199 protein-coding genes, 2 tRNA genes and 5 pseudogenes (2 of these 206 cut by a window edge) are annotated in these 230,686 nt (G+C 61.1%); 115 read left to right on the top strand and 91 right to left on the bottom strand.

Going from position 1 to position 230,686, the window contains the following annotated elements:
• From ACZ5U1_RS08890 to ACZ5U1_RS08880, 3 genes are all read left to right on the top strand, one after another.
• On the top strand, positions 1-123 hold the end of the coding sequence (locus ACZ5U1_RS08890) for an HNH endonuclease (RefSeq protein ID WP_464778103.1). Its footprint begins 828 nt before the window's first position; only the last 123 of its 951 coding nucleotides appear in the window; its start codon lies off the left edge, out of view; it ends in the stop codon at positions 121-123.
• Between the two features lie 206 nt (positions 124-329).
• Complete coding sequence (locus ACZ5U1_RS08885; RefSeq protein ID WP_464778102.1) at positions 330-1,430, top strand: HNH endonuclease; 1,101 nt, start codon at positions 330-332, stop codon at positions 1,428-1,430.
• A 188-nt stretch (positions 1,431-1,618) separates the two neighbouring features.
• A complete protein-coding gene (locus ACZ5U1_RS08880) occupies positions 1,619-3,178 on the top strand; it encodes a hypothetical protein (protein ID WP_464778101.1) in 1,560 nt (519 codons plus the stop codon).
• A 226-nt stretch (positions 3,179-3,404) separates the two neighbouring features.
• Here the strand turns inward: ACZ5U1_RS08880 and ACZ5U1_RS08875 are convergent, their stop codons facing one another.
• Positions 3,405-3,617 (bottom strand): hypothetical protein, encoded by a 213-nt coding sequence (locus ACZ5U1_RS08875; RefSeq protein WP_464778100.1) that lies wholly within the window; start codon positions 3,615-3,617, stop codon positions 3,405-3,407.
• Positions 3,586-5,895, bottom strand: coding sequence for a hypothetical protein (locus ACZ5U1_RS08870; protein ID WP_464778099.1), 2,310 nt, complete (start codon positions 5,893-5,895; stop codon positions 3,586-3,588). The genes ACZ5U1_RS08875 and ACZ5U1_RS08870 overlap by 32 nt, the downstream gene beginning before the upstream one ends.
• Before the next feature lie 288 nt (positions 5,896-6,183).
• Here ACZ5U1_RS08870 and ACZ5U1_RS08865 point away from each other — a divergent pair, with 288 nt between their 5' ends.
• On the top strand, positions 6,184-7,227 hold the full coding sequence (locus tag ACZ5U1_RS08865; RefSeq protein ID WP_464778098.1) for a DUF2971 domain-containing protein: 1,044 nt from the start codon (positions 6,184-6,186) through the stop codon (positions 7,225-7,227).
• A gap of 54 nt (positions 7,228-7,281) precedes the next feature.
• On the opposite strand, the gene ACZ5U1_RS08860 is transcribed toward ACZ5U1_RS08865, so the two are convergent.
• The 3 genes from ACZ5U1_RS08860 to ACZ5U1_RS08850 all read right to left on the bottom strand — a co-directional run bounded on the left by ACZ5U1_RS08860 (position 7,282) and on the right by ACZ5U1_RS08850 (position 10,991).
• Positions 7,282-7,971: a hypothetical protein gene (locus ACZ5U1_RS08860; RefSeq protein ID WP_464778097.1), complete on the bottom strand. Its 690-nt coding sequence runs from the start codon at positions 7,969-7,971 to the stop codon at positions 7,282-7,284.
• Positions 7,972-8,023: 52 nt separating this feature from the next.
• Positions 8,024-9,150 (bottom strand): IS3 family transposase gene (locus ACZ5U1_RS08855; protein ID WP_202981374.1). Its coding sequence is split into 2 segments (ribosomal slippage): positions 8,024-8,919 and positions 8,919-9,150, totalling 1,128 coding nucleotides; the frame shifts between segments, so codons are not numbered across the junction.
• Between the two features lie 32 nt (positions 9,151-9,182).
• Complete coding sequence (locus tag ACZ5U1_RS08850) at positions 9,183-10,991, bottom strand: type I restriction enzyme HsdR N-terminal domain-containing protein (RefSeq protein ID WP_464778096.1); 1,809 nt, start codon at positions 10,989-10,991, stop codon at positions 9,183-9,185.
• A gap of 624 nt (positions 10,992-11,615) precedes the next feature.
• Between ACZ5U1_RS08850 and ACZ5U1_RS08845 the strand changes: the two genes are divergently transcribed.
• On the top strand, positions 11,616-12,935 hold the full coding sequence (locus tag ACZ5U1_RS08845; protein WP_464778095.1) for a DUF6538 domain-containing protein: 1,320 nt from the start codon (positions 11,616-11,618) through the stop codon (positions 12,933-12,935).
• Positions 12,936-12,972: 37 nt separating this feature from the next.
• Here ACZ5U1_RS08845 and ACZ5U1_RS08840 read toward each other — a convergent pair whose 3' ends face one another.
• The 4 genes from ACZ5U1_RS08840 to ACZ5U1_RS08825 all read right to left on the bottom strand — a co-directional run bounded on the left by ACZ5U1_RS08840 (position 12,973) and on the right by ACZ5U1_RS08825 (position 18,475).
• Positions 12,973-13,587, bottom strand: a complete 615-nt coding sequence (locus tag ACZ5U1_RS08840; RefSeq protein ID WP_464778094.1) for a type II toxin-antitoxin system VapC family toxin — start codon at positions 13,585-13,587, stop codon at positions 12,973-12,975.
• Between the two features lie 2 nt (positions 13,588-13,589).
• The gene (locus ACZ5U1_RS08835) at positions 13,590-14,378 is read right to left on the bottom strand and encodes a hypothetical protein (protein WP_464778093.1); all 789 of its coding nucleotides are present in this window, start codon (positions 14,376-14,378) and stop codon (positions 13,590-13,592) included.
• Positions 14,379-15,158: 780 nt separating this feature from the next.
• Positions 15,159-16,244, bottom strand: coding sequence for a PepSY-associated TM helix domain-containing protein (locus ACZ5U1_RS08830; protein ID WP_464778092.1), 1,086 nt, complete (start codon positions 16,242-16,244; stop codon positions 15,159-15,161).
• Positions 16,241-18,475 carry a TonB-dependent receptor gene (locus ACZ5U1_RS08825; protein ID WP_464778091.1) on the bottom strand — a complete coding sequence of 745 codons (2,235 nt, stop codon included), beginning with the start codon at positions 18,473-18,475 and terminating at the stop codon, positions 16,241-16,243. Before ACZ5U1_RS08825 ends, ACZ5U1_RS08830 begins: the two co-directional genes overlap by 4 nt.
• A gap of 302 nt (positions 18,476-18,777) precedes the next feature.
• On the opposite strand from ACZ5U1_RS08825, the gene ACZ5U1_RS08820 reads away from it, so the two are divergent.
• Positions 18,778-20,235 (top strand): family 16 glycosylhydrolase, encoded by a 1,458-nt coding sequence (locus ACZ5U1_RS08820; RefSeq protein WP_464778090.1) that lies wholly within the window; start codon positions 18,778-18,780, stop codon positions 20,233-20,235.
• Positions 20,236-20,956: 721 nt separating this feature from the next.
• The gene (locus ACZ5U1_RS08815) at positions 20,957-22,030 is read left to right on the top strand and encodes a helix-turn-helix domain-containing protein (protein WP_464778089.1); all 1,074 of its coding nucleotides are present in this window, start codon (positions 20,957-20,959) and stop codon (positions 22,028-22,030) included.
• A 111-nt stretch (positions 22,031-22,141) separates the two neighbouring features.
• Here the strand turns inward: ACZ5U1_RS08815 and ACZ5U1_RS08810 are convergent, their stop codons facing one another.
• Positions 22,142-23,395 carry a hypothetical protein gene (locus tag ACZ5U1_RS08810; RefSeq protein ID WP_464778088.1) on the bottom strand — a complete coding sequence of 418 codons (1,254 nt, stop codon included), beginning with the start codon at positions 23,393-23,395 and terminating at the stop codon, positions 22,142-22,144.
• A gap of 194 nt (positions 23,396-23,589) precedes the next feature.
• On the opposite strand from ACZ5U1_RS08810, the gene ACZ5U1_RS08805 reads away from it, so the two are divergent.
• From ACZ5U1_RS08805 to ACZ5U1_RS08790, 4 genes and pseudogenes are all read left to right on the top strand, one after another.
• A complete protein-coding gene (locus tag ACZ5U1_RS08805) occupies positions 23,590-24,882 on the top strand; it encodes a sulfotransferase family protein (RefSeq protein WP_464778087.1) in 1,293 nt (430 codons plus the stop codon).
• Between the two features lie 62 nt (positions 24,883-24,944).
• On the top strand, positions 24,945-27,215 hold the full coding sequence (locus ACZ5U1_RS08800; RefSeq protein ID WP_464778086.1) for a TonB-dependent receptor: 2,271 nt from the start codon (positions 24,945-24,947) through the stop codon (positions 27,213-27,215).
• A gap of 502 nt (positions 27,216-27,717) precedes the next feature.
• Positions 27,718-30,096: a glycoside hydrolase family 2 TIM barrel-domain containing protein gene (locus ACZ5U1_RS08795; protein WP_464778085.1), complete on the top strand. Its 2,379-nt coding sequence runs from the start codon at positions 27,718-27,720 to the stop codon at positions 30,094-30,096.
• Positions 30,097-30,258: 162 nt separating this feature from the next.
• A pseudogene (locus tag ACZ5U1_RS08790) lies at positions 30,259-30,617 on the top strand (integrase core domain-containing protein); the annotation flags it as partial.
• 143 nt (positions 30,618-30,760) lie between these two features.
• On the opposite strand, the gene ACZ5U1_RS08785 reads toward ACZ5U1_RS08790, so the two are convergent.
• The 4 genes from ACZ5U1_RS08785 to ACZ5U1_RS08770 form a co-directional block, all read right to left on the bottom strand.
• A complete protein-coding gene (locus ACZ5U1_RS08785; RefSeq protein ID WP_464778084.1) occupies positions 30,761-33,061 on the bottom strand; it encodes a TonB-dependent receptor in 2,301 nt (766 codons plus the stop codon).
• Between the two features lie 501 nt (positions 33,062-33,562).
• Complete coding sequence (locus ACZ5U1_RS08780; protein ID WP_464778083.1) at positions 33,563-34,777, bottom strand: MFS transporter; 1,215 nt, start codon at positions 34,775-34,777, stop codon at positions 33,563-33,565.
• 195 nt (positions 34,778-34,972) lie between these two features.
• The gene (locus tag ACZ5U1_RS08775; RefSeq protein WP_464778082.1) at positions 34,973-35,875 is read right to left on the bottom strand and encodes a hypothetical protein; all 903 of its coding nucleotides are present in this window, start codon (positions 35,873-35,875) and stop codon (positions 34,973-34,975) included.
• Positions 35,872-37,011 (bottom strand): Gfo/Idh/MocA family protein, encoded by a 1,140-nt coding sequence (locus tag ACZ5U1_RS08770; RefSeq protein WP_464778081.1) that lies wholly within the window; start codon positions 37,009-37,011, stop codon positions 35,872-35,874. The genes ACZ5U1_RS08775 and ACZ5U1_RS08770 overlap by 4 nt, the downstream gene beginning before the upstream one ends.
• Positions 37,012-37,270: 259 nt before the next feature.
• Between ACZ5U1_RS08770 and ACZ5U1_RS08765 the strand changes: the two genes are divergently transcribed.
• The 13 genes from ACZ5U1_RS08765 to ACZ5U1_RS08705 all read left to right on the top strand — a co-directional run bounded on the left by ACZ5U1_RS08765 (position 37,271) and on the right by ACZ5U1_RS08705 (position 49,588).
• Positions 37,271-38,086, top strand: coding sequence for a phytanoyl-CoA dioxygenase family protein (locus ACZ5U1_RS08765; RefSeq protein ID WP_464778080.1), 816 nt, complete (start codon positions 37,271-37,273; stop codon positions 38,084-38,086).
• Between the two features lie 25 nt (positions 38,087-38,111).
• Positions 38,112-39,182, top strand: coding sequence for a LacI family DNA-binding transcriptional regulator (locus ACZ5U1_RS08760; RefSeq protein ID WP_464780002.1), 1,071 nt, complete (start codon positions 38,112-38,114; stop codon positions 39,180-39,182).
• A gap of 179 nt (positions 39,183-39,361) precedes the next feature.
• Positions 39,362-41,830 (top strand): glycoside hydrolase family 3 protein, encoded by a 2,469-nt coding sequence (locus ACZ5U1_RS08755; protein ID WP_464778079.1) that lies wholly within the window; start codon positions 39,362-39,364, stop codon positions 41,828-41,830.
• Complete coding sequence (locus ACZ5U1_RS08750; RefSeq protein ID WP_464778078.1) at positions 41,827-42,249, top strand: nuclear transport factor 2 family protein; 423 nt, start codon at positions 41,827-41,829, stop codon at positions 42,247-42,249. The genes ACZ5U1_RS08755 and ACZ5U1_RS08750 overlap by 4 nt, the downstream gene beginning before the upstream one ends.
• 99 nt (positions 42,250-42,348) lie before the next feature.
• Positions 42,349-42,633: a hypothetical protein gene (locus tag ACZ5U1_RS08745; protein ID WP_464778077.1), complete on the top strand. Its 285-nt coding sequence runs from the start codon at positions 42,349-42,351 to the stop codon at positions 42,631-42,633.
• Between the two features lie 114 nt (positions 42,634-42,747).
• Positions 42,748-43,740: a phytanoyl-CoA dioxygenase family protein gene (locus ACZ5U1_RS08740; RefSeq protein ID WP_464778076.1), complete on the top strand. Its 993-nt coding sequence runs from the start codon at positions 42,748-42,750 to the stop codon at positions 43,738-43,740.
• A gap of 32 nt (positions 43,741-43,772) precedes the next feature.
• Positions 43,773-44,588: an SDR family NAD(P)-dependent oxidoreductase gene (locus tag ACZ5U1_RS08735; RefSeq protein ID WP_464778075.1), complete on the top strand. Its 816-nt coding sequence runs from the start codon at positions 43,773-43,775 to the stop codon at positions 44,586-44,588.
• 36 nt (positions 44,589-44,624) lie between these two features.
• Positions 44,625-45,488, top strand: a complete 864-nt coding sequence (locus ACZ5U1_RS08730; RefSeq protein ID WP_464778074.1) for a helix-turn-helix domain-containing protein — start codon at positions 44,625-44,627, stop codon at positions 45,486-45,488.
• Positions 45,489-45,628: 140 nt separating this feature from the next.
• Positions 45,629-46,021 (top strand): nuclear transport factor 2 family protein, encoded by a 393-nt coding sequence (locus tag ACZ5U1_RS08725; protein WP_464778073.1) that lies wholly within the window; start codon positions 45,629-45,631, stop codon positions 46,019-46,021.
• 126 nt (positions 46,022-46,147) lie between these two features.
• Positions 46,148-47,041, top strand: coding sequence for an alpha/beta fold hydrolase (locus ACZ5U1_RS08720; RefSeq protein ID WP_464778072.1), 894 nt, complete (start codon positions 46,148-46,150; stop codon positions 47,039-47,041).
• An 18-nt stretch (positions 47,042-47,059) separates the two neighbouring features.
• Positions 47,060-48,073 (top strand): zinc-binding dehydrogenase, encoded by a 1,014-nt coding sequence (locus tag ACZ5U1_RS08715; RefSeq protein ID WP_464778071.1) that lies wholly within the window; start codon positions 47,060-47,062, stop codon positions 48,071-48,073.
• A gap of 109 nt (positions 48,074-48,182) precedes the next feature.
• On the top strand, positions 48,183-49,115 hold the full coding sequence (locus ACZ5U1_RS08710; protein WP_464778070.1) for an SDR family NAD(P)-dependent oxidoreductase: 933 nt from the start codon (positions 48,183-48,185) through the stop codon (positions 49,113-49,115).
• 71 nt (positions 49,116-49,186) lie between these two features.
• On the top strand, positions 49,187-49,588 hold the full coding sequence (locus ACZ5U1_RS08705; RefSeq protein ID WP_464778069.1) for a nuclear transport factor 2 family protein: 402 nt from the start codon (positions 49,187-49,189) through the stop codon (positions 49,586-49,588).
• A 127-nt stretch (positions 49,589-49,715) separates the two neighbouring features.
• Here the strand turns inward: ACZ5U1_RS08705 and ACZ5U1_RS08700 are convergent, their stop codons facing one another.
• Positions 49,716-49,907 carry a hypothetical protein gene (locus tag ACZ5U1_RS08700; RefSeq protein WP_464778068.1) on the bottom strand — a complete coding sequence of 64 codons (192 nt, stop codon included), beginning with the start codon at positions 49,905-49,907 and terminating at the stop codon, positions 49,716-49,718.
• Between the two features lie 139 nt (positions 49,908-50,046).
• Between ACZ5U1_RS08700 and ACZ5U1_RS08695 the strand changes: the two genes are divergently transcribed.
• From ACZ5U1_RS08695 to ACZ5U1_RS08680, 4 genes are all read left to right on the top strand, one after another.
• A complete protein-coding gene (locus ACZ5U1_RS08695) occupies positions 50,047-50,982 on the top strand; it encodes a helix-turn-helix domain-containing protein (protein WP_464778067.1) in 936 nt (311 codons plus the stop codon).
• Positions 50,983-51,104: 122 nt separating this feature from the next.
• On the top strand, positions 51,105-53,714 hold the full coding sequence (locus ACZ5U1_RS08690) for a TonB-dependent receptor (RefSeq protein WP_464778066.1): 2,610 nt from the start codon (positions 51,105-51,107) through the stop codon (positions 53,712-53,714).
• A gap of 2 nt (positions 53,715-53,716) precedes the next feature.
• Positions 53,717-54,808 carry an NAD(P)-dependent alcohol dehydrogenase gene (locus ACZ5U1_RS08685; protein WP_464778065.1) on the top strand — a complete coding sequence of 364 codons (1,092 nt, stop codon included), beginning with the start codon at positions 53,717-53,719 and terminating at the stop codon, positions 54,806-54,808.
• Entirely contained in the window at positions 54,805-56,226 is a 1,422-nt protein-coding gene (locus ACZ5U1_RS08680; RefSeq protein WP_464778064.1) for an aldehyde dehydrogenase family protein, read from the top strand. Before ACZ5U1_RS08685 ends, ACZ5U1_RS08680 begins: the two co-directional genes overlap by 4 nt.
• A gap of 60 nt (positions 56,227-56,286) precedes the next feature.
• Here the strand turns inward: ACZ5U1_RS08680 and ACZ5U1_RS08675 are convergent, their stop codons facing one another.
• Positions 56,287-56,970, bottom strand: a complete 684-nt coding sequence (locus tag ACZ5U1_RS08675) for a TetR/AcrR family transcriptional regulator (RefSeq protein WP_464778063.1) — start codon at positions 56,968-56,970, stop codon at positions 56,287-56,289.
• A gap of 151 nt (positions 56,971-57,121) precedes the next feature.
• Between ACZ5U1_RS08675 and ACZ5U1_RS08670 the strand changes: the two genes are divergently transcribed.
• From ACZ5U1_RS08670 to ACZ5U1_RS08620, 11 genes are all read left to right on the top strand, one after another.
• Positions 57,122-58,291, top strand: coding sequence for an amine dehydrogenase large subunit (locus ACZ5U1_RS08670; protein ID WP_464778062.1), 1,170 nt, complete (start codon positions 57,122-57,124; stop codon positions 58,289-58,291).
• A complete protein-coding gene (locus ACZ5U1_RS08665) occupies positions 58,291-58,779 on the top strand; it encodes a MauE/DoxX family redox-associated membrane protein (protein WP_464778061.1) in 489 nt (162 codons plus the stop codon). Before ACZ5U1_RS08670 ends, ACZ5U1_RS08665 begins: the two co-directional genes overlap by 1 nt.
• Positions 58,779-59,366 carry a thioredoxin fold domain-containing protein gene (locus ACZ5U1_RS08660; protein WP_464771199.1) on the top strand — a complete coding sequence of 196 codons (588 nt, stop codon included), beginning with the start codon at positions 58,779-58,781 and terminating at the stop codon, positions 59,364-59,366. Before ACZ5U1_RS08665 ends, ACZ5U1_RS08660 begins: the two co-directional genes overlap by 1 nt.
• A 3-nt stretch (positions 59,367-59,369) precedes the next feature.
• Entirely contained in the window at positions 59,370-59,915 is a 546-nt protein-coding gene (locus tag ACZ5U1_RS08655) for a methylamine dehydrogenase light chain (protein ID WP_464778060.1), read from the top strand.
• Complete coding sequence (locus tag ACZ5U1_RS08650; RefSeq protein WP_464778059.1) at positions 59,912-60,361, top strand: c-type cytochrome; 450 nt, start codon at positions 59,912-59,914, stop codon at positions 60,359-60,361. The genes ACZ5U1_RS08655 and ACZ5U1_RS08650 overlap by 4 nt, the downstream gene beginning before the upstream one ends.
• Positions 60,358-60,828 carry a cytochrome C gene (locus ACZ5U1_RS08645; RefSeq protein WP_464778058.1) on the top strand — a complete coding sequence of 157 codons (471 nt, stop codon included), beginning with the start codon at positions 60,358-60,360 and terminating at the stop codon, positions 60,826-60,828. Before ACZ5U1_RS08650 ends, ACZ5U1_RS08645 begins: the two co-directional genes overlap by 4 nt.
• Positions 60,829-60,902: 74 nt before the next feature.
• Entirely contained in the window at positions 60,903-63,032 is a 2,130-nt protein-coding gene (locus ACZ5U1_RS08640) for a TonB-dependent receptor (RefSeq protein WP_464778057.1), read from the top strand.
• A 21-nt stretch (positions 63,033-63,053) separates the two neighbouring features.
• Positions 63,054-64,457 carry an aldehyde dehydrogenase family protein gene (locus tag ACZ5U1_RS08635; RefSeq protein WP_464778056.1) on the top strand — a complete coding sequence of 468 codons (1,404 nt, stop codon included), beginning with the start codon at positions 63,054-63,056 and terminating at the stop codon, positions 64,455-64,457.
• Complete coding sequence (locus tag ACZ5U1_RS08630; RefSeq protein WP_464778055.1) at positions 64,454-66,085, top strand: AMP-binding protein; 1,632 nt, start codon at positions 64,454-64,456, stop codon at positions 66,083-66,085. The genes ACZ5U1_RS08635 and ACZ5U1_RS08630 overlap by 4 nt, the downstream gene beginning before the upstream one ends.
• A complete protein-coding gene (locus tag ACZ5U1_RS08625; protein ID WP_464778054.1) occupies positions 66,075-66,872 on the top strand; it encodes a thioesterase family protein in 798 nt (265 codons plus the stop codon). The genes ACZ5U1_RS08630 and ACZ5U1_RS08625 overlap by 11 nt, the downstream gene beginning before the upstream one ends.
• A gap of 681 nt (positions 66,873-67,553) precedes the next feature.
• The gene (locus tag ACZ5U1_RS08620) at positions 67,554-69,974 is read left to right on the top strand and encodes a TonB-dependent receptor (RefSeq protein ID WP_464778053.1); all 2,421 of its coding nucleotides are present in this window, start codon (positions 67,554-67,556) and stop codon (positions 69,972-69,974) included.
• A gap of 2 nt (positions 69,975-69,976) precedes the next feature.
• On the opposite strand, the gene ACZ5U1_RS08615 is transcribed toward ACZ5U1_RS08620, so the two are convergent.
• A complete protein-coding gene (locus tag ACZ5U1_RS08615; protein ID WP_464780001.1) occupies positions 69,977-70,609 on the bottom strand; it encodes a hypothetical protein in 633 nt (210 codons plus the stop codon).
• Between the two features lie 374 nt (positions 70,610-70,983).
• On the opposite strand from ACZ5U1_RS08615, the gene ACZ5U1_RS08610 reads away from it, so the two are divergent.
• Positions 70,984-72,501 (top strand): malonate--CoA ligase, encoded by a 1,518-nt coding sequence (locus ACZ5U1_RS08610; RefSeq protein ID WP_464778052.1) that lies wholly within the window; start codon positions 70,984-70,986, stop codon positions 72,499-72,501.
• Between the two features lie 15 nt (positions 72,502-72,516).
• On the opposite strand, the gene glpK is transcribed toward ACZ5U1_RS08610, so the two are convergent.
• A complete protein-coding gene (glpK, locus tag ACZ5U1_RS08605; RefSeq protein ID WP_464778051.1) occupies positions 72,517-74,040 on the bottom strand; it encodes a glycerol kinase GlpK in 1,524 nt (507 codons plus the stop codon).
• Positions 74,041-74,167: 127 nt separating this feature from the next.
• Entirely contained in the window at positions 74,168-74,959 is a 792-nt protein-coding gene (locus ACZ5U1_RS08600) for an SDR family NAD(P)-dependent oxidoreductase (protein ID WP_464778050.1), read from the bottom strand.
• Positions 74,960-75,169: 210 nt separating this feature from the next.
• On the opposite strand from ACZ5U1_RS08600, the gene ACZ5U1_RS08595 reads away from it, so the two are divergent.
• Positions 75,170-76,810: an FAD-binding protein gene (locus ACZ5U1_RS08595; RefSeq protein ID WP_464778049.1), complete on the top strand. Its 1,641-nt coding sequence runs from the start codon at positions 75,170-75,172 to the stop codon at positions 76,808-76,810.
• A gap of 191 nt (positions 76,811-77,001) precedes the next feature.
• On the opposite strand, the gene ACZ5U1_RS08590 is transcribed toward ACZ5U1_RS08595, so the two are convergent.
• Both ACZ5U1_RS08590 and alr read right to left on the bottom strand, forming a co-directional pair.
• Positions 77,002-78,255, bottom strand: coding sequence for a D-amino acid dehydrogenase (locus ACZ5U1_RS08590; protein ID WP_464778048.1), 1,254 nt, complete (start codon positions 78,253-78,255; stop codon positions 77,002-77,004).
• Complete coding sequence (gene alr, locus ACZ5U1_RS08585) at positions 78,252-79,382, bottom strand: alanine racemase (protein WP_464778047.1); 1,131 nt, start codon at positions 79,380-79,382, stop codon at positions 78,252-78,254. The genes ACZ5U1_RS08590 and alr overlap by 4 nt, the downstream gene beginning before the upstream one ends.
• Positions 79,383-79,500: 118 nt before the next feature.
• On the opposite strand from alr, the gene ACZ5U1_RS08580 reads away from it, so the two are divergent.
• From ACZ5U1_RS08580 to ACZ5U1_RS08565, 4 genes are all read left to right on the top strand, one after another.
• Positions 79,501-79,977, top strand: coding sequence for an Lrp/AsnC family transcriptional regulator (locus tag ACZ5U1_RS08580; protein WP_449473921.1), 477 nt, complete (start codon positions 79,501-79,503; stop codon positions 79,975-79,977).
• 270 nt (positions 79,978-80,247) lie between these two features.
• A complete protein-coding gene (locus tag ACZ5U1_RS08575) occupies positions 80,248-81,315 on the top strand; it encodes a hypothetical protein (RefSeq protein WP_464778046.1) in 1,068 nt (355 codons plus the stop codon).
• 340 nt (positions 81,316-81,655) lie between these two features.
• Positions 81,656-84,178 carry a TonB-dependent receptor gene (locus tag ACZ5U1_RS08570; RefSeq protein ID WP_464778045.1) on the top strand — a complete coding sequence of 841 codons (2,523 nt, stop codon included), beginning with the start codon at positions 81,656-81,658 and terminating at the stop codon, positions 84,176-84,178.
• 42 nt (positions 84,179-84,220) lie between these two features.
• A complete protein-coding gene (locus ACZ5U1_RS08565) occupies positions 84,221-84,628 on the top strand; it encodes a VOC family protein (protein ID WP_460986517.1) in 408 nt (135 codons plus the stop codon).
• Between the two features lie 155 nt (positions 84,629-84,783).
• Here the strand turns inward: ACZ5U1_RS08565 and ACZ5U1_RS08560 are convergent, their stop codons facing one another.
• The gene (locus tag ACZ5U1_RS08560) at positions 84,784-85,365 is read right to left on the bottom strand and encodes a nitroreductase family protein (RefSeq protein WP_464778044.1); all 582 of its coding nucleotides are present in this window, start codon (positions 85,363-85,365) and stop codon (positions 84,784-84,786) included.
• Between the two features lie 347 nt (positions 85,366-85,712).
• Here ACZ5U1_RS08560 and ACZ5U1_RS08555 point away from each other — a divergent pair, with 347 nt between their 5' ends.
• On the top strand, positions 85,713-86,390 hold the full coding sequence (locus tag ACZ5U1_RS08555) for a TetR/AcrR family transcriptional regulator (RefSeq protein ID WP_464778043.1): 678 nt from the start codon (positions 85,713-85,715) through the stop codon (positions 86,388-86,390).
• A 49-nt stretch (positions 86,391-86,439) separates the two neighbouring features.
• Here ACZ5U1_RS08555 and ACZ5U1_RS08550 read toward each other — a convergent pair whose 3' ends face one another.
• From ACZ5U1_RS08550 to ACZ5U1_RS08515, 8 genes are all read right to left on the bottom strand, one after another.
• Positions 86,440-86,760: a hypothetical protein gene (locus ACZ5U1_RS08550; protein WP_464778042.1), complete on the bottom strand. Its 321-nt coding sequence runs from the start codon at positions 86,758-86,760 to the stop codon at positions 86,440-86,442.
• 171 nt (positions 86,761-86,931) lie between these two features.
• Positions 86,932-87,005, bottom strand: a tRNA-Gln gene (locus tag ACZ5U1_RS08545).
• A gap of 215 nt (positions 87,006-87,220) precedes the next feature.
• Entirely contained in the window at positions 87,221-91,477 is a 4,257-nt protein-coding gene (rpoC, locus tag ACZ5U1_RS08540) for a DNA-directed RNA polymerase subunit beta' (RefSeq protein WP_464778041.1), read from the bottom strand.
• A gap of 78 nt (positions 91,478-91,555) precedes the next feature.
• Positions 91,556-95,719, bottom strand: coding sequence for a DNA-directed RNA polymerase subunit beta (gene rpoB / locus ACZ5U1_RS08535; protein WP_464778040.1), 4,164 nt, complete (start codon positions 95,717-95,719; stop codon positions 91,556-91,558).
• 345 nt (positions 95,720-96,064) lie between these two features.
• Positions 96,065-97,066, bottom strand: a complete 1,002-nt coding sequence (locus tag ACZ5U1_RS08530) for an anion permease (RefSeq protein WP_464778039.1) — start codon at positions 97,064-97,066, stop codon at positions 96,065-96,067.
• A 127-nt stretch (positions 97,067-97,193) separates the two neighbouring features.
• Positions 97,194-98,309: a DUF47 family protein gene (locus ACZ5U1_RS08525; protein ID WP_464778038.1), complete on the bottom strand. Its 1,116-nt coding sequence runs from the start codon at positions 98,307-98,309 to the stop codon at positions 97,194-97,196.
• 94 nt (positions 98,310-98,403) lie between these two features.
• Complete coding sequence (locus ACZ5U1_RS08520; protein ID WP_464778037.1) at positions 98,404-100,515, bottom strand: TonB-dependent receptor; 2,112 nt, start codon at positions 100,513-100,515, stop codon at positions 98,404-98,406.
• A gap of 265 nt (positions 100,516-100,780) precedes the next feature.
• Entirely contained in the window at positions 100,781-101,722 is a 942-nt protein-coding gene (locus ACZ5U1_RS08515; protein WP_464778036.1) for a LysR family transcriptional regulator, read from the bottom strand.
• 146 nt (positions 101,723-101,868) lie between these two features.
• On the opposite strand from ACZ5U1_RS08515, the gene ACZ5U1_RS08510 reads away from it, so the two are divergent.
• Complete coding sequence (locus ACZ5U1_RS08510; protein ID WP_464778035.1) at positions 101,869-103,203, top strand: lipopolysaccharide biosynthesis protein; 1,335 nt, start codon at positions 101,869-101,871, stop codon at positions 103,201-103,203.
• A gap of 163 nt (positions 103,204-103,366) precedes the next feature.
• Here ACZ5U1_RS08510 and ACZ5U1_RS08505 read toward each other — a convergent pair whose 3' ends face one another.
• On the bottom strand, positions 103,367-104,524 hold the full coding sequence (locus ACZ5U1_RS08505; RefSeq protein WP_464778034.1) for a glycosyltransferase: 1,158 nt from the start codon (positions 104,522-104,524) through the stop codon (positions 103,367-103,369).
• Between the two features lie 93 nt (positions 104,525-104,617).
• Between ACZ5U1_RS08505 and ACZ5U1_RS08500 the strand changes: the two genes are divergently transcribed.
• From ACZ5U1_RS08500 to ACZ5U1_RS08485, 4 genes are read left to right on the top strand one after another with little or no spacing between them, the layout of a single operon-like run.
• The gene (locus ACZ5U1_RS08500) at positions 104,618-105,586 is read left to right on the top strand and encodes a glycosyltransferase family 2 protein (protein ID WP_464778033.1); all 969 of its coding nucleotides are present in this window, start codon (positions 104,618-104,620) and stop codon (positions 105,584-105,586) included.
• A complete protein-coding gene (locus ACZ5U1_RS08495) occupies positions 105,583-107,199 on the top strand; it encodes a hypothetical protein (RefSeq protein ID WP_464778032.1) in 1,617 nt (538 codons plus the stop codon). The genes ACZ5U1_RS08500 and ACZ5U1_RS08495 overlap by 4 nt, the downstream gene beginning before the upstream one ends.
• Positions 107,199-108,143 (top strand): lysylphosphatidylglycerol synthase transmembrane domain-containing protein, encoded by a 945-nt coding sequence (locus ACZ5U1_RS08490; RefSeq protein WP_464778031.1) that lies wholly within the window; start codon positions 107,199-107,201, stop codon positions 108,141-108,143. The genes ACZ5U1_RS08495 and ACZ5U1_RS08490 overlap by 1 nt, the downstream gene beginning before the upstream one ends.
• A complete protein-coding gene (locus tag ACZ5U1_RS08485; protein WP_464778030.1) occupies positions 108,140-109,813 on the top strand; it encodes a hypothetical protein in 1,674 nt (557 codons plus the stop codon). Before ACZ5U1_RS08490 ends, ACZ5U1_RS08485 begins: the two co-directional genes overlap by 4 nt.
• 20 nt (positions 109,814-109,833) lie before the next feature.
• Here the strand turns inward: ACZ5U1_RS08485 and ACZ5U1_RS08480 are convergent, their stop codons facing one another.
• From ACZ5U1_RS08480 to ACZ5U1_RS08465, 4 genes are all read right to left on the bottom strand, one after another.
• Positions 109,834-110,958, bottom strand: coding sequence for a hypothetical protein (locus ACZ5U1_RS08480; protein ID WP_464778029.1), 1,125 nt, complete (start codon positions 110,956-110,958; stop codon positions 109,834-109,836).
• 415 nt (positions 110,959-111,373) lie between these two features.
• Complete coding sequence (locus tag ACZ5U1_RS08475; protein ID WP_464778028.1) at positions 111,374-112,774, bottom strand: methyltransferase domain-containing protein; 1,401 nt, start codon at positions 112,772-112,774, stop codon at positions 111,374-111,376.
• Positions 112,775-112,776: 2 nt separating this feature from the next.
• Entirely contained in the window at positions 112,777-112,998 is a 222-nt protein-coding gene (locus tag ACZ5U1_RS08470; protein ID WP_464778027.1) for a hypothetical protein, read from the bottom strand.
• 86 nt (positions 112,999-113,084) lie between these two features.
• Entirely contained in the window at positions 113,085-114,656 is a 1,572-nt protein-coding gene (locus tag ACZ5U1_RS08465) for a hypothetical protein (protein WP_464778026.1), read from the bottom strand.
• 301 nt (positions 114,657-114,957) lie between these two features.
• On the opposite strand from ACZ5U1_RS08465, the gene ACZ5U1_RS08460 reads away from it, so the two are divergent.
• The 6 genes from ACZ5U1_RS08460 (at position 114,958) to ACZ5U1_RS08435 (ending at position 120,658) form a co-directional block, all read left to right on the top strand.
• Positions 114,958-115,158: a DUF4169 family protein gene (locus ACZ5U1_RS08460; RefSeq protein WP_464778025.1), complete on the top strand. Its 201-nt coding sequence runs from the start codon at positions 114,958-114,960 to the stop codon at positions 115,156-115,158.
• A gap of 328 nt (positions 115,159-115,486) precedes the next feature.
• Positions 115,487-116,281 carry an LPXTG cell wall anchor domain-containing protein gene (locus ACZ5U1_RS08455; protein WP_464778024.1) on the top strand — a complete coding sequence of 265 codons (795 nt, stop codon included), beginning with the start codon at positions 115,487-115,489 and terminating at the stop codon, positions 116,279-116,281.
• 166 nt (positions 116,282-116,447) lie between these two features.
• The gene (locus ACZ5U1_RS08450; RefSeq protein WP_464778023.1) at positions 116,448-117,665 is read left to right on the top strand and encodes an argininosuccinate synthase; all 1,218 of its coding nucleotides are present in this window, start codon (positions 116,448-116,450) and stop codon (positions 117,663-117,665) included.
• Between the two features lie 212 nt (positions 117,666-117,877).
• Positions 117,878-118,525 carry an EF-hand domain-containing protein gene (locus ACZ5U1_RS08445; protein WP_464778022.1) on the top strand — a complete coding sequence of 216 codons (648 nt, stop codon included), beginning with the start codon at positions 117,878-117,880 and terminating at the stop codon, positions 118,523-118,525.
• A gap of 70 nt (positions 118,526-118,595) precedes the next feature.
• Complete coding sequence (locus tag ACZ5U1_RS08440) at positions 118,596-119,315, top strand: response regulator (RefSeq protein WP_464771161.1); 720 nt, start codon at positions 118,596-118,598, stop codon at positions 119,313-119,315.
• Complete coding sequence (locus ACZ5U1_RS08435; RefSeq protein ID WP_464778021.1) at positions 119,312-120,658, top strand: sensor histidine kinase; 1,347 nt, start codon at positions 119,312-119,314, stop codon at positions 120,656-120,658. The genes ACZ5U1_RS08440 and ACZ5U1_RS08435 overlap by 4 nt, the downstream gene beginning before the upstream one ends.
• 144 nt (positions 120,659-120,802) lie before the next feature.
• Here ACZ5U1_RS08435 and ACZ5U1_RS08430 read toward each other — a convergent pair whose 3' ends face one another.
• Together ACZ5U1_RS08430 and motA are read right to left on the bottom strand one after the other, a co-directional pair.
• Positions 120,803-121,852, bottom strand: coding sequence for a flagellar motor protein MotB (locus tag ACZ5U1_RS08430; protein ID WP_464778020.1), 1,050 nt, complete (start codon positions 121,850-121,852; stop codon positions 120,803-120,805).
• Positions 121,853-121,855: 3 nt separating this feature from the next.
• The gene (motA, locus tag ACZ5U1_RS08425; protein WP_464778019.1) at positions 121,856-122,719 is read right to left on the bottom strand and encodes a flagellar motor stator protein MotA; all 864 of its coding nucleotides are present in this window, start codon (positions 122,717-122,719) and stop codon (positions 121,856-121,858) included.
• A 238-nt stretch (positions 122,720-122,957) separates the two neighbouring features.
• Here motA and ACZ5U1_RS08420 point away from each other — a divergent pair.
• Positions 122,958-123,963: pseudogene (locus ACZ5U1_RS08420) on the top strand (IS30 family transposase).
• Between the two features lie 55 nt (positions 123,964-124,018).
• On the opposite strand, the gene ACZ5U1_RS08415 reads toward ACZ5U1_RS08420, so the two are convergent.
• The 11 genes from ACZ5U1_RS08415 to flgB form a co-directional block, all read right to left on the bottom strand.
• Positions 124,019-124,864 carry a flagellin gene (locus ACZ5U1_RS08415; protein ID WP_464778018.1) on the bottom strand — a complete coding sequence of 282 codons (846 nt, stop codon included), beginning with the start codon at positions 124,862-124,864 and terminating at the stop codon, positions 124,019-124,021.
• A gap of 13 nt (positions 124,865-124,877) precedes the next feature.
• Entirely contained in the window at positions 124,878-126,212 is a 1,335-nt protein-coding gene (gene flgK / locus ACZ5U1_RS08410) for a flagellar hook-associated protein FlgK (protein WP_464778017.1), read from the bottom strand.
• Positions 126,209-126,520, bottom strand: a complete 312-nt coding sequence (locus tag ACZ5U1_RS08405) for a rod-binding protein (RefSeq protein ID WP_464778016.1) — start codon at positions 126,518-126,520, stop codon at positions 126,209-126,211. Before ACZ5U1_RS08405 ends, flgK begins: the two co-directional genes overlap by 4 nt.
• Positions 126,520-127,662 carry a flagellar basal body P-ring protein FlgI gene (locus ACZ5U1_RS08400; RefSeq protein ID WP_464780000.1) on the bottom strand — a complete coding sequence of 381 codons (1,143 nt, stop codon included), beginning with the start codon at positions 127,660-127,662 and terminating at the stop codon, positions 126,520-126,522. The genes ACZ5U1_RS08405 and ACZ5U1_RS08400 overlap by 1 nt, the downstream gene beginning before the upstream one ends.
• Before the next feature lie 98 nt (positions 127,663-127,760).
• Positions 127,761-128,375: a flagellar basal body L-ring protein FlgH gene (locus ACZ5U1_RS08395; protein ID WP_464778015.1), complete on the bottom strand. Its 615-nt coding sequence runs from the start codon at positions 128,373-128,375 to the stop codon at positions 127,761-127,763.
• A gap of 149 nt (positions 128,376-128,524) precedes the next feature.
• Positions 128,525-129,313 carry a flagellar basal-body rod protein FlgG gene (gene flgG / locus ACZ5U1_RS08390; RefSeq protein WP_464778014.1) on the bottom strand — a complete coding sequence of 263 codons (789 nt, stop codon included), beginning with the start codon at positions 129,311-129,313 and terminating at the stop codon, positions 128,525-128,527.
• Between the two features lie 70 nt (positions 129,314-129,383).
• Positions 129,384-130,127: a flagellar basal body rod protein FlgF gene (locus ACZ5U1_RS08385; protein WP_464778013.1), complete on the bottom strand. Its 744-nt coding sequence runs from the start codon at positions 130,125-130,127 to the stop codon at positions 129,384-129,386.
• Between the two features lie 117 nt (positions 130,128-130,244).
• On the bottom strand, positions 130,245-131,108 hold the full coding sequence (locus tag ACZ5U1_RS08380) for a flagellar hook-basal body complex protein (protein ID WP_464778012.1): 864 nt from the start codon (positions 131,106-131,108) through the stop codon (positions 130,245-130,247).
• 42 nt (positions 131,109-131,150) lie between these two features.
• Complete coding sequence (locus ACZ5U1_RS08375; protein WP_464778011.1) at positions 131,151-131,810, bottom strand: flagellar hook assembly protein FlgD; 660 nt, start codon at positions 131,808-131,810, stop codon at positions 131,151-131,153.
• Positions 131,807-132,217: a flagellar basal body rod protein FlgC gene (flgC, locus tag ACZ5U1_RS08370; protein ID WP_464778010.1), complete on the bottom strand. Its 411-nt coding sequence runs from the start codon at positions 132,215-132,217 to the stop codon at positions 131,807-131,809. The genes ACZ5U1_RS08375 and flgC overlap by 4 nt, the downstream gene beginning before the upstream one ends.
• A 2-nt stretch (positions 132,218-132,219) precedes the next feature.
• Positions 132,220-132,591 carry a flagellar basal body rod protein FlgB gene (gene flgB, locus ACZ5U1_RS08365; protein ID WP_464778009.1) on the bottom strand — a complete coding sequence of 124 codons (372 nt, stop codon included), beginning with the start codon at positions 132,589-132,591 and terminating at the stop codon, positions 132,220-132,222.
• Between the two features lie 261 nt (positions 132,592-132,852).
• Here flgB and ACZ5U1_RS08360 point away from each other — a divergent pair, with 261 nt between their 5' ends.
• From ACZ5U1_RS08360 to ACZ5U1_RS08325, 8 genes are all read left to right on the top strand, one after another.
• On the top strand, positions 132,853-133,521 hold the full coding sequence (locus tag ACZ5U1_RS08360; protein WP_464778008.1) for a MotA/TolQ/ExbB proton channel family protein: 669 nt from the start codon (positions 132,853-132,855) through the stop codon (positions 133,519-133,521).
• The gene (locus ACZ5U1_RS08355; RefSeq protein ID WP_464779999.1) at positions 133,521-134,012 is read left to right on the top strand and encodes a flagellar motor protein MotB; all 492 of its coding nucleotides are present in this window, start codon (positions 133,521-133,523) and stop codon (positions 134,010-134,012) included. The genes ACZ5U1_RS08360 and ACZ5U1_RS08355 overlap by 1 nt, the downstream gene beginning before the upstream one ends.
• Positions 134,013-134,137: 125 nt before the next feature.
• Entirely contained in the window at positions 134,138-134,620 is a 483-nt protein-coding gene (locus ACZ5U1_RS08350) for a flagella basal body P-ring formation protein FlgA (RefSeq protein ID WP_464779998.1), read from the top strand.
• 45 nt (positions 134,621-134,665) lie between these two features.
• On the top strand, positions 134,666-134,944 hold the full coding sequence (flgM, locus tag ACZ5U1_RS08345; RefSeq protein ID WP_464778007.1) for a flagellar biosynthesis anti-sigma factor FlgM: 279 nt from the start codon (positions 134,666-134,668) through the stop codon (positions 134,942-134,944).
• Positions 134,945-134,952: 8 nt separating this feature from the next.
• Positions 134,953-135,261 (top strand): hypothetical protein, encoded by a 309-nt coding sequence (locus ACZ5U1_RS08340; RefSeq protein WP_464778006.1) that lies wholly within the window; start codon positions 134,953-134,955, stop codon positions 135,259-135,261.
• Between the two features lie 175 nt (positions 135,262-135,436).
• Positions 135,437-136,258 (top strand): lytic transglycosylase domain-containing protein, encoded by an 822-nt coding sequence (locus tag ACZ5U1_RS08335; protein ID WP_464778005.1) that lies wholly within the window; start codon positions 135,437-135,439, stop codon positions 136,256-136,258.
• Between the two features lie 9 nt (positions 136,259-136,267).
• Complete coding sequence (flhA, locus tag ACZ5U1_RS08330; RefSeq protein ID WP_464778004.1) at positions 136,268-138,388, top strand: flagellar biosynthesis protein FlhA; 2,121 nt, start codon at positions 136,268-136,270, stop codon at positions 138,386-138,388.
• A gap of 13 nt (positions 138,389-138,401) precedes the next feature.
• On the top strand, positions 138,402-139,133 hold the full coding sequence (locus ACZ5U1_RS08325; protein WP_464778003.1) for a sigma-70 family RNA polymerase sigma factor: 732 nt from the start codon (positions 138,402-138,404) through the stop codon (positions 139,131-139,133).
• Positions 139,134-139,169: 36 nt separating this feature from the next.
• On the opposite strand, the pseudogene ACZ5U1_RS08320 reads toward ACZ5U1_RS08325, so the two are convergent.
• The 4 genes and pseudogenes from ACZ5U1_RS08320 to ACZ5U1_RS08305 form a co-directional block, all read right to left on the bottom strand.
• Positions 139,170-140,175 (bottom strand): annotated as a pseudogene (locus ACZ5U1_RS08320) (IS30 family transposase).
• A 111-nt stretch (positions 140,176-140,286) separates the two neighbouring features.
• Positions 140,287-142,170, bottom strand: coding sequence for a glucans biosynthesis glucosyltransferase MdoH (gene mdoH, locus ACZ5U1_RS08315; protein WP_464778002.1), 1,884 nt, complete (start codon positions 142,168-142,170; stop codon positions 140,287-140,289).
• A gap of 62 nt (positions 142,171-142,232) precedes the next feature.
• Positions 142,233-143,717: an OpgD/OpgG family glucan biosynthesis protein gene (locus tag ACZ5U1_RS08310; RefSeq protein WP_464778001.1), complete on the bottom strand. Its 1,485-nt coding sequence runs from the start codon at positions 143,715-143,717 to the stop codon at positions 142,233-142,235.
• Positions 143,718-143,931: 214 nt separating this feature from the next.
• A complete protein-coding gene (locus ACZ5U1_RS08305; RefSeq protein ID WP_464779997.1) occupies positions 143,932-144,765 on the bottom strand; it encodes a flagellin N-terminal helical domain-containing protein in 834 nt (277 codons plus the stop codon).
• Positions 144,766-145,095: 330 nt separating this feature from the next.
• Here ACZ5U1_RS08305 and ACZ5U1_RS08300 point away from each other — a divergent pair, with 330 nt between their 5' ends.
• From ACZ5U1_RS08300 to queE, 25 genes are all read left to right on the top strand, one after another.
• Entirely contained in the window at positions 145,096-146,334 is a 1,239-nt protein-coding gene (locus tag ACZ5U1_RS08300; RefSeq protein WP_464778000.1) for a sigma-54 interaction domain-containing protein, read from the top strand.
• Positions 146,335-146,346: 12 nt separating this feature from the next.
• Positions 146,347-146,706 carry a flagellar hook-basal body complex protein FliE gene (gene fliE / locus ACZ5U1_RS08295; RefSeq protein ID WP_464777999.1) on the top strand — a complete coding sequence of 120 codons (360 nt, stop codon included), beginning with the start codon at positions 146,347-146,349 and terminating at the stop codon, positions 146,704-146,706.
• 3 nt (positions 146,707-146,709) lie between these two features.
• Positions 146,710-148,446 carry a flagellar basal-body MS-ring/collar protein FliF gene (gene fliF / locus ACZ5U1_RS08290; RefSeq protein ID WP_464777998.1) on the top strand — a complete coding sequence of 579 codons (1,737 nt, stop codon included), beginning with the start codon at positions 146,710-146,712 and terminating at the stop codon, positions 148,444-148,446.
• Positions 148,439-149,452 carry a flagellar motor switch protein FliG gene (gene fliG, locus ACZ5U1_RS08285; RefSeq protein ID WP_464777997.1) on the top strand — a complete coding sequence of 338 codons (1,014 nt, stop codon included), beginning with the start codon at positions 148,439-148,441 and terminating at the stop codon, positions 149,450-149,452. Before fliF ends, fliG begins: the two co-directional genes overlap by 8 nt.
• Positions 149,445-150,083, top strand: coding sequence for a FliH/SctL family protein (locus tag ACZ5U1_RS08280; protein ID WP_464777996.1), 639 nt, complete (start codon positions 149,445-149,447; stop codon positions 150,081-150,083). The genes fliG and ACZ5U1_RS08280 overlap by 8 nt, the downstream gene beginning before the upstream one ends.
• Before the next feature lie 13 nt (positions 150,084-150,096).
• The gene (locus ACZ5U1_RS08275) at positions 150,097-151,425 is read left to right on the top strand and encodes a FliI/YscN family ATPase (protein WP_460986476.1); all 1,329 of its coding nucleotides are present in this window, start codon (positions 150,097-150,099) and stop codon (positions 151,423-151,425) included.
• Positions 151,422-151,847 carry a hypothetical protein gene (locus ACZ5U1_RS08270; protein WP_464777995.1) on the top strand — a complete coding sequence of 142 codons (426 nt, stop codon included), beginning with the start codon at positions 151,422-151,424 and terminating at the stop codon, positions 151,845-151,847. Before ACZ5U1_RS08275 ends, ACZ5U1_RS08270 begins: the two co-directional genes overlap by 4 nt.
• 1 nt (position 151,848) lies before the next feature.
• Complete coding sequence (locus ACZ5U1_RS08265; protein WP_464777994.1) at positions 151,849-153,672, top strand: flagellar hook-length control protein FliK; 1,824 nt, start codon at positions 151,849-151,851, stop codon at positions 153,670-153,672.
• Between the two features lie 28 nt (positions 153,673-153,700).
• Positions 153,701-154,339 (top strand): flagellar basal body-associated FliL family protein, encoded by a 639-nt coding sequence (locus ACZ5U1_RS08260; protein WP_464777993.1) that lies wholly within the window; start codon positions 153,701-153,703, stop codon positions 154,337-154,339.
• A gap of 51 nt (positions 154,340-154,390) precedes the next feature.
• A complete protein-coding gene (locus ACZ5U1_RS08255) occupies positions 154,391-155,275 on the top strand; it encodes a flagellar motor switch protein FliM (protein ID WP_460986473.1) in 885 nt (294 codons plus the stop codon).
• Positions 155,272-155,610 carry a flagellar motor switch protein FliN gene (gene fliN, locus ACZ5U1_RS08250; RefSeq protein ID WP_464777992.1) on the top strand — a complete coding sequence of 113 codons (339 nt, stop codon included), beginning with the start codon at positions 155,272-155,274 and terminating at the stop codon, positions 155,608-155,610. Before ACZ5U1_RS08255 ends, fliN begins: the two co-directional genes overlap by 4 nt.
• Positions 155,611-155,694: 84 nt before the next feature.
• Positions 155,695-155,961, top strand: a complete 267-nt coding sequence (locus ACZ5U1_RS08245) for a FliO/MopB family protein (RefSeq protein WP_464777991.1) — start codon at positions 155,695-155,697, stop codon at positions 155,959-155,961.
• A gap of 124 nt (positions 155,962-156,085) precedes the next feature.
• Positions 156,086-156,862 (top strand): flagellar type III secretion system pore protein FliP, encoded by a 777-nt coding sequence (gene fliP / locus ACZ5U1_RS08240; protein WP_464779996.1) that lies wholly within the window; start codon positions 156,086-156,088, stop codon positions 156,860-156,862.
• A gap of 119 nt (positions 156,863-156,981) precedes the next feature.
• Positions 156,982-157,254, top strand: a complete 273-nt coding sequence (fliQ, locus tag ACZ5U1_RS08235) for a flagellar biosynthesis protein FliQ (protein WP_066527003.1) — start codon at positions 156,982-156,984, stop codon at positions 157,252-157,254.
• Positions 157,251-158,033 carry a flagellar biosynthetic protein FliR gene (gene fliR / locus ACZ5U1_RS08230; RefSeq protein WP_464777990.1) on the top strand — a complete coding sequence of 261 codons (783 nt, stop codon included), beginning with the start codon at positions 157,251-157,253 and terminating at the stop codon, positions 158,031-158,033. The genes fliQ and fliR overlap by 4 nt, the downstream gene beginning before the upstream one ends.
• A 1-nt stretch (position 158,034) precedes the next feature.
• A complete protein-coding gene (gene flhB / locus ACZ5U1_RS08225) occupies positions 158,035-159,171 on the top strand; it encodes a flagellar type III secretion system protein FlhB (RefSeq protein ID WP_464777989.1) in 1,137 nt (378 codons plus the stop codon).
• A 308-nt stretch (positions 159,172-159,479) separates the two neighbouring features.
• Positions 159,480-159,791 (top strand): hypothetical protein, encoded by a 312-nt coding sequence (locus ACZ5U1_RS08220; protein ID WP_464777988.1) that lies wholly within the window; start codon positions 159,480-159,482, stop codon positions 159,789-159,791.
• A gap of 94 nt (positions 159,792-159,885) precedes the next feature.
• Positions 159,886-161,292: a flagellar filament capping protein FliD gene (gene fliD, locus ACZ5U1_RS08215; protein WP_464777987.1), complete on the top strand. Its 1,407-nt coding sequence runs from the start codon at positions 159,886-159,888 to the stop codon at positions 161,290-161,292.
• Positions 161,293-161,310: 18 nt separating this feature from the next.
• Positions 161,311-161,709 carry a flagellar export chaperone FliS gene (locus tag ACZ5U1_RS08210; protein WP_464777986.1) on the top strand — a complete coding sequence of 133 codons (399 nt, stop codon included), beginning with the start codon at positions 161,311-161,313 and terminating at the stop codon, positions 161,707-161,709.
• Positions 161,710-161,880: 171 nt separating this feature from the next.
• Entirely contained in the window at positions 161,881-163,074 is a 1,194-nt protein-coding gene (locus tag ACZ5U1_RS08205; RefSeq protein WP_464777985.1) for an acetylornithine transaminase, read from the top strand.
• Between the two features lie 102 nt (positions 163,075-163,176).
• A complete protein-coding gene (gene argF / locus ACZ5U1_RS08200) occupies positions 163,177-164,106 on the top strand; it encodes an ornithine carbamoyltransferase (protein ID WP_464777984.1) in 930 nt (309 codons plus the stop codon).
• A gap of 99 nt (positions 164,107-164,205) precedes the next feature.
• Positions 164,206-165,111 carry an Hsp33 family molecular chaperone HslO gene (gene hslO, locus ACZ5U1_RS08195; protein ID WP_464777983.1) on the top strand — a complete coding sequence of 302 codons (906 nt, stop codon included), beginning with the start codon at positions 164,206-164,208 and terminating at the stop codon, positions 165,109-165,111.
• A gap of 146 nt (positions 165,112-165,257) precedes the next feature.
• Positions 165,258-165,668 carry a DUF3617 domain-containing protein gene (locus ACZ5U1_RS08190; RefSeq protein ID WP_464777982.1) on the top strand — a complete coding sequence of 137 codons (411 nt, stop codon included), beginning with the start codon at positions 165,258-165,260 and terminating at the stop codon, positions 165,666-165,668.
• Between the two features lie 45 nt (positions 165,669-165,713).
• Positions 165,714-166,406 carry a 7-cyano-7-deazaguanine synthase QueC gene (queC, locus tag ACZ5U1_RS08185; RefSeq protein WP_460986459.1) on the top strand — a complete coding sequence of 231 codons (693 nt, stop codon included), beginning with the start codon at positions 165,714-165,716 and terminating at the stop codon, positions 166,404-166,406.
• An 11-nt stretch (positions 166,407-166,417) separates the two neighbouring features.
• A complete protein-coding gene (queE, locus tag ACZ5U1_RS08180; protein WP_464777981.1) occupies positions 166,418-167,065 on the top strand; it encodes a 7-carboxy-7-deazaguanine synthase in 648 nt (215 codons plus the stop codon).
• A 188-nt stretch (positions 167,066-167,253) separates the two neighbouring features.
• Here the strand turns inward: queE and ACZ5U1_RS08175 are convergent, their stop codons facing one another.
• The 3 genes from ACZ5U1_RS08175 to lipB all read right to left on the bottom strand — a co-directional run bounded on the left by ACZ5U1_RS08175 (position 167,254) and on the right by lipB (position 169,107).
• The gene (locus ACZ5U1_RS08175; protein WP_464777980.1) at positions 167,254-167,943 is read right to left on the bottom strand and encodes a hypothetical protein; all 690 of its coding nucleotides are present in this window, start codon (positions 167,941-167,943) and stop codon (positions 167,254-167,256) included.
• Positions 167,944-168,052: 109 nt separating this feature from the next.
• Positions 168,053-168,328, bottom strand: a complete 276-nt coding sequence (locus ACZ5U1_RS08170) for a hypothetical protein (protein WP_464777979.1) — start codon at positions 168,326-168,328, stop codon at positions 168,053-168,055.
• A gap of 74 nt (positions 168,329-168,402) precedes the next feature.
• Positions 168,403-169,107: a lipoyl(octanoyl) transferase LipB gene (gene lipB / locus ACZ5U1_RS08165; protein WP_464777978.1), complete on the bottom strand. Its 705-nt coding sequence runs from the start codon at positions 169,105-169,107 to the stop codon at positions 168,403-168,405.
• A 74-nt stretch (positions 169,108-169,181) separates the two neighbouring features.
• Between lipB and ACZ5U1_RS08160 the strand changes: the two genes are divergently transcribed.
• Positions 169,182-169,970: a DUF7847 domain-containing protein gene (locus tag ACZ5U1_RS08160; RefSeq protein WP_464777977.1), complete on the top strand. Its 789-nt coding sequence runs from the start codon at positions 169,182-169,184 to the stop codon at positions 169,968-169,970.
• Here the strand turns inward: ACZ5U1_RS08160 and ACZ5U1_RS08155 are convergent.
• The 3 genes from ACZ5U1_RS08155 to ACZ5U1_RS08145 are packed head-to-tail and all read right to left on the bottom strand — an operon-like array spanning position 169,952 to position 171,891.
• Positions 169,952-170,551 carry a GNAT family N-acetyltransferase gene (locus ACZ5U1_RS08155; RefSeq protein WP_464777976.1) on the bottom strand — a complete coding sequence of 200 codons (600 nt, stop codon included), beginning with the start codon at positions 170,549-170,551 and terminating at the stop codon, positions 169,952-169,954. The genes ACZ5U1_RS08160 and ACZ5U1_RS08155 overlap by 19 nt on opposite strands.
• Positions 170,552-170,555: 4 nt before the next feature.
• Positions 170,556-171,419, bottom strand: coding sequence for an oxygen-dependent coproporphyrinogen oxidase (hemF, locus tag ACZ5U1_RS08150; RefSeq protein ID WP_464777975.1), 864 nt, complete (start codon positions 171,417-171,419; stop codon positions 170,556-170,558).
• A 13-nt stretch (positions 171,420-171,432) separates the two neighbouring features.
• Positions 171,433-171,891 (bottom strand): tRNA (cytidine(34)-2'-O)-methyltransferase, encoded by a 459-nt coding sequence (locus ACZ5U1_RS08145; RefSeq protein ID WP_464777974.1) that lies wholly within the window; start codon positions 171,889-171,891, stop codon positions 171,433-171,435.
• 210 nt (positions 171,892-172,101) lie between these two features.
• Here ACZ5U1_RS08145 and petA point away from each other — a divergent pair, with 210 nt between their 5' ends.
• The 8 genes from petA to ACZ5U1_RS08105 all read left to right on the top strand — a co-directional run bounded on the left by petA (position 172,102) and on the right by ACZ5U1_RS08105 (position 179,355).
• Positions 172,102-172,668, top strand: coding sequence for a ubiquinol-cytochrome c reductase iron-sulfur subunit (petA, locus tag ACZ5U1_RS08140; RefSeq protein WP_464777973.1), 567 nt, complete (start codon positions 172,102-172,104; stop codon positions 172,666-172,668).
• A gap of 11 nt (positions 172,669-172,679) precedes the next feature.
• Positions 172,680-173,999 (top strand): cytochrome b, encoded by a 1,320-nt coding sequence (locus ACZ5U1_RS08135; RefSeq protein WP_464777972.1) that lies wholly within the window; start codon positions 172,680-172,682, stop codon positions 173,997-173,999.
• A gap of 17 nt (positions 174,000-174,016) precedes the next feature.
• Positions 174,017-174,865: a cytochrome c1 gene (locus tag ACZ5U1_RS08130; RefSeq protein WP_464777971.1), complete on the top strand. Its 849-nt coding sequence runs from the start codon at positions 174,017-174,019 to the stop codon at positions 174,863-174,865.
• Between the two features lie 81 nt (positions 174,866-174,946).
• On the top strand, positions 174,947-175,483 hold the full coding sequence (locus tag ACZ5U1_RS08125; RefSeq protein ID WP_464777970.1) for an adenine phosphoribosyltransferase: 537 nt from the start codon (positions 174,947-174,949) through the stop codon (positions 175,481-175,483).
• A 71-nt stretch (positions 175,484-175,554) separates the two neighbouring features.
• The gene (locus ACZ5U1_RS08120) at positions 175,555-176,136 is read left to right on the top strand and encodes a 5'-methylthioadenosine/S-adenosylhomocysteine nucleosidase (RefSeq protein WP_464777969.1); all 582 of its coding nucleotides are present in this window, start codon (positions 175,555-175,557) and stop codon (positions 176,134-176,136) included.
• 530 nt (positions 176,137-176,666) lie between these two features.
• A tRNA-Gly gene (locus tag ACZ5U1_RS08115) sits at positions 176,667-176,740 on the top strand.
• Between the two features lie 657 nt (positions 176,741-177,397).
• Positions 177,398-178,567 (top strand): KpsE/RkpR family capsule polysaccharide export protein, encoded by a 1,170-nt coding sequence (locus ACZ5U1_RS08110; protein ID WP_464777968.1) that lies wholly within the window; start codon positions 177,398-177,400, stop codon positions 178,565-178,567.
• 2 nt (positions 178,568-178,569) lie between these two features.
• Positions 178,570-179,355 (top strand): ABC transporter permease, encoded by a 786-nt coding sequence (locus tag ACZ5U1_RS08105; protein WP_464777967.1) that lies wholly within the window; start codon positions 178,570-178,572, stop codon positions 179,353-179,355.
• Between the two features lie 78 nt (positions 179,356-179,433).
• Here the strand turns inward: ACZ5U1_RS08105 and ACZ5U1_RS08100 are convergent, their stop codons facing one another.
• The 12 genes from ACZ5U1_RS08100 to ACZ5U1_RS08045 form a co-directional block, all read right to left on the bottom strand.
• The gene (locus ACZ5U1_RS08100; protein ID WP_464779995.1) at positions 179,434-180,279 is read right to left on the bottom strand and encodes a WcbI family polysaccharide biosynthesis putative acetyltransferase; all 846 of its coding nucleotides are present in this window, start codon (positions 180,277-180,279) and stop codon (positions 179,434-179,436) included.
• 8 nt (positions 180,280-180,287) lie between these two features.
• Positions 180,288-181,799 carry a GSCFA domain-containing protein gene (locus tag ACZ5U1_RS08095; RefSeq protein ID WP_464777966.1) on the bottom strand — a complete coding sequence of 504 codons (1,512 nt, stop codon included), beginning with the start codon at positions 181,797-181,799 and terminating at the stop codon, positions 180,288-180,290.
• A 164-nt stretch (positions 181,800-181,963) separates the two neighbouring features.
• Complete coding sequence (locus tag ACZ5U1_RS08090) at positions 181,964-183,811, bottom strand: glycosyltransferase family 4 protein (RefSeq protein WP_464777965.1); 1,848 nt, start codon at positions 183,809-183,811, stop codon at positions 181,964-181,966.
• A gap of 25 nt (positions 183,812-183,836) precedes the next feature.
• Positions 183,837-183,977: a hypothetical protein gene (locus tag ACZ5U1_RS08085; protein ID WP_464777964.1), complete on the bottom strand. Its 141-nt coding sequence runs from the start codon at positions 183,975-183,977 to the stop codon at positions 183,837-183,839.
• A 397-nt stretch (positions 183,978-184,374) separates the two neighbouring features.
• The gene (locus ACZ5U1_RS08080; protein ID WP_464777963.1) at positions 184,375-185,613 is read right to left on the bottom strand and encodes an HAD-IIIA family hydrolase; all 1,239 of its coding nucleotides are present in this window, start codon (positions 185,611-185,613) and stop codon (positions 184,375-184,377) included.
• Positions 185,613-187,037, bottom strand: a complete 1,425-nt coding sequence (locus ACZ5U1_RS08075) for a glycosyltransferase family protein (protein ID WP_464777962.1) — start codon at positions 187,035-187,037, stop codon at positions 185,613-185,615. Before ACZ5U1_RS08075 ends, ACZ5U1_RS08080 begins: the two co-directional genes overlap by 1 nt.
• A gap of 39 nt (positions 187,038-187,076) precedes the next feature.
• Entirely contained in the window at positions 187,077-187,766 is a 690-nt protein-coding gene (locus ACZ5U1_RS08070) for an ABC transporter ATP-binding protein (protein WP_464777961.1), read from the bottom strand.
• Positions 187,767-187,794: 28 nt separating this feature from the next.
• Positions 187,795-188,982 carry a polysaccharide biosynthesis/export family protein gene (locus ACZ5U1_RS08065; protein ID WP_464777960.1) on the bottom strand — a complete coding sequence of 396 codons (1,188 nt, stop codon included), beginning with the start codon at positions 188,980-188,982 and terminating at the stop codon, positions 187,795-187,797.
• A 150-nt stretch (positions 188,983-189,132) separates the two neighbouring features.
• Positions 189,133-190,143 (bottom strand): GDP-mannose 4,6-dehydratase, encoded by a 1,011-nt coding sequence (locus ACZ5U1_RS08060; protein WP_464777959.1) that lies wholly within the window; start codon positions 190,141-190,143, stop codon positions 189,133-189,135.
• Positions 190,143-191,009 (bottom strand): NAD-dependent epimerase/dehydratase family protein, encoded by an 867-nt coding sequence (locus ACZ5U1_RS08055; protein WP_464777958.1) that lies wholly within the window; start codon positions 191,007-191,009, stop codon positions 190,143-190,145. The genes ACZ5U1_RS08060 and ACZ5U1_RS08055 overlap by 1 nt, the downstream gene beginning before the upstream one ends.
• Positions 191,000-192,088: a GHMP family kinase ATP-binding protein gene (locus tag ACZ5U1_RS08050; protein ID WP_464777957.1), complete on the bottom strand. Its 1,089-nt coding sequence runs from the start codon at positions 192,086-192,088 to the stop codon at positions 191,000-191,002. Before ACZ5U1_RS08050 ends, ACZ5U1_RS08055 begins: the two co-directional genes overlap by 10 nt.
• A gap of 279 nt (positions 192,089-192,367) precedes the next feature.
• Positions 192,368-193,483 carry an AGE family epimerase/isomerase gene (locus ACZ5U1_RS08045; RefSeq protein ID WP_464777956.1) on the bottom strand — a complete coding sequence of 372 codons (1,116 nt, stop codon included), beginning with the start codon at positions 193,481-193,483 and terminating at the stop codon, positions 192,368-192,370.
• Positions 193,484-194,149: 666 nt separating this feature from the next.
• Between ACZ5U1_RS08045 and ACZ5U1_RS08040 the strand changes: the two genes are divergently transcribed.
• The 10 genes and pseudogenes from ACZ5U1_RS08040 to ACZ5U1_RS07995 all read left to right on the top strand — a co-directional run.
• Positions 194,150-195,289 carry a hypothetical protein gene (locus tag ACZ5U1_RS08040; RefSeq protein ID WP_464777955.1) on the top strand — a complete coding sequence of 380 codons (1,140 nt, stop codon included), beginning with the start codon at positions 194,150-194,152 and terminating at the stop codon, positions 195,287-195,289.
• Positions 195,282-196,238: a hypothetical protein gene (locus ACZ5U1_RS08035; RefSeq protein WP_464777954.1), complete on the top strand. Its 957-nt coding sequence runs from the start codon at positions 195,282-195,284 to the stop codon at positions 196,236-196,238. Before ACZ5U1_RS08040 ends, ACZ5U1_RS08035 begins: the two co-directional genes overlap by 8 nt.
• A 20-nt stretch (positions 196,239-196,258) precedes the next feature.
• Complete coding sequence (locus ACZ5U1_RS08030; protein ID WP_464777953.1) at positions 196,259-196,864, top strand: HAD family hydrolase; 606 nt, start codon at positions 196,259-196,261, stop codon at positions 196,862-196,864.
• A gap of 32 nt (positions 196,865-196,896) precedes the next feature.
• Positions 196,897-197,520 (top strand): NTP transferase domain-containing protein, encoded by a 624-nt coding sequence (locus ACZ5U1_RS08025; protein ID WP_464777952.1) that lies wholly within the window; start codon positions 196,897-196,899, stop codon positions 197,518-197,520.
• Positions 197,520-198,161 (top strand): class I SAM-dependent methyltransferase, encoded by a 642-nt coding sequence (locus ACZ5U1_RS08020; RefSeq protein ID WP_464777951.1) that lies wholly within the window; start codon positions 197,520-197,522, stop codon positions 198,159-198,161. Before ACZ5U1_RS08025 ends, ACZ5U1_RS08020 begins: the two co-directional genes overlap by 1 nt.
• Before the next feature lie 309 nt (positions 198,162-198,470).
• Positions 198,471-198,599: pseudogene (locus tag ACZ5U1_RS08015) on the top strand (IS630 family transposase); the annotation flags it as partial.
• 141 nt (positions 198,600-198,740) lie between these two features.
• Entirely contained in the window at positions 198,741-199,124 is a 384-nt protein-coding gene (gene tnpA, locus ACZ5U1_RS08010) for an IS66-like element accessory protein TnpA (protein WP_464777950.1), read from the top strand.
• Entirely contained in the window at positions 199,121-199,468 is a 348-nt protein-coding gene (gene tnpB / locus ACZ5U1_RS08005) for an IS66 family insertion sequence element accessory protein TnpB (protein WP_065847213.1), read from the top strand. Before tnpA ends, tnpB begins: the two co-directional genes overlap by 4 nt.
• Before the next feature lie 60 nt (positions 199,469-199,528).
• Positions 199,529-201,082 (top strand): IS66 family transposase, encoded by a 1,554-nt coding sequence (gene tnpC, locus ACZ5U1_RS08000; RefSeq protein WP_464777949.1) that lies wholly within the window; start codon positions 199,529-199,531, stop codon positions 201,080-201,082.
• A 37-nt stretch (positions 201,083-201,119) separates the two neighbouring features.
• Positions 201,120-201,928 (top strand): annotated as a pseudogene (locus tag ACZ5U1_RS07995) (IS630 family transposase); the annotation flags it as partial.
• 536 nt (positions 201,929-202,464) lie between these two features.
• Here the strand turns inward: ACZ5U1_RS07995 and ACZ5U1_RS07990 are convergent.
• From ACZ5U1_RS07990 to ACZ5U1_RS07930, 13 genes are all read right to left on the bottom strand, one after another.
• Positions 202,465-202,695 (bottom strand): DUF2274 domain-containing protein, encoded by a 231-nt coding sequence (locus ACZ5U1_RS07990; protein ID WP_464777948.1) that lies wholly within the window; start codon positions 202,693-202,695, stop codon positions 202,465-202,467.
• A gap of 2 nt (positions 202,696-202,697) precedes the next feature.
• Complete coding sequence (locus ACZ5U1_RS07985) at positions 202,698-203,894, bottom strand: TraB/TrbI/VirB10 family type IV secretion system protein (RefSeq protein ID WP_464777947.1); 1,197 nt, start codon at positions 203,892-203,894, stop codon at positions 202,698-202,700.
• The gene (gene trbG, locus ACZ5U1_RS07980) at positions 203,891-204,739 is read right to left on the bottom strand and encodes a P-type conjugative transfer protein TrbG (protein ID WP_464777946.1); all 849 of its coding nucleotides are present in this window, start codon (positions 204,737-204,739) and stop codon (positions 203,891-203,893) included. The genes ACZ5U1_RS07985 and trbG overlap by 4 nt, the downstream gene beginning before the upstream one ends.
• The gene (trbF, locus tag ACZ5U1_RS07975; RefSeq protein ID WP_464777945.1) at positions 204,736-205,536 is read right to left on the bottom strand and encodes a conjugal transfer protein TrbF; all 801 of its coding nucleotides are present in this window, start codon (positions 205,534-205,536) and stop codon (positions 204,736-204,738) included. The genes trbG and trbF overlap by 4 nt, the downstream gene beginning before the upstream one ends.
• A 3-nt stretch (positions 205,537-205,539) precedes the next feature.
• Positions 205,540-206,841: a P-type conjugative transfer protein TrbL gene (trbL, locus tag ACZ5U1_RS07970; RefSeq protein ID WP_464777944.1), complete on the bottom strand. Its 1,302-nt coding sequence runs from the start codon at positions 206,839-206,841 to the stop codon at positions 205,540-205,542.
• Between the two features lie 138 nt (positions 206,842-206,979).
• Complete coding sequence (trbJ, locus tag ACZ5U1_RS07965) at positions 206,980-207,723, bottom strand: P-type conjugative transfer protein TrbJ (RefSeq protein ID WP_464777943.1); 744 nt, start codon at positions 207,721-207,723, stop codon at positions 206,980-206,982.
• Complete coding sequence (gene trbE / locus ACZ5U1_RS07960; RefSeq protein WP_464777942.1) at positions 207,723-210,167, bottom strand: conjugal transfer protein TrbE; 2,445 nt, start codon at positions 210,165-210,167, stop codon at positions 207,723-207,725. The genes trbJ and trbE overlap by 1 nt, the downstream gene beginning before the upstream one ends.
• Complete coding sequence (locus tag ACZ5U1_RS07955) at positions 210,161-210,445, bottom strand: VirB3 family type IV secretion system protein (RefSeq protein WP_464777941.1); 285 nt, start codon at positions 210,443-210,445, stop codon at positions 210,161-210,163. Before ACZ5U1_RS07955 ends, trbE begins: the two co-directional genes overlap by 7 nt.
• Complete coding sequence (locus ACZ5U1_RS07950) at positions 210,442-210,777, bottom strand: TrbC/VirB2 family type IV secretion system protein (RefSeq protein ID WP_464777940.1); 336 nt, start codon at positions 210,775-210,777, stop codon at positions 210,442-210,444. The genes ACZ5U1_RS07955 and ACZ5U1_RS07950 overlap by 4 nt, the downstream gene beginning before the upstream one ends.
• A 3-nt stretch (positions 210,778-210,780) precedes the next feature.
• Positions 210,781-211,776 carry a P-type conjugative transfer ATPase TrbB gene (gene trbB / locus ACZ5U1_RS07945; protein ID WP_464777939.1) on the bottom strand — a complete coding sequence of 332 codons (996 nt, stop codon included), beginning with the start codon at positions 211,774-211,776 and terminating at the stop codon, positions 210,781-210,783.
• Entirely contained in the window at positions 211,773-212,186 is a 414-nt protein-coding gene (locus ACZ5U1_RS07940; protein WP_464777938.1) for a CopG family transcriptional regulator, read from the bottom strand. Before ACZ5U1_RS07940 ends, trbB begins: the two co-directional genes overlap by 4 nt.
• Positions 212,187-212,188: 2 nt before the next feature.
• The gene (locus tag ACZ5U1_RS07935) at positions 212,189-214,228 is read right to left on the bottom strand and encodes a conjugal transfer protein TraG (RefSeq protein ID WP_464777937.1); all 2,040 of its coding nucleotides are present in this window, start codon (positions 214,226-214,228) and stop codon (positions 212,189-212,191) included.
• Positions 214,229-214,539: 311 nt separating this feature from the next.
• A complete protein-coding gene (locus ACZ5U1_RS07930) occupies positions 214,540-214,746 on the bottom strand; it encodes a helix-turn-helix domain-containing protein (RefSeq protein ID WP_464777936.1) in 207 nt (68 codons plus the stop codon).
• A gap of 103 nt (positions 214,747-214,849) precedes the next feature.
• Here ACZ5U1_RS07930 and ACZ5U1_RS07925 point away from each other — a divergent pair, with 103 nt between their 5' ends.
• From ACZ5U1_RS07925 to ACZ5U1_RS07915, 3 genes are all read left to right on the top strand, one after another.
• A complete protein-coding gene (locus ACZ5U1_RS07925; protein ID WP_464777935.1) occupies positions 214,850-215,134 on the top strand; it encodes a hypothetical protein in 285 nt (94 codons plus the stop codon).
• Positions 215,135-215,566: 432 nt separating this feature from the next.
• Positions 215,567-215,980, top strand: a complete 414-nt coding sequence (locus ACZ5U1_RS07920) for an antitoxin Xre-like helix-turn-helix domain-containing protein (RefSeq protein WP_460989448.1) — start codon at positions 215,567-215,569, stop codon at positions 215,978-215,980.
• Positions 215,980-216,663, top strand: coding sequence for an RES family NAD+ phosphorylase (locus tag ACZ5U1_RS07915; RefSeq protein WP_464777934.1), 684 nt, complete (start codon positions 215,980-215,982; stop codon positions 216,661-216,663). The genes ACZ5U1_RS07920 and ACZ5U1_RS07915 overlap by 1 nt, the downstream gene beginning before the upstream one ends.
• Before the next feature lie 159 nt (positions 216,664-216,822).
• On the opposite strand, the gene ACZ5U1_RS07910 is transcribed toward ACZ5U1_RS07915, so the two are convergent.
• Genes ACZ5U1_RS07910 through sbnA form a run of 8 tightly spaced genes read right to left on the bottom strand, consistent with a single transcriptional unit; the run spans position 216,823 to position 228,135 of the window.
• Positions 216,823-217,794: a 3-methyl-2-oxobutanoate hydroxymethyltransferase gene (locus ACZ5U1_RS07910; RefSeq protein WP_464777933.1), complete on the bottom strand. Its 972-nt coding sequence runs from the start codon at positions 217,792-217,794 to the stop codon at positions 216,823-216,825.
• Positions 217,795-217,853: 59 nt separating this feature from the next.
• Positions 217,854-219,038, bottom strand: coding sequence for an MFS transporter (locus ACZ5U1_RS07905; protein WP_464777932.1), 1,185 nt, complete (start codon positions 219,036-219,038; stop codon positions 217,854-217,856).
• Positions 219,035-220,828 carry an IucA/IucC family protein gene (locus tag ACZ5U1_RS07900; protein ID WP_464777931.1) on the bottom strand — a complete coding sequence of 598 codons (1,794 nt, stop codon included), beginning with the start codon at positions 220,826-220,828 and terminating at the stop codon, positions 219,035-219,037. Before ACZ5U1_RS07900 ends, ACZ5U1_RS07905 begins: the two co-directional genes overlap by 4 nt.
• Positions 220,829-220,864: 36 nt before the next feature.
• The gene (locus tag ACZ5U1_RS07895; RefSeq protein WP_464777930.1) at positions 220,865-223,129 is read right to left on the bottom strand and encodes a TonB-dependent receptor; all 2,265 of its coding nucleotides are present in this window, start codon (positions 223,127-223,129) and stop codon (positions 220,865-220,867) included.
• On the bottom strand, positions 223,126-224,322 hold the full coding sequence (locus ACZ5U1_RS07890) for a type III PLP-dependent enzyme (RefSeq protein WP_464777929.1): 1,197 nt from the start codon (positions 224,320-224,322) through the stop codon (positions 223,126-223,128). The genes ACZ5U1_RS07895 and ACZ5U1_RS07890 overlap by 4 nt, the downstream gene beginning before the upstream one ends.
• Entirely contained in the window at positions 224,319-226,016 is a 1,698-nt protein-coding gene (locus ACZ5U1_RS07885; protein ID WP_464777928.1) for an IucA/IucC family protein, read from the bottom strand. Before ACZ5U1_RS07885 ends, ACZ5U1_RS07890 begins: the two co-directional genes overlap by 4 nt.
• A gap of 47 nt (positions 226,017-226,063) precedes the next feature.
• A complete protein-coding gene (sbnB, locus tag ACZ5U1_RS07880; protein WP_464777927.1) occupies positions 226,064-227,074 on the bottom strand; it encodes a 2,3-diaminopropionate biosynthesis protein SbnB in 1,011 nt (336 codons plus the stop codon).
• Positions 227,071-228,135, bottom strand: a complete 1,065-nt coding sequence (gene sbnA, locus ACZ5U1_RS07875) for a 2,3-diaminopropionate biosynthesis protein SbnA (protein ID WP_464777926.1) — start codon at positions 228,133-228,135, stop codon at positions 227,071-227,073. The genes sbnB and sbnA overlap by 4 nt, the downstream gene beginning before the upstream one ends.
• A gap of 182 nt (positions 228,136-228,317) precedes the next feature.
• Between sbnA and ACZ5U1_RS07870 the strand changes: the two genes are divergently transcribed.
• Both ACZ5U1_RS07870 and ACZ5U1_RS07865 read left to right on the top strand, forming a co-directional pair.
• A complete protein-coding gene (locus ACZ5U1_RS07870) occupies positions 228,318-229,523 on the top strand; it encodes an ATP-grasp domain-containing protein (RefSeq protein WP_464777925.1) in 1,206 nt (401 codons plus the stop codon).
• A gap of 509 nt (positions 229,524-230,032) precedes the next feature.
• Positions 230,033-230,686 carry the 5' portion of a hypothetical protein gene (locus tag ACZ5U1_RS07865; RefSeq protein WP_464777924.1) on the top strand. It continues 9 nt past the right edge of the window, so the window shows 654 of its 663 coding nt (coding positions 1-654); it begins with the start codon at positions 230,033-230,035; its stop codon lies beyond the right edge, outside the window.

Raw genomic sequence — 230,686 nt, 5'->3', positions numbered from 1 at the left:
AATGGTTTCGCATGGCGTACTGAGACGCCGCTGGCCGAAGCCGATGATCTATTGTTCGATCTGCCGAACAATTGGGAAGAACGGCCCTTCGCGCCGCCCCACTGGAGACGCCCTTCCGAGTGACCAAGATCGGTGACTTAACCATCAACCGACCAACAGGGTGGGCGCTGCCGTCCGGCGGCTTATCGGCTCGAGATGGCCGGTGGTGGCACGGCAGTTAGCGATTGCCTCGACGTCAAAAACAGCCCTTCAAACGAAGAAGAAACGATACGACATTTCCGCTAGAGAGAGATTTTCGTTATCTCCCTAACGACGCCGAGGGATATACAATGCAAGATTTCCGCATCGAGTTAGATGGTCAGCAGCTCGATGCGGCGATCGGCGTGGAACCGGGCGCGATCATTCTCGAGAGCCGGGGAGGAACCGGCGCGTATGCCCGTAACTCTCAATACAGCACGGCGCTCGAGACCATCCTCTCCAGATCGCTTGGCCCATCCTCGAACCTTGAACGTGTCCTTCTGACGAGCCGCGACGCTGTACGGTTGTTTCCCAACGCCGCTAGCCGGGTGCTCGCAGAGGGACAGGAGCTTGTTGCTCTCGGCCCTGCGGCAGCAGCTTCTGCCATCCGCACCCGAATGCGGGACTTCGGCAAGCCGCCTGGCAACCACGTCGGGAATTCGACTAAGCGGCTGAGGTTTGAATTCGGGCCAGGCAAACTCATACAGCAACTGAAGCTTCATCGCGTTGTCGAAGCTCCCGAGCGGCTTACCCACAGCAATCAGCGTCAGGTCACCCCCTCCGACATCCACGCCGCCGTGCTCACCCTCGCTCAAGGAGGCGACGCGCCCAACTTCGCGAACTCGCGCGATTATGACCTGGTCACGCCCGGCGGCCTGCGGTTGCCGCCCAAGAAGGTCTTCGGCTTGGCGCTAGAACGGGCGCTCGGCATCGAGGCATTCCCGGCCCATTTTAGCGCTGGGTGGTCGCAGCCGTCGTTCGAACTGTTGCAGGCAGCCGGTTACCTGATCGTTCCTAAGGGCGAACCCGTCGCTGGCGACAAGGCCGCCGTACCCGGCAGCCCAACTCTCCCCAGCGAGGATGACGATCGCCGCTGGGTCGAAGGCCATCCCAAGCGCGTCGCCCACCTACGACGCGAGCGCGCGCCCGGCCTAGCGCGCGATAAGAAGGTGGCGGTGCTTGCTGCCACGGGCAAGCTCGTCTGCGAGGAATGCGGGTTCGAGCCTGCCGCAAGGCACGGCCCGGCGTTCCTCGATGCCGGGCTCGATGTACACCACAAGGTCCCGCTCGCTGACCTTCCCCCCGGCACCGAGACCGCGCTCGCGGACCTCGCGCTGCTGTGCGCCACCTGCCACCGCATCGAACACCGGAAGATCGCGTTCGCTAAGGCGAGCTCATCATTCGAAGGATGACACTGGCCGATAAGGGAATTTCGGTCTGGAGCCGAAATACGGAGATAGTGCCGTTCGCGTGGGTCGCCTTCCGACCACTTTCCGCCATTCAGGGCGAGGTCATAAACGACCTCTGCTAGTTCCCGTAACCTGCTACTCGCACTATGCTATTCCGCCGGATTGCTGCATTATTCAGCTTGGGGAGCGTTATGGTGGTGCCCGCAACGAGAATTGAACAACTTCCAGGTTTGCGGACCAGATTTTCGAAACTCCTGTCGGCAGTCGACGATATAGCATTTTTGCGCATGCTTTGGACGTTGAACGCGCTGCAAACGGGACGCGCTGCCGAGGCCGGGCGTTTCCTCAACGGCTACCCGCCTGAGGCTGCGACGGAAGGCATTCTCGGGCCGCGAGCAATTTATCCGTGGGAACTTGAGACGCTCGCGAACGAACTCCTCACAACCCCCAAAAGCATTTTTCAAACCATCGATTGCCGAAACTGGAACGCGATTGGCGATCTGGTCAATCTGTTGCGCTCGATGGAGGGCGCTGAATATCTCGCGCGTCGTAATGATGTGAACATCTTGGTCGAACTCGGTAGGATCGGTGCTCGGCAGTTTCCTTGGCAGCGTGGTTATGTCGGGATTCCGCCGCTCTATCGGAGCGCTTTCATTTATGGTCAGGGCGAGTGCGCCGCCTATCTGCAGCAAGCCGCCAATCTCACCACCTCCGATATGACGCTTGTCGGGTTCTCACTGCTTTCGGTCCTTTATCCCGAGCCGGGCATTCGTCCGGCCACGGACATGGGCCTGATCCACGAGTGGGGGATCACTCGAAACACCCTGGAACAGGCGCTCGAGCGTATCTCCTGCCCTATCGCCGTCGCGCGGGCCAAGGCGACGGACCTTCGCGCGATGGACACCGCAACCGCCTACAAGCCCAGCATTCTCAGGCGACATCCCTGTCTTCTTGTCGGCCATCGCGCGCGAACAATGATTGCCCCCTTGCCGGACCTGATCATGGACCGGGTAACCAACGGGCTGTTTTACGATGTGGTCGGCGGAGGCGGGGCCGTTCGCGATGAAGTCGGCCGAAGGTTTGAGAGCTACGCGCTTGATCTGCTGACGCACATGTTGCCAGCGGTCCTGTTTGACCCGGAGTCTAGTTATCGCACGCCCTTAGGACCGATCGCTACCCCGGACATTCTCATGCATGATCGGCACGGCGTAGTTTCACTGGCGATCGAGTGCAAAGCATCTCGGATGAGCGTAGCCGCCCGCTTCGGTGAAGCGCCTGGCGAAGATCGCGGCTACGAGGAGATTGCTAAGGCCATGATGCAGCTTTGGCGGTTCTACGCACACAGTCGGCTCGACATAGCGCCGAAGCGCCTCGCCCATGACGTTAAGCTGCTGATTCTCACCCTCGATGAATGGTTCGCGGGGCGCTCGACCATCATTCCCCAGATCGTTGAGCGTGCTCATGTTCTTGCGGATGCCAGTGCCCATGCTATTTCCCGGGAGGATCGCCTGCCCGTCGCATTCTGCACTATCTCTGAACTCGAGGACGTGCTGCGAACCGCGACTGCGGCGTCGCTGCTGGAAACGGTCGAGATCGCCTCGGGGGAGCGGGTCGGCTGGATCTTCTCCAGCCTCCATCAAGACGCAGAGTCGGCGAAAACCGAGCCCAAAGATTATCCGTTTCAGGAAGCGCTGGGCGACCTGCTTCCATGGTATGGTCGGCTACAAGATCTGGGTGACGACGAGCCTTAATGGGACGACCTGTTATCGCTTGCCAGAACTCGCTTCCACGATCTACGCTTGGCCGCCCCCCCATCTGGTCTCCCTGAGGACTACCCCGTTGGCCCAGCGACTAGGGTAAGATCCCGGTTATTATATGCCGCTGCGAATTCATCGTCCGTCCAGTCACCATCGCCGTAATCGGGCAGGTCGAAAAATTCCCATCCACCCGTCCCAGGAGCCATACCGAACAGCGGTCCTATGAACAGGCAGTTGGGAAGGAAGTAGCGTGGACATAGGGGTGGTTTTCATAGTCCTTGCGGACAAAGGCATGGCCGAGCGTATTGGCTATGAACCAGGGGCGGACGGCATGGCTCGCGAACTGCTGCTCGATGATCGTGCGCATAGGGATAGCGAAAGTCTCCTGTTCACCCTCATCGTCACATGCCCGCGACAGGTTGATCCGGATCAAGTTCCAAGATCCGCGGCTCGATGAAGATATTATGCGTGTTGTCCGCCATTTCCCGGAACGTCACGGCATGCTTGATTATGTCGAAAATCTCCTCCGTGCGCTCATAGATGAACCATGGCTCGAGCTCGCGCGCGGTCAGCATGATAGCTCGCCTTTGGAATTCGTCGTTCAATGAACTGATGTGCTGAATTTCTTCCGCGCCGAAGTCCGCAAGCTTCGCGAAGACGATGTAGACATCGAAGCTGTCTTTCGGAAATGCATCGGCGACCCGCCGAAGGTTCGTGACATCCTGCTCGCTAATCGGCTGGCGGGTTTTGCATTCGCCGATGAGGACCTGGGTCCGTCCCCCACGTTCACTCGGCGATAGCAGGATGAAATCGCTCTCGCATGCTGCGATGTCGGCACCGTCCGGGCTCAATGACATCGCCATCGTTATGATGTTTGACCTGAGATCGTGCATATTAGTTAACTGCTGGAGCACGAGCGTTACCGGAATGGCGCCTTCTTGATTATCACGGCGGCCGAACAGGCCCGAGCGCCGGAAAGCCCAGTCGCGATCCCGAAGCTGCGGCCCTAGGTTGAAGACATGCCCGCAGTATTCGCACTCATTACGCGTGCGGACATCGTCAACCGATCGCCAGAAGTCGAGTTTGCAACTCGGGCAGGCGAGTTTCAGGCCGGGACGAAAGATTTCTTTGCGCAGCAGATGCGCAAAAATGGCGTCATTGGTAAGTGTCTCGCGTGGCGCACGCTGTTCAATATAGAGATCTTGATAATTGGTGAGCGCGTAAGGCTTGCCTTCGGCAAATATCAGCCGCTTCGCCTCGCTGCGCGTAAAGCTCTGGTCCGGCGCATAACGTTCGATCAGCTCCCGGACGCCCCCTATACGAAATACGCGACAGCTGTCGATGCCGCCCATCTGGCGAACGAGCCGACTTCCGAGCAGTCCGGCCGCACTCGGCGCCGCCGCAATTCCAACCGACTGGAATATCGCTTCGACAAGGGCGGTGGAGCTGGCTGGCCGAAGCGTGAGATGCTTCGTTCCGGCGTCCGAAATCACACCGAGGGAGCCAGGCTCAGCTCGTGCGTGATTCCAGCGCCAGTGCACATTGCGCCCGTAGAACTCATTCAGCGCAGGGAGATAAGGAAGGTTGAGGGTATAGCGTTCATCATTTGACAGGCGGATGCCGGAATCGACCGAGATAACAAATTTCTGCGCGTAATATGGCTGAGCCGCGGCAAGCGGATTGTCGGGTACGGGAATGGTTATGGTGGGCGGCTCGACCGCTTTGTCGACAGATGCAAGGCTCTTCGCCTCGCCGAACATCATGTAAGGCGCGCGAACATTGAGGCCGTTCCAGGTCTGCGGCCGGACGGCGCAGTCGAGGATATCGCCGCCAAAGGCCGCCGGATCCGCAATCTCGATCTCCTCACGATGCCAAAGTGCTGCACGCTCGTGTGGCCAGCGCGGATTCTTGAACGTGGGAAGCCGTCCCAGCCAGTCATTCTTCCACTGATTGAGCCTTTCGGCATGCGCCGGATCATAAAATGCGAGCGGAATGTCGGTTGCCTTCAAGTTCCAAAATGTGACTAGATCCTCGAAACTTGTCACATCTCCGACGTAGAAGCCGGGATAGGTCCAATTGTTGTCCACCGCATAGTGGCGGTCGATATAGAGCCGGTTGAACGCCGACAGCGACATCATTGAAGCCGGAGGGAGCGTCGGCGGAACCTCGCCGCCAATCGTCGCTTGTTCAGCCCGCAAATGAAGCTGTATCAGGCCGGCATAGTCTTCGGCGATCTCGTTTGCGGGAGGCAAGCCGCCCAAATTTGTCAGGAATAGATCTGCCAACGGATCCTCACGGGCCCAGTCGTGCAGCCGGATTGAGGGCTCGGCGTGGGGATTGTTTCGATAATTTTCGTGATAAAGGCGTCCAATTGGATGCATCAGATCCGCGATGGTCGATGCCTTGCCGAGGTGCCCACGGTCCATCACCAGCGAACCCCGAAGATCGAAATTGGGGATTTGGCTCTGCGTTTCAATGAAGGTGCTGACTGCTGGGGATGGCGTTGGGGCGTACAGCGCATCGACGCGAAAGAGGTGGATCAATCGCGCCGCAAAATCGGGGTCACCAATCGGGATGATCGGGTTGAAGCGCCCGCCCCATAGGGTGAAGTTCGAGCGAACTGCCTTCCGGAATCCCTCGAAGTCGTCCGGCTCGATGCACCACCCTATCCTCACGGGACGGTAGCGGAGGTTGAATGTCGTGGTACTCATCGTGCCGTTCTCGCGATCACCGTTTCCATGTGGATGGATAGGGCATAAGCAATATTTTGGAGTAAGGAAGCGGAGAGTCCCTTCTTTCGTGTGGATCAGTATTGAGACTAACGAGATGCCAGCTTTGGGTTTGGCAGCTGATAGGTTGAGCGTCCGACGTGGCCGCGTAGCCGCCGATCAGCTGCTCCTAAAAAAAGTCGCTTAGCTCCTCCGCTCTCTCCCAAGCGGATAGGCCGTTTCCCTCAAGATGGATGTGGCAGATCGGGCGAGGAAACGTTAGCGAAGAGCATGCCTCAAGAAAATTACGCTGAGAATATCATTGCCAAGGTGACCCGGCTCGACGGGGGGGCGCGAACAATGCCGCGCTGGTTCGGTGCCAAGCGCGAAGCGTCGTTCGCCCTGTTGCGACGGTATTACCGCACGGCACCGCCGCCGTTGATTTACCATTATACCTCGTCGGCTGCGCTCATCTCGATCATCGCCAACAACGAGTTGTGGCTCAGCGAAGCCACCTATCTCAACGACCGTCACGAGATCGAGCTCGGCCGGCGGCTCGCCTGCGACCGCGTCGAGGCGCAGATCTCTACCGAACCATCGTCTGACGTTCGGGCTATGTTGGAGATGGCGCTGTCCTATTTCGACAGCCGTACCGATCCGCAGGTCTACGTCGCCTGCTTTTCTTTCGAGGGCGACGATCTCACCCAGTGGCGCGCCTATGGTGGCACCGATGCGCCCGTCGCGATCGAACTCGAGCACAGCCCGCAGATGTTCGGCTATACCTCGGAAAGTGTGCTCGACCGCGTGATATATGACGTGGACGACCAGCGTTGGGTGTTCGACCAACTGCTCAACGCTTATGCCGACGCCTATCGCGAGGATATCGTCGATCCGATTTCGATGAAGCGCAACGGCCCGCCGCTAACCATTGCCGAGGAAAGTGCGATGGTCGCCGATAGCCTATACCATGCGCTCTGGCATTACATAATCACGTGCAAGGATCCGGCCTTCGCTTCAGAGCGCGAGGCGCGCTTCATCTACACGGCCCACGACTACAGCCAAGGAGGCGGTTCGCAATCTTGGTGTCCCGAGCATCCCGTTCCCCGTTTTCGGGAACGTGCGGGCCGGGTAATCCCTTATCTGTCGTCGACAAATCTCGAATTCTCGAACTTGGAGCGGGTTCGCGAAACGGCGAAATTGCCGATCCGTTCGGTGCGGATCGGCCCGACCGCCGACCCGGCCTTGATTGAGCGCGGAATCCGGCGCCTGCTCGACACCCATGGCCACGCTGGCGCGGCCGTGACCCTCTCGACCTCGCCGTTCCGGCCGCGTTGACGCCAACCGCGCAGGCTGGAGGCAGCGCAGCATATTCGGACCGCCAACCTTTCGTCAGCGTTTACGCGCTTTTGGTCTCTCTGACCTCGGCGTCGTCCGCTTCGGTTTCGGCGGCGTCGGCGGCGTCGGCGGTGCCGCGATCAGGATGTTGATCTCGGGCATCACAAGGTCTTGCAGCACTTTATCTGCCCAGGCGGCGCGCGCGGCATTGCTGAATTTGCGTACCGTGCGCAGCGCGATCATCAGCCGGTGCAGCAGTGGCAGAGATTTCTCCTCGAGCACCGCCGCGACGAATTGCTCCGCACCGTCCCAGGGCCGACGCAGCATGCTCGCCATCGCCTGGGTCGTCGTCTCGATCGCGCCAAGGTCTGTGCAAAGCACACGGCCTTTGTCTCCTAGATCATGTTCGAGATGGCCAAGACCATCAGGGTTTGCCCGCAGCAACGGAAACGGGCATTGCCCGATGTGGAATAAGATGGTCGCGTCCATGCGATCATCGTCGTCACCGACGCGGGCACTCGCGAGATAGGCAAGTTGACCGAGGATCATCCAGCCGGTGGTGTCGGCCATCATTCGGCTGCGCTCCGCGCCCATCTCGATAGGGTCGCCGCTCACATTGCCAAACCGGTCGGACACCCACGCCGTGCCCCCCTCGATCTTGAGGTGAACCATCTCGCCGTCAGGCTTGGCGAATGCGATCAACCGGTCCTCGACCAGTTCGTTGCGCGGCGTGATCTCGAACAATCCGTGGATGATTCCTGGACTTGTAACGGTTTTGCGCCGGTCACCTATCTCATTATGCCACCTTGGCCTCAAAGGCGAGTGGGCTGATCCCGCCCAGATATGAATGGCGCCGCCGTGAGTTGTAGAAGCCATTGATGTACTGAAAGATGGCGGCCTCTGCTTGCCGCCGGGTTGGCCAGCTCTGCCGCCAGATCATTTCCGCCTTCAGGGATTTGAAGAATGTCTCGACGGCGGAGTTGTCGTAACAATTGCCTTTGCCGCTCATGGATGGACGCAGGCCGTAGGCCTGCAGCTTCTTTTGGTAGTCATAGGAGCAATATTGGCTGCCGCGATCGGAATGAAAAATGCAGCCATGCGGCGGATTGCGCAGGCGCACCGCCATATCCAATGCCCGGATGGCCAGATCCTTCTTCATCCTATCGCTGACAGCCCAGCCAACGACACGGCGGCTGTGCAGGTCGAGGATGACGGCAAGGTAGAGCCAGCCTTCCGATGTCCAGACATAGGTGATGTCGCCAGCCCATTTGCAATTTGGCGCATCGGCGGCAAAGTCGCCATCCAACCAGTTCGCTGCGACACCCAGGCGATGGTGGCTGTCCGTCGTCACCTTGTGTTTGCGTGTGCGGACCGGCTTGATCCCGTTGATCCGCATGAGGCGGCCGACCCGACGCTCACCAACATCAAGGCCCGCCTCCTTGAGTTCCATCGTCATCCTCGGACGACCGTAGCTGCCAAGGCTGAGGCTATATTGTTCCCGAATATGGGCCAGCACCCTCATGTCTGTCCGCTCCCGATGACTTACTGGACGCGAGCGCCAGGAACGATAACCGCGCTCGCTCACCTGAAGGACACGGCACATCAGCTCCACCGGCCAACGATGCCGCCAGCTGTGCACAAAGGCGAACCTCACGGCCTTTGGCTCGCGAAGAACTGAGTCGCCTTTTTTAGGATTTCCCTCTCCTCCCGAAGCACGCGGTTCTCAAGGCGAAGCCGTTCATTCTCTCGTGCCAGATCTGCCTGCGGCGCTGCCACCAGGTCCGATGGACGATAATGCGAAACCCATTTGTTCAGCGTCGACTTGCCGACACCCAAATCTGACGCGACGCGTCCGCGCGACAACCCGCTGGTCAGCGCAATGCGCACAGCCTCCTGCTTGAACTCTTCACTATGCTTCATCATCTCGTCGGTCTCCTTGAACGAGCCTTAAACTCTCAAGTGACCGGCACAAAACCGTTACAAGTCCATCCCTCGCTGAACCCGCCCGCCGTCTCGGCCAGCGTGCGGATCGCCTGCGCACCGATCAGATCGCCGAGGTAGACGCCCTCCAGCCGCCGACCGAGCCATTCACCCGCCGCTTTCGCATCAGCGGCGCTACGCTCTTCGAGGATGGTCGCTGCGGCATCCGCCAGTTCGACCATGAATACCGCGGGGATCGTCGGCCGCACGATGTCCTCGCGACCTTGGCGATAGACTCGGACATGGCCCGCAGCCTGCAAGCGGGCCAGTCGCTCGCGGGATTCGGCTGACAGGACATCTTGGCGGACGAAGAACCCATTGGCCTGTTCCAGGGCGAGATCGCCGGTATGCTTCTCGTCTGCGATCGCATCGCGCGCCAGCACGCGATAACCGCGCAGCAGATCAGACTGTCCCGCATAGGTCTCGCGGGTTGTGTCGACCAGTTGCAGGTCCAGCACCGGTGGGAGGATCACGCCCTGCTCCTCGCGCGCGTATCGCGGATCGCCGGCTACCGCGTCATAAAGCGCGCGTAACACCCACGGCGCGCGATAGTCCTCGCAATACTCCGCACCCTGCGCGAACCCGATCCGCGCTTCCGTCAGGATTTTCTGAGCCACGCGGAATTCCTCCAGACCGAGCGTACCCAGCTCGATCTCGGTGCCCTGCGCGCCGATTCCTGTGGTCGCCCGCCCGTTCGTCGTGTGCGTCAGGCCCTCGCGCTGGTCGGCGGTCAGGATCACCTTCAGCTTCGGTCCCAGCTCGATGCTCGCTAGTTCGTGCAGGTCAGTCGCCATCATCGTACCGGGCTCGACCCCATCAATCGCGATTACCAAACTTGGGCCGGCATCAGCGCGCGACATCCGCCGCAACCATTGGCGCGCGTCGTGCGGTGTCAACGGCCATTCGAACGCTACGGCAAACAGGTTCGCAACTGACTGGAACAGACCCGGCCCAGTCCCGCGTAGCATGAGAACCGCCAGATCCTCGCTCGCCGCCGTGTCCCGTGCCAGTTCGCGAAGCAGGTTGGTCTTGCCCGACGCCGGCGGGCCGTCGATCAGCGTGAAGAGCGTACCCGTCTTGAGCGCCGCCGCGGCCTGCGTAGTCGCGATGCGCGGGAACAGAAGATCGCGCGCTACCGGCTGCCCGCTTGCGCCGGGTGGATCGGTCAGGTCGCCGAGCAGCCGCTCGGTGCAGTCCCGCATGGCGCCCGGCCAGACGTCGAGATCCCGGCCCAGAAGCGCCTCGATCGCCCAGCGCATGTCCGCCGCCGCGATCTTTGCCGTGTTGGCCAGCAGCTTCTGTACACTGGCGCCCGCGTCGGAGCCGGGCGTCCACTCCGCGCCGGTGTTGCCGTCGTAGCATCGGGTTTCGTTGCCGTTGCTGACAATTACCAGTGGCGGGCGCGGAGTGAGCATGTTCGCATAGCTTTGCGCCTGCTCGTAATCCTGGCGCGTGATCGCGACGGTCTCGCGCTTGATCTCGAGTACGGCCAGCGGCCGATCGTCGTGGAACAGCAGGATATCGGCGCGGCCGGTCTTGTGCCAAAGTGCTGCGCTGTCGAAGTCACGGGTCTCGTGGCCGAGACGCACGCTAAAATGCCGCTGCAGCACGATCGCATGGTCGGCGATCCCGGGGAACCCTTTGGCAAGTGCCCGCGTGATCCGGGCTTCGAGCTCAGCCTCGCTCCGCGCCTGGCGCGATTTCGCGGGGGTTCTGGGGGTGGAGTTGGGCCGGTTGGGCCGTTTGGCGGTGCCGGTATTCGTCTCGGTAGTTTGCTTGTTCATCAAATTCTTCTACCTGATCGATCCGCACCGCCGCCATATTTATCGAGGCGGCGACGTCACGAAGTTCGAAACGGTGCATCAGCCGCCCGCTTTCCATGACGACGGCTGCCGTTATGTGCCCGCGTCCGCTTTCAGAAAGAGTGCACAGATCTCTTAGCGGTCGATTATGGCGCAATGTAGCCGATTCCTTTCGGCCGCTGGCGGTCCGATTTGGTCGCTTCGCAGGCTCAGAGTGGTCCGGGTAACACCTAACGCAGTCATGTGGTCGAGGCGGGAGGTCCGTTTAAGAACGTTGAGGCCGGCAGTGCGTTACGGGTGGAGGGGGCATGATTGGGGGCATTAATCGTAATGGAATAAATAAAACATAATTTTATTAGTATCTTATTATAAGTTTTCGAGTCACGTAAGCGCACCAGTTCCCACAAAATCGCTTCAAAACAACGATCTAGCAGATCGTCTGCCCCCGACTGTGACACAAGACTGTCGCACAAGAGGGGCGGTGAAGAGCATCTAAGCTGTTCAAATACTTCGCATAATCGTCGGCCAAACTGTGACACACAGGTGTCGCACAGACGGCATTGCGGGCTGTGGCGACGCGGGGCGGTCTACCAGTATCGCGTCCGGGTGCCGCATGATCTCATCGATCGGGTGGGCCGGACCCACATCAACCGATCCCTGAAAACCGCGTCCTTTTCAGTTGCGTCACGATTAGTGAGGAAGGTCGCCTTCGAGATTGAGGCCTATTTCGATCAGGCATCCGTGATCGATGGTGGATTACCGCCGCTCACCGTCGAACCGCGACCACAGCGTATCGTGACCGCCATCGTCCGCGACATTGCGTCGTGCGCTCCTGCCGCTCTGACGCTTGCGGAAATCAGCGAACGATATCTCGACGACCCCACATCGTCTCGGACGAGCAAGAGCGAAATGACCTACCGGACGACCTACGCGACGATCTTGGGGATCGTCGGGTCCGATGCGCTTGCTGCCTCAATAAACCGGGAAACCTGCCGGGAGGTTCTCGATGTGCTGCGGCGCTTACCGCGCAATGCGAAGAAACGGTGGCCGGAGATGTCGCCTCGCGAGGTTGCCAACATGGCAACGGCTCAAGGGATCGCGCCGATGAGCGTGGCGAATGTGAACGAGTATATGAACAAGCTCTCAACGCTCCTTAACTGGGCGGTCAAGGAAGAGATGCTGACGAGGAACCCGGCCCGTGGGCTGAAGATCGCCGATGATACGGCAGCGCGCGAGAAGCGACGCCCGTTTTCCGTCCAGCAACTCCAACGGATTTTTGATGCTCCGATCTATCGCGGTTGCATCGATGACGAACGGGGATACGCGGTGATAGGCAAAGAAAAGCCGATGCGGTCCCGCTTCTGGATTCCCTTGATCGGGTTGTTCTCCGGAATGAGGTTGAATGAGATTTGCCAGCTACACACGGCAGATGTGCGCAAGCTAGATGGCATATGGTGTTTCGCTGTCAGCAGTCAGGGCGAAGGAAAACGCCTCAAAACAGCGTCGAGTGAGCGGTTTGTTCCGATCCACCCGGCGCTCGCCAATATAAGGTTCCTCGAATTTGCCGAAGCTCGCCGACGGGCAGGGGATGTCAGGCTATTCCCTGAACTCCGCGTTGATACCTTCGGACTCCACTCCGGCAGATTTTCGAGATGGTTCGCCCGCTTCTTGGAGACCTGCGACGCCGCTGCTGACCGAACCTGCTTCCATTCCTTCCGCCACTCGTTTCGGGACGCCATGCGCGAAGCGAAGGTAGATCGAGAAGTCTTGCTGGCGCTCGGTGGGTGGGCGTCTTCTGGCTTTGCTGGAGGGGCAGTCGCAGATCAGTATGGGCAAGGCTTTAGCTATAGTGCCCTTGCTGAAGCCATTGCTAAAATCTCATATCCCGGCCTTAATCTGACCCATCTCGTGCAAACGATTGATTGATTCACCCCGGAATGGAAGACGGGCTTGAGTGCTAGAGCTAAATGGTCGTTGTTCGCTGGTTTTCGAATTTGCCTCGGATGATATTCTCCCCGAACATATCCGGCTCTGGATGATTAGGTTTCTCGCGCGGAAGCGCGCAAACCTGCCTAATGCGATCAGTTCTACTTGGTTCCGGGTACCAGTTTTCAAAACCGATGATCGGTATCGCCTTCCCAGCCCACCCTTTTCCTTTTCCTTCGTCGGTAGAGTGGAGCACAATATCGGTCAGGCCCATGGCATCGCGGGCGAAAACGCAGGACATAAGAACGATTGCGTCGGGAGTGGCTATCACTCTCCCGTTCGCGCTCGGGTTGCCGGGATTGGTCGATTTTACGCTTCGGAGTTCGGCAACTGACATCATGATATTCGGGTTTGGTTCGATGGGAATGCAGGCGGAGCCCATATCCTCAAAAAAATCGCGAACTGAACCAAAACGGCTACTATCGAAATACTCTTCCTTCAATTCAGCTAAGGTGATCGTAGAGTAGAAAATCTTCCGTTTGCCGGATTTCGCCTCGCCGACAAAGCGGGCAATATCATTGAAGTAAGGGGATGCAACATCATTCGTTAGATAGCGGATAAAGACGCATGAGTCCCAGAAGATGTTGTTCATCGTCAAGCGTCCCCATCCCAAGACTCGGATGTGAACGGACGAAATGCACCACGCCATTTCTCAAGGTCACCTCCTCGCTTTATTGGTTCAATTGATGTCACTTCTACTCTTAGTGGCAGTGGGGAGGTTGATGAGTAGATGGCTCGTCCAAACACTCTCACGCGATGGTCTAGCGCATCGCCGATGGAGTCGATGTCCTCCTTACTACATACACAGTCTACTTCTTTGACCGTGCCAGAAAGCGTGAGCTTAAATTGGGGAAGTGATCCTCGCAGATCAACAAATTTCAGAAAGCCATCGAATGCGCCAAACGAAACCCCATCGTACCAGACGCCCCGGGCATTCTTTCTGGCTGCGGTGGCTCGTTTGCGGAGGAAGTCATCTACTCGGACTACTTTGGATGCCGATTTTATTTCAGCGAAGCCAAACCTGCTTTCCACACCGCCCGTGAGAGCGCTGATCCTTTTCACTACAGGCGCTAATGTCGTGGTGCGTCCGTCATTTACCTTTATCCCGTCGATGGCCTCGTTGAACACCGGGATAGCCGATTCACCGTCAGCTTCCATTTTGCGGGGCACTTCTCGAAGAATTGCAGTCGGCTCAGACATGTGCATGGCTGCTAGAATATAATCATGGACAGCGTCGCCGTTTGCAAGGGTGTCAGCGGCTTCTAGAGCCGCTACTAACTGGGTCAGCTTAGTTGCAAAAAGCCGCGCAGGCACCCGACCATGATCTTCTTGGGTCAGGCCGTGGACCTTCAATTCAATCTGGCGCGGGCCGATCTCGTCCACATTTTACCCCTTCATACTGCAACAGGGTAGCGCAAGCCCGCCTCCTTGTGAATCCCTCTCATTTATGACGTTCGGAATCTAGGCACCGCCCCTCTTGTGCGACAGTCTTGTGTCACAGTCGGGGGCAGACGATCTGCTAGATCGTTGTTTTGAAGCGATTTTGTGGGAACTGGTGCAATCGCTGGTGCAAAATGCACCCGCTGAGCGTGGAGCGATGAGGCTGTGGGAGTGGCTGTGCGATGCATTGACAAGGACCCGAAAACCGGAATCCTGTCTTACCGACGAATCTTTCCGGCTGGCTTGCGGCCCTTCCTTCCGCGCCGCGCCCGAGAGCTAAAGCGGTCCCTTCGCGCCCGAACGTTTCATGAGGGGAAGGCAGCGGAAATCTATTAGCAGGCAGCAGCCGACTATGAGCGGATGTTGGCCGATGCCCAGGCGAAGGCGACAGGGACGCAGCGTCCCCTCCAAGATGCAGACATTCCCTTCCTGGTGGACAGCTATGCCTTCCGCATCTTGAAGGACGCTGAGCTTTCCCACTTCGATCCCGACGATAGCGCCTTTAATCTGCCTTGGGTCCCATCGCTCCGCTACAGTCCGATAGCTCTTAACGCCCTGGACGATGCTGGGCAGGAAATCCCCGGCTCCAGGCGCGAGCGGGTCCTTTCTGGCCTGCCTATTGCGCTCCAGGTCTGGAAGGGGGCGCTAGGCTCGGGGGACCGGGCGAAGGTCATAGAGAAACAGAATCAGCGGTATGCTCGGAGTGGATCCGATTTATCCTACTCAGCGCTGCACCTCGGCCAATTGGGGCACATAGCGGTCGGCGCGTTTTCTCGCGAACCAGAAGGACCAGACGGTTAAAGTCCCCAGGAGGCCCAATGCCAATCCAGCGAAGGTCATAACCAGTCGATAGCTCAACCCTCCCACCTTGGCGGCGTGAAGTGGGTAAAGCATGTTGTAGATCTTCACAGTCCGAGACAGAAGAGAGGCATCCTGCGCTTTTACCAGGCGACCATCATCTGCCGCGAACCACAAGGTTGTGCGCCCGTTTGGCAACCATTCGTTCCGCCCTTTCATCCGCAAGGTGATGAGGCCGCTGCTTTGCCGGGGCAGGGACAGGCTGCGTATTTCGGCGTCAGGAAAGCGCGCCCTAGCCTCCACGATAACAGCACGCCAGTCATGCCTTGCCGCCAATGGAACGGGCGGATGGGAAGGCGGCTTGAGACTGGCATCGATCTGCGCGGGTGCGGCGGGTCCCAGGATGAGGCCCGCCATGGGACGGAAGACCAGAATGCCCCCTGTCAGCAGCGCCAGCGTCAACAGCGGCGCCGCGACGACGCCCAAATCACGATGATGGCGCAGGATCGCCGGTCGGCTCACCCGCTTGGGCAGAATGCGGAACTCGAACGTCTTGCGCGTGCGGGTCCACAGGATGACGCCTGAGATGACGAAGAACAGCCCGGCAATCGCAGCGACGCCAATCACCGTTTCGCCCGCATCACCCGCAAACAGATGATGATGCAGATCGAACAGCCAGAGTTCTGGTCGCTCCCACTGGCTACTCCAGCGTGTGACCATATTGCCTGCCTGATCGGTATAGGCGCCGGAACCGTCCGGGTAGCGCAACCGGTTGAGGCCGAAATTCTGCCCTGCGAAGGTGACCATCTCCGGCCGGGTCGCGGAATCGGCCATGATCCTTTCGACCGTTGCCGCGATGGCGGTCGTGTCTTGCACTTGCACGTCCGACGCATGCGGCAGCAGCACCCATGCATCCTTGTGCACCAGCAAGGCGCCCGAAAACCCCAACACCGCCAGAATGAGGCCGATCAATCCGCCGATCCAGCGGTGCAGGAGGTCAAGCGTCTTCAAAAACCATAATCCCAACTCAGCGTGAAGGTGCGGCCGCGTCCCGCGAAAAAGGCGAGGTTGTCAGTCGGAAGCCGCGTGTCGCTGCTATAGTCGATGTAGAATTTGTCGAACAGGTTCTGCACGCTCAGCCGCACCCCGCCGAAGTCCGTCTGGTAACGGATGCTGGCGTCGGTAATGTGATAGCCCCCGAAATCATTTTCGCCGAGCTTGAGGGGATGCAACGGATTGGCATCGTCGGCCGCCCTCGCAAGACCTTGGAAACGACGCGACAGGTAGAACTGCGTCTGCACGATCGCCGACACCGGCCCGCGATTATAGGTTGCCGACAGGTTGACGCGATCAGGCGAGATATTCACGCCGTCGAGGTCAGTATCCACCTTCCCGTCGGCATTATTGTCGTAACGTCCGTCGATATGGGCATAGCCGATGCCGAGCTTCAGCCCTTCTATGGGTGTCTCGCTGCGCAGATTGACCTCAATACCCTGTATTTCGATGCGCTGGCGTTGCACGTCGAAATTGCGGCCAAGGCCGGGGACCAGAAGCTGGCCCTTGTCGCTCGACGACCAGAAATAGGTAACCGATGCATCGACAGGCCCGCGCTTCACTTCCACGCCAATCTCGCGGTTGTTCGACACGATAGGTTCGATGGCGAGGTAGCTGTCGATATCGACGCCCGACAGATTGATCGACCGGGCGATGCGGCCGACATCGGGCGCGGTATAGCCCTCGGCATAGCTCGCATAGGCGCGGATGCCGTCCCACGGCTCGATGATGACCCCGCCGTTCAGCAGCAGATCGTCGAATTTGGGCTTGCCACCAGCGACCGCGACACCGCCATAGGTCGAAACGCCGCAAGGGGTGCCCACCGGCAGGCTGGCCGAGCAGGCGACAAAGGTCGTCGATGCCAGCGTGCGATAATCGTCGATCTTGATCTGGACATTTTCCCACCGCGCACCGCCCGCGACGCGTACCAGGCCGTCGAACAGCTTGAGATTGGCCTGCGCGAAGGGTGCCAGGCTGCGGAACTCGGCCGGCGGCACCCAGACGCGGTTGGTGGCTATCAGCCGCTGCTCGGTCTTGTCCCACAGCGCGTCGAAGCCGAGCGTCGCGGTCAGCGCTTCGAAGCCCGGCATTGCGCGTTCGTAGCTGAACTTCGCGCCGATCTTGCGGGAGCGGTTTTGCGACTGGTCGAACAGCGTGTTGACGGTCGCGATGGCGGGGTCCTGGAACGTCGGGATCGGCGCAACTTCGCCGCCGAACGTGTCACGGGAGCGGTTGAAGAAGATCTGGCTGACGAAATTGCCGCCCAGCAGATCGCTGTCGGTGTAGGACAGGGCGACGCTCTCGGTGCGATTGGCGGCCGGTTCGCCTGGAGGCGTGCCCCGCGCGGCGCTGGTCGGCAGGCCGGTGGTGCGGTTACCGGGGACGGCAACGAAATCGCCTTCGCCCTTCAGTTCAAAGCGGCTGGCGATCAAGTCGATGCGACCGGTCGCGGAGACGGCATAGCCAAGGCGCGCGAAGAGATTGTTGGTCCGGGAATCCTGCGTTTCCCCCTGTGTCAGGTTCAGGCCGACGCGCCGGCCCTGCCCGTCGTAGAACACGCCGCGCTTTTCGTAGGTGGCGCCGATCGTCGCGTCGAAATCGCCGGCCTTGTATTGGAACAGGCCGCCAGCCTTCCAACCGAATCCGTCGGAGTGGAAGTTGTTGTCGGCGGTGCCCTGTAACAGCGCCCGGCCGCCAAAGCCCTCCTGCGTGGGTGCGCCGACCGTCACCTGGTTGACGATGCCACCCGTGCCACCGATGCCCTGCAGCGCGTTCGATCCGTAGATCAGCTCGACCCGGTCAACAAAGAATCCGTCGATGGTAAACCCGTCGCGGGCGCCGTCGCGCAATGGCGTCGATTGCGGGATGCCGTTGATCGCATAAAGCGGCGAGCGACCGCGGAGGGTTTCACCCGCGCCCGAGAGCTTCTGGCGGGTGGGCGAGAAGGACGGGGTCAGCGTCGCGATCGCGTCGGTCACCGAACCGGAAATTGCGAGCTGCTGGTCGAGTTTTTCCTTGTCCACGACATCGATCGTCAGGGGTAGCGCGTTGACGGGCAGGATGCTGCGAGCGGCCGTGACGATGATCGCTCCTTCGGCCACCGCCTCAGCGGGCACGGATTGCGCGTGGACCGAAGTGGTAAGCAGGATTGCAGTGGTGGAAAGCAGAGTCGGAATCGCCGAACGCATGAAGGAGCCCCTTTTTGCTGGCCGCTCGCTAGCGAAAGAATTGTACTAATGCAAGTCACTCGCAACTGGAGCGAGGTCGCCCAAACCAAGCGCCGCCAAGGGCGTGATCGCGGCGGATCGTTCCCGGAAGCCGTTGAGACGATGCTGAAAGTCGTTTCGCTTATGTCAAAAAAGGATTGATATACAGTGATATAGCTGCGTCGCGTTCCGGAAGGGTTAGTCGGCGGCGGCAGCTCTTTTGCCCATGAAAGGAGAAACCAGCGAAGCGGTAAATCTGCCACAGAAACAACAGGGGTCGCATCATGAAAAAATCATCGTTCTCCCGCCCGCTTTCGGGCGCTCTGTTCGCATGTCTTTTTGTGGTCTGTGTAAGCGCCTGGGCCATAACCTCAAACGCAGGCTTTCAGCGTTCCGATTATGAAGCGCTGCCACCGGCTCAAGCGGGTAGCAAACATGCTTCAGACGACGAGTTCAACACATTGGCATTCATGCGCGCTCCCATAGACAGCGCAATGGCTCAGCAACTTGCCAGCGCTGACCCTAGCGCCGCAACTTTCTCCTTATCGACCGATGCAGGGGATTTTGCTGGCTTCGACTTCGCCAATGGCACCCGATACCCGGAGCAGGCTATCGCATCGGTTGGCCCGGCCACTTATCAGCCAGGTGCTACCGTCGCCTATGTCCCGATCTCTCTTGACCGGCCGACGCCGAACACGGTCATCGCGCGGGTCATGACGGAGGATGGCACTGGCCTTGTGAGAGGCGTTGCTGGGGTTAACTACCAGGCCATCTATAAATCCGTCATCTTCCGTCCTGGCGATCCGCTCACCAAAACGGTCGAGGTGCCGATCATCCTGGGGATTCCGCAGGCTGATTTTATCGTCAGGTTTGTCGAGGCGCCGTGGGGAGGCAAAATGGGCACCGACCGGGCCTATGTGCAGTGCGATTTTCTGAAGGAGGCCACACCCGCACAGACGGCAGGGCGAGAAGCGCGAACGTTCACGCCAAGCGGTACGCTCCAATGGCGGATGAGCCGGGAAACGCTGAAATGGTCGGACGCGGGACATGACAAGGCTTGGTCAACCAAGCTGCCAAACGGCCGCTCGCAGCCTGGCAATCAGGAAACCGGGATCTATCTCGATGGCTGGGTGTACCGTGACGCGGGGATCGAGGCGCCCCTGCGTTACACGGACGAAGGGCTTGTCATGCATAGCCAGAAGTTGAAACAGCCGCTGGAGTGGGATGGGGTTGCCTATGACTACGGCGCGGTTGTTCTGAGCGGTCACAACACCAAGCCGGTGCAGATCGGCCACGGTCAATATGAATTCACTGCCAAGATGCCCGACAGGCGCGGTTCATGGCCGGCGTTCTGGCTCATCTCCACAGCCGGATGGCCGCCAGAAATAGACATTTACGAGGGCTTCGGCTTTGAGAGTTGGTGGGATTTTGATCGGTATACCGCCAATACTCTGCACGGCGGCGCCAATATCACGCGGACCTTCCAGCAGGGCATATTCATGAACACTGACGAGGTTTATGGCATCGGGGGTTTTACGAAGGGGTTCCACAGTTTTGCCGTGGATATCCAGCCCGATTACATAACCTGGTTCATAGACGGCAAAGAGACTTATCAGGCGGTCAATCCCTTTGCCGGATTCCGCTGGTATCCAATCATGAATGTCGCGGTAAAAACCACCAGCGATTATACCGACGGCTCAGGTGACATGATCGTCAAGGACATCAAGATCTATTCCAATTGACGGGATCAAGCGCGGTCCTCGATCGGAAGGCCGGAACCACCGAACATCAGTGCGCCGCCAGTTGCATGGGCGGCGCCGGGACGGATCGCCTATCGAAGTTCATCCTGAGCGGTCGTTCCGCAGTCGGCCAGCCGATGCCATTGAGTGCCTGCCAAACGACGTTGCCTTGCACGAGTTTTCAGAGAATCGGGCGTCGATGATTCTGAGTTTTGACGGAATTGTGACTCGCACGCGTGCCGAAAGTCGTCAAAAATGCGAAGCTGCTCTAATCCCGCCAAAAAAGCTCTGCCTTCCGTCAAAGACGGAAGGTGGCGCGTGGAAACCCCTTTTCGATGAACTCGGTCGCCAGATTTTGGAGGCTGGGTGGCATGCGCGCATGTCCAGCCCGCAAGGGTGCCCCTTCGCTCATCGCAGCGTAAGGAATATTATGTAACGTCAACTTCGTTCTGCAATCTATAAAGTTCGAACAGCGTGCTGCCCAACCGCTCAAAATCCGCCATGTTATATGAGCAGGCGAATACAAACGCCTACCTGACAACACCGCCGCCTATCAAGGCAGCGCTGCCGCACGCAAACGGAACGCTGCGCCGCCGCCATCCTTGCGACGGAGGCGAAGCTGCAATAAGTGTTGGATACGGAACATGACGTGCCGGGCACTCGCCCCCTCAGCCGAGCCGAGGGAGAAGCAGGAGGCCGGTCGTTTGCGCTGCGAGGAGAGCCCATGAGCACAACGGAACGTCTGTCGTTCGCAAGCCATGTTGCGGCTGATCATATCCAGGCGCTGCTGGAAAAGGCCCACAGCCTCGACATCGACACTACCGCTCTTCTCCGTCAGTGCAAATTATCCTTCGACCTTGCCCATCTCAAGGACGCCAGCGTTTCAGGCCTGCCCCTTCACCAGTTCGTCAAACTTCGGCAGATCTGCATCGTGGCGATCCGAGCCAAACTCGTATCCCCCCAGCGCCCGGCTATGCAGCTCCACGAATTTCAGCTTATGTGCCACGCCGTCATCAGCAGCACGGTCCTGAACGAAGCCATCGAACGTATCCTCACCTTCAGCACAATGGCCGCGGACCGTTTCGGCTCGGCGGGACTGAGCGTGGAAGGCGACGAAGCCTGTTTCCAAATCGGGCTGGGGCCGCTCGAACAATGCTGGGAAGAATTTTTTTCGGTCAACGCGCTGATGCTGTTCAGCGGGCTGTTCGGCTGGCTGATCGGCGAACCGCTCCGCTGCACCTATATGGTGCGTCATCACGCCACCCGCGAGAGCGATGCGCTGTCCAGTACGTTCAACATCAGGCCCCGCCATGACGCCTCTGCTAACGCCATCCTGTTCCCCGCTTGCCAACTCAAACTACCGATCGTCCGCTCCAATATGCAACTCCATGACTTCCTGAAGGGCTTTCCGGACAATCTGATCGTCACGGAAAGCGTGGAGGCGGATCTGGGGGAACGGATCGCGGCCATCTATCGCTCTGCCCTGCATCGTGGCCAGCATGTTCCCACAACCGGCGAGCTGGCGCGCGCGCTGGGCGTGAGCGAGGCGACCTTGCGGCGCCGACTGGTCCACGAGAACGGCGCCTTTCAAGATATCAAGGACCAGGTGCGCACGGAGATCGCGCAAGAATTCCTGGCGACCGGCCAGGCGAGCATCGATCGCATTGCCTATCAACTCGACTATTCCTCCAGCCGCGCCTTTGCGCGTGCCTTCCAGCGCTGCACCGGCCTGTCTCCGACCATGTTCCGCAAGCGCGCCACTAGCGGTAAGGCCGCCCCGGCGGCAGAGGCCCGCTGACCCAGCGCCCTAGAGCGCGCTGCGTTTAATCGGACGCAGGTCGCGCGCTCTAGTTTTCTGTTATCGCATCCTTTTAAGCGCAAACCGGTTCCCACTTTTGCGCACGATGCTCTAGCCGAGCAGCGCCCCATAGGCCCGTGCCCGGTCCTCGATCTGGAGCGCGCGCGCGGCGGCATTGATGCGCGGCGTGCCATCCGGCAGATGTTCGGCCAGCGCGTCCAGTTTGACGCGAAACACTTCCAGGGCCGGAGGGGGTCTATCTCCCCAATCCGGGCCGAGACCGACCCAGCGGACCAGCACCGCGCCTTCGTGAAGTCCGTCGGGGTTAACCCAATTATGAACTCCCGGATCGCCATGGCTGAGGATGAAGACGAAACGCCCGTCGGGGTTGGACCTCGCCATTGTAGTGCCAAGCGAAACCGGGCGGCGGACAGATTCGCCGACGCCGCCCCAGAAATTGCTGACCGTCACCGAGGCGAAGGCCGCGATCCCTCTTTCGACGATGAAGACCAGCGCCTCGTCGTCAGCGATGAGGAAACGGCCGGCCGAGTAGGCCTGACCCACGGGAAATGCAGCCTCTGTATGCACCTTGGGTGTTACAAATTCATTGGCGGGCTTCCCTGCCAGATCGCGAGCAGCGGCGATCATGTCATCGGCCTGCTTGCGCAGATGCGCCTCAACGCTTTGCGCCATCGCATCCAACCCGAGTTCCGGCCGCGAAGGCGGAGGTCCAAGACGGCGGACACCCAGCTGCACCGGACGCTGGCGCCAGGCATCGGCGATGATGTCGCGCACCAGCAGTTGATAGCCGCCGCCTGCCGAGGATAGGTGATTGGCTCTTCCGTCGGCTGGCAGTGCGTCGATATGGAGGGTGAAACTGCCATCCGACCGCACCTCAAGTTCGTGCAGTGAGATGTTCTTAAGGTAGACCTCCCCCCTGGTCAGCAGCGAAATTTCCAGGGCGATGGGGTCGGCCGCTCCTTCCGGGAAGCGCCCGCTCACCTCATAGCGCGACTCCTCGTCGATGATCATGAATCGATAAATATAGTCGGGATTGGGATGGCCGAAACGGGTCGACGCAACGCTCGTTCCGTCCAGTTCGTGCGCCGAGCGCCCAAAGGCGTGTATGCGCGGATAGAGCGGATCATGATTGGCCGCGGTCATCAGCCCGCACTGAACCGCGCGCGCATACTCCGCGTCGAACCGCGCCAGTTGCTCGGGACTGGCGGCGACGGCGTTGCGCCAATAGTCGCCGATGCGCTCGCAGATCGCGTGCACGTCCGCCCGCGCCGCCAATGCCAGCGTACGCCGCTCGATCTCAATCTGATCTTCGGTCGCCAAAGGTGATGCCGCGATTTCTACCATCTTGCGCATTCCTGTGCTTGAAAGTCGCCCTGTTCTGACAGGAAGCGGCGCGCAGTGCAGGCGAGAAACGACTGTGGAGCCTTTTATCCCTTAGTTCGACGCCTTTTGTCCTTCCGTGGCGCTGGACGCTGGGCGCTACGCCGATACCTTTACTTCAAAAGGGCGGCCGTCGCCCGCGACCTGGAGAGACACTGATGGCATTGAAAGAAGATGAGGGTCTTCTCAAACGTCGGGCCGCCTGGCAGCTGCCGCCGCGCCCGCAATGGGCAAGCGATCTCAACGCTCTGGGTAGCAAGCTGGACATTGGCGGCATCGTCCCCCTCGACGAAAATTCGCTGGTCGATGCGGCGCGTCGCAACACCGGCCTCGATGATTTCGAGGAAGATGGCTGGCGGGAACATTTCCGTCTGCTGCTGAAGTCAATCGACGAAGATGCCGCGCTGAATTTCGTCGGCCGCATCCTGACCCGGTCCGACATATTGGGCTATCTCGAGGCGCGGCTGCGCGTCGTCGATGCCTATAAGCGGCATCCCGAAATCGATCAGGAAGTGGTCAAGGAGCCTGTCTTCATTCTGGGTTTCGGCCGCTCGGGCACCACCATCCTGCACGAGACGTTGTCGCAGGATCCGCAGTTCCGGTCGGTTCAGCGCTGGGAAGCCCTCTTCCCTGACGGGCGTCCCGACGCGGACCAGGCGGAGATCAATCACTGGATCGCCAAGGCGCAGGACCGGGTCGATTTTGTCCATGCGCTTAGCCCTGAATGGAAGAGCATGCATGCCTGGGGCGGCGACCTGCCGGTAGAGGATATCGAGTTCACCTATCTCGCCTTCTTCTCCGAAGTCTGGGCGACGGCAATGAACGTCCAAAGCTACGAAAGCTATTTTAACAGCCAGGATCCGGCCTACCATTTCCACTGGCACACGAAGGTGCTGAAGCTTTTGCAGTGGGGGCATCCCAAGCGACATTGGCTGCTCAAGAATCCGACGCATATGCCGCGCATCCCGCAGTTGCTGAAGGCTTATCCAGACGCCAAGATCATCCTGCCGCACCGCGATCCTATCGCCTCGTCCGATTCGGTCACCAACGTCGGCGGGACCATCTTCTCCTGGCGAACCGATGACATCTACGGCAGCAAGTCCACAGGCCGCGAATGGGCGGCGCTCGATGGCCGGATCAAGATGTGGGACGACGTCATCAACTGGATCGAAGACGGCACGTTGCGCGAAGGCAATTATGCCAATTCCGTCTACACCCAGTTCATGGAGGCGCCGGAAGATGCCATTCGAGAGATCTATTCGTCGCTTCGTCTGGAACTGACACCTGAGGCAACGGACCGCATGCTAACGTTCCTGAAAAGCCGTCACGGCCAATCACATGGCAATAGTTCCAAATATAAGAAGTCGCAAACCGATGACCCAGTCATCCAAGCCGAGCGCGCCAATTATGCACGCTATCAAAGCTATTTCAATGTTCCCAACGAAATATGATATTACAACTATTATGACAGACGGCAAAGCCGCGCGGAGGAATATAAGGAGGGGAGAATAAGATGAGAAGACTCAAGTTACTCGCGTCAGGTGTTGCGCTGGCGGCACTCGTTCCGCAGACCGTGTATGCCCAGGCGCCCGCCGCGCCCAGGGACGACAGTTCCGGGCGGAACGACAAAGTCGCTGACATCATCGTGACTGCGCAGAAGCGGGAACAGAATCTGCAGGATGTTCCGATCGCCGTGTCAGCGATCGGCACCGAGCAGATACAGAACAACCGTATAGAGACAGTCAACGACATTTCATCCTTCGCGCCGAACGTCATTGCCCTTCCGCAAATCGGCGGCAACCAGATCGCTAGCTTCTCGATCCGCGGCGTCCTGGCATCCAACACCGCTCCGGAATCGGACAATCCGGTCTCCATCTATGTCGATGGGGTGTATCTCGGTCGCGCGGTCGGCGCCCAGTTCGACTTCGCCGACATAGAACGGATCGAGGTGCTGCGCGGGCCGCAAGGCACCCTGTTCGGCCGCAACTCGACGGGCGGCGCGATCAGCGTCCTTACTTCAAACCCTACCGGCAAGCTGGGCGGCTATATCCAGGGTTCGCTCGGCAATTACGACCTGCGTCGGTTCAAGGTCCGGCTCGACACGCCCGAATGGAACGGCTTCAGCGCCCAGTTCAACTTCTATAAGAAGAAGCGGGACGGCGATGTGCGCAACCTAGGCGCCGGCACGACTTGGGACTTCACAGACGCGACCAACGGGCGGCGCACAGTTTATCGAGCCGCCGATACACTTGGCGCGGAGGACACCACGGCCTTTCGCGCCGCGCTGCGCTACAATCCCAACAGCGACATCGACATCAGCTACAAATATGATCGCACGCTCAACAAGGGCTCGCCGGGTGCCACCGCCTCCATCCTGCCCCCCGCACAGAGCCAGGGCACGGTCAATTTCCTCAATGGGCTGTTCGGGCGGGGCACCGTCAGCGGCGATTTCACCGAGTACGACAAACGACCGAAGGCGGTGAACAACTGGTTCACCTCCAACTCGCACCAACTCGTGCAGGGCCATACGCTGACGGCCACCTTTGCCCTGTCGGACACGGTCACGGTCAAGAACATCGCAGCGCTGCGCAAGCAGAAGGGCAATTCGATCAACCAACTGGACGGCCTTGGCGGCCTGATCGACGACGACACAGGCGATCCGCTGCTGGCCGTGGCCCTCGCCAGCGAGACTGACTTCAAGCAAGTCACCGAAGAACTACAACTCAACGTTTCGACTAACTCGCTTGAGATGGTAGGAGGACTGTTCTACTTTAACGAAAAGCTGGTCAGTGGCGGTCCTGGCATTCCCCAGGTATTCTTCTTCCAGACCGTTCCAAACTTCGTGATCTCGGCGCCATCGGTACCGGACAACCGCTTCCAGTCGACTTCCTATGCGATGTTTGCCCAGGCCACGCTCCACCTCACCGACAAGCTTGACGTCACTCTGGGTGGACGTGAGACTTTTGATCGCAAGGTCGCGGTCTATAACAACGGCCCGATTCTGGGCAATTTCCATTATCGAAAACAGCGGTTCAACTATCTGGCCAACGTGACCTATCGTCCTAATGCGGACGTGATGGTCTATGCATCGACGTCGACCGGCTATCTCTCGGGCGGCACAAGCAACGGCACACCCTTTTCGCCGGAAGAAGTGACAAATTACGAAATTGGCGCTAAGATGGATCTGCTCGATCGGCGTCTTCGCGTGAACGCCGCAGCTTTTTATCTAGACTATCGCGGATTGCAGTTCACAGTATTCCCGTCTGGTTCTGCAATTATTCTTAATGCTGGCAAGTCACGTACTTGGGGTGCGGAAGTCGAGGCGACCGTCATTCCTTTTGACGGATTGACCCTGACCGGCAATTTTGGCTACACTAACTTTAAGTACTTGGAGTTGGACCCATCCGTAGGCGACCCCCGCACCTTCCTTGAGGCCTATCGTCCGAAATGGACTGCCTCGCTGGCAGCGACCTACACCCTCCCAACAATGAGCAACGGTGCCGCCCTTTCATTCGGGGCAGATACGCAGGCAGCGGCGAAACAGTTTACCGCCGTCGACCCGGCCTTCAGGGACCAGGCGCAGGCGCCCGAACGCTGGCTGGTCAATGCCCGCGCCACGCTGACCGATCTGCCGATCGGTAGCCTGAAGGCAACAGTCCAGGCCTGGGGCAAGAACCTCACCAACAACCGATCGATCACCTTCAGCGGCAATGTGGGACCGACGCTGGCGGGCTATTTCCTGCCGGCACGCACCTATGGCGTGGACTTGACGTTGAAGTTCTGACGTCCTTGAACAAGGGCTGGAGAGAGCGCGGCTTTCTCCAGCCACTATTGGGGGGAGAGCCGACTCGGCCCAAATGGCCGGGTCGGCTTACGTTCGAGCGAATGTAGGCGGGTCGGGGCGGAAATTATACCAATCTGCATTGATCACGACCCACGTGCCCATTTGCGCCGTCCGATCGTCATGATGGGCGTGACACCCATGAATACGCCCCCAACGTTCAGGGCGGGCAACGATATCGCGCATTGTCGGGATGAACGATGTGGCCGGTCGCTTCTAGACCGAAAAGGTCAACATCGTTAGGGCAAGATGATCCAAAAACTGGAACAATCAGTTGCAAGACAATCATTTTAGGATCTCGCGACGCTCCGCGTTGCAGTTGGCAGCAGCATCCACAGCGCTGTCTATGACAGGTATGACCTATGCTTCTACTCCCCTACAGGAGTTCGCCGCAGGGCTTCGAGACCAGCCTTTCGATCGAGGATGGACGTTCTTTCGCGGAGATATGGCCGAAGCCTCAACCCCTATCTTCAACAATTCCGGCTGGCGACGCCTTGTCCTGCCGCACGACTGGAGCATTGAGGATTTGGAGCCTCAGGAACCGTCCGTCAACGCGGTGATCCGGGATGTCGATACTGCGCCGATCTGGGCTCCCGTCAAGGACGCACCGAGGATGATCGGTCCTTTTGAGGGTGCGCCGCCGCCGCTGCTAATTGCGGCTACGCGAAGCGCAGGAGGAAGGCATACGGGCTATACTGTGGGGGGCGTGGGTTGGTATCGTAAGCGTTTCTCCCTCCCCGTTCTGCCCGCTGATGCTCATATTGAGCTGGTATTCGACGGAATTTACGGGACTGCTGAGTTCTGGCTCAACGGCGAGCATATCGCTTCCAACGTCTATGGTTATTCGCCCATCGCACTCGATTTGACGCCGCATATCCGTGCGACGGGCGACAATGTTCTGGCTGTGCGAGTTTCCAATTTGGGAAGTAACAGCCGATGGTATTCCGGGTCCGGCATTTACCGCGCGGTTCGCCTCAATGTCACGCGCGCCTCTCGCTTCAGTCGCTGGGGAGTGCGCGTCACCACGCCGGAGATCAATGCCGACCGTGCTGCCGTTGCCGTTCGAGCGCTCGTCGAGAACATAAAACCGGGCTCGACTATCGCTGTGGCGCTGCGTGACGCCAGCGGACGTGTAGTCGCTCGGGGCGAAGCTCCCGCTACCGCCGAAACTACCTTGTCGATGGAGATTTCCAGACCGCGCACATGGTCGCCTGATAGGCCTGCCTTGTACAAGGCAGAATGCACGCTTCACGAGGCAGGGGGCATGGTAGATCGGATGGCTACCACCTTTGGCGTGCGCCAGATCGAGATAGACGTCGAGCGCGGACTTTTGATCAATGGCACGCCCACCAAGCTACGGGGCGGCTGCATCCATCATGACAATGGATTGATCGGCGCGGTCGCGATCGACAGGGCGGAAGAACGCAAGATCGAACTGCTCAAGGCACGAGGTTTCAATGCGATCAGGACATCCCACAACCCGCCGTCGTCGAGCTTTCTCGACGCCTGCGACCGATTGGGTATGCTTGTCGTCGAGGAAGCATTCGACAGCTGGACCATTCCCAAGATCCCGGATGATTATCACGTCTATTTCCAGGAGCATTGGCGCCGCGACCTGAGCGCGTTCGTAGAACGTGATGCCAATCACCCCAGCGTCATCATCTGGAGCATCGGGAACGAAATACCGGAGAAATATCGGCCCCTGGGCGTCGATATTGCCCGCCAGATGGTAGAGGAAATCCGCCAACTTGATCCCACCCGCCCGATCACCGCCGGTATCAACGGATGGAATGGGGCGGCCGTGACCCGGAGCGACGGAACGCCTGACCAAGCGGCTACCCAGTTCCTGGATATCGCAGGGTACAACTATAATTACGTCGCCTATGAGAAGGAACATTCCCAATATCCGGGACGCCTATTTCTAGGCACCGAGAGCTTCCCCAAAGACGTGGCAGCGATTTGGAGCACGATCAATCGCGTTCCTTATGCACTCGGCGACTTCGTCTGGACCGCGATGGATTACTATGGCGAGTCTGGCGTCGGGATGTCGGCCTTGGAAGAAACTGACCCCTTCCAGTCCAAATATCCTTGGGTTAACGCCTTTTGCGGCGACATCGACCTTATTGGCCAGCAAAAGCCGCAATCCTTGTTGCGGGATGTTGTCTGGGGAATCAGCCCGATCGAGATAAGCGTCATTCGGCCTCTGCCGGAAGGCAAGAAGGCATTCCATTCCAATTGGGGCTGGGGCGATGAGCTTCAAAGCTGGACCTGGCCCGGCCATGAGAACAAATCCATCGACGTGAGGGTATTCAGCCGGGGGGACCGCGTCGTCTTCACCCTCAATGGAAAGACTGTCGGTGAGCGGTCGATGGTGGAGGCGGACGGCCCAGAGGTTCGGTTCACGTTGCCCTATACGCCTGGAAAACTCGTAGCATCGGCTTACAAGGGCAAGACCCTCATCGGCCGCCGCACGCTGGAGACAGCCGGGCCGGCGGCGGCGTTGCGTCTTGACATTGATCGGGCTCGCATCAGCACGAGCCCGAACGATCTCGCCTACGTCACCATAAGCGTTGTTGACGCCCACGGTCGGATTTTGCCCGACGATGCGCGCGTGCTTCAGGCGGTGCTCAACGGGCCGGTGGAACTCGCCGGGTTCGGCAATGCCAACCCTCGTGGCGTGGCAAGTCTACAGCAACCCATCGCCAAGACGTGGCACGGGCGAGCGCTGGCCATCGTGCGACCGACAGGAGCAATGGCAATCGCATCAATCACAGTCCGCTCGGAGGGCCTCGCGCCGGCGGTCGCTCGACTAGCCATTGTTTAAGCCCGTCAGCCAAGGTGGATAGCGAAAGATATAACTCTAGGGATTTTGAAAAACGCTCTTAGGCTCTCTGTCTGTTGCAGCAAAATGAGTCTGGGAGTGGACTGTGACCGGTGGCGTGAGAGCTGCAGGGCGCTGGACTTGCGACCGTGTTGCGCCGGTCTAGAGGTCCGGGTCGAACGGCACTATACCATGCTGGGCAAGCCTACTCAGAACGCGTTCGTCGAAAGCTTCAACGGGCGGATGCGCGAGGAACTGCTCACGAGGCGCTGTTTATGAGCATGAGGTACGCCCGCGAAAAGATCACCGTATGGGCCGATAACTACAACACCGGCAGGCCGCACTCTTCGCTCAGATATGCCACTCCGGCGGCGTTCGCCGCCGAACTGAATAAGCAATGGCCTACTTCGCTACGCCCTACGGGTTCCGCACCGCAGGCCATTGCTTATCGATGTATTGATGAAGGTCGAAGGCATTGTCGATCTTGGGAAGACGGCTATCTGGTGTCGCTTCCTGTTCGATGAGCAGGACAGATCGTGAAAAACAGCGGGATTTGTGACGCTGGCTATTGGTTAAAATGCGGCCGGGATCGCGCAGGATCCCGGCCCGAGGTGAGGGTCGCAAAAGCGATCTCTCGAACTTTAGATTTCGGGACGGACATTCCCCATCAAAATTCGAAGCCGACCTCCACGCCATAGGTGCGCGGGCGCTGGAAGACGCCGAGGATCACGGTGCCCAGATCGACCTGGGTGTCGAGCTTCTTGTTGTTCGTGATGTTCTGCCCGAAGACGGCGACATGCGCCTTGCCGCTGCCCATCGGGAAATTCATCAGTCCCGCCCTGGCATTCAGGTCGAAACGCGCTGGCAGCTGCCCCGGATTGCGGGGCGTACCTTGAAGATCGATGCCGCGCTTGTCCTTGTAGGTGCCGTCGAGCCGCATCTGCCAGTAGGAGCCGTTGTTTGCCGCAGGCGTGTCATATTGCACATTGACGTTCGCGCTCCATTTCGGCGCCAGTATCGGCGAGGCGATGCCGGTCGTCGGGCTGAGCGAAAGCTTCTGATCCATATAGCCGACATTGCCGCCCAGGGTCAGGCCGGAGACCGGAACGACGGTCAGTTCCACTTCGGCGCCGTTCTCCCGCCCCTTGGGCAGAGAATCCATGTAGAAGCCACGAACGGCATCAAACTGGATCGTCTGGATATTCCTGCGCTTGGTGTGGAACAGAGCGGCATTCAGACGGACCGCATTGTCAAATAGATCGCCCTTGAAGCCGATTTCATAGCTGTCGATAGTCTCCTTGGGGAAAGGATTGCCCGCGATGATGCCCCCGGACAGATAGCCGGTCGCAAAGCGCGCATAAGCCCGGACCCTGGGTTGGAAGATATAGGTCGCCGTGGCATCGAAGTCCCAATTGTCGCCCGACGATCTGAAAGTTCCGGCCGGAAACACCGCAGGGATCAGGCCAGCGGCGATCACTGTCTCGCGGCGGTTGTCCTTGGTGTAGCGGATGCCGCCCGCCAGTTCGAACTGCTCGGTCTTGTAGGAAAGATGGGCGTAACCGGCGGTCGAGCGGTTCCGAACTCTCGAGTTGGCGCCCAGATAATAGTCGCCCGGCAGGCCAAAGGCTTCCACGACATTACCATCGCCGCCGACCACGTTCGGAACGATGGGCGAGGTCGGATAAAGGACGCCTAGGAAGACCGGGTTATCGTCGGAGCCGCTTTCGGTGAAATACATGCCGCCCAGGACGAAATCGAAATTGCCGAGCTTGCCGAGCAGCTGCGCTTCCTCGCTGAACTGACGCTGCCTGCGGACCTGAAGGGCGTTGAACAGAGACAGGGGCACGCCGGTCAGGCTCGGATCGAGAACGCTGCCGTCCAGCGCCGCGCCGTCAATGTCGTTGCCAGTCGCCTTTTCGCGGAAGCGGCGGAAGGCCGTGATGCTCTTGAAGGTGATGTCGGGCGTCAGATCATAGGATGCGGTGACGCTGTGCCCGTACACCCGCAGGCGGGTGGGTGTCGTGATATCCAGCGGTATGGCGTTGAGGCGCTTCAGGCTGGGGGGGGTGAACAATCCTGGCGCCGCATAGAAGGCGCCCCCGCCGAAGGTCGGGTTGAAAGCGATGAGTTGCTGGGCGTAGGTTGAGTTCACCTTGTCGGTGAAGTCAAAATTATAGTCGATCACCAGATCATTGAAGTCGAGACGGGCCGCCAAGCCAGCCGCATCGGTATTGTCGAAGCCAAAGTCCTTGACCGACTTGATGGTGCCGAATGGCTCGGCGAATGTGTATGTCCTTCCGGCCGCCAGATTGCGGACATAGCCCCGGTTTTCGTTATGTAGGTAGGTCACCCTCGCCGAGAGCGGTCCGACCGCTGGCAAATCGAGAGCGATGCGGAAGTTGCGGGCATCGTAATTGCCTACCTGTCCCTCGGTCCGGAGGTGGAATTCCCCTGTAGGCGCGCGGGTGATGAAGTTGATCGCGCCGCCGGTGGAATTGCGACCGAACAGGGTGCCCTGCGGTCCACGCAGCACTTCGATGCGCTCGATGTCGGCAAGGTCGAAGGACGAAGCCGCCGGACGGCCCAGATAGACACCGTTGATGTAGAGTCCGATGCCTGCATCGGTCTGGAATTTGAGCGAACCGGTCGAAATGCCGCGCAAGTAGAATGTCGCCGAGTTCGATGTCCCTAGCTGCTTTTCCGTCACCAGGTTCGGCACCCCACGACCGAGATCGCCAAAGTTCCGAATATCGAGCGCACGGATATCATCCCCTTCCAGCGCTGAAACGGCGACCGGCACGTCCTGCAGACGCTCCTGCGACCGGCGGGCGGTCACGATGATGTCCTGTACGCCGGTTCGTTTGGCAGCGCTGTCTTCGGCAGCCTGATCGACCTGGGCATGGGCGGTCGAAACAGTCATCATAAAGGCCACAGCGGCGATGCTCGACGTCGAGTGCAATTTCATCATTACCTCCCATTTTTCGCGGACGTCCCAAATGGCGCCTGCTTTTTTCTTTGGATGCCGCCCGCGGCAGCCGGACTGGTATCCGTCCCAACTATGCACGCAACATGGTTCGCGTCGCAATGAGACACGACCGGGGTAGTGATGGGTGACCGCATATGGTCTTTGAACCGGCCATATTCTGGTCCTTTTGCCGTTCGCCTGAGGGGTATCGCAATTTCTGCGCCAGACGTGACATCAGGAGAGCGTCAGGAAAGCTACGGATGGCGGCAGCAACGCCTCGACAATGGCGATTTTCAAAAGCGAGCCGGGTTGGGATCGCAGCCAAGGTGCCGTGCGGACGCAGTTTGTTGGCAGACCCGACCGCAGCTATGAACTCAGGACGAAGCTGGCGTCCTGACGTGCTTGCCCGCATGCTATGGCCTACCCACGGCAGAACGATTTTTTCAAGGTTTGTCCGGGGTGATGATCGTAATATACCGTCCTTGGACGTGTCATCGGAAATTGTTATCGAGCTTGAGAAAGTACATCCGCACGGAGAGCGCAGACATGGGGCAAAGAGCGCACGGCGAGTATAGTTGCCACTATAATGGCCGGAACCGAAACGACAACAAGTGAAAGCGGAAGCTTGCTTTCATCATGGAAGATATGGTCGGTGACAGTCGCCACGAGCGTGGGAGCGATACCCATGCCGCAGACGATGGAGACTAATCCGAAAAGAGATGCGATCCTGCCGCGTCCATCGCTGGGCACCAGTTCTGACAGGATCGTGATCAACAGAGAGGACACGATCGTTGCCGTAACGCCAATCAGTGTGAAGCCAAGGATGACAATAAAAGGAACGGCCACGACCACCAACATAAGTGCCGACAGGGCCGCGATGGGCAAAAGGATGATCAATAGCGTCATTCGTCCTTTCTGCGGATCGCGTTTGACGAAGCCATCGCTGAGCCAGCCGCCGAGCGGGGCGGCCAGGATGGCCCCGCCAAGGCTTGTGAAGCCCAATGTCACGCCCACGGTGATGGGCGACATGCCGACATTTCTAAACAGGAGTATGCTGCCCCAGCCTGATATGGCGAGGATCGCCATGATGAAGCAGGCGCTGCATGCCAGAAGCGGCACGAAGGACCGGCGGTTTTGCATCAGGTAAGGCAAAATCCTGAACGGCTCCTGCTGCGCAGAAACGGAGCGCGCAGGTTCTTCCACTGTAAGGAGCAAAGGTGCCAACGCCAGGCCAATTCCGCCGCAGATCATCAGCACCAATTGCCATGGTGCGAAGGTCACACCGAATAGCAACTGCCCGACGTCCCTCAAGGAAAAAAGGTGCAGCAGTCCGCCGCCCAGAAAGCTGGCGGCCGCCCCGCCCAGAGTGCTGCCGCTGAACAACAGCGTCACGCCGCGCCCCCTCAATTCCGGAGGGGCTCTGTCTGAAATAATGGCCACCGTGGTGGTGATCAGCGTGCCTTGGGCGATCCCGATCGCTATACGTGCAAGTGCAAGCTGGGCGAAGGATTGGGAAAAGCCCGCGAATATCATGGCTACATTCCAGCCGATCATGCCGATCAGTAGCATGTTGCGTCGATTCACGCGGTCAGCCAGCCGCCCGCACACGATGACCGACACGGCGTAGAAGAGAGCGAAAGCCGCGCCATCGATCAGGCTGACTTGCATGTCGCTGAGGTTCAGCGATGTCTTGATCCCTTGCATCAGGATCAGCAGCACGATCTGGTCGAGTGAGGCGGTCGCCTGAACCGTGGCGAGAACCAGGACCATGTACCAGACGCCTTTGGTGCCGCCGAGAGCAGCAGATGGCGCATAGGTGCTTGGTTGCGCCGCCCCCGGCCCTTTGTCGGCAAAATCATGGTTCATACGACATCGCTCTTATTGTCATCTGATGCAGTCCGTCCGGAAGCACGATCACAGCGGATAAGCCATAAACGCGAAATATCGCCCGTCAGGTGACCAGCTGTTGACGTTGATCGTGCCTTGTCCGCCGAATAGAGCCAGGCTGGTGACAGGTTGGGTCCAGCGATCCTCGCTGATCACTTTCAACTCGACCGGCCGGTTCATGGGGTGGCCCGTGGTGCCCGGCTCGAAGGATAGATAGCAGGCCAGCTTTCCCTTTGGAGCAAGATGCGGGAACCAGTTCACCCGCGCATCGAAGGTCAGTTGCTGCAGATCCTGTCCATCTGGCCTGATCCGGGCGATCTGCGCGGCACCGGGAATCTTGCTGAAACATTCCGTATTGAAGTAGATCCACTTTCCATCGGGCGAATATTCCGGCCCGTCTGCGGGCCGGTCGCCAAAGGTCAGTTGGCGTGCCGGGCCGCCATCGCTGGGAAGGGTAAAGATATTCGCCGGGCCAAAGGGGTGATCGGCAGCGGGTTCGACGCCAACAAAAGCCAGTTCGCTTGCGTCCGGGCTGACCCCGTGCAGGAAATGGAGCATTGGTCTCGCAGGGTTCTCCTGCGTCACCCGGCTGTGACGGCCGGTGGCGAGGGATACGCGATGTATGTGCCAGTCGTAGGCCGACACGAAGATCGTGTCGCCATCGTTAGACGGCACATGATCGTTATTGAGCTTGGGTAGGCCGGGCGCGTCGATCCGGTGAAGCGACCGCTCCGTCAGGTTGAAGCGCCACAAGACGCCTTCTCCGTTGAGGATAAGCTGGTCTTGATGAGGCCAGTTCGGTGCTTCGAACAGCGTTTCGGCTGTGCGGTAAGCCTCCGTTACTTCCTTCGTTAGCGTGTCGAAAATGTTGATCGTGCAGACTTGCCCTGGGAGCAGGGTGGGCAGTTCGATATCATCGGGATGGATCATGCCGAAGCCTGTTCGCTGGGGTAGATGAAGGAGGTGGTGAGTTCAACCGCGCGGCCTGTTTCCGCCGATCTTCGAGCCGCCAGCATAATCTCGAGGACATGCCGGGCATGATGGGCGCTGAGCAGAGGTTGCGAACCTTGTTCGAGGCAATCCAGAAGATGTTCCACCAGCACAGCGCGATGAAGCAGCTTGGCGCGGTCTTCCTTTTCCGGAAAGCCGATCGTCGTCGGTGTGATCCAGCCAGGCGTCCCGGGCGCCGCATCCATGCGGAAGATGTCGATGGCTGGGTCGCCGGTCGAATAATGCACCAGCAAAGTCCCCTCACTCCCGTATAGCTCGACCATGGGGCTCTTCGATGCAACGACATTGAATGTCGCATCGACCGAGGCGAAAGTCGCATCCCCGAAGTCGAGCAACATGAGCGTGTTGTCGGGCTCGCTGACCTTTATCTCCAGCCCGTCATGAGGGCCGCCGCGCGCTTGTCGCGTCTCGCGTGTGATCCCCGAAAAGGCCGTGACCCGGCGAGCTGGACCCAATATGCCGGTAATCCGGTGAAGGCCGTAAACACCCAGGTCGAGAAGCGGTCCACTGCCTTCCTGATAAAACCAGCTGGGGTCGGCGGGCCATCCCATCAGCGCAGGACCGCCGTGCGACGATTGCACGCGCGCGAAGGCAGGCCGACCGATTGCGCCATCGGCAACCAGACGCCGCGCCCTCTGCCAGTCGTGCATCAGCATATCGATGGGCGCGCTGACGATGAGCAGGCCGTTCCGTTCGGCCGTAGCGATCAGGATGTCGGCCTGCTCCAAGGTCGAGCAGAGAGGCTTTTCCGTGACGAGATGCTTCTTCGCCTCAAGGATTTGCAGAGAGGTTTCAAAATGGACCGGGATCGGCGTCAGGTTGACGACAGCGTCAATATCGCTGCCGTTCAGCATCGCTGTCAGGTCGGCATAGACCTCTGAAATGCCGAAGTCTTGGGCGACGGCGCGTGCCTTGTCTTGGGAACGGCTGGCGATGGCTACCAACTCGACCCTGTCCGCGATCCGGGTCAAGTTCGGCAGTACGCCATGCGGGTAGGTGGCGATCATGCCCGCGCCGAGAATGCCGAGCCGCAGCCGCCTCTGCTTCAACGCCACATCAACACCTTTCCTATGCCGTTTGGCGCAGCTGTGCGGATAAAATCCTGCCGCTGCGGTTTTCTGATGGCTCCGGGCTAACCTAGTCCGAACCAAAAAGAAAGCGCTTTCTTTTTGGCGCCGGGCGCGCTAATCAGCATTCATCAAATAATAGGTGCCTTGCACGAAAATGTTCGGAGAAGATGCGATGCAGTTCGTTAGATCGGATTGGATTAAACAGGTAGGAAGGCCCGATTTTGATGCGAAATTGGCCGTTGCCTTGCGTTCTAACGGATACTTCATCCTCGAAAATGCGATCAGCGACTCGGTTTTGGCCGAATTGAAGGAGGCATTCTCTGTCTTGCTCGATGACTATACCGCGAAGAATGAAGCGAATCGGGGCGCAAACAGGTTCAATACGCATCTGTACCTGGATGGCGTATTCGCAAATGAGGAACTGGTCGCCAATCCGATCATCCTACCGCTCCTGCAGCGCCTCCTCGGCGTCGATCTCGCCTGTTCATGGGCGGCGGCCGATACGCCGCTGCCGGGTTCGGATTACCAGGTGGTTCATCCCGACGGCCGACCGCTTTTTCGCGGGCATGGGCTTTCGCTTCCCGCCTATGCCATCGCCGTCAACGTGCCTCTGGTCGACTTCACCGAGGAGAACGGGCCGCTGGAAATCTGGCCCTATGGTTCGCATCTGGTCCCCGACATTGTGCCCGCTGCTGCGGTGGAAGGGCGCGATCCGGTGCGGGTCATCATGCCCGCCGGTTCGATCATGGTGCGCGACACCCGCCTGTGGCACCGGGGCAGCCCCAACAGGGGCAATTCGCCGCGTCCCAATCTTGCCTTGGTCTATAATCGCAGCTGGTACCGGTTCGAAGGAGAGGCGGGCCACACGCCGCCCGCAGTCAGCCCGGAAGCCTATCGCGGCTGGTCGGAGGATGCCCAGCGCATCTTTCGTTTCGCAACGACCGACCTCAGCCTCACCCTCAGCAGGCGCGAGGAGATGGCTATGAATGTGGAAGCGCTCGAAGAGAAGCTGGCGGACGAGCACAAGTCCAGCCTCGCGCCAGCCGCAGCAGTCGTTTGAAACCGGCGGGAGCACGTAATTCGTGATGCGGTCGCGGCAATCGACGGTTACCGTCTATGACATAGCCGCCCGAGCGGAATGCTCGATTGCGACCGTATCGCGGGTCATCAATGGCGCGCAGAATATTCGGCCGAAGATCCTCGCGCGGGTCAAGCAGGCCATTGATGATCTGGGCTATGTTCCGAACGGCTCTGCGCAGCAGATGGCGCGCAAGTTCACTGGAGTGGTCGGCCTTGTCTATCGCCGGTGGAGTGAGCAGGAGCATGTCGCTGCCGCCGGGCAAGACGACAGCGCTCGTGCGCAGGTCGTGCGGAAAGGCATCCAGTCGCTGCAATTTTATGATTCGCTTTTTCGGACTGTCGAAGAGGCCGCCTATCTGAGAGGCTATCTTTTGCTGCTGGCAGGAGTCGCGAACGAAGATACGCCCGACGCGGTCCTTTCGCTTTCTGGCAAATGCGATGGCCTGATCCTGATCGGCCCGGTGATCGCGGACCGCGATCTGGCGCAGTTGGCAAGGCAGGTTCCGGTCGTCTCCATAGCCCACAGTCCCGAAGTCACGGACTTTCCCCAGGTTGCGGTTGGCAATTATGCGGCCATGCAAGCGCTCGCCGGTCACATGGTGCAGGTCCATGGTGCACGGCGGCTGGCATTTATCGGCGGCCCCGAGGATAATGTGGATGCCGTGGAACGCAGTCGGGGCGTGACAGACTATGCTCAGGCGAATGGGATCCTCTGTGAGCCGCTCGGTCGCTGGGCTGGTGATTTCTCTGCGGGTACAGCGTTCGATCTCGTCAAGCGGCGCTGGTCCGAGGGCGGTCCCTTTCCAGATGTGCTGCTTTGCGCGAATGATATCTCCGCTTCCGGTGCCATGGCCGCGTTGGGAGAACTGGGCGTGCGGGTGCCAGAGGATGTTGCCATAACAGGCTTCGACGATATGGAAATTGCCCGGCTGACGTCTCCCCCCCTGACGACGATCCGGCAGCCGATGGACCTGATCGCCCGCGCGGCCATCGACGCCCTGCTAAGCGCGGCCGACGATCGTTCGGTCGTGATAGCGGGGGAGATGGTGGTGCGGCAGAGTTGCGGTTGCAAATGACCACGGTCCCAATAGTCGGCGCGGCCGAACCTTCTGGAGCTGCCTTCATGGACGGATCGATGACGACCATTGGTGCGGGATGGCCCCGCGTCGTCTCCCAGGAAGAGCGCTCCGAAATAGCTGCGCTTGTTTGCACCATGAGTATTGAACAAAAGGCCTCGCTGACAACAGGCCGGGATATGTGGCACACTCAGGCCGTGCCCGAACATGGCATAGCTTCCTGGCGTATGACCGACGGCCCGAACGGCGCGCGCGGAACGATGTGGGGACCGGCGGGCGTGCGCGCGCTCTGCATGCCCACAGGCATTGCGCTGGCCGCGACCTGGGATGTTGCGCTGGTCCGCGCCGTCGGCGGCGCGCTTGGGCGAGAGGCGAGGGCGCGAGCCGCCCGGATAATGCTGGCGCCGACGATCAATATCCAGCGCTCTCCCCTGAACGGGCGAACCTTCGAATGCCTGTCGGAAGACCCGCTGCTCGCGGGGCGCCTTGCCGCAGCCTTGGTTCAGGGGATCCAGAGCGAGGGCGTTGTCGCCACGATGAAGCATTTCGCCGGCAACGAGGCGGAATATGAACGTCATGCGATGAATTCGGTGATCGATGAGCGGAGCCTGAGGGAGATCTACCTCGCACCATTTGAAATGGCCGTGAAGGAGGGCGGGGCGCTGGGCGTCATGACTGCCTATAACCGACTGAACGGTCGCTTCCCCGCTGATAGCGCATGGCTGATCGAAGGCGTCCTGCGAAAGGAATGGGGGTTCGAGGGCATAGCGATCACCGACTGGTGGGCACTATGTGACACCGTGGATGCAGCAAATGCCGGCCTCGACATCGAGATGCCGGGGCCAGGGCGGGCTTTTGGCGGTGCACTGGCCGCTGCGGTCGAGGAGGGGCGCGTTTGCTCAGCCAAGCTGGACGCGATCGCGCAGCGGCTGCTGGTGGTGATGGCCAGCATCGGTGCGCGCAATGACCAAAGCGATGGACAGGAGTTCACGCTGGACGATCCTGAAGCGGTCGCGCTGGCGAAGCGAGCATCGACCGACGCGATGGTGCTCATCAGGAATGAAGGCGCCCTGTTGCCGATCGAGGCGGGCTCGCTGCGGCGGGTCGCCATCCTTGGTCCAAACGCGCATCGCTCGCAGATCATGGGCGGTGGCTCTTCCATCCTGCGGGCGCAACATCGCACATCCATCCTGTCTATGCTGCAGTCAGCGTTCGGCGAAGCAGGGGTCGAGATCCTGTTTGAGGAGGGCGTGCCGGGCACCGACGATTTCATCGTGCTCGATGCGCCGGACTTGCGTACCCCTTCGGGTGAAACTGGCGTGGAAGTCTCGTTTTTTATTGGCCTGGAACCGGCAGGGCAGCCGACGACCGTTCATCGCGGTGACTCACTTGAATTTCTCTTCATGGGCGCGCCGGCGCCGCGTGTTCCGTCAGGCGCCTTCTCGCTTCGCGCCGAGGCCAGCTTTGTCGCAATGGTAGACGGGCTTCATAGTTTTCGGCTGAGCACCGGATCTGCGGCCCGACTGGAGCTGAACGGCCAGTTGTACATCGATCTTGGCGATCCCGATTTCATCGGCAAGGGCGGAGAGCGCATAAAGGATGCCGAAATTTATCTGACTGCCGGGCAGTCGATCAGGATGCTGCTAACCTATTTCGGCGATACGGAACTGGGCTTTTCCCATGTTTCCCTCCGTTGCCGCCGTCCGTACAAACCCGACGCGGCCGCACAAGCGGCACGGCTCGCCGCGGATGCCGACATGGCGATCGTCGTGGTGGGCACTTCGCCGCTGACGGAAACGGAGGGGGCGGATCGCAAGGGGCTGGAACTTCCTGAAGGCCAGGACGAACTGATTGAGCAAGTTGCTGCCGCCAATCCGCGCACCGTGGTGGTCGTCAACAGCGGTGGGCCTGTGTCGATGCCGTGGATCGCCAAGGTTCCGGCGGTGCTGCAAAGCTGGTTCGGCGGGCAGGAGATGGCGGCCGCGCTCGCGGACGTGCTGCTTGGTGCGTCGGAGCCAGGCGGCCGGATGCCCATCACCTTTCCCGAGCGGATCGAGCATAGTCCGGCGTTTGGCAACTTCCCCGGCGAAGCGGGAGAGTTGCGCTATGGCGAGGGGTTGCTCGTCGGCTACCGCTGGTATGAGGCGCGGCATCTGCCGCGTCTGGTCCCTTTTGGCCACGGCCTGGGCTATGGCAGCTTGCAATGGTCGCAGGCGGCGCTCTCGGCTCGGGAGGTCCGAGCGGGCGAAGCTGTGACCGTTTCTTTGCTCGTGGAAAATGTCGGCGAACGCGCCGGGTCTGACGTGATTCAGATCTACGTCGAACCCCCTGCTGGGCCGTTGATGCGCGCGCCCAAGGAATTGCAAGGCTTTGCCAAGCTGCGGTTGGAGCCTGGCAGTTCGCAGCGGGTGGAGATCGAGTTGGACGCTCGCCGCTTTTCCACCTGGCATCCCGGCGATCAAGACAGCCGTGCAATCCACGCGCGGCTCGGCCCGACGCCATTCTCCAAGCTGGGAGACATGACCGACCATGGCACCGGCTGGATGATTCACCCCGGAATCTATGTCATCCATGTCGCCCGCTCCAGCGTGGAGGTGGTGATGTCCATCCCTTTGACCATAATAGAGCAGGAAGGGCCGCAGCCATGACCGGATCGCCAGAGGCGCAAAGACGGCGGAACAGTGACGCGGTGCGATTGATGTTCGATTGCGAGCGCCGCAAGGACATCGACACATGGGTGTCGCTCTGGCACCCGGACGGTCGGCAGAGCTTTCCTTGGACTGATGCCGTCATTGCGGGACGCGACACATTGCGGTCGATAGTCCAGCAGAAGTTCGCAACACGCAGTGATATCGTCATCCACGATCAGGTTTTTGCGTTGGAGGATCCCGCGCAGGTCTTTGCCGTGGTCGCCGTATCGATGCGGGTCGAGGGTATAGTTGATCCGGTCGAAACGACTATTTGGTGCCGCTTCCTGTTCGATGAAAAAGGATTGATCGTGGAACAGCAGGAGGCGTTTGATACCGCCTATGCCGCCCGCGCGTTCAAGGATGAGGCTAGCGCATGATGAGCAAGACGGGAATCATGCCGCATCCGTTCGTTCCGGCGTACGAAGACTTGTCATCGTCGTTTCCCGCCGCGAATTTTTGATTTCAGGCGGCAGGACATGATGCGAGCCGAAAAGAAAATGATGGACAGGCGGCACGGTACAGACCTGGAAAGCGTCCTGAAAACTTCAGCTACGATGGACCTATCGACCATCAGCATGAAGGGACTGGGCATCCCGCTGGGGGTGGGGGCTGCCACTGCCCATACGCGCGCGCATGCCGGGCCGCACAGTGGTTTCGCGCAGTCGGTCAACACCGCTTTGAAAGGCCGGGGTGACAGCGAATTTCGGCATCTGTGGCGGTTCCAGCCGATTATATCGACCTTCTCGGCAAGCCAGATTTGACGTCGGCGATCGAGGTCATGATCGCGGGCATTCCAGAACCGAGTGGGCCGACCCTCTCGCCGAAAAAAGGATAATGATAGATAGGTTTCGAAACTAAGAATGAGGAGAGAACCGATGGCAACCGCGATCGCCCAGCCAGCCGACCTGCCCCAGCCGACCAGCGATATCAAGCAAGGCAAGCGCAACCTGGACCGCTACGGCTTCACGGTGCATGAAGATCTGCTGACGTCGGCTGAGCTTGCCGGTCTGCGCGCGCGGCTGATCGAGCAGGCGGAGATGGAGCGGGAAGAGGGCGTGGCAACCTATCGCCTGGCTGACCGAAATGGCGGAGCGATCGCCGACCGGCGTCTTGGCCGTCCGCCTGAAGGCGAAGCGCTGTGCTGGCAGGCGCTGTTGGCGCTGGTCAACAAGGGACGAGAATTCATCGATCTCGCCATGCACCCCGTGGTGGCGGAATATGGCAGGCATATCCTGAAGGAAACGCCCTATTATATGGCGCAATCGACGGGATTGATCGTCGACAAGGGGTCGGGCGGTCAGGTGATGCACATCGACCATCAACCCGTGCCCTTCAATATTCCCGTGCCGATCTATTTTCACGCGATGGTCGCACTCAGCGATTTTGAGGAGGATATGGGTGCGACTCGTATAGTGCCAGGGAGTCATCTTTCCGGCCGCGCGCCCGGCATTGCCTTTGATCCTGCAACCGGAAAGGCGACCAGCGTCGAACAGGTCATGACCGTTCCGGCGATCTGCAAGGCGGGTTCCGCGATCATCTTCGAAAGCCGACTCTGGCATTTTCAGGGCAACGCCACCTCGGACAAAACGCGGCTATCGATCCTCAACGGATATTGCATGCATTTCATACGTGCGCAGGACGATTATGTCGCCTCCCTGCATGACGATGTTTACGCGTCGCTGAATGATGAAGAGCGGGCGATGCTCGGCTTTGAGATCGTTGCCGAATATACCGGGCGGGTATTCCCGCGCTTCCCTGGCGACCGGCGCAGCAACAGCAATGCACGCTATCCATTCATCCCGGAACTCAGGCGTGGCGGTGACAAGCATGCCGAGCCGTTTGAAGGCATGGGATCGAACGAACATTGAAACAGCGCTGAAGACGCTGTTGGGAGAGAGAGATGACGGATGGACTTGAAGGCGCAGTCGCGCTTGTAACTGGTGCTGCGCGCGATGACGGCATCGGGCAGGGTATTGTCCGGGCGTTGCTGGAGAGCGGCGCTGCTGGCGTACTCTTTACGGATATCGACGAGGAGCGAGGGCGAGAAAGTGTGAGCGCGCTGGAGAAAGCCTTTCCCGGTCGTGTATTGTTCCAGCGCCATGACGTAACCCAGGTCGAGGATTGGGAGGGAGCGCTGGAAACGGTCCAGTCGCATTTCGGCAAGCTGCACATATTGGTCAACAATGCGGGCATCCCGCTCATCGGCGACATTCGATCAACCAGCCTCGACTCCTTGCGGCAGGGAATGGCCGTGAATTTCGAGAGCCAGTTCATCGGTATCAAGCAGTGCGCGCAGGTGCTGGCGCGGCATGCCTCGGAGCGGAAGGGCGGCGCGGCCATCATCAACAACAGCTCAATGGCCGCTTATCTCGTCGACCCGGGCAATCTTCGCTATCATGTGTCCAAGGCGGCAGGCCGGATGCTGACCATGTGCGCGGCCCGGGAGTTTGGACCGGATCGCATACGCGTTAATTCTGTCCATTACGGCCCGACCATGACCGGACCGATGGAGGAGGCGCTAGGACGTTATGCTGCGTCCGGCGCATTTGCCGACGCCGATGCGGCGCGGGCGGGCATTGAAGCACTCAGCCCCCTTGGCACCATCGGGACCATCGACGAGGCCGGAGCTCTGGTGGCTTTCCTCGCTTCCGATCAGGCGCGCTACATCACAGGTGCTGCATATTGGCAGGACGGCGGCTGCTTCATGCAATATTGACGATTGAAGGCAGGACTTGGGAGAGGAGAAGCGGCAATGGATGGCCCAACGAGTGATATTCCTTCCGTACTGAAGGTATTAAAGGGGATGCTGCGCGCCCGAGGTCTGCATTATTCCGATCTCGCAGCCGCTCTTGGGAAAAGCGAATCCAGCCTGAAGCGCTATCTGAGTGGGCGCCGACTCACGCTTGTCGGACTGGAGGACATCTGCCGACTGCTGGGCGTCAGCCTCGCCGAATTCTACGAAATCGCGGCGAGGGAGGTCGGAACCAAGCCGGACAGACTGACGGACGAGCAGGAAGAAGCCCTCGCTGCTGATCCAGAACTGATGATGTTGCTGGTACTGCTGTTGCTGGGGCAGAGGGTCGAGGACGTGCTGGTCGATCTGGCAACCGATGAGGCGCGGCTGTTCCCGCTGTTGATGCGACTTGAAAGACTGAGCCTCGTCAAGGTCTATCCGGGCAATCGGGTGCGTCTTCTCGTTAGTGAATCGCTCCAGCTCCGGCGCGACAGCCCCATCCGGGACGGCTTCAACCAGGTATTGAAGCAAGATTTCATGGACCTTGATTACAACGGTGATCATGCCCTCTGGTCAGTGCTGATGGCGAAGTTGTCGGCCGCTTCGGTAGCGCAATTGAACGGCCTCATCGAAACCTTTCAGGGGCAGTTGCGGGCGATGGCCGATCGGGACCGGAAAAGCGGGGCGGATGCGCAATGGTACTGCATCATGTCCAACGCGATGGAGATGGACCTTCCCAACTATGCCCGTCGCGTCCGGGCGGCGCGGGACAGCTTGGGGAACGGGATTTATGATGGAGGTGCAACCCGTGAACCCGGCGCGGATCATGATTTGGATCTCGGCAAGCAAGGAACGCCAGGAGCTTGCAAAATGGCAAGCTGACCAGGAAGTCTGAGGCCAAGGGAACAATATGAACTGACCACCGTGGCGGAAGAGGATCATCGGCATTGTCGTCAGCTTTGGCGCCTTGATCGTGGCATCGCAGCGGGCTGGAACCAGCGCCTCCATAAAGGAATTGTCGAATGCTCTCCCATGACCATCAGGCGATTGCCGACGCACTTGCCACGGCCATCGCGGCCAAGGATATTCTTGCGATCGACGCACTGCTGCACGATGAGGCCGAGATATGGCACAATGTCGATCAGGTCGTGCAAGATCGCGCGGCAGCGCTGGCGAGCATCAAGGCGTCATTCTCGACCATTCATCAGTCCCGATATGCCGATATACGGCGCCATCCCATCCCCGACGGATTTGTCGAGCAACATGACACGGTGATGCGCTTCACGCCGGACGGGCCTGAGTTACGCGTCCCATGCTGCCTGATCGCCCACGTCGCTGATGGACGGATCAAGCGCCTGGACGAATATCTCGACACCTCGATCTTCGCACGACTGAACGAGCAAGACCAAGGGTAGAAATTTGGGCGGTCGTGAAGGCGACCGAAATCAATGCGGCCGACGGCGCATCCCCGAAGGGTCAGCACTGAAGCGGTCATAGCGTGCTCGCACGACAAGAAGCCGACACGTCGGAGGAGAAGATCGATGCCCTATCTGGCCCGGCCGGGCGCCCAAATTTTTTATGATCTGACCGGCGAAGGGGTGCCGGTGATCACTACCCACGGCTTTATCGAAAACGGTTCCTACTGGGGCCGGACCGGGATAAGTTCGCGCCTGGCTGAAGCGGGCTATCGCGTGGCCGACATGGATATGCGCGGCCACGGGCGGAGCGTACCGGAGGGTGACGATCCCCGATACACGGTCGAAGCCGTTGCCGAGGATGTCGGCGCACTGGCCGACGCGCTGGGTTTTAGCCACTTCGTGCTGCTGACCCATGCGACAGGCGGCATGGCAGGCCTGCGCTACGCAATGAACCACAGCGACCGATTGCTTGCGCTGGTCGCAACGGACACCAGTTCGGCCACATTGCCCTTGGACGATTATTGCGGCGTCGAGTGGGACGATGCTCCTTTCCCTGAAGGACGACGCATCCCCGGTGCGGCATCGGTGATGGCGGACATCTTGCTGGGCTATGGCTCTGTCCGGTCCATGATGGAAGCGTTGCGCGCCGATCCTGAGCAGCACATGCTCGCGCCCTATTTCAACCGGTTCGACGCCAATGCCGATCCTGAACGCGCCTGGCGTTGGGCTGAGGAGATTTACGCGGTCAACAATATGGCTCTTTGCGCGGATTTCGCCCGCAGCTTCTTCAACGATCCCGATCCGCAGACGGCGGGACTGAAGCGGATCGCTTGCCCCACGCTGGTGGTCGTAGGCGAGGACGATGTGCAGCTTCGCAAGCCTTGCGCATTGATCGCCCGTTGTGTGCCGGGGGCGCGGGAAGTCGTGCTGAAGGGGCAGGGCCATATGACCGCCATCGAAGATCCGGCCGGTCTGGCGGATTTGCTGATCGGCTTTCTCAAATCCCTTCGCCCCTGATTTTCCGGAGACAGTTGCATGACTATGCCGACCCATTACCGCAAGCTCGTCGTTGTCGACATGGCGGGCGATTTCCGCGCCGCGACCCGGGTCGTGGAAAGCCCGCTGCCGCAACCCGGTGAAGGGCAGGTGCTGGTGCGCAACCATTTCATGGGGGTCAATGGCTCCGATCCGGTGGCGATAAAGGGGGGCTATGGGATCAGCCAAGTGCCTTTTGACGTGGGCCTGGACTCTGGAGGGGAAGTCGTCGCCGTGGGACCCGGGGTGGCTGATCTGAAGGTTGGAGATGCCGTGCTTGTCTTCGGTTTTGGCGGCGGTTACGGCGAATATCGGGTGGCACAAGCGGCGCACGTCTACCATGTGCCGACGCTGACGCCCGAACTGATGAGCGCCTTCATCCCCGCGCTTACGGCCTTGGTGGCATTCGAGGAAAGCGGCTTTCTGAAAAGCGGGGAAACGGTGCTGGTAACGGCTGCGGCGGGCGGCGTCGGCAGCTACGCAGTGCAGATCGCCAAGCGCGCAGGAAATCATGTCATCGGCACGACGGGCAGCGCGGAGAAGGTGGAATGGCTCCGCTCCATAGGGTGCGACCGAGTGATCGACTATCGATCGGAGGATCTCTCCGCCATCCTCGCCAGCGAATATCCCGCTGGCATCGACGTGGCATTCGACACGGTTGGCCGATCCACCTTCGATATTGCCCTGGCGCATCTCGCCACATTCGGACGTCTGCTGACGATCGGCGCAACGGCGGAATATGGCGATGGCGTGGTCTGGGAGCAGGTCACGGGCGTGCGCATTTACCAGACCTTGTTGGGCAAGTCGGCCACGATCAGCGCTTCAACTTTGGCACTCTATCCGCCTGCGGTCTGGCAGAGGTATCTCGATCAGATTGCCGGGATGCTGGATGCCGACGAATTGCGGGCGATGATCGACCCGGTGCCTTTCACCGGCCTTGAAGCCGTACCCGATGCGGTGGAGCATCTGCTGGCAGGGACGAACCGGGGAAAAGTGATCGTTCGCTGCTCTTAGGGCGTAAACTCCAGCGCTGCGACGTTCTCTGCCAGCGGGCAGAATTTTGAAAAATGGCGCGATGTGCTCCCTGTAAGGTGCAGATGACTGGCCATCAGCAAAAGCTCCCATGCGCACGGGATGGCCACCCCGGAACTGTTGCGAACGGACTGCCCCGCGTGGCTATGTATCACCTGGTAAAGAGATTGCGTGGAGAGGAATGAAGGTGTCGGATCGAAGGCTGACCAATAAATCGATCATCGTGACGGGAGGAGGCACGGGCATCGGGCACGCCTGTGCCGCGTTGCTCGCAAGAGAAGGTGCTCACGTCACCATATGTGGCCGGACCGAGGATAGCCTCCGTAAATCAGCGGCGCGCATCAATGCTGCGCTTGGGGGGGCGGAGGCGGTTCGATATCGGATCGCGGACGCCTTGAACGAGACTGACATGAAGGAAGTAGCTCGCCTGGCATGTGAGCGAACCGGCAGCATCGATGGTTGCATTGCGAATGCCGGCGGCGGCGGCATGCCGGGTCCGACCCATGAACAGGATGTCGCGGAGTTCACGCGCGTCCTCAACGGTAACATCGTAGCGACATTGGTCACAATGAAGTCAGTTATCGAACCGATGCGCAGCGCGGGCGGTGGATCGATCGTGTTGATTTCGTCACTCAATGGCGACTCTAGGGTCGTCGCCAATTACACCAGCGCTTATTCGGCGGCGAAAGCCGGTATCGACCAGATGATGCGCGTCGCCGCAGTTGAATATGGCAAGGACTTTATCCGGGTGAATTCAATCCGGCCGGGCTACATCCACACGGAGATCAACGACAAATATGTGGGAACCGGCACGCGCTTTTATCAGTCCTGCCGTGATAATGTGCCTCTGGCAGGGCCTTTGGGGCAGCCGGATGACATCGCCTCTCTTGCAGGCTTCCTGCTGGGAGAGCAGGCGCGCTGGATCACTGGCCAGGCGATCAGCGTCGATGGCGGCCAGTCCCTGCATCAGGGACCGGATTCCAGCGAGTTGCTCGCCAGCGTAAGGGCGAGCCAAGCCGACTGATATTCTTTTGGCCTCATTCCCTTCGGGCAAGTGAGGTCAGACATGCAACAACAAGAAAGGACGGAACTAGGATGTTTGATCCCTGCAAATTCATTCTCGCCTTTATGGAGAATTGGGAGAAGGCCGACCTGGAAGGAGCAATGGCGTGCGTGAGCGATGACATATCCTTCACGCCCGACCTGATCTCAGAGCCAGTGGTCGGCCGCGAAAAGGTTCGGAAGCTCTGGGGCTTCTATATGAAGATGATCCAGGAATATCGCATGGATCTGTGTCATGTGATTGGAACGGACAAGGTGGTGTTCCTCGAACGCGTGGAGCATGTCCTGACGCCGGAAGCGGAAAGGCTCGCGCTGCCGATCGTGGGCGTCTTCGAACTTGACGACAATAACAAGATCAAGGTCTGGCGCGATTATGTGGAAAGCACCACCATGCCAGGTGCGGGGGAAAGTCAGGCTGTTCTCTCGCTGGCTTAGCCGCGGGCGTGTCGGCCCGCCATAGCGATCCGACACACGCCATGGACCCAAATTCCCTGGACCGACCTGTCCAATTGTCAAAGTAGTGCCACGGGCGTCACGGGGCCGCCCGTGCCGCCTATAATCATCAGCGGAGGGGCGGAGAAGAGAGGTCATATTGGTTGAGCCGCGCGCACTGCTTGCGGAGCGCTTCCAGATCGCAATTTTCGAGCAGCCACATGCCCATGGCGACTGGGGTGACGGGATGGAAGCGTGATCGAACGGTTGCGGGGGGATATCCATGTCCGCCCATCAGAGGATTGATCCCCGTGAAGCTCATGGCCTCCTCTTTATCACTAGGGGATTTTTAGCTATGGAACATAGCAATAAGCAACTTTACTTTCATCGAAAGTGGCAAAAAAGGCCGCAGCCGGGGTGACAACCGGACCGGATGCAGGGAATATGGGGGGAATTATGAAATGGCGCTGATCAGCACCTTTTCGACATCGGCCAGTCCATCGGCACATCGCCTGGATGGCTGGAACAGCTTCCTGCAAGCCGCCTTTCCGGGGATCGTGGTCAATGCGGCACGCGACATCCGCGGCCGGAGCAAGACCTTCCTCCTCGGCGACATCAGCGTTTCCAAGATCCAGTCGGAAAGAGCGACCGTCCGGCGGTGGATCGACGGACCCGCGACCCGATGTGAAGGACGGGCCAAGCTGCACATCCAGATCGCCGGGATCAGCACGACGACCCAGCGGGGCCGCACAGTATCGCTTTCGGTGGGCGATGCGACCTGCGTGCTGACCGATGAACCTTATGAGCTGGAAATTTCCGACCGCAATGAGATGCTGGTCATCGAATTTCCGGTCGCTGCCATGCGCGACCGGCCAATTCAGCCCGCTGTCACGATAGATCGGGCAATGCCGGTAAACGGCGTGCTGCGAGACATGGCGGGATCGCTGTTCCAACAGAATTGGCCCGGCGATATCGCCGCCGAGGAGGCGGAAGCTGTGGGCAAGAGCATTTCCCAGCTCGTCCCGCTTGTCGTCGGCAATGCCCCCATGCCGGTTGAGCAGGACAATTCGGACCTGCGCCGCCGTATCTTCGCATTCATCGACGGGAATATTTCCGACAGCGCGATGCGGACGGGGAAGATCGCTGATTCGCTGGGTATCCAGCCGCGCGACGTGCAGGCCGTCTTCGCCGAACTCGCGACGACGCCGACCACCTATATCATCGAACGCCGCCTTTTCCTCGCGGCGCAGCGGCTGGGCGGTGAAAGCTGCCAGCCGGCTCTGACAGACCTCGCCTACGACCTGGGATTTTCCGACGCCGCCCATTTCTGCCGCCGCTTCAAGTCCCGCTTCGGCGTCTCGCCCGGCGCCTATGCCCGGCAACGCGGCTGGCACTGACGGGAACGGCGCCGCAATCGTTCAAGACCAGCTTTCCACGCGTTCAATACCGGCAAGCCGACGCCGCCTATAGCTCCGCAATATCATTCCATCAGACACGCATGATATTTGGGGAGGAAATAATGAAAACAGCGATTTATGGCGCGATCAGCGTCCTTGCGCTCGGCTTCGGCATGGCCGCGCACGCGCAGACGGAGGCATCGGCCACCGAAGAACGGGCCAAGCCGTCGAACGACAATTTCGGCATTCAGGACATCGTCGTCACCGCCCAGAAGCGCAGCGAAAGCGCGCAGACGGTTCCCATCGCTATCAGCGCCTTTTCGGCTGAATCGATCAGTGAACGATCCGTCGGCAATATCGCGCAGCTTTCCGGTCTTTCACCAAATGTGAACCTGGACGCGGGCACGCCCTTTTCCGGTTCCACCGCCGTCCTTTCCGCCTTCATTCGCGGCATCGGTTCGGACGACTTCGCATTCAATATCGACCCCGGCGTCGGCATCTATCTCGATGGCGTCTACCTCGCCCGGACGGTCGGGGCGAATCAGGATTTGCTGGATGTGGAGCGCGTCGAAATCCTGAAGGGGCCGCAAGGCACGCTGTTCGGCCGCAACACCATCGGCGGCGCGATCTCCATCGTCACGCGCAATCCGGGCGATGCGTTCAAGTTCACCGGCGACGTCACCACCGGCAGCTTCAACCTGTTGCAGGCGCGCGGCAGCGTGGACCTGCCCATCGCCAAGGATCTCGCGGCCTCCGTCACCTTCGGCATCAAGAGCCGCGATGGTTATGTCCGCCGCATTCCCTTTGCCGATCCGCTGGCGGCCAACAGCTCCAGCTATACTGCTTTCCCCAGCTCAGGCTTCGGCAAATCCAATCGCGAAGGCGGCAACAACGACTGGAGCCTGCGCGGCAAGCTGCACTGGAAGGGCGACGCGGTTTCCCTGACCCTTACCGGCGACTATTCGCGGGAAAACTCCACCGGCCTGCCCAATACGCTGCTGGCCACGGTGCCCAATGTGCCGGGGCCATTTGCCGGGACCACCAACCTGCCGGGCACTGGATTCGACCCAACGAGCACCACCGGCTTCCTGTTCGCCGGACTCTATAATTTCTGCATCGGCGCCACCCCGGCAGAGATCGCTGCACGCAACGCCCAGGCGATGTGCGGGGTGCGGGGCACGCAGTTCAACACGACCCTGCGTCAGCCGCCGCTGGCCAGTGTCAATGTCGACGGCAATCCGAACAATGATCTGCTGCCATTCGACAACCGCTTTCTGACCGGCGACAAGGACACCACCTACGCCACCGGCAACAGCTTCTCGCGCCTTACCAATTGGGGTTTGGCGGGCACGCTCGAATGGGAACTCACGCCCAATGTGACGGTGAAGTCGATCACCGCCTACCGCCAGCTCAACTGGAAATCGGGCATGGATGCCGACGGCACGCCGCTCAACTTCCTCCAGCTCAGCTTCGCCATGAACCAGTGGCAGTTCAGCCAGGAACTCCAGCTGCTCGGTTCGGCGTTGGACGACAAGCTAAAGTTCGTCGCTGGCGGCTATTATTTCAAGGAAAAGGGCGACCTTCACGACTATGTGACATTCGCCGAAGGCCTGTTGCAGGTTGACGGCCCCAACCAGCTCGAAACGCAGAACTACGCCTTTTTCGGCCAGATCGACTATCGTCCCATCGACCTGATCGGCGTCACCATTGGCGGCCGCTACACGCATGAATCGAAGCTTTTCGAGGGCGGCCAGCAGGATTTGAACGGCTTCAACTACAAGCTGTTCGGGTGCAGCGATGATCAGGGCAATATCACGCCCAACGGCCCGTTCCCGCTCGCGCCGGTTACGTGCCAGCAGGGGCTTGAATATCCTGATCCGAACAACCCGATCCGCGTCTACGCGCCGGGCGTGAACAAGCAAGTGTTCAATAATTTTTCGCCCAAGGTCGGCATACAGCTTCACCCCGCCGAAAAGGTGATGATCTACGGCAGCTGGTCCAAGGGGTACAAGACCGGCGGCTGGACCACGCGTCTCACCAACCCGCAATTGCTGGCGCAGCCCTTCGGCCCGGAAAAGGCAACCACCTGGGAACTGGGCCTGAAATCGACCCTCCTCGACAACATGCTCCAGTTCAACATGGCGGCCTTCACCACCGATTACAAAGGCATCCAGCTGAACTTCCAGCAGGGCACGTCGCCCACCATCCGCAATGCGGGCGACGCCCGGATCAAGGGCGTGGAACTCGAACTGGTCGCCGCGCCCGTCCGTGGCCTGACGCTCAACGGTTCGGTGGGGTATATAGACGCCCACTATACCTCGGTCCTGCCGGGGGTGATCGCGGTCAGCGGATCCAACGCGCTGCAAGCTGGCACCTTCGCGGGCGCCGATCTGCCCAAGACGCCGTCGTGGAAGACCAACTTCTCGCCGCGTTATCAACTTGCACTCGCCAATGGCGGCTCGATCGTCATGGTGGCCGACTGGACGCATACCACCAGCGTCTGGAACAATGCCCAGCGCACCTTGCTGCTGAAGCGTCCATCGACCAATGTGGTCAACGCATCGATCACCTATCGAACGCCGGACGACAACTGGTCGCTTACCGTCGGCGGGACGAACCTGACCAACGATCGCTACCTGACCACAGGCAACGCCAATGTTGCGGCGGGCACGATCTACGGCACTTATAACCGTCCCACCGAATGGTATGCCCGTCTGGGCGCGAAGTTCTGATCATGCCCCGCGATATCCGTGCAGCAGTGACCCGCGCCGGTGGCAAGACCACCATCGAGTCTCTCTCCCTAGACGACCCAAGGGCTGACGAGGTCCTGGTCGAACTGGTCGCCACCGGCATCTGCCACACGGATATCGTGATGCGTGACGGCCTGCTCCCCGTGCCCACGCCCGTCGTGCTCGGGCATGAGGGAGCAGGCCGGATACTTGCCGTGGGGGAGGGCGTTACCGGACTCCAGCCCGGCGATCCGGTGGTGCTTAGCTTTGCGAGCTGCGGTCACTGCCGGAATTGCGACGATCGTCAGCCAGCCTATTGCCGCGATTTCGTCCCCAACAATTTCCTGGCGGCGCGCTCCGATGGATCGACCGCTCTCCGCAATTCGGACGGGCCGGTCCACAGCCATGTGTTCGGCCAGTCGTCCTTTGCCACCCACGCTGTCGTGCCTGCTCGCAACGCCGTGCGCGTGGCAGAAGACGCACCGCTTGAATTGCTCGGACCGCTGGGCTGCGGGCTTCTGACTGGAGCGGGCGCGGTCTGGAACGCGCTGGGCGTGCGAAGAAATGACAGCATCCTCATCCTCGGCACCGGGGCGGTAGGGCTGGCGGCGATCATGGCGGCGCGCATCGCGGGAGCAGCGCAAATCGTCGCCGTCGATCGTTCGCCCGAACGCATCGCCCTCGCGCGCGAGCTTGGCGCAACCCAAGCCCATGTCGCCGACGGCCGCGCGCTGGGAGATTCAGGGATCCGCGATCTTGACCACGCCATCGACACCACCGGCCACGCGCCGTTGATCGAACAGGCGATTGCCCTGCTAGCACCGCGCGGGCAAATGGGTCTGGTGGCCGCCTTTGCGCCGGACACCGCCATCCGCTTCGACGGTGCGCATCTGATGAGCGCCGGGCGCGTGGTGCGCGGTATCGTCGAAGGCTCGGCCGATCCGCATGACATCATTCCCCGCATGATCGAGCACTGGCGGACAGGCGATTTCCCGATAGAGAAACTGGTGGAATTCTACCCATTCGAACAGCTGGCAGAAGCCATCGCAGCAGCGGAAACCGGCCGCGCGATCAAGCCCATTTTGAGGATGCAATGACCATGGACAATTTCCGCCTGTTGATCGACGGGACGCTCGTTGACGGCGCGTCCGGCCTTCCCGTCGTCAATCCTGCGACTGGCCTGCCCTTTGCCAACGCAGCACGGGCCGACGCGGTGCAACTCGATCAGGCAGTGAGCGCCGCCCGCCGCGCCTTCCCTTCCTGGTCCGCACTTGGCTGGAGTGAGCGGCGCGCCATGCTGGAAACATTGGCCGACGCTATGGAAGCACGCCTCCATGATTTCGCCCGCCTGCTCACGCTCGAACAAGGCAAGCCGCTCGACCAGGCGACATTCGAAACTGGCGGGTCCATTGCGGCACTGCGCTATTTCGCAAGTCTTGAACTTCACGACCGGATATTGCGGGAAACCGGCGAGGAACGCATCGTCGAATTCCGCTCTCCGCTGGGTGTCGTCGCCGCAATCACACCGTGGAACTTCCCGATCATGCTGCTGATGCTGAAACTCGCGCCCGCGCTCATTGCAGGCAATGTGGTGATCGCCAAACCCGCGCCCACCACGCCTCTGACGACACTGCTGCTCGGTGAGATTGCCGCCCCGATCCTGCCCGCCGGTGTTTTCCAGACGATCGTGGACGCGAACGACCTCGGCCCGCTGCTAACCGCCCATCCCGGCGTCGCCCATGTCAGCTTCACCGGCTCTACGGCGACCGGCAAGAAGGTGCTGGCCAGCACCGCCGGCACCCTGAAACGCTCCACATTGGAACTGGGCGGCAACGACGCCGCGCTTGTTCTGGAGGATGCCGACATCGCTACGGTGGCGCCCGCAATCTTCCAGGCCGCGACGGTCAATACCGGCCAGGTCTGCCTTGCTGCCAAGCGCGTCTATGTCCCCTCCAGCAAATATGACGCGCTTTGCGACGCGCTCGCCGCCCTTGCAGACCGCGCCCTGGTAGGCGACGGGCTTGAACAAGGCACGCAGATCGGCCCCATCCAGAACCGGCTCCAGTTCGAAAAGCTGCTGGGCTATCTTGCTGACGCGCATGACAGCGGACGGGTGATCGCGGGGGGACATGCGCTGGAGAGAGATGGCTTCTTCATAGCTCCCACGGTCGTCCGCGACATTCCTGACGACGCCAAGCTGGTTGCCGAAGAACAATTTGGTCCGGTGATCCCTGTCCTGTCCTATGACAGTCTGGACGATGCCATCGCCCGCATCAATGCAAGCGAATATGGACTTGGCGGCACGGTGTGGACATCCGATCCGGCCGCCGGGGAAGCGGTCGCCCGGCGCATCGAAAGCGGCACGGTCTGGGTGAACCGCCACCTTTCGCTTCCCTTCGACATACCGTTCGGCGGCGCCAAGCAGTCGGGCATCGGCCGCCAGCAGGGCATCGAGGGGCTGGAGGAGTTCACCCAGGCGCGGATCGTGAACGTCAATCTTGCTCCGCTGGGGTGAGCGCCTGTGGTCAGACTGACGGCAAGATGCCCAGCAGATCAACAGCGCAATGCTACAGCGTCATTCAGAAGAAGGCTGTGATCGTTGCTCAGCAGCCATTCCACCATCGTAAGTTTCTACCAGAGAAACGAACGAGTGAAGGGCAATAGCTTCAAGCGTCGACATGATCGGCTCGAATGGTTTCTCGTAGCCGCCAAAAGGCGTCAGTCCTTCCATCGACGCAGAGATGAATAGAGCGATTGCCTTGCGGTCCTCAAAAGACAGATCTGGTCGCATCTCGCCTATTATTTCGGCCAGCGGCGCGCGGGCGCGTTCGTACAATTCCTGCACACGGCCCCGCACGAAACTATCGTGATTGGACAGCGCCCAAAGTTCTGGGAAAAGGTGCGTCGTTTTCTTGCTGCGAATATCCTCCAGGATTAACCGGCAGATGCGCTGCAGCCGTTCGGCGGGCGGCCCCGGCAAATGGATGATTTGGTCAAACTCCACCTCATAGCCACGGATCACCGCTTCCAGCAGTTCGCGGACCAGATCATCGCGGCTGCGATAATGATAGGTCAGGTTGCCGAACTTGATGCCGCAGTCGGTCGCGACTCGGCGCATGCTCATCGCGCGATAGCCCTCCTCAATCAGGATATTGAGGGCGGTATGGAGGATAAGCTCGCGCGTCTCGTGCCCCTTGGAATAGCCGCCATCCCGTTCCGTCATGATCAGGGCCGCCGCCTGGCCTTCCGCCTCATCCATCTGAATATCCGTTATTTTCCGTTCAATCAGGTGAACTATAGAGGTTCGTATAAATATGTCGAATGACAAATTTAGGTCAATTGACAGAATTGTTGCCGTTTATTCATAATCATCCTCAAGCGGACGGGATCCGCAGCGGGAGATTACAGACATGCGGTCCATTGGTCTGAGCTTGCTGCTTGGCGCGGCAATGCCCTTGTCAGCATCTGCCGACACCACAAAATTTCCTGCGCCTTTGCCCGAAGAAACACTGCCCAGTGTCACGGAACTGCCTGTTAATTGGCCGAAAAGCTGGGTCTTGATCCATGATCTCAACTTCGCCTCTATCCTCGACGGCAAGCTGGCGCTGGTCGATACTCGCTCGGCGGACCGGCCACTTAAGGGGATGGTACGCGCGGCCCAATTCGCCAATGAACTGGTAGCGCAGGATCGCGGCGAGATTTACACCGCAGAAACATTCTACAGCCGGCTCACGCGCGGGGAGCGAACGGACGCCATAACCATATGGGATATGAAAACGCTTCAACCCAAGGGTGAGATCGTCCTGCCCGGTGGCAAGCGTCAGTTGTCCGTTACCTATCCCAACGTTTTCCAGTTCACCAATGGCGGCAAATGGGCGCTGGTCGCCAATTTCACCCCGGCCCAGTCGATCACCGTCGTCGATCTGGAAGGGCGCAAGGTGCTGGGGGAGATTGATCTGCCCGGCTGCACTCAAATCTATCCCAGCGGCCAGCGCGGCTTCAGCAGCCTGTGCGCCGACGGATCGATCTTTAGCGTGACGCTGGACGAAAAGGGGCAGGCGGCCTCCTCCAGCAGCGTCGCCAGGGTGCAGGATATTGATCGGCAGCCGCTGTTCGGCGCGCCCGCCATGGTCGGCCGCACCGCCTGGTTCGTCAGCTATTATGGCATGGTCCAGGGCATCGACCTGTCCGGACCAGTTGCCAGGCCGCTTCCGGGCGCCTTCAGCGTCGGCAAGGCGGACGGCGGCGCCCCGCAATGGCGGCCGGGCGGCTGGCAGGTCATCGCGTCGGACGCCAAGGGGCTGCTCTATGTACTGATGAGCCCCAACGGCAAGGAAGGCAGCCACAAGGATGGTGGCACCGAAGTCTGGGTCATCGATCCGGTCAGGAAGATGCGCCTCTCCCGTATCGCGCTCAAGGGGCAGGGGCTGGCCATCGCGGTGACGCGTGAGGATGCGCCGCAACTGATCGTGGCGCGGGCGGACGGCGTGATCGACGTGCATGACGCTGCGACCGGTGCTTTCGTGCGGACCCTGGGCGCAACGGTCGCGGCCAATCCCATCGTCATCACGGTGCCATAATGGCTGCGCTTTCCCTTTTCCTCGCCATGCTGCTGGGCGTGTCGGCGCTGCATAAGGCGATCGATCGCAAGCGCCTCGGGACGGCGGCGGCGCGGCTTGTGGGGGCCACAGCACCGGCTGGACCGCTGCTGCTGATCGCGGGGGGCGTTGCGGAAACGACCGCTTCCCTGTGTCTGCTGATTGGGCCACTGCGGTCGGTCGGCGCCATCATCGCACTGCTGCTCTGGGCACTCTACGCCCTGCTGCTGCTGCGCCGCCGGGGCCAGTCGCTTGATTGCGGTTGCGACCTCGTGGCCCGGGAGCAGCCGGTCGGCTGGGTCCAGATCGCCCGCCCGGCGCTGCTGGCCGGTCTCGCAGCATTTGTGAGCCTGTTGCCCCAGGCGCCCTTCACGCTCGATGCGCCCTTCGCCGCCGCCGGCTTCCTGGCGCTCTGGTTCGGTGCGGCCGAGCTCCTTGCCATTCCCCAGCCTGTTTGGAGGAAGAACTGATGCTAACATCCCAGATATTGCTTTGGGCCGCAGTGATTGCCCAAGCGCTGCTGATTGCGGCACTCGCCCGACAGGTCGGCATCCTGCACGAACGGATCGCTCCCGCAGGCGCGCTCACCCTGCATCAGGGCGTGAAGATCGGTGAGACGGCCACGCCGATGGACCTCATCACCATCGACGACGCAAAATTGCGTGTCGGCGGCAAACGCGATGGGCGCAGCCAGTTGCTCTTTTTCGCCTCACCCGACTGCCCGGTCTGCAAGTCGCTGCTGCCGGTGCTGCGCTCCGCCGCGCGCGCCGAGGCAGACTGGATCGATGTGGTGATCGCGGGGGATGGCGCAAAACCCGCCTATCGCGCCATGGCGTCCGACCATGGGCTGGTCGGCCTGCCGATCATTCTTTCCGAAGCCCTGGGCCGTGCCTTCGGCGTCGCGAAGCTGCCCTATGCCGTGCTGCTGGATGAAAATGGCAAGGTCGCCTCGCTCGGCCTTATCAACAGCCGTGAGCATCTGGAAAGCCTGTTCGAGGCAAAGGAACGCGGCGTCGCGTCGATCCAGGATTTCCTCGCCCGCCGGAAGGAGGCCTGAACCATGGACGGTTTCGACAAGCTCACCGAACGGATGGCCCGGACCGTTGCGCGCGGCACGTCCCGCCGCTCCTTGCTGGCCTGGCTTGGGGCGGGGATGACCGGCACGGCCATGCTGCCCGCCTTGCCGGTGGCGCGCGCCGCCACCCACGCCGATGCCGCCCGGCCTGAAATGACCTCCGGCACGCGGCAGGATCCCGGCAATCCGGCGAGTTGCGATTATTGGCGCTATTGCGCGATCGACGGCTTCCTTTGTTCCTGTTGCGGCGGCACGGTCAACACCTGCCCGCCGGGCACGGAAATGTCGCCTATCACCTGGATCGGCACCTGCACCAACCCTGCGGACGGCCGCGCCTATATCATCAGCTATAATGATTGCTGCGGCGTGTCCTCCTGTGGCCAGTGTCTGTGCAATCGCAATGAAGGCGACCGGCCGCAGGTCCGGCCACAGTCGAACAACGACTATAATTGGTGTCTGGGAACCGAAAGCAGCATCTACAATTGCTCGGTTGCAGCGATCGTCGGCACGGCCCTGGAGCAACCGAAATGAAGATCGCCCTGGGACTGGCCCTGCTGACGACGGCGGGGATGGCGCAAGCGGCCCAGGATGGCGCGACCATCTATAATCGCTGCGCTGCCTGCCACACCCGGACTGGCGCTGGCGTACCGGGCGCCTATCCGCCATTGGGGCGCGATTTCCGTACCCTGGCCGCCAAGCCGGGTGGCCGCCGCTATCTGGCGCTGGCCGTAATCAAGGGACTGAACGGCCCGATCAGCGTCGAGGGCAAGGCCTATCGCGGCATGATGCCGGCGCAGGGCGGGCTAGACGATGCGGGAGTGGCGGCAGTGCTCAACCATGTCGGCGGGTCGATCGCCAGCACCGGTCCCGACTTCAAGCCCTTCACCGATCAGGAAGTGGCCGGATATCGGGCTGGCGGCAAGACGCTGAACGCCGCCGATGTCGCGAAACTCCATGAAGGGGCGGGCGGCAAGTGAAGCTGGCCCTGCTCGCTTTGGCAGGCCTTGTCGCATTATCCGCGACCTTGGCGGCTGGAGCGAGCGAGCGAGCGATGCCGGGCGTCGTCAATCCGCGTCAGGCCCATCAAGACTATATTTTGAAATGCCAGGGTTGCCATAGACCGGACGGGGGCGGCGACGATCGGTCCAATCCGCCGATGCGCGGCATCGTCGCCCGTTTTCTGACGGTGCCGGGCGGGCGGGCGTTCCTCGGCCAGGTGCCGGGCGTCGCCACGGTCGATTTGGACGACCGGCGATTGGCGGACCTCGTCAACTGGACACTTTACACTTTCGACGCAGAGCATCTGCCAATCGATTTCAAGCCTTATTCCGCCACGGAAATCGCTGCTTTGCGCCGCAACCCCCTGCGACTGGATCGCGTCGCTACAAGAGCGCGACTGGTGGCAGGGTTCGAACATGCAGGAATGGAACAGGGAAAACCATGATTGGAGTATAATCGATGGGGGAAGTATATACAGGGTTGGTAGCATGCGGCTGTGCGGCTTTCGCAGGTCTTGGCATGATGAATCCGGCGTTCGCGCAGGATGACGCGCAAGGCGAAATCGTCGTTACGGCGGCCAAGCGGTCGGAAAATGTACAGTCTGTCCCGATTTCTGTAACCGCCATAGGTGGTGATATGTTGGCAAAGTCGCGCGTCAGCAGCGTCGACAGCCTGGTGACGAAGGTCGCCAATCTCCAGCTCACCTCCATTGTGGGCGACAATACGCCGATCTTCGCGCTGCGCGGCGTGTCTATGTCCGACTATAGCCTCAACCAGTCGAGCCCGGTCGCCACCTATTATGATGAAGTTTATAAAGGCAATTTCGCCTTTCTCGGCGTTGCCATGTATGATCTCGAACGGGTCGAGGTGCTGCGCGGGCCGCAGGGCACACTCTATGGCAAGAACACCACGGGCGGCGCGGTCAACATCATCAGCCGGGAAGCGAAGCTGGGTGAAACCAGCGGTTATGTGAACGCCGGTTATGGCAATTATAACCGGTTCGAGGCGAACGGCGCGGTCAATGTGCCGCTGGGCGAGAAAGCCGCCCTGCGCGTGGCGGGCACCTTTGCCAGGGCGGACGGCTGGTTCAGGAATGTCGAGCCCGGCATGCCGGACCTTGCCAGCACCCGCGAATATGCGTTTCGCGGAACGCTGAAGGCCCAGCCGGTCGAGGGGCTGACTTTCGTCCTGCGCGCCTCCACCAGTTTCCAGAACCCGCAAAATTACGGCATTTATGCCCAGCCCGAAGCCAACCATCGGCCCGGTCTGTCGCGCTGGGAGATTGCGTCCGACGTCTCCACCCGCCGCCGCGCCCGCACGACATCGGTAGCACTGACCACCAATGTCGATCTGTCCGATGCGATCGCGCTGACCAGCATCACGTCCTATGACAAGGGCACGCTCTTCTTCCGCGAGGATACGGACGGCACGGCAACCAAGCTGCTGGAAATCCCCTATTATGACAAGGCCAGCCAGTTCGCACAGGATTTGCGCCTGACCAGCGACACGGGCGGCCCATTCGACTTCATCCTGGGCGTCTATTTCAACCGAGAAAAGGTCTTCAACCGCACCGCCTTCGAGATCGCGACCGATGTCGACGTCAACGCGGACGGCACCATCGACGCACAGGATTGTGCCGACGGCCTGCCGCTGGCCTGCAAGGTCCAGAACCAGTTCACCCAGGTGAAGAAGAGCGTCGCTGTCTATTCCGACCTCAAATACAAGATTGGCGAGGCGGTGACGCTACGTGGCGGCCTGCGCTATACCCATGATACCGGCCGCCAGAACGGCTTCATTTCACAGGCGCTGGGTGTCGATGACAGCGTCGTCGCGACCCTGATCCCGCTGTCCGACCTGCGCTTCAGGAAAAACAATTTCTCCGGCAAGATCGGCCTCGACTATAAGCTGACCGACGGCAACCTTCTCTATGCCAGCGTTAGCCGTGGCTATCGCGCGCCCAGCTTCAATGCTCAGGCCTTTTTCGATCCGTCCGAATTGTCGGTGGCCAAGGCGGAGCAGGTTACATCCTATGAAGTCGGCGCAAAGACCCAGTTCTGGGATCGCCGCATCACGTTAAATGTCGCCGGCTTCTATTATGATTACAAGAATCAGCAGTTCATCAACGTCGATCCGTCCAGCGCGGCGCAGACATTGCTCAACATCCCCAAGTCGCGCATCTATGGTGGCGAGGCCGAACTGACCGTGCGAGCCGCCGACATGCTGACCATGCGCGCGGGCTTGGGCGTTTTGTCTGCGAGGATCAAGCAGGGCACGGTCAGCGGCGTCGATGTGGGTGGCAATCGCCTGTCCAACGCGCCGAGCCTGACGCTCAACGGCGGGATCGACTGGACGGTTGCGCAAGGCGGCTTCGGCAGCCTCTCCTTCCACCCGGAAGTCGCCTATCAGTCGAGTCAATATTTCGAGGTGGTGAACATTCCCCGTCTGAAGCAAAAGGGCTATGCCCTGCTCAGCGGCCATATCGACTGGGAAAGCGCGAACGGGCGCTTCAATGCCTCGCTCTGGGCGAAGAACCTCACAAAGAAATTCTATTTCACCTCGCGCGTGGACCTGCTCGCGGGCTTTGGTTTCGATTATAATCACATCGGCAATCCGCGGACATATGGTGTGACGGTTGGCGCGAAATTTTAAAGACAGCGCAAGGAGAGGATAATGGCGGACTATAAGCTGCTGATTGGCGGCGAACTGATCGATGGCGACCTCCAGATGGAGGTCGTCAACCCGGCGACGGGCGAGGCGTTCACCACGGTCGCGCGTGCTTCGGCTGCCCAAGCGGATCAGGCGATCGCGGCGGCCAAGGCAGCGCAGCCCGGCTGGGCAGCGGTGCCCTATGCCGAGCGGCAGGCGAAGCTAGCCGCGCTGGCCGATGCGGTCGCGGCCAACGGCGCGGAACTGGCGCGGCTATTGACGCAGGAACAGGGCAAGCCACTGCCCGAAGCACAGGGCGAGGTTGCCTGGACCGAAGGTTTCCTGCGCCATTATGCGACCCTGGAATTGCCGGATCGCGTTATTCAGGATGACGCAGCGGGCTATATCGCCGTCAAGCACAAGCCGCTGGGTGTGGTGGTCGGGATCATCGCCTGGAACTTCCCGCTGCTGGTTGCCTGCTGGAAGATCGGGCCGGCGGTGCTGGCGGGCAATGCCATCGTGCTGAAGCCCGCACCGACCACGCCCGCCACGGCGCTGGCCCTGGGAGCTTTGTGCAAGGAGATTTTCCCGGCAGGGGTCGTCAATATCATCACCGACGCCAATGATCTGGGGCCGCATCTGACTACCCATCCCGATGTGGCCAAGATCGGCTTCACCGGCTCCACCGCGACCGGCAAGCGCATCGCCGCCAGCAGTGCCGATGGGCTCAAGCGCGTGACGCTGGAACTGGGCGGCAATGATCCGGCAATCGTACTGGAAGATGTCGATGTCCGCGAAACGGCGAAGGCGATTTTCGGCAATGCCTTCCTGAATTGCGGACAGGTGTGCCTGGCGGTGAAGCGCGCCTATATCCACGCCGATATTTACGACGCCATGTGCGAGGAACTGGCGGCGCTGGCGCAGGCGGCGATCGTGGGCGACGGGCTTGAGCAGGGCACGCAAATAGGGCCGATCCAGAACGCGATGCAGTTCGAGAAAGTGAAGGGGTTCCTCGACGCCGCCAGATCCGACGGCAAGATCGTGGCAGGGGGACAGGCGATGGAGCGGGCCGGTTATTTCATCGCGCCGACCATCGTGTGCGACGTGACCGACGGCATGACGATCGTGGACGAGGAACAGTTCGGCCCGATCCTGCCGCTGATCAAGTTCGACGATGTGGAGGATGTGATCGCCCGCGCCAACGCGTCCGACTATGGGCTGGGGGGATCGGTCTGGTCCGCCGATGTGGCGCGCGCCGCCGACATCGCGGCGCGGATCGAAAGCGGGCAGGTCTGGGTCAATCAGCATATCGCCATCGGCCCGCACATCCCCATGGCGGGTTTCAAGAATAGCGGGCTGGGCGTTGAACAGGCCGAGGAAGGGCTGGCGGAATACACCCAACTGCAAGTCATCAACATCAAGCGATGAGCGGCCTGTCGATAGCGCGGGGCGCCACCGACGTCCCGCTGCTGGAAACCACCATCGGTCAGGCGCTGCTGACGGTCGCAGCGGAGCATGGTGACGGCCTCGCGCTGGTGTCGCGACACCAGTCCGTCCGCTGGACTTGGGCGCAATTGATTGCACAGGTCGATTCTGTGGCCACTGGGCTGCTGGACCTTGGCATCGGCAAGGGCGACCGCGTCGGCATATGGGCACCCAATTGCGCTGAATGGACGGTGATCCAGTTCGCGACGGCGCGGATCGGCGCCATCCTGGTCAACATCAATCCGGCCTATCGCACCAGCGAGGTTGAATATGCACTGAACAAGGTCGGGTGCAGCCTGCTGGTCACCGCGCCCCGATTCAGGAGTAGCGACTATGTGGCGATGCTGCGGGACATCGGGCCGGATCGGCTCCCGGCGCTGCGCCAAGTGGTCGTGCTGGGTGACGAAAGGCAGCAGGACTGGTTGAACTGGTCCGATCTGCATGCGGAGGCCGACCCCGATCGTCTGACCCTGATCGAGGCGACGCTCGACAACAATGATGCGATCAACATCCAGTTCACCAGCGGCACCACCGGTCAGCCCAAGGGCGCGACGCTGACCCATCGCAACGTGCTCAACAATGGCTATTTCTCGGCCCGCACGATGCGCCTCACCGCTGCCGACCGGCTGTGTATCCCGGTGCCGCTCTATCATTGTTTCGGCATGGTGCTGGGCAATATGGCGGCGCTGACCAGCGGGGCGGCGATGATCTATCCCAGTGAAGCCTATGATCCTCGGCTGGTGCTCGACACAGTGCAGGCGGAAGGTTGCACCATGCTGCATGGCGTACCGACCATGTTCATCACCATCTTGAACCAGCCGGATCTGGACGCATTCGACGTATCGACGTTGCGCACCGGCATCATGGCGGGATCGCCCTGTCCGGAAACGGTGATGCGGCAGGTGATGGACCGGCTGAACCTGACCCAGATCACCATCGGCTACGGTATGACCGAAACCAGCCCGCTCACTACCCAGACTGCGACGGACGATCCGTTGGACGAACGGGTGACCACGGTCGGCCGCGTTCACCCCCATGCGGAGGCGAAGGTCGTCGGCCCCGATGGCGCGATCCTCCCCATCGGCCAGCAGGGCGAATATTGTTCGCGCGGCTATGCCGTGATGCTGGGCTATTGGAACGATCCCGATCGCACGGCAGAGGCGATCGACCCCGACGGTTGGATGCATTCGGGCGACCTGGCGACGATGGACGCGCGCGGCTATGTCCGCATCACCGGCCGCATCAAGGACATGATTATTCGCGGTGGTGAAAATATCTATCCGCGCGAGATAGAAGAATATCTACTTCGTCACCCCGACGTCGCCGACGCGCAGGTGTTCGGCGTCGCCGACGCGAAATTCGGTGAGGCGGTCTGCGCCTGGATCATCCCCAAAGCTGACGCCAACCTGTCGGAACAGGATATTCAGGACCATTGTCGCGGGCACATCGCGCACTACAAGGTTCCCCGCTACGTGCGCATCGTCGAGCGGTTCGAGATGACCGTGACGGGAAAGGCGCAGAAGTTCGAGATGCGGGCGATCATGGAACGGGAACTGGGTCTTGGGGTCTGAACACGGCGGCCCACAGGCCTATTTCCTGCGGACGGACGATGGCAGGTTCATGCCCACGGGCCATGTCGGCGGCGCATGGAATGTCGCGGAACAGCATGTTGCGCCGGCGATCGGACTGCTGCTCCATGCGGTGGAAACCGATCATGCCGCGCGACGGGGCGATCGATTGCATGTCGCGCGTCTCTCCTACGACATATGGGGCGTCATCCCGATGGAGGCGGTGGAGATAGAGGTGATCGTGCTGCGGCCAGGCCGCACCATCGAATTGGTCGAGGCCCGGCTCAGCCATGGCGGCCGCCCCGCCATCGTCCTGCGGGCCTGGCTGACGCAGGCCAACGACAGCAGCGCCTTTGCTGCGACCAATTTCCCTATCCTACCGCCGCCCGACACCATAGTCGGCTGGAATCCGTCCAGCCTTTGGGCCGGAGGTTTCATCGCCAGTGTGGAGGTGCGGCGGCAACAGCACGGGCGGGGCCGCGCCCGCTGCTGGGTTCGTTCGCCCTTGGCGCTGCTGGACGGTGAGGATGTGTCGGCGACGGCGCGGGCCATGGGACTGGTCGATATCGCCAACGGCCTTGCGCCGCTGATCTCGCCCCAGGACGCGGCTTTTCCCAATCTCGATCTTACCGCACATCTTCTGCGACCGCCAACGGGAGAATGGATCGGCCTCGACATCTCAGTCTCCGCGAGTCCGCAAGGCCTCGGACTTACACATAGCATTCTTCATGATGAAAGCGGGGCATTTGGCACAGTCTGTCAATGCTTGACGGTGCGCCCTAAAAATTGATCTGGATATTGCATAGGCTTGGCTGCTCCTGACTTTTAAACCAAATAGCTTACTCTTCAATCGGCGACGCCCGCAGCTTTGATGCTGTTTCTTAGCGGCAATGTTCGCGCGTGCTGCCCGGCAGCTTGCCCATCTCAAACCGGAAGATCGCCAATGACGTGTTGGAATGATGATTCGGTGGGGCTGAGGGAAAAGGCTCGCCCTTGCTACTTCGAGCATGACCACCGCGAGTCCATCTGGTCCAATGTGAGCCTCGCCCGAAATGATCTCCGCAGGCCCCCAGCGCTGAATTTCTTCACTATCGGACGTGACTTTTCCTCCGGCCTCCTTGATATTCGCAAATGCAGCAAATCTGCGTTGACGGGCTTGCGCTTCACCGTTTTGCGGTCCTTATTCCTATCCCTCCGATGAAGAACAATTATCTAGCGCGTGTCAGTCTTTTGGCGCTTTGGGCGCTAGGGCGATGTCAGCTGAATTCGGATATCTGATCAACGTAATGCGGATGAAATTCCGCTATATAAAGCGCATTATGCGAAGAAATAACGCCTGTATTTGATAAAACGTAGGTGTTCGGGCCAAAATCTACAAAAGTTTGACGACGAGGGTTGCAGGGTGCCTGCGCGATCGTTAGCAGTTGTCAACATTATGGGGCTGGCTTCTGCCGAGTAAAGGAACGCTGTCATGAAACAGGGAAAGAGTCTTTCTGCATTGTTGTGCGGTGCAGCGCTGATCGTGCCGACCGCTACCTGGGCGCAGGATGCGGCCGATGGGGGTGGCGAGATTGTCGTCACGGCGACGCGCGAAGCCCGATCGCTTCAATCAGTGCCTATGAGCGTCAATGTGGCGACCGGCGAGCAGTTGCAGAAGCTGAACATTTTCGACGCCAAGGACGTTCAGCAGCTTGCTCCGGGCCTGGAGATGACCAACACTACGGGCCGTAACAATTCGACGACGCTGCGCGGTATCTCGTTCGATCCCGACCAGGGCACCGACCCGGCGGTCCAGGTGTATTTCAACGAAATTCCGACCGATGCACAGACGGTCTACACGGCCCTTTACGATATCAAGCAGATCGAAGTGCTGCGCGGTCCCCAAGGTTTGCTGCGCGGCATCTCCGCCCCGGCAGGTGCGATCACCATCTCCACGGCGCGCCCCAGTTTCGATGAGATCGAAGGCTATGCGCAGACTACCGCTACCACGCGTGGGGGCTATAATGTGCAGGGCGGGGTTTCCCTGCCTTTCTCTGACAAGATCGCCCTGCGCGTTGCCGCATTGGTTGACGGCAATCGCCTGAACAACGTCCGCAATGTCAACACGGGCGAACGGTCGCGCAGCCGCACTGAGAGCGCCCGCTTGACCCTGGGCCTTCGTCCAACGGACAATCTCACTGCCTATATCACCTATCAGTATCTGTATGCGGACAATAGGCAGATGCAGCAGGTCATCGGATCAGGCAACACATCGACTTTCGAAGCTGGCCCATTCCTGAGCGGCGCCCTGGTTCCGAACCCATCAACGCGTTCCGGCCCAGCCCTGGGTGTCGATGACTATGCCGCTGTCGCAGAGGGTACGAGCCGCAATATCAATGAAAGCCACATCGTTAATGTGGCGATTGACTGGGATCTGGGTCCGGCAACATTGTCGTTTGTAGGTGCGCATCAGGATTCACGTCTGAAAGGCCAGCGTGATCTGGATGTCGGCAATGCAGTGCCCAATTACATCTCCAACTCCTTTGGTCCAACTCCCTTCGTATACGACACGGTCGAAATGCGCTTGGCCACGAATAACAAGGCTGGTCTAGGCGGAGGCATTGGCGTCTTCTACAATAAGATAGGGGGAACGACGCGCATCTTTCAGCCAGGCGACAGCTTCATTTTCCCGTTTGAACAGAATGATAGCCTGAACACTCTGGGCGCGCTGCCTTATCTGCCCATCGCCACCCAGATTACCGTTCCGGTGGACCGGAGCATTTGGTCGTTCAACGTCAATCTTAACTTTCGTAGGGGCGGCCTGGCAATCGAAGGTGGCCTGCGTTACTCGATCATCAAGTCGGTGAATGTCAGCCAACTGGGGTTGAGCACGCCGGGCAACAGCTTGCTGTGCACCGGCGATCCAATTGTTGATGCCGTGTCGTTTGGCTGCTTACCGGCGTCCTACCCGGCAACGGACATCATTCCGGCCAACCTGCGCAATACGTCTGACAAGCCGATCACGGGCGGCCTGACGATCAGTTACCAGTTGATGCCGTCGATGAATATCTTCGCTTCCTACGGCCACTCCTTCCGCGCCGGGAGCGTCAGCCCCGGCCTGCCCGATGGCCTCAGCGACGACCTGATCTTGACCCAGCCGGAAAAGACGGATTCGATCGAAGCAGGCGTCAAAGGCAGCTTCGCCGGGCGCCGCCTGCATTATGCGGTGTCGGTCTACTATCAGAAGCTCGACAACTTCCTGAATCGTTTCAGCGGCATCTATTATCAGTCCGCCGTAGCCGCGCCGCCCACCGGCTTTTTCGATTTCAACTATAATGGCGACGCGCGGATCAAGGGGATCGAAGGATCGCTGGACGGCCGGATCACGAGAGACTGGGACTTCGGCGTCAGCGCCGCCTATACTCGCGCCCGTTATCGCAACGCCCTGCTGCCGTGCAACGACTTTGCAGGAACTGGCCGCCCGAACCGGGATGGAACGGCGACCGTTACGGGGCCGGGCAATGTCAGCTTCTGCGCCAGCAACGGCCGCATCGGCGAGACGCCTGATTTCAGCCTGACCGCCAACACGGAAATCCGTTTCCCGATGGACAGTGTTACGCCGTTCCTGCGTGGGTTGTTCACGTACCGGCCCGGCTTCTATTCCGACCGGATCGATTATGATTATCGTAGCCGTGAAATGCTCAACCTGTTCGTTGGTCTTCGTGCCGAGGATAGCAAATGGGAATTCACCTTGTTTGCGAAGAATGTCCTGAACCAGAAGCGGATCGCCAACATCAGCCAGGGCAATGCCATAGTCGGCACGTCCAGCGGCGTGGACTATGACTCGGGCTACCGCACGGTCAATGTGACCAATCCACGCGAGTTTGGATTGACGGGCAACTTCAAGTTCTAAGGTCAAGGCAGGGCTGGTCGGATCACCAACATATGAAGCAGCTTCATAATGATCCGCACCGGCCCCCTGCGGCTGACCTTGTAAACATGAAGCGCTTGGACCGCCGCTGCGCCAGCTTCAACGTCGTCGATCGGGTCGATTTTTGTGGCGATTTGTGGGTATAGCGCAGGTCGAATTACGGGGTCCCGTCCTTCCAAAGTGCTTCTATTGGGAGCTGCCCAATCCGGCTCTCCCGCCCCTGCGCGGTTGCCATGCGAGCCGAGCGTCAGGGCGACCGCCCCGATCAGTCCGGCCTGCCGCGCCTTTGCCACGTCGACTTCAAAAGCGGTCGCGACGATCGCGAAATCGCGGAGCATCGCGCCACCCATGATGCCGCCGCCTCGCGCGCCTCGATCTCGTCCATCGTTTCGGCGTCCTGGTCCATTCTGCTGATGATGGCCACGGCGGCAAAGCAGACAGCCACCGCAAGGATGGCGGCGATGGCGACCAGCGGCCCCGATTTGACGGCGGCGACCACATTCTGGTTGGCCGCCATCGCCCGGGATATAAAGGGTGCCCCAGAATTCGACGCCCAGCATTACGCCCCTGTTCATGGCTCCACGCCGCGCCAGCCATAGTCGCGCGGCGATGAGCATGATCATGGCGATGCCGACGCCCGACATTGGCTTTCACGCCCAGCAGGGCGTCCGCAGAACGCACCGACTAGCGTGCAGATTGCGAGAAGCGCGACGCCCGAGATCGTCACCGCGTCACCACTGAAACAATGTGCGGCAGTTCAGCGAACAAGGGCTTTCCCTCATATATCCCATGCATGGTCCGTCCCCCATTCCGCCGATCACATCTCATATTGCGGCTGTTCAATCATCGTGTATGCACGACCTTCGAAAGCCGCAATCCTTGGTACGAAGCGTGGGGAAATCTGGCGGTGTGAAGCATACGCCGATGTTCATCACATCCTCGGGAAACGTTCGGGCTCATCCTTGCCGAGCCTCTGTGAAAGCTGCCTGCCATGACCAATCTTTACACCAGCCTCCAAGCCTGCTTCCCGGAGGATCGCCGTCGTCCGTTCGCCCATATGCTGGATGGAAATGTCATCAGTTACGGGGATGTCGAGGAGCGTTCGGCCGCCTTCGCCAACGCCATCGGCGAGCTGGGCGTGAAGGTCGGAGACAGGGTTGCGGTGCAGGCGGAAAAGAGCATCGACATGCTCATACTCTATCTGGGTTGCTTGCGTGCGGGGGCGATCTTCCTGCCGCTCAATACGGCCTATACGGCTGGCGAGCTCGACTATTTCATGCGTGATGCCGCCCCGGTGCTGTTCGTCTGTGATCCGCTGAACCGGGCCGCAATTGCCGGTCTTGCGAGCGAGGCCGGGGTTGGCTCCGTGGAAACCATGGGCAGCGACAGCGACGGCAGCCTGGTCGAACTGGCACGCGAAAGCGCTACCCAATTTGCGACAGTCGACCGGGACGATAGCGATCTTGCCGCGATCCTCTACACGTCCGGCACCACGGGCCGGTCGAAGGGCGCGATGATAAGCCACGCCAATCTGGCGTCCAACGCGATGACGTTGCGGGATTATTGGCGCTACACGGCGGATGACGTTCTGCTGCACGCGCTTCCGATCTTTCATACCCACGGCCTGTTCGTGGCGACCAATGTCGTGCTCGCATCGGGCGCGTCGATGATTTTTCATCCACGCTTCGATCTGGAGGCGGTGTTGCAATCGCTCCCGGCTGCTACGACCATGATGGGCGTGCCCACTTTCTACATACGCCTGCTCGGCGACCCACGTTTCGACCGGGCGCTCGTGCGGCATATGCGTTTGTTCGTGTCGGGATCGGCGCCGCTTTCCGCCGACATTCACCGCGAATTTCTGGAACGTTCGGGTCACGCCATTCTGGAACGCTATGGCATGACCGAAACGAACATGAACGCGTCCAACCCCTATGACGGCGAACGCATTGCGGGGACCGTGGGCCTGCCGCTGCCGGGAATTTCGATCCGCATCACGGACCCCGAAACTGGCCAGGTGCTGAAGCAGGGCGATGTCGGGATGATCGAAATTGCCGGTCCCAATGTGTTTCAGGGATATTGGCGCATGCCCGAAAAGACCGCCGCCGAATTTCGCGATGGCTATTTCATGTCAGGCGATCTGGGATTGATCGATCAGCAAGGCTATGTCTCCATAGTAGGGCGCGCGAAAGACCTGATCATTTCCGGCGGGTACAACATCTATCCGGCCGAAGTCGAAGCTGCGTTGGACGAACTGGAGCAAGTCCATGAATCGGCCGTCGTGGGCGTGCCGCATCCCGACCTGGGCGAGGGTGTCGTCGCCGCGATCGTGGCGCGCGATCCGTCCTTCACCGACCAATCGGCCATCGCTGCCGCACTGGCGGACAGGCTCGCACGCTTCAAGCAGCCGAAAAGATTCGTGTTCGTGCAGGAGTTGCCCAAGAATACGATGGGGAAGGTCCAGAAGACGGTGCTACGCGAAACCTATCGCGATAGCTTCAAGGCGAGTTGAAGGGTTAGAGGTCCCTCAAACGTCCTGTGATTGCTGAGAGGAGGGGCGTTCCGGGGATGAAGCGTTTAGAGCCTGCTCAACCGCACCGCGCCAACCGGCGATGAAGCGCTCCCTCTGAACAGCGGGTAGTGTTGGGCTAAACCGCCGGTCGGGCGTCACGCGCGACGCGGCTTCGGGGAGTGCCGTCCAGACCCCCGTCGCCGATCCGGCGAGGAAGGCGGCGCCCAGTGCCGTGGTTTCGATGTTGGCGGGCCTGATGATGGTGAGGTCCAATATGTCGGTGAGGAACTGACACAACCAGTCATTGGCGACCATTCCGCCATCCACCTTGAGCTCATCAGGCTGGACGGCGCTGTCGAGCGCCATGGCGTCTAACAGGTCCGTGCTCTGGTAGGCGACGCATTCCAGCGCCGCACGCACGATATGTTCAGGACCCGTGGCGAAGGTCATCCCTGTCAGCATCGCCCTTACATGTGGGTTCCAGTGCGGAGCGCCCAAGCCGACAAAGGCGGGGACGAGATAGACGCCGCCATTGTCGGGTAAGGACCGCGCCATGGATTCGGTCTCGGCGGCCGTGGCGACCAAGCCCAGTCTGTCCCGCGTCCACCGGACGGCCGCGCCCGCGACGAAGAATGCCCCTTCGATCGCGTAGCTGACGCTTCCATTGGAATAGCAGGCGACGGTGGACAGCATCCGGTGCTTCGATCGGCAGATCTGCCCGCCTGTGTTCAGCATCGCGAACCCACCTGTTCCCAGCGTGACCTTTGCGCCGCCCCGGTTCAGGCACCCCTGGCCGATCAACGCGGCCTGTTGATCCCCAACCATTCCGGCAATGGGCAGCGATACGCCCAGGATATTCTTGTCCGATGTCCCGAAGAGGCAGTCATTCTCACGCACTTCGGGCAATATTTGCATCGGGATGTCGAACATTCGGCACAGGTCCGGGCACCATGCCATCTTGGCAATGTCGAACAGCAAGGTGCGGCTGGCGTTGGTTGCGTCGGTTGCGTGCACCTTTCCCGCTGTCAGGCGCCACAGCAGGAAACAGTCTATGGTGCCAAAGGCCAGTTGCCCCTTTTCGGCGCGGTCGCGCGCGCCGGGGATTGTTTCGAGCAGCCAGGCGAGCTTGCTGGCCGTGAAGTAGGAATCGAGCAGAAGGCCGGTGCGGCTGGTGACTACGGGTTCGAAACCATCCGCGATGAACCGGCTGCACAGGTCCGCACCGCGCCTGTCCTGCCAGACGATGGCCGGATGGATGGGCTGTCCGCTTTCACGGTCCCACAGCAGGCAGGTTTCGCGCTGATTGGCGATCCCGATGGCGGCGACGTCCAGCCCCGTGCGGTGCGCCTCGTCCAACGCCGCACGCGCCGTCGCCACGACGTCGCGCCATATCGCTTCGGGATCATGTTCGACCCATCCGTCGGCCGGATAATATTGTTTCAGGTCGATCTGCGTGGCGCTTCGCACGGCGGCTGCTTCATCGATCAGCAGCGATCGGGTGGATGTGGTCCCCTGATCGATCGCGAGCACCGCCTTCATTCTTCCCTTCCGCGCTTATGGTTCATCACCATGCCGACCATGATCTCACAGAATTTGGATTATTCTACTCTATAGTCGCGACTGGGCGTCAGTCGGGGGGCAGGCACGGTCGATCCATCCTGGCATCTCAGGGCAGATCGGGCACCCAGTTGACGCCGTTGATGTGACCTCCGCCGTCCACGAACAGCGTGTTGCCGGTGACATAGCGCGCGTCCTCGCTGGCCAGGAACAAGGCTGCGCCGCCAATGTCCTTTTCGGGGTCGCCCATGCGTCCCATCGGATTGGCGCGCTCGGCATCGGCGGCCAGTTCGGGTTGAAGTGCTTTGAAATTGTTGAACGAGGCGGATGCGGCGCCCGGGCAAATGATGTTGGCGCAAATGCCAAAACCGGCCCATTCCCGTGCCACGGTGCGGGTAAGGGTGCGAAGCGCTTCCTTGCCCACATTATAATCGGCAGTCCCCATATGCGCGTTGACGCCGTTGAGAGAACAGAGACTGATGATCCGCCCCCAGCCGTTCGCCTTCATATGGGGAAAGGCGCGCATCATCGCCCATTTGGGACCGAACAGGTTGATGTCGAAGGATTCATGGAAATATTCGTCGCCCATCGCTTCGGCGCGGGCAAAGTCCCGGCCGCGATAGGCGTTGTTGACCAATATATCGATGCTGCCGAACTGATCGACAGCCGCATCCACGGCCGCCTCCATCTGCGCGCGATCCGTGACGTCGGTACGCACGAAGCGCGCCCGGCCGCCCTCTGCGACAATCGTATCTGCCGCAGCCGTTCCCTTGCCTGCATCGAATTCGGCGATGATTACCGTCGCGCCCGCGCGCGCAAAACGTCGAGCAACGCCGAGGCCAATGCCATCGCCCCCGCCCGTTATCACTGCGACCCTTCCGTTCAGCCGATCGTCGGACATTCTCACTCTCCTAAAACTTATTGGAAATGTTGGGCGGGGCAGACCTGATGAACAGGCGTCAGCGATTATATTGACGCTCCTGCGAAAGTACACCAGCGCCATTTATCCCTTACGCTTCACTTGCGGTGTCGGATAGCTATAGACGCTGCATGTCGGGAAGCGTCGCTATGCAGCGGAATCCTGGGCAAATACACAAACAGGGGCAAAGCGTTGCGCGATTATCAGGCTGATTTCATTGTCGTGGGAAGTGGGGCGGGTGGCCTGGTCGGCGCGATTGCCGCCAAGTTGAACGGCCTCAATCCGCTGGTCATCGAGAAAACCGACCGTTGGGGCGGGACGAGCGCGCTTTCTGGCGGCGGGGTCTGGATACCCAACAATCCGCTGATGGAGCGGGACGGGGTGGAAGACAGTTTCGAGGCCGCGCTTGCCTATATGGAAGCGACCATCGGAGATGTCGGCCCGGCGAGCAGCAAAGAGCGCAAGGTCGCCTATCTGAATGTTGGTCCGCAGATGGTGCTGGCCCTGGAGCAGCAGGGCCTTGGTTGGGTCCGGGCACCAAGATACCCCGATTATCATCAGGATCAGCCGGGCGCGCGCGTGGGCCGGACGCTGGAAGGCGTGAATTTCGACGGCAAAAAGCTGGGCGACTGGCTCAAGACGATGCGCAAATCGGACATGCCATCGATGGTAATGGGCACCGATGACGCGCCTGTGATACCGGTGATGTTGCGGTCGTTGAAGGCGTTCTCCAGGTTCATGGGTATCATCGCGCGCACGGCCGCCTGGCGCGTGCGGGGGCGCGAGCCGTTGTGCCTGGGCGGGACATTGATGGGGCAGCTGATGGTCATCGTTCAGCGCCTTGGCATACCCGTCCTTCTGGATAGCCCGCTCAAGTCGCTGATCCAGGAGGGCGATAAAGTGGTGGGCGTCGTGATCGGCGAGGGGGAGGCACAGCGGCGGATCATGGCGCCGCGCGGCGTGCTGCTGACCACCGGCGGCTTCGCGAAGAACAGCCAGTATCGCAAGCAGTTTCAGGAGGTCAGCGGCGAGTGGAGTCCGGCCAGTCCCGGCGATACCGGCGACGCTCACCAAATCGGCGCGGAGGTGGGCGCCGAACTCGCCCTGATGGATGCTGCCACATGGTATCCCGTGTCGATCCTGCCGAATGGCACCATCAATGTCGGCATCTGGGAACGCACCTTGCCCGGATCGATCATTGTCGATTCTTCGGGGCAGCGATACACGAATGAGGCGGCATCCTATGTCAACGCCGGGCGGGCCATGCTGGACCGCGACAAGACCGTGGGGGCAGTGCCGAGCTGGCTGATCTTCGATGCCCGCTATCGCAGTCGCTATTTCTTCGGAGGCACCCCGCCGGGGATGAACGGGGATCTCGTGAAAAACGGCTTCTTCATCAAGGCGCCGACGCTTGACCAGCTTGCTGCGAAAATCGGGATCGATGCGGCGGGCCTCAACCGGACGGTCGAGCGCGTGAATGCCATGGCCGCGACCGGCGTCGATGAGGATTTCGGTCGTGGCAACAATGTGTACGACCAATATTATGGCGATCCCGGCAATCAGCCGAACCCATCGTTCGGCCCCATCGACAAGGCGCCATTTTACGCGACCCGCTTTTACCCCGGTGACCTCAGCACCAAGGGGGGACTGATGGCTGACGAGCATGCGCGGGTGCTGCGCGCGGATGGCAGTGTCATCGAAGGGCTGTACGCCGCAGGCAATTGCGCTGCCCCGGTCATGGGCAGGACCTATCCCGGTGCAGGCGCGACGCTTGGCCCGGCGATGGTATTCGCCTGGATTGCGGGTCAACACAGCGCAGCGGCGGCTGCGTGAAGTCTGGGCCAGGCTTTAGGGCAATTGGCGCCGTCGTCGCGTAGATATGCGAGACGACGGCGCCATGTCTTAGAGCATCGTGCGCAAAAGTGGGAACCGGTTTTGCGCCTAAAACGATGCGAAAACAAAAAACTAGAGCGCGCGTCTTGTGTCTGATTTAACGCAGCGCGCTCTAGGTGCCCGCGCGAGCGTCAGCGATATCGCGCTATGGACAGGTCGGCGGTTTCGATTGCCGGTTTCCGGTTGGAAATAATGTCCGCGATCACATGTCCGGAGCCGCAGGCCATGGTCCAGCCAAGTGTGCCATGGCCGGTGTTGAGATATAGGTTCGGAATATGTGTAGGGCCGATGACGGGCGTGCCATCCGGCGTCATGGGACGCAGACCCGACCAGAAGCTGGCATGGCGAAGATTGCCGGACGCCGGAAATAAGGACTCAACCGAATATTCCAGCGTGTCGCGACGCTTGTCCGGGAGGTTTGTCGAGAAGCCTGAAAGCTCTGCCATGCCGCCCACCCGGATGCGGTCGCCCAGTCGCGTGATGGCAACCTTGAAGCTTTCATCCAGCAGCGTTGAAACGGGGGCGCGCTCCGCATCGGTGATGGGAACGGTTATCGAATAGCCCTTCACCGGATAGACCGGCAGCTTGATCCCCAACGGCGCGACCAGCAGCGGGGAGTAGCTGCCCAGCGCGACGATGAACGCGTCTGCCTTGATCGGTCCCTTGTCGGTTTCGACATGATCGATCGCGCCATTATCCGTAACGAGACGTTCGATTTTGTGATCGTGCAGGAAAGTGACGCCTGCGGCCTTTGCCATGACGGCAAGAGCGTTGGTGAACTTGAAACAATCCCCCGTCTCGTCATTGGGCAGGCGCAGGCCGCCTACGATCGGCGATGCGCTGTTTGCAAGGCCCCGTTCGGCCGCGATGCAGCCTGCCCGGTCGAGCACTTCGAAGGGAACGCCGTCCGCCTTCAGCACGGCTACGTCCTTGCCGATACCGTCCATTTGCTTCTGTTCGCGGAACAGCTGGAGCGTGCCCTGGGTCCGCTCATCATAAGCAACGCCCGTTTCGTAGCGGAGCGAGATGAGCTGATCGCGGCTGAACTCGGCTAGGCGCACCATGCGGCTCTTGTTCACGGCATAGGCCTTTTCCGTGCAGTTGCCGAGCATGGCCACCATCCAGCGCCACATGGCGGCATCGAATGTCGGGCGAAGGATGAGCGGCGCGTGCTGCATGAACAGCCAGCGCAGCGCCTTCATCGGTATGCCCGGCGCGGCCCAGGGCGAAGCATAGCCCGGCGAAATCTCTCCGGCGTTGCCGAAACTGGTTTCCAGCGCCGGGCCAGGCTGCCGGTCGATCACCACGACTTCATGGCCCGCTTTGGCGAGATACCACGCCGAAGTCACGCCGATGACCCCGCTTCCCAGAATGGCGACCTTCATGCTGTCATACTCCGCTTTTGCTCGATGGCCTGCGCGGCGTGATATTCACGGGCGTATCGGTGGCCGAGTTGGGTGAGGATTTCGTACGAAATGGTGCCCGCGTCGGCCGCGACATCGTCGATCGACTGATGGGGGCCGAGCAGTTCGACCGGCGCGCCAGGATAGAGCAGCATGTCGGGAACGTCCGTCACGTCGAGCGTGATGCTGTCCATCGACACTCGGCCGACTATCGGCACCCTGATATTGCCGATGAAGGCCGCGCCACGGTTGCTGAGTTGGCGCGGCCAGCCGTCCGCATAGCCGACCGGGATGGTCGCGATGTGCGATACGCGCTCTGCCGTGTGGGACAGGCCATATCCCACGCCCGTTCCAGAAGTGACAGTGCGTAGCTGCGCGATCCGCGCCTCTAGCGAAACGACCGGGCGCATGGGATTGAGCCCGTTCTGCGGCGCCCCGCCGTAAAGCGCGATCCCGGCGCGCACGACCTCATAATGAGGGTGATCGAGAAAACTGCCGCCGCTATTGTCGAGCGAACGCGGCACATCGGGGAAGTGGCGGGCAAAATCGTTGAAGGTGGCGACCTGCCTGTCATTGAAGGCGGAAGACGGGTCGTCGGCGCAGGCGAGGTGGCTCATGATGAGCACGAGGTCGATGCCGTTCAGGAGCGATCGGTCAGCGAGGATCGCCTTCGCTTCTTCCGGGGAAAGGCCGAGCCGTGACATGCCGCTATCGACCTGAAGCGCTGCGAGAAGGGGGCGGCCCGTTGCCTGCGCGAGGCCCGACCAGCGCCTGATCTGATCGAGGGAATTGAGGACGGGCGTTGCGCCCGCGTCTAGGCACTGCCGCTCGGCTCCGGGCTGGAGTCCGTTCAGGACGAACAGCTGGACGTGGTCGGGGAGGTCAGGCTTGAGCGCCAGCGCCTCGTTCAGTTGCGCCACGAAGAAACGGCGGCAACCCGCGTCCAGCAAGGCGGATGCCACTGCCGAAGCGCCAGTGCCATAGGCATCAGCCTTGACGACGCCAGCCACCTCCGCAGGTGCCACGCGGCGCGCGATGATGCGGTAGTTTTCCACAAGGGCGTCCAAATCGATGCGTAACACCGCGCCCGCGCAATCCAGCGATCCCATTTAGCGATCCCCCTCATGCATTTTGTAGAGGGGGGCTTGCGCCTTTTTCTCCCAAAGTGACGCAGTATGTTCTACAATGTCGATATTATTGAGAGAATGTGCGAAGGAATTGGGCGAAATGGCCGTAGGACTGGATCAGACCGACCGGGCGATCCTGCGCTTGCTGAGGCTCAATGCAAGACGTCCCAATTCCGAGATAGCCGAGGAAGTCGGGCTGTCGCCGTCAAGCTGTCACCGACGGATCAAGCTGCTGGAAGATGCGGGGGTCATTCGCGGCTATACGGTGCTGACCAGCCCCTTGCGGGTCGGTGAGAATAGCGTGAACATATTGGTGCAGGTGACGCTCGACAGGCAGACCGAAGATTATCTGGCGCGTTTTGAACATGCCGTCAGACAATGTCCGGAGATCCGCGAATGTTTCCTGATGACGGGCGGGACCGACTATTGGCTGCGCGTCGAAACGGAAAGCGTTGCTGCCTATGAGATCATCCACAGTGAAATCCTGTCCCGGATGCCGGGCGTAGCGCGCATCAACTCAAGCGTCGCGATGCGCGATGCGCTGAGCCCGCGATCAACAGGGCCGAGAGGCCGTTAGGGCAGGGCGTTCCCCGCGTGAACATCGGTCAGCCTGACTCCGCGACGGCGTCCGCTTGTACCATCCAGGCGATTTCGACGGGGAATCGGCCAATTTCCGCTCAGGCGGAACAATGCACGATCATTACATATTTCTAATTTTTGACACAGTTGACGATCGTCAACTTATGGTCCAACATCCGGTTAGCGCATCCCCTCGAATCGCGGCGGGCCAACGGCATTTCCGGGCGATTGGAGTGAGACGACGTCCAGTTTATCAATGGAGTGCCTGATGACTACCGATTTTGCCGACCAGTTCCGTCCGGTAGCGCCGCCTTACGTGATCGAAAACGCCTATACGGAAGATCAGCGTCAGCGGATATTCAAGGTTGTGCGGGAGAATGGGCCGTGGCCGCTCATTCTCGCCGAAAACTTCAAGTCTCCCGAAGAGGTTATCGCCACGACCGGCGGTACCATTCCTGAAGGAATCACGCTGACTTGGGACATGATCCTGCAAGGCAGCGGGACGTTCCGGGGGTATATCGCCCGTCAGGGTGTCTGCTTCTATCCCGAACTGAACGACTGCTATTATAACTCCAAGTTTCTTGAAATGTCGCGCAACTATTGGGGCGCCAAATATGCTGAGCCAGAGACGTTTCTGATCAACATTCAGGGGCCGACCCTCATCGGTGGGCCGCCGCATCTCGATGGCACGGTCTTCCGCGGAATGACCATGGAAAACGCGCCGCTTTGGCTTCTGTTGACGATGGCCAAGTCTCGCATGTTCGAACAATGGCGCAGCAAGAAGATGCAGGTCACCGGCTGGTATTATAAGGGCAATATCGGCGGCGGATTCAACTATTGGCCGGACGGTCCGCGGGGCGAACCCAAGCAGATCACTGCGCCTATGTGGGGTCGCGCGGTCGTTGCCGAGAATGAGATGATGTTCCACCACGCTCAGGCGACCGGCCCGCTTGCGCTGCGTCGTTCCGAAGGTCTGGATATCAGCAGCGTGATGGCACCCGATCCGACGGTTGAAGGCGGTTGGCGGATCGAGACCAATGGAGTGGTCAATCAGCAGCTGCCGGCAGACGAAGTGCGCCTGCTGGTTCACTGGGGTGCGCGGGTGTTCACGGATATGGCCGACTTGAAGCGGACGTTCGACCACACGGACGACATCACGCACGACCAGGCTTTGAACATGCTGATGGACGAAGCCCGCAACCGTGGCGCTCAGTTCGAAACGCCGACCGATCCGCTGACCGATCGCGCGTTCATCGGCATGCTCAGCCAGGTGTTTGCCGTGAACGGTCCGGCGAACATTCCGGCTGACATGAACGAGGCGCCGCTCGCCGCCTGATAGCCGAATTCGGTACAATGCAAGATGAAGTGAATGGCGGGCCTCTGCGGCCCGCCATTTCCGTTCTAAGAAATGCGGAAGAGCGCTTGGGGCGGATTATAATATCGCCGGTTTTCCGAATAGGCGGCAACTTATAGAACAACGATATGTGAAAATAAATTCATCTTGACAATGGTTGAAATACGTCAACTATCGTAGATGGCGAACATATGATGGGAACAGTCAGCGAAGTTGCTGACGGAACGAATATCAAAACCCAATCGCCGATCGGAACCGGTAACTTTTGCCGGGAGCCGCGATGTCCCATGTGGAGGGGCATTGCTACATATGGGGAGTAGCAATGATGCGATCAGTAGAAAATAGCTTGAAGCTGCTATGTGGAGCCGGGGTGACGGCGTTGTGCATTGCGGGGGCCGCGCAGGCACAGGCCCAATCGGCCCCTGGTTCGAGCGTGAACTCAGCCCTGGATGAAATTGTCGTTACCGCGCAGCGCCGTGACGAGCGCGCGCAGGACGTTCCCATTGCGATTACGGCATTTTCGCCAGAGCGTCTCCAGCAGCAAGGCATAACGCAGCCGCAAAATTTGCAGGCGACGGTTCCGTCTCTGGTGGTTGGCAACAACGGCAATCCCTCACGTGAAGCGCAAAGCTTTACGATCCGAGGGCAGGGCGCGACCTTCCAGGCGTCGCCTGGTGTGGTCGTTTATCTGAATGAAGTGCCGCTGCCCGCGCCGATCTCAATTCCTCAACAAGGCGGTGCCGGTAATTTCGTAGATCTGGAGAATGTCCAGGTCCTGAACGGTCCGCAAGGAACCTTGTTCGGACGTAACACGACTGGCGGCGCAGTGCTGCTGGTTCCCAAAAAGCCGACGAACGACTTTGAAGGCTATGTTCAGGGCAAGTTCGGTAATTACGAAAACAAGGAACTTGAAGGTGCGATCAACGTCCCGATCGTGGATGACAAGGTTTTGCTGCGGGTGGCCGGAGCCTATCAGGATCGTGATGGCTATACGCGGGACGTGGTCTGGAACACCGATCGCGATAATTTGCACTGGTATTCCGGGCGTGTTGGGCTGACGCTGCGGCCGACCGAGACCTTTGAAAATTATACCATGGCCTATGGGGCGAATTCCCGGACCCATGGGACCGGTACGGTCAACACGCATCTCAACGTTGCGGGACTGGCGGCCACCAGTTTTGTCGGCCTTCCTTTCTGCGTTGAAGGACCGACAATCCCTGGCTTTAGCGCATCGTGCGACGTCTACAGGGTGGCTAGCGCTGAAGCAGGTGCTCGTGGACCCAGACAAACAGCCCATGGCACCAATTCGTTTCAAAGGACGAAGACCTGGGGTGTCACCAATACTTCCACGCTCAAACTGAACGAAGAACTGACGCTGCGTAACATAGTCAGCTATCAACGCTTCAAGACGACATATGCCGTCGACAGTGACGGCACCATCTTCCAGTTCGACGATGGCGATCCAAGAAGCTATCCGGCTCGGGGCGTAGTCACGTTGCCCGGGGACGGCACCCCGATCATCTACGATAATGCTTCACCGACGCGGCTACCGCGAGATGATATCAAGGTTTTCACCGAGGAATTGCAGCTTCAGGGCGATTTGTTTGACAAGCTGCTCACCTTTACCGCAGGCGCATTCTACTATGATCAGCGTCCGGCCGGGACTCAGGGGGCGGGTGCAACTGGCTTCTGTCCAGCTTTGTTCACCGGCAACCCATTGGTTTGCGGCGTGTATGACATAAGATATGCGATCACCAATACGTCGAAAGCGCTATACGCGCAGTCGACGCTGGATTTGGGACTGGTTTCGCCTGCATTGCAGAACCTCAAGGTCACCGGCGGCATTCGGTACACTTGGGATAGGGTCAGCGGCTCGGCGGGTCTGTATCAGGTAATCGCTCCAGGGGCATTCTTCTGCTTCGCCGACAATACGATCGCACCAGACGCCGCCGGTTGCTCATTTGAGGCGAATCTGAAGACCAATGAGCCGACCTGGAACATTGGTGTAGATTACAGATTTTCGCCTGAGCTTCTCGTCTATGGCAAGATCAGCCGTGGCTACAAGGCCGGTGGCATAAACGCCAATGCGGTGTTTACCACCACCCGAACTTTCCCGCCGGAGTTCGTCACATCCTATGAAGCGGGCTTCAAGTCGGATGTGCGACTGGCGGGCATGCCGCTTCGGCTCAACGCTACCTATTATTATCTGACCTATAAGGGTATTCAGCGCGCGACCGGTGACTTCAATCCCGACACTGGGGCCGCTGGCGCAAGGGTTCTTTCCGCAGATGCGCGCATCCAGGGCATAGAGGCGGAAGCGTCGCTGCGGCCGATTCCCGGTGTCGAGATCGGCGGTACGTTCAGCTATACAGATGCCAAATATAAGAAATACGAATTTGCGCCGAGCAGCCCCACTCAGGACTGTACCGGCAATGTCATAACTGCTCCGGCGACTGTAGATCTGACCTGCATCCCGTTCCAATATGTGTCGCCGTACATCTACAGCTTCCACGTGTCGGCAGAGCAGCCGCTTGGCAGCGATCTCGGCACACTTGCGATGTTCGTCAACTATTCACACACCTCGGCGCAGCATACGGCGGGTACCAGCCTTCCTGGGGAGCAGCCGGGCGAACGGCTTGAACCATTCGGAACGCTGAACCTGTCGCTCGATTGGCGGAATGTTGCGGGTAGCCGTGTGGACATAGGCTTCTACGCGACCAACCTGACGAACAAGCTGTATCGCGTCAGCAACAGCAACACCTATAATAGTCAGTTCTTTACTGCGACATTATACGGCGAACCCAGAATGTACGGGGTCCGTCTGCGCTACTCATTCGGAAAATGACTTGAAGTTCCGAAGGGTTGAATATGCTTATAATGAAGAGCGATGAATATGTCAGATGTGAATAAAGTAGTTCCTTTAGGCTTTACGAAGCTGATCGTGCAGGACCTTGACAAGGTTGCGGCTTTCTATGGCGCCGTATGCGGCCTGGTCGAGGAAGCGCAGGCCGATGCGGAAATCGCAGGGCGTCCCATTCGGGAACTGTACTTCAAGTCAAATCCGCCGGGCACGGGGAACTTCACGCTGACGAAGTTCCTCGACGTGGAAAAATCGGCCACAGAGTCGGTTATCCTGGGGTTCATCGCCGATGATATCCACCGGTTCGTGGAAAGTGCCGCCGCCGCAGGTGGTGTTGTGGTCGTGGCTGCTCATCCGGAGCCCGAACATGGCGTACATGTGGCCTTCGTCAAAGACGTCGAAGGCAATTTGATCGAGGTGGTCCAACTCATGTGAGGCGCGTGGTCATCACGCGTATAAATGTGGGCGACCATCTTGTGACATCCAGCGCCTGAAGGCTTCTGGATCAGGGGAAAGGGGGAGGTACATGGTGCCTCCCCCAACTTTCATAACGGCGCTTGTCGATCGATGATCGGCGCCGCAGTTTCAAGTCAGCCGCGGAAGTTGCCGGAATAGGCAATCTCTTCGAGAGGCTTGCGGTTGCTGGGTTCTTCGCGCGCCTGCAGCTTTTCCGGAAGAGACGCGGGGTCGCCCATCCGGCCAATAGCTACGGCGGCCTCTATCCGGAACCCGTCCGGAACGCCCAACTCCGCCCTGGTTTTGTCCATATCGATCCCGACCATGCCATGGGCGTGATAGCCAATCAGAGTCGATTGCAGCGCTATGGCCGACCAGGCGGCGCCAGCGTCAAAACTGTGCGAATGGCTGGGCTTGTCCGGCGACCCCATGGTCGTTTCGCTCAGGATGAACAAAAGTACCGAAGCTTCCTTGGCCCAGATCGCGTTGAAGGGGATCAGCAGATCGAGGAAACGCGCCCAATTGGCGGCGTCGTCACGCGTCGCATAGAGAAAGCGCCAGGGCTGATAATTGAAGGAAGAGGGCGCCCAGCGTCCGGCATCCAATATGGTGCGCAGATCGTCAGCGGGCATGACGGAGCCATCAAAGGCGCGCGGCGACCAGCGATTTAGAAACAAAGGGTTGAGGGCCGTATCGGTTTCCCGGTTGAGCGTCATGTCTTTAAGGGTCCTTTGCAAACAAGATCGATTTCACACAGGCTTATCGCTGCAGATCACCAGAAATGCTTGACTAAAAGTTGTCGTATGTCAACGTCCGGACAGCGGCGACGATCGCAGGGTCGCGCTTCGGACCATTATGTTCTGCGGTTACTATTGATCATGGTTGCCCGATGGCCTTCCGCGCGTGCAACCTTCGTAGCAGGATAGCGGAAAGTTGGAGCGGGTAGCCCTTTGATAACCATGTCGCGAAGGGTGAATAACGCTATCGACTTTTCATAAACTGAATGGTCAGATGACATGCGAGCAGAACTTTTCATCAATTCAAATCAGCGCTACGGGGGAGTATGACTGATCTTAAGGTGAAAAAGGCCAAGCTTGTCGCTCCTCCTCGCCCGGGAGTATATTCCCGGGGGTCCGACACGGTCGATGCAATCCTCAAGGCCGCGTTGCACGTTCTCGTCGATGAGGGCGCATCTGCGTTCACCCTTCGCCGGATTGCTGCCGAATGTGGGATGAAGGTCGGAAATGTGAGCCGTCATTTCCCGCGTAAGGAAATGCTGGTTCAGGTGCTGCTGGACGAACTGCTGAGCCCGACCGTGGGCGAGGCGAGGGTCAGCCTCACCAATCAAGGATTACCCGCCGAAGAAGCGCTCGCACTGGTCATCGGGGGCACCTTGGACGAAACGAAGACGAAGAAGATGACCCACCTGTTTACAGAATTGTGGGCGATGGCGAACCACAATCAGTTCGTCGCGGAACGGGTCGAGATGGTTAATCAGTATATGCACAATCTGATGGCTTCCTATGTCGCCGAACTCAACCCGGCGCTTTCCCCCGAGGAAGTCGACATCGTGACCCTGTTCATCAACACGTCGATCGAAGGGTCAACGATTTTGGCGGGATATGGCAAGCCGTGGGAGGCCCAGATGCCGCAACTGAAGGCTTTTGCCGTCAAATCTATGATCAATCTTGCCAAGACCATCACTCCCGAGGAAGTGAGAGGGCTTCGCCCGGCTGCGTGACGGTATAGCGTGGGTCTTGGCCGCGGCCGTACATCAGGACATCAGGCGATTAAAGCGGATGCAAGTCTGCCCAGGCTGAGCAGGAGGCGGCGAGAGCGCCGACGATAGCCGACAGCGCGAGCAATCCCGCGATCAACCGTTCCTGCCAAGCGAAGCGGCGTGCTGTATACAGGCGTTGCCCATTCAGATACGCATTGCCTTGATCATCGAGGCCGATGAGTGCCAAGCCGTCCAGTGAGATGACGCGAACGTTTTCCGGCCAGTGACGTGGCCGGATGTTGGTGCGCCAATGTTTCAGGTCCGCGTAGAATTCAGCTTCTGATATTTCGTGAACAGGAAGAGCGGCTTGTTCGCTTGATTGTGATGCCACTTAGGATGCTCCCTTGTCGCCCGATGGAGGTATCGCGTCAGGCGCCCCTCGATCGTTGCCTCCACCGCGATCAGTCATCAAGCCCACTGCCTCCGCCAAATATCAGCGATCGGCAGAGGAGGTGATGGCCAAGTTCATATATGGCTTAAATTTTCTAGATTGCCGAATGTTTGGATGCCCGACAAGGATTCGAACCTTGATTGACGGAGTCAGAGTCCGCTCTCTTACCATTAGAGGATCGGGCACCAAGGCGGGTGTAGCCCGCATCGGAAGCGCGCAAATAAGCTGGTTGGATCGGCTGGTCAAGGGGCTTGCGCCGGAAAATGCCGCATAGTTCGGTCAGGAAAAAGCCCGCCGGACTGCTGACGCGTCCGGCGGGCTCTTTCATCTTCCCTTGCGGGATCGATGGGCTTGGGAGCCGCTATCCAAGATAGGAAGCGGTCCCCATGATTTCAAAGCTTCAGTCGAGATCCTGGGTGGTGAAGTCCTCACCCTGAACCGCGCCGAGCGGATCGTCGCCAATGGCGGCTTCCGGACCCTGCGCGAGTTCGGCAGCATGCTCTTCAGCAGCCGTCTTGGGCGCGATCAGGTCAATCTGGCTGGAGGCGCGCAGGGCGGCCCGCATAGCGGCGTCACGCGACGAGGCGGCAACGCGCATGCGGTTCATGCCAGCGCCCGTACCTGCCGGGATGAGGCGGCCGACGATGACGTTCTCCTTGAGGCCAACCAGCGTGTCCTTCTTGCCCTGAACCGCTGCTTCCGTGAGGACGCGCGTGGTTTCCTGGAAGGAGGCCGCCGAGATGAACGAACGCGTCTGGAGCGAGGCCTTGGTGATACCGAGCAGCACCGGCTTGCCAGCGGCGGGCGCGAAGCCCGGCTGGAGCTTGGCGTTGATCTCGTCCATTTCCTCGCGGTCGATCTGCTCGCCCACCAGCAGGGTGGTGTCGCCGGACTCGATGATCTCGACCTTTTGCAGCATCTGACGAACGATCGTCTCGATGTGCTTGTCGTTGATCTTCACGCCCTGCAAGCGATAGACTTCCTGGATTTCCGCGACCAGATATTCGGCCAGCGGCTCGATGCCGAGCACTTCCAGAATGTCATGCGGATCGGGCGAACCGCCGATCAGGTTATCGCCGCGCTTCACGAAGTCGCCTTCCTGAACGTCGATCACCTTGCTCTTGGGGATCAGATATTCGACCGGCTCGCCGCCATCCTCGGGATTGATGGCGATCTTGCGCTTCGCCTTGTAATCCTTGAGGAACTGGACGCGGCCCGAGACCTTGGCAATGATCGCATTGTCCTTGGGCTTGCGGGCTTCGAACAGTTCGGCGACGCGCGGCAGACCGCCGGTGATGTCGCGGGTCTTCGCGGCTTCGCGAGAGACACGCGCCAGCACGTCACCGGCCTGCACCTGCGCACCGTCATCGACCGACAGGGTCGCACCCACCGCCAGCATGTAGCGAGCGGCTTCGCCCGACTGATCGTCGAGCAGGGTGAGGCGCGGACGCAGATCTTCCTTGGTACGGGCCGACCCGCGATGCTCGATGACGACGCGCTGGGCGATGCCGGTCGCTTCGTCGGTCTGCTCGGTCAGCGTCTTGTTGTCGATCAGGTCGACATATTTCACGATGCCCGGCTTTTCCGTGATCACCGGCATGGTGAACGGATCCCACTCGGCAAAGCGCTCACCCTTCTTCACGGTGTCGCCATCCGCAAACAGGATGGTCGCGCCGTAAGGCAGGCGGTGCGTTTCGCGTTCGCGACCTTCGGAGTCGATGATCGCGATCTCGCCGTTGCGGGCGAGCGACAGGCGACGGCCATTCTTGTCGGTGATGGTCGGCATGTCGCGCAGTTCGATCGTGCCGTCCGACAGGGCTTCCAGGTTCGACGTTTCGTTGAAGTTCGCCGCGCCGCCGATGTGGAAGGTACGCATGGTAAGCTGCGTGCCCGGTTCACCGATGGACTGCGCCGCGATGACGCCGACCGCTTCACCGATGTTGACCGGCGTACCGCGGGCGAGGTCACGGCCGTAGCATTTGCCGCACACGCCCATCCGGCTTTCGCAGATCAGCGGGCTGCGGATCTTCACGGCCTGGGTGCCGATAGCCTCGATCTGCGCGATCATGGCTTCATCGAGCAGGGTGCCGATCGGGATGACGATGCTGCCATCCTTGCTGTCGACGATGTCCTGCGCCGTGGTGCGGCCCAGTATACGCTCACCGAGCGAGGCGATGACGGAACCGCCCTGGACGATGGCCTTCATCTCCAGCGCCTTTTCGGTGCCGCAATCTTCCTCGACGATGGTGCAATCCTGCGACACGTCGACCAGACGGCGGGTCAGGTAACCCGAGTTCGCCGTCTTGAGCGCGGTGTCGGCCAGACCCTTACGGGCGCCGTGGGTCGAGTTGAAGTATTCAAGGACGGTAAGGCCTTCCTTGAAGTTCGAGATGATCGGCGTTTCGATGATCTCGCCCGAAGGCTTGGCCATCAGGCCGCGCATACCGGCGAGCTGCTTCATCTGGGCCTGCGAACCACGGGCACCGGAGTGCGCCATCATGTAGATCGAGTTGATCTGGGCCATGCGGCCGGTCTGCGGGTCCTTGGGCTGGGCACGGATCTCGTCCATCATGGCGTTCGCTACCACGTCGCCGCAACGGCTCCAGGCGTCGATGACCTTGTTGTACTTTTCCTGCTGGGTGATCAGGCCGTCCTGATATTGCTGCTCATAGTCAGCCACCAGCGCCTTGGTCTCGGCAACGGTGCCTTCCTTCGAATCCGGGATCACCATGTCGTCCTTGCCGAACGAAATGCCGGCCTGGAACGCGTGGCGGAAGCCCAGCGCCATGATGGCGTCGGCGAACAGCACCGTGTCCTTCTGACCGGTGTGGCGATAGACCTGGTCGATGACGTCACCGATTTCCTTCTTGGTCAGAAGGCGGTTGACGACGTCGAAGGGCACCTTGTGCGACTTGGGCAGACATTCGCCCAGCAGCATGCGGCCCGGCGTGGTCTCGAAGCGCTTCATATACTGCTGACCGTTTTCGTCGGTCTGCGGCACGCGGCTGATGATCTTCGAGTGCAGCGTCACGGCCTTGGCATAGAGGGCCTGATGGACCTCCTGCATGTCGGCCAGCAGCATGCCTTCGCCCGGCTCCCCTTCGCGCTCCATGGACAGGTAATAGATACCCAGAACCATGTCCTGCGACGGAACGATGATCGGCTTGCCGTTCGCGGGGGAGAGGATGTTGTTGGTCGACATCATCAGCACGCGGGCTTCCAGCTGGGCTTCCAGCGAGAGCGGCACGTGGACAGCCATCTGGTCACCGTCGAAGTCGGCGTTGAAGGCCGAGCAGACGAGCGGGTGAAGCTGGATCGCCTTACCCTCGATCAGCACGGGTTCGAACGCCTGGATGCCGAGGCGGTGGAGCGTCGGCGCGCGGTTCAGCATCACCGGATGCTCGCGGATCACCTCGTCCAGAATGTCCCAGACTTCCTTGCGCTCCTTCTCGACCCACTTCTTGGCCTGCTTCAGGGTCATGGACAGACCCTTGGCGTCGAGGCGGGCGTAGATGAAGGGCTTGAACAGTTCGAGCGCCATCTTCTTGGGCAGGCCGCACTGGTGCAGCTTGAGTTCCGGGCCGGTCACGATGACCGAACGGCCCGAATAGTCGACGCGCTTGCCGAGCAGGTTCTGACGGAAGCGGCCCTGCTTGCCCTTGAGCATGTCGGACAGCGATTTCAGCGGACGCTTGTTCGCGCCGGTGATGACGCGGCCGCGGCGACCGTTGTCGAACAGGGCATCGACGGCTTCCTGCAACATGCGCTTTTCGTTGCGGACGATGATGTCCGGCGCGCGCAGTTCCATGAGGCGCTTCAGGCGGTTGTTGCGGTTGATGACGCGACGATAGAGGTCGTTCAAGTCCGAGGTCGCGAAGCGGCCGCCGTCTAGCGGCACCAGCGGGCGCAGTTCCGGCGGGATGACCGGCACGACGTCCAGAATCATCCATTCGGGGCGGTTGCCTGATTCCAGGAAGCTTTCAACGACCTTGAGGCGCTTAATGATCTTCTTGGGCTTCAGTTCCGACTTGGTGACGGCCAGTTCGTCCAGCAGCGCCTGCTTCTCGCCCTCAAGATCGAGATCCATCAGCATCTGCTTGACCGCTTCCGCGCCGATCCCGGCGGAGAAGGCGTCTTCGCCATATTCGTCCTGCGCGTCGAGCAGTTCGTCTTCGTTCAAAAGCTGGAACTTTTCGAGCGGGGTCAGGCCCGGCTCAGTGACGATGTAGGATTCGAAATAGAGGACGCGCTCCAGCTGCTTGAGCTGCATGTCGAGCAGCAGGCCGATGCGCGAGGGCAGCGACTTCAGGAACCAGATGTGCGCGACGGGCGCGGCCAGTTCGATATGGCCCATGCGCTCGCGGCGGACCTTCGACACCGTGACTTCGACACCGCACTTTTCGCAGACGATGCCCTTATACTTCATGCGCTTATACTTGCCGCACAGGCACTCATAGTCCTTGATCGGACCGAAGATGCGCGCGCAGAACAAGCCGTCACGCTCGGGCTTGAACGTGCGATAGTTGATGGTTTCCGGCTTCTTGATCTCGCCGAAGGACCAGCTGCGGATACGCTCCGGGGAGGCGAGGCCGATCTGGATCTGGTCGAAGGTTTCGGCCTTCTGGACCGGGTTGGCGAAATTGGTCAGTTCGTTCATCTTTTTCATTCCCTCATGAGGGCAAATCTTTGGAGCGAAGGGGAGGGCGCGCCCGTCAGGCCGCGCCCCGCAAACCCTTTATTCCGCCGCCTGCGCGAAGCCGTCGTCGTCCTCGACCTCGTCCATCGCGGCGAGTTCGACGTTGAGGCCCAGCGAGCGCATTTCCTTGACCAGCACGTTGAAGCTTTCGGGGATCCCGGCCTCGAACGTATCGTCGCCCTTGACGATCGCTTCGTAGACCTTGGTACGGCCGACCACGTCGTCCGACTTCACCGTCAGCATTTCCTGCAGCGTGTAGGCAGCGCCATAAGCCTGAAGCGCCCACACCTCCATTTCACCGAAGCGCTGGCCACCGAACTGCGCCTTACCGCCCAGCGGCTGCTGGGTAACAAGCGAGTACGGCCCAATGGAACGAGCATGGATCTTGTCATCGACCAGGTGGTGCAGCTTCAGCATGTAGATGATGCCGACAGTCACCTTACGGTCGAAGCGGTCACCCGTGCGGCCGTCGAACAGGTCCGACTGACCCGATGAGTGCAGGCCCGCCAGCTCCAGCATCGCCGACACGTCGGCTTCGCGGGCGCCGTCGAACACCGGGGTCGCCATCGGAATGCCGCGCTGCAGATGCTCGGCCAGATCGATGATCTGCTCGGCGGTGCGGCCTTCGATCTGATCGGCATATTGCGGGCCGTAGGATGCAAGCAGCCGTTCCTTGACCGCGTCGGGCATGGCGCCCGCCTGCGGGTTCGGATTGGCTTCACGCCATTCCTCCAGCGCATGCTTGAGTTGCTGGCCGAGGCCACGGGCAGCCCAGCCCAGATGCGTTTCGAAAATCTGGCCGACGTTCATGCGCGACGGCACGCCCAGCGGGTTGAGCACGATATCGACATGGGTGCCGTCTTCAAGGAACGGCATATCCTCGATCGGCAGGATGCGCGAGATGACGCCCTTGTTACCGTGACGCCCGGCCATCTTGTCGCCCGGCTGCAGCTTACGCTTCACCGCGACGAAGACCTTGACCATCTTCAGCACGCCCGGAGGCAACTCGTCGCCGCGCTGCAGCTTATCGACGCGATCCTCGAACTTTTCGACGATCAGCTTCACCGCTTCGTCATACTGCGCCTTGACGGCTTCGATGCCCGCCTGACGGGTGTCGTCCGCGACGGCGAACTTCCACCATTCATGACGCTCGACTTCGCCCAGCAGGGCCTCGTCAATCTCGACGCCCTTCTTGATGCCCTTGGGAGCAGCGGCAGCGGTCTGGCCGAGCAGCATTTCCTGGAGGCGGTTGAAGGTCGCGCGGTTGAGGATGGCGCGTTCGTCCTCGCGGTCCTTGGCGAGACGGTCGATTTCCTCCCGCTCGATCGCCATGGCGCGCTCGTCCTTGTCGATGCCGTGGCGGTTGAAGACGCGGACTTCCACGACCGTACCGGCAACGCCCGGCGGCAGACGCAGCGAGGTGTCGCGCACGTCGCTCGCCTTTTCACCGAAGATCGCGCGGAGCAGCTTTTCTTCCGGGGTCATCGGCGATTCACCCTTGGGGGTGATCTTGCCGACCAGGATATCGCCCGGCTCCACTTCGGCGCCGATGTAAACGATGCCTGCCTCGTCGAGGTTGCGCAGCGCTTCCTCGCCGACGTTCGGAATGTCGCGGGTGATGTCTTCCGGCCCCAGCTTGGTGTCGCGGGCCATGACCTCGAACTCCTCGATATGGATCGAGGTGAAGACGTCATCCTTCACGATCCGCTCGGAGATCAGGATGGAGTCTTCATAGTTGTAGCCGTTCCAGGGCATGAACGCGACGAGCGTGTTGCGGCCCAGCGCCAGCTCGCCGAACTCGGTCGATGGGCCATCGGCGATCACGTCGCCGCCTTCGATCAGGTCGCCCACCTTCACCAGCGGACGCTGGTTGATGCAGGTGTCCTGGTTCGAACGCTGGAACTTCTGGAGCGTGTAGATATCGACGCCCGACTGGCCGGGTTCGATATCGCCGGTGGCGCGGATGACGATACGGGTCGCATCGACCTGATCGACGATGCCGGGACGCTTGGCGGCGATGGCCGCGCCCGAATCCCGCGCAACCGTGCCTTCCATGCCGGTGCCGACGAACGGCGCCTCGGCATTGACCAGCGGCACGGCCTGACGCTGCATGTTCGATCCCATGAGCGCGCGGTTGGCGTCATCGTTTTCCAGGAACGGAATGAGCGAGGCCGCGACCGACACCAGCTGCTTGGGGCTGACGTCCATCAGGGTGATGTGGTCCTTGGGCGCCATCAGGAATTCGCCCGCTTCACGCGCCGAGATCAGGTCTTCGGCCAGCGTGCCATCAGCGTTCAGCTCAGCGTTCGCCTGCGCGATCGTGTGCTTGGCTTCTTCCATCGCCGACAGATAGACGACCTCATTGGTCACCTTGGTGTCGATCACCTTGCGGTAGGGCGTCTCGATGAAGCCATATTTATTCACGCGGCTGAACGTGGCGAGCGAGTTGATCAGACCGATGTTCGGGCCTTCCGGCGTTTCAATCGGGCAGATACGGCCATAATGGGTCGGGTGCACGTCGCGGACTTCGAAGCCCGCGCGCTCACGGGTCAGGCCGCCCGGGCCAAGCGCCGAGACGCGGCGCTTGTGAGTGACTTCCGACAGCGGGTTCGTCTGATCCATGAACTGCGACAGCTGCGAAGAGCCGAAGAATTCACGCACGGCGGCCACGGCGGGCTTCGCGTTGATGAGGTCGTTCGGCATGACCGTCGACACGTCGACCGACGACATGCGCTCCTTGACGGCGCGCTCCATGCGCAGGAGGCCGACGCGATACTGGTTTTCCAACAGCTCGCCCACCGAACGGACCCGGCGGTTGCCGAGATTGTCGATGTCGTCGATCTCGCCCTTGCCGTCCTTCAGGTTCACCAGTTCCTTAACCACGGCGAGGATGTCCTCGACGCGCAGGGTGGTGACCGTGTCCTCGGCATCAAGGTCGAGACGCATGTTGAGCTTCACGCGGCCGACGGCCGAGAGATCATAGCGCTCGGGGTCGAAGAAGAGCCCCGCGAACAGCGATTCAGCGGTTTCCTTCGTCGGCGGTTCGCCGGGGCGCATGACGCGATAGATGTCGCTCAGGGCCTGGTCGCGCTCTTCGGCCTTGTCGGCCTTCAGCGTGTTGCGGATCCAGGGGCCGGTGGTGACATGATCGATGTCGAGCAGTTCGAGGCGATCGATGCCCGCCTTGTCCAGCTTTTCGAGGTTTTCAGGGCTGACTTCGTCACCGGCCTCGATGTAGATTTCGCCGGTCTTCTCGTTGATGAGGTCGTAGGCGCTGTAGCGGCCATAGACTTCCTCGGTCGGGATCAGCAGGGTCTCAAGACCGTCCTTTTCCGCCTTGTTCGCGGCACGAGGGCTAATCTTGTGGCCAGCGGCGAACACGACTTCGCCGGACTTGGCATCGACGATGTCGAAAGCGGGCTTCTGGCCGCGCCATGCTTCGGCGAGGTAGGGGATCTGCCAGCCGCCTTCGCCACGGACGAACACGACCTTGTTGTAGAAGAAGCCGAGCATGTCTTCGGCGGTCAGGCCGAGCGCATAGAGCAGCGCGGTGACCGGCAGCTTGCGCTTGCGGTCGATGCGGACGTTGACGATGTCCTTGGCGTCGAATTCGAAGTCGAGCCACGAACCACGATAGGGAATGACGCGCGCGGCGAAGAGATACTTGCCCGACGAGTGGGTCTTGCCACGGTCATGGTCGAAGAGGACGCCCGGCGAACGGTGCATCTGCGACACGATAACGCGCTCGGTGCCGTTGACGATGAAGGTGCCATTGCCCGTCATGAGCGGCATGTCGCCCATGTAGACGTCCTGCTCCTTGATATCGAGCACGGAGCGGGTTTCAGTGTCCTGATCGACTTCGAACACGATCAGGCGAAGCGTGACACGCATCGGCGCTGCATAGGTGATGCCGCGCTGACGGCATTCCTCGACGTCGTACTTCGGCTCTTCCAGCTCGTAATGAACGAAGTCCATCTCGGCGGTGCCAGCGAAGTCACGGATCGGGAAGACCGAGCGCAGGGTCTTTTCGAGGCCCGACACATAGCCGATCGACGGGTCCGACCGCAGGAACTGCTCATAGCTCTCCCGCTGGACTTCGATCAGGTTCGGCATCTGCACCACTTCGTGGATGTCGCCGAATACCTTTCTGATGCGCTTCTTCGCGCCGGTATTGCTGATCGTGGGGAGAGCTTTGGTCGCCATTGCGTTTCCTGCCTGTAATTCGTCGCATTTTTTCGCATCGCAGCGAAATTCAGCCTGACGAGACGGGTGAAAGGGCTGATTCGCCCTTCTGCCGCCACGCAAAAAAGTGCGGGCCGGGACTGTCCGATCCGCACTGTCAGCACCTTGTGACCCACCAAATGTCGCCCAATCCCGCCGGTTTCGCGCGCTATTCGAAACCGGTCCCCGGGCGATCCAGGGGACGGTTCATGCTCGCCGGAAGGCTTGCAGGAACCGGATTTTCAAAACGCCATATAGAGCGATCGCCACCTTTTGTGAAGGGGCAGATCGTCCTGATCGCAATGGCCGCGATATGAAGTGCCTATGTTAGAAAAGTCGCGTGAGCTCGTAAAAACCTCCACCGATCAGCGCTGCTGCGGGAAGGGTGACGACCCATGCGATGACGATACTAGACGCCACGTTCCACCGTACCGCCGACAAGCGGCGAGAGGCGCCCACGCCGACGATGGCCCCCGTTATCGTGTGCGTGGTTGAGACTGGGACGCCCAGATGCGTCGCCATGAACAGCGTGATTGCCCCGCCGGTTTCGGCGCAAAAACCCTGAGCAGGTGTCAGTCGCGTGATCTTCGATCCCATGGTGTGGACGATCTTCCATCCACCCAACAGTGTGCCAAGACCCATCGCTGCCTGGCAGGAAATCACCACCCAGAAAGGAACGTGGAATTCGCCCGTGAGCATCCCCTGCGAATAGAGCAGGACGGCGATGATCCCCATCGTCTTCTGCGCATCGTTGCCGCCATGGCCCAGAGAATAGAGCGAGGCTGAGACCAGTTGGAGCTTTCGGAACACTCGATCGGCACCTTGCGGCGTGAAGCGGCGGAATATCCAGCTGATGATCAGGACCAGCAACAGCGCCAGGAGCAGGCCGATCGCGGGAGACATGACGATGGCGGCGCTGGTCTTGAACACGCCGCTCCATACGACAGCGCTCAGGCCCGCCTTTGCCGTGCCCGCGCCCAACAAGCCCCCGATCAGCGCGTGGCTGCTGGAAGAGGGTATGCCAAGGCCCCAGGTTATGAGGTTCCAGGCTATGGCACCCATCAACGCGCCGAAGATCACCTGGGCGTCAATGATGTTAGCATCCACAATGCCTTTGCCGACGGTTTCCGCGACGTGCAGCCCAAAGAATAGAAAGGCGATGAAGTTGAAGAAGGCGGCCCAGGCCACGGCATATTGGGGCTTTAGCACACGGGTCGATACGATCGTGGCAATGGAGTTTGCCGCGTCATGCAGGCCGTTCAGGAAATCGAACGCCAGCGCGATGCCGATGAGGGCAATGAGCAGCGGAAATGCGAGCTGAGCTTCCATCGCGGGTTATACTCTGTCCTGCAGGGATCGAAGCATATTGGGTCCGTTCGGTGGTTCGCGCCGATTGAGAAGAGGCTTAAGGATCGGCCGTTTACGAGCGTGCGAGCGCGCTGTGGTCAGTGGAAGATCAGGCGTGGTCGATGACCAGCCCGGAGATTTCGTTGGCGACGTCCTCGAACCGGTCGGTCACCTTCTCCAGATGGGCATAGATTTCGTTTCCGACGACGAAGTCCATGGGGTTGCCTTCCCGCGCCTGATTATACAGCGCCTTGAGGCCCGCCTCATGCAGTATGTCGGCATGCCCTTCCAGCTTCACCAACCGCTCGGTCAGGTCATGCAATCGCACCGAATTGAGGCTTAGCGAGCGCAGCAGCGGCATCGCCTCGGCTGTGATGCGGGCGCACTCCACGATAAGAGCGCTCATGTCCTGCATCTGGGGAGCGAACTCCTTGACCTCGAACAGGGCGATCGCCTTGGCGGTCTGGTTCATCTGGTCGATTGCGTCGTCCATCACGCCGATCAGGCCGGTGATGGCGCTGCGGTCGAAGGGCGTCACGAAAATGCGACGGACATCCTGCAGCACTTCGCGGATGATGTCGTCGGCTTCGTGCTCGCGCGCGGAGATCTCTTCGATCTGTGCGTCCATGTCCGGGCCGCCCTTCAGCAGCTTGGCGAGCGCATCGGCCCCGGCGACGAGCGTCACCGCATGATCCTCAAACTGTTCGAAGAAACGCCCCTGTTTGGGCATCAGCGCGTGAAACCACCGCAGCATTCCAGTCCTTTCGCTTTGCCATTCCTTGATCCGCAGCAGCGTTCGGATGAACCAGCCCGGATCGCGCGGCGGTTCGCGAAAGGCCGCGATGATCGTTTGAAGATCGGGTTCCTCGACCGCTTTCGCGGCCTCTGCGACCGGAAACCAGCGCAGTTCCCTCTGCCCCTGCTCGGGCCATTGCGACAACTGGCCGGTCACTGCAAGGGGGAAAACTTCAACCGTGGCTTCGCGCGATCCGCCTTTGCGGCGACGCTTGTCATAACGATAGCGGCCCAAGGGAGCGGGGCAGGCGATGCCATGTATGCCCGCTTCCTCATAGGCTTCCAGCTCAGCGGCCCGGTGTCCGGCCATCCCCTTGATGCGATTTCCCTTGGGAATCACCCATCGGCGGGTTTCGCGCGATGTGATCAGCAGGATGCGCATCGACCCATCGGGATCAGTGGCATAGGGCAGGGCGGCAATCTGGCGCATTACCAGTCCGCCCCTTCAGCCTTAGCCATAAAATGCCCCTCATTCATGAGCGCCTTGTAACCAAACTGTCACATTGCGCAATGAACTAGGTTGGTCAGATGGATAGTCGAGCCGTCAGGCGGATATCCCGTCCAGCAAGGGGCGCATAATCCTTGAGGAAGCTGGCATGCCGCCGGGCCGCGACATCGAATATATTGTTCGCCGACAGGCTGATGGTGGTCCGGTCATTCCCTTTCAACGGCTTGAAGGACAGCGATGCGTTGACGAGCGTGAAGCCATCCGTGCGGGTTTCGGTCGAGGCGATCCTGTCCTGCGCAAAACTATGTTCGACCTCGCCCCGGAAGCTCAGGCGGTCGCCCTGAAGTTCGATCCCTCCGAGTAGCCGGAGCGGCGGGATGCGTGGCGCAGGGCCTGAGCCGGTGATGGTTGCGCGGACATAATCGGCGAGGCCATCCAGATTGACCTTGTATCCGCCGACTTCCCCGAGCTTGACCGATGCCTCTGCTTCAAAGCCGAGATAGCGGGCGTCCGCCTGATTATATTGGAAGCAAGGGAATTCCAGAGGCTCTCCGCCGTTCACCGCCATGCAGGCGGTGTCATCCACCAGCGCATCGTAGATGTAGCCGTTGAACCAGTTGTGATAGGCCGAGAGAGACAGGTTGTAGCCGGGGCCTTCCCCCCGCAGCGTGGCTTCCACGCCCCAGCTTTTCTCCAGGTCGAAGTTCGGGTTGCCAAGCTCGAATGCTTGCGTCCCGGCGTGATTGCCGCGCGCGAATAGCTCTTCAGCCGAGGGCGCGCGTTCGGTGCGGGCGAGGTTCAGGCCGACCCGCCAGCCTGGACGTATCTCCTGGCTGGCGCCGATCGAGCCGGAAAACGCGTCGAAGCTGCGCTGATAAGCGGGATTGAACAAGGTTGCGTCCGCGTCCGCCCCGACCTTGTTATGTTCATAGCGTCCGCCCAGTTCGATCCGGCTGCTGCCAAGGTCGAAGGATTGAAGCGTGAAAAAGCCGAGTTGCTCCGTCCGGTTGCGGGGCAGGAATTTCTCTTCACCCTCGACATGGAAGTTGCGGGCGAAGAATTGGGCGCCGACGGCCCCGTCCCATCCGCCTCGCTTTGCCTGCACCAGTTCAAGCCGCGATTCGATCGACAGGTTATAGAATGTGGTGCCGACCTCCCCGGATGGTTCGATCTCCTGATGCTGATAATCGGCGAAGCCCGCGCGAAGGCGGATGGAATCCAAGATGCCGCCATTGACCGGCAGTTCGGCGCGCATGTCGGCGCGGTCCTGCTTCATGTGGAGGCGGACCTGTTCGGCCTCTGATCCCGGCTCGACCGAATAGCGGACGGGGACGCCGTAGAGATTGTCCGTGTGGGCGATCGAGAAACCCAGGTTGCCGCCGTCGGTCACGAGCGCCGCCCCGCCAGCCACTTCCCAGGTGCGCGCGGCGCTGTTGGGAAGCTTGCCTCGCAGATCGGCGAGGGGTGTGATGGCGGGGTCTCCGCTGGCTGCGGCCTGAGCGCGCAGGGCTGGGGTGAGGATGTAATTGCCGGTGTCGAGATCGCCGCTCTTCGAATAGCTGCCGTCGAAGTGGACGACGATTTTGTCCGTTACCGGCGCTTCGATCTCGGCCGAACCGCTGCGTTCGTTGGCGGCGCTGCCGTAATTGGCGATGCCTTCGATGTGGATCGGCTCGTCGGGCAAGCGGCGGGGGATGCGGCTGTCGATCACATTGACGACCCCGCCGATCGCCGAGGAGCCATAGAGAAGGGCGGCGGGGCCGCGCAGCACTTCGATGCGGTCGGCGGTCAGGGGATTGATCGCGACGGCGTGATCGACCGAGGTGTTGGATACGTCGAAGCTGCCGACGCCATCGGTGAGGATGCGTACCCGTTCGCCCTGAAGACCGCGCAGGATCGGGCGTGAGGCGTTGGGGCCGAAGGAGGTGGCGGAGACGCCGGGTTGATGGGCGAGGGTTTCGCCGATGGTAGGGCGTAGGTCGCGCGTCAGCTGAATGCCGGAAAGGACGGAGGTGCCGGACAATATGTCACCCTGGCGACGGGGGATGATGGCGGTGATGACGATGTTGGGCTGTTCATCATGATAGGTGCCGGGCTGGGTTGATGCCGATTGGGCGAGGCCGGGGGAGGCGAGGCAGATTGCGATGAGGGCGCAGCTGGCGCGGAGGAGCGGCAGGGGGGAATTCATGAAGGAAACCCTTGATTGAAACAGTTGTGAGGCGCCTCTAACTTAAATGTTATAACGTATCAATTGATTTTGGCTCATGTTTTGGGCGGGCTGTCGAGGAAGGGATAGAGGGCAGCCGCCGGGCGTCCGCAGGCGGGAAGAAAGTGGCGCGGATCAGCTATCCGGCGTTGATGACCACGGATCAGTGGCCCGCCGCTGAGGATCGGCGATCAAGTGTCATCGACCAATGACCCAGGGCCAAGATCGATCGGACCCGGTGCAAAAGTCAGAGGAAGAGAAACTCGGCGAGCGCGCTCACTGGCGAGTCTGCGTGGGCGCGGGCGCGCAGGGCTTGGCGGATCTCGATGGAGGGGAGGGGGCGTTCCAGGGGGAGGCGGCGGATGCCGTTCATGCGGCCGAGGTCGCGCGCGAGGGGGCCGAAGGCGGCGAAGCAGCCCGCGCCTTCGCGCAATATGGTCATGATATCGAACATATTGTCGGTTTCGAGCACTGGCGCGCCCATGCTGATGCCTTCCCGGTCGAGCGCTTCATCGATGATGCGACGCAGGCCGTTATTCGGCTCCATGGCGAGCGTGGGACTGATCCGGAGATCGTCGGCTGTGACGATGTCGCGCCGGGCGAGCGGATGGTCTGCCCCGGCGTAAAGGTTGATCTGTTCCGACCAGCCATAGCGGGAGGCGAAGCCCGGCTGTTCCCCCAAGGCGTAGAAATAGGCGATATCGACGCGGCCCTGCTCCAGTGCCGCACGCGCCTCGCCGGCGAGGTGGATGGAGAGGTCGAGCGTGATCGCGATATCCTCATTCGCGGCCTCGAACGCGGCGAGCGCTTCTTGGAAGTGGCCGAAAACGGGGGCGGGGGCGGCAAGGGTGATCGCCTGCCGCGCTGGTGCGGGGGGAGGCTCCGCAGGCGCGGCTTCAGGCGCGACGGGCGGAGGGGAAGGAGGGGCTGCTTCGTCAAGTGCCCAGCTGTCGGACTGATCCTGCGACAAGAGGGTCATCGCCTCGGCGGTCTTGCGCCCGGCGGCAGTCAGCCGTTGATGATCAGGCGGACCTTCAAACAGATGATAGCCAAGACGCATTTCCAGAGAAGCAATTGCGCGTGCGATGTCTTCGACCGGGACGCCCAGATCGCGGGCGCAGCGCGACATGCTGCCCGCCGCCACCATCTGCGCAAAAATGTCGAGTTGACGCAGGGAAGGCGTGGCCATGCGGCGGTGATAGTGCAATTGGGACGCCGGGTTAAGCGCGATCTTTGGCGGTGGTGGGGTGTGTCCTTGATGACCGGGCCGGAGTGGCAGCCGATTGCGCCGACAATTCCGCTTGGCATCTGCGGTGAGTTCGGCAATCAGGCGCCATGATCAGTCGGTTCAGGCGGGCGGTGGCGGATAACGCCGGGGACAAGCGCGGCTTTGCGAATATCGTCCGTAACACCGGCTGGCTGCTTGGCAGCAAGGGGTTGGGCGCGGTGCTTAGCCTTGTTTATCTCGCCATCGCTACCCGAACGATGGGTCCGGCGGGCTTCGGTGTATTCAGCCTGGTCATCGCTATCGCCCAGTTCATCGCCCGTATCGTCACCTTCGACAGTTGGCAGGCGGTCGTGAAGTTCGGGCAGGCCCCTTTGCAGGACGGCCAGAAATCCGCATTGGCCAAGCTGGTCGGCGCTACCCTGACGATCGACCTGCTGAGCGCGGTGGCGGGCATAGTGCTGGCGGCGGCCATCGCATTGCTGCTGGGGCCGGTTCTGGGTTGGAACAGGTCCGTCGCGTGGATGGGTTTGGGCTATGCGTCCGTCGTGCTGATCGCGACCCGATCGACGGCAGTCGGCATATTGCGCCTGATGGATCGCTTTGCAGCGGCCGCATTCGCCGAAAGCATGATGCCGATCATGCGCATGGCAGGTGCGCTGGTTGCGTTGTGGTTCAATCCGACGCCGCTCGGCTTTCTGATGGCATGGGCCTTTTCAGAGGTCGTGGTTTCCCTGACCTACTGGATTCTGGCGTTTCGCCATGGCCGCAGCCGCATCGGCTGGGTGAAGCCGGTTTGGATTGGAGAAGCGCGGCAGCACTTTCCCGGAATCCTGAATTTCTCGGTCGCGAGCAACATCAACCTCAGCCTGCTGGCACTGATCAATAATGTGCCGATATTCCTGGTGGGCATGTTCGCGGGCACGACGGGAGCGGGTTACTACCGGCTTGCGGCGCAATTGGGCAACGCGTTGACGACCTTCTCGCAGCTTATGTCGCGTGCCATCTTCGCGGAGTCCACGCGCCATCATATGCGCGGTGGGCGAGAGGGCGACATGACCGCGCTGCGCAAGCTGTCCCGGCAGATCAGCGCGGCTGCGGCTTTGAGCGCTGTCCTGATCATCCTGCTGCTCTGGCTGGTGGGGGAATGGGTGTTGGTGAAGATGTCCGGCGTGGCTTACCTGCCTGCCTATCCGCTGCTGCTGCTGCTGGCGGGCGCGGCGGCGATCGAGATGGCGGGGGTGAGCTTCGATCCCATTTTGATGACCATTGATCGGCAGCGGCTGACGGTGATGGTGCGATTGGTCGAATGCGCGATATTGGGCGTGATGCTGGCGGTTCTTCTGCCCCGGATCGGGGCGCAAGGCGCTGCGCTGGCGGTGCTGGTGGCTTCGATGGGCGGCTTTGTGATGCGGGCGGCGGCGGTGCGGCGGCATTTGAGATAGGGTTTAGCGGATCGCACCTCTCAAGCTCAGACATTCCTTCGTTTCGAATTATTCCTTCCGTTCGGGCCGAGCTTGGCGAGACCTCTCTTTTTCATTCTTACGCATAAGAAGTAGAGCCGTTCGACAGGCTCAGGGCGAACGGGGATGGGGCGCGCCGGACGCTTTAGCTCAGCATTTCCGCGAACAGCGCCTGATACTGTGAGAGCGCGGCATCGACGCCATATATGCGCACCGCTTCCCGCGCGCGGTCTGGATCGGCGGGGCGCGAGAGTGTCCAGTCTATCGCTTCTGCGAAAGCGGCGGCGTCCCCGACCGGCACCATCAGATGCTGTCCAGCATCGGCGATGATGTGCTGAAGATTGGGGGTGCAGTCAGTGATGACGATCTGGCAGCCGCAAGCGAGCGCTTCGATTGCGGTGGCGGTGAGGCCTTCCCAGCGCGAGGACTGCAACAGGACTTCCGAACCGCCATAAAGCTCCGACAGCGCCTTCGGGTCAGAGACGAAGCCCAGAAATTGGATGCGGTCGGCTATGCCAAGGTCGGCGGCTTGCTGCTTGAGGTCGTCGAGCAGCGGTCCCTGCCCGGCAATGCGCAGACGCCAGTCATGTCCTTTCACCTGGGCGAGCGCGGCGAACATCGTGCGATGGTCTTTTTGTGCGACGAGGCGGCCGACCGCGAGCAGCTCCCGCACGGCGCCTGGCGCGGCGGGGCGGCGGTTGCTGCCTACCTGCTCCAGCAGAGGGGTTACGGTGGGACGGGGTAGGAAGGCGACCTTTGCCCGGATCGAGGAGCAGCCCCCGGCGAGCAAGTCGGCATCGCTGCTGCCCATGACGATAGTCCGTCCGCTGAGCCACGCGGTCAGTTGAAAGCGTTTGCGCCGCAGCCACGCCAGCACGCCGCGCCCGCCCGGTCGCACGATAGGATTGGATATGCGGCCCACCGCCTCCGCAGGCGTTCCTGCCGCTGCCAGCGCGACCAGCAGGTTGCTTTGATTGCCAGCCGAATAGAGGATGTGCGGCCGATAGCGCCGGATCATGGCGCGGAGGGTGGGCAGTTGGGTGAGCATCGAGAGGCCGCGAGGCAGCGCCGCCGCAGGTACTTGGCGCACTGTCACGGCGGGCGCTATCAGAGCGGCGAGAGGGCCGTCGGTGCGGGCCATCCATAGTTCCGCGCCAAATCCCTGCGCCGCCAGATGATTGGCAAGCAATATCGCGACGCGGTCCAATCCGCCGTCGCTTGGCTCATACAAATAGATGGCGACCTTATGGGACCGATCCAGCGCGGCCGGGGAGCTGAGTGAAAGAGGATGGCCGATGCCCATGATGCCCGCCCGGCGATTGACAAATGAAGGGAAATGCGGATTGCGCGTTATCGGACCCGCGCCAGTGGTTCAATCGGCAAAAGAGCGGAGCATATGAAGTTAATAATACAGATTCCGTGCCTGAATGAAGAAGAATCCCTGCCGGAGGCGCTGGCGGCTCTGCCCCGAGAAATCCCGGGTGTGGACAAGGTCGAATGGCTGATCATCAATGACGGCAGCACCGATCGTACGGTCGAGGTCGCGCTGGCCCATGGCGTCGATCATGTCGTCGACCTGCCGGTCAATCGCGGCCTTGCCTATGCTTTCATGGCGGGGTTGAAGCGGTGCCTGGCGGAGGGTGCAGACATCATCGTAAATACCGATGCCGATAATCAATATAATGCGGACGACATACCGCTGTTGATCCAGCCGATATTGGAACGGCGCGCGCAGATGGTGATCGGCGACCGGCCGATTTCCACTATTGCCCATTTTTCCTGGGTCAAGCGCAAGCTCCAGTGGCTGGGCACCAAAGTCGTGCGCATGGCGTCCCAGGCGGACATCCATGACGCGCCCAGCGGCTTCCGGGCGATCGCGCGCACAGCGGCGTTGGAGATCAACGTCTTCGACACCTATACCTACACGCTGGAGTCCATCATCCAGGCGGGTCTGTCGAACATCCCGATTACCTCGGTTCCGATCCGCGTCAATGGCGAGACGCGGCCATCGCGCCTGTTGCGGTCGATGCATAATTATGTCTGGCGCTCGATGAAGTCGATCACGCGGACCTTCTTCATCTACAAGCCGGGGATGACCTTCTTCTACCTTAGCCTGCCGCCGCTGGCGATCGGTGCGGGTCTGGTGATCCGATGGATGCTGCTGTTCGCGGGCGGGACGGAGCGAGCACATGTGCCCAGTCTGGTGGCCGCGTCATGCCTGCTGGTGCTGGCGGCGCTGATGTGGATAGCGGGGTTGCTGGGCGAGCAGCTGCTTGTCACCCGGCGCATGATCCATGATTTGCAGCTACGCATGCGTGACATGCCTTCATCCTATGACGTGCTGAAGGACGGCAGCGCGCTATGAGCCTTTCGCGGCGCGACCTGCTGGCGCGGCAGGCTCTGGGCGAGATACCGAAGATCCTGACGCTGCTGGACCGGACGCCGGTAAGCCGCACCTATGGTTGTTTCGATCGGCTTTACTGGCACTACCGGATGATCGATTTCCCGTGCGGGATGAGCCAGGAGTTCGTCTATCCGCTGTCGCTGGCCTGGTCGCTGGATGCGCCGGGGAACAGCTATTTTCAGGCGCCTGCTATCCGCGATTTTGTGGAGGCGGGGATCAGGTTTGCGGCGCGGTCGGCGCATGCGGACGGGTCTTGCGACGATTATTATCCCTTCGAGCGGGCGGCGGGGGCGGCGGCCTTTTCGCTGCTCGCCTGTATCGAAGCGGCGAGAATCATCGGTGTCGATGACGATGCGGAAATCCGGGCCTTTTTCCGTAAGCGGGCAGGGTGGCTGGCGACCCATCAGGAATCGGGGCGCCTGTCGAACCATGAGGCGCTGATCGTCGCCAACCTGATCCGCATGTCGGCTTTGGATGGGCCGGAGTGGGAAGAGCCGCTGCGCGCGCGCGTGGCGCGGCTGCTGTCATGGCAGCATGAGGAAGGCTGGTTCGACGAATATGGCGGGGCTGATCCGGGCTATCTGAGCCTGACCATCGGCCTGTTGGCGGATAGCGACCGGCGTCGGCCTGACCTTGGCCTGCGCGAGGCGTGCCGCCGGGCGATCGGCTTCTTCGCGCATTTCGTGCATCCGGACGGGACGGTGGGCGGCGCTTATACCAGCCGGGGTACGCAGAATTTCTTCCCGCATGGGTTCGAGATTGCGGGCGAGTGGATGCCGGAGGCGACGCTGGTCACCGACCGGGCGCTGGCGCTGTTCGAGCAGGACGGGCCGCCTTGCTATTCCGACGATCATATCATCGGGCATCATGTGTGGAGCTGGCTACTCTGCTGGTCCGAATGGCGGACGGATCGGGTTGAGGCTTCGTCGGCGGCCGGATCGTCGGCATGGTTTCCGGGCGCTGGCCTGATTGTCGAGCGGCGTGGCGGGCGGGCGCTCTTTGCGGGGCTGCGGCAGGGAGGGGCATTTCAGTTTTTCGCGGGCGATCGGCTGAGCCTTGCGGATAGCGGGGTCACAATCGCGACGCGGGCTGGCCGGGCGGCGGTGCAGCATCTGCTGGGCGACTATGAGGTGCGCCGGGACGAGGATGGGTTCGATGTCGCGGGCAGGATGGCGTGGGCGAAGTCGACGCTACTGACGCCGGTAAAGTCGGTGATCCTGCGCTGTATGATGGTGAGCCTTGGCCGCTTCTTCCCCGACCTTGTGCGGCGATTGCTCCAGAAGATACTGGTGACCGGGCGAAAGGACGCGCCGTTTCGTTTCCAGCGGAGCCTGCGCTGGGATGGTGACGGCGTCATCATCCGGGACGAGATATTTGCGGATGAGGGGTGGCGGGACGTCGTTTCGGTCGGCATCGGGGGGTTCCAGACCTCATCGACCACCATCATGGCGCGGGTCTGGCAGGCGAACCATTTGCAGCCCTGGAACGACCTGACGCATCTGGTTCGTGCCCTTGGGGCAGGCGATCCGCTGGTCATCGAGCGACGCGTTCCGCGTGAAGGGACTGTTGGTTGATGCGCAAGCTGTTGAGCGTCGCCGTCAGCCTGATCATCCTGGTGGTGATCTGGGCCAGTGTCGATGCGGGCCGGGTGATCGACGTGTTCCGCCATTCGGATCGCTTCTGGCTGGCCATGAGCCTGCTCGCCGCAGTGCCGCTGACGCTGGCAACCGCGTTGCGCTTTGCCATGCTGAGCCGGTCGCCAATCCCTTTTGGCGCGAGCCTGCGGCTGATCCTGTCGGCTTCCACCCTGAACGCGGTGCTGCCGTCCAAGATGGGCGATATTGCGAAGGGATGGGTGCTGGCGCAGAAATACGGCTTTCCGGCCGAGCGCGCCGTGTCTCTGGTCGTGTTCGAGAAGATGATGGACATGGCCGCGTTGCTCCTGTGGGGCACATTCGCGCTTATCTGGACGGCGGGGTCGGATTGGCTGCTGTGGCTGTTCACGCTGGCGGTCGCGGGGCTGTTTCTGCTGCTGGCGCTGCTGATGGCGCCGTTCAGCATGGCGCGGCGGCCGTTACTCTGGGCCATCGGATTCATGCCTGGCAAGATCGCGGCGCGGTTGGGCAGCTTCATGCAGGAATGGACGACGATGGCGGACTGGTTCTGGTCGCGTCCCGCGCGGGCGTGGAGCACGGTATTCTTCTCGGTCGCCATCTGGGCGGGGCATCTTGGGCAGTTCTGGCTATTCACCAAGGCTGTGCATGCCAGTGTCCCGCTGTTTGATAATATGGCGTTCGCGACCTTGTCGATTCTGGCGGGGTTGCTGCCGCTTACGATGGCGGGGATTGGTAGCCGGGACGCGGCGATCATCCATTTCTATTCGCAGTGGCTTTCGCCAGCGGCGGGCGCGGCGGTCGGCGTGCTGGCGACATCGAGATATTTGCTGCCCGCGATCGCCGGTGCGCCGTTCGTGCGTGATTATTGGCAGGGACGCGGCAAGGCGGCCGTGACACCATGATCGGCGGAGCAAAATTGAAAAGCGTCCCGCTGCTGGCGGGCCTGACGCTGATTACCCTGCTGGTTTACGCGATTCAGGCTTTCCTGCTCCATCCATGGGCGATCGCCGATGACGCCCGTCAGTTCCTGAGCTGGACCAGCAGGCTGTATGATCCGGCATCGCGGCTAGGTGATGTTTTGGCGGATTATTGGCAGCAAACGGCGCCGCCCCTCTATGGAGCGCTCCTGCACATAGCCGCTGCCCTGGGTGTCGCGCCCGTGCTGTTCACCAAGTTGCTCGCATTTCCTCTGGTCGCGATAACAGCGGTTCTGGCCTGGAAGCTGAGCGCCTGTTTCACGGTCGACGCGCGCTGCCGCCTGATGGGCACGCTGTTTGTCATGGCCGCGATCATTCACAATGATTCCATTTTTTCGGGAACGCCGCGCGCCTTCGCGTCGCCGCTGATCCTTCTGACGCTGATCGGTTTGCCAACGCGACGGTACGGCCTCACAATCGCGGGGCTTTTGCTGCTTAGCATCGTCTATCCAGCGCCAGCGATCACGTGCCTCGGCATTTTTTCGCTTTGGATAGTGGCCTGGCGTTTCCCGATCGGGTTTTCCCTGTCCTGGAGAAGCGTGGCCCTGCTCGCCCTGGCCACGATCCTCGTCCTCGGATCAGCCTTGCTCTTCAAGGCGGGCATGGGCGATTGGGGGCCGGTCCTGCGCCTTGGCGAAGCGCGAAGCATGCCCAGCCTGATGAGCGTTGGCGGTCGCAGCAGTATCGTTGGGCGGGGCGGAGACATCGCCTGGCTATGCTCGCCCCGCATCGGATATCTTCCCGCCATCATCAATTGTCAGGGCAATGGTGATCCGCGCCTTATGGTCAATCTGCTGCTGAGCGTTGTTCCCATGCTGGCGATCTGGGTCCGGGGCCGACGCGGGGAAGGTGCTGAAGAGAGTTCCCCAACCAAAAGCAATCAGGCCTATGCCCTGTTTCCCTATGCGCTGCTTGCCACGGCCGTCTGCTATCTAATTGCCGCGTTGGTCGCCTTCACATTCCATCTGCCTGCTCGATACAGCCAGCCGGTACTGTTGATCATGGGCAGCCTCGCGTCTGGCCTTTGGGCGGGCCGCGCCTGGAGCTGGTTGCTGGAGCGCAAGATATTAGCGCAACCATTTGCTCGAATGGCGATCATGCTGTTCGCCACGGCAGCGGCAGTCGGGATATTCGCGACACCCAAGACGCGAATGGTTCATGCCGAGCATCCGGACCTTCTCGCCTTCATAGCACGGACGCCGCCGGATACACGCATAGCGGGCATATCCGATGACCTGAGTTTCATCCCCGCTTTGACCGGTCGATCGGTGCTGGCCACGCCGGAACATGATATTCCCTATCACAAGCGCTATCATAGGGAGAGTCAGGCAGGTCTGGAGGCCTCCCTGAAAATGGCGCGCTTCGACGATCTTCAAAGCGCGCGTGACCATATCAGGCGCTATCGCGTCGATCTGCTCGTCTTTGACCGGCAATTTCTGGTGCGAGGCGAATTGCCGGAGAGCTACAAGGCAGTCTTGCCTTCAACGACTGAAGTGAGCCCCATGTTTGCAGAGGCCGAGGCGCTGGGCCGTGCACGCTGCCATATTGTTGAGGGACCGGGCTGGATTGCGCTGTTTGCATCCTGCCTGTCTTGAAACCGTCGATAAGGGGCGGTTCAAACCAGTCCGCCGTCGGCCAGATCGAAATGCTCCTTTTCCAGCCATGAACGAATGGCGTGGGCGCCCCGTATTGAGGAAGGCTCGACAGAATTTGCCATCGTATACTGGAATATTTCCTCCTGCCGCGCGTGGAAATGGCGGCCTCTCTCCGTGAAATGGGGAAGGCAGGCCAAGAGTTCTTCCGAGGAACGGAAAACATCCCCGGCGGTCCATGAGAGGTAGGGCGGTTCCGCACGATGATCCTGCGGATGGGTGTCGATGAAGAAGGCGGGCCTTGGCCTCCACAGAAATTCGTAGATCTGGCTGCTCACGTCGCCGATATAGGCATCTGAACCCAGCGTATAACTCATGTTGCTTAGCCGTTCGCTGTCGACGTCGATAAGAATATTGTCGCAGCTTTTCCAGCGGGCGTCCAAATCCGGCCGCCGCTTCATCACCTTATATTCGAGCGATATGTGCAGTTTCTTGCGGAACAGCAGGACATGGGGCGCGAAGATGAGATTATAGGCATTTCCAGGGCCGAAAGCGAACCAGTTGATGATATCGTGACCGTGACGATACCAGCTGGACAGGTGCGGATCGAAATGCGGATTGTAGACGAAGGTTGGACGGCCATTGGCAAAGAAATCGCGCGGTGCGTTTCTGTCGATCAGGTCGAATTTCGGATAGCCGATGATCGCGACTGACCGTTGTTGGGCGAGGCCATGACGGATCATTTCGTCGGCGACCTTTGGACCTGACACGAGCATCGCGTCGAATTCAGCCATGTCCCGGTGATAGGTTACCGATCGGTCGCCTGCGCCGTGGGGCACGAACATGAATTGGGGGCCGCCGCCTTTCCAATGCTTTTTCAGTTGAAGGCAGGTCCTTTCCGGACTGACGATCAACGATGCATTTTGAAGTGCGCTGGCGTGATGGGAAAGGCGGGAAAGCCGCTCTGCGGGGGCGATCCGGTTCAGCAGTCGGGTTGCAAGACCGGTTTGCGGCACGCTGAGGTCGAACCATGATATGCGGGCAGCGGCCGTGACTCCGACCGCATTGCGGACGCCTTGAGCAATCGCCGGAGTGCCATAGGCACAAACCAGGGGGAGGCTCGGCGCGGTCTCAGCAAGAGCTTTCAAGATACCGGCCGTGTGGGCCAATTGATGCGTTGCGTCATGATTGAACAGGAAAACGACGGAACGCTCAGGTATAATGGCCTTGGACGGGTGCGGCTGCATGACCGGGCTCTCTAGGGTGTAAACTCATAAATGGCACGTTCGAGGCGCCAAAATGGCGAACATATCGGGCCGAAATACGCGCCGCGAAGGTCATAAACCTTTGCCAGCGCATTTCGGTTCGAGATGGAAGCCATTTTGGCGTCCTGCGGATTTGACCAAAAAGGCCCATCCCAGCGTCAAGAGGGCTTGAAATATTGACATATTCCTGCGCCCTCCCTCCTCGGGCTGGGCCTTTTTGCCTCAAACCTCGAACGCGGCATGTATGAGTTTACACCCTAGTCGCCCGCCGCAATCCCGTCAAAGCTGGATGCTCGCTTTAGCTGCGGCGGTCGTACCAGAGGAGCAGGCGCCCGCCTTCGGACAGATGCTGCTGGCGAACGATCCGCGCGCGCTTCGATACATGTTTGAGGAAACACTCTTCGCTGTAATCCGGGAAGATGTCCTCACGCTGCGCAAGCAATTTACGGACCATTGGATCGGATTTAGGCGGGAATTCGATGATGCCGACAGGCGCCAGCCCCATGATCCAGTCGATAGCCATGTCCAGCGGGACATTCCGCCCAATGGCGATATGGTGGATGAAGGCAAGCGCCACGAGCGCGTCCGCACTCGAGGACCGCTCCATCAGGCCCTTGCGCTCCGCCTGCGCCCAACCTTGTGAGGGGCTGGGGTTCGCTGCATCCAGCCATAAGGGCAGGAAAGGTGTATCCGTGCCCTGAAAGCGGTGATGCGCGCGTTCAAGCGCGCCGTAGTCGAAATCGAAACCCACCACGGAAGCCGCGCCATTTTCCATCGCGGCCAGCGAATAGTCCCCGGAATTGCAGCCCAGGTCGAACATTAGGCCCGGCTTCACCGCAGCTGCCATTTCGCCGACGAACGCGCGTTTCGCCGCGGCTTCGGGTGCCGCATAGCTATTATCCTGCGCGTAATCGCCCCAGACGGTTTCGCTTCCCTTGAGCTTGAGCCCGCTGATGTAGCGTCGCAATCCCTCCAGCATCGCTTTCAGCGAGTTGCGGGGCAGCTTGCGCTCACTGGGTTTTCCGGCGATCTGCCCTTTGCGCAGGGATCGCGTCTGCAACGCGGCCTGAGCCGTCACATGGGCCATTATGGTCCAGGAGAAATTATCCTTCCACCGCAAGAGCGGGGCAAGATCTTCCGGTGCGATCCCTTCCAGGCTCCCCCTGAACCAATGCGCCGGAGAAACGCCGAAACGCGCCCAGAAGATGAGCGGGTTGAGGAACTGCATGCAGAATTGGCGATGACCGATCCAGATGTCGCCATCCTTGTACGGGATGAACGATCCATGGTCGATGAAGACAGGGCGGTTGCCGACAAACTGTATATTGTAAGCGGTCGCGTCGGACAGCGCGAAGCCATGCGCGAGCGCCTCAAGTTGCACGTCCAGGTGATGAATGGCTGCCTGCTTATGCAGGGAAAAGGTCCACTCATAGGGATAGGAGATGAACGGGATACGCGGGTGTTCCAGCGCGTAAGCCGCGTCGGCCAGATCGTTCCCCAGACTGGCCGGGTCATGCTCTTCCCAATCGACCAGCATGCCTTTGTCAGCCAGGTGGCGAAGGAAACCTGAATCTCGAGCCGCCTCATAGGCCGGGGCGGCGGAAGGCTTGACCGATCGGAATACGCGTTGCCCACGCACGAAAATGCGGCTGCCGGGGTCGCGAAACGACCCGGCGTCGCTCATCAAATTTTCGCTCACGATCAGTTGTCGCGCTGCGAGCCGTCTTTGCGGAGAACCGTGGCTACCGCAGTCTTGATCTTTCCAATGAAGTGGCGACCGAACATCCCGGCTGCGGCGACGCCGCCGATTACGGCCTGGATGAGCATGCTGCCCGTGGCGCCGTCAAGATAGGCGAATGCCGGCGTGCTGAGCGAAACGAGCAAGGCACCGAACAGGCCGAATGGGACGAAAGACTTTTTCACATGACATCCTGTGTTTCAGTTTCGTGACTGCTTAGCGAAAAGACAGTTTCACGACAATACGCAACCACGCCCACAAGCGACGGGCGTCACCATCCGGCAGGCAGGTTGATTTTCATGAGCGGGACATGCTTCTCATCATCCAGGAAAACCTGGCTGGGCCGTGTCCGGCGCCCGGTCGGCGCGACGGTATAACGGGATTGGGTGAGCCCCGTGACCAAGGTGGAAAGCGACAATGGGGACGCGTCCTTACCCGGCGTGATCGCGGGGCCGCGCACGGCGAAGAGGGTCGAGAAATTGGCGAGTTTTTCGGCGTCGGTCATAATCGCCGCCTGATCCACGAACGGCTTGGCATTGGTCGTTCTGGAACCGTGGTCGCCATGCACGATCATTACAAAATTATCGCCCGCTGCCGATCGACTGATAGCGCGAAAGGCTGTTTCCGTCTTGCGCAGCGCGCACAGCAACTGGTCATAACCCGCGTCCTGCCTGGGACGAAGTGCCCCCGGCCGCTCCCGCCTGATCCAGGCGCCTTCCTTCAGGCGGCAGTCTTCGGTCAGGCCAAAGGGCGAATGTGGTAGCAGGATGTGAGCGAAATAGACGTCGCCCGGCTTGGCCTTGGCAACGTCCGCGTTGAACCTGTCGAATGCAGCAGCCGCATTGAGAGGGTTCATGCGGATATCGGAAATGTCGCGGAATGGCAGAGGCACACCAAGCTTGCGCACGCCATTGTAAAGGAACCCTCCCACCTTGCGAACCGAGCGTGAGGTCAGCTTGCGCAGGATTATGCTGACCTTGCTGGCGGTCGTCAGGTGGGATGTGGCGACCGCGCCCATGTCCTGCGACTGATAGGTTACGCAGTGGGTGATGGAGGCGGAAGCGCACATGTCGAGAAATTCGGACTGATACACGTTGATGTGATGACCGCGTCGCGCGAGCAGGTCGAAATAGGCCGTATGCTCGACCTTTTGTTTCATTTCCTTGGTGCTGCCAGGCTCTTGAACCTGGCCGAAGTTCAGCACTTGCGGTACGGAATTGAGAGTATAGGCATAATCGCTATGCGCGCGGGTGTAGAGCCGGAAGCCGTTGCCGATATAGAAATGTTGGAGGGCCTCGCGGACTTGCGGCGTCCGGGGATTGTCTTCGGGCATGCCGTCGATGCCGCCATGCTCGTCCAGTATGATATGTACGATGGCAGGCAGGCTCGTTGAGCTGCGGCTGCGGGTTGGAGCTTTCGTTATCTCCGTGAAGGCCTGTTCCCTGTGCTGGCCAAGCCCCGCAATGCTGGACAGCGCTGCGACAAGGGCGGCGACAGTGACAAAGGACAAGATCGATCGGCGGGTCGAGAGAGTGAAGAGGAGTACAACCGCGCCCGCCACCATGGGCCAGGGCGCCAAGGCTCCGCCGCCATCGATGATCACGGCGATCAGCAGAGCTTCCAGAAAAGCCCTGATCCACCGGTTGGCTGCGGCGTACAGCAAACCATAAATCGAAGCCACACCTATCAGCACCATCAGTGCGAGGAGAGATTCAACGGTCCATAGAGGATAGCGGTGAAAAAGCAGCAGGTTGAGCAACAAGGCGCCTAAAGCCGCCGATGCTGCTCCGATCGCGCGAAAGGCCGCGCCGGAAGCTATGTCATGCACGTTGGGAGGTGGCAATTCATCTCCCGCTTTCTCTGCTCCTGGCGCCAATTTCCGCCGTCCTATCCTGCAAAAACTTGAATGCCTCTAGAATCATCGTCTGACGAAGTCGAGCGGAAGGCCTTGGTTGCGCACGGGGCATGGAGTGAAGCCACGCAAACTGTAACGCCGCGCGCCAGCGTCGTCCCGTTGCCTGTTTTGCTATTTGACCGAGTTTTTCATCCGGCTCGGGGATTGCTATGGCTGACGCTCGAAGAATGAGTATGTTCGATAGGAGCCGCTCTTCAGTCTCCATGTCAGCATTGTTAGGGGGAGCCGTATGGCGGACATCATCAATCTGCGGCAGGCGCGCAAGGCCAAGGTGCGGAAGGATAAGGAGCAGGTGGCCGCTGCAAATCGGGCGAAGTTCGGCCAGGCCAAGGCTGAGCGTGAGGTGCGGCGGATCGAGGAGGCGCGGCAGGATCGGCTGCTCGACGGTAGCCGACGGGATGGTGACGTCGATCCGCTTGAATGCGCTTAGGACGACAAGCAGTCTTTCAAAAATTTTTAGGTCTTACGAGATGAATGGATTTTCATCTCGCACGCCCCTGCAACAATTCGTCTCTTTGTAAAATCAACTCATCGTGAATCCGTGACCATGTCTGCGGTCAATTGAAAAGCTCGTTGGTTCAGCTTGGGCTATGAGAGGATATATTCAATCTGCTCGCCCAGCTGGTGCCGCGATTGCCGCTGTTCTGGCCCTTGGTTCAACCTGTTCTTTTGCGCAGGAAGCTGTTCCTGATGCAGTCTCTCCACCTGTTGTCGTGCCGCCGCCGGTTGTAGCGCCTGCTACGTCGGTCCCGCAGCCGATGGTCCAGCCGACCGCTTCGGTTGAGGAACGGCTGGATGCTGCGGTGGCTGCCTCGAAAGCCGAGACTGCGGTGAAACCTGCTGCCAGTCGGCGGAGCGCGCGAGTGGCTTCCACGCCGGTTCGAACTGCACCACGGGCGCAAGTTGAGCGCCCTGCTGCTGCGCCGTCGGTTGAACGGGCGGAGGCGCGGCCTATGGCAGCAGCGCCCGGGCGTGAGGCCGCCGTTGGTCCGGCGCCTACGGTGAGCGAAGCTGTGCCCGCCACACCGCCTGCCGCTGAGGCGCGCGAGGTTGGTGCTGCCGATACTGGTACAAAGGAATCGCTCCTGTGGGCCTTGGGCGGTGGCGTGCTGTTGCTCGCGGGGCTGGGTGGGACTGCCGCCGTTCGTCGCCGCCGCAACATTGCGGAGGTCGAGGAAGAGGAGGTTTTTGCGGCCGAGCCGATGGTCGAAAAGCCTGCTGCGGTCGCTCCCCCCTTTATGGAGCGGGAACCGGGGGTTGAGCCTGCTGTTATGCGCGCGCCCCTTGCGGCCGGGGCTGCTTACGGCTCCAGTCTGGAGGCGATGGTCGCCGCGGCCCCGAGCGCGGAAAATCCTTTCCGTACGCACCGTAAGCGGTTGGCCCGGGCGCGGTTCCTGCTAGCGCAACAGCAGAAGGGCGAACGAGCATCCTTTACCGATGCGCCTGCCCATGTGCCGCCGCAGACCATCCATGCCGAACCGCAGGTGCAGACCGTCTATCGGATGGGCGCGGATCGGAATCGAAGGATGACATTCAAGCCGCAAACGCGCTAAGTCACCGGACAATCAGCCAGACTGGGGCGGCATCGCAGGGTGCCGCCCCGTTTGCATGACCTGCGCGCGTCGATTCGGTTGCACTTGGGGCCGACCCCTGATACCGGCGCGCCGGTAATTTCGCGCCAGTTTTGCAGGCCAAGTTTGAAGGAAGGTCGCTCCACCCATGTCCGATAAGATCAACCGCATTGTCCTTGCCTTCTCGGGAGGGCTCGACACCAGCGTGATCCTGAAATGGTTGCAGCAGACCTACCAGTGTGAGGTCGTGACCTTTACCGCCGATCTGGGGCAGGGCGAGGAGCTGGAGCCTGCGCGGCAGAAGGCCAAGCTGATGGGCGTCAAGGATGAGCATATCTTCATCGACGACCTGCGCGAAGAGTTCGTGAAGGACTATGTCTTCCCGATGATGCGCGGCAACGCGATGTATGAGGGGCTGTATCTGCTGGGCACGTCGATCGCCCGCCCGCTGATCGCCAAGCGCCAGATCGAGATTGCGAAGATGGTCGGCGCCGACGCGGTCAGCCATGGCGCGACCGGCAAGGGCAATGATCAGGTGCGGTTCGAGCTGGGCTATTATGCGCTGTCGCCCGACATCAAGGTCATCGCGCCCTGGCGTGAGTGGGATTTGGCCAGCCGCACCAAGCTGATCGAGTTCGCCGAGCAGCATCAGATTCCGATCCCGCGCGACAAGCGTGGCGAAAGCCCGTTTTCGACCGATGCGAACATGCTGCACACCTCTTCCGAGGGCAAGGTGCTGGAAGATCCGTGGGAAGAAGTGCCCGACTATGTCTATTCGCGCACGGTCAACCCGGAGGATGCGCCCGACGCGCCGGAATATATCACGATCGATTTCGAGCGTGGCGACGGCGTGGCGATCAATGGCGTGGGCATGAGCCCGGCGACTTTGCTGGAGACGCTGAACGAATATGGCCGCAAGCATGGCATCGGCCGGCTCGATCTGGTCGAGAATCGCTTCGTCGGTATGAAATCGCGCGGCATGTATGAAACGCCGGGCGGCACGATCTATCACCTCGCCCATCGCGGTATCGAGCAGCTGACGCTGGACCGGGGTGCGGCGCATCTGAAGGATGAGCTGGCGCCGCGTTATGCCGAGCTGATCTATAATGGCTTCTGGTTCTCGCCGGAGCGTGAGATGTTGCAGGCGGCGATCGACCATAGCCAGGAGAAGGTGACGGGTACGGTTCGGCTGAAGCTGTACAAGGGCGGTGTTCAGGTTGTCGGGCGAAAGTCGCCATATTCGCTCTACAGCGAAAAGGTCGTCACGTTCGAGGATGATGCGGGCGCTTATGACCAGCGCGACGCGGCGGGCTTTATCAAGCTGAATGCGCTGCGCTTGCGGTTGCTGGGGCGGCGGGACGGCTGACGAACTCGTCATCCCAACACAAGCTGGGATCTTGTGCGGCCTGGCGCCTTGCCTCCTGAGATCCCAGCTTTCGCTGGGATGACGGGGGGGTAGGCGATACATATTGCGACAAATTCGGCCGTGACATGACAAGTTTACGGGACAATTCTTCCTCATAAGGGGTTTCAGGAGCGGCGATGGCCGTTCGTGACCCCTTGGAAGGAAGAAAAGAGATGATCCGCAAATTTTTGGGCACCGCTGCTGTCGGCGCGCTGTTCGTGGGTGGGCTGACCGCTTCGCATCTGGCGCTGGCGCAGCCGGGCGATGCTAGTGCGGGCGGCCGTCATGGCGGCATGATGGCGATGGCCGACGCGAACAAGGACGGGAAGATCAGCAAGGCTGAACTGACCGCCGCGCTCGACGCGCGGTTTGCGAAGATGGATGCCAATCGCGACGGCAAGCTGACGAAGGAAGATCGGGAGATCAGCCGTCAGGCGCGGCTTGACCAGCGCTTTGCCGCGCTGGACACGGATCGCAACGGTCAGATCAGCAAGGCCGAGTTCGCTGCCGGGCATCAGGGACGCTGGGATCGCCGGGATAGCACGCGCGACGGGCATGAGGGCCACCGCTTTGGTGGGCGCGGCCATCATGGCCACGGCGGCGGGATGATGTTCCATGGTCGCGGCGGTGCGAAGGGCGAGGCGATGAAGGACGGCGTTCTGACGCGCGCCGAGTTCATGGCCCGGCCGATCGCGATGTTCGACAAGGCCGATAGCAACAAGGACGGCTTTGTGACGGCGGATGAAATGAAGGCCGCCCGTCAGGCGATGCGTGAAGCCTGGCAGGCCAAGCGCGGGGCGGACGCCGCGCCGAAGAACTGATCATTGGTAAAGGGTGGAGGCTGTGTCCTTCACCCTTCCAAGCTGTTGATAGTCGTGACAGATATTCCCCATGAGTGAAAAACCCCATCTGCTGCTCGTCGATGACGAGCGTTCGATCCGTGAGCCGTTGGCGCAATATTTGTCGCGCAACGGTTTTCGCGTCACCGCCGTCGAAAGCGCGGCGGAGGCGCGGGTGCGGCTGAACGCTAATGCGATCGATCTGGTGATCCTGGACATCATGATGCCGGGTGAGGATGGATTGTCGCTCTGCCGCCATATTCGCGAGACGAGCGAGATTCCGGTCATCCTGCTGACCGCCAAGTCGGAGGAGACCGACAGGATCGTGGGGCTGGAGATGGGGGCGGACGATTATGTGCTGAAGCCCTTTTCCCCGCGTGAGCTGGTGGCGCGGATCAAGGTGATCTTTCGCCGCGTGGCCACGGGCGGCCAGCGGGTGACGGCACCTGATGGAGCGACCTATGCCTTTGCGGGCTGGCTGCTCAAGACACAGGAGCGCGTGCTCGTGGATCAGGAAGGGGTGGCGCTGCCGCTGTCGACTGCCGAATATAATCTGATGATGGCCTTTGCGACGCGGCCCAATCAGGTGTTGAGCCGTGACCAGCTGCTCGACATCACGCAGGGGCGGGAGGCCAATGCGTTCGACCGGGCGATCGACAATCAGATCAGCCGGTTGCGCAAGAAGATCGAGCCCGATCCGAAGAATCCGACGCTGATCAAGACGGTGTGGGGCGGCGGCTATACGCTGTCCGCCGATGTGAGGAAGCTGTGAGGCGCTTTCGCCTTTGGCCGCAGAGCCTGGTCGGGCAGATCATCGCGCTGGTGGCGATTGCGTTGTTCGTGGCGCAGGCGATCAATTTCGGGCTGCTGCTGCGGGAGCGCAATCGGCTGACGCTGACGGCGCAGACGGCGCCGGGGGTTTATCGCATCGTCGATGCGCTGGACAGTCGGGGGGAGCCGCCTGCGCGCAACCGGCCGCCGCGTGCGCGCTTCTTTGATGCAGCCCCGGTTCTGACGGGCGAACGGCGACCGGAGGTTGAGCGGCGCGCCATGGCGATGTTCGTTGATGTAGGACTGCCCGTGCTGTCGGTACGGGTGGCAGAGCAGAATCAGCCTCCACCTATGCGCCGCTGGGAACGTGTCCGGATGCGCGCGATGGGCGATATGCGCGGCGGGCCTCGGAACGGGCGGCTGACGATGGCGGCTGAATATGCACCGGGACAATGGGTCGTGACCCAGACGCGTGCGGGCAACCGGGCGCCGCGCTTTGGCGGCTGGCTCGCCTGGCAAACGCTGATCCTTTATGTGATCGTGCTCTTGCCGCTGCTGTGGGTCGGGCGAAGGTTGGCGCGGCCTTTGGGGCAGCTGACGCGGTCGGCGCAGCAATTTGCGCGGACAGGGTCGGCCGACCCGGTGGAGGAGCGGGGGCCGGGTGACGTGCGCGACCTGACCACTGCCTTCAACGCGATGCGCAGCCGTATCTTCGCGATGCTGGACGAGAAGGACAGGATGCTGGGCGCGATCGGCCATGATTTGCGGACGCCGCTGGCGTCGCTGCGGGTGAGGGCCGAATCGGTTGAGGATGAGGGCGAGCGGGCGCGCATGTCGCAGACCATCGACGAGATGAACCGGATGCTGGAGGATATCCTTTCACTGGCGCGGGCGGGACGGAGCACGGAGGCGGCGCAGAAGGTTGATCTTTCCGCGCTGGCCGATGCGGTGGTGGAGGATTTCATTGAGCTGGGTTCGCCCGCTGAGATGGCGGATAGTGCGCGGGCGGTGGCTTTGGTGCGGCCGCAGCAGATCAGGCGGGCGCTGCGCAATTTGATCGAGAATGCGATCGTCTACGGCGAGCGGGCGCATGTGTCGGTGGTGCGCGAAGATGGCGCGATCCGGCTGGTCGTGGCGGATGATGGACCGGGCATCGCCGAGGATCGGATGGAGGAGATGATGGAGCCGTTTACGCGGCTGGAGGGGTCGCGGAACCGGGAGACTGGGGGCGCGGGGCTCGGGCTGGCGTTGGTGCGGGCGATCATGGCGGAGCATGGGGGTGCGCTGAGGCTCGCGAACCGGGTTGGTGGCGGGCTGGAGGCGAGCTTGGTGCTGCCGGTTTGAGGGGAAAATCCTCCCTGCGCGGAGCGTGGGGAGGGGGACCGCCGCGTAGCGGTGGTGGAGGGGAATTGGGGGCGATCTGCTCATTTTCCCCTCCACCAGCCTTTGGCTGGTCCCCCTCCCCATCTTTGATGGGGAGGATTTGGGTCAATGCTTGCCCGGCTTGCTCGACGTGCCGGGCGCGGTTGGGTTGATCAGTTGGACGCCGGCGGGGAGGCTGGTGCCGCCCATGTCGATCCTGGTCACCTCTTCGCGGGCTATCCGTGCCGGGTTGTCGCGTTCCTTGATCGCCGCCTTGGTTTCTTCGTCCGGCGCTTCGTCGTTGCTGTCGCCGCCACGAGTCCAGCCCAGGATGATCGACATGCGGCGGTTGCGCGGGTCGTAGACATTGCCCTTGGCAAAGGGTTCGCGGTCGGCGACGCCTTCGATGCGGGCGAAGCGGTCGTTGCCGATGCCGCTGGCCGCCAGCGTCTTGCGCGTGGCTTCGGCGCGGGCGGAGGATAGCATCCAGTTGTTCATGCTCTGGCCCGAGCTATAGGGCAGACCGTCGGTATGGCCGCGCACGATCAGTGGGTTGGGCATGCCGCGCACGACGCCCGCCACTTCGCTGACCAGATCGCGGGCCTGCGGGAGCAGGTTGTCGGTGCCCATGGCGAACATCGCGAAATTGGATTCGTCGATCAGGTCGATGCGCAGCCCTTCGCGGGTTTCGGTGAAGCGGACGTTGCGGCGCAGCTTGTCCATGCCCTTCTTGCGGGACATGCGGGCTTCCAGTTCCTTCTTCACCGCTTCGAACTTGGCGCGGTCGGCGGCGCGGGTGGCCTTTCCGCCCTGATCCTTGGTGCCGGTCGCGTCGCGCGGGATGGTGATGGCAAGATTGCCCTGACCGCCGGTCGTGGGATAATTTTCCTTGCTGACCATGGAATCGCCGCCGAACAGGCCGCTTGAGCCAGCCGAGGCCATCTTCAGTTCGACCAGCGTCGGCGTGAAATAGTCGGCCAAGCCCTTGCGCTGCTTTTCGGTGGTTGCGCCCAGCAGCCACATCAGCAGGAAGAAGGCCATCATCGCCGTCACGAAGTCGGCATAGGCGACTTTCCACGCGCCGCCATGATGGCCGCCATGACCATCGACGATGATCTTCTTGACGATGATTGGCCGGGGTTCGGGCTCGTTACCGCCGCGCTTTTTTTCGGCCATGGCTTATTTGCCCCGCATGCCGTCGAACACTTCGGCGAAGGCCGGTTGGTTCGCATGGGTCAGGCTGGAACGCGCGGCTTCGATGACGAGCGGCTGCGGATGGCCATGGAGCGAGGCGATGATGATCTGCTTGACGACATGATACATGGCGCCGTCCGCCTCGATCACCGCGCGGCAGCGATTGGCGAAGGGGCCGACCATGCCATAGGCGAGCAACACGCCGAGGAAGGTGCCGACGAGCGCGGAACCGATCATGCCGCCCAGGATTGCCGGGGGCTGGTCGATCGATCCCATGGTCTTCACGACGCCCAGAACTGCCGCGACGATGCCGAGGGCGGGGAGGGCGTCGGCCAGACCCTGAAGATTGTCGGCGGGCTTCAACGCCTCATGATGATGGGTCTTGAGGGCGTTATCCATGACTTCTTCGACCGCATGCGGATCGAGCGTGCCGGAGGAGACGACCACCAAACGCAGAGTGTCGCTCATCAGGTGGATCAGCGTCTTGTCGGCCATCAGGCGGGGATATTCGGAGAAGATCGTCGAGCTGGCCGGGTCCTCGATATGCGGTTCCAGTGCGACCGGGCCTTCGACGCGCAGCGTCTTCATGAGGCGCGAGACGAGGAAGATGCAGTCGAGAAAATCCTGCTTCTTATATTTGGGACCCTTGAACACCTTGCCAACGCCGCCGCCCAGCGCCTTCAGGTCCGCGCCTGAATTGCCGATGATCAGCGCGCCGACGGCGGCGCCGCCGATGATGAGCATTTCATGGGGCAGGGCGTGAAGCACCGGACCGATGTCGCCGCCCGTGAAGATGAAGCCGCCAAATACCATGGCGAGCAGCACGACCAGGCCAATGAGTGCGAACATGAGTACCCCTGAAAATTCTGCCCGCCGGGCTTTCATCCGGTGGCGCAAGATGCGCTTTCGTCAGATGGTTAACGTGCAATGGTTAGCGGGAGGTTTAGGACGACGGATTTTTTGCATCGGTTCCGCTTCTTTTCCGTCATCCCAGCGCAAGCTGGGATCTTGGCGGCGTGGCGCGTCCTCTCCTGAGATCCGCTGAGTTCACGGAACAAGTGCAACACCTGCTAGGGGTGTTGTTGCGATGGGACAGAGATATGGCCAGCTCAGCCTTGAGGAGCGGATCGAGATTTACCGCCTGCATGCAGGCGGTAAATCGCAAAGAGCCATAGCGGCGCATCTCGGGCGGGCACCGGCTACGATCAGCCGCGAACTGCGGCGCAACAGCGTGCGAACCAAGGTCTGGCCCGGTGGCTATGAGCCTGTCCGCGCCCAGCAGCTTGCCGAACGCAGGCGCCGATGGGGATTGCCGCTTCAAGCTGGAACGCCAACCGGACCTGCGCGGCCTTGTGAGGGACGGCCTTGCGATGGGATGGTCCCCCGAGCAGATCGCAGGCCGATTGACGCGCGAGCACGGTCGCACCCTCATCAGCCCTGAGTCAATCTACCGCTTCATCTACCACCGTTCGGCACAGAAGGATTATTGGCACCGCCTGCTGCCGCGCGCCCGGCACAGGCGCGGTCACCCTGTCCCTACCGGCGGGAGCATGCTCGACATCATCAAGCATCGCCGCTCCTTGAGCGAGCGCCCTCCTGACGCCGATGATCGGCAAAGCCCAGGCCATTGGGAAGCCGATTTCATGCTCTTTGCCCGCTATGGCCAGGCCATCCTCGTCGCCCATGAACGCGCCTCCCGGTTCACGATCATCCACCGGCCACAGGATCGAAAGGCCCGCAGAACCGCAGGCCATCTGGCGGACATGCTGGCCGACCTGCCCCAAACCCTCCGACGCTCCATCGCCTTTGACAATGGACCCGAATTTGCCCGGCATCACCAGCTCGCAAGCCAGATCGGCATCCAGACCTTCTTTTGCGATGTTCGATCACCCTGGCAAAAAGGCGGCGTCGAAAATGCCATCGGACGCCTGCGCCGCAGCCTGCCGCGCAAAACCAACCTCGATGCCATCACCCCCGATGATATCCTCGCCGCCGTACAGCGATACAATCATACGCCAAGAAAATGCCTCGACTTCCTTACTCCCGCAGAGGCATTCTCACGCTTCAATCCAAATGTTGCACTTCAAACGTGAATCTACATCCCAGCATGCGCTGGGATGACGGAGTGGGGGGGCGCAGCCTGAAAACCTAGCGGATCAGGTCGAACAGTGTCTGCTGGTTGATGCGGGCGAAAGCGGATTGGGCGGCTTCCAGCTGGAGCAGCTTGCTTTTCACCGACGAGATGACTTCGGCAAGGTCGGTCGATTCCAGGCCCTGGCGACGTTCCTTCAGGTCAAGGTCGATGCTGGTCAGCCGATTGCTGGTCACGTCCAACCGGTCGCTGCGGACACCCTGCTTGGCCTGTTCGATGGTGACGTGATTCTGCCCCGCCTTTATCGCGGCCAGCGCCGCCATCAGGTCAGCGTCGGTGCCGCCCTGCAAGGCGGTAAGCGCCTGGCCCAAAATGCCGTCGAGGGTCATGGGCGTGCCGCCCACGTCGATTCCTTCCGAAACCTCCTGCCGGGTGCCGACTACCGCCAGATTGAGCCCGCGGCTCACCGGGACGAGCACGCTTTGCGTGTCGTCGAATACCGGCACGCCTTGATAATCGGTCTGATTGAGCAGCGCGCTGATCGCCTCGCGGATGCCCTTCACATCTTCGTAGATCGCGGTGCGTTGTGCCTCGTTGAGCGAGCCATTGCGGGCGGAGGTCACCAGTTCCTGCGCGCTGATGAGCAGGGTGTTGATCTCCTCAAGGTTCGTTTCGGCATTGGCCGCGCGGCCCTGACCATAGCTGACATTGGCCTGCCAGGATGTTTGCTGCGCCTGCGCCTTGCCGATTTCCGACACCTGGACCCAGGCCAGCGCATTGTCCGATGGCTTGGTCAGCGTGATGCCGGTCGAAATGGCGGTCTGCCCTTCGATGATGCCTTGGGACAGCTGCTGCTGACGCCGGATTTCGGCGATAAGCGTCTTGTTGGTGATGCCTACCATGGGTCAGCCCTTTTTAGATGAGTTGCAGGATCGCATCGACGGTTTCCTTCGCGATCTGAAGGATTTTCGCCGAGCCTGAATAGGCTTGCTGCAAACGGAGGAGTTCGGCCGCCTCCATGTCGAGATCGACGCCGCTCACGGCTTCGCGCGCGGCGATCGCCTGATCGCTGCGGCCCTGCGCCGTGGTCTGTTCAGCCTTGACGGACGCGAGCAGGTTCGCCTGCGTCGCGATGATGGAGGTCCAGCCTTGCTCGACGCTGCCATTGCCGCGCAGCACGGTGGATACGGTAAGCAGGTTGCCGTTCAGCGTCCCGTCCGTGGACCTGGTCGCAAGCGCGGCCGGATCAGTGATCAGCGCGGTGACGGTCGCCGCCGTTGTCCCGGACAGGAGGGCGCCGCCCACCGCATTGGCATCGGTGCGGCCCTGCGCATGCCAGTTGTTCATGTCCGTCACGAACTGCTGCGCCAGCGTGTCCAGGCTTGTGCGGCGCTGCGCCGTCGTGACCGCCGAGGAAAAGAGGCCGCCGAGCGTCCCGTTCGACGGTGCGGTCAGCGCCGTGCCGCCAGCCGTAGCCAAGGCCAGCGTGCCGTTCGCGTTGACGGTCAGCGCCAGCGCTGTCGCGCTGTCGCCCTGCACGATCGTCGTGCCATTATAGCTGATCGTCGCGACGTCATGCGCGCCGAAGCTGATATCGACATTGAAATTGGCCGACAATGTGTTCAGCGCCGCGTCGCGGCCATCCAGCAACTGCGCATAGGCCGATGTGCCGGGTTGCGCGCGGAGCAGGCTGTTGTTGATTTCCGCCAGTTGGGACAGCGACCGGTTGATGGTCTCGACCGACGCCGTCGCTTCGGTGGCGATGCCGCTGGATACCTGCGCGAGGTCGGCCGAGGTCCGCTGGAATGCTTCGGCCACGCGGCTGATGCTGTCGAGCGTGGTGACGCGCAGCGACCGGTCGCTGGGGCTGGCGGCGAGCTTGTCCATATTCTGGTACATGCCCGTCATCAGCTTGCCGATGCCGGTGTCCGTATCGTTCAGCGCGCCTTCCAGATCGGTCATCCAGCGCAGCCGTGCGGTGGAGTTGCTGAGCGCCATTCCGGTGTAGCGTACCGCCGCATCCAGATAGGGATCGGCAGCGCGGTTGACGCCCTGCACCTCGGTCCCGCCGAAATTGGCGCGCGCGATGTAGGTCGCCATGGTCGCGGTAGAGGAGCCGGACTCAACAGTCGTCAGCGAGCGGCGCGAATAGCCTTCAGTGCTGGCGTTCGCGATATTTTCCGAGATCGCGGCCATCGCCTGACGATAGGCTTTTGTGCCCGAAGCACCGATGATGAAGAGGTCGCTCATTCGCCTTTAGCCTGTGTAGGCGCGGCTGGCGCTTTGGGCGTGCGGCTTTCATATTGGCGCAGCAGCATTTCCGCGATGCCGAGCGCCCCCTTTTCCGCCATCGTATCGGCGGTGCGCGCGTCGGACATGTCGCGGAACTGTTCGGTCGCGCTTGAATCGAAGATGCCTTCGCCGCCGCCAGACTGGCGCATGGTGCCGATCATCTGGCGCAGGAAAATCGCCTCGAACTGCTTGGCGACCTCCTTCAGTTGCGCCTTTTCGGCTGACGCGCTGGGCTGAAACCCTTGGGAAATTGCATTGATCTGCATCACAACACCACCAGTTCAGCCTTCATCGCGCCCGCCTGCTTCAAGGCTTCGAGGATCGCGACCATGTCGGCGGGGGATGCTCCGATGGCATTCACCGCTTTCACTATATCGGCCAGCGAGGCTCCACCTTTAAAATTAACCATTGGTTTCTTTTCCTGATCGATCGAAATCGAGCTGGAAGGCTCCATGGCGGTCTGGCCGCGAGAGAAGGGCGCAGGCTGGACGATGCGCGGGCTTTCATTGACGCTGACGGTCAATTTGCCGTGCGCAACGGCGGCCGGATGGATCCTGACCGCGCCGTTGATGACGACCGTGCCGGTGCGGGCGTTGACGATGACCTTGGCGGGCGCATCGGCGGGCTTGATCTCGATATTTTCGATCATGCCCATCATCATGATGCGATCGGTCGCGCCGGGGGCGGCGGTGATGTCGACCGACACGGCGTCAGTCGCGCGTGCGCGGTTGTCGCCGAAGGTGCGGTTGATGCCGTCCGCCACGCGCAGGGCGGTGGTGAGGTCGGCTTCGGCGAGGTTGAAGGTGAGGGTCGGCGCGGTGTCGAAGCCGGTTGCGACCGCGCGCTCGACCGTCGCGCCGCCGGGAATACGGCCAGCGGACGGGATGTTTACGGAAACCTGGCTGCCGTCCGCGCCGGATACGCCGAGGCCGCCGACGGCAAGGTTGCCCTGCGACATGGCGTAGATTTCGTTATCCGCGCCGCGCAGGGGCGTCATGATGAGCGTGCCGCCGCGCAGCGACTTGGCCTTGCCGAGGGCTGAGACAGTTACGTCGAGGCGCTGGCCGGGCTTGGCGAAGGCGGGAAGGTCGGCGGTTACCAGCACGGCGGCGGCATTCTTGAGCGCGGGGTTGATGCCCTGCGGCAGGGTCAGGCCGAAGCGCGAGACCATGCCCTTCACGCCCTGCGTCGCATAGTCGAGGCTATCGTCGCCCGTGCCTGCGAGGCCGACGACGATGCCGTAGCCGGTCAGCTGGTTGGGGCGGACGCCCTGAAAGGTGCCCAGGTCCTTGATGCGTTCGGCATGGGCGGGCGTTGTGAAGGCCAAGACGGCGAGGACGGCCAGAATGACGTGCCGCGCGAACTTGCCTAACGCTCCTTCGTCATTCCCGCGAAGGCGGGAACCCATCTCCTGCCTTGCCCCCAGCTGATAGGTTGGGAGATGGGTCCCCGCCTTCGCGGGGATGACGGGGTTAGTAAGGCGGGTCATGGCTCTGCCGGTCTCCATCAGAAGGGGCTGATCATCGAGAAGAAGCGCTGCAGCCAGCCCTGGCGGCTCGCGCGGGCGATCTCGCCCTTGCCGGTGTAGATGATCTTGGCGTCGGCCACGCGGGTCGAGGCAATGCGGTTGTCCGGGCTGATGTCCGCCTGACGGACGAGACCGCTGATCTGGATATACTCGTCGCCGCGGTTGAGCGTCAGCGCCTTCTCACCCTTCACCAGCATCGTGCCGTTGGGATAGACCGCCGCGATCGTCACGGTGATTTCGCCGTTGAGCGCGTTGGACTGGGTGGCGTTGCCCTTGCCGGTGAAGCCCTGATCGCCGCTCGCCGCGATGTCGCTGGCGGAGAAGAGCTTGGAGAGGGGGCCGGTGCTGGGGGGCGTCAGGCCGATGCTGCCGCTGCGGCTCGTGTCGGCCGAGTTGGTCTTGGTGGCCTGCGTGCGTTCGACCAGCACGATGGTGATGATGTCGCCAACGCTCTGCGCCCGCGCGCCGCTGGTGAGTGGGGTGTAGCCCATCGATGCCTGGAAGATCGAGCCGTTCGCCGGAGGAGCGGCAGGGGCGGCAACGATGGTGGGGGCAAAAAATTGCCGCTCGGCGTCGCGCTTTTTGCCGGCCATTGCCGGGGTGGTGGCTAGGGTGAGTGTGCCTAGAAACAAAACAGCCGTTCGGGCTGAGCTTGTCGAAGCCCATCCCTTTCTTGAAGAAGAAGTAGAGCCCTTCGACAAGCTCAGGGCGAACGGTGTGTGGGGAGAGGTCATGCGTCCGCTCACAGCTGCTGGTTGACGTACTGGAGCATTTCGTCCGTCGCCTTGATCATCTTGCTGTTCACCTCATAGGCGCGCTGCGTTTCGATCATGTCGACCAGTTCCTCGACCACATTGACGTTCGAGGTTTCGAGGTTGCCGGAACGGATGACGCCGCGACCGTCTAGGCCAGCGACGCCGACCTGCGGCGTGCCGCTGGCGGCGCTTTCCGTCAGCAGGTTGCCGCCGATCGGCTGAAGCCCCGCCGGGTTCATGAAGCTTGCCAGTTCGATCTGGCCGAGCTGGGTCGGTTCGGTCTGGCCCTGCAGCGTGGCGGTGACGGTGCCGTCATTGCCGATCGTTATGCCGGTCGCGCCCTGTGGCACGGTGAGCTGCGGCACGACGGGGAGGCCGTCGCTGGTAACGACGACGCCTTCGGCCGTGGTGCTGAAATTGCCCGCGCGGGTATAAGCGGTGGTGCCGTCCGGGCGCTGGACCTGGAAGAAGCCCGATCCTTCGATCGCCATATCGAGCGCATTGCCCGTCTGCTGCAACGTGCCCTGCGTGTTGATCTTGCTGGTGCCCTGCATCGCGACACCCGAGCCGAGGTTAAGGCCGGTCGCGAACTTGTTTTCGCTGTCCGAATTGGCGCCTGCGGCTACCATCTGCTGGTAGGCGAGCGTTTCGAAATCGGCGCGGTCGCGCTTGAAGGCGGTCGTGTTGACGTTCGCCAGGTTGTTGGCGATCACGCGCATCTTCGTGTTTTGCGCGTCGAGGCCGGTGCGGGCGACGTGAAGGGCTGCGTTGGTCATGGTCTAACTCCGTGATGCCGTCAGGCTTGCCCAATGGCTATGCTCAACGAAAAGCAAGGTTCGTGCCAAATTAACCATCTAGCCGCATGAGCGACGCGCCGCCGTCATCCAGCTGCTTGGCGGTGTCGATCAGCTTCACCTGGGTTTCCCAGGCGCGGCTTGCTTCGATCATCTGTACGAGCGCCGAAGTGGCGTTGACGTTGGAGCCTTCGATCGATCCGCCAGTGACGGTCGCGAGTGGGTCTGTCGGCAGCACGCCGCCGTTGGTTTCGCGGAAGAGGCCGTCGGTGCCCTTGGCGATGCTGGAGCCGACTGCGCGGACGAGCTTCAGGCCATCGACGCGCTGCGGGTTTGCCGGGTCGCCGCCCTGGGGAACGCCCCAGATGCTGCCGTCCTGCGAGATGGAGACGCTGTCCATCTGGGGCAGGGTGATGGGGCCGCCTTCGCCCAGGACGGGCAGGCCGTCGCCGGTCGTGAGCAGGCCGCTGTCGGAGACTTTGAGGTCGCCACGGCGCGTATAGGCTTCGCTACCGTCCGCGGCCTGAACGGCGAGCAGTGCATCGCCGTTCATGGCCACGTCCAGCGGATTGCCGGTTTCGATGACCGCGCCTTGCGCCATGTCGGCGGCGATCACCTGTTCGGACGCTTGCGCCCGTGTGTCGAAACCATCGCCCTTGATCCAGCGCGTCTCTGCATTGGCGATCTCCGCCCGGAAGCCAACCGTGTTGACGTTCGCGAGGTTGTTGGAAATCGCCGCCTGCCGCGCCATCGCGCCGCGCATTGCGGTGAGTGCCGTGTTGACGAGCCGGTCCATGGGTTTTTCCTGTTGCTATCGCAGCGGGCTGACCGGGTTTCGTGAAACCCGGTGAAGCCCGCGCGGGGCCTGAGCGTAGCCAAGGCGCGGATGCGTGAGCATCCCTGCGCCTTGCTATTAGGTGCGCATGTTCACGATGGTGGTCGACAGCGTGTTGGCCGCTTCGATCGCTTTCGAATTTGCCTGGAAGTTGCGCTGGGCCGAGATCAGGGCGACCAGTTCTTCTGTGATGTCCACATTGGCGCGTTCGAGCGCGCCCGAGCGTACCGAGCCGTAGAGGCCGCTGTTGCCGGTGCCAAAGCGGGGCGATCCGCTGGCCGAGGTAGACGTCCAGTGCGCGTCGCCCATCTGGCGCAGGCCGTCCTGGCTGTTGAAAGCGGCCATGGCCGTGGTGCCAAGATAGACGGTCGAACCATCGGCATAGACGCCGGTGATCTGACCGTCCTTGCCCACGCCGACGCTGTTCAGCTGGTTGCCGGTGCCGCCTGCGGGCCAGTTGGTGGGGACCTGAAGGTCGGTGAGATCGGCGGAGGTCAGGGTGCCGCCCGCAAGGCCAGCAGCGATCGCCGCGCTGGGCTGCCCGGTTGTGGGATCGACGGGGATCACTTGAACACGCGCGCCGGTCGTATCGACCACGTAGCGGTCCTCGGTCAGCGACAGGGCGCCGTTGCGGGTGAAGCTGACCTGGCTGTCGCCGGTGCGCTTGACGGTGAAGAAGCCTTCGCCGGTGATGGCGAGGTCGAGCGTCTTGTCGGTGCCCTCGATCGTGCCCTGCGTGAACTGCTGGGTGATGCCCTGCACGCGCGCGCCCTGACCGGCGACCTGCGTGGTCGTCTGCATCGGCGCGGCGGCGAAGATGTCGCCGAACACGGCCTTGCTCTTTTTGAAGGCGGTGGAGTTCACGTTGGAGACGTTGTTGGCGATGGTGGCCAGATCGGTCTGTGCGGCCTTCAGGCCGGAAAGCGAGATGTAGAAGGACATGGCGTTGCTCCTTGGGTGAAAAGGATTTGAGTGATGGGTGAGTTAGGCGAGTGAAATGGCGTCCGACGGGCTGTAGGTGCCCAATGCGGTGATGAGTTTGGAGGCGCTGCCGTCTGCGGGTGACTGGACGGCGGCGATGGTCGCCCAGCTGGCGACGCGCATGGGGGAGGCTCCGTTGACGCGGATCTTGAGCGCGTCGGTTGCGACCCGCTCCCCGGCATCATTCTTGCCGTCCCAATAGAAGTTGACGTCGCCCGCAGGCTGATTGCCAAGATCGATGGTCTTGAGCACATTGCCCGAGCCATCGAGCAGATCGACGGTCGCGCCGCTCGTCGCGTCCTTGAAGCTGACCTGGCCGATATATTGGCCGGAAGCGTCGGGCGCGACGATGTTGCTTTGCACCAGCATCGACTTGCCGATCCAGCTTGCCGCGTCGCCCAGGCGCGAACCGGTCAACTGTGAGGCGAGGCCTTTCAGCGTCTGGTTCATTTCCGCGATGCCGCTGGAGTTGGTGATGGTCGCCATCTGCGCGACCATCTGCGCGTTATCCATCGGCGCGAAGGGGTCCTGCGTCTGCATCTGCGCGGTGAGGAGGCGCAGGAAATCGGCCTGGCCCATTTCTGCCTTGCCGGTGCCGACATTCTTGTACGGATTATAAGCGGTAAGGCCCGCGCTGTCGGTGACAGTGGAGGTCGTGCTCATTTGCCGATCCTTATGGTTTCGAGCATGAGGGATTTGGCGGTGTTCAGCACCTGCACATTATTCTGGTACATGCGGGCGGTCTCGATCATGTCGACCAGTTCCGCGCTGCTATCGACCGCCGCTTCCCACACATCGCCGTTCGCGTCGGCGAGGGGGTGGTTGGGGTCGTGGCGCTTGGTCGGCTTGGCGTCGGTCGTCATGACGTTGGCGACCTTCACGGTGGACACGCCAGGCTTGTCGGTGACCGATTCGAAAACCGGCTTGATGGCGCGATAGGCGGACGCCTCGCTGCCGGTAACGTTGCCCGCGTTCGCCATGTTGGAAGCGGTGGCGTTCAAGCGCACCAGCTGCGCGCTCATGGCGCGGCCGGCGATGTCGAAGACGTTCATGGGGCCAGAGCCGCTCATGCTCATTCTCCCTTCAGGGCGCGGTTGATGGTGTTGATGCGGCCCTCAAGGAAGGAGAGGGTCGTGCGGTATTTGACGGCGTTTTCAGCGAACAGCGTCTGTTCGGTGCTGAGTTCGACGGTGTTGCCATCAAGGCTGGGCTGAAGCGGCACGCGATAGCCCATGCTTTCCTCGACCGCCTTGCTGACATCCGCGATTCCGCTGCCCTGCTGGCGCGTCGTCGCTTCTTTGAGCGCGGCGTCGAAGTCGATGTCCCGCGCCTTGTAGCCCGGGGTCGAGGCGTTCGCGATGTTGGACGCGAGCAGGGACAGGCGCTGCGAGCGAAGCGCCAGCGCCTTTCCATGTACTCCGAACAATCCGTCTTCCAGCGACATTTCCGTCTTTCCGTCTTTTTGCCCATGAGGGCCTAAAGTTTGTGGTTCCTCCGCCGTTCTGAGCCCTGATGGCGTGAACCGCGGGTGATCCGAACGGGTATTCGCAAGAGCCGTGCCAATTTGCGTGGGTGACGCATCGGCATGTGCAGAAACGGCGGAAATCCTTGGGTGTGCGGGAAGGCGGCGGCAGGGGCGGCAAAATTTTGCCGCCGCTGGGCAAGGCTTTGCCGCTGGTGATCCGGGTGAGTGGGGGACTGGTTGATGATCGGACTATTGGCGCAGCTTTTTGATCCCCTGACGTTGCTCATCATGATCGGCGGGGTGGGGGCGGTAGCGCTGTTCCAGAATGGCGGACCGGCGATAGGGCGCGGTCTGGCTGCGCTGGCGCCGCTGCTGCGCGCCGATCCGGACAAGGACCAGGCGACGGCGCGCGCGGCCTTGCTGAAGATCGACCAGGTCGCGCAGCTGCGCGGGCTTGCCTGCACCGATCGGGTGAAGACCGCCAATCCTTTCCTGGCTGAAGCGGCGCGGCGGCTCGCCAATAGCGAAAAGACCGAACAGTTCGAGATTTGGGCGGCGCAGGCGCTGGCCGACAGAGCGCGGCGTCATGCGGGCGCGCGCAATATGTGGCTGTCGATTGCCGACGCCGCGCCTGCGCTGGGCATGGCGGGCACGATATTGGGCCTGATCGGCATGTTCGCGGCGATGGATGATCCGGCGGCGTTGGGGCCGTCCATGGCGCTCGCGCTGTTGACGACGCTATACGGTGTGGTGATCGCGAACGTCATCGCCGCGCCTATCGCGAGCCGCCTTGCCGATCTGTCGGAGCGCGAGCTTGCCTGGCAGAAGGAAGCGGCCAGCCGCATGGTCGCCATCGCGCGGCGCGAGAATGTGACGACGCTGCGGGCATCCATCCGCGAGGTAGCGTGATGATCGCTGCTGCGTCGCAAGCCCGGCGCAACCGCTGGGCGGTGAGTTTCGCTGACCTGCTGTTGCTGCTGCTCGGCTTTTTCATCCTGTTGCAAGCGAGCGGGCGGGAGCGCGACGCCATGCTGGCGCAGGTTCGTCAGCAATTTGGCGGCCGCGCGGTCGCCAAGGATATGGAGCTGCGCGCGGCGGAGTTGTTCCTGCCGGACGAAGCCTTGCTATCCGATCAGGGCAGGGCGGCCGTCGCTAAAGTCGCGGCTGGTTTGCGGACCAGCGGAGACCGGATCGACATCAGCAGCCTGGGCACGGACCCGGCGCGGCGGCGGTTTGATCCGTGGGATCTTGCCGCTGCTCGGCTGGGCGCGGTGGCGCGCGAATTAAAGGCGCAGGGGCTTAGCCAGGATCGGCTGCGCATCCGTGGCCTCGACCAGATAGACGGTGGCACGGGCAAGGGCCAGGTGATCCGCATCGGCGAGGCTGCCGGGCAGCATTAACGACTTGTTAGCCATGTCGGATGCTTAATGCGTGGCATGAATCTGCTCGCATCCGGAGACGTCCTGTGAACAAGCTGCCCTTTTTAGCCGCCGTTGCGCTGGCCGCAGCCGCTGGTCAGCCTGCAATGGCACAGCAGAAATTCGAGAATCTCGATCGCCTTGACGGGCTGGTCGCGATGACCGTCGGCGCCAATATCGGCGAGCCGGGCGGCCCAATCGCGCCCGTCGACCGCCGGCTGCGGCTGGCCTCCTGCCCGGCGACGCCTAGCGTAGAAGGCCCGACATTCGGGGCGGCGATAGTGAAATGCGATGCAGTCGGCTGGCGCATACGCGTACCGTTGAGCGGCGGCGGCGTGGCTGCTGCGCCAGTGGCACGCTACGGCGCAGTGGCTCGCCCGGCTCAGCGTGACATGGTGGTGAAGCGCGGCGATCCGGTGCAATTGCTTGCGGGAAACGCCAGTTTCAGCGTGTCGCGCGTCATGATCGCAGATGAAGATGGCGCAGTGGGTGACACCATCCGCGTGCGCGAGGACAAGAAAGCAGCGCCGGTTCTGGCGCAGGTCGTGGAAATGGGCACGGTGCGCATTCCGGGATTTAATGATTTTTGAACCCTGCCGTTATAGATAGTTGGGACGAGTGAAGGATTGTAAGCCATGATCAAATCTGTCGGCCAGAATATGAGTGCCGCCATAGAGGCTTCCCGGTTGCGGGACAGCGGCAAGACGCGCGCCTCTTCTGACAAGGGATCGGTAGGCGTGTCGTCATTTTCGGCGTCGGTCAGCCCTGCTGCCCGCATGGCTGCGGAAGGCGCGCCGGTCGATATGGACCGCGTCGCTGCAATCAAGGCAGCCATCGCGTCGGGCAATTATCCGGTCGATCCGGCCGCGATCGCCGACAAGATGCTTGCGCTCGACCTGCCGATCAACGGTTAAGGCTTACCATGCCGCTCGGCCTTGCAGCGTTGGATGATCTTTTCTCGGCCTTCGAGGAGCTGCGCGCGGCGCTTGACGGCACTGACGCAGTGGCGATCGATGCCGCCGCCAGCCGGGTGAGCCAGAGCGCGGCCGCCGTGCGCGCTATCGGCGCATGGCGCGCCGACGAGGCTATTCGGGAGCGGGTGACGTCCTTGCTTCCCCTGATCGAGGCGGCGCGGGTGCGAATCAATGTGTTGACCGATCATGCCGGGCAGCGGCTGTCGTTGCTTGCGGCGCATGGATCGACGCAGGCTCCGCTGGTTTACGGGCGCTGATTTTCCCAGTGCTCCTGCCTTCGCAGGAGCACGATGAACAAGAAACAAGGGCGCCCCAGAGGCCCCTTTTTTCTTACATGCTGAACGCGCCATCAACATTTATGGAGCGCGCGTTAACCAAATCTTGGCATAACCCTTGCTCTAATGGTCCCCGGTACCAACGGGGATTTTTCATTTGTCGGCTTTTGCAGACATATCAGCGACAGGCGCTTCGACCGGCAATCGCGTGACGAACGCGATCGCCATGGCGAGCCGCAGGACGGGCGTGGACTTCGCCTATCTGCTGGGCCAGGCCAAGATCGAAAGCAGCCTCAATCCCATGGCGCGCGCGAGCACGTCCTCGGCGCGGGGCCTTTACCAGTTTGTCGATCAGAGCTGGCTTGCCGTCATCGACAAGCATGGCAGCGAATATGGGCTTGGCTGGGCCGCCGACATGATCAGCCGGGGCCAGAATGGCCGCTATTATGTCGCCGATCCGGAAATGCGCCAGCAGATATTGGACCTGCGCAACCATCCCGAAACCGCGTCCGTCATGGCCGCGCAGCATGCCGCCGACAACAAGGCCTATCTGGAGCAGCGCCTTGGCCGCGAAGCCGAGCCGGTCGATCTTTACCTCGCGCATTTCCTTGGCGTCGGTGGTGCCAGCAAGTTCCTGTCCGTGCATGATCGCGCACCGGATGCCACCGCCGCGTCGATGTTCCCTGCCGCCGCGCGGGCGAACCGCTCGATCTTCTACGATCGCTCCGGCAATGCCCGCAGCTTTGCGGAAATTCGCGATCGCTTCGCGTCGAAGCTCCAGCGCGGCATCGATTCGCTCGACACCGGACCCATCCAATATGCCGCCAATTCGCTGCCGGAAGGCGCGAAGACGGTGCAGCCCGCCGATTATGTGCGGATCGAAACACAGCGCCTCGCGACCGCCGCCGACGTCAGCGTCCGGCCGGACCCGCAGACCGCGCGCCTCGCCTATCTCATGCTTGCCACCCTCGGAAGGTAACGGCCCGATATGACTCCCGCCCAAGTCAAAGCGAAGATCTGGATGAGCGCCGCCAAGGGGGCCGTGCTGCCCATCGCGACGCTGATGGTCGTGCTGTTCATGATGGTGCCGGTGCCCGCATTCATGCTGGACGTTGGTTTCATCACCAACATCATGATCTCGCTGGCGGTGCTGATGGTGGCGCTGAACGCGGCCAAGCCGCTCGATTTTTCCAGCTTCCCGACGGTGCTGCTGTTCGCGACTTTGCTGCGGCTGGCGCTGAACGTGGCATCGACGCGCGTCGTGCTGGTGCAGGGGCATGAGGGATCGGACGCGGCGGGGCATGTCATCGAAGCGTTCGGCCACTTCCTGATCGGCGGCGATTATGTTGTCGGCATTTTCGTCTTCGCGATCCTGATGATCATCAACCTGGTGGTCATCACCAAGGGCGCGGGCCGCGTGTCGGAAGTCAGCGCGCGCTTCACCCTGGACGCCTTGCCCGGCAAGCAGATGGCGATCGACGCCGACTTGAACGCCGGTCTGCTGACGCCCGAAGAAGCCAAGGTCCGCCGCCGCGAAGTCGCGACCGAAGCGGATTTCTATGGCTCGATGGACGGTGCGTCCAAGTTCGTGAAGGGTGACGCGGTCGCGGGCATCCTTATCCTCGCCATCAACATCGTTGGCGGCATCATCCTGGGCGTGGTCAGCCATGGCCTGTCGATGGGCGAAGCCGCGCAGACCTATATCGTCCTCGCCATCGGCGACGCGCTTGTGGCGCAGGTTCCGGCGCTGCTGCTCTCCATCGCCGCCGCCGCCATCGTCACGCGCGTAGGCAGCGAGCAGGAGCTTTCGGACCAGATCACCGGCCAGTTCGGATCGAGCAAGGCCTGGGCGCCGGTCGCCGCGATCCTGACCTTCCTCGGCATCCTGCCCGGCATGCCGCACATGATCATTCTGCCCGCAGCGGCTATTGCGGGCTACATCGCCTGGACCCTGCGCAAGAGCGCGAAGGCCAAGGCCGCCGAGCCTGCGCCGATGCCGAAACCGGCCAACCCGGCGCTGATCGAATGGAATGACGTTTCGGACGGCGCGATCCTCGGCCTCGAAATCGGCTATGGCCTCATTTCGCTGGTCGATGAGCGCAAGGGCGCGCCGCTGATGGCCCGCATCACGGGCATCCGCCGCCAGCTGTCGAAGGAGCTGGGATTCGTCGTGCCGATGGTCCGCGTGAAGGACAATCTGGCGCTGGAGCCCAATCAGTACCGCATCACCATCGCTGGCGTCGTCGTTGGTGAGGACGAGATTTTCCCCGACGATCTGCTGGCGCTCGACAGTGGAGCGCTGGAAGGCGTGGTGTCCGGGCGTGAGGCCAAGGACCCGACCTTTGGCCTGGACGCGGTGTGGATTTCCCACGCCAAGCGCAGCGAGGCTGTGGTCTCGGGATATACCGTGGTCGATCCGCCGACGGTCGTCGCGACGCATCTCAACCAGCTGATCGCCATGAACGCCAGCGAGATGTTCGGCCTCGACGAAGCGCGCAAGCTGCTCGACAATTTGAAGGACGCCGCGCCGCAGCTGGTTGATGGCCTGACGCCCGGCACGCTCAGCCTGACCCAGATTTCCGCGCTGTGCCGTGCGCTGCTCTCCGAAGGCATCGCGCTCAAGGATTTCCGCCGCATCTGCGAGGCGATGGTCGATGCCGCACGGCCCGACATGAGCCATGAGCAGCTGGTCGAAGCCGTCCGCCAGCGCATTGGCGCGCTGATCATTCAGGGCCTTGTGCCGGTGAAGATGCCGCTGCCCGTGATTACGCTGGATGGCGATCTGGAAGCGCTGCTCGCCCAAGCCATGCGGGTCGCTGGCGATGCCAAGCATCCGATCGAACCGGCGCTCGCCAACCGCATCATCGAAGCGGTGGTGCAGGCTGCGCGGCCGATCATGGGGCAGGCGCGTAATTTCGCCATCGTGACCTCGCCGGTTGCTCGCCGCGCGCTCGCCCGCCTGTTCAAGCCGCATCTGCCGGAAACGCCGGTGCTGTCCTTCCTGGAAATTCCCGATGGCAAGGGCGTGGAGGTCGTCGCCGTCGTCGGCGGTGAACAGCGTCCCGCACCCCGTCACGATCCGCTTCCCACTCGCGAACGCGTCGCCTGAGGATAACTGACCCATGTTCATGAATAAGGTCATCGCCGGTTCCGACGCCAATACTTACGGCCGGTCGAACAACAGCCCCGAACAACTCGCCCGTCGCTATATGCCGCTGGTGCGCAAGATCGCGTGGCATGTGCATGGCCGCGTATCGAGCGCGGTGGAGGTTGAAGACCTGCTGCAGATCGGCATGGTCGCGCTGGTGGAAGCCGCCAACAGTTTTGAAGACCGGGGGTTGGGTTTTGCCTCCTATGCGCAGATGCGTGTGCGCGGGGCGATGATCGATCATCTGCGGCGCGGCGCGACGATCGCCCGGTCGGCGATGGCGAACCGCAAGCAGCTTGCTGCCGTGCGCAATCGGCTCGAACAGCAATTGCGCCGCGCGCCGCTCGAAGCCGAAATGGCGGGCGCCATGGGCATGGAGGCAGCGGCCTATCGCGAACTCGCCGACAGTTGCGAGATGGTCCAGCACACCAGCATGGACGAGGTCTATTCCGACCAGTCCATGTGGTTCGCCGACGTGGAAGACCGCGCCGATGACGTGATGGAGCGGGAATCGCTCAAGGCCGCGCTCGCCAACTGCATCGGGGAACTGCCGCAGCGTGAAGCTATGGTGCTGCAACTCTATTTTGTCGAGGAACTGAACCTGGAGGAAATCGGTCAGGCGCTCGACATTGGCGCGGCCCGCGTGTGCCAGATCAAGAAAGCCGCGCTCGACAAGCTGCGTGAAAAGCTGCGCGAGTGGGACTAGCATAGTTGTCATCCCAGCGAATGCTGGCATGTAGATTCACGTTTGAAGTGCAACATTTGGATTGAAGCGTGAGAATGCCTCTGCGGGAGTAAGGAAGTCGAGGCATTTTCTTGGCGTATGATTGTATCGCTGTATGGCAGCGAGGATGTCATCGGGGGTGATGGCATCGAGGTTGGTTTTGCGCGGCAGGCTGCGACGCAGGCGTCCGATGGCATTTTCGACGCCGCCTTTTTGCCAGGGTGATCGGACATCGCAGAAGAAGGTCTGGATGCCGATCTGGCTTGCGAGCTGGTGATGCCGGGCGAACTCGGGTCCATTGTCAAAGGCGATGGAGCGTCGGAGGGTTTGGGGCAGGTCGGCCAGCATGTCCGCCAGATGGCCTGCGGTTCTGCGGGCCTTTCGATCCTGTGGCCGGTGGATGATCGTGAACCGGGAGGCGCGTTCATGGGCGACGAGGATGGCCTGGCCATAGCGGGCAAAGAGCATGAAATCGGCTTCCCAATGGCCTGGGCTTTGCCGATCATCGGCGTCAGGAGGGCGCTCGCTCAAGGAGCGGCGATGCTTGATGATGTCGAGCATGCTCCCGCCGGTAGGGACAGGGTGACCGCGCCTGTGCCGGGCGCGCGGCAGCAGGCGGTGCCAATAATCCTTCTGTGCCGAACGGTGGTAGATGAAGCGGTAGATTGACTCAGGGCTGATGAGGGTGCGACCGTGCTCGCGCGTCAATCGGCCTGCGATCTGCTCGGGGGACCATCCCATCGCAAGGCCGTCCCTCACAAGGCCGCGCAGGTCCGGTTGGCGTTCCAGCTTGAAGCGGCAATCCCCATCGGCGCCTGCGTTCGGCAAGCTGCTGGGCGCGGACAGGCTCATAGCCACCGGGCCAGACCTTGGTTCGCACGCTGTTGCGCCGCAGTTCGCGGCTGATCGTAGCCGGTGCCCGCCCGAGATGCGCCGCTATGGCTCTTTGCGATTTACCGCCTGCATGCAGGCGGTAAATCTCGATCCGCTCCTCAAGGCTGAGCTGGCCATATCTCTGTCCCATCGCAACAACACCCTAGCAGGTGTTGCACTTGTTCCGTGAACTCAGGGGATCTCAGGAGGCGCAGCGCGATCTCGACCAAGATCCCAGCTTTCGCTGGGATGAAGGTTTTGACTAACGATCGTTCACCGCCGCGTGCTGAAGCGGAGCCGTCCCTCGCACCTGCTCGGGATAATGAGGCGGGCGATAGCTTTTTGCCCGCCACCATGGCTCAGCCACCTGGAATAGTCCGCTCCGTTCTGCCTTGTGTCCCAGATCCTTGCGGGCGGTGAGCGCGGCTAGAAACGGGGCACACACCAAGCCAGCGACTACCGGTATGATCCATCCAACCGATGTTCCGCCCCTGATCGCCAGCACGGTCAGCAGGCCGCCCAGCATGATATGATATTTGAATAGCCAGATGGCGCTGGCGATCGACATGCCGTCGCGGTCGCGGATTTGGCCGCTCCAGCTGCTTTTCCGGCCCATCAATATGCCGAACAGATTGATCGTCTGGGTCAACATGCTGACGGGCGCCATCAGGATCGAAAGCGCGATGTCGGCGATGACTCCCCGGCTCATGCGGGCTGCTCCGCCAAAGCCGATGCGGCGGGCGGGATCGGCCATCGCCCATCCCATCGCCAGCAATTTGGGACCGAACAGCAGCACCGCCGTCAGCGCCAGAAGGCCGCCCGATGGCAGGATCGCGCTCGGCGGCCACACGCCAGCCAGCGCGCCGCCCAGCACCACCAGCATCAGCGCGAGCCAGAGCGGCGACGTGCAATAGGCCGATGCGCCGACCAGCAATTGGAAGCGGCTGACCAGATGCAGCCCCCTGATCCTGGGGATGAGCGGCACATGCTGGATATTGCCCTGGCACCAGCGCCGGTCGCGGGTGGCTAGGTCGGGCAGGGAAGGGGGAAACTCCTCGAAACTGTCGTCCGCCATCACCATGTGAACGTCCCAGCCGCGCCGACGGAGCAGCGCGGCCTCGATCATGTCATGGCTCATGATGTGACCGCCAAATGGCGCGCGGCCGGGCAGTTCGGGCAGGCCGCAGCTTTGTGCAAAAGCCTTGGTGCGCAGGATGGCATTATGGCCCCAGAACATGCCTTCCGACCCTGCCCACCAGATCATGCCCGCCGCGGAAATGGGGCCGAACAGGCGGCTGGCGAACTGTTGCCAGCGTGCAAAGAAGGTGGTCGCGCCGACGAGCGTCGGCACTGTCTGGATCAGGCCAACATGCGGGTGCCGTTCCATGTCGAGCGCGAGCCGGGCCATTGTCTGGCCGCTCATGACGCTGTCCGCGTCCAGCACGATCATATAGTCGTAGCCGCCGCCAAAACGCTGTACCCATTCCGCGATATTGCCCGGTTTGCGACCGATATTGAGCGCGCGGCGGCGGTAATGCACTGGGCGCGAGAAGCCCTTGCGCATTTCCATATAGGCCTGTCGCTCAATCTCGCCATTGGCGGGGTTGGAATCGCTCAGGATGAAGAATTCGAAGCGTTCATTGCCCATCACCTGCGCGAGGGAGCGCTCCATGATCGAAAGGCGGCCCATGACGCCCAGGAAATCTTCATTACAGACGGGTAGAAGCACGGCGGTGCGGCCCCGGATCGGGGTAGCGAACAGTGCGCGATGGGGCTGCGCGCCGGGGCCTTTCCCCATCGTCAGCGTCAGAAAGCCGATCAAGCTGGTCGCGAAGCCAAAGGCGATCCAGGCGAAAAGTGGAATGAAGAGGGCGAGATAGACGCCCTCCCACAGGGAAATGCCGTCCAGACCGATGGACCGGCGCATATCATGAGCCGCCATGGACGCCGGAAGCAAAGCCAGCAGCACGACCAGCATACGCCGCGCCCATTGGTCGATATTCAGCGGTCGATGAGGGAAGTCACGCGGATGCTCCCGGAAATCCTGTTCCGGCATGGTAAGCGGCATTTCGGCGGGCACATGCTCGAACCCGCGCGTGGCGGCCTGTGCCGCTTCGCCGCTGTTCTGCCCGCTACTGATTGCCATTTTGTGTTTCCGTTCTGTAGTCGTAACGAGCGCAACAACGCGCCCGGTCCCCGCCGGTTTCGTCAAGCGCCGAGCGGATAATGCACATATTCACTGAGCGCGGCATTGCCTGAGCGAAGCTGGACACGGATATCGGCCGCTTTGCCGCCATCCCGCCGTAGATCGAGCGCGACCCGGAAAAGGCCGGGCTGATGAAGGACGGGATAGCCGCCTTTCCTGACCAATGCAGCGCCCGCCGTATCGACCCAGATGTCCGGCCGGGCATCCTGCGCAACGCCGGAAAAGTCGAGGATAAGGCGGTCCACGCCCGCTTCACTCGCCTGACCCGTCCAGACATTGCTGAGCATCGCCGTCCCTTTTGCCGGTCCTCCGGCAGAAAACCAGTCCAGCCGATAGCTCGCGGTGATCCTGCCGCCCGCGCGCACTGCGGTCGCTGGGGTCCAATAGGCGCAGACATTATCGACATATTCGCTGGTCGTGGGAAATTCGTAGAGCCGCACCTGGCCCGCGCCGAATGGCTTGCGCGGAGAGGCCCAGAGCGAAGGCCGACGTTCGTAAAATACACCGTCATCCTGATAATGGTCGAAATTCCGGTCCCGCTGCATCAGGCCAAAGCCACCGGGATTGCGTTCGGCAAAGACATCGACGCGCGGGGTGGACGGATTGATGAGTGGACGCGCATGAATTGTGCCATCGGCGCTGCTGATCGCGAGCAGGTCGGAATCATGGATTTCTGGCCGCCAGTCGGTGCGCGACGCGCGGCTTGCCTGATCATACCAGAACATGCTGGTCATCGGCATCAGCCCAAGTTCGGCAATTGCGCGGCGGGGGAACAGGGCGGTGTCCACATTCTGCCGCACGCCCTGTGGGGTCAGCTCGCTTACGAAGCGATAGGCTCCCGTGATGGAGGCGCCGTCGAGCAGGGCATAGATTGTGATGCTGCTGCGGCCGGTGCGCTCGAGCCAGAAATGGGTGAAGCGGGGGAACTCCTCCTTGCCCTGTATGCTGGTGTTGATGGCGATCGCGCGCGCGGAAAGCCCGAACTGTTTCGTAGCGCCGGGGGAGCGGAAATAGCTGGCCCCGAGGAAGGACAGCCAGTCGCCGTTGCGCGCCGCATTCATGACGCGGAACCCGGCATAGCCTGCGTCGGGGCCAAGCTGGCGTACGGCGTTGTCGGCAGGCGCATCGAAGATGTTGGGGTCGTAGCGAAGCGGAGTGGCGCGGCCGTTTTCGATCAGCTCGATTTCGACCGGCTGTTCGGCCGAGGCGCTGAGCGGGAAGAGTTGCACCCCGGTGTCGCCCGGCAAATTGCCCCAGATCGTCCGGTCTTCCCGGAAGCGCGCCTTGTAAAGGGCGTCATAATCGACCCTGCGAGCGCCGGGATGATGCGGCGTTTCCCGATAGGGCTGCCGCGCGAGCCTTTGGGCGCGGGCGATCACAATTTCCCATGAAAAGCGCTCGCGACCCTGCTGGGCCAGGGCCGATCCGGGCAGGAGAAGGGTGGCGCCTGAGGCGGCGATCATTGCGCGCCGGTCAATCTTCATCATGGCCGTAATGATGGGCGCATGATCGCACATTGCAAGCCTAAGCGGACCAAAATGCGGTGAAGCCTCCGCCCGGGGGGACGGAGGCTTCGATATGCTGGCCGTTCGATCGAAGGTTGGTTGCCCGGCGTGGTGGGGACGTTGGTGTGCCGGGTTCCCGTGACTGACTGTAAGGTGACCAATACCCCAGCCGGTCAATTTGAGGTGCTGAACCGGATTACTGGATCAGCTTCAGGACGTTCTGCTGGCTCTGGTTCGCCTGGGCGAGCATCGCCGTCGAAGCCTGGTTCAGGATCTGCGACTTGGCGAGGGCAGTCGTTTCGGCCGAGAAGTCGGCGTCTTCGATGCGGCTGCGGGCGTCGCTGAGGTTCGTGATGTTGTTGGTCAGGCTGTTGACCGTCGATTCCAGCTGGTTCTGCGCTGCACCAAGCGAAGCGCGGGTCGTTGCTACTGCCTTCAGCGCGGTGTCCGCAGCGGTCAGCGTCGCGGCGGCCAGCGCCGAGGTCGTGACATCGGAGGTGGTCAGGTCAGCCAGGGCACCAAATGCAATGTTCACGACGTCACCGGCGTTCGCGCCAGCCTGGATGTCGATGTCGCCGGCCTGGGCGGTGTAGGTGGTCGCCGGAGCTGCGTCGCTGTTGAAGATGCGGACACCGTTGAATTCCGTGGTGGCGAGGACGCTCGTGATCTGCGTCTTCAGCGCGGTTGCTTCAGCGTTCAGGTTGGTGCGGTCTGTGGCCGAGTAGGTTTCCGACTTCGACTGGACGGCCAGTTCGCGGATACGCTGCAGCATGTTGGTGACTTCGCCCAGCGCGCCTTCAGCGGTCTGCGCAAGGCTGATGCCGTCGTTGGCGTTGCGGATGCCCTGGGTCATGCCCTTGATCTGCGAGGTCATCTGCGAGCTGATCGCCAGGCCCGCTGCGTCGTCCTTGGCGCTGTTGATGCGCTTGCCGCTCGACAGGCGCTCCATGGCGGTGCTCAGCGACTTGCCTGCGAGAGCCGAAGCGTTGGCGGCGCGCATTGCAGAAGAGTTGGTTCCGATAACAGTCATGATATTCCCTTTCTTTGTTCCTATCAGGTCGCTGCCATCAGGATGCTTGCGGCCTCGAAAGGGGATAACGGCGGCGCGAAAAAAGCTTTTAGGGCTGAGCGTGATTTTTTTGAGAAAAGTTAAAAATGCCAGGAAATCCGGGGCTTCTACGCGCGCGCACCTATTAGAAGCCGGACTGGAGCGGCGGCAAAGCGGAAGAAAATTGCCGCCCGGCGACATGGTAATTGCCGCATTAACCAGATGATAACCATGCGAAGGGCAATTGTCGGAGTATCGAAGGGGGGTTGGAATGTGCGGGGGCACAATCCGGCCAAATGATTGGGGACTTTCATGGCATCGTTAGACGTCAGCCGAGGAGTCTGCGCCCTCGTTCCGGGGTTGCAGCACTGGTTGGAAAATGCCTTTTACATGGTACGCATCGTCGATGCGCAGGCGCCGCGCGAACGTGACGATCGCCGTGTGCTGCTGGCTACCGAGATTGGCCATGCCACCCATCGCGACATTCTGATCAACCTGATCGACGGCGCGCCTTCGCTGGTGCCTGCCGCCAACGGCCTGCCCGCCCGAGTGGCATTCGGTCTTGAGGATATGGCCTTCGCCTTTGCCCTGATCGCTGAGCTGGCCCGCCCGGCGAGCGTGCCGGCAGTAGGGGACGCCGCCAGCACCCGCCTGATGACGCTGGCTGGCCGGGTTGCCCGCAGCGACGCCACCGTCCTGATCCAGGGCGACACCGGCACGGGCAAGGAAGGCATGGCGCGCTTCCTTCATGCCCAGTCGGGCCGCATTTCCCACGACTTCATCGCCGTCAATTGCGCCGCGCTTCCCGAAACCATGATGGAAGCGATGCTGTTCGGTCATAAGAAGGGCAGCTTTACCGGCGCGGCAAACGCTTCGGACGGCCTGTTCCTCGCGGCTGACGGCGGCACTCTGTTCCTTGACGAAATCGCCGAACTGCCGCTGCCGCTTCAGGCCAAGCTGCTCCGCGCGTTGCAGGAAGGCGAAGTCCTTCCCGTCGGCGCGACCCATCCGGTGCCGGTCAATGTCCGCATCATCGCCGCCTGCAACCGCGACCTCGCCGCCGAAGTCGCCGCCGGGCGCTTCCGCGAGGACCTTTACTGGCGCCTCAACGTCATGCCGCTGGAACTGCGTCCGCTGGCCGAGCGTGCTGGCGACGTGACCGCGATCGCCGCCGCCATGCTGCTGCGTCATCAGGATTTCGTGTGGCCGACCGCCGCCGCGCTGGAAAAGCTGGCTGCCCATGTCTGGCCGGGCAATGCCCGTGAGCTGGGTAACGTGCTTCAGCGGGCTATCGTGCTGCGCGATGGGGAGCGGATCGATGCCGAAGACCTGCACATCGCCGGTGCGCCGCAACTGCGCATCGTCGGCGCGCCTGCCCCGGTCGAGCCGGTTCGCCTGCGCGACGTCGCTCACCAGTCGAAACTGGAGGCAGTCCGCGCCGCGCTGCGCGAAACGGACGGCCATCGCGCCGCTGCCGCCGCCAAGCTCGGCATTTCAGAACGCACCCTGCGCTACCGGCTTGCCGAGATGCGCGAACTTGCAGCGGCTTGAGGGAGGTAAGGCATGACCAGCATTTCCCCGACTGACAACGTGATGGCGATCCGCAACGCCATCCTCCAGAAGAACGCGGCTCTCCGCGACGTTGCCCAGACCGGCACGGTCGGCGGCGGCGTGGGTGTAGGCGGAGCCGAGGGCACCAAGCCCGGTGGCTTCACCGAAGCGCTCAACTCCGCATTGCAGCAGGTCAACGGCCTGCAGAGCCGGGCAGGCGAGGCGGCTTCCGCCTTCGAACGGGGCGAAACGACTGATATCGCCGCCGTCATGCTGGCCAAGCAGCAGGCGTCGGTCAGCTTCGAAGCGACCCTTCAGGTCCGCAACAAACTCCTGTCCGCTTACAAGGACATCATGAGCATGCCGGTATAATCCATGAGCGAGAACGCACTCACCCTCGATGGCGGCGCCGCCGCTCTCCCCGCCACCAGCTCCGCCGGTTTCGGTGGCGCGAAGGGCGCCGATGCGCTGAAGGCGCGCTTCACCGGCTTCATCAGGCAGCCCGCAGTGGCGAAGAGCCTGCCGCTGCTCGGCCTGCTCGGCGTCGTCGCCACGGCTGGCGCTGCCTGGCTTGCGCTCCGCGAACCGCCGCAGCGTGACCTGTTCCGTGGCCTGCCCGATGCCGACAAGTCGGCGGTTGCGCAGGTGCTGGATCAGAGCGGTCTTGCCTATGACTTCGACAAGTCGGGCGCGATGACCGTGTCCGAGGATGATTATTTCAAGGCGAAGATGATGCTCGCCGCGCAGGGCCTGCCCAAGAGCGCGCCCGACGGCAACAGCATGATCGACAGCCTGCCGATGGGCGCCAGCCGCGCGGTGGAGGGCGAAAAGCTCCGTTCCGCCCGCGAAATGGACCTTGCCCGCACGATCGAGGCGATCGACAGCGTCGAGAGCGCCAAGGTCCACCTCGCCGTTGAACCGCCCAGCGTTTTCCTGCGGGATCGCGCCAAGCCTTCGGCATCGATCATGCTGCGTCTGGCTTCGGGCCGTACGTTGACCGATGCGCAGGTGAGCGCGATCGTCCACCTCGTCGCCTCGTCGGTGCCGGAACTCAGCCCCGACCAGATTTCGCTGGTGGACCAGAATGGCCGCCTGCTCAGCAACAATGACGGCAACGCCGCCGATGATCGCCAACTCGCCGTGCAGGGCAAGATCGAGGATCGCTATCGCCAGTCGGTGATCGCGCTGCTGACCCCGATCCTGGGCGAGGGCAAATTCTCGACTGAGGTGCGCGCCGAACTCAATTTCGCCGAACGTCAGGCGACCCGCGAAAGCTTCCCGCAGGATGAGGCGCGCCTTCGCACCGAGCAGGGGACATGGGCATCCGATCCGCGCGGTCAGGGTGCAGGCGGCGAGGCAAGCGGTGTTCCGGGCGCGCTGAGCAATCAGGCGCCGGTCAACCCGACCGTCACGCAGACTAATCCCAACGGCCAGGCCGTCAGCCAGGGCACGCAGGCCAATCAGCCCGCGACCCCCGCCAACGCGCCGATGAAGACCGAGGAAACCTTCAACCGGAGCTTCGAGCTGGGTCGTGAAGTGTCCGTCACCAAGGATGCCGTCGGCACCGTCAAGCGCCTGTCGGTTGCCGTCGCGCTCGACAATGGCGCGGACGGCAAGCCCCGCTCGGCGCAGGAAATCGCTGCTCTGGAAGCGTTGGTGAAGGGCGCGGTCGGTTTCGATCAGGCTCGCGGCGATGTGGTGGCCCTGTCCTCGCGCAGTTTCGTGAAGGCCGAAGAAGTGGTGGCCCCCTGGTATGAGGCCGATTGGGTCTCGCCGCTGGTGCGCAACCTGTCGGCTCTCGCCGTCGCGCTGCTCGTCATCTTCGGCATCGGCCGCCCGCTGCTCAAGCGCCGCGCCGCCGCTCAGGAAGCCGCCGCCGCCAACATGGCCGCGCAGGGCCAGAAGATCGGCCGGGAGATTTCGACCGAGATCGGGCGTCAGGCCAGCGTGGCTCCTGCGGGCGGTCAGGCCGTGACGCTCGACATGATCTCCTCCACTTATGACTATGCGCAGCGCGCCGACCTCATTCGCAATTTCGTGAAGCAGGACCCCGATCGCGCCGCCCTTGTCGTCCGCGACCTCCTGAAGGAAGGGAAGAAGGACAATGGCTGAAGCCATGGAAGCTGCTGCGATTAAGGGTAGCGCCGCCGCCGCCGTCCTCCTGATGCTCTTCGATGAGGATGAGGCCGCGCAGATCCTCTCCCGTCTGGAGCCCGACGAAGTCCGCCAGCTCGGTTACGCGATGTACGACGTCGCCGACGTTCAGGTCGAGGAAGTCAACGAAGCGCTCGACCATTTCGTGACCAAGGCGAAGAAGCGCACCACCATCGGCTATGGTGCGACCCGCCATATTCGCGGTGCGATGACCAAGGCGCTGGGCGAGGAGCGTGCTGAAACCATCCTGGCGCGCATCACGCCGCCGACCCGTTCGACGCAGCTGGAAATGCTGAAGTGGATGGACGCCAAGGAAGTCGCGGCGCTGATCGAGGCGGAGCATCCGCAGATCATGGCGATCGTCTTAGCTCATCTGGAAGCCCCGGTCGCCGCCGATGTGCTGCAACTGCTTCCGTCAGAATATCAGGAAGAGATCGTCTATCGCATCGCGACGCTCGGTCCCGTGTCGAACGAAGCACTCGATGACCTTGAACAACTACTGCTGCGCGGTTCGACCTCCAAGAAGCAGGGCGCGGCATCGCAGCGCGGCGGGACGATCGAAGCCGCCGCGATCATGAACAATGTCCGCAAGGAAAATGAGCAGCGGATCATGAAGGCGGTGGCCAAGCGCGACAAGATGATCGCGCAGACCATCGAAGAAGAGATGTTCGTGTTCGATAACCTGATCGACATGGATGACAAGAATATGGGCACGCTGATGCGCACCATCGACAGCAGCGTGCTGGTCGTGGCGCTCAAGGGCGCGAACGAGATGCTGAAGGGCAAGATCTTCGGCGCCATGTCCGCCCGTGCGGCCCAAGCGATCGCCGACGAAATCGAGGAACGCGGACCCATTCGCCTTGCAGAGGTGATGGAGGCGCAGAAGCTGATCATCGCCACCGCGCGCCGCATGGCTGACGCAGGCACCATCATGCTGGGTGGCAAGGGGAACGACTTTGTTTAAGGTCTGGGACGCAGACAGCAGCCTGGATGTCGCCAGCATTCCGCTGGGCGGCATGGGTCAGGTGAAGAACGGAAGCTTTCGTAGCCTTTATGCCGACGGGGCGGCGTCGCCCGGCATGACGATGCACAACGCCATCCCTGCGATGACCGACGATGACCTGCTGGAGCAGGCGCGGATGGAAGCCTTCACCCTTGGCTTCGATGAAGGATGCCGGGTGGTCGGGGACGCCGCCGCCGCCGATGCCGAAGCGCGCGCACGTCTGGCCGAAGCGCTGGAACTGCTGACGCCCGCACCCAGCGGCATGCTGTCCACCATGTTGTCCGCTGCCGTCGTTCGCCTGGTCGAGCAGATCGTGGGCGAGGTGGAGATCGACATCGAACGGCTGGTCCAGCGTTGTGACACTGTTGCTGCCTTCATCGAGGATAATGAGGACAAGAGCGCACTGCACCTGCATCCCGAAGATGCGGCGATGCTGGAAGGGGAAGCCATGGGCCTCAAGATGGTCGGCGACCCTGCCATGCATCGTGGCTGTGTACGTCTCGAAACTGCCGACGGCTGGGTTGAGGATGGCCCGGACGTGCGCCTGTCGCGCCTGCGCGCGCTGATGGACGATATGGAAGGCCGTTCATGAAGGGGGTTTGGGCATGATCAAGGCTTCGCTTGCCCAGGCCGAAAGCCTGTTCGACCATCTTCAGGTTCAGAACCGTGCACCTCGCCATGTGGGACGGCTGGTAAGCCATGACGCGGGCATGCTGGAGGTCACAGGCTTCCGCAAGCCGATCGGCGCAGGCGCACGGGTGATCGCATCGGACGGCACAGTCTGCCGGGCCGAAGTCATCGGCTTTCGTGGCGACAAGACCCTGCTGGTCCCGCTCGACAATGATGTGCCGCTGGAAAATGGCGCGCGCGTCGAGCCGGATAGCCAGGCGAATATGGTGCAGGTGGGCGAGGGGCTGATCGGCCGCGTCATCGACGCCATGGGCCAGCCGCTCGACCGCAAGGGTCCAATCATCGCGGGCGGAAGCTGGCCGCTCAACGGCGTGAAGGGCAATGTCCTCGATCGCGGCCGGGTCACCGAACCGTTCGACCTTGGCGTGCGCGCGGTCAACGCGCTGCTCACCGCCGGGCGGGGCCAGCGTATCGCCATCATCGCGGGCTCTGGCGTCGGCAAGTCGGTCCTCATGGGCCAGATGATCGCCGGGGCTGAAGCCGACATCGTCGTCGTGGGTCTGATCGGCGAACGTGGGCGTGAGGTCAGCGACTTCCTCGAAACCAAGCTCAAAAACTCGATGCACAAGAGCATCGTCGTCGCCGTGCCCGCTGATCATCCCCCGGTGCTGCGCCTGCGCGCCGCCGCGCGGGCCACCGCCATCGCCGAATATTTCCGTGCGCGGGGCAAGAAGGTGCTGCTGCTGATCGACAGCCTCACCCGCTGCGCCCATGCCCAGCGTGAGATCGGCCTCGCTCTTGGCGAACCGCCTGCGATGAAGGGCTATCCGCCCTCCGCGCTCGCCCTGATCCCTCGTCTGGTCGAGCGGGCAGGGGTGGACGCCCGTACCGGAGGCTCCATCACCGCGCTTTACACCGTGCTGGCGGACGGCGACGACACCGACGATCCGATCGTGGACGCTGCCCGCGCCATTGTGGACGGGCATTTCGTCCTCTCGCGCCACTTGTCGGAACAGGCGATCTTCCCCGCCATCGACATCGGCAAATCCCTCTCGCGCGTCATGGCCGATGTGGTGCCGGACGAGCATCGCATGGCCGCCGCCTCCTACCGCCGCCTCTGGGCCGCCTATGAGGAAAATCGCGACCTCATCCTGATGGGCGCTTATCGTCCCGGCAATGACCCGGTGATCGATGAAGCCGTGCAGCGCCGTCAGGAAATCCTCGACTTCATCCGGCAGGATCAGAAGAGCCGGATCGACCTCGACACCAGCGCTGGTGCCCTGATCGCTGAGTTTGGCGCGTGAAGGGTCCGCTCAAAACCCGCCAGCGCGTGCTGCGCGTCCGCCATGTGCAACATGCCCTGGCCGTGGCTGAAACCGCCCGCGCCCGCGACGAAGCAGACGGCATCGAGCGTAACGCCGACAGGCTGCGTAAGGTGCGGAGCGATCTTTTTTCCGACCCCGGCATGGCAACTGGCGCGAATTTTGCAGCGATGCAGGAACTTGCTGGCCGACTGGAGCAGGCTGGCCGTCAGTTGGATGGCGCGCTCTACGATGCGCGCCGCAAGGTTGAGGCGAAGGAAGGCCTCACCCTTGTGGCCAATCGGGATCGCGAAATCGCCGAAAAGCTCAAGGACCGCGCCCGCGCGGACCTGGAGGAATGGCGGGAAACCAAGCTGGCGGCCTTGCCGCGCTACCGCCGGATGCAGCGGACAGGAGATGTATGAGATGAACATGCTTTCCAGCCTGAAGGCACTGCTCTTTTCCTCGGCTTCGCCGGGCGTGACTGCGTCGCAGCCTGCCGCGCCGGGCGAAACAGCGGACTTCGCCGCGCTGTTCAACGGCACCATGGCGGAAGAGATTGGCGCTTCTCCGGGCCTGCCGCAGATTGATGGGCAGGATGCCGCCGCCGCCGTGCCCGAGATTCCCGGCGTCGAGGGGCAGGACGCGGCTGCCACCACCCCGGTTCCTCCTATGAACATCGGTCAGCCAGAGGCCACCCCTGCGCATGGTCATGTCCCGCACGGACTTGCCATAGCGGTTGCCGCCGGCAAGGATTTGCCGTCATCATTGCCGCCCGGCCGAGCGCTGGGGCTCATCAAGCAGGCTGCTGATGCGCCGGTGGAGCAGGCGAAGGTTGATCCGGTCCAGCTTCCCGTGAAGTCTGAGGCAGGCTTGCCGAACGAAGCGCCCATTCAGCCTGAAACCGCATTGCCGGAACAAGCGGAACAAGTGGTCGAACCCCTTCACTTACCCAAGCCGCGCCCGGACATCCGTAAGGACGACGCAGCGCCGGAAGCGATCAGTCCGGTGGTACAGGACGCTCCACCGGCCCCCACAAAATCTTTGCGCAAAGAAAAGGCGAAGACCGAACTGCCGCAGCAAGATGCCGTAACAGCGACGCCAGTGCCGCAACCCGTCGCGGCGGCTGCGGATGTCCCTCCGATCGCTTCCGTGCCAGCGGCGCCAGAACAGGTGTCAGCGGACAACCCGCAAGCCACCGCCGTTATGTCAAACATGCCGGCGATGACTGGGGCGACGCCACCGGCGCCGAAGGGCCGCTCGCCGCTGCCGCGCGAAGCTGAAGGGATCGTTCCTGACAAGCGGGCCGCGCGCAGTGAGAGCAAGATTGCGTCAGCGGTTCCCGAAGCACCCGTTGCGACTGCCGGAAACGAAAGCCCGGCGCCCGAACTTACCGTGGAAGCAGCGCCGGTTCTCAATGGCAAGCCAATGAAGGCAGAAGCGATCGCCCTGCTGCAAATCGTGCGTGAACAGGTGGCCGCGCGCCAGACGGGCGCGTCGGTGCGGGTTGGCGAACAGGTTTCGGCCGCCGCTCATGCGAAAGCCGATGCGTCGGCTCGTCCTGCCGACACGGCGGTCGATCCCTCCATCCTTCCACCGCCCTCTGACGTGGTTCCGACCGTTCCTGCCGCCTCTGCGCCGCAGGGCGCCGCGCCGTCCTTGGCAATCGCCTCGCCCTCGCCTGATCTGTCCGCCAGCCTTGGCGCTCAGGTCGTCGATATGGGCGTATCGGGCCAGTGGATCGACGGGCTGGCCCGCGACATCGCCGGGCTGTCCGCCAATGGCGCGCAGGGCCGTTTCCAAATCGATACGCACCATCTTGGCGCCGTGCAGGTGGACATCCGCCATGATACGGATGGCGCCGCTGTCAGCCTGACCGTTGCCAGCGAAGCGGCGGAGATGGCCTTGCGTCAGGATAGCGACCGACTGAAGCTGGACGCAGGCCTCGCCGCCGTGCGCATTGCCGAGGTGAAGGTCGAACGCGCGCCCGCTATCGCCGAAGCGCATCGTGCCGAAACGAGCGGCCAGTCCTCGTCTCAGCAGCAGCAACAGTCGCAGCAGGGCTCTCAAACGTCCGCCTGGGCGCAGAATGGCGGCCAGAATATGGGCCAGCCCCAAGGTCAGCAAAATCGCTGGCAGGGGCGCGAAAATAACGGCTTTGGCCCTAAAGGCTCCGGCGATCCTGCCGTTCTTAACCATGCAGACGCGCAGCCTGCCGCCCATGACAGGGCGCGCGCGCGGTACGCATAGGATTTAAGGATATTCGGGGGACCGGCAGATGAGCGACGAGGCGAAGGCGAAGAAGAAAAAGGGCGGGGGCATGAAGATGATCCTGCTGGCCGCCGCCGCGCTCGTCCTGGGTGGTGCGGGAACGGCTGGCGGGCTTTATGCCGCCGGTTTCTTCAGCGCCAAGGAAGAAGGCCCCAAGGAAGATCCCAACAAGCCGGTCCTCGTCCTCGCGGGCGAGAGCGCCGAGGAAGTGGCCAAGGCGCATGGCATGGGTGGTGAAGGCCATGGCGAAGGCGGCGGCGCTGGCCATGCGTCCGCGCACAAGCCGGGCAAGGGCATCGACCTGCCCACGCCCACCAATCCGGCCGCCTATCAGGCGACCTATTTCCAGTTGCAGGCGCCCTTCACCTCCAACATGTCGGACACTGACGCCTTCGCCCAGATTTCGGTCGCTGTATCGACCTATTACGACCTGCGCGTGATCGAGGCGATCAAGACCCATGAGATGGCGATTCGCAGTCAGGTTCTGATGATGCTCGCGCAGCAGCCCGAAACGATGCTGGCGACGCCCGAAGGCAAACGCCAGCTCCAGGGGCGCATAAAGGGCGTCATAAACGATATTTTGAAGCAAAAGACGGGCTATGGCGGCATAGATAACGTTTATTTTACCAATTTCGTTATTCAATAGGGGTGCCTGAAAGGTCGGGAAGTCCCCCGTCCACTAGGGCAGGGGACTATCATGACCGACGTTCAGACCTACGCCCTCGGGCGCGGGGAATCGCAGACACCACAGCTGCTGTCCGGACTAGACCGGCTGGGCGAAAAGCTCGGCCGGCGTTTGCGTGCCTTGATCGAGCCTATCTCCGGCGTGCGCCCGCACATCGCGATGCTTGACGCGCGGGTGCTCGATTTCGGCGAATGGTCGGCGGAAGTGCCCGCCTTTTCCAGCATCGGCGTCTATCGCATTACGCCGCTGAAAGGGCAGATGCTGCTGCGCATGGACGCGGCCATGATCTCTACCCTGGTGGATTGCTTCTATGGCGGCCCCGGCAATCGCCCGCTGCCCGCGCGCGGCGAGTTTACGCCGACCGAGGACCGCCTGATCAGCCGTATTTCCGAAGGCGTGATCGGGCGTCTCGTCGAAAGCTGGACCGATATCCTGCCGCTGGAAATTGGCCTCATCGTCCGTGAAGCGGGCATCGGCTTCGCGTCGGCCGCGCAACCGGGCGAACAGATGGTGTTGCAACGCTTCATGCTCAGCATCGCGCGGGATCAGGAATGGCCGATCGACCTGCTGTTTCCGCTTTCCTCGCTGCGCGCGGTGGAGCCGCTTATGGGCGCCAAGGCCACGGTCGATGAAGAACGCATCGATCCTGTGTGGCAGGCACGCATCGCCAATCGCATGCGGGACATCCGCCTGCCTGCCCGCACCGTGCTGGCGCGCCCCAACCTCTCGCTCGCCGACCTCATGCAGTTGAAGACCGGCGACATCATTCCAGTAAACATCAGCCGCAGCCTGCCGCTGATCGTGGGCGATCGTATCGTCGCCCATGGATCAATCGGTGAGCAGGACGGCCGCGCCGCATTCCAGATCGAAAAGATAGCACAGGGACCAGAACAATGAGTGACATGAGCGAAGCGCCGCGGATCGACGGCTTTGCCGAAGAAGGGCTGAGCCGCATGGCGAACAACCGCCAGTTCCGCCTGCTGGCCGACATTCCCGTCCGCATGTCGGTGGAGGTCGGCTCCACCTCGCTGCGTCTGGCGGAGGTCATGGACCTGGCCGAAGGCAGCATCGTCGAACTGGATCGTCAGGCCGACGATCTGCTCGACATCATGGTCAATGGCGCGCTGATCGCGAAGGGTGAGGTCGTCACGGTTAATGGCCGTTATGGCATCCGCATCGTCGATATCGCCGCCGCCGAAAGCCGCCTTGCCGGGGTCGAACGGCGCGGCTGATCGCGCTCAATGCCTTTTTCTCTTGCTGCGCGCCGATCTTTCTGATTCGGAAAGGCGATTAACCATGAAAGCGGATCGCGCCCCATGTTCTGGTACTTCGTCAAACTGCTGATCCTGCTGCCGCTGGTCGGCGGCATGGCCTTTGGCGCGCTGTGGCTCTGGCGCAAATATCAGCCCGGCCTGATGGTGGGGCAGGATGGCCGGTCGCTCAAGATGCTGGAGGCGCTGCCGCTCGGCACCTTTGGCAAGCTCGCTGTAGTCGAGTTCGAGGGAAAGAAGATCCTGCTGTCCGTCACGCGTGGGCGGATCGAGAAGATCGCGGAAGGCGATTCCTATCGTGCGGGGCGCTAAGCTTTTTCTCTCCGTTCGCCCTGTCCGAACGAGTCACTCGCCTCGTTCGAATGTCGAAGGGCATCCCTTCTCTTCAAGAAGTAAAGGGCTTCGACAAGCTCAGCCCGAACGGGTGTCAGGGCGTCTGGTGATCGCCCTTCTGGTCGCAGGGCTGCTGTCTTGGTTGTTCTTAACGACCCCCGCGCTGGCCCAAGCTGCCGTTCCCGCCGCTCCCGTCGATAATGGCGGCGCGCTGACCAAGGCGATGGGTCAGATTTCCGGCGACGGCCGCTCGCTGTCGCTGTCGCTGCAAATCCTGATCCTGATGAGCCTGCTGTCGGTGCTGCCGTCGCTGGTACTCATGATGACCAGCTTCACCCGCATCATCATCGTCCTGTCGCTGCTGCGTCAGGCGCTGGGGTTGCAACAAACGCCGCCCAATCAGGTGCTGGTTGGCCTCTCGCTGTTCCTCTCGCTCTTCGTGATGCGCCCGGCGATCGACCAGATCAACGCACAGGCCTTCGACCCCTATGGCAAGGGCCAGATCAGCATCGAGGAAGCGGTCGGCCGATCGGGCAAGGTCCTGCACGGCTTCATGGCGAAGCAGACCCGTGAGACCGACCTCAAGCTCTTCGCCAACCTTGCCGAAGCGCCCGCCTTCCGATCGCCCGCCGACATTCCCTTCTCGATCCTGCTGCCTGCGTTCGTGACGTCGGAACTCAAGACGGCGTTCCAGATCGGCTTCATGATCTTCCTGCCGTTCCTCATCATCGACCTTGTGGTGGCCTCCACGCTGATGGCGCTCGGCATGATGATGTTGTCGCCGACGATTATCTCGATGCCGTTCAAGCTGCTGCTGTTCGTTCTGGTGGATGGATGGGCGCTGACCATGGGATCGCTGGCAGGGTCGTTCGCGACGTGAGCAAGGCAATTTCCCCTCCACCGTTCGCCCTGAGCTTGTCGAAGGGCTTCTCTTCTTTTGAAGAAGGAAAGGGCTTCGACAAGCTCAGCCCGAACGGCTTTTTGGGACGGAGATAGAAGGTGGACAACGCCGACTTCTTCATGGGCCTCGCCCAACAGGCGCTCTGGATCACGGCGCTCGCCGCTGCGCCCATCCTGATCCCCGCGCTGATCGCGGGCGTCCTCATCGGCATGGTGCAGGCCGCCACCTCCATCAACGAACAGACGTTGAGCTTCATCCCCAAGATCATCGTCGTCGGCGCGATGCTGGTGCTGTTCGGCGGGTCGATCCTCGTCCTGATCGCCGATTTCACCCGCGAGATATTCGAACGCATCCCGGACCTGCTGCAATGATCGCACCGGGCTTCGCGAATGTGGAGACGCAGCTCTGGATCTGGCTCATCGCCATGATCCGACCGGGCGCGGCCTTCATCGCGGCGCCTGTGTTCGGCGCGCCCGCCGTGCCGCTGCCGCTGCGCTTCATCCTTTCGCTGGCGCTCGGCATGGCCGCGCTCAACAGCGTCACGATTCAGCTGCCGCAGGACGGCGTCGCCAGTTTCGCGGGCGTCATGCTGGTTATGGGCGAAGTGCTGGCTGGACTCGCCATGGGGTTTGCGGTCCAGATCGGCTATGCCGCCGCCTTCGTCGCGGGGGAGACGATCGGCAATGCCATGGGCCTCAACTTCGCCGCCATGGTCGATCCGTCATCCGGCCAGGCGACGCAGGCGATCGGCACGTTCCTGTCGATCCTCGCCACCTTCCTCCTGCTCGGCATGGACGGCCACCTGATGCTCGCCAGCTTCGTGGTGCAAAGTTACAAGGCGCTGCCGCCGGGCGACGCGATGCTGAGCAATGACGCGGTTTGGCACCTCGTCCAGTTCGGCGGATCGCTGCTCGGCGCGGGAGTCACCGTCGCGCTGCCGGTCGGCTTCGCGCTGATCCTCGTGCAAATCATCATGGGCATGCTCGCCCGCAGCGCGCCGTCGCTCAACCTTTTTGCCGTGGGTATGCCGGTTGCCGTCATGGCTGGCCTTATCCTGTTGGCGATCGCTGCGCCGGTGATGGGCGAGGGACTGACCGCCGCGCTCAAGGCTGGGCTCGACCAAGCTCAGTCGATCGCGGAGGGCCGCTGACATGGCGGGGGATAATGGCGGCGGCGAAAAGACCGAAAAACCGACCCAAAAGAAATTGCAGGACGCCGCCAAGAAGGGCGACATCCTCCAATCGAAGGAATTGGCTACCGCGTTGGTGGTGATGGCCGGGATCGGCTGGATAGCGGTCACGGGGCCGTCCGTCGTTGAATCCCTCTCCCAGATGCTGATCGAGGCGCTGCGCTTCCGCCGCGAGGACATTACCGACTTCGCTCCCGCCGCGCGCGGCATGAGCCTGCTCACCGGCATCGCCTTGCCGGTTGGCGGCATCTTGCTGGCGACGACGCTCGCGGCCATTGCGGGACCAGCGATTCTAGGCTCCCTCGGCTTCCGCCCGGGCGCCTTCGCGCCCAAGGCATCGAAGCTCAATCCGGCGGCGGGCCTCAAGCGTATGTTCGGCATGCAGGGCCTCATCGAACTGATGAAGTCGATCGCCAAGGTCACGCTGCTCGGAGCGATCGGAGTCTGGCTGATCTGGGACCGGTTGACCGCCATCATCGGCCTCGGCTCGCGGGGCCTCGCCCCGGCCATGTCGGACTTGGGCAACATGTTCATCATGACCTGCCTCATCATGGCGGGTGGCCTGTTCCTGATCGCGGGCATCGACGTGCCCGCGCAGATCATGCAGCGGTCCAAGCGCCTTGGCATGAGCAAGCAGGACATCAAGGACGAGCATAAGGAGAGCGAAGGCTCACCCGAACTCAAAGGCCATATCCGCCGCCGCCAGTTCGAGGTGTTGAGCGGATCGACGCGCAAGGCCGTGGCCGAAGCCAGCGTCATCATCACCAACCCCACCCACTTCGCCGTCGCACTGCGCTACAAGCCGGGGCAGGACGCCGCGCCAGTCGTGGTCGCCAAGGGATGCGACGCCATCGCCGCCGCCATCCGTGAGTTGGCTGACCAGAATGGCGTAACGGTGCTGCAATATCCCGACCTTGCCCGCGCCATCTACTTCACCTCGCGGGCCGGGCAGATAGTCAATGAAGGGCTCTACATGGCGGTCGCGACCGTCCTTGCCTTCGTCTTCCGCGTGGAAAACCGGATGGCGAGCGAGATCGATCGGCCCTTCATCAGCGTGCCCGACGATCTGCGCTTCGACGCCGATGGGCAGAAGCTGTAAGGCATTCCGAAGTCATCGGCACACCCCTAATCCGTTCGCCCTTCGGATCGACAAGCTCAGCCCGAACGGGGGTAAGGGTGATGCCGAAAAACTTCTTAGGTGAACTAAAACTTAGGCATTGCTGGCCGTAATATATTCACGGGGACGCATTCAGATGGTGCGTCATGAACAAATATGTTTCGCGGAGCGACTTAACACAGGTTGATCGGGTATCATCCCGAACGCCGTCGGCCGTGCCCCCAGTCCAGCCGATTGCAGCCCAGCAGGGAGCCGATCGGCATGCGGGCAAGCGCCAGAAGGGCGACCCGATGTCCACTCTGTCCGAAGATGACCTCGCCAGCGCGGCGGAATATGCCAAGGTGCATGCCCGCGTGGCCGACATACTGGCGGAACTGCGCTCGGCCTCGGCCGCGCCCACGGTTGAAGCGGCGGAGGCCGATATTCAGTCGCTGCTGCCAGCGCCGATGATCCTGGTGCCGTTGCCGCCCGCATCGAAGGAAGTGATCGAAAGCGCCGTCACCTTGGGCAAACGCATCGCCGAACAGGCAAGCTATGCCCATGCCGCGCAGGCGCATCTGCGCCGTGGCACGGTGGATCAGCTGCTTTCAATCGACGGTTGAGGAAAGATCGCCGCGCGCGATCTTCCTTACCCCATGAAAATCATTCCTAAAGGTCTTCGTCCTAGAGCCGTTCTCATCCTCGAAAGGACGGACGATGACCTCGGTAAGCAGCAGCATTTCAACAGCGCTAGGCATTGGGTCCGGTATCGACACCGGAGCGCTGGTCACCAGCCTGGTGAGCGCCGCCCGCGATCCGAAGCAGAAGGTCATCATCGATCGCCAGAGCGCCAACAATGCAAGGATTTCGGCGCTCGCATCGGCCTCCAACTCGCTCGACACTTTTGCCAACGCGCTGAACAGCCTGCTCGCCGGAACGGGTTTCGCGGGTTCGCCCGCTTCCAATGATCCCAGCATCGCGGCTGTCAGCCTGCTGCCGGGCGGCGTGCCGAAGCTCCCGGCGCAGCTTCAGGTGCAGCAGCTCGCCGCCGCGCAGACCATTGCCTCCGCACCCGTTTCAGGCGCAACCGCCGCTACGGTGCTTGGTGAGGGCAGCTTCGCGCTGACAGTGGGTACAGGCGCCGCCGTCCCTATCACGCTCGGCGCCGGTGCGACCTATGCTGATCTTGCCGCAGCGATCAACGCAGCCGGGACAAGTGTCACAGCCAGCGTCATCACCGACAATCAGGGCACGCGCCTGGTGATGAAGGGCGCGACGGGCGCGGCGAACAGTTTTACCTTCACCAACACATCTTCGCCCGCAAACGCCGCGCTCGACGCCTTCACATGGGATGGCACGACCGGCGGGATGAGCCGCGAGGTGCAGGCGCAGGATTCGATCATCTTTCTGGATGGCGTCGAGCAGCACTACAGCAGAAACACGATCGATACCGCCATCGCCAATCTGCGCATCGACCTGAACAAGGCCGCGCCGGGCACTGACGTGACCCTGGCGACGACCGAGCCGACCACGTCGATGCGCGATCTGATGGTCGAGTTCGTCGATGCCTATAATACGCTGATGAAGGCGCTGAATACCGCCACGGCGGCCGGGGGCAATTCGTCCAGCGCGGGCGCGTTGAACGGCGAGGCTTCGATCCGCGACATGAAGCGGCAGCTGTCGCAGATGACTTCAGCCGTGCTTGCCCCGACGGGAACCTACACGACGCTGTCGTCCATCGGTATCAGCACCAATCGCGACGGGACGTTGAAGCTGGATACCGCCGCGCTCGACAAGGCGCTTGTCGCCGACGCAGCTGCGGTCACCCAGATGCTGAACCCGGCGGTCAAGTCGGACACGACGCCCGGCCTCGCCGGTTTGATGGACGGCGTGCGCGACAGGATCCAGCAGACCGACGGGCCGCTCGTTACTGCGAAGAGCAAATATGAAAAGCTGAGCGAGGCGTTGGCCGAGCAGCTGGAAAAGCTGAACGACCAGATGACCAACTATCAGGCGCAGCTTTCGAAGGTCTATTCGGAGATGGACAAACGTCTGGCCGCCTTCAAGGCGACCCAGACCTATCTGGAACAGCAGGTCGCCATGTGGACCAAGAGCGATAATTGATAACAGGGGTCAGGTAAGATGTTCTATTCTCAGCAGGGCTATGCAGGCAATCGCGCGGCGCGCGGCTATGCGGCCGTTCATTCGGGCAGCCGGATCGAAGGCGCCACGCCCCATGCTTTGGTGAAGGTGCTGTTTGACGAACTGGTGATCGCACTCGAAGCGACCGCACTCGCCGAACGCAACAATGACCGCCTGAAGGTGTCGGACAAGCAGGCCCGCGCCATGTCGATCCTGATCGCGCTTGAATCCAGCCTCGACTTCGACAAGGGCGGCGACATCGCCATGGGCCTTGCGCAAATCTACCGCGAAGCGCGCCGCCTGCTGCTGCTTAGCGCCAAGGAGCGTTCACCTGAACATGCCGAGCAGGCCCGCGACATCATCGCTGAAATCGCCGACGCCTGGAACCAGATCGGCTGACGATTCTCTAACGGCCGTCATCCCAGCGAAAGCTGGGATGACGTTCCTGGAATGGCTTGCACCACTCCAGCGCCCCTAGTATAGGCAGCGCTCGCAAAGGGCGGCCCGGCGGGGGCCGCCTTTTTGCGTTTTGAGACTTTTTTCATCAGCCCCAGCGAAGGGAGGGCCACCATGTCGATTACGCCGCTCATGCCCGTTTACCCCCGGTGCGATGTCCGCCCGGTGCGAGGCGAGGGCTGCTATCTGATCGGCGAGCGTGGCGAGCGTTATCTCGATTTTGCCAGCGGCATCGCGGTCAACCTGCTCGGCCATGGTCACCCGAGGCTGGTGAAGGCGATCGCCGATCAGGCCGCGACGCTGATGCACACGTCGAACCTCTACGGCATGCCGCTGGGGGAGAAGTTCGCGCAGCGGCTGGTCGATTCGACCTTTGCCGACACGGTCTTCTTCACCAATTCAGGCGCCGAAGCGGTCGAATGCGCGATCAAGACCGCGCGCCGCTATCACTATGTCAATGGGCAGGCGCACCGGCACAACATCATCAGCTTCGACAACGCCTTCCACGGCCGGACGCTTGGAACCATCTCGGCCACCAGTCAGCCCAAGATGCGCGATGGCTTCGAACCCCTGTTGCCCGGCTTCACCGTCGTACCATTCAACGATCTGGAAGCTGCCGCCGCTGCCGTCGATGAGAACACCGCCGGTTTCCTCGTCGAAACCGTGCAGGGCGAAGGCGGCGTCACGCCCGCAACCCAGGAGTTCCTCGCCGGTCTGCGCAAGCTGTGCGACGAGAAGGGCATGCTGCTGATCCTGGACGAAGTGCAGTGCGGCTATGCCCGCACCGGCACCTTCTTCGCCCATGAGCAATATGGCGTGAACCCGGACATCATGGCCGTCGCCAAGGGCATCGGCGCGGGCTTCCCGCTCGGCGCCTGCCTCGCGACGGAGGAAGCGGCCAAGGGCATGGTGTTCGGCACCCATGGCTCCACCTATGGCGGCAACCCGCTCGCTATGGCGGTCGGCCTGACTGTCCTGGACGAAGTGCTGGGCGAAGGCTTTCTCGACCATGTGAACAGCATCGGCGCGCGCCTGCGTTCGGCGCTGGAGCAGCTCATCCCCAACCACGACATGTTCGAGGATGTGCGCGGTCTTGGCCTGATGCTCGGCGTCAAGCTCAAGGATAGCAGCGACGCGCGCGAGTTCGTGGCGCATCTGCGCGACAATCATGGGCTGCTGGTGGTGTCTGCGGGACAGAATGTCGTCCGCATCCTGCCGCCGCTCATCATCGACGAGAACCATGTCGCCGAATGCATCGAAAAGCTGTCCGCTGGTGCCCGCAGCTTCGCGGAGGCTTCAGCCGCCTGACATTGAATAGCCCCCTCCGTTCGCGTCAAGCGAAGTCGAGAAGCCTCATGCGCGTTTCTCGACAAGCTCGAAACGAACGGATGCAGGGAGAGTGAGGCCATTATGACCAGACATTTCCTGAATCTCTCCGACGCTGGCGCCGACGCGCTCGCCGCCATGCTCGCCGACGCCATCGACCGGAAAGCTGCCCGCAAGGCCCTGCCAAAGGGCCAGCCCGACGCCGACGCGCCGCTTGCCGGGCACACGCTGGCGATGATCTTCGAAAAGAACAGCACCCGCACCCGCGTCAGCTTTGACATGGCGATCCGCCAGCTTGGCGGGACATCGCTCATCCTCGACGGGGCCACCAGCCAGCTCGGCCGCGGCGAAACCGTGGCGGACACGGCCCGCGTGCTCAGCCGCATGTGCGACATGATCATGATCCGCACCGACGATCACGCAAAGATCGAGGAGATGGCCCGCCACGCGACCGTTCCGGTGATCAACGGCCTCACCGACCTGTCGCATCCGTGCCAGATCACCGCCGACCTGCTGACTCTGGTCGAACATGGCGTGGCCCTGCCGGGCAGCCAGTGGGCATGGCTGGGCGACGGCAATAATGTCCTGCACTCGATCATCGAAGCGGCAGGCCTCTTCAAGTTCGACCTGCGCATCGCCGTGCCCGAAGGCTATGAGCCCGACCACGCCTTCATCAAGGAGGCGCAGGCTCTGGGCGCGGGCATCACGCTCACCCGCGATCCGATCGAAGCGGTGGCGGGGGCCGACGCCGTCGTCACCGACACGTGGATTTCCATGGGTCAGGCGCATGCGGACGAAAAGCTCAAAGCCATGATGCCCTATCAGGTGACGCAAGACCTGATGGCAAAGGCAAAGCCCAGCGCGAAATTCCTGCACTGCCTGCCTGCCCACCGTGGGGAGGAAGTCGTCCCCGAAGTGATCGACGGCCCGCAGTCGCTGATCTGGGACGAAGCGGAGAACCGGATTCATGCGCAGAAGTCCGTGCTGCTCTGGGCCGCTGGCCGCCTCGGTTGAGTTTGCCGAACATGTTCCTATCTAGCTGCGAACCGGCCGGGCGCTGACGCCCGGCCGCCGCTATATTCCCGCCCTGCACCGGGACTAACGGAGCTTGTCTTGAACGCATCCGATATCGATCAGGCCCTGGGCTTTACCATTCCGTCGCGTCACGCGCGCGGGCGCATTCTTCGCCTTGGGCCGGTGCTGGACCAGGTGCTTGCCGCCCACGCCTATCCGCCGCCAGTCGAAAGGCTGCTGGCCTCCGCGTTGGTCCTCGCGGCGCTGCTCGGCTCGACGCTCAAGGATGCGGGCGGACAGCTTACGCTTCAGGCGCATAACGAACATGGCGTCGTCAGCCTGCTCGTCGCCGATTACAAGGGCGGCGAAGTGCGCGGCTACGCCAAGTTCGACGCCGATCGGCTGGCAGAGTTGGGGCCTGACCCGACGCTGTTCGGCCTGTTCGGCAAGGGCTTTCTCGCCATCACCTTCGATCAGGCGGTGACTGGCGAGCGCTATCAGGGCATCGTCCCGCTCGACGGCGATTCGCTCGCGCAGGCGGCCGAACATTATTTCTTCCAGTCCGAACAGATACCCAGCGTCGTGCAGATCGCCGTCCGTCACGAAGCGGGGCAGGGCTGCTTCGCCGCAGGCATGCTGCTCCAGCATCTGCCCGAAGGCGAAGTGGGCCGCGAACGGCTCCACACGCGGCACGATCATCCCGAATGGGAACATGTTCAGGCGCTGGCCGTCACGCTCAGTGACAACGAACTCACCGACGAAGCACTGCCGTTGACGGACATCGTCTGGCGCCTGTTCCATGAGGAAGAGGTGGTGCGCGTCACCGATCCGGTCGACCTGACCAAGGGTTGCCGCTGCGATCTGGCCCATATCCGCAGCGTGATCGGCCGTTTCCCCGCCGAAGAACGTGCCCAAATGGCTGATGAACAGGGGGTAATTGGGGTAGATTGCGCCTTTTGTTCGCGCTTGTTTCCAGTTTCGCTGGACAGTTTCGTGCAAGGCTGACACGAATTTATTGCGACTTCGGAACAGGTTGGGGCGTTAGCGGGGGCTGGCGCTATCAACCCGCCGGATTTGGGTGCATGAAGGCCGTGCCGCCATGCATGCGGCGAGCCGCTCCGGAGTTCGGGATGAAATACGGGGGCTATCGAATGACGTCAGGTCTGCACGTCTTGGGCGCGGCCATTGCGATGCTGATCGCTGTATCGCCGGTCGAGTCGCAGGCGCTTTCCGAACCGCCGCTCAGGGGGCTGGAGCCTGGCGAATGGGAGTTGCGCGAACGGCCGGAGCAGGGCGGGAAGGGCGATATACGCCACATCTGCCTTGCCGATATTCGCCAGTTGATCCAGCTTCGTCATGGTCGCAACAACTGCAAAAGGCTGACGATCGATGAAAGCGCCAAACGGCTGACGGTCAGCTACGATTGCGCTGGGGCTGGGGGCGGGCGCACCGATCTGCGCATCGAAACGTCCCGACTGGTGCAGATCCACTCTCAGGGGATTGCGGGCGGCGCACCCTTCTCCTTCAGCATGGAAGGACGGCGCATCGGCGCCTGCCATTGACCGCACCGCTTGCGCCAGCGCGCCTGTGGCGGTAGCGGAGCGCCCATGACTGCCAATGATGGGAAAATCGCTGTCGTCCTGCTGTCGGGCGGGTTGGATTCGATGGTCGTGGGCGGCCTCGCGCGCGAGGCGGGCTATGAACTGGTCGCGCTGACGATTGATTATAATCAGCGGCATCGTGTCGAATTGAACGCGGCCGCGCGTATCGCCGCAGTTCTCGGGGTCCGGCGGCATATCGTCCTTCCGCTCGATCTCACCGCCTTTGGCGGCTCGGCGCTGACGGCGGACATCGCGGTGCCGAAGGACGGGGTGGGACCGGGCATTCCCAACACCTATGTGCCCGCGCGCAACACCATCTTCCTGTCGCTGACGCTTGGTCTTGCCGAAGTGTCGGGCGCGAATGACATCTTCATAGGCGTCAACGCGCTCGATTATTCGGGTTATCCCGATTGCCGTCCGGAGTTCATCGACGCCTTCCAGAACATGGCGGCACTCGCGACCAAGGCGGGCGTGGAAGGGCATCCCGTGCGGATCAACGCCCCGCTCCAGCATATGAGCAAGGCCGACATCGCGCGTGAGGCGAACCGGCTGGGGCTGGATGCCGGGATGAGCTGGTCCTGCTACGATCCCGCCCCGGGCGACCAGCATTGCGGGCTTTGCGACAGCTGCCGCCTTCGCTCCAGGGGTTTTGAGGAAGCGGGCCTGCCCGATCCAACCCGTTACGCAGCCAAGCCATAAAGGACAGGCGGATGAGCTATGCCGTCAAGGAAATGTTCCTGACGCTTCAGGGCGAAGGCGTCCATAGCGGCCGCCGCGCCGTCTTCATGCGCTTTGCCGGGTGCAACCTGTGGACCGGGCGTGAAGAGGACCGGCGCAAGGCCGTTTGCCAGTTCTGCGACACCGATTTCGTCGGCACGGACGGCGACGGCGGCGGCAAGTTCGCCGATGCGCAGGCGCTAGCCGACGCCGCGCTCGCCTTCTGGGGGGGCGGTGAAGAGGGCCGCTACATCGTGATGACGGGCGGCGAACCCATGTTGCAGGTCGATGACACCCTGATCGACGCGCTTCACGCGCATGGCTTCACCATCGCCATCGAAAGCAACGGCACGATCGCCGCGCATCCCGGCATCGACTGGGTCTGCATCAGCCCCAAGGCAGGCAGCGACGTCGTGCAACGCAGCGGCAATGAACTGAAGCTGGTCTGGCCGCAGCCGGGCAGGGGGCACAGCATCGCCGACGTGGACGCGATGGAAGGCTGGGCTTTCGACAACCTGCTGATCCAGCCCCTCGACAGCGCGGACGCGGCGGCGAACATGCAGGCGGCGATTGATCTCGTCATGGCGCGGCCGAAATGGCGGCTAAGCCTTCAATCGCATAAATATCTTGGGCTTCGGTAAGGACCGCGCTGAAGCTAAACATCTCCCCGTTCGCCCTGAGCTTGTCGAGCCGGAGGCCGGCGAAGCCAACGGCTCTACTTCTTAAAAAGAAGAGAAGGGCTTCGACAGGCTCAGCCCGAACGGGTTAAAGTGCAATGCTCACTAGATAGAACAAAAGAGCGAAGCCCTACGGCCCCGCTCATCCCACCTTACTTAGCCGCGACCTTCTGCTCATAAGCCACCTGGCATTCCGGCCGCAGCTTGTTCTTCTTCCAGCATTTCTTGTCGAAGGAAGGCAGGGTCAGCGCATAGCTCCGGCCCGGATCGCCGTAAAATTGCTCGCCCGCCAGCACCAGCGACTTCTTGATCGATCCAAGGCCTGTGCGTGCCACTTCATGCAGCGAACCGCGATTGGCGAAGATCGCCTGCCGCCCGACCTGACCCGCCGCCTGGCAGAAGCCGCGCTGCGCCTGAACGGTCGAATAGCCCGAATAGATGCGCGTGCCATATTTATCGGACGCGGCCTGGCCCGGCTTGCCCTTGCCGACGGTGCGCTGGAAATAGCCGAGCAGGACGGACTGGGCCGAATCCATCTCCGCGTCATGATGCGCGATCATCGCGTTGTAATTGCTGATCGACAGCAGCGTCGGTTCGAACTGGCACTGGAGCGCCGCGACGTTGAGCGCGGCGCGCAGGTTCCACACCAGGCCCGCGCGGATTTCCTCCGCCGTGGCGCCGGGCAGGCCGAGCGCGGTCGCCGCGTCCGCGTCCGTCAGCGGCGGGCTGGAAAAGTCGGGCGGCGACCAGAAAAACTGGGCGGCGGCCGGTTGAGCCAACAGCGGCGCGGCGGCAATCATCAATCCGGCACAGACCCGGCGCAGCGTGGAACAGGATGTCATGACTTCCCCTTTAAGAATGGCGGCCTTTGTGAATGACGATCGGGCAGGGCTTCTCTTATGATATGCCTCGCGTCCGGCGCCTGTATTGCGCCTGAACGCCTCGCTCCGTCTATTGATCCGACAGTATCTCCGCCTCGCCCTGCGTCGCGTTGGCCGCGGCAGGTTCCGGCTGAGGCGCGGCAGCGGCGCTGTTATTCCCTCCAGCCGAGGGCAGGGCGGCCGACGGCGCTTCGCTCTGCACCCCGTCCAGGTCCGTCATGGCGTCGGTCGTCGTGCCGTCGACGACCTCCAGATCCTTCATCTGGACCGTGTTGCTCCCCTTGTCGTCCTTGCCGCAGGCCACCAGCGCGGTGCAGCCGGTCAGCAGCAAGGCGGTAAAGATCATCCTCGCTTTGCAGCGCATCCGGGTCTCCCAAACATGTGATGCCCGGCGGCCCCCACCCGGCGAAGGCGCAGACCCTAGCCGCCCGATCCGCATTGCTCAACCCCCGCGCCACAGCGGCGCAACCGGCCAAGAAAGGCAGGGAAATGCGCCTTCAAAGCCTCATCCAGATCGGCCATCGAGCCATTCTTGCCAAGCGCCGCGATGCTGGTGACGGGATATTCGGCAAGCCCGCACGGCACGATGCCGCCAAAATGGGACAGGTCGGGGTTCACATTGATCGAAAAGCCATGCAGCGTCACCCACCGCCGCACCCGGATGCCAAGCGCGCCGATCTTCGCCTCGCGCCCGTTTAGGTCATCGGTCCAGATGCCGATCCGCCCCTCCGCCCGCCGCGCCGCGATGCCAAGGTCGCCCAGCGCGTCGATCATCCATCCTTCCAGATGATGGACGAAGTTGCGCACATCCTTGCCGCGTTCCCGCAGATCGATGTTGAGATAACCGATCCGCTGCCCTGGCCCATGATAGGTATAGCGCCCCCCGCGCCCCGCATCATGCACCGGAAAGCGCGGGTCAATCAGCTCGGCCGGATCGGCGCTCGTCCCCGCCGTATAAAGCGGCGGATGTTCGAGCAGCCACACCCGCTCGCCCGCCTCCCCCTCAAAGATCGCCGCCGCCCGCGCCTCCATGTCGGCGAGCGCTTCCGGATAGTCCACCGGCGCCGAATCGACCCGCCATTCGATCTGTTCGGCCACGGCAGGCAAAGGGGAAGAGGATGACATGGCACTTCCTTGACTTGGGCGAGGGGAGCGATCAAGTCTCCTCCCCGATTTTAAGTACGGGAAAAGGCGAAGATATGGCGGCGATGTCGATCGGCAAGGCATGGGAAGAAGCGGTCGCCTTCGTCGCGCGCGAACGCAGCCTGCTCTTCCCCGTCGCCCTGCTCTTCGTCGCGCTGCCCGGCCTCATCCTTCAGGAGATGACGCCGCCCGAACTCGCTACCTGGACGATGGACAAGGGCGCCATGCCCGACATCCCGCCCAGTTTCATCCTGTCCACGCTGATCGGCGTCATCATCATCTGGTTCGGCTCGCTCGCCCTCTTCGCCCTGGCGCTAAGGCCCGGCATCAGCGTCGGCGAAGCATTGCGGCTCAGCCTCTCCCGCCTGCCCGTGCTGCTCGGCACGGCGCTTGTCGTGATCGGCACCCTGCTTGGCATAGCGATCGTCGGCATGATCGTCGTCGTCGCCTTCTCCATGGTGGCAAAGCCCGTTGCCGCAGCCCTCGCCGCGTTGCTGGTGACCGCAGGCGCCGCCGTCATGCTCTTCGCCAGCGTCCGGCTCCTGTTGCTCAATCCGGTAGTCATCGACGGCCATGAAGGCGTCATGGCCTCGCTCCGCCATAGCTGGGCACTGACACGCGGCCATTTCTGGCGGCTGCTCGGCTTCATCCTGGTGCTGACGCTGCTCTCGGCCATCGTGGGGTCGGCCGCGCAAGTCATCTTCGGCCTGTTCGGCCGCCTGATCGCCGGAGCGGAAGGCGCGCGGCTCATCGGCGGCGTCGCAGCGGCTGTCGTCTCGACCGTGGTGCAGGTCTATATGCTTGTCATGCTCGCCCGGCTCTATCGTCAGGCAGAGGCGGGCTGACCGAGCATCGGCACATGCGGCGCCGCATCGGCGCTCAATAAACCGGCCAGCCGAGGATCAGCGAAGATCTCAACCTCCCGCTTATAGGGCACAAATCCGGCCCGCTGATAGAAGCTGAGAGCCCCCGGACTATCCAGTGTGCAGCTATGCACCCAAAACCGGTACACCTCCTTGCGCCATGCCAGCGACTTGGCCTGCGCCATCAGCCACGCCCCAAACCCCTTGCCGGTCAGCTCGGGTACAAGGCCAAGGAAGCTCAACTCGCAGTCAGGCAGAGCCCGGAAATCCAGCTCCAGCAATCCCACTTCCACGCCGCGCGGATCGGTGATCGCAAAGACCTGCACCGCCGGATCGTGAATAATCGCCGTCAATTCCGCATCGCTCATGACTAGGCGAGAGAACCACAGCCACGGCTCCCCCACACGCCGGAACAGCGCGCGATAGGCATCGGGCGCTGGCGCCTTCCACGGCACCAGCCGCAACGGGGCAGGCGGAATCGGCGCTGGCCGGGGGCGCTCCACCATCTCCAGATAGGTCACGATCGTCGCAATCTGATCATTGGCGACCGGCGTCAGCGGCATGGGTTCAGCTCCAGCTCGCCATCGGCGGCAGGCTCATCAATATGGCATCGACATTGCCGCCGGTCTTCAGCCCGAACAGCGTGCCCCGGTCATGCACCAGATTGAATTCCGCATAACGGCCGCGCCATTCCAGCATCTTCGCGTAATCTTCTTCGCTCCAGCTTTCACCCATCCGCCGCCGCACTATGGGCGGGAAGGCCTTGAGGAACGCCTCGCCCACCGACCGGGTAAAGGCGAAATTTGCATCAAAGCCGACATCATTCTCGCACTCCAGATGGTCGTAGAAGATGCCGCCAACGCCGCGATGGACGCCCCGGTGCGGGATGAAGAAATACTCGTCAGCCCACGCCTTGAAGCGCGGATAATAGTCCGCATCATGCGCGTCACACGCCGCCTTGAACTCCGCGTGAAAGCTCGCCGTATCCTCATCCCGGGGCAGGGGAGGGTTAAGGTCCGCGCCCCCGCCAAACCAGCTCTTCGACGTGATCAAATAGCGCGTGTTCATATGCACGGCGGGCACATGCGGATTGGCCATATGCGCGACCAGGCTGATCCCCGTTGCGAAAAAAGCCGGGTTCTCCCCTGCGCCATGGATGGTCTTGGCAAAATCCGGCGCGAACTCGCCCGAGACGGTGGATACATTGACCCCGACCTTCTCGAATATCTTGCCCTTCATGACCCCGCGCACGCCGCCGCCGCCTTCGCCCGGCGTCAATCCCGGCGCTTCGCGGTCCCATGGCGTGTAGACGAAGGAGGCATCGCTGCCCGCCTCGCGCTCGATCGCCTCGAACTCCGCGCAGATGCGGTCGCGCAGCGATTCGAACCAGTCGCGGGCGGCCTGCTGTTGGGGATTGAGGACCAAGGTCATTGGGAAATCTCGATCATGTTGGAAATTGTCCAGTCTGGCGAAGGGCTTCGGCAACCGCGATGCCCGTGGAAACGGCAATGTTCAAGGACCGGAAGCCCGCAGCCATGGGGATTCGGACGCGCAGGTCGGCCATGTCCCGCACCGCGTCGGGTACGCCAGCGCCTTCCGATCCCATCAGCAGCACGTCATTCCCGTCAAAACGCACCTCCGGCAGGGGCTGGGAAGCATGGCTGCTCATCAGCACGAGGCGACGACCCTCCGCACGCCGGGCCTCGTCAAATGCCTCGAAATTGGCGTAGCGAGTCACCTCCGCCGCCGCGCCATAATCCATCGCGGCGCGCTTCAACTTGGCGTCGGAAAAGGCGAATCCCATCGGCATGATGATGTCCACGGGCACGGAAAAACAGGCGGCCAGCCGCAATATGGCGCCGACATTTCCCGCGATCTCGGGTTGGTAGAGAGCAATACGCATGGCCCGCGCATAAAGCAGCAGGGCAAATTGTCATAGCCATCGCCAAATTGCTGTTGGCAAAGAAGCCACAGTGGGTCTATCAGGCCCCCGAACCACGCCAGGGGGAAAGGCGAGGCCCATATTCCGTGGGCGCCGCTACTCTCTCGATAATCAGGGCCGGAAACGGCAATGTGGCGGGTAACAGGGACGTCTTTGCAAGGGTTGAGGTGCATGGCGAGCGTTGAACATACGGACAGCCAAGGTCTATCCGGCGAAGGTGGAGTGCGTCGTCGCGACTTCATCAATATCGCCGCAGTAAGCTTCGCGGGGGTCGGGGCTGTTGCCGTCGTCATTCCGCTCGTCGATCAGATGAACCCCAGCGCGGACGTGCTGGCGCTGGCATCGACCGAGGTTGATATCTCGTCGATCCAGCCGGGTCAGGCGATCAAGACGACCTTCCGCTCGCAGCCGCTTTTCGTGCGTCATCTGACGGACAAGGAAATCGCCGAAGCCGACAAGGTCGATGCTGGCGCGCTGCGTGACCCGCAGACGCTGGAAGAGCGTACCGTCGATGGCAAGAAGCAGTGGCTCATCACCATGGGCGTCTGCACCCATCTGGGCTGCGTGCCGCTCGGCGCGGGCGAGGGTGAGAATAAGGGCGAATTTGGCGGCTATTTCTGCCCCTGCCATGGTTCGCACTATGATACGGCCGCCCGCATCCGCAAAGGCCCCGCGCCCAAGAACCTGGAAGTGCCGAAGTTCAGCTTCACTTCCGACACCGCCATTCTCGTAGGCTGAGGTAAGAAACCATGAGCTTTCCCTGGGCTGAGCATTATACTCCCAAGCATCCCGCGATGCAGTGGATCGACGAGAAGCTGCCGCTTCCGCGCCTCGTCTACAACGCGATCGGCGCCGGTTATCCGGTCCCGCGCAACCTCAATTATTTCTGGAACTTCGGTGTTCTCGCCGGCCTCGCGCTGGTGATTCAGATCGTCACCGGCGTGATCATGGCCATGCATTATGGCGCGAACTCGCTGGTAGCCTTCCAGACTGTCGAACATACGATGCGCGACGTGAATGCGGGCTGGCTGATGCGCTATGCGCACGCCAACGGCGCCAGCTTCTTCTTCATCGTCGTTTATCTCCACATCTTCCGTGGCCTTTTCTATGGCTCCTACAAGGCGCCGCGCGAAATGGTCTGGCTGCTCGGCCTTGTCATCTTCCTCCTGATGATGGCGACCGCCTTCATGGGCTATGTGCTTCCCTGGGGGCAGATGTCCTATTGGGGCGCGAAGGTGATCACCGGCCTGTTCGGCGCGATCCCGGTCGTGGGTGAGCCGATCCAGACCTGGCTGCTCGGCGGCTTTGCTCCTGGCAATGCCTCCTTGAACCGCTTCTTCTCGCTGCACTTCCTGCTGCCCTTCGTGATCGCGGCTGTTATCATCCTGCACATCTGGGCGCTGCACATTCCGGGTTCGTCGAACCCGACCGGCGTGGAAGTAAAGGGTCCGCAGGATACCGTGCCCTTTCATCCCTATTATACGGCGAAGGACGGGTTCGGGGCTGGCGTGTTCCTGATCCTCTTTTCGATCCTGCTGTTCTTCGCGCCCAATTTCCTGGGCCACCCGGACAACTATATCGAAGCGAACCCGCTTTCGACGCCTGCGCACATCGTTCCCGAATGGTATTTCTGGCCCTTCTACGCGATCCTGCGCGCCTTCACCGTCGACTTCTTCTTCATTCCGGCGAAGCTGCTCGGCGTGCTGGCGATGTTCGCATCGATCCTGCTGCTCTTCTTCCTCCCGTGGCTGGACACGTCGCCCGTGCGTTCGGGCAATTATCGCCCGACTTTCAAGAAGTTCTTCGTGATCCTCCTGATCGACGTGGCGATCCTGGGCTATTGCGGCGGTGCACCGGCGGAAGAACCCTATGTGATGATTTCGCAGATCGCCTCGGCCTATTATTTCGCGCACTTCCTGATCATCCTGCCCTTGATCTCGCGCTTTGAACGGCCGTTGCCGCTGCCCGGCTCGATCACCGAATCCGTGCTTAACCGCCATAACATCAAGGGCGAACAGGATGCGCTTCCCGGTATGGGCGCGGATCCGCAGCCGTCGAACGCCGGCTAAGAGGGGACAAGACTAACATGGTTCGCATCGGCGCATTTCTCGTCGGCCTCTTCTTTGCTGGCTGGCTGCTGATATCCTTCCTGGTGGGCGCGGTGGCCTATGTCTCCGAACCGCCCGCCAAGACGGTGGAGCATGAATTCCACAAGCATCCCAAGGAGGTGAATTTCTCCTTCGATGGTGCGTTCGGCAAGTTCGACCAAGCCCAGCTGCAGCGCGGCTTCCAGGTGTTCAAGGAAGTCTGCTCGGCCTGCCACAGCCTGAAGTTCGTGGCGTTCCGCGATCTTGCTGGCCTTGGTTATAACGAGCCTGAAATCAAGGCGATCGCCAAGCAGTGGGCGATCAAGACGCCTGACGTCGATCCCAAGACGGGCGAGATGTCGACGCGTGAGCCCGTTCCGGCTGACTATTTCCCCAAGCCCTTCGCGAACAATGTCGCGGCGGCGGCGGCGAACAACAATGCGATCCCGCCGGATCTTTCGCTCATGACCAAGGCGCGCCACAGCGGTACGGCTTATGTCTACTCGCTGCTGACAGGTTATCAGAATCAGCCGGCTGAACTGCTCAAGCACTTCCCGGATGCCAAGACGCCTGAAGGCCTCCACTATAACCCCTATTTCGCTAACCTGAACCTTGCCATGGCTCCTCCGCTGACGGCTGACGGTCAGGTGACATATGGCGACGGCACCAAGGCAACGGTTGACCAGATGGCGAAGGACGTTTCGGCCTTCTTGACCTGGACCGCCGAACCCAAGCTTGAAAACCGCCGCCGTGCGGGTCTGGCGACGATCGTCTTCCTGCTGATCGCAACGGCGCTGGCCTATATGTCCTACCAGAATATCTGGGCCGACAAGAAAAAGGCCGCCTGACCGCCTTTCGGCCAAGGGAATGAATAGGGAAGGGGCGCGGCGTCATGATGACACCGCGCCCCTTTTTCATTGGGAGTTTACATGGATCTAGATGAACTCGCCGCGCTGGTCCGGACCATCCCCGACTTTCCAAAGCCCGGCATCCTGTTCCGCGACATCACAACTCTGCTGGCCGATGCTGAAGGCTTCTCCGCGCTCGTCAGCAGCCTTGCCGCGATCGCCCGCCCGCTCGACGCCGACATCGTCGTTGGCATCGAGGCGCGCGGCTTCGTGCTTGGATCGGCACTCGCTCATGCGCTCGGGCTCGGTTTCGTTCCGATCCGCAAATCGGGCAAGCTACCCGGCAAGACCGTCGGCATCGACTATGTGCTCGAATATGGTACTGACCGCCTCGAATTGCATGAAGGACAGATAGGGCAGGGCGCCCGCGTCCTGCTGGTCGATGACCTCATCGCCACAGGCGGCACCGCTCTCGCCGCAGCCCAACTCCTCCGCGAACAAGGCGCCACCTTGCTCCTGGCCCTCTTCGCCATCGACTTGCCCGACCTCGGCGGTCGCTCCGCCCTCGAAGCCGACGGCATCGCCACCGCCGCCCTCCTCAAATTCCCCGGCAATTAACGGTTTCCTTCATGAATTTCCCCCACCAACCAAATTGCGAGCTAATCGCCGGAAAGCGCATCCTCTTCCTAATGGCGATAGAGGATGAATATGGCCCACATCTGCGTTCCCGCTTCACGCCGCTGATGACGGGCGTCGGTCCCGTCGAAGCCGCGATCACAACCACCTTGGCGCTTCAGCACCTTCACCAGCATGATGCTCTGCCCGACCTTGTTGTGTCACTGGGCTCAGCTGGCTCCCGCGCCTGTCAGTTGGGGGAGGTCTATCAGGTCGCGAGCGTATCCTGGCGCGACATGGACGCCTCCCGCCTTGGTTTCGCAAAGGGAGTGACTCCGTTCATAGATCACCCCGTCGATCTACCGCTGCACGCACCTCTCGACATTCCCGCGGCGCGCCTTTCAACCGGCGCAAACATCGTAGGCGGCGAGGAATATGCACTGATTGACGCCGATATGGTCGATATGGAAACCTTCGCCATCACCCGAGCCTGCCAGCGCTTCACTGTTCCCCTGATGGGACTGCGCGGCATATCCGACGGCCCAGGAGAACTGAACGATATGCTCGGTTGGACACAACTCCTCGCATTGCTAGACGAGCGGCTGGCGGTAACAGTTGATTTACTGGCCGATACGTTGAACCAGGTGAGCAGCTAATTTCGCAGAAAGACAGCGGAGACATGCAAAGCCCGCTAGTCATTCGCTGAATCGAACGTCAGTGTTGGGTGTGCCAGACCGATTTGGCAACACCTGCGATGTCAAGGCGGCGGACAGCGGCCACTTTATCACAATAAATCAGTGAAATACTTAGACCGCAGGACGGCTCTGCCCGATATTCGCTCAGCGCGTCCATAAGTCAAACTTTTCCCAAACGCTATGTTCATTTGCCGTAAATTGGGAGTTGTCAAGAGATGCCCTACGCAGAGGTCACCGTCCCCGCGAATCAGTGTCTGATGCTGATTCTCTCTCGTTCGTTCTTTTCGCTGGACTGCTCCCGTATAGGACGTAATGGCCCCTGCGGATAGAGCTCGAGCGCGGTTTAGGGCGCAATGCGCTGCAATCTGCACGCGGGTCGCTTCGTCAGCCCGGCTCCGAGGCTTTACGAAAGAACGCAATTCTTAACTAACAGGCACATTTTTTGGGATTGACGAAGGCCCAGCAAAACTGGCAGGGCTCCCTTCTAACGGGCGGGTATAGCTCAATGGTAGAGCACTAGCCTTCCAAGCTTGTGATGCGGGTTCGATCCCCGCTACCCGCTCCATTCGCTTGCCGTTGGCATGTGCTATCAGCCCCGAGTTTCGTGTTCGCCCGCCGAGTGTGTGAGCCGCAAGAGAATTGTGGCTCGCGAGCGTCACCATCTTCCGTGTCGCTGCGGACGGACCAGCGTTCCGGTCCACACCGATTTTCTGGTTTCAGCAGTGAAAAGCGCTTACTCTATAGTTCGAGCAACTTCGCCTTTGTCGGGCGCAAAAAAGCGTCCGACCACCGGCGAGGACCATGGCGCAGCTTCGAAGGGTCGAGTATGCCACGTTCGAGCAGAACTACTGGTTCAACCATTGCCGACAGCTATAGCCCATCGGCAACCTCCCCCATGCCAAATCCGAAGATCGATATCATGCAGCCGCAGACAACATCGGTGTGGCAGCATGCCTGAAGACCCTAAGGCTCCGGCAGGCGCGGCGCGGTTCACACCGAGCCAGCAGCGTGGACGCAGCATCGTAAGCGGCTCCGACCACCTGCTTACGGTTCTCGAACGTATGGTCGTCCCTTTTTCTCGGGCGCTGACGGATTGACATGTATAAAGATCGCCACAGTCACGGCGGCCGTGCGACAGATGCCGCATAGGTTCTTTGCTCACATCCGAAAAGTCGCTATTGCCCTCGCATAACTATGTCGCCGAAGCGAGGAACTCTGAACAATGCTACAAAAACGCTTATCGGCAATTGCTTTTCGGGAAAATAAATTGGCAAACGAGCGTAGAGCGATGCTATTTTTGAAGAAGTTCAGGAATATTGGTACCTCGTTTCACTTGATAGTCTCAGTACCTGTAGCGTTGTCGTTGCTGTACTTCTATGTTATCGCGTCTGACGTATATATTGCGGAGTCCAGTTTCGTTATCCGGAATTCGGATTCTCCTAAAATGAATGGACTTGGCCTCCTTCTTAACACAGGAATTACTTCTAGCAACGACGAGAATGCCTATGCGGCGCGGGCTTATATGACCTCGCGGGACGCGCTCACATATCTTAATGCCCGAAACTATGTTCGGGATGCCTATACGCGGACTGAAATTTCCATTTTCAACAGGTTCAACCCCCTCGGGGTAGATGGAACATTCGAAGATCTTTATCATTATTTCATCGACAAGGTTCAGATTGATCATGATCGGTCGACGGGCATTACTACCGTTCGAGTTCGCGCCTTCACGCCTACGGATGCGCAGCGGATCAACCAAAAGCTCGTGGGGCAGGCCGAAAAAGTCGTCAACCAATTGAACGAGCGCTCACGCGCGGACATGATCGGCTTATCGCGGAAGGAAGCTGAGGCCGCGCAACGACGTCTGCAAGAGAGCTCCATCGCTTTGGCCGCCTACCGTAACAGACAAGGCGTCATTGATCCCGAGCGCCAGGCTTCGGCCAGCATCGAACTGATCATGAAACTGCAGGGCGAACTAGTGACCGCCCGCACTCAGTTGGCCGAACTGCGGTCGATTGCACCCGCCAATCCGCAAGTGAAGGAGTTGGAGAACCGCATCGCCGCGTTGACCCAGGCTCTCGGGGAGGAGCAGGGGAAGCTAACGGGTAGTGGCAACTCGATGGCGACCCGCGGTATAGCGTATCAGCGCCTGCAACTGGCCAATACGCTGGCGGAAAAGGAATATGCCGTCGCCTTGAACGCGTTGCAGGAAGCGCGCAATGCTGCGGACAAGAAACAGTCCTATATCGAAACATTGTACCGGCCCAACCTGCCGGATGAAGCAGAAGAGCCTCGCAAGCTGAGGGGAGTCGCATCCGTCCTCCTTTTCGCTCTCCTGCTTTGGGCGCTGGTTCGCATGCTGGTCGCCGGTATTCGTGAACATCAGGACTGATCGTGCAGCACGCCGAAACACCTCGAAGCTTCGCCCGCTCCTTCCGTATCCAGTGGCGGGTCATTTACGCCCTTCTCATGCGGGAGGTGCTGACCCGATACGGACGGCATAATATCGGTTTCCTCTGGCTTTTCGTCGAGCCGATGATGTTCACTATTGGTGTGACGGCGATCTGGACGTTCATGAAGAATCTTCATGGCGCGGAAATCCCGATCGAAGCATTTGCGCTGACTGGCTATTCAAGCCTGCTGGTCTGGCGGAACATGCCGGCACGTTGCATGTTCGCGATTTCGATCAATGAAGCGCTGATGCATCACAACAATGTGCGCCCAATCGATATCTATCTCTCACGCATCTTGCTTGAGGCGATTGGGGCGACGATGTCCTTGATCGTGCTCGGTCTCTTGTTCATCGCGATAGGGTGGATGGAGCCGCCTGAAAACCTGTTGAAGGTCATGGCTGGGTGGGCGTTTCTGATCTGGTTCGGGGCGTCGCTCGCGATGCTGCTTGGCACGCTTTCCGAGAAGTATGACATGGTTGAGAAGTTCTGGCATCCGGCCGCCTATCTCATGTTTCCTTTCGGCGGCGCGGCATTTCTGGTCGATGCCATGCCGACAGCGGTGCAGCCTTATATCCTGCTATTGCCACAGGTGAGCGGTACTGAATTGTTGAGAGACGGCTTCTTCGGATCGAAGATCAATGCGCATTATGACCTGATATACGTGACCGCTGTTAATATCGTGATGATGCTGGTGGCACTGATCCATATGCGAAAAATACAGAAATAGAAGTCAACCGATTTCTTTATCGGAAAGTGCCCGCGCGGGTGCTTTTGCCACAGAAGCAACTTGAATGGAAAGAAGTGCTCACAGGTTCGCAGTCACCACTTCGACGAATTCTTTGTAATAGGAGTAGGGGGCAACTGCCCCAGGTGGGCATTCACTGTATATCTCAAACGACTTTGTGACGAATTCGGTCAGATCAACGGGCCGATACGTGTCTCCTTTGAACACGTATCCTCCTCCGACTCCCAGTGCTTCTGCTATTTCGGGATAGACTGCAAAGCATTCTGCAAGCTGTAGGTTGTCATGCGGAATGATGCCGTCCGCCACCGGCGCTCTCCCCTGAAGCCGCACTAGTTCTTTGGCGAGGTCGTGGAGCACATGGATGTGCGGATGGTTGGCGCTGTGCATGAAGGGGCGCTGCCTGCCCCATCGCCGCAGTCGATCGGCAATTTCGATCCCCGATGCTGCCATCTCCTTTATTAGCCGTTCGCATTCCGCTAGCCACAGCGACATATAGCCGCAGCGTTCGTAAAAGTTGCCGTTGAAATAGCCCAAAGTGTCTGAGACAGTCATCCCTCTGGCGAAGCATGCATACGCGATTGCAGAATGATATTCCCCCTGGGGACCACGCAAAATCTTGCCGTTGCATTCAATATATGCGAGGTCGGGATGGTAAGAGCGGAAGAAGACCGCAGGAACCGGAATATGACTGCCAATCTTGCCAATCTCGTTAGAGGGCAGTAGGTCGGTAACACCTGGGTTGATGAATAATTTATCGTAGTTTTCCATTTCATTCCCGAAGCGCTTCGGGTCTGAATTGAATAGGGCTATATCGACACCAGTAACAATCACATCGTTCACAAGTGATTGGATGCAGTTACTGAGGCCAACAGTTTGGCATGTCGAAATCACTAACCACTTTTCCATATCCAATGTCAATTCCGCACTTTTTCTAAGATTTCTTCATCGCAGATGAGTCCGGACATGGATCCTTGAACATGCATTCCCGTCGGCAGTTGCTCCGGTTCAGCAATCGATCCGGCAATGTAATGCTTCATGAAGCACCGCATGACATGAGAGACTCCGCGCATATTCACCTCGCGATAATCATCTTCATGATAAAGGCCGCCAGAGGAACTTGCTGTTATAATCTCAAATGAGGGGAAATAATCAACCCAATTAAATGCTTTAAGCGCCTTTTCGGCCGCGACCCGAAGGACGGACTTGCTATAAACGGTCGATACGAGCACGGAGCGCGGCTCGTAGGTTGCGATAAGCGGTACGGGTGACACTGTCAGCAAGACCTTGGCATTGGGATTGACTGCGTGAAATTTGCCGAGAAACTCCTCTAACGCCCCATAGGTTTGCTCGAGGTCCAGGTTGACGAACTCGTAACGGTGCGCGTCCCAAGCGCCTGCGACCACGCCCGGCGCGGCCGAGAATACAGACCCGTCCTTTTTGGAAAGCCAGGCTTCGGTAAGGCCGAGCGTGAAGACGAAAATGTCCGTATCTTCAAACAGCCGACGCACCGCCTTGAGATGCTTTTGGCGATCGGCGTGTACCTCCTCGATACTCGTGAAGCCATCGGGCTGTATCTGCTGCCGGTAGGGATCGACAAAGCGGCCGTCGGGCCGTGCCCAGGCGGTTTCCGCTGGCGTCCGCGATCCGAATGCTTCGTCGAACAGCTGAACCAGTTGGACGGTAGTGTAGATATTGCCGTATCGGGCAGAGAAGGTGCCATAATTGTTGGCTGACCGCTGCGCCTCTTCCAGACGCTCCCCTTTTTCGGTCACGAAATAATTGAAGCCGGCCGCTGAGATGCGCCGCGATATATGTTGGGCGAAGCAACTACCTGCTGTCCCGACCCGCGCGTTTTGCGAAATGCGGAACCGGGGTTTCGTGACCGGATCGACCCTGAAGCTCTCTACCGCAGAAATGGAGCGACGCCAGAACTGATGTGGGGGCAGGCCCTTGTAGGGGTTGATGGGCTCCCGCCGCTCTTCAGATGGCCGCTCGGTAACCTGGATGTATAGAAGGAAGAGGCCCAGATCGCGATTATCCTCGCCCATATCATATTTCGAGGGCTTTGACGGATTCCCGATCTTGAACTCAATTTCCAGTGGCTTGTCGGTTTCGTCGGCAAGGAGCGAAAAAGGAACCGTCAGTTTTTCGCGTTCGAGGTGCTTTTCGAACACGAACGCGGCCGGCTCCACGCCGTTCACATTGATGGTGACATCCTGCTTCCCTTCGCCCGGAGGCACGAAGGGAGCGGCATCGATCTCGATCAACAAGGCTCGTGGCCATTCCTGATTGTTACGCAGCGTCACGTGTGCGTTGCGCCCATCAGTCCACCTACCGAGAGCTTCAATCTGTGAGAAACCCTCCAGCGCTAACTCTGGGTCGGTCCGAGCGAAATCAAAGTGCCTTGAAAAGGGTGGGGTTGTCATCAAAACCTCTTCTCTGGCGTTGCCAGTGCCGCGAAATCGCCATTGTTCCTACCGTCGATCTCCGGTCGGGGGCAACCCCAAGACATAATGCAGCTGCCTTTCACCGACGCAAGATTCCCCGCTAGACAGGGCGCATGGCGGTTGCTGCCGTTTCGGAAGTTTCTTCAGGTGCAACTGTGCACCGTTGATCCGTACCGCAAGATGACAAAACGCTGGTTGGCGAGATATAAGTCCTCAAGGACATGGAGTCCGTGGCGATAAATTCCAACTTCGGCGGCATATTTGCCTTCGAGCAGCAGCGTGTTCATATAGTCATGCACGCTCTTACCCAGCCCCGGCTTCTCGAAGCCCTGACCCATTGCGACAAAGTCGAGGAACGCTTCAGGTACGATCACACGCGCGCCTATCGGCAGGCTCGATATGGTAGCGATTAGTGCTGCCAGCTCGGCTTTGCCTCCGCCGGGCAAACATGTCAGCACGAGACTTGCATGGTTCGACAGGTCAACGCCCGGCTCAAGCAAGTTCAAGGGTTCAGCTATGGCGCGGAGCATTGGGAGTTGCACGAGGTCTCCCGGCTTCTCTCCCCGTTCGCGGGCGCGCCGCTCCTCCCTTTGAATGATCGACAGTATCTCGCGGTCGCCCATTAGCGGATTGGAAAGTGATACACCCATGCCGCCGCTATCAAGAACGACAGCTATATGACCGCCGGTCGGTCGTTTGATCGGATACCACGCATCATTTTCTCGGCGGATGGCCAGGCGCTCGTCAGCGCGGGAACGACGGTCAGTATAATCTTGCAATTGTTCCGCCACGGTTTGGCAGTAATCCGAGCTGTAGCGAGCCATACGGTAATAGGCGACATTCGCCCGGGCCGCCTCCCGCTTTTCCCTTAAGTATTCGGGATTTTTGGTGATGTGCCGCAGGGTCGCGGCCACAGCATCGCTTTCGGTGCCGCTGACGGCGAATGGGACTCGGATGACGCTAGCCTCATGTAGGTCCACGAAGGAGGCGATCTTGTTCACCATCAGAGGTACGCCGACCGCAAGCGCTTGGCAGGCAATACCGCTGCTCTCGCCCGCTGTAGGATAACGGAAGTTGACGACAACATCGCTGATGGCGATGAAGGTTTCCAGCTCCTTTTCCGGCACATAACGGTCCACGAGCAGCACCCATCCGCGACGTTCCAGCTCGGCGATGCTCTGCGCGCACTGCGCACGGACCTCCACATCCCATTTACCGACGAGCAGCAATTTCACGTCCGCGTTGGATTCCAGTTTGCAAAAGCCCTCAAGCAATTCGGGAAGTCGCTTGTGGAACGCCTGGAAACCCATCACTCCGAAGGTGATCGTCGTGTCGGTAATCCCGATTTCGGCCCGGTGATGAACAAGATCCGTGCGATCGACTATCGGCGTTAGCGGATGAAGGAAGTTGGGGACGAGGGGAACGCTGTGCACAGGCACGTCGGGGAACTTGCGGCGAAAATTAGCCGCCTGAAATGGTGAATGGGTAATTATTCCCGAAGCATATTGGAGGATGGCCCTGTTGAAAAAGGTGGCATGAACTCCGGTTGCCGCGAGCTTCGGTTTGCTCCAGTCAAGAGAGTTTTTGAGCATAATCGCATTAGAAATGCCGATCTCTTCTTCGATGAACGTGTGCTTCAGGCCGGTTGTCTGGCATAACAACCAAAACAGACTGATGTCATGCATGAGAACTGCGCCTGGATGGCGCAGGAAACATTCCGCAATCCATCCGAAATGATCGTTGTTGGCTAATTGATATAGTAGGAAATCGGAGTCATCCCGTTCGGACTGGAAGTACGCATATATTTCCAGAAGGACTGGCGAACGTCCTTCTGGAAAGAATTCTCTCTCTTCATCGGTCAGGGGGAAAAGTTTATTTGAGAGGATTACGACATCGTACTGCTCACACAACGCTCTGGCCATAAGTAGCGTATGATTGCGACACCACAAATCGTTCGGCTGCATAACCGAAACGATGAAAATCTTTTGCATGATGGTTCTCACATCAGAGATCGTTTCAGCGTCGCTGATCGCGCCTGTCGAGGAATTTCATCAACTCGGCAATCTCACGTTCCAGGGCGGTGATCCGGCTTAGTTGGCGATTCAGCAAATCTACCAGCATCGCCCGGTCGGTCCGCAGTGGTGAAGGCGCGCTCATCGAGCAGGATGCTCCCCGTCGCTCCATTCTGCGATCCGGTTCCGGATGATCCAGAGGTCATGCTCGAGGGAATAAAGTCTTTTGTCCATTGCTTCAATGAACCCGATCAATTCCCGGTCCTCAAGCGTCAATTTGTTCGAATCGTCAACGGCACCGTCAACCATCGTAGTCTCGCTAGCTGGGATAACTTGCGGGAACGCGCCTTTGTCCGACAGGCGACGGACGAATTTCGTTAGATTCTTCATAGCCCTCTTGTAACATCGATCATTCATGGGGGAACCAGAAACAACAGCCGGCTGAATTGGTGCTCGCGTTCATTGCTCGATACCCATCTCGCATATGTCCAGCAGCTCTACCTGCTGCGCTACCGGAATGATGAGCATGGCCAGTTCGCTTATCAAGCGGCGGCGAGCAGGCGAGAGCCTATGTCGCTGCTCATGATCTCCCGATGCAGATCGCCGCCATTGAAAAAGAGGAATGGCACACCGGCGGCCCTCGCGGCGGATGCGTCGCTCGGTTGGTCGCCGACGAACAGGCTGCGCGTGAGATCCAGACCATGTTGACGCGCTGCCCGCAGGAGCATCGCCGGTTCAGGTTTGCGATCGAAGGGGATTCTGATCCGATAGGCTTCGGCCGTCGCTTCTGGATGGTAGGGAGATAAATAGACTGCGTCGACGAACGCTCCATGGGCGTGAAGCTCTTCTTGCATCCAGGCGTGGAGTGCAATCGCGTCGCATTCACGATATTTGCCGCGTCCGATTCCCGCCTGGTTGGTTATGACGACTACAGCTACCCCGGCATCGTTCGCAGCTCGGATCACGTCCTTGGCGCCGTCGATCCATTGCCAATCCTCACGCCGGTGCAAATGATGTGTATCGTGATTCAACACGCCATCGCGGTCGAGGAACAAGGCGGCGCGGCGTCGAATGGGAAGTTCTCTCCTGCCGCGTTCAAGCGTTTCAGGAAGGCCGATATCTATAAAATATCCTTGAGTGCGAACAGAACCCAGAGTTCCGCTTTCGGAAAGATAAGGAAAAAGGTCGGTCTCGATCGATGCAGGATATGTTGAAATGCTCGATAGCGCCCGATGCCGAATGGCGTAAACACCGCCGTTGATTACCCCCGGTTGCCCGAGCCTGCTTTCGTCTTTCTCTCTGAACTCAGTCACGAGGCCGTCAGCGTTGGTTTCGACGGAGCCATAGCGGCCTACATCGTCCACGCTTCGTAAGGCGATTGCCGCGTCCATTTGGGGCGAACCTTCGAGGTACGATGCAACAGCCCTAAAATTGATATCAAAAAAGGTATCGCCGTTTGCCACCATAAAGGCGCCAGCCAAGCGATCTTGCGCAAATGTCAGCGCACCCGCGGTCCCTCGAGCCTCTGGCTCGATAAAAACCGAGACATTAGCATCCTTGCAGCGAAGATGGTGGTAACGCGCAGCGATCTGGTCGCCCAGATGTCCGGCGACAATCAATATGTCCAAAAAGCCCTGGCGAGCGGCGTTCTCTACTATATAATCAAGGAAGACGCTTTGCTCGGTAATCTGCATCAAAGGTTTTGGTATATTTCGCGCATACTCGCCGAGGCGGGTCCCTTTACCTCCCGCAAGAATTACTAGCTGTCGGATCGATGGCATCAGCCCCTGCCTCCCGAAACGATGCTTCCAGCTTCTTTGGCCGACACGGTCAATGAAATCGGCATAACTTCATGGCTCTTGTTCAAAAGCGTGCAAAAAGCCTGATTGAACTGGGTGACGCCATGTGCGGAGACGAACTCACCAATGCTTTCAGGGGAAATTTTCACACCCTGTTTTAATATTTCAGCCAGAGATCCCGCATTGCCGTCAAAATATACAACCGAATTCCCATAGGCTGTAAAAGCGCCAATTGGGGATGCGATGACGGTCTTTCCCATCTTGAGCAAAGTAGGAACCACGCCGCTACTTTCACCGAGATTATGTTTTCGAAGCTGAATTGCGATATCGCACTCAATCATGTCACGTTGAAAGTCGGCTTCGTTTGCCTGATGACGTGCATCAATCCAGCGAGGTGGATTTTCTCCGAAGTGGCGTTCTAAATAAACTTTGCTGCCATAGCCAGATAAGATGAGGCGGATTTTCTTGCCCTGGTCGACCAGCAATTGGCAGGCTTCGATCACCACATTAGTTAATTTGTTCAAGCTAGGGCAGCCATAAGATCCAATAACTAATTCTTCATCGGGATCGGACCGATGCCAATCAGGATCTACGCCGCGCTCAAGTTCAAATACTGGATGATAGAGAACGCCCACATGAGGATGATTATCGCCGCAGTTCGAGAGAATCATTTCCTTTGCAGACTGACTATTGACAATAAAGCTTCGCACGCCAAACATCTGAGAAATAACCCGCGGGCCGAAAATGCCGGCATGGATAAAATCATCGAAAATATGTTGCTCGCCGCTCGCGATATTTCTGAGCTTTGTTCCATGCAATTCTGCAAGCTTTTTTGCAAATGCCTGTTCGGGTAAACCAAGAGCGAGCCGGGTGACGTTGAAACATGCGGGATCATGCAAATAACAATGAACGCCTTCCGGGCCAAAAACTTCAACAAAATGCCTCAATGCCTTCAGCAAGACTACATTGTGGTCGGAATTGCCGATGACAAAGACAATATCTCGATAGGGGTGGCGCAGATGGTTAAATGATAGCCCCTCTATCGAAAAAATATTAGCGGCGGGGTTATTTCCCGAAATGTTGCGCAGTGCATTAACTATCTTTGTAGAATCGGTGAAGTGGGTGTATATATCAACTGCGGATGGCCAAGCCGCCAAATGGGTCTCAGAAAAGCGAGCGATCCCGGTCTCATCTGGGGGAAGGCATGTAATGACAGCCAAGTCCGCCAAACTATCGCGCTTATTGCAGTCCTGGATGAAGCGATCGAGGCTCAGGGCAGCGATCGATCCGCGTAATTCATCGATGTCACGTCGGATTTCCCGGTCACGATGCCCCATCAGCGTGTAGCGTGCTTCCTTACCGAAAGATCGGATCCCACGCATTTTACGAAAAATCTTTGACATCATAGGGATGGTTCAGTCCACATCATCATAAGCGTGCCACGATCATTCAAGTAATAGAATTCTATGATAGCAATGATAGGCTTCATCGACATCAACGAAGCTGCTGATTTTTCCATTCTCCAAAACATAGACGCGCTGGCAGTGCTCTCGTATGAAACCGGGATCGTGGGATACGATTATCATGGCTTTGTCTTTGCGCTTTTCAAATAGCTCGGTGCGAGATTTTTCTTGAAATCGCGCATCTCCCACGGCTACGACTTCATCGATCAGGAAGCAGTCGAAATCGACTGCCATTGAAATGCCAAATGCCAGCCGCGATAGCATGCCTGAGGAATAATTTTGTAATGGCTCATAGAGATAAGGGCCAAGTTCAGCGAAGTCGTCTACAATTTCGATCTTGTCCTTTGTGCTGACTCCGTAAACGCGGCAAATGAACCTGATATTATCCACGCCGGTCAAACCCGTCTGGAACGCTCCGCCGAATGCAAGCGGCCAGGAAACCGACATGCTTCGACTAACTTTGCCATGCGTCGGTCGTTCAGCGCCGCTGATGATTCGGATCATCGTCGACTTACCGGCACCATTTCTGCCGAGAATGCCGATCTTTTCCGCTCTTTCGATAGAAAGATTGATATCATCCAGCACGGTCTTAGGGCCGCGGCGGGTCTCGTAACGCTTGGTGACCGAATCCAGCTTTATCATGAGGTGCCGACCGCCTTCGTTGATCCCCACCCGCACCCTTCCATTTGGCCCGTAAATTTCACGGTACGATTGTGGATACCGTCGCCACCGGCAGGACGGAGGAAGCGATCACGTTGACAAACTTCTGGAGGTCAGCGAGCGGAGCGTTGGAGACATATAATATGTCTTGATTACGTATCGGAAAGCTCTGTGCGACGAAAAACAATGCAGGATCCCGCAGGTCGATACGGTAGATGACAGGAATTTTGTCCCCGGTTGCTCCACTGGCGAGCGCTTCGGGCGACTCCATCCGGAAAATAAACACCCCGGCCACGTTAGCACGCATGTCCTGAAGGCCGGAAACACGGCCTAGCGCCTGAGATAAAGTGATGCCCGTGGCTTCGAACGGAATTTCTTCGTTGCGGCCCGTCGCGCCCAGTGCGGTAAAGCTGTACGGCTGGTAAAGCGCCGTGACCAGATCGTCAGGCTGAAGCCGAATATTCTCTGCCGGATTTGCGACTACGCGCTCCAGTGGCATAGCAACTGTTCGGTCGCCGCGTGTCACTTGCACTGTCATTTTGCCGACCGGCTGCCGCGTTCCGCCAACGCTTGCCAACACGTCAAGCAGACGTTCACCCTTCGGCGTAAGGGGGACACGTGAACTATTGTTGACCTCGCCCATCACTGTCACTGTTCGGGACGCACTAGTGACCATTTTTACTAAAGCTTGCGGCGCGTGGGCCTTGCCCGCTAAGCCCCTCTCAATCGCTTGAGCCAACTGAGCCGGCGTGCGACCGGCCGCTTGGACAAAGCCCACGAACGGAATGGAAATTTTCCCCTCCGTATCAACCATCTGTTCCGTCAATTGCGAGCGCGGAGTCGCAGTTGCACCGGCTCCAAGATTAGCGATGCCTCCGCCGAACAGAACCGCGGGAGGCGCCTCCCAGAGTTCGACACTTACGATGTCGCCACGGCTTATTAGCGAACCGACGGGCGTTCCATCGCCCAATGCACCGGCAAAGCTTGCCTTCGGCGCGTTTTCAACCACGCGCTTTGCGACAGCGGAATCGAGCTCAATAATTCGAATGGCGCTCTCTCCGACTATGCGATCGGCACTTCGATTGATGGCGCTGGAGCGAGGCCCCCCCGCCGGCAGGAAGGCGCATGCAGAAAGCGACGCCGATAAGGCTACGGCGAGGATTGTTCTCGTTCCAGCGGGAAGCCCGCGATCTTGGTGGCCAGTGGCTGGATTAACATAGGTTGGCAAGGGCGACTGTCCATAGATGGGTTTGAGGGCCGACATAGCCGTCGGCAAAGTTCAAGGCAATGGTCACGAAAGGCAATGACGCTCTGTCCGCGCCGCTTCTCGTTTTGTTTTCCTGGAGCGCCACGCGGCAGAGGTCACACGGTCCACGGCTCAGCGGGTCAGGAAGTCACCCTCCCGCGCAACCCGGCCGCGCCAATATTCCAGCAAATCGCCCATCGTCTGTTCAAAGGAAATCTCGGGCTTCCAACCCGTGTGATTCTGGAACTTGGCGATGTTAGGTACCTGGAGGTCGGCGTCGATTGGGCGAAGCCGCTCAGGGTCGGTTTCGACGCTGATGTTCTTGACTTTTGAAAAGGACAGCAAGGTGTCCAGCATCTCGCGAACGGAAGCCACGTGATCGCCGCCGATATTGTAGTAGGCGCCTGCGATCGGCTCAACGGTCACCAGCATGTAGTAGGCACGCACCGCGTCCCGCACGTCCGCCCAGGTACGCAGGGAATCGAGGTTTCCGGTCTTCACAACCGGCGGAATCAAGTTGTTCTCAATTAGAGCGATCTGTTTTGCGAAGGTGCTCTCGGCGAACACGTCTCCGCGCCGCGGGCCGGTATGCGTGAACATACGTGTGGTCATGACCTTCATGCCGTAGGCCTCGCCATAGTAGCGGCCGATGAGGTCCGTTCCCACCTTGGAAATGGCATATGGCGATGCCGGGTGGAACGTGCATTCTTCGTCAATGGGCAGCTTTTCCTTCGGTACGCGACCGAATACTTCAGACGATGCGCACACATGGATCACGGCGTCAGGAGCGTGGCGCCGTAGAGCAGCGAGCAATCGTTCTGTTCCTTCAATATTGGTGTCGAAGGTCTCGATCGGCGCATCGAAACTGGTCTTGGGATAGCTCTGCGCTGCGAGATGGAAGACGTAATCTGGTTCGCTGTCACGCACTACCTGATCGAGCGACAGGGAGTCCCGGAGATCGCCATAGAGGAGATGCATCCGGTCCTTCGCGTTGATGCGCGGGATATGATGATGGATGTTGGTCAGCGGACTGCGCCACCGACACAGACCATAGATCTCCCAGTCCGTATTTGCCAACAGGTAATCCGCAAGGTGGGATCCCACCATGCCGGTGATGCCCGTAATGAGCGCCTTAGATGCCATCAACGATCTCCGATGTTAAATTCTATTTGGATTGCTTGATCGATCGACCGCACAGGCCGTCCGAGGATAGACTCAAGCCGGGTGGACACGAGCTGGATTTCCCGAGGCCTGTCTTTAAAGAAATCAGGGCTGGGAGAAATCTCGCGAATGTCCAGCTGCGGAGCAACCAGGCGCTTGATGGCTCCTGCGATGTCGAGCCGGGAAACTGAGTGACGCCCGCCGAAATTGACCGCATTCGCTGTAGTCTCCCAACGGGCATGGAGTGCGAGAAGGCCTTCTACTACATCGCCGCGGTGGATCACATGGCGTGCAAACGGGTGGAATATGTCGGCCGTGCTGCCGTTCGTGGCACAATCAAGGAGATAGCGGGTGAACTTGTCTTTCCGGGAAAAGACATAGGACAATCGCGCGACCTTGAAGCCCGGATCGCCCCAAAAGCGGCGCTCCACCTCTAGTTTCATTTCCGCATAGGCGCCGATCGGCTTACAAACAGCCTCTTCGTTGACTGGCAGAGGAGCTTCGCCATAAACAGCGTCGGAGGACAAGAAGATGACATGCGCGCCTCGAGCAAGCGCTTGTTCTACGAAGTGTGTTGTGCCAGTGACATTGACGGCATAGGCATTGTTGTAGTTATCGGAACAGTGATCCGGGCTCGAGACAGCAGCGGTTAAAACCACCGTACAATCTTTCGAAATTGCTTGATAGTCGAACTTCTCCGCATGAGCGAGGTTCAGGGGCAATAGACCGTTCCCGCCCAAAGAAGACGTGCCTGCAACCTTAAGTCCGCGATGGCTCGCCTCGGCGATGACCGCTTCGCCGACATACCCCTTTGCTCCGATGACCAAGAGCGATCCGTTCATGCCCATCGAGGATACTCCCAACTTGTTGCAGCCTCGACGATCAGGCGGCAGGTTTCGGTCTGCCCAAGCGCTTGTTCGTTGATCAGATGCGCCACTTGACTGCGACGCGTGGGGTCGACCAAGAACATGGCGAAGCCACCGCCGCCGGCACCCGACAGTTTTCCCGCCAATGCGCCATTCGACAGGGCGATATCGAACAGCTTCTCTACCTCCGGCGATGAAACGGCGGCAGAAGTTTGCTTCTTTGCTTCCCAACCGCGTGCCAGAATTCGGCCGACTTCCGGCATATTGCCAAATAGCAGCGCCTCCTTCATCAATGTTGCTTCTAGCTTGAGCTGGTGCATTGCTTCGAGCGACTTGCCGCCGCTACTGATAGATTTCGCCTGTGCATCTATAATGTTCGCCGACTGGCGCGAGCGGCCGGTAAATACTAGCAGAATCGAGGATTCCAACTCATTGTGGATATCCGGCCGAATGCGAAGCGGGTTCACCACAACGCGGTCGTTCGCGTAAAACTCCATGAAGTTGAAGCCGCCAAAGGCGCAAGCGTACTGGTCCTGCTTGCCTCCGGCCAGTCCGAGGTCGTTCCGCTCAATGGAATAAGCAAGACGGGCAAGATCATATTCACCCAGCGGCACCGCGACGAGTTCGCTAAGAGCAAGAACCATCGCCACCACAAGCGATGAAGACGATCCAAGACCGGAGCCCAGCGGCGCTTCCACCTCTGTGGTTAGTGTGAGCGGTATCCGGTGTCCGCCGTTGAATTCGTTCATCATGCGGCAGTAGACACCGTAGTGCAGCTTGAGACGGCTATCTGCTTCCGGCTCGGTGTCTAAATTGACTGTTTCCGTCACGCCCAGATCACTGGATCGGAGTACGATCATATCGTCGGATCGAGGTTGGACCGTGGCGTAGGCGAACTTATCGATCGTTACGTTGAGGATGGCGCCGCCATATTCATCGCAGTAGGGCGACACGTCCGAACCGCCGCCGGCGAGCCCCAGTCGAAGAGGTGCGCGCGCGCGTATCAGGAAGTCATCGCTTGTGCGGCCAGATCTTGGGGTGCGCAGAAATGAAGTCGCCATATATCACTTTGCCTTAACAATCGTCATGGTTCGTCCGCTTCCCTTCGCGAAGGTTGAGTTGCCTTGCGCTCACTCAGAGGTCAAGGCAGGCGACGCCCACCCCCAACCATTTGTCGAGGCCAAAAAGATACCGCCCCCCCTCGATGTGTCGATCATCCCTGCCTCCTCATCCACCGCCTGCGAGGCTTTTCTTCGCGCTGCTTGGTCATGGGGCAGGGTCATTCCATTAAGAAAGCCCCCTGACGCGGCTCATCACACCGAAGGTTGAGAGCAATGAGCTCAGGCTTTCAAAAGCTCAGAGATGCCACACACGATATGGTAGAAGGAACTGGCCGGTGCCGGTTCGTCGAGCGGCCGTCCGGCCTCATCCATCTTGTCATACCAAATCGCCGGGCGATCCTTGTCGAAGTAGTGGGTCAACCCGGCATAGGCAGCCACGATCTCCTGCTCGTCTGCTTCCATCGCAGTCCGGCGATGGCGGGCCACAGCGGACTTTAGCCGTTCGGTCTGCGGCCAGAGCCGGGCACGTCCATCAATCACCTCTCCGCTCAGGCTGACTTGATTTATGGCGAGGTTCCGTTGATCGCAGATGCCCCATTTCCGGGCAAAGCCTAACAGTTGTTCGGCCGTGGTCGTGCAGTGAATAGGGGCGAAGGCGACCTCAAAAAGCCAAGCCCATTCCAAACAATGACCCGGCTCCACGATGATGCCTTCGACCGGCGGCAGGGGCTTCCAGTTCTCATCGAAATACTCCGTCACGGCGCCGGAAGCGCTGTCCTGAAAGCGTCCCTTGAACATCACCGCTATCCGAGTAGCGAATTCCTTCCACCGCGGATTGCCAGTGTAGTTGTAGTGGGCAAGACCCGCTTCAAACAGATGCATGTGAGGGTTCTGCCGGAATGGCGGGCAGGGGGTGATATCCCCCTCCCAATATCCGCCCTGCAGCCGACCCCAACGATCTTCCAGCCTGTCCAATACCCGTTCTGCGAGCTCGAAAAGCTCCTTCCGCTCCAGCGCTTCGGCGGCATGGGCGAGCGCGAAGAGACCGAACGCCTGATTGTAAAGATCCGGTCGATCGTCCGCAACGGCGCCGCTCGCGTCGAACGCATGAACAAATTCACCACTGCTGGAAATGCCTTTGTTCACGAGATGATCCACCGCGCGTGCGACGGTCTCGCGCCAGGGTCCGCTCCATCCTAACCGACCGATTTCGCAGAAGCTGTATATCTGTCGCGCTTGCACCATCAGGCGCCGGAAATTGTCCAAAGGTCTGCCTGCGCGGGAAAAAGCCTCCACGAACATACCGTCGGCATGCACGCCCTGAGTCGCCCAGAACGGTGCCGCTACCTCAAACAGCCATGTTCGTGCGTCTTGCTGGGCGTGCTGTAAGGCCATGAAGTTCCCCAATGATATCATGCAATGTCGGGCAGGCCCCACAAGCGGGCCGGTCATGCCGTCTTGAGTCCAGAATGTCTAGGACTTGATTTGTGATTGCAGAGCCTTGAGATATTGATCCTTTAAAGGGTCCTGGATCGGTCCGCGCTGGCTGGGCCGCAGCCGACCTCTGTTGGGTCCCGCAGAGGCGAACGTTGTACTAGCTCGATTCGCCGGGAAAGCTGCGGATCCCTTTTAACGGCGAGCTTGTGTCTGTGGCGAGCCGGGTGCTGTGACGATTGCCACCAGCCACCGCTTCGTTAAGATACAGTGCCTCGATCTCGAAACCCTCTCGTATGCTGCATCGTCGCACAGTACTGAGAGGATGGGAGTTCCTAAAACGGATTCCTCGTTCCGCTCGATCCACTGGTTAACCCTCGATAGATAAACAAAGATGGCAGAATTGATCTTAAACTAGATTTATCTCTGCTGAACCAGAAATTGGAGATCTCAGGTTTCTTGCGACTAAAACTATATCGAGGTTAGCTGATTTCGAGTTCGGAAGGATATTGCTGATGTCAGTTGCCAGCAGCTGTCGTACGTGTTTTCGCCGGTCGGTTGATGGATTCTGGCATTGTTTTATTCTGATGTCGTGGCATGCCGCTGGCGTCGGGCGCTAAGTCTTGGTTGACATATTTTGCATCGGAATGCGATGACAAGACCTTAAAGAACAAAAAAGGTAAATTCAACAAAGTGCTGCATTTTGACCAGAAGTTGGGCCGGCGAGACGAAGAGGCAACGGCCCGCTCTCTGCCGCTAGCCGCCTTGGCCGAGTTTTCCGCTGGCAAAGATGTGGTGATTGCAGGGACGTTCGCCTCGGCTTTAGCGCCGCTTCTGTCAGGAGCGCGCATTGTTGGAATTTTCAGTTCTGGGTCGGTTGCTGAAGTAGTTTCGGCGCCTCGCGATCTGCCAAGCGGTTGGCGGTGCATTGATCCTTCGGCTCTTGCCACGTGCCTTCCCCCTTGCGACGTTCTCGTAGTCAGCGACGCGGCTTGGGGTGAAGCGATCGTTAGCGATGCTGGTCATCTCTCCGCTTTGGCTAATAGAGTTCGGGACCGGATTGTCTTGCCCGTTGAGGGATTGCCCCTTCTTGCTGCTTGCCGTTGGATATCGGGCCATTCATGGGTGGAAAGTTCCGATACGAATGTCTGGATATGGACTAATAGCGAGCGATCGCAAATCGAGGCTGAAATTTGTCTGCTCCGCCCGTCAGGTCGCGCGCTGGCACTAAAGTTTCATACGATGGCACGGCCGGAAGCTGCTGGCGAATTAATAATTGACATGGGCGGGCAATGCGTCGTTGCCGCTGCGCCATCGGACTGGATCACAGTTCCGTTTGTTGCAGACGCACCTCGGATTTCCATTTCCTGGCGGGCAAACATCCCCGCACTCGCTCTATCGCCTGATGTTCGACGCATGAGTTTCGGCTTGGTCGATATGCATCTGCTCGCCGAAGATGGCACTACGTTGGTTCCGCCAGCCGATTTCATGCAGCAACCGACGCTCGGTGACACAACACCGCGCGCCGCGAGGTCGGCCCTCCACGCATCAGGATTCACCCGCGTCCATTCCCTCGCGAGTTCGTCTGACGGTCATCGCCGTAGCCGCTTAATCGCTTCATCTTCAATCATGCTGGAAGGACTCGATTGCATAGCCGACGATTATGGGGCCGCTGCGCCCATGCTGCTGGGCAAGGGTGAGATTGCCTGGCTATTCGCAAGCAAATCTTTGACCGCATGCCCCATTGGGGGTGACGCGCATGGTTGAAGTTGGCACCTGCTATGTTTTCGCTGGGGTAGGCAGCGAATATTCGCTCGCGCCGTTGGCGGACTTTCTCAGGAAGCGAGGAAGGCACTGCATTGAGATCGACATGGTGCGTCCGGGTTGGCGTGCTGCCTTGGCGGAAGCGCTGCAGGCGAAGCGGCGTATTCTGCTCAGCTCGCAACATCCGTACATGAACGGGCATCACTATAATGTATATTACGGCACCGAACTGGATGTCCTGAACGTGCCTGAGTTGCAGGAGCTGTTGCAGCCCCATCGCAGCTACTTCGTGCCTCATGATCTGCTGTCTCCGATCAAAGCGTCGGAGGTCGCTGGGTTGACGCTGTTCGACGCAATATTGATGCCGTCGGACAGCTGGTGGTATCTCTCGACCTATGTCCGCTGCGAGGCTGTCGGGTGGATAAAAGCTGCACGGAACATCCCCTGTGAAATCGCTCGAACTCCTTTGCAGATTGCTTGGCTGCCCTCGGAGATTGGGGCCTGGCTTGCGCGCCCAGCCGGGCTGTTCGAGGAAGTTTACAGCGACCTTTTCGCCTTGCGTCCGTTGTTCAAGGCGCCCGCTTTCCCAGGCACTGAGGTGATGATCCGCTTGGCCGTAGACGCCGGATGCCAGGTATTTGATGCTTCGATTCAGTCCAGTGCGCTCATTAACCAATCGCATGTTGTGGTATCGAATGGACTTTCGTCAATCTGCGCCGAGGCGGCATTAAAGGGATTGCCGACCCTGTGCATAGACGACGGCTCAGTCGAATCATGGTATCTTCGTGACCATTGGCAAGCTGTCCCTGAGGTGGCGGTTCATGCTCCTGATCAGGCCTGGGCGCTGCTTTCGTGTTGGCGTGACCATCCTGAACGGATTCCATCGCGGACTTCGTCTGTCATTGCACCATTCGATTTCGATAAGGCGGCCTCTATTGTTGAGGCGTTATGAAACAGTGGAGTGACGCCGATATGGGAAAAGAGGAGAGCAAGTGGCACTTCGCTTTCGATCTGGATGGTACGATCACATCCGAAGAATTGCTGCCCAGAATTGCGGAAGCCGTTGGGCTGCGTGATGAAATCGCAAAGCTTACGGAACTTACAATGGCGGGGCGGATACCGTTCGCCTATAGCTTTCAGGAGAGGGTAAAGCTCTTACAGAACATCCCTGTTTCGGCTGTGCGCAAGATTGTGGAGAGCGTGGACACCGATCCGCATATCGTTACTTTCCTTCAACAGAATGCCGACCGTTGCTACATCGTTACCGGTAACCTCGACGTTTGGGTCGGGGCGCTTTGCGTCCGTCTTGGCGCGAAGCTCATTTCATCATCTGCGCTCGTGAGGGATGATCGGATCGCCGATCTAACGAGCATCGTCGATAAGCGCGTTGCAGCGCGGACAATCCCTCGGCCATTTGCCGCTATCGGTGATGGCCATAATGATCTAGGCATGCTGGAGGCCGCGGATGTCGCTGTTGCCTTTGGCGGCGTTCATCCACCTGCGCAGTCGCTGCTGAGAGCCGCAACCCACGCGATTTACGATGGAGCCGCCCTGTGCCGCTTTCTCCGACAGTTGTGATCAGTTGCGCAGGCATGGCGACCAGACTGGGCATGGGTATGACCAAAGCGTTGATCGATATCTGTGGCAAACCTCTGCTGCACTGGCAACTCGCCATGCTGCGCGAAGTAAAGGATGTCCGGGTAGTCGTGGGGCACCAAGCAGACCAAGTGATAGAATGCGCGCTTGCCGCTAGGCGCGACATCACCTTCGTTTTCAATCATGCCTATCAGACCACAGGGACAGCAAAGAGCTTGTGCCTTGCTGCCTTGGGAGTGCAGGGGGATATCGTCTCCCTCGACGGCGACTTGCTTGTGGTACCTCAGGATTTCGGAAATTTCCTTGATGCAGACACGGCGCTTGTTGGCTGTCTTCCCATTTCTAGTTCGCAGCCTGTAATGGTTGAAACATCTGGTGATAAGCTCGGTGCAATGGTTACTGCCTTTTCGATGGAAAGGGGAACAGCGGAATGGTCCGGCCTAGCCAGAGTATCCGCTGAACAACTTCGTCGAGCGAATGATGAGGGGCGAGCTGAGGGGCACGTCTATCACATGCTGGAGCCCTTGCTGCCGCTGCCTGTGATTGAAGTGCGCGCCACAGAGGTGGATACCATCGACGACTATGAACGTGCGCTGATTTGGATGCAGCAATATCGTGACGCTTGGGAGAATTCGTGATGAGTAGTAAGATCGATAGTGCAAAGATCGATCGTTTTTGGGAGGCACGGTCGCGTCAGTCAGCGGTGGAAGCCGCGCGCTTCCACCCTGAGTTCACACTCTACGATCTGGCGTTGATCGAACCGCATCTTACCGATGGCTCAACGGTACTCGATCTAGGGTGCGGTACGTGCGCGCTTGCGAATGCAATTGCTGCTCGAGCAACGGTCCATGTTCATGCTGTCGACAAATATCCGGGAATGGTCGACTTTGCAGATAAACGACGCAATCTCAGTACCGAAGTTGCAGACGCAACTACCTATAAGGGGGATAGGCTGTTTGATGTCATCCTTCTATTTGGCGTTATCAACTCCATACCCGATGCTGACGATCGGATGCAGATGTATAGTAACTTGTGGCGAATGCTTCCCCCGGGCGGCACGCTGATTGTCAAAAGTCAATTTGGTATCGCGCAGGATGTTCTCGTTGACGCCTTTTCGCAGGATTTAGCTATGGACTATGCGGCCATATATCCATGCGTCAGCGAAGAAATGGACCGTCTTGGAACCCAATTCTCCGTGACGCGGATAGATCCCTATCCTGCTGAATATAACCGCTGGTCAAATACCCATTTTTACGCCTTCCTGTGCTCCAAGCGCTAAATTGAATCTTAACATCGGCATGGGGACAAACGTGGGGCGAACGGCTTTGTCACGGGTGCCACAGTGCCATTCCGCGAGTTTAACGCTTGATACTCATACGAAAGCCAAAATGAGCGCTGACAATGTTCTTGGAAGACATTGACTGCACCCAATTGAAATTGCGGGTGCGAAAAATATTCGAGGTCGGTTTATTCCTCGCTTTCACAGCCAACATTTAGAGCGGTTTTCGACCGTTTTGAATCGATGAGGGATTTCCCTCCGGTCTGATTTGTGATTCAGAATCTGTGCTGGTGAAGGAGGCCGGCATGGATGGGTCACCCTCTGTCGATGGATTTGCGCACGCGGCTTCTGGCGGCGATTGATGGCGGGCTGAGTTGCCGAGGAGCGGCGGCGCGCTTTGGGGTTGCGCCATCGACAGCCATTCGCTGGCAGGCGCAGCGTCTGTAAGCGGGGTCTGACGGCCGCCTTGCGCCGCGCCCGTTCGCCGGGATGATTGCCGCTCTTTGAACGGGGTGGCTGGTGTCGGACGAGATCGAGGATTCAGCGAGCGGTGCAGCGACTACTCATACGAGCGGTCGTATGAGTAGTCGGATAGAGATCGTTAGCCGGGTGTCGGGTCGGCGGCGGTGGACGGTGGAGCAGAAGCTGGCCGTCCTGCGGGATGCATTTGGCCCCGAGGGTTGCGTGCGCTCGGCCTGTGAACGTCATGATGTCGGCAGCGGATCGATCTACACATGGCGGCGACAGGCAATGTCTGGCGAGCTTGCCGGGGTGCGCAAGCCGATCGAGCCTGCCTTTGCGGAGGTGCAGATCTGCGACCAGCTAGCCTTGCCTGCGCCGGCGGTCGCGGCGCGCAGCGTCGGCGTGATCGGCATCGAGCTGCCGTCGGGCATCAGGGTGAGTGTGGACGCCACGGTAGATGCCGATGCCCTGTCGCGGGTAATCGGCGTTCTGACGCAATGATCCCGCTGCCGCCCTCAACGCGGATATTCCTGGCCTGCGGGGCGACGGACATGCGCAAGGGCTTTGACGGCCTGGCCGTGATGGCGCAGCAGGTTCTGGAGCAGAGCCCGCATTCCGGTGCGCTGTTCGCCTTTCGAGGGAAGCGCGGTGATCTGGTGAAGCTGCTCTGGTATGACGGTCAGGGCATGTGCCTTTTCTCCAAACGGATGGACCGTGGCCGGTTCGTGTGGCCATCGACCAAGACCGGGTCGGTGGTGATGACCGCGGCCCAGCTTTCCATGTTATTGGAAGGCATTGACTGGCGACGGCCGGAGCGCACTTTTACCCCTTCGCTCGCGGGATAAAGCGCCCATTTTCCGGCACTTTTTCTGGCATTGCAGCCCCTGATCCGCTATAGGATCGCAGTGTCGGACGCAGGCCTTTCCACCGCTGACAAAGACGCTCGGATCGCCGAGCTCGAAGCTGCTTTGGCGGCCGCCCACGCCGATATTTCTGCCCGCGACATCTTGATCGACACGCTGCGCGTGCAGATCGCGCGCCTCAAGCGGATGCAGTTCGGCAAGTCGTCCGAGAAGCTCGATACCCAGATCGCACAGCTTGAGCTGGCCCTTGAAGAACTCGAAGGCGAGGCGATCGTCGCCGCCGCGCGTCGGGCCGATCCGGCAGAGGTTGATCGGCCGTCGCCTGTTCGTGCGCTACCCGCTCATCTGCCGCGGGAGGAACAGCGGATCGAGCCCGAACAGGGCAGTTGCACCTGTCCAGATTGCGGCGGAGCGCTGCGGCCTCTGGGGCAGGATAGCGACGAGATGCTCGATGCCGTGCCAGTGCAATGGCGTGTCGTTCGGACCATCCGGCCCAAGTATAGCTGCCGGTCCTGCGAGAAGATCGTGCAGGCGCCCGCGCCGGTAAAAGCCATTGCCCGGGGCAAGGCGACCTTCGGCACGCTGGCTCACGTCGTCGTCTCCAAGTTCGATCATCATCTGCCGCTGTACCGGCAGGCCGAGATCATGGCGGCACAGGGCATCGAGATCGACCGCTCGACGCTCGCAGGCTGGGTGGGACAGGCATCCGTGCTGCTCGACCCGATCATCAGTCGTATCCGAGAGGTCGGCCTCACCGCCTCGAAGATTCATACCGACGATACGCCGGTTCCCATGCTTGATCCGGGGCGGGGCAAGACGGCGACCGGTAGGCTTTGGGCGTATGCCATCGACGATCGGGGTTCTGGCGCCACGACCCCGCCGCTGGTCTGGTATGAGTTCACCACCGATCGCACCGGTGCGCATCCCCAGCGGCAGCTGGCCAACTTCACGGGCTATCTCCAGGCCGACGGCTATGCCGGTTATGACAAGCTCTACAACACCAACCGCGTCACCGAGGTTGCTTGCTGGGCGCATTTCCGGCGGAAGATATTCGACATCCACGCCTCCAAGCCGACGCCGCTCACCACCGACCTGCTGGAACGTATCGGCCAACTCTATGAGATTGAGGCAGAGGTTCGAGGCCAGCAACCCGAGATCCGCCGACGAAGCCGGCACGACCGCACTAAGCCGTTGATCGATGATCTGCGGCAAGCAATTGATGATGCCCTGCGCCGCCTCTCGCCCAAGTCCGAGATGGCGAAAGCGATAGCCTATGGTCGCAAGCGCTGGGTGGCGCTCACGCGCTTCCTCGATGATGGGCGTCTGGAGATCGATAACAACATCGCGGAGCGTGCCATGCGGTGCGTGGCCCTGGGCCGTAAAAACTGGCTGTTCGCCGGCTCAAAGGCGGGCGGCGATCGGGCGGCGGCCATCTACTCCGTCATCGAAACCGCAAAGCTCAATGGCCTCGAACCGCAGACTTATATCGCAGATGTCATCGCCAAGATCGCTGGCGACTGGCCTGCTGCCCGCTGGGATGAACTCCTGCCCTGGAACTGGCGGCCAGATCAGCAACCGATCGCCGAAGCCGCCTGATCTGCGGCCTCCAGCCCACGCTTACCAGCGTCTGGAAACCGGCGCCTTCGCTCCCAAGCCGCAAGGCGGCGACATGCGATCCCGCCGAGTGGAGGAGCGAGCCGCCGATATCCTGGCCTTGTGGGAGGCGCGCAAGGACATCTCGCTCGAAGAACTGCGCATTGCCTTGGCCGAAGCGGGCCTGACGGTGTCGGTTGCCGGGCTGCACCGCTTCTTCGCCCGACGAGGCATGACGCGCAAAAAAAGACTGGGCATGCCATCGAGCAAGACCGCCCCGACGTCCTGAGGCAGCGCCACGACTGGTTCGAGAACCAGGTCGATCTGGAGCCGGAACGCTTGGTGTTTATCGACGAGACGTGGACCGCCACCAACATGGCCCGCAGTCACGGCCGTTGTGCCAGAGGCGAGCGGTTGCGGATGGGATACCCGCATGGCCATCGCAAGACCACCACGCTGGTCGCGGGCCTCCGCATGAGCGGCATGGTCGCACCGATGGTGCTGGACGGTCCGATCAACGGTGACTGGTTCGAAGCCTATGTCGCGCAGGTTCTCGTACCGGAGCTGCGGCCTGGCGACGTCGTCATCATGGACAATCTGTCGAGCCATAAGCGCCCCGCTGTCCGCGACCGGATCGAGGCGGCAGGGGCAGCGCTGCGCTTCCTGCCGCCCTACAGCCCCGACTTCAACCCGATCGAGAAGGCCTTCTCTCGCCTCAAGGCCATGCTCCGAAAAGCAGGTGAGCGCACCGTCAGCGGCCTGTGGGGCCTCATCGGCAGGCTCGTGGACATCTTCCAGCCCGCCGAATGTGCCAACTACTTCAGCTCGTGCGGCTATGATCCAGACTGATCGAAAACCGCTCTAATGGCGTCGGCGATGCCCGCGACGGGCGGTGGCGGCATACCGGCGGACGATTCCGCATCTTGCTTAGGTTCCTCCATCAGTTTGACGCAGCATCTGCGTCACACGTTCGTGAACCGAACGCCTTGATGCGTCCGCGCTTGTCGCCTTCCGCAAGCCAACCTTGAAGGTAGTGGATGCAGGTTGCCCGGCTTCGGCCGAAGGGAAACAGCTCACCCTTTCCAATAGCAACTGATATTGCGCCTCCGTCGCGCGGACTTGGCCACATAGGTGAACGTAGGGTACTTGATGCTTCTCAAACGTCCGTCGCATCCATTTCGCCGGCTCTGAACTCGTCATGCTGAGGCGTGAGAGGATGTCGCTCGGGGTTAAAAGATCATTCTCCGAGCTTACAGCGGGATGATGCGCTGGATGGTCTGAGGCGATCTTGATATCACGGCCGATGTGCGGAGGTGAGTGCTTTTGCCGGGACGTGCGATCAAGAGGCTGCGACCTTCCGCTACGTTGAGTTACCATCTTGTCTTTCATGCCTTGTCCCGCAGCCGGGCGTCGCGGGCTCGGACGAAGTTCCGGTCGCTCTCCAGAAATGCAACCAGCATTGCGGGGATGAGTTCGACGACCGGTTCCTCCGTGCCATAGGCTTGGGCGTAGATCGTCGCATAGTCGCGCAGAGCATTGAGCAGGTCCGGCGTGATGGTGATCGCCAGCTTCACCGGAGTCCTGTCGGGCAACTTGGCGAGTTTCAGCTCTGTCACGCCTATCCTCCTGTGGACCCGCGCCAGGGCGCGAGGATGAGATCGCGGCTGACCAGCAGGCGCACCGGCGTTCCGGGCCGCACCGTGATCGTCGGCTGGATGTCGAGGTTGCGTGATGTGATCTGATCGCCGGCGCGCGACACGCTCTGCTGGGTCGACTCACGGATCGCCTCGACAAGGTCGCTCTCGCCATCGATCGTCAGTTCCGAGCCAACGCCAAGAAGGGTTGCGATCGCCACGCCCTTGAGCAGCGACCAGCTGTGAAAGTCGACCTTGTCGGCAAGTCCCGCATATCCAGCAGCGTCCGTCGCCGGAAAATTATCGAGGCGGAGCGAACTTCCATCCGGCAGCATGAGCCGCTGCCAGATAACAAGCGCGCGTCGCTGGCCGAAGGCGACGACGCTGTCATATTTTCCCACAAGGCGCGCACCCTGCGGGATAAGCAGGATTTGGCCGCTCACGCTGTCGAATACATTCTGCGTTATTTGAGCTGTTACAAGTCCGGGTAGATCGGAGTTGAGCCCAGTGATCAGGCTTGCGGGAATGACGCTCCCCGCTGCGAGAAGATAGGGTGATGCTGGCGGTGCCAAGCTGGATGTGTTCAGGTCGCTGCCAGTGGCGGGCCGTTCCGCGAACGCCGGCTTTCGATCCTGCGGGGCTGGCGACGTCCCGGCATCCGGCGCAACGGCGGCAGTCGAGATCGCCGGAGCCTCGGCCGCGCGGTCCACCGTTTTTGTCTGGACGAGAATGCCGGACTCCCGAGCTGCTTTCAGTTCTGCGAGCTTCGCCAGCCTTTCGGCTTCCGCAGCGTCTGCGCTCGATCCATGTCTGCCCGATGTGCCCTCGGCTTCCAGTTGCTGTTGCTGGGCGCGCAGGATGGGTCGCCCGAGATCCCCCGGCAGCGGCGGCCCAAGCCTTGGAACATCGCCATATTCTGCTGGCACGCCGGACAGCGCATCGCCGGGGTTAGCCGACGGCTTGGAAAGCTCGCTCTCGTGGGCCACTTGCAGGAAGACCTGGGGCTTAAGCGCCAGCCACGCGATGCCCATCAGGCTGGCGGACCCCAAGGCCGCTATGCCTATGATGGCGCCGCGGCGGAAGCGGATCGCTTTCATCGGTCGCGCCCGCAGGACCAGAGTTTCAGGATCGACCTTGGGCTGGGGCGGATCCGGCTGGACAGACGTGTCGGCGGTTGTCATGCCCCCCTCCGATGCTTCTGGCCACCTAGTCTGGTGATCCGCACGATCTCCTGCTTCTTTAGGCCGAGCCGCAGTTCCGCTATGCCGAACAGCCGATCGACGATGTAATAACGCTCGCGCAGCCGGTAGTTGACGAGTTCAGCCTTGCCGTTCGAACCGAGGACGAAGAGCGGCGGCGCATCGCCCTGAGCCAGCGCGGGCGGGAACTCGATATAGGTCTGGCGGCCATCATCGAAGGCGCGCAATGGCCGCCAGGGCGGCCGGTCGCCCGAGATTGCATAGTCGAAGTTCAACGCAGCTATGTCGAGGCCGGATGCCAAGGGGGCAGCAGCGCGCGCGGCTTCCGCCTGCCGCTTCAGGGCGATGAGGTCGTCCTGCGGATAGGTCCAGCTTATGCCTGCCATCGCCGTCGCCGCGGTGCTCGCAAGGCGCAGGTGATAAGTCCGCCGATTAGTCGTGATGACGAGGTTGGTCGTCAGCCCGGCGGAGAAGGGCTTCACAAGGATGTGCGTGCGCTTGGCCTCCTTGTCGCCGCTGCCCTCTCCTCCGGAGGTAGTATCGCCGATCACCCAGCGCGTCGTGTCGCCAGAGGCGACCGCGACCAGGGTCTCGCCAGGCTGCAACGCGATGTCTGTGACCAATCCTGGTGCCGTATAGGCCTGGAAGATAGCGCCGTCGACGAAGGGAAAGACCTGGATCGCATTGATAAAGCCATAGGCTGCCGGTTCAGCCGTTGCTTTGCGATTGGCCGAGGCGACGCTGCGTAGGGGTGACGAGGCCGTCTGCGCATCGGCCTGGAAGGTTGCAAGGATAATAGCGGACAGGAGGATAGAGCAGGTCTTCATGGCTGGAACTCTTGGCTGTTCTGGATGGCGGCTCCCGCCAGCGCTGGTACGGATGGGGAACCGGGGGATCGGCTGGGCTGGGCTACTTCGGCCGCCGGCGAAGGAGCGGTGTCGCCGTCGAGTTCGCGGCTCCAGTCGATCGCATCGATGTAGATGCCGAGCGGGTTCCTTCGCAGCACGTCGGCATTGGCGGGCGCCTTGGTCGCGATCGTCAGGATCGCGGTCCAGCGGCTCGTCCCAGATCGCGCGCCACTCTCGAAAGCAGTCTCGGTCCATTTGACCTGGAACGACTTGTCGGAGGCACGCACGACGCTGGTGACCTGGACCGACACGGTTCGCTCACCGACCCGGGCGAAGGGGGAGGCCGCGCGCGCATATTCGCCGAGAAACTGGGCGCCGCGCTTTGTCGCAAAATCATAGGCCGCGAGCCAGTCCCGCCGCATCAGCACGGGATCGAGCGACACCGAGCGGATGTTGGTGATGAAACGGGCAAGGTGCCATGCGACCTGTGGATCGGTCGGCCGATAATCGACATCGGCCGCCTGTACCGCGCGAGCCTCGCCGAGCCGGTCGACCTCGACGACATAGGGGACGATCCGGCTCTGCAGCGACTGCCAGGCAAGCGCCGCCAAGGTGCCCGCAGTCAGGAAGAGGCATCCAAACGCCATCAGCCGCCAGCCCCGCGCCTGGACGCGAGCCGATCCGATCCGCTCGTCCCAAAGCTGGCCCGCGCGCTGGTAGGGCGTCTCGGGTGGCGGGGTGCGCCCATAGCGCTGCATGCTTCGCTTGAAGAACATGGCTTAGTCGTTCCTTTCCTTGATGTCGGGCATGGCGGAGCCGCCGCCGCGGTCGCCCTGGCTGATGGCGTGGACGGCAAGCTGGCGGCGATGGCGACTGGTCTGCTCGCTGCGCATCGCGACCGCCCAGGCTGGCGCGCCAGTCTCCCCGCCGCCGCTCGCTGGCGACGGAGAGTTCTTGTCAATGAGCGCATTCCAAGCCGCCTGCCGCCCGCTCGACGCGGCTTCGCCAAGGCCGAGCGCGCTGCTGGCGCGGGCGCGCGCCGCATTGCCCGCTGCCTGTGCCACGCCGGAGAGGCCAGCGCCGATCGTAGACTTGCCCGCTTGTTCCTGGCCCAGCTGGTAGGCGGTGGAGGCGACCGAGCCCATTGCCGTGCCGGAGCGCACGGCGCCAAGCCCTCCGCCGCCGGCGAGGCGCGCTCCGCCAGCGATTGCGCCGCCAGCCATCATCGCCATACCTCCCGCACCCATGGCCGTGCCAATGGCGGCGCCGGCGCCTAGCTGCGGCGCGCCCGATACGAGCCCTGAGGCAACCGACGGCCCAAAGATGCCGAGCCCCAGCAACGAGAGGCTGGCGAGCACCAGGCTCATGGCCTGGCCGACATCGGGTTCCTGGCCCTGGAGCGCGTTGGTGAACTCGGTGAAGAAGCTGGAGCCGATACCGACGATGACGGCGAGCATCATCACCTTGATGCCGGAGCTCACCACATTGCCCAGCACCCGCTCGGCGAGGAAGCTGGTCCGGTTCCAGAGCGCGAACGGTACGAGGATGAAACCCGCAAGGCTCGTCAGCTTGAACTCGAGGATGCAGACGAACATCTGCACGGCGAGGATGAAGAAGGCGATTATCACCAGCGCCCAGGCGAACAGCAGCACCATGATGGTGAGGAAATTATCGAAGAAGGTCGTGAACCCGACCATCTCGCTCGCTTGGTCCAGAAGCGGCCAGGCTGCCGCGAAGCCAGTGCCCGCGAGCCGCCCGGGCTTCAGCAGGTCGTCGGCCGAGAGCATGCCGCCCCCGGCGGTCAGTCCGGCCTGCGCGAACGAACGGAAGATGATGTCGGCAAGGCTCGAAAAGCTGTTCAGGATGAACGCGAATGCGCCGACATAGAGGATTTTCTTGAGGAAGCGGCCGATGACATTGTCCTCGCCGCCCATCGCCCAGAACAGCCCGGCAAGCGTGATGTCGATGCCGATCAGCGTTGCCGTCAGGAACCCGACATCGGGTCCCAGCAGGCCGAACCCGCTGTCGATATAGGTGATGAACGCAGCCAGGAAGCGGTCGATGACATTGAGGTCGTTCAAGGGGCTGCCTTCCTGTTGGCTGTGGAGGTGTCGCGGGGCACGGCTTGGGAGGAGAGCCGCGCCCCGCGACGGCGACCGGCGGCGAGAGGGCGAGCCGCCGATCGCTGGTCACCGGACCGGGCCAATGGCCCGAGGGGTTTAGTCGGGCGTGTAGGCCGATCCGGAACCGAGGAACGTCTTGGTGGCAGCGCGTGCCTCGGTCGCCTGCGTCGCGCGTCGCGCCTGCTCGACTGCTTCGCTGCGGAACTGGGCGGCCATCATGTGCTGGAGCTGGAACTGCTGCTTGGCGGTAAGCGCGAGCAGCTGGTTGGTTGCCTGTTGCGCTGCAAGCGAACCTTTCGCGCCCTGGCTGCGCGCGACGATTTGGCCAAGCGCCTCGCTGTCGGCCTGGATATTCTCGACGACCTGCGCCTGCACCGCCATCGTCTGCCGGAACGCGCCCATGCTGGCATTGAGGCGCGCCCGCGCATCGCGGACCCGGGCGTCGCTGCGCAGTGCCGACGAGAAGTCCTGGGGGAAGAGCGACTGGAACTTGTCGTCAAGCTGGTCGACCCGGAAGTCAATCGCCTGCGCCCGGCCCATGAGCCTGTCGATCTCGGCGAGCTTCTGGCGAAGGGCGCCCAGTTGCGGGAAGTCGATGCGGCTCAGATTCTTGCCCATGTTCACCAGCATCTGCGCTTCATTCTGGAGTTGCTGGATCTGCTGGTTGACCTGCTGCAGGGTCCGGGCGGCAGTCAGGATGTTCTGCGCATAATTGCTGGGATCGAAGACGGTGATCGCTTTCGCGGGCGTCGCCGGCATTATCATCGAGATGCCAAGTGCGCCGCCTGCACCCAATCCGAGAACGGCTGCAACCAAATGCTTCGTCGTGAGGATGGGCATCAATTGTCTCCTTGGGGTTCGTGGGCGGGAAAGGTGGCGGCGAGTTCGGCGGCCCAGTCGAGGCCAGCGTCGCGCAGGAAGGCTTGCGCGAACCGCTCGGACCCTTGTTCGGTGATAATGGCGTCGATCCGGGCCTGCGCTGCTGGGTCGGACGAGCCGCACAACGCGAGGGCGAGGGGCCCCAGGCCAAGCTCGAACAGCCGGTTGCCGCGCGCGGACTGGAGGTAATAGTGCCGCTTGGGCGTTGCCCGTGCGATCAATTCGATCTGCCGGTCGTTGAGGCCAAAGCGCGCGTAGACCTCATGTCCCTGCGGCTCGATCACGCGATCGTTGGGGAGCAGGATGCGCTGCGGGCAGCTCTCGATAATCGCTGGTGCAATGGCCGAGCCGGCAATGTCGGCGAGGCTCTGCGTTGCAAATAGCACTGCGACATTTTTTTTGCGCAGCACTTTGAGCCATTCACGGATGCGCGCGGAAAAGAGCGGATGGTCGAGGAAGATCCAGGCCTCGTCGAGGATGAGAAGCGTCGGCCGTCCATCGAACCGCTCCTCAAGCCTGTGGAAGAGATAGGTCAGCACGGGCGCGACCGCCGAGCCCATGCCCATCAGTGCCTCCGTCTCGAAACATTGCAGGTCGCCGAGCGCCAGATGCTGTTCGGCGGCATCGAGCAACCGGCCGTGCGGTCCTTCAAGCGTGTAGGGCTGGAGAGCGGTGCGCAGCGCGTTCGACTGGAGCAGCAGGGCGAGCCCGGTCATGGTCCGCTCCTCGCGCGGTGCCGAGGCGAGGCTGCCGAGCGCCGTCCAGACTGCCTCCTTCACCTCGGGCGTGACCGGTACATTCTCTCCGCTAAGCAGCGCGGCGATCCATTCCGCTGCCCAGCTCCGCTCGGCATGATCGTCGATGCCGGCCAGCGGCTGGAAAGCCAGTTCGCCGCCGCCCGTCCCGGCGCTGCCGAGCGCGTGATGCGCGCCGCCCATCGCCAGCACCGCCGCGCGGGCGCTATTGCCTTTGTCGAAGATATAGACCTGGGCTTGGGCATAGCGGCGGAACTGGAGCGCGATGAGGCTCAGCAGGACCGATTTGCCCGCGCCCGTCGGGCCGACCACCATCATGTGGCCGACATCGCCGACATGGGTGGAAAGCCGGAACGGGGTCGAGCCGGCGGTCTTCACGATCAACAACGGTGGCCCGTCAAGATGGTCGTTGCGCACCGGCCCCGCCCATACCGACGACAGGGGCATGAGGTGCGCGAGATTGAGCGTATGGACCAGCGGCTGCCGGACATTGGCGTAAGTGTGGCCCGGCAGCGATGAAAGCCAGGCTTCGAGCGCATTCACGCTCTCCCGAATGCAGGTGAAGCCCAGGCCATTTACGATCCGCTCGACCGCGCGCACCTTGTCTTCGAGCTTTGCCCGGTCTTTATCGGCCACGGTGATCGTCGTGGTGAGATAGCCGAAGGCGACATGATCGCCGCCCAGCGCCTGGAGCGCCTGGTCGGCATCGACCACCTTGTTGTCTGCGTCGCTGTCGAGCAGCTGGGTCGGCTGGTTGTACAGCACCTCGCGCAGCAGCGCGGTCACGGACTTGCGTTTGTTGAACCACTGGCGGCGCAGCTTCGTCAGCGTCCTCGTCGCCAGGGTCTTGTCGAGCGGGATGAAGCGCGTGACCCAGCGATAGGCGAAATCCTGGTGGTTGAGGGCATCAAGAATGCCGGGATGGCTGAGGTTCGGAAATCCGAGGATGGTGAGCGTGCGCAGGTGCAGTTCGCCGAGGCGCGGCTCGAGCCCGCCCACCAGCGGCGTATCGGCGAGCAGGCCGTCCAAATACATGGGTGTCTCGGATACGGCCACCCTATGGCGGCGGTCGGAGATGGTGCCATGGAGGAAGGTCAGCGTCTCTTCATCGTCGAGCGCGCGCACCTCTGCCATGAAGCCGCCGAGCAGGTCGAGGAGGCGGGTCGTCTCGGCGATGAAGTTTTCCAGTGTCGCGCGCCAGTCCCTGCCATCGTTGCCGTCGGGGCGATCGATCAGGGCAGTGACGGCACGATCCGTGGCATCGGCCGGGGGCAGCCAGGTCAGGGTGAGATGATAGTGGCTCTCGAAATGTGCGCCCTCGGCCTCGAACGCCGCGCGCCTTTCCTGGTCCACCAGCCAGCTTGCCGCGTCGGGAAAGCGGCTGTCGGGATAGGCCTGCGCCTCGCGCCGCTCGGCCTCGAAGAACAGCGCCCAGCCACTGCCAAAACGCTTCAGCGCATTATTCGCCCGCGCGCAGGCTGCGACCAGTTCGGCCTCGTTCGCGGACTCAAGGTCGGGGCCGCGGAAGGCGAGCACACGGCAAAAGCTGCCGTCCTTGCCCAGCACCACTCCCGGTGCGACCAGCGCCGCCCAGGGGAGATGGTCGGCAAGACGATCAGCGCGGTTGCGATATTCCTTGAGACTCAGCATGCAAGATATCCCTTCTGGCGGATGTGGCGCAGCAGGACGGGCGCGAAATCGGGATCGCGACGCGCGGCCATGACGGCGACGCTGTGCCCGACCGCCCACAGCAGGAGCCCCGCCAGCCATTGCTGGAGTCCAAGGCCGATGGCCGCTGCCAGCGTGCCGTTGACGATCGCAAGCCCTCGTGGCGCGCCGCCCAGAAGCAGCGGCGAGCCAAGCGACCCGTGGATCGGCACTTCGAAGCCCTCGATATGTTCGGGCGCCGAATGACGTTGGCCCGTCACGAGATCAGCGCTCCGCCGCCAAAGCTGAAGAAGGAAAGGAAGAAGCTCGATGCCGCGAACGCGATCGACAGGCCGAAGACGATCTGGATGAGGCGGCGGAACCCCCCGGCGGTCTCTCCGAACGCAAGGGTGAGGCCGGTCACGATGATGATGATCACCGCGACGATCTTGGCGACCGGCCCCTGCACCGATTCCAGTACCTGCTGTAGCGGCTCCTCCCATGGCATGCCCGAGCCTGCGGCCTGGGCCCGGGTGGCGATGGCAAGGGTGACGCCGATCGCGGCGGCGGCGAGCAAGGCCGGGCGGCGCGAAGCTGGAAAGATGGTCGTCATGGGTCATGGCTCCTTGGGGCTAGGGAAGGGGGCGAGCGCGTAGGCGCCGGTGTCGGGATCCAGCCCGGCGACCCGGGCGATGGTCGCAATGCGGCGATCGATGCCGCGGCCTGCGATGAACACGATGATGTCGATGGCCTCGGCGATCAGCTGGCGTGGGACGGTCACCACCGCCTCCTGGCAAAGCTGTTCGATACGGTAGAGGGCGGCGAGCGCACTGTTGGCGTGGACGGTCGCGATCCCGCCCGGATGGCCGGTGTTCCAGGCCTTGAGCATGTCGAGCGCCTCGGGGCCGCGCACCTCGCCCACGACGATGCGATCGGGGCGCAGGCGCATTGTCGATCGGACCAGCTCGGTCATCGAGACATGGGGCAGGCGGGTGCGCAGCGCGACCGTGTCGGGGAGCGGGCATTGCAGCTCGCGCGTGTCCTCGATCAGGATCACGCGGCTGTCGAGCCCCGAACGCTCTGGGGCCATTTCGCCGAGCAGCGCATTGGCGAGCGTGGTCTTGCCCGAGCTGGTGCCGCCCGCGACCAGGATATTGAAGCGCTGGGTGACCGCGGCCCGCAGGCTGTCGGCCTCCATCTCGCTCATCAGGCCGTCGGCGACATAGTCATCGAGACTATGGAGGCGGGTGGCGGGCTTTCGGATCGAGAAGCAGGGCGCCTGGGCAACCGGCGGGAGTACTCCCTCGAAACGTTCACCCGCGCGACCTTCGACGTGCGGCGGAAGTTCCGCAGAGATGATGGGATGCTCGGCATGGACCTCGGCGCGGGCGTGGCTCGCCACCAGCCGGATGATGCGCTCGACCTGGGATGGCTCGAGGCGGACCTCGTTGTCGACCCGGCCCTCGCCGAGCCGGTCCAGGCGCAACGCCCCGTCAGGGTTGACCATGATCTCGATCACCTGTGGGTCGCGCATGGCCGCGCCGATCTCATCGCCGAGCGCCGTGATCAGCATGCGCCGACGGCGTTCCGCGGAAGATGCCGGGGCGCTCATAGGCTCTCCTCGGGAGCAGCGTCGAGCGTTCGACGGCCCGTCGAGACCTGACGCCCCACCTGGGTCACGAACGCCTCGAACCGCTTGGCGCCTAGGGCGCGGCCGGCATGGTCATTCTCGGCAAGTGGCGTCTGGATCGCGAGTTCGAAGCGGATGAAGAGGGCGAGCGTCTCGAGGATGACATTGGAGTCGCGCTCGACACGCCCGATAGCCCGGGTCAGCCGGTCTAGACGAATGGAAAAGCGATCCTCCAGTTCCGAGGCTCCACGCTTGTTCAGCCAGCCGGTGACAGCGTCCTCGAGGATCGCCGACTTCGTGGCGCCCGGCTTGGCGGCGAGGGCCTCCAGCCGATCCGAAACCGGCTTGGGCAGGAAAAGCTGGTGGCGTATCTTGTCCTTGGCTGGGCCCATGATCAGAACTCCAGCTGGAGGTCGGGACGGCCGGAGGCCGCATCGAGGCCGTAGACCGTGCGTGCGGCACCAGGCGCCTGGACCCGGTTCATCACGCGCTGCTCGGCGGCCTGATCGCCATCCTCCTCGCCAAGGCCAAGGGGATCGGCAACATCGGGCTCGGTTAGGATGACAGGCTCGATCTCATGCGCGGGGTGGCGGGCCTGTTCGAGGCCGCCGCTGTCCGCGCCTTCCTTACTGCCCGCCTCGTCGGCGAGGCGCATGTCGGTAGCGCGGACCTGGCCGGCCCAGTCGTCGGGGCGGCGCGCCGGAAGGTCGCGATAGCTGCCGCCATCGAGCTTAGGTGCCGGCAGGACACGGGCGGAGAACCTGCGGTCCTCATAATAGCGCAGTTTTTTGGCGCGGATGGGGGGATGCCCCGAAATGAGTACGAGCTCGTCGGTGGGCGCGAGCTGCATCACCTCGCCGGGCGTCAGCAGTGCCCGGGCGGTTTCCTGGCGGCTGACCATGACATGGGCGAGCCAGGGCGCGAGGCGGTGCCCGGCATAGTTGCGCATGGCACGCTGCTCGGTCGCGGTGCCGAGCGCATCCGAGATTCGCCTGGCGGTGCGTTCGTCATTGGTCGCGAAGGCAATACGGACATGGCAGTTGTCGAGGATGGCATTATGCTCGCCATAGGCCTTTTCGATCTGGTTGAGGCTCTGTGCGATGAGAAAGGCGCGCACGCCATAGCCGGCGAGAAAGGCGAGGCTGGTCTCGAAAAAGTCCAGCCGTCCGAGCGCCGGAAACTCGTCGAGCATCATCAGCAGCTTGTGGCGACCTCGGGTGGCACGACTCTGGCCGGCCGCCCCGTGTAGTTCCTCGGTCAGGCGACGGCCGATCTGGTTGAGGAGCAGCCGGACCAGCGGCTTGGTGCGGCTGATGTCGGACGGCGGCACGACGAGGTAGAGCGAGACCGGATGCGGGGCTTCGACCAGGTCGGCGATCCGCCAGTCCGACGCAGCCGTGACTGCGGCGACGGTGGGATCGCGATAGAGGCCAAGAAATGACATGGCGGTCGAGAGCACGCCCGAGCGTTCATTCTCGCTCTTGTTGAGCAATTCGCGGGCGGCCGATGCAACGACGGGGTGCACCTTCGGCTCATCAGGCGTGCCGAGGTGGTTGGTCGCCATCATCCGGCGCAGGGTGGCGACGAAGCTGCGCTGCGGATCGGAGAGAAAGGTCGCAACCCGGGCGAGGGTCTTCTCCTCCTCGGCATAGAGGACGTGGAGGATCGCGCCTACCAGCAGCGAGTGGCTGGTTTTTTCCCAATGGTTGCGGCGCTCGAGCGCGCCTTCGGGATCGACGAGGATGTCGGCGATGTTCTGGACGTCGCGGACCTCGTTCACCCCGCGTCGCACCTCAAGCAGGGGATTATAGCGGGCCGACCGGGCGTCGGTCGGATTGAACAGCAGGCAGTGCGAGAAGCGGGAGCGCCAGCCGGCAGTCAGCTGCCAGTTCTCCCCCTTGATATCGTGGACGATGGCCGAGCCGGTCCAGCTGAGCAGTGTGGGCACGACGAGGCCCACGCCCTTGCCCGACCGTGTCGGTGCGAATGCCATGACATGCTCCGGGCCGTCGTGGCGGAGATCATCGCCGTCGATGCGGCCAAGCGTAACCCCATGTCTGCTGAGCAGTTCTGCCTTGGTCACGTCCCTGCGGGTCGCCCAGCGTGCCGAGCCATAAGTGGTGACGTTGCTTGACTGGCGCGCGCGCCAGACCGAGCCAAATATGGCTGTGCCGCAGGCGAGCAATCCACTGCCCGCAGCAATGGCGCCCGCCTCGTCAAAAATGGCTGGCGCATAGGCATCAAACGAAAACCACCAGGGGAAGATCGACCATGGCTGGTAGATCGGCACGTCCATCAGGGTGAGCCAGGGAGCTCCGAGTTCCGGTTGATACTGCAGGCTTGCTGCGGCCCATTGGGTCGCTGCCCAGATGCCAGCCAAGATGATCGCAAGCACGGCGATCATTTGTCCGATTAGCAGCTTGGTCGGGGTCATGTTGGCCTCCACCGGCAAACGACTCATTCGTCTGCCGGGTGAGCCAAACATGAGCGGTGGAAGGACTGAACGTCAGATACGCGCTGGTGCCGTCAGGCACACTTTTGGGTCACAATTCTGTGCATGAATCTGCGCACCTGGAAGTGTTTCACCATATATGATGCGAAATATCTCGTGGGCGGACGTTTCGCCCATAATTAGCCAGCCTCACTCGTAGGGCATTACTTCTGGTCACACCCCACTTGAGAGACGCGAAATGGCCTCCTTTAACCTGTGGCCGATGAGGGTTCAAAATAGATTTTCGGCGGTGATCAGCGCTTTATCAAAAAGCAAGGATCGACTTTCAAGGCTTTTGCCAGCCTTCCCAGGATCGTGACGCTCGCTGATACCCGCGCACGTTCGATTGACCCTATGTATCGCGAGCTCAAGCCAGTCAGTTCTGCAACGTCTTCCTGCGTCAGCCCACGTTCGTGGCGCAGTACACGCAATTTGGTCGCGAGAACTTCCTTCAAATCCATGTCGATTGGGTCAGGGGGCAGGAACGAAAGTTCTAGGAACGATCGTTCCTATTCGTTACAAGGGACGGGTTTATCGAGGAATTTCGAACGGAGGCCTCGCGTTTTGCCCGGTGCAGCAACGCTCTTTCCATCTGAGTTGAAGGTCCCGTATGCGGCAGAGGTCTGCGAGTATGACCGCAATCACCTCGCCATGTACGCTGCGTTGCTCGATGCAGCGGATCGAAAGATGAGTTGGGATGAGGCAGCCGCCGCGATCATGGGCCTCGATGTGTCAGATGTCGGGGCGGAAGCCTGCTGGCGTTCGCATCTTGAGCGTGCCCGTTGGATTGTCGGGGAGGGGCTGGCTCAGGCAATCGAGGCCTTTAGTCGTCCCTGCCTGGATCCTTGAACGATTGAATCATCGGTGCCTCTCGGCTTTGCCGCGACCGCGCTCTACGGCCCTGGCTTGAAGGCCGACTTTAGCCGGAGCCCTTGCACGCATGGGACCCGGCGATCAACCGTCATGGCCGCCACTTAACCTGGTTGGGGACGTCGGCGGTGGGGCGGCCTTCATCGTTATAGGTGGTTGGCGGCAATGTTGCAGCGAGAGCGTTCGGATAACGGAGGAGTCATCGATGCTGCGATCGTCGATGGCGTATCGACGATCATGTCCTTCTACGCCGGATTGCTTCCCAAGGGAGTGTTGACCTCGCTGGCATGGCCGCCTGCATGAGTGCATTTTTTGGTGCCGTGGAGACCGAAAAAGGCTGCTTGGAGCGTTATCTGATCATTTATTGATTTTTGAGCATATATTGCACATATGGGGAGGAAGGAGGTGGCCATGGCCGCAATTGCTCATTCACCCCGTCGTGGCCTTGCGCTGGGTGCGAAGGCGCCCAGCCGCAAGGATCTTACCGGTCCTGCGCTACGCACGTTTTTCCGTATTGCCGAAGCGTGGGGGCTCAATGAAGCCGAGCAGATGAAGCTTCTTGGGCTCGACAACCGTTCGACTCTCCAAGCCTGGAAGCGCGGTGCGGTCGCGGCCATTCCCAAGGACGCGCTGGAGCGGATTTCCTATGTCATGGGCATATATAAGGGGCTGAAGATCCTTCTGCCGCGCACCGCCGATGCGTGGATTCGCAAGCGTAATGAGGCGCCGTTATTCGCTGGTCGTCCGGCGATCGAGCGCATGACCTCGGGCAATGTCGCCGATCTCTATGTCGTGCGCCAATATGTGGATGCGCAACGCGGCTGATGGGGGATATTTCCACCAGCCGGGTTCGGTGGAAGCCCTGTTACCGGATCGTTGCCAGCCGATTTCCGCCCATCTCGCTGTTCGAGGACGTCGCGGACCCGGCAGACCTTGAGGCGGTTTATCTCATCGAGGCAATGACCAACGACCGCTTGCGCGAGGAGGTTGGCGATCTCACCCTCGTGCCGCCCGAAGACCGGATTTCGGGGCCGGGCACATCGGCGATCATGGCGGCCTTTACCCATCTCAATCCGGATGGAAGCCGTTTTTCCGATGGCAGCTTTGGAGCCTTCTACGCTGCCCGGACGGTCGAGACCGCAGTCGCCGAGACAAGGTATCACCGCGCGCGATTCATGACGTTCACGAAGGAACCCGCCCAGGAACTCGACATGCGCGTTTATGCGGTAGACTTGGATGCGTCGCTGCATGATATCCGCGCTCTTCGCGAGACGCGGCCCGAATTCTATGCATTGGACAGCTATGGCGCCAGCCAAGGGCTTGCGCTGGAGCTTCGCCACATCGGATCAAATGGCATTCTTTATGAAAGCGTGCGCTATGCCGGCGGCGAATGTGCGGCCGTGTTCCGTCCCCGTCTCCTGACCAAATGCCGACAGGAACGGCACCTGTGCTATGTCTGGAACGGTCGGGAAATCGCCACCGTCTACGAGAAGAAGGCGTTTTCCTGAATTCGTGTTTCGCTCCGTGTGCGCCGAGGATGGGGCAGTGGGGGCGTGTCAAAAGTGCCAGCTTTTTTTTTTGGAAAAATGATGGCCCCACGCTGGCAGCGGAACGCGCCGTTGCCCGACGTGAAAGCACCGCGGGGTCCTTCGTGATAGATCAACGGTTCAGACTTCCGTAGTCCACGGGTTGATGGCCGCCAACGCCCGCAGATCCTCCTGTGAAAGGGGTGTGGGCGGGGAGAGGGGGAATTCGCCGGCGGCCGTGAGGGACAAGAGCTCCGAGATGCGGCGGCTGATGATATGCCTCGAATAGGCCCCGGGGAATGAGTCGGCGGTATCTCTTGCCGTCGGTGGAAAATAGCGAGCGCGGAAATCGGGCTTGAATACGCTATCCCATATGTTGAGCGATTGCCCCCCTCTTTCCGATTTGCCGCTGAAGATCGCGTAGCTTGGCAGCGCCTTGGGGTGATCGACGAGGGCACGGTGGACGAACTCGTCTACCTTTTCGAGCACGATACTCTCTGCCCCAGCGTCGCGAATCTGCCTGGCCGAGGCGAACAGGGCATGGGCGCCCTCAAGTGAGCCGCCGACCCTGCCGCTGCCCTCACCCTGAGGGGTGTAGCCGAGATGGGCCATGACCCGGAATCCTTCCCGGGCAAGCCGTTTAATAGTCGTAACAACGCTGGTGGAGTGAACTTCAAGCTTGATGACATCGGCCCCAGCATTGACCATTTTATCGGCGCTATGCAGGGCGATCTCGCCGTTCGCGGCCGATCCGTCCGGCATGTCTCCAACGATATAGGGCCTGTTATCTGGAAAGAGTTGCATCGCGCGATGTGCGACTTCCTTCACCAGTCCAGTCATGATCTCAAGGAACAGCGCCTGCTCCCCGCAGGCCAGCCTGGTGCTGTTGCGCCCGAGATGAGTCATAAGGTAGGAATCCGACACCATCAGACAATCGAGCCGTATGCCCAGTTCGAGAAGCGGATTGTCCTCCCATGCCTGCGCCACCGCCTCTACCTCATAGTCGCGATAAAGGTTAAGCTTGATCGGCCGACGGACGATCAGTCCATCGTCGAGGGCCAGTTCGATAGGTGTCGACATCAACATCGGAAAATTGTCCTTGTTGTAGATCACGGCAACATTGCCGGTTCGCGTCACAGGGCGTTGCGAACTCCGCTTTCAATCGGGACCTTTTATTCGAGCGCGGCGGATCGAGTGGAGGGGATTGAACCGCCTCGCAGCATCATCACGACCGTAGCGGTAAGCGCCCCGCACAGCGCTGAAGCAAGAAACAGGGCCGTCATTCCCAAACCTGCGGCGATCAGTCCGCCGCCTATGCTGGCGACGATCGTCGCGAGCTTGGCGCCGCTGTCGAACCAGCCGAACGCGCGGCCCGCGCTGGCGTCTTCGATCGTGTCGGCGATTAGCGCGTTGAGCGCGACATAGCCGAGTGTCATGCCTATCCCCAGCGCGAGGCGAGCGAGGGCGAAGACGGCAAGCGACGTGGTGAACGCCTGTGTCAGAAGGGTGACGCCGACGATGAGGGCCCCGGCGGCAAACCAGGGTGCCGGATCGCGCGCGCGCAAATGGCGTCCCAGTGGAATGCAGGCCAGCAGGTAGACAATATGAGGAAGGCCGAACAGCGAGCCTGCGCCCCCGGCACCAAGGCCGAAGGTCGCCATGCTGTATGGTATCAGAAAGGGGAAGGTGGAGATCATGGCGAGGGTGAAGCCGGTTTGCCCCGCCATGATCGCACCGCGCGAAAGGAAATGCCTGCTTGGCGAAGAGGGCGCGCGCGCGGCGTCTGTGTCAGACTCGGGGCGTCGGCGCGCTGGCAGGGGAGCCAGCAGCATCACTGCGATCATCGGCAACAGGGCCACGATGAGATAGAGTTTTTGCGGCGCAAGATGCTGATCAACCATGAAGCCGACAGCCGCTGGCGCGAAGATCAGCGCAAGGCGGGCCGACGCCTGGGTCAGGTTCAGCGCCTGTGACAGATCCTTCCGTGGCAGCGCCTCCGACAGATAGGCGTTGCTGGCCGAGAACGTGCCCCCAAGCAGGCCTTGAAGGCAGAGGGCCAGGACGAATAGGGACAGTGATCCGGCGAGTCCCGCGAGAATGAAGCTAAAGGCCAGTCCTATCTGAGCGCGAAGCAGCAGCGGCTTACGTCCCCATCGGTCGGCCAGCCGACCCCATAGCGGCGCGGAGATGGCAAGGCATGCGGTCGGAACGATATAGAGCCAACCGATCAGGCGTTCGTCCGCACCCGGCGCAATGCCGACAAGAATCAGCGCCAGAAATGGAGGCATGCCCATGGGACCGAAGGCGCCCGCGAAATGGCAGGCAAGGACGGTCGCCTTGATGCGGCCGGGCGTCATCGCCCATCTCCGGGCAGGAGGAAGTTGGGAGCCGTGCGGCCATAGGCCTTGTTCACGTCAGCGGCGCCTGTCGCGCTGCGGCTTTCCAGGGTGGCGGCGCGCAGCAGATATTTGATCGGAAAATGGCTTGCCTCAAGCAGCGCGGCGCGCAGGGCGCGAGTGGCGATGTCTTCGCCCTCGAGCAGATCCAGATGACGTTCAACGGCTGCGCGCAGCGTCCGCCGGTAGGCCATGGTCTTGCCGAGATGGCGTCCCATGCCTTCGATCACGACTCCGAGGTTGAGCTGGATCGTGATGGTGATCAGCATTTGCGCGGTGCCGGCTGCATCGGTGGCGGTGATCCGTGCGTCCTGCAACTGGCTCAGCCAGGCATCCGACCCTGTATAAGCCGAACGGAGCAGAACAGCGTCGATCCGCGGCGAGTCATTGTCCTTGAGCAGCAGGCGAAGTCCCGACTGCCCGAAGAGGAGGATTGAATTTTGCTGGTTGGCCTCCAGTTCGATGCCATAGCGAGCGGCAAGCCGGAGATGGACGCCAAGCAGCAGATCGCAGAAGTCTTCGATGAAGCGATCTGCATCGCCGCCATAATGTCTGTCCACCAGATGCAGAACATAGGGACGGCCATCCCGCATCGGTGCCATCAGCGCTGCGACCGGAACCGGCTCGCTGTCGTCGAGACCGTCCGGGTAGCGGCGGAGGATATAAGCGAGGAAGCGGTTGTCGCTATGATGCGCGCCGCCGCTTTCGTCAGTCAGCAGGAGCTTGTCCCCAAGCGCGGTATCGCTGGCGAGGATTTCCTCCAGGAGTGCATGGACGACATGGCCGTCGTTGATCGTCACCGGCTTGATCGCGCGCAGGTTGAGGCGGCCCAAGGTGCGGATCGCAAGCGGAAGCTTGATATGCAGGCCAGGCTCACCGACCAGCGCCAAGGCGCGGACGGAGAGCGTAGGTACGACCTCCAGCCACTCATAGGGGGCTTTGTGAGCGTGATCGGCTAGACCTGCTTCCACCAATATGGTGTCCAACTTTTCGCCTTGCATGAAGGGATGAACCGGAAGCAGCACATGGCTGTACTCCAAGGCTGCATCGAGGCCGACATCCTTGAAAGATGGCCAGATCGCGGGCGTCTCGCCTTGGACGGACAGGCCGTCCTTCGGCAACGCCAGCCAGTTCAGCCGGAAAGACCGCTGATATTCCGGACCATAAGCGATGAGATCGGCAGCGGCGAAGCCATGTTTGGCCCTTGCTGTCGGATAAAAGGGATGGTCGAGAAAGGAGGCGATGCGATCGTTCGCCAGCATCGCGCGGTGCCATGCGGGGTGGTTTTCCAGCCGTGCTTCCGCCGAAGATTTTTCGCCACGCGCGGCATCGCAAAGCGTGCCCTGAACGATCGCGGCCTGACATTCGTCAAGAAAGGCGACGATGTTGGCGCTATCCTCGCCTTCATGCCCTATGCCGAAGATCTCGAGGAATTCGGTGACGCTGTCGATCAACCGCATGCCTTGCTTGGCAATATGGACGAAAGGGGGCTGGCAAACGCGCCACTCCTGCATGAAGCCATCGGGCTCGACGGGTATAAGCAGCCGACTGGTGTCGGATACCTCGTAGGTGAGGTAGCGTTCGGCACCGTCCGCCATGCCATTGAAGGGCTCGTAGCCAGCCGGGGTGACCCGACCAGCGGCGATCCCGCGATAATTCTCACGCAGGAAGCAATCCGCCACACGCCTCAGGATGTAACGACTATGATCGCGGACCGACGGCGCGGGTTTGACAGCGGTGGCGATGTTCATGTGTTTTCTCCTGATGACGACGCGGCGGGAAGGCAGCTAGTCGATGGCGTATCGCAGGGTGAGCATCACAGAGCGGGGCGCACCCGGCATGTTGAGATTGCCGACCGTTCCGTGCGCCGACACGATGTATTCGCGGTCGAAGATGTTACGCAGGTTGAGCTGTGCCCGGAGCTTGCCCAGTTGCGCCCAGGCCATGGCATCGGCCGTGACATATTCCGGCAGCACCACCGTGTTGGCCAGATTGGCCATGCGATCGCCGACATAATTGACCCCGCCACCAAGGCCGAAGCGCTCCTCGAAGCTCTTCATCAGCCACAGGCTGGCGCTGTGCACGGGCGTCAGCGTCGGACGGTTCCCTTGAATGGGAACGCCCGAATCGAGGGCCGGCGACTTGGTGACCCGGGCATCGAGATAGGCGTAGCTGGCGATGGCCTGCCATCCTTGGCGCAGATCGAGCTGCGCGGAGGCTTCTATGCCTCGCGTCCGCTGCACGCCGACGTTGATGAGCCCGAGAATGGGATCGCTTGCCTTGATGTCCGAGCGCTTGAGGTTGAAGGCCGAGATCGTCGTGGAAAGTCGGCCATCAAGCAGATCGAACTTGGCTCCGATCTCCCGGTTGATGGTAGTTTCCGGTTTCAGTTGGGCGCTGCTCACCGACATGGCGAATGTCTCGCCCGACGGCTGGTAGGACTTGTTCCACGATGCGTAGTAGGATTGCGTTGGTGTCGGCTGCCACACCAGACCGACGCGCGGACTCCAGAAGGTATCCGTTCGAGCAAGGCCTTGCTGCCCGGCCGGGAAGTGGACCTCCTGACGGAAACGGTCATGGCGCAGGCCGGCCAGCAGCTTCCAATGCTCGCCCAGCGAGACCATGTCCTGAGCGTAGAAGCCGAGTATCTTGTACTCCCCGGTGCGATCGGTGCGCGAGGTTGGAATGGCGACTTCCAGCGGCAGGACGGGAAGCACCGGGTTGAAGATATCGACCGTCGCGGCGTTGGCCTGATCGATGCGCAATTCATCCTTCGACTGCCGACCCGCCTCAAAACCGAGCAGCAGCTTGTGTGCGAGCGGCCCGGTCGAGAAGTCCTGGGACAGCTCCAACTGGTTGAACCAGCCATGCTCGGCGCGATCGGTGGTCTGGCGATTGAGCGTGACCGTCCGTGCGGTCTCATCGACGACGTTCGGAATCGTGTTCTGCCGGTCGAGCGTATAGTCATAATAGCGGAAAACATTGCGCAGGCGCAGGGTATCGCTGAATTCGTGGTCGAGCGTCGCGGTCGTCGACCAGACCTCCGACTGGACGAAATCGACATCGCGTGCGTTGGCCGCGCCATAATAGGTCGATGCGGGGACATCGACGGGCCTGCCTCGAAATGCGGGGATGCCATTGTCCGCTATTCGGCGGTCGCGCAGATAGTCGGCCTGGAGGAGGATTTTCGTGTTCTCGCCCGGCGCGAACAGGACCGAAGGGGCAAGGGCTTCGCGCTTGAGGAAACCCTGGTCACGGTAGCTGTCCGACCGTTCGATGGCGCCCGTCAACCGCACGGCAACCTCATTGCCTGTAAAGACGTGACCTAGGTCGATCTCGCCACGCTTGTCGTCCCAGCTTCCGTAGCTCAGGACGATCTCGCCACCCTCCGTTCCCGGCTTCTTGGAAACACGGTTGATAAGCCCGCCAGATGAGCCACGGCCATAGAGGACTGAAGCCGGCCCTTTCAGAACCTCGATCCGCTCGATGTTCGACAGGTCACGGAAATAGAGCGCATCATCGCGCACCCCGTCGATGAAAAGGTCGCCATAGGCGATGTTGCCCCGGATCACGAACTGGTCGCGCTGCCCGTCGCCGGTGGCCATGCCGATGCCGGCCACATTCCTGAGGGCATCCTGCATCGACAGGGCGCGCTGGTCGCGGATCACCTGCTCGGGAATGACATCGATCGTCTGTGGGATGTCGCGCAGCGGCGCGTCGATCTTGAGCGCTGCGGCATCGGGCGTGTGGTATTCAAGATTTCGGCCGGTCACGACGATGTCGTCACGGCCCGATTCTGATGCGGCTTCGTCTGCGGCCAGGGCCATCGATGAAAATGTCGCGCTCCCGAGCGCAGCCAATACCGCCACTGATGTGCCGGCACGAAATTTCTTCAAAGATGAAAGCATAATACCCCCTGACGTTAATGATAATGCGATGCGTTCGCATAAATTCGCTGTTAGGGTGGCGTTGCTGTTGAAGTCAAGAACAGCCGGGCATTTTTGCTTTCCGATTTCGTGACTTGCTTGAGAATGAGGGCTTCGGGACATCATGCCGCCCCCGCTTCCAGGAATAGGCGTTCGGGATAGGCATGGCACAGGAAGTCGTGATGGGAGATGTCCCAGCCATAAGCACCGGCCATGAGGAAACAAGCGAGATCGCCGATCCGCACCCGCTCCACCCGCACGTCGCGAGCAAGGATGTCCTTGGGCGTGCAGAGTTCGCCCGCAATCGTGACGCGGGCGTCGGCAACGCCCGGCCGCGCCCATCCATGGGGCCAATTTTCGCGGGGAAGGATCAGGAAGGGATGGTCATGCCCCCACGAACTCGGCAAGCGGAAATGGTGGGTGCCGCCGCGCAGCAGGGCGAAGATGCGGCCATGCGCCGATTTGAGATCGAGAATCTCGCAGACATAGGCTGCATGATAGGCGGCGATGATCCTGCCGCATTCGAATTGCAGGCAAGGACCATCTTTCACGTGGGGAGCCAGCGCGCGCGCGAAACCTTGGACGTCGAAACGCCAGTTCGGATCGCCATAGTCGACGCCCCAGCCGCCACCGAGATTGACGATTTTCAGATTTAGGCCATGTTCGCTTGCCCAGGTGCGGGCGAGATTCAGTTCCATCGCGCAAAGCGCGGCATGTCCCATCGCGTCACGATTGTTCGACACCGTATGGAAATGGAAGCCTTCGAGCCGCAAGGCGGGGCAATCACGCAGCAGGTCGATGGCTTCCGGCACGACGTCTTGCGGAATGCCGAATTGGGTGGGTAGGCCACCCATGGTCAGCGTTGCGCCCGGCACGGGACCAGCGAGATTGACCCGAAGCAAAATTGGTATAACCCGGCTCATCTGCGCTGCCACCGAATTGGCAAGGCGAAGCATGTGCGGACTTTCGACGTGGAGTCGCTCGACGCCCTGGGTGAGGACGAGGGCAATATCCTCGGCCGTCCGTGCGGGACCACCCATGATGATCCGCGCCTCGCGCCCGACCGCTTCGCGCACGCGCCGGATCTCGCCTGCCGATGCCACCTCGAATCCGGCGACATGCGGCGCGAGCGCTTGCAGTATCCGAGCATCGTTGTTCGCCTTTACGGCGTAGAATAGCTCGGCCCTCGGCGGCAAAGCATGGACAAGACCGCGCGCCTGCCGCCGCAACGCGTCGAGATCGTGCAGGAAGGCGCATGCTGGTCTCGCGGCGTCGATATTGGCTGCGACCAGTTCGGCGGACGGCTGGAATAGGGTCATGATAGCGTCGCCGTTATATCCGGCGCCGACTCATGTCGGGCAGCGGTCCGCAGTGGGTTGGCTATGGCCACATAGTTGGGGCGTTCCGCACTGTCGGCAAGGCAGCTAGAGAAATTGGCTTTGGCCGGAAGCGTGTCAATCGCCAGCAGCCATTCGACGAGTTCAGTGGTCTGGCTGTCCTCGGCCCCTGCGACGAGCGTATCGGCGGTGGCGCGCCACAGCCTCGTTTCCGATGCATTGCTCATACGCGCGATCGTCGCGATCACATGGTTCAGGTTGTTGCTGATGAGATAGTAGATCAGGCGCTGACGCGCTTCCTCCGCGGTGAAGAAAACGGATGGGTCGAGATCGAGATCGGGCGCGACTCTCTTAAAGCGCGCACGGTCGATGCTGACCCCTTCAAGATCCCGCACAATAAGGCGTGATGGATTGCCCCGGTCCAGTACAAGAAGGCTGTTCTGGCTGTGCGCCTCGACACTGAGCCCCGTCCGGGCGAAGAGGCGAAGCGGGGGGAGGATGGCCGTCCGGACATAGGCGCCCAGCCAGATTTCCGCTTCAGCATGGCCGGAAAGATTGCAGCCCATGGCGGTCAGCATCGGTCGGCCATCGCTTGGCGACGGTTCGAGCAATCCGGCAAGGACGAATGCCTCGCCAGCCGGTCCAGCACGCAGGATGACGCCTGTAACGGCTTCGAGACCGGGCTGGTTGATCCACAGGGCGCCAGGCTCAGTAAGGACATCGAAGTCTGAGGCCGCCACATGGCCCGCGAGCGCATCGAGTGCCCGGGATGCCCCCATGCCGCGGCCGATCTGCTCGGGCGAGTTGGTGCGTGCAAAGTTCGTGATCCGGGCTTCAATAGGCAGCTTGAGGAAGATGTTTGAGCCGGGCACGAACACTGTGCGCACCGACGACGTCGGTTGCACCGGCACGCCAGTCGGCAGGGTGATGATTGCGCGGCCCTGAGCTGCAAGGGCGGCAAAGGCCGGATCATTTTCGAGCCGCGCCGCCTGCCAGGGATGGCTCGGGATCAGCAGGCGATCGCCGATCGTCTTGTGCGGCAGCCCCGAAAGCTCGGCGAGCAGTGCGCGGATAGAGCTTTCGGCCGCGGGATCGCGCCACAATGCCGCCCCTACAGCGGGTTCTGCAAGAATCCAGCGGAGCTGGAATTCCTGTCCCCGTTCCGGTGCGTAGCGTTCGATGTCCTCCGTCGAAAAGCCGTCAATGCTCTTCGCAAAGGGGTGGAAGGGATGGCCGTGCCAAAGGGCCTGTTCCAGCCCTATCGGGGAACAATCGGTTGGCCGCGATGCGCAGACCCGGCCGTGGCTTTCCGCCGCCCGAAGTGCACTAAGCAATCGATCCCTGATCGCCGGAGCCGCCGACCCGGTCCCCGGCAAGAGCGCGTTCGCCATCATACCCGCAACAACCGACGGATCATCCACTGCTACCGAGGAGCGATCCTCTGCCTCGACCTTGACCGGGAGCCGCCAACGATGAAATCCGCCCGGGGAAGACTGCATGCAGAAGGCAAGCAAGCGGTTGATGCCGACGTCGATCACGCAGGTCGCGCCCTCGATCGGCACGAAACCCGCCATGTGTTCCCGTAGCCAGGTGTTGAGCAGTCTTTCCATGGCAATCTCGGCGCGCATGGCAGCGGCATCACCGGGCGATGCCAGCACGGGCAGGGCTATCGTCATCGAGCTTGTCTTTCGATATGGCGGGAATGGATGGCGAACGAACCGCGCTAGAAAAGTGGAAGGACCGTGCCGATGTCCCGTTCCTCGGCCCGGCGGAGGATGGCCTTGGCGCAGGCGATGTCATCGATTGCCATGCCCATGGGGTTGAGGAGGATGATCTCGTCATCGTTCTCGCGCCCCGGCTTGCGGCCGACCAAAATCTCCCCAAGCTCGGCATGCAGCCGCTCGCGCGAAAACTCTCCCGCTTCGACAAGGAGATTGATGATCTTCTTTTCGCGGTTGGACTGGTCCCAGTCGTCAACCACGACCTTGTCGGCCTTGAGAAACACGTCTCGTTCAACGTCCATGATCGAAACATTTGCCAGGAACGTGCCCCGGCTGAGCCAGTCGAACGCGAGATAGGGCTTGTCCGTGACGGTGCAGGTGATCACGACCGGACAATCGCAGACCGCCTTCTCCGCGCTTGCGGCAATGGCGACGGCAACGCCGGGATGGCGCTGGCGAAGGCGGTCGGCCAATGCCTCGGCAGCGTCGAAGCGCAAGTCGAACAGGCGAAGAGCCTCCAAGGCCGGAAACTGCTCCAGCAACATTCGCGCCTGTCGCTCGGCAATGGGGCCGCATCCGATGATCGCGGCCTCGGCAAAGCCCTCTTGTGCCAGATGCCGCGCGGCCACTCCGGTGACCGCCGCAGTGCGCATCGCACTCACCAGGCCGCCTTCCATAATTGCCACGGGGTAATTGGTCTCGGGGTCGTTGAGTATGATCACAGCGCTGGCGCGCTCCACGCCGCGCTTCGCGGGATTATCGTGCTTTGAGCCGATCCACTTGAGGCCGGAGATCGGCTGTTCGCCGCCGATCCAAGCCGGCATGGCGATGATGCGATCCGCTATGTGCGTCGCCCGGGGACTGCGCAGATAGGGTTTGAGCGGTTGCACGAAATCGCCAGCGGCGTGGCTGCGGAAGCCGTCCGCCACCGCCTCCATATAAAGGTCTGAGTGATCGCCCCCCACCGCCGCGATGTCAGAGCGTGAAAGATAGCGCAGGCTCGCCACCGTCACAGCACTGCTCCTTCGGACCTGACGGCAGTGAGTGGCATTGTTGCGGGCGGGGGTGATCCCCAATCCATGGCTGGACGCCGCCCGAAGCGCCGGAAGGATGCCTCGAACGGCCTGGTGAAGCGACGGTCGAGCGAGGGCCAATCGGGATCGTAAACCGTGTCCAGATATCGCTCGCCGCGGTCGGGCAGCAGCGTGACGATGCAGGAACCCTTCTGGAGGTTTGGGATCAGCTTGGCGATCGCGGCCATAACAGTGCCGGAAGAGCCCCCGGCCAATATCCCTTGGGTGTCGGCAAGGCGGCGGCAGGCCAGGGTGGACTCCCAATCCGTCGCATAGATGACGGCATCGACCTCGGGCATGGCGAGCTGTTCAGGAACGCGGCTGGCGCCGATGCCGGGAATCTGCCGGTTGCCACCTGTCCCGCCGAAGATCACCGACCCTTCGAGATCGACGGCCATGACCTCGATCTTCGGCCACCGCTCGCGCAGCCGCCGCGCCAGCCCCATCAAGGTGCCGCAGGTGGAGACGGCTGCAACCACGTGGGTGGGGTCGGCCGGCATCTCCTGCACGATCTCTTCGCCGATGCCGTGATAGTGCGCCCGCCAATTGTCGGGATTGGCATATTGGTTGAGCCAGACCGCACCGGGGATCGTGCGGACGAGTTCATCGACCCTGCGAACCCGTGTATGGAGATAGCCGCCTGCTTCGTCCTTCTCGCTCACCAGATCGATGCGGCCGCCGAACGCCTCGATGAGGCAGCGATTGGCTGGCGCGAGATTGGGATCGACGACGGCGGTGAAGGGGATGCCTTCGCGCTTGGCGATCATTGCAAGCGCAATGGCGAGGTTGCCGGATGAGCTCTCGACAAGGTGGCTTTCCGAGGTGATCCGGCCCGCTGCCAATGCCCGCGACACCATATAATGGGCAGTGCGATCCTTCACGCTGCCGCCGACATTCAGCATTTCCAGTTTGGCAAATACCGGAACGATGTCTGGAGAAAACATGCGGTCAAGCGCGATGAGGGGCGTGTTGCCGACGGATAGTTCTGCCGAGAATTGCATTGCAGCTCCTTCCAGATTCGGAATGGGCGCGCGGGTTGACCGCTGCTGTGGATGCAGGCTGGGGAATGTTTTCCAGCCGGTTTCAACGACATAGGATCATTCGCTATTGAGAGTCAATTGCATTTATACTTCATTGTGGTTATACGTCATTCGCCAGTTTGTGTTGCGAAAGGGACTTGCCCATGCCGAACCTGATCCTGCTCGCCCATGTGCCAACCGATGCGGTCAATGACGGTTTTCTCCCCGCAGCACGGCGCCTTGGCCTGCACGTCACCCTGCTTACGGACCAGGCGGAAGCGCACCGGCGTCATTTTGCAGTTCAGAATCGCCCTGCCTATCCAGACAGCATCATCGAATGTGACGTGTTTCAGCCCATTGCGGTCATTAACGAACTCGGCCGCTGTCCTGATCGGCCGTCAGCCATCTTTTCCAACAGCGATCATCTGCAAACCAGCACGGCCCTTGCAGCCGACTATTTCGGGCTCCCCGGCAAGGATTGGAAAGTGACCTATCGAGCCAAGAACAAGGCCGCGATGCGCAGCCACTTGCGTGATCAGGGCGCGGATGTCCTGTGGCACGCGGTCGTCACCGATGACGATGGACTGGCAGGTCTTCCCGATGTGCCGTTTCCTTGCGTGGCCAAGCCACGCGAAGGCGTTGGCAGTCAATTCGTGCGGTTCTGCGAAGGCCTGGATACCCTGACAGCACATTGCCGGGATATCTGGAGCGACGATCCCGGCCGGGCCGTGCTTCTCGAAGACTATATAGCCGGTGAACTCTACACCCTTGAAACGCTGGGTGATGGAAAGGACATTCTGGTACTGGGCGGCTTCCAGGTGGCGCTTAGCCCGCCCCCCGATTTTGTGGAGATTGAGGGACGATGGGGCGACTGGTTGACCGCTGAACAGAGGGATGCACTATTGGAGCAGATCGTCGCGGTCGGCATCGGCTTCGGCTCATGCCATACCGAATTCGTGCTAACGCCTAAAGGCCCCCGGATCATCGAGATCAATTATCGAACCGTTGGCGACTATATGGAGTTCATGCTGGAGCACACGTTGGACATGGCCCTGTTCGAGAAAATCCTCCGCCTTCATCTCGGCGAACCGCTCGGCAGATGCCAGCTTGCGAACAAAATGGCCGCAATCCGCTATTTTCCGACCGAAACAGCCGGAGAGATTATATCCGCGCCGGAAGGCTTCCTGCGGACCGACAATAGTGCGCGTGTGGAGTATCGAACGCTCCGCCGCCGTGGCGAACGGATGGAAATCACCCGGTCCAACAAGGATTATCTCGGTGTTCTGAGCGTGAGCGCGCCTGACCGTGCGACGTTGGACATGGCAATGGCGCAAGCACGGGCACAACTTTCCTGGACAATTCTGCCCTGATCATTCGGAGCTTCGGTAGGATACGCTACCAATGCTATCCTCAAGGTCATTGACTGATCTCCTTCGAGGGTTCCAATATTGGCAAGGCTTCGGAAATGATCCTTTCACGATGGGTCAAGATTCATGCTTGTGGAGTAGTCTCGAGGTGAATGGGATCAAAAATGCCATACGGCGGAACAAGGGGGGCATCTTTGCCTCTGCGATCTGTCTCGTGCCAGTCGTCACATTTGCATTTTCTCGGCCAGTCGCTCTTCTTCTCCTTCTGGTGATCCTCTTTGCAGCCTTGGCCAAGTACGATCGATCGGGAGGGATTTACTCTACCCTGTTTCTGCTCGTTCTTATTGTGATCGCGGTCAGCGCCCTTCTGATCGTCGGATTGGCTTATGTTCACAGGGTCATATCAGGGTGACGGTTAGTCCTTGATGTCCTCTGGGTTCACCGGACAGTGCCTTATTGGGTTGTCGTCAGAGCGTTAGACAAGGATCTCCTCAAACGTAGGAGTTTCCATAATGGGCACCACCAAGTTCATATGTTACTGCAAGCCTCCAATTCGGGTGTGTAAGTCTGGTCTGATGGCAGATGGCACGAACTGTTTCGATGAAAATTATTGGGCAGAGGTTCGCACCAATATCGAACATTATCTCTCCGAGGATATTTGCGTTCCCGGATCTTCTTCCAGTGAGAAGGTCTATGGGCATTTCCACGCGATGTTGGTCGAATATCTCGATCAACTCGCAACGGTTCGAGCCTTGAAGAGTCCAAGCCTGGAACATTCGTCCCAAGCGCTTGCCAGGCTCAATCGCGCCAATGCCGCCATCCTGTCTTATGGCGTCGATCTTGTGAGCGGAGCCATTTCGCAGGACGACGAACTGGTTGCTCTGCCTATTCCGCTGGTTGGCAAGGATGACAGTTGCCTGACTATGGCGCGAATCCTGGCTGTGGCTGCCCATCGTTCCGCGCATGAGCTTCTGGAAAGCATCAGCACGAACAATCGCTTCTACATTTTCCATCATCACGCGGTGCTATACGATATCGCCCAGCATATGACGCGCCTGGTCAATGAAGCGTGGGACTCGCACTCGGAGACGCTTCTCGAACCTGATCACCCCCATGCAGTAAGCGTGCGCGCGATGCATGAGAATGCCGATCGGCAGGCATCAGCC

This window comes from Sphingobium sp. TomTYG72 (assembly GCF_055394715.1).
The sequence above is the reverse complement of the archived record's forward strand: the minus strand, read 5'-3'. Positions and strand labels throughout refer to the sequence as shown.

Bases quoted from the DNA above. Each gene is read 5' to 3' on its own strand.
- ACZ5U1_RS08405 (WP_464778016.1), bottom strand. From the start codon at position 126,520: ATGCAGATCAATGCAATTTCCCAAGGGTTTCAGCCCAGCGCGTCAGCC.
- glpK (WP_464778051.1), bottom strand. From the start codon at position 74,040: ATGAAGGCGGTGCTCGCGATCGATCAGGGGACCACATCCACCCGATCG.
- ACZ5U1_RS08850 (WP_464778096.1), bottom strand. From the start codon at position 10,991: ATGAACAAGCAAACTACCGAGACGAATACCGGCACCGCCAAACGGCCC.
- ACZ5U1_RS08380 (WP_464778012.1), bottom strand. From the start codon at position 131,108: ATGTCCTTCTACATCTCGCTTTCCGGCCTGAAGGCCGCACAGACCGAT.
- ACZ5U1_RS08615 (WP_464780001.1), bottom strand. From the start codon at position 70,609: ATGCTCATCGCCGCGCGACTATGGCTGGCGCGGCGTGGAGCCATGAAC.
- ACZ5U1_RS08460 (WP_464778025.1), top strand. From the start codon at position 114,958: ATGGCGGACATCATCAATCTGCGGCAGGCGCGCAAGGCCAAGGTGCGG.
- ACZ5U1_RS07940 (WP_464777938.1), bottom strand. From the start codon at position 212,186: ATGGGCCCAGCCAAGGACAAGATACGCCACCAGCTTTTCCTGCCCAAG.
- trbJ (WP_464777943.1), bottom strand. From the start codon at position 207,723: ATGCCCATCCTCACGACGAAGCATTTGGTTGCAGCCGTTCTCGGATTG.
- flgK (WP_464778017.1), bottom strand. From the start codon at position 126,212: ATGAGCGACCTCTTCATCATCGGTGCTTCGGGCACAAAAGCCTATCGT.
- trbF (WP_464777945.1), bottom strand. From the start codon at position 205,536: ATGTTCTTCAAGCGAAGCATGCAGCGCTATGGGCGCACCCCGCCACCC.
- ACZ5U1_RS08580 (WP_449473921.1), top strand. From the start codon at position 79,501: ATGGCCGTAGGACTGGATCAGACCGACCGGGCGATCCTGCGCTTGCTG.
- ACZ5U1_RS08660 (WP_464771199.1), top strand. From the start codon at position 58,779: ATGCTAACATCCCAGATATTGCTTTGGGCCGCAGTGATTGCCCAAGCG.
- ACZ5U1_RS07985 (WP_464777947.1), bottom strand. From the start codon at position 203,894: ATGACAACCGCCGACACGTCTGTCCAGCCGGATCCGCCCCAGCCCAAG.
- ACZ5U1_RS08570 (WP_464778045.1), top strand. From the start codon at position 81,656: ATGATGCGATCAGTAGAAAATAGCTTGAAGCTGCTATGTGGAGCCGGG.
- ACZ5U1_RS08650 (WP_464778059.1), top strand. From the start codon at position 59,912: ATGAAGATCGCCCTGGGACTGGCCCTGCTGACGACGGCGGGGATGGCG.
- fliG (WP_464777997.1), top strand. From the start codon at position 148,439: ATGGCTGAAGCCATGGAAGCTGCTGCGATTAAGGGTAGCGCCGCCGCC.
- ACZ5U1_RS08090 (WP_464777965.1), bottom strand. From the start codon at position 183,811: ATGCAAAAGATTTTCATCGTTTCGGTTATGCAGCCGAACGATTTGTGG.
- ACZ5U1_RS08355 (WP_464779999.1), top strand. From the start codon at position 133,521: ATGATCGCTGCTGCGTCGCAAGCCCGGCGCAACCGCTGGGCGGTGAGT.
- ACZ5U1_RS08730 (WP_464778074.1), top strand. From the start codon at position 44,625: ATGGATGGCCCAACGAGTGATATTCCTTCCGTACTGAAGGTATTAAAG.
- ACZ5U1_RS08870 (WP_464778099.1), bottom strand. From the start codon at position 5,895: ATGAGTACCACGACATTCAACCTCCGCTACCGTCCCGTGAGGATAGGG.
- ACZ5U1_RS08760 (WP_464780002.1), top strand. From the start codon at position 38,112: ATGCGGTCGCGGCAATCGACGGTTACCGTCTATGACATAGCCGCCCGA.
- ACZ5U1_RS08440 (WP_464771161.1), top strand. From the start codon at position 118,596: ATGAGTGAAAAACCCCATCTGCTGCTCGTCGATGACGAGCGTTCGATC.
- ACZ5U1_RS08520 (WP_464778037.1), bottom strand. From the start codon at position 100,515: ATGAATTCCCCCCTGCCGCTCCTCCGCGCCAGCTGCGCCCTCATCGCA.
- ACZ5U1_RS08125 (WP_464777970.1), top strand. From the start codon at position 174,947: ATGGATCTAGATGAACTCGCCGCGCTGGTCCGGACCATCCCCGACTTT.
- ACZ5U1_RS08680 (WP_464778064.1), top strand. From the start codon at position 54,805: ATGACCATGGACAATTTCCGCCTGTTGATCGACGGGACGCTCGTTGAC.
- ACZ5U1_RS08060 (WP_464777959.1), bottom strand. From the start codon at position 190,143: ATGGCATCTAAGGCGCTCATTACGGGCATCACCGGCATGGTGGGATCC.
- ACZ5U1_RS08360 (WP_464778008.1), top strand. From the start codon at position 132,853: ATGATCGGACTATTGGCGCAGCTTTTTGATCCCCTGACGTTGCTCATC.
- fliF (WP_464777998.1), top strand. From the start codon at position 146,710: ATGAGCGAGAACGCACTCACCCTCGATGGCGGCGCCGCCGCTCTCCCC.
- ACZ5U1_RS08560 (WP_464778044.1), bottom strand. From the start codon at position 85,365: ATGACGCTCAACCGGGAAACCGATACGGCCCTCAACCCTTTGTTTCTA.
- ACZ5U1_RS08785 (WP_464778084.1), bottom strand. From the start codon at position 33,061: ATGATGAAATTGCACTCGACGTCGAGCATCGCCGCTGTGGCCTTTATG.
- queE (WP_464777981.1), top strand. From the start codon at position 166,418: ATGAGCTATGCCGTCAAGGAAATGTTCCTGACGCTTCAGGGCGAAGGC.
- ACZ5U1_RS08690 (WP_464778066.1), top strand. From the start codon at position 51,105: ATGAAAACAGCGATTTATGGCGCGATCAGCGTCCTTGCGCTCGGCTTC.
- ACZ5U1_RS08130 (WP_464777971.1), top strand. From the start codon at position 174,017: ATGGTTCGCATCGGCGCATTTCTCGTCGGCCTCTTCTTTGCTGGCTGG.
- ACZ5U1_RS08565 (WP_460986517.1), top strand. From the start codon at position 84,221: ATGAATATGTCAGATGTGAATAAAGTAGTTCCTTTAGGCTTTACGAAG.
- ACZ5U1_RS08080 (WP_464777963.1), bottom strand. From the start codon at position 185,613: ATGCCATCGATCCGACAGCTAGTAATTCTTGCGGGAGGTAAAGGGACC.
- ACZ5U1_RS08160 (WP_464777977.1), top strand. From the start codon at position 169,182: ATGGCGGCGATGTCGATCGGCAAGGCATGGGAAGAAGCGGTCGCCTTC.
- ACZ5U1_RS08685 (WP_464778065.1), top strand. From the start codon at position 53,717: ATGCCCCGCGATATCCGTGCAGCAGTGACCCGCGCCGGTGGCAAGACC.
- ACZ5U1_RS08820 (WP_464778090.1), top strand. From the start codon at position 18,778: ATGAAAAAATCATCGTTCTCCCGCCCGCTTTCGGGCGCTCTGTTCGCA.
- ACZ5U1_RS08325 (WP_464778003.1), top strand. From the start codon at position 138,402: ATGTTCATGAATAAGGTCATCGCCGGTTCCGACGCCAATACTTACGGC.
- ACZ5U1_RS08885 (WP_464778102.1), top strand. From the start codon at position 330: ATGCAAGATTTCCGCATCGAGTTAGATGGTCAGCAGCTCGATGCGGCG.
- ACZ5U1_RS08085 (WP_464777964.1), bottom strand. From the start codon at position 183,977: ATGAGCGCGCCTTCACCACTGCGGACCGACCGGGCGATGCTGGTAGAT.
- flhA (WP_464778004.1), top strand. From the start codon at position 136,268: ATGACTCCCGCCCAAGTCAAAGCGAAGATCTGGATGAGCGCCGCCAAG.
- ACZ5U1_RS08220 (WP_464777988.1), top strand. From the start codon at position 159,480: ATGTCCACTCTGTCCGAAGATGACCTCGCCAGCGCGGCGGAATATGCC.
- ACZ5U1_RS08655 (WP_464778060.1), top strand. From the start codon at position 59,370: ATGGACGGTTTCGACAAGCTCACCGAACGGATGGCCCGGACCGTTGCG.
- ACZ5U1_RS08245 (WP_464777991.1), top strand. From the start codon at position 155,695: ATGTTCTGGTACTTCGTCAAACTGCTGATCCTGCTGCCGCTGGTCGGC.
- ACZ5U1_RS08395 (WP_464778015.1), bottom strand. From the start codon at position 128,375: ATGGCCGGCAAAAAGCGCGACGCCGAGCGGCAATTTTTTGCCCCCACC.
- ACZ5U1_RS08555 (WP_464778043.1), top strand. From the start codon at position 85,713: ATGACTGATCTTAAGGTGAAAAAGGCCAAGCTTGTCGCTCCTCCTCGC.
- ACZ5U1_RS08055 (WP_464777958.1), bottom strand. From the start codon at position 191,009: ATGGGCATGAACGGATCGCTCTTGGTCATCGGAGCAAAGGGGTATGTC.
- ACZ5U1_RS08310 (WP_464778001.1), bottom strand. From the start codon at position 143,717: ATGATGAAGATTGACCGGCGCGCAATGATCGCCGCCTCAGGCGCCACC.
- ACZ5U1_RS08670 (WP_464778062.1), top strand. From the start codon at position 57,122: ATGCGGTCCATTGGTCTGAGCTTGCTGCTTGGCGCGGCAATGCCCTTG.
- ACZ5U1_RS08210 (WP_464777986.1), top strand. From the start codon at position 161,311: ATGTTCTATTCTCAGCAGGGCTATGCAGGCAATCGCGCGGCGCGCGGC.
- ACZ5U1_RS08350 (WP_464779998.1), top strand. From the start codon at position 134,138: ATGGCACAGCAGAAATTCGAGAATCTCGATCGCCTTGACGGGCTGGTC.
- ACZ5U1_RS08110 (WP_464777968.1), top strand. From the start codon at position 177,398: ATGCTACAAAAACGCTTATCGGCAATTGCTTTTCGGGAAAATAAATTG.
- ACZ5U1_RS08205 (WP_464777985.1), top strand. From the start codon at position 161,881: ATGTCGATTACGCCGCTCATGCCCGTTTACCCCCGGTGCGATGTCCGC.
- ACZ5U1_RS08710 (WP_464778070.1), top strand. From the start codon at position 48,183: ATGCGCACGGGATGGCCACCCCGGAACTGTTGCGAACGGACTGCCCCG.
- ACZ5U1_RS08515 (WP_464778036.1), bottom strand. From the start codon at position 101,722: ATGGCCACGCCTTCCCTGCGTCAACTCGACATTTTTGCGCAGATGGTG.
- ACZ5U1_RS08750 (WP_464778078.1), top strand. From the start codon at position 41,827: ATGACCGGATCGCCAGAGGCGCAAAGACGGCGGAACAGTGACGCGGTG.
- ACZ5U1_RS08430 (WP_464778020.1), bottom strand. From the start codon at position 121,852: ATGGCCGAAAAAAAGCGCGGCGGTAACGAGCCCGAACCCCGGCCAATC.
- rpoC (WP_464778041.1), bottom strand. From the start codon at position 91,477: ATGAACGAACTGACCAATTTCGCCAACCCGGTCCAGAAGGCCGAAACC.
- ACZ5U1_RS08485 (WP_464778030.1), top strand. From the start codon at position 108,140: ATGATCGGCGGAGCAAAATTGAAAAGCGTCCCGCTGCTGGCGGGCCTG.
- ACZ5U1_RS07900 (WP_464777931.1), bottom strand. From the start codon at position 220,828: ATGAACATCGCCACCGCTGTCAAACCCGCGCCGTCGGTCCGCGATCAT.
- ACZ5U1_RS07885 (WP_464777928.1), bottom strand. From the start codon at position 226,016: ATGACGATAGCCCTGCCCGTGCTGGCATCGCCCGGTGATGCCGCTGCC.
- ACZ5U1_RS08735 (WP_464778075.1), top strand. From the start codon at position 43,773: ATGACGGATGGACTTGAAGGCGCAGTCGCGCTTGTAACTGGTGCTGCG.
- ACZ5U1_RS08385 (WP_464778013.1), bottom strand. From the start codon at position 130,127: ATGGACCGGCTCGTCAACACGGCACTCACCGCAATGCGCGGCGCGATG.
- ACZ5U1_RS08445 (WP_464778022.1), top strand. From the start codon at position 117,878: ATGATCCGCAAATTTTTGGGCACCGCTGCTGTCGGCGCGCTGTTCGTG.
- ACZ5U1_RS08145 (WP_464777974.1), bottom strand. From the start codon at position 171,891: ATGCGTATTGCTCTCTACCAACCCGAGATCGCGGGAAATGTCGGCGCC.
- ACZ5U1_RS08810 (WP_464778088.1), bottom strand. From the start codon at position 23,395: ATGGTAGAAATCGCGGCATCACCTTTGGCGACCGAAGATCAGATTGAG.
- ACZ5U1_RS07915 (WP_464777934.1), top strand. From the start codon at position 215,980: ATGGGGGATATTTCCACCAGCCGGGTTCGGTGGAAGCCCTGTTACCGG.
- ACZ5U1_RS08700 (WP_464778068.1), bottom strand. From the start codon at position 49,907: ATGAGCTTCACGGGGATCAATCCTCTGATGGGCGGACATGGATATCCC.
- rpoB (WP_464778040.1), bottom strand. From the start codon at position 95,719: ATGGCGACCAAAGCTCTCCCCACGATCAGCAATACCGGCGCGAAGAAG.
- ACZ5U1_RS08265 (WP_464777994.1), top strand. From the start codon at position 151,849: ATGAACATGCTTTCCAGCCTGAAGGCACTGCTCTTTTCCTCGGCTTCG.
- ACZ5U1_RS08530 (WP_464778039.1), bottom strand. From the start codon at position 97,066: ATGGAAGCTCAGCTCGCATTTCCGCTGCTCATTGCCCTCATCGGCATC.
- ACZ5U1_RS07890 (WP_464777929.1), bottom strand. From the start codon at position 224,322: ATGACCCTATTCCAGCCGTCCGCCGAACTGGTCGCAGCCAATATCGAC.
- ACZ5U1_RS08375 (WP_464778011.1), bottom strand. From the start codon at position 131,810: ATGAGCACGACCTCCACTGTCACCGACAGCGCGGGCCTTACCGCTTAT.
- ACZ5U1_RS08275 (WP_460986476.1), top strand. From the start codon at position 150,097: ATGATCAAGGCTTCGCTTGCCCAGGCCGAAAGCCTGTTCGACCATCTT.
- ACZ5U1_RS08755 (WP_464778079.1), top strand. From the start codon at position 39,362: ATGTGGCACACTCAGGCCGTGCCCGAACATGGCATAGCTTCCTGGCGT.
- ACZ5U1_RS08025 (WP_464777952.1), top strand. From the start codon at position 196,897: ATGGGTATGACCAAAGCGTTGATCGATATCTGTGGCAAACCTCTGCTG.
- ACZ5U1_RS08740 (WP_464778076.1), top strand. From the start codon at position 42,748: ATGGCAACCGCGATCGCCCAGCCAGCCGACCTGCCCCAGCCGACCAGC.
- flgM (WP_464778007.1), top strand. From the start codon at position 134,666: ATGATCAAATCTGTCGGCCAGAATATGAGTGCCGCCATAGAGGCTTCC.
- ACZ5U1_RS08840 (WP_464778094.1), bottom strand. From the start codon at position 13,587: ATGAACAACATCTTCTGGGACTCATGCGTCTTTATCCGCTATCTAACG.
- ACZ5U1_RS08695 (WP_464778067.1), top strand. From the start codon at position 50,047: ATGGCGCTGATCAGCACCTTTTCGACATCGGCCAGTCCATCGGCACAT.
- ACZ5U1_RS08575 (WP_464778046.1), top strand. From the start codon at position 80,248: ATGACTACCGATTTTGCCGACCAGTTCCGTCCGGTAGCGCCGCCTTAC.
- ACZ5U1_RS07870 (WP_464777925.1), top strand. From the start codon at position 228,318: ATGCCGAACCTGATCCTGCTCGCCCATGTGCCAACCGATGCGGTCAAT.
- mdoH (WP_464778002.1), bottom strand. From the start codon at position 142,170: ATGGCAATCAGTAGCGGGCAGAACAGCGGCGAAGCGGCACAGGCCGCC.
- ACZ5U1_RS08175 (WP_464777980.1), bottom strand. From the start codon at position 167,943: ATGACATCCTGTTCCACGCTGCGCCGGGTCTGTGCCGGATTGATGATT.
- ACZ5U1_RS08190 (WP_464777982.1), top strand. From the start codon at position 165,258: ATGACGTCAGGTCTGCACGTCTTGGGCGCGGCCATTGCGATGCTGATC.
- lipB (WP_464777978.1), bottom strand. From the start codon at position 169,107: ATGTCATCCTCTTCCCCTTTGCCTGCCGTGGCCGAACAGATCGAATGG.
- ACZ5U1_RS08510 (WP_464778035.1), top strand. From the start codon at position 101,869: ATGATCAGTCGGTTCAGGCGGGCGGTGGCGGATAACGCCGGGGACAAG.
- sbnA (WP_464777926.1), bottom strand. From the start codon at position 228,135: ATGCAATTCTCGGCAGAACTATCCGTCGGCAACACGCCCCTCATCGCG.
- motA (WP_464778019.1), bottom strand. From the start codon at position 122,719: ATGTTCGCACTCATTGGCCTGGTCGTGCTGCTCGCCATGGTATTTGGC.
- ACZ5U1_RS08400 (WP_464780000.1), bottom strand. From the start codon at position 127,662: ATGGGTTCCCGCCTTCGCGGGAATGACGAAGGAGCGTTAGGCAAGTTC.
- ACZ5U1_RS08610 (WP_464778052.1), top strand. From the start codon at position 70,984: ATGACCAATCTTTACACCAGCCTCCAAGCCTGCTTCCCGGAGGATCGC.
- ACZ5U1_RS08805 (WP_464778087.1), top strand. From the start codon at position 23,590: ATGGCATTGAAAGAAGATGAGGGTCTTCTCAAACGTCGGGCCGCCTGG.
- ACZ5U1_RS08630 (WP_464778055.1), top strand. From the start codon at position 64,454: ATGAGCGGCCTGTCGATAGCGCGGGGCGCCACCGACGTCCCGCTGCTG.
- ACZ5U1_RS08255 (WP_460986473.1), top strand. From the start codon at position 154,391: ATGACCGACGTTCAGACCTACGCCCTCGGGCGCGGGGAATCGCAGACA.
- argF (WP_464777984.1), top strand. From the start codon at position 163,177: ATGACCAGACATTTCCTGAATCTCTCCGACGCTGGCGCCGACGCGCTC.
- ACZ5U1_RS08300 (WP_464778000.1), top strand. From the start codon at position 145,096: ATGGCATCGTTAGACGTCAGCCGAGGAGTCTGCGCCCTCGTTCCGGGG.
- ACZ5U1_RS08505 (WP_464778034.1), bottom strand. From the start codon at position 104,524: ATGGGCATCGGCCATCCTCTTTCACTCAGCTCCCCGGCCGCGCTGGAT.
- fliE (WP_464777999.1), top strand. From the start codon at position 146,347: ATGACCAGCATTTCCCCGACTGACAACGTGATGGCGATCCGCAACGCC.
- trbG (WP_464777946.1), bottom strand. From the start codon at position 204,739: ATGAAGACCTGCTCTATCCTCCTGTCCGCTATTATCCTTGCAACCTTC.
- ACZ5U1_RS07950 (WP_464777940.1), bottom strand. From the start codon at position 210,777: ATGACGACCATCTTTCCAGCTTCGCGCCGCCCGGCCTTGCTCGCCGCC.
- ACZ5U1_RS08490 (WP_464778031.1), top strand. From the start codon at position 107,199: ATGCGCAAGCTGTTGAGCGTCGCCGTCAGCCTGATCATCCTGGTGGTG.
- ACZ5U1_RS08450 (WP_464778023.1), top strand. From the start codon at position 116,448: ATGTCCGATAAGATCAACCGCATTGTCCTTGCCTTCTCGGGAGGGCTC.
- ACZ5U1_RS07935 (WP_464777937.1), bottom strand. From the start codon at position 214,228: ATGACCCCGACCAAGCTGCTAATCGGACAAATGATCGCCGTGCTTGCG.
- ACZ5U1_RS08075 (WP_464777962.1), bottom strand. From the start codon at position 187,037: ATGATGTCAAAGATTTTTCGTAAAATGCGTGGGATCCGATCTTTCGGT.
- ACZ5U1_RS08705 (WP_464778069.1), top strand. From the start codon at position 49,187: ATGTTTGATCCCTGCAAATTCATTCTCGCCTTTATGGAGAATTGGGAG.
- fliN (WP_464777992.1), top strand. From the start codon at position 155,272: ATGAGTGACATGAGCGAAGCGCCGCGGATCGACGGCTTTGCCGAAGAA.
- ACZ5U1_RS08715 (WP_464778071.1), top strand. From the start codon at position 47,060: ATGACTATGCCGACCCATTACCGCAAGCTCGTCGTTGTCGACATGGCG.
- ACZ5U1_RS07895 (WP_464777930.1), bottom strand. From the start codon at position 223,129: ATGATGTCCCGAAGCCCTCATTCTCAAGCAAGTCACGAAATCGGAAAG.
- ACZ5U1_RS08720 (WP_464778072.1), top strand. From the start codon at position 46,148: ATGCCCTATCTGGCCCGGCCGGGCGCCCAAATTTTTTATGATCTGACC.
- petA (WP_464777973.1), top strand. From the start codon at position 172,102: ATGGCGAGCGTTGAACATACGGACAGCCAAGGTCTATCCGGCGAAGGT.
- ACZ5U1_RS08795 (WP_464778085.1), top strand. From the start codon at position 27,718: ATGGCCGAAGCCTCAACCCCTATCTTCAACAATTCCGGCTGGCGACGC.
- hemF (WP_464777975.1), bottom strand. From the start codon at position 171,419: ATGACCTTGGTCCTCAATCCCCAACAGCAGGCCGCCCGCGACTGGTTC.
- ACZ5U1_RS08815 (WP_464778089.1), top strand. From the start codon at position 20,957: ATGAGCACAACGGAACGTCTGTCGTTCGCAAGCCATGTTGCGGCTGAT.
- ACZ5U1_RS08825 (WP_464778091.1), bottom strand. From the start codon at position 18,475: ATGCGTTCGGCGATTCCGACTCTGCTTTCCACCACTGCAATCCTGCTT.
- fliR (WP_464777990.1), top strand. From the start codon at position 157,251: ATGATCGCACCGGGCTTCGCGAATGTGGAGACGCAGCTCTGGATCTGG.
- ACZ5U1_RS08305 (WP_464779997.1), bottom strand. From the start codon at position 144,765: ATGACTGTTATCGGAACCAACTCTTCTGCAATGCGCGCCGCCAACGCT.
- ACZ5U1_RS08020 (WP_464777951.1), top strand. From the start codon at position 197,520: ATGAGTAGTAAGATCGATAGTGCAAAGATCGATCGTTTTTGGGAGGCA.
- ACZ5U1_RS08045 (WP_464777956.1), bottom strand. From the start codon at position 193,483: ATGGCCTTACAGCACGCCCAGCAAGACGCACGAACATGGCTGTTTGAG.
- ACZ5U1_RS07905 (WP_464777932.1), bottom strand. From the start codon at position 219,038: ATGACGCCCGGCCGCATCAAGGCGACCGTCCTTGCCTGCCATTTCGCG.
- flhB (WP_464777989.1), top strand. From the start codon at position 158,035: ATGGCGGGGGATAATGGCGGCGGCGAAAAGACCGAAAAACCGACCCAA.
- ACZ5U1_RS08095 (WP_464777966.1), bottom strand. From the start codon at position 181,799: ATGACAACCCCACCCTTTTCAAGGCACTTTGATTTCGCTCGGACCGAC.
- fliD (WP_464777987.1), top strand. From the start codon at position 159,886: ATGACCTCGGTAAGCAGCAGCATTTCAACAGCGCTAGGCATTGGGTCC.
- ACZ5U1_RS08120 (WP_464777969.1), top strand. From the start codon at position 175,555: ATGGCGATAGAGGATGAATATGGCCCACATCTGCGTTCCCGCTTCACG.
- ACZ5U1_RS08640 (WP_464778057.1), top strand. From the start codon at position 60,903: ATGATGAATCCGGCGTTCGCGCAGGATGACGCGCAAGGCGAAATCGTC.
- ACZ5U1_RS08455 (WP_464778024.1), top strand. From the start codon at position 115,487: ATGGTCCAGCCGACCGCTTCGGTTGAGGAACGGCTGGATGCTGCGGTG.
- trbE (WP_464777942.1), bottom strand. From the start codon at position 210,167: ATGCTGAGTCTCAAGGAATATCGCAACCGCGCTGATCGTCTTGCCGAC.
- ACZ5U1_RS08035 (WP_464777954.1), top strand. From the start codon at position 195,282: ATGGTTGAAGTTGGCACCTGCTATGTTTTCGCTGGGGTAGGCAGCGAA.
- ACZ5U1_RS08775 (WP_464778082.1), bottom strand. From the start codon at position 35,875: ATGATCCATCCCGATGATATCGAACTGCCCACCCTGCTCCCAGGGCAA.
- tnpB (WP_065847213.1), top strand. From the start codon at position 199,121: ATGATCCCGCTGCCGCCCTCAACGCGGATATTCCTGGCCTGCGGGGCG.
- ACZ5U1_RS08260 (WP_464777993.1), top strand. From the start codon at position 153,701: ATGAGCGACGAGGCGAAGGCGAAGAAGAAAAAGGGCGGGGGCATGAAG.
- ACZ5U1_RS08600 (WP_464778050.1), bottom strand. From the start codon at position 74,959: ATGTCCGACGATCGGCTGAACGGAAGGGTCGCAGTGATAACGGGCGGG.
- ACZ5U1_RS08525 (WP_464778038.1), bottom strand. From the start codon at position 98,309: ATGCGCCAGATTGCCGCCCTGCCCTATGCCACTGATCCCGATGGGTCG.
- ACZ5U1_RS08665 (WP_464778061.1), top strand. From the start codon at position 58,291: ATGGCTGCGCTTTCCCTTTTCCTCGCCATGCTGCTGGGCGTGTCGGCG.
- ACZ5U1_RS08030 (WP_464777953.1), top strand. From the start codon at position 196,259: ATGGGAAAAGAGGAGAGCAAGTGGCACTTCGCTTTCGATCTGGATGGT.
- ACZ5U1_RS07930 (WP_464777936.1), bottom strand. From the start codon at position 214,746: ATGGATTTGAAGGAAGTTCTCGCGACCAAATTGCGTGTACTGCGCCAC.
- ACZ5U1_RS08675 (WP_464778063.1), bottom strand. From the start codon at position 56,970: ATGGATGAGGCGGAAGGCCAGGCGGCGGCCCTGATCATGACGGAACGG.
- ACZ5U1_RS08500 (WP_464778033.1), top strand. From the start codon at position 104,618: ATGAAGTTAATAATACAGATTCCGTGCCTGAATGAAGAAGAATCCCTG.
- flgG (WP_464778014.1), bottom strand. From the start codon at position 129,313: ATGACCAACGCAGCCCTTCACGTCGCCCGCACCGGCCTCGACGCGCAA.
- flgB (WP_464778009.1), bottom strand. From the start codon at position 132,591: ATGTCGCTGGAAGACGGATTGTTCGGAGTACATGGAAAGGCGCTGGCG.
- ACZ5U1_RS08170 (WP_464777979.1), bottom strand. From the start codon at position 168,328: ATGATCTTTACCGCCTTGCTGCTGACCGGCTGCACCGCGCTGGTGGCC.
- alr (WP_464778047.1), bottom strand. From the start codon at position 79,382: ATGGGATCGCTGGATTGCGCGGGCGCGGTGTTACGCATCGATTTGGAC.
- ACZ5U1_RS08865 (WP_464778098.1), top strand. From the start codon at position 6,184: ATGCCTCAAGAAAATTACGCTGAGAATATCATTGCCAAGGTGACCCGG.
- ACZ5U1_RS08800 (WP_464778086.1), top strand. From the start codon at position 24,945: ATGAGAAGACTCAAGTTACTCGCGTCAGGTGTTGCGCTGGCGGCACTC.
- flgC (WP_464778010.1), bottom strand. From the start codon at position 132,217: ATGAGCGGCTCTGGCCCCATGAACGTCTTCGACATCGCCGGCCGCGCC.
- ACZ5U1_RS08155 (WP_464777976.1), bottom strand. From the start codon at position 170,551: ATGCCGCTGACGCCGGTCGCCAATGATCAGATTGCGACGATCGTGACC.
- ACZ5U1_RS08745 (WP_464778077.1), top strand. From the start codon at position 42,349: ATGATGCGAGCCGAAAAGAAAATGATGGACAGGCGGCACGGTACAGAC.
- queC (WP_460986459.1), top strand. From the start codon at position 165,714: ATGACTGCCAATGATGGGAAAATCGCTGTCGTCCTGCTGTCGGGCGGG.
- ACZ5U1_RS08590 (WP_464778048.1), bottom strand. From the start codon at position 78,255: ATGAAGGTCGCCATTCTGGGAAGCGGGGTCATCGGCGTGACTTCGGCG.
- ACZ5U1_RS08415 (WP_464778018.1), bottom strand. From the start codon at position 124,864: ATGGTAGGCATCACCAACAAGACGCTTATCGCCGAAATCCGGCGTCAG.
- ACZ5U1_RS08340 (WP_464778006.1), top strand. From the start codon at position 134,953: ATGCCGCTCGGCCTTGCAGCGTTGGATGATCTTTTCTCGGCCTTCGAG.
- ACZ5U1_RS08100 (WP_464779995.1), bottom strand. From the start codon at position 180,279: ATGGAAAAGTGGTTAGTGATTTCGACATGCCAAACTGTTGGCCTCAGT.
- trbB (WP_464777939.1), bottom strand. From the start codon at position 211,776: ATGAGCGCCCCGGCATCTTCCGCGGAACGCCGTCGGCGCATGCTGATC.
- ACZ5U1_RS08880 (WP_464778101.1), top strand. From the start codon at position 1,619: ATGGTGGTGCCCGCAACGAGAATTGAACAACTTCCAGGTTTGCGGACC.
- ACZ5U1_RS07920 (WP_460989448.1), top strand. From the start codon at position 215,567: ATGGCCGCAATTGCTCATTCACCCCGTCGTGGCCTTGCGCTGGGTGCG.
- tnpA (WP_464777950.1), top strand. From the start codon at position 198,741: ATGAGTAGTCGGATAGAGATCGTTAGCCGGGTGTCGGGTCGGCGGCGG.
- ACZ5U1_RS08495 (WP_464778032.1), top strand. From the start codon at position 105,583: ATGAGCCTTTCGCGGCGCGACCTGCTGGCGCGGCAGGCTCTGGGCGAG.
- ACZ5U1_RS08050 (WP_464777957.1), bottom strand. From the start codon at position 192,088: ATGGCGACTTCATTTCTGCGCACCCCAAGATCTGGCCGCACAAGCGAT.
- ACZ5U1_RS08620 (WP_464778053.1), top strand. From the start codon at position 67,554: ATGAAACAGGGAAAGAGTCTTTCTGCATTGTTGTGCGGTGCAGCGCTG.
- ACZ5U1_RS08635 (WP_464778056.1), top strand. From the start codon at position 63,054: ATGGCGGACTATAAGCTGCTGATTGGCGGCGAACTGATCGATGGCGAC.
- ACZ5U1_RS08725 (WP_464778073.1), top strand. From the start codon at position 45,629: ATGCTCTCCCATGACCATCAGGCGATTGCCGACGCACTTGCCACGGCC.
- ACZ5U1_RS08135 (WP_464777972.1), top strand. From the start codon at position 172,680: ATGAGCTTTCCCTGGGCTGAGCATTATACTCCCAAGCATCCCGCGATG.